Consider the following 191,512-nt stretch of genomic DNA (forward strand, 5'->3'; position numbering starts at 1 on the left):
TTTTACATAAAGGCTCGGTAGCTCAGTCGGTAGAGCAGAGGACTGAAAATCCTCGTGTCGGCGGTTCGATTCCGTCCCGAGCCACCATTTTGAAATCGCAAGCCGGCTTAGCTCAATTGGTAGAGCAACTGACTTGTAATCAGTAGGTTGGGGGTTCAAGTCCTCTAGCCGGCACCACTTTCAAAATGAGCCATTAGCTCAGTTGGTAGAGCATCTGACTTTTAATCAGAGGGTCGAAGGTTCGAATCCTTCATGGCTCACCATTTTTAATTTAATGCGGGTGTAGTTTAGTGGTAAAACAAGAGCCTTCCAAGCTCTGGTCGAGAGTTCGATTCTCTTCACCCGCTTTTTATGGGCCTATAGCTCAGCTGGTTAGAGCGCACGCCTGATAAGCGTGAGGTCGATGGTTCGAGTCCATTTAGGCCCACCATAATTATTCCGCAGTAGCTCAGTGGTAGAGCTATCGGCTGTTAACCGATCGGTCGTAGGTTCGAGTCCTACCTGCGGAGCCATACTATAGAGAAGTACCCAAGTGGCTCAAGGGGCTCCCCTGCTAAGGGAGTAGATCGCGAACGCGGTGCGAGGGTTCGAATCCCTTCTTCTCTGCCATATTTTGGCCCGTTGGTCAAGTGGTTAAGACACCGCCCTTTCACGGCGGTAACACGGGTTCGAATCCCGTACGGGTCATACTAAAAGAGATAGCATAATCTGCTATCTCTTTTTTGTTGTATATGTTTTATTTAAAGCGGACTATTAGTAGTCTGCTTTTTTTATCCCGCTATTTGTGGGCAGTAAAAGACCCTCACCTCAAATTTTGGCATGAGCAAAGAAGTTAGGTGGGAGATCAACTGCTCGTAAAAGCCCGATTGGTGTGGGCTAATAATCAGTGGGGGGGAACAACCGCCCCACTGATTAAAAAATGTTGTATACTTTTTTCTATTTGAATCGTCTAATTAATAGAAAAGAGAGAGCTTCTTTATGGTGCTATCCTTGTCGGGTTTTGTCGGTAAGTCGATATATTGCAAAAATCGCTGATATATTCAGAAAATCGCCGGTATAATTTCACTTACCGATAAAAACCAAAATCCACCCCTTTCACAATCTAACTAAAACGCATAAATTGGTATTGATTCCACACTTGCTACGATAACTTTACACTCTATGTGAAAAAGTTCACAAATAGGTCATAATTTGTGAAGTAATTCACAATAATCCGTGCTACAATATGTATGTAAAGAAGTTAAACAACATTAAATTAGTATTTTAATTAATTACTTAAACAATAATAAAAAATAGATGTAAACAATTGAAAGGGGAAATTAACATGAAAAAAGGTATCAATCGCGTAGTATTAGTAGGAACAGGAGCTGTAGGTTGTAGTTATGCTTACTCAATGATCAACCAAGGTGTAGCTGAAGAATTCGTACTAGTAGATGTTAATGAAGCAAAAGCAGAAGGGGAAGCAATGGACTTAAGCCATGCGGTACCATTCTCTCCAGCACCAACAAAAGTTTGGAGCGGTAGCTATGCAGATTGTAAAGATGCAGATTTAGTTGTTATCACTGCTGGATTACCACAAAAGCCAGGCGAAACTCGTTTAGACTTAGTTGAGAAAAATACAAAGATCTTTAAACAAATCGTTCGCGGTATTATGGATAGCGGATTCGATGGAATCTTCTTAATCGCAACAAACCCAGTTGATATTTTAACTTACGTAACTTGGAAAGAATCTGGTCTTCCAAAAGAGCGCGTAATTGGTTCTGGTACAACTTTAGACTCTGCTCGTTTCCGTTACATGTTAGGTGACTACTTAGATGTAGATCCACGTAACGTTCATGCTTACATCGTTGGTGAGCACGGTGACACTGAACTTCCAGTATGGAGCCACGCTACTGTAGGTGTACAAAAACTAGAAACAATCTTAGCGAACAACGAACAGTATAACCAAGAAGATTTAGATAAAATCTTTGAAAATGTACGCGATGCAGCTTACCACATTATCGAGCGTAAAGGCGCAACTTACTACGGAATCGGTATGTCACTACTTCGTGTAACTAAAGCGATCTTAAGCAACGAGAACAGTGTATTAACTGTATCTGCATACCTTGAAGGTCAATATGGTGAGAAAGATGCTTACGTAGGTGTTCCAGCTGTTATTAACCGCGAAGGTGTACGTGAAATCGTAGAACTTGAATTAAACGAAGAAGAAAAAGCGAAATTCGCTCATTCTGTAAAAGTATTAAAAGAAACAATGGCACCAGTACTATAATAATTGCTAAATAATTCAGAGGCGGGAAACTGCTTCCTACCTCTGAATTAATATAAATTAATATAAATTCCTTTTCCGGTTTCCCTTGTATATCCCCAATATACCCCTTTTGCTGGATAAGGGTCGTTTATAGAAAAAGCACTCTATTTTTGAATAGAGTGCTTTTGTGCGTTATCCCACTATTTGCGAGCAGAATTTCACTTTATTCTTTAGGAGTTAACCTTGTGGCAATTTTTCCTAAACGCCATTCATCTCCCGCATACTCATTAAACCATGTCCTACCTATTCCTTGAGGTGGGAGTTTTCCGTCGGGAAATGATAAATTTTGTGACAAAAAATGTTGAGAAACATTTTTAAACAATAGATTATTTTGCTTGTATTTTACGTGAGAAATAGCGTGAAAAATGGAGAGAAACCAATAAAATAAATATTGAGCAATAATGAAAGGGGAAAATAGTAAGGAGAAATGAAGCGTTTGCAATGAATATTCGTCAAAATTCGATATTTTACACGATAAATATAAAAATTTTAAGTGAAATTTAAGAAAAAAACGAATATTTTTAAAAAACAACAAGGATATTTCAGTTTTTTGCAGAAATGATAAAGAGTAAAAAATTTCTGTCATCTTAGTGAGGTGAACATATTGGATGTAATAAATTGTGAAGAAGTGAAACGAGATGAGTTTCATACAGAAAAGTACTATGACAGTTATAACATCTTTGGGGCACATATTGTGACGGAAGATGGGATGCGAGGTGTACGATTCACAGTATGGGCTCCTCATGCGAAAGCAATGAGTGTTGTTGGGGATTTTAATGAATGGGATTATAAGCAACATAAGATGCTACAAGTGACAGAAGAGGGGATTTGGTCCTTGTTTGCACCGCATATTGAAGAGAATGAGATATATAAGTATGCGATTGAAACGATGGACGGTGACGTTATTTTAAAAGCAGATCCTTACGCAGTATATGCAGAAGTAAGACCAAATACGGCATCTGTAGTTTTTGATATAGAGGGATATGAATGGAATGATAAAAACTGGATTCGTAAAAGAAAGAAAAAATCGATTTATAAAGAAGCGATGACAGTTTATGAATTACATTTCGGTTCTTGGAAAAAGAAAGAAGATGGTGCTCTGTATTCTTACAGAGAAATGGCCGAGGCGCTCATTCCGTATGTGGTGGAACATCAATTTACACATATTGAAATTATGCCGCTTGTTGAGCATCCATATGATCGTTCTTGGGGATATCAAGGAACGGGATATTATGCAGCGACAAGTAGATTCGGTACGCCACATGATTTGATGTATTTTGTCGATGAATGTCATAAATATGGAATCGGTGTCATTTTAGATTGGGTGCCGGGGCATTTTTGTAAAGATGCTCACGGTTTATATTTGTTTGATGGGGCACCGACTTATGAATATAAAGATATAGATGTACAAGAAAACCTGGTATGGGGAACTGTTAATTTTGATTTAGGGAAGAGAGAAGTACGTAATTTCTTAATTTCAAATGCGTTATTTTGGATGAGATATTTCCATATTGATGGTTTCAGAGTAGATGCAGTTGCGAATATGCTGTACTGGAATAAAGAAGGAAAAGAGCAAAGCAATGAACACGCTGTTTCTTTCTTACGGGAGTTAAATGAAGCTGTGTTTGCAGAAGATGAAGAGTTTCTTATGACAGCAGAAGATTCAACAGCTTGGCCACTTGTAACAGCTCCAACATACGAGGGTGGACTTGGATTTAATTATAAATGGAATATGGGTTGGATGAATGACGTGCTGAAATATATGGAATGTGCACCAGAGTACCGGAAATACATTCATGAGAAAATGACATTCTCTTTACTATATGCTCACTCTGAAAACTTCATATTGCCGCTTTCTCATGATGAAGTCGTTCATGGGAAAAAGTCGTTATTAAATAAAATGCCGGGAGATTACTGGGATAAGTTCGCCCAACTTCGTTTATTATATGGATATTTCTTTACTCATCCAGGTAAGAAATTACTCTTTATGGGTGGAGAATTCGGGCAATTTGATGAGTGGAAAGATCTTGAAGATTTAGATTGGAATTTACATGATTTTGAAATGCATCGTTACATGCATGATTACTTTAAAGAGCTCATAGCATTGTATAAGCGCTCAAAACCACTTTGGCAGTTAGATCACTCGTCTGAAGGATTTCAGTGGATTGATGCTAATAATAATGAGCAAAGTATTTTCTCGTTTATCCGCCAAGGGGATAATCAGGAAGATGCGTTAGTTGTCGTATGTAATTTTACGAAAGCTACATATGAAAACTATAAAGTAGGTGTACCAGATTTCGAGTATTATAACGAAATTTTAAACAGTGACGCGGTGCAATATGGCGGGTCGGGGCAAGTTAATAAGAAACGTCTCAAGACGATTCTAGAGCCATATCATAATCAAGCGGCACATGTAGAAATTACAATTCCACCATTTGGCGTATCCATATTACGACCAGTAAAGACGAGAAAGGGGAGCAAAAAACAAGATGGCTCAAAAACAAAAGTGCGTAGCAATGTTACTAGCAGGGGGAAAAGGTAGTCGTTTAAGTGCATTAACAAAAAATTTAGCCAAGCCAGCTGTTCCATTTGGTGGTAAATATCGCATTATTGATTTTACGTTAAGTAACTGTGCAAACTCCGGTATTGAAACGGTGGGGATTTTAACACAATATCAACCGTTAGAACTTCATAATTATATTGGAATCGGAAACGCTTGGGATCTTGATCGTGTAAATGGTGGAGTCACTGTGTTACCTCCTTATGCGGAGTCTTCAGGTGTGAAGTGGTATACAGGTACGGCAAGTGCTATTTATCAAAACCTAAACTATTTAAGTCAGTACGAACCAGAATATGTCCTTATTTTATCAGGCGATCATATTTATAAAATGGATTACAGTAAAATGCTAGATTACCATATTGAGAAAGAAGCAGATGTTTCAATTTCTGTTATTGAAGTGCCGTGGGATGAAGCAAGTCGCTTTGGCATCATGAATACGAATGAAGAGATGGAAGTTGTTGAATTTGAGGAGAAACCGCAATTTCCAAGAAGTAATCTTGCATCAATGGGAATTTATATTTTTAACTGGGCTATTTTAAAAGAATATTTAGAGATGGATGCAAGAAATCCTGAATCTAGTAATGACTTCGGAAAAGACGTACTTCCGCTTTTATTAGATGAAGGGAAGAAGTTGATGGCGTATCCGTTTGAAGGATATTGGAAAGATGTTGGAACGGTGAAAAGCTTATGGGAAGCAAATATGGATTTACTTCGCGATGAAACATCGTTGAACTTGAACGATCGTAATTGGCGCATTTATTCTGTAAATCCAAACGAGCCGCCTCAATATATTGCAGAACAGGCAAAAGTAGAAGAGTCACTTATTAATGAAGGGTGCGTCATTGAAGGGGACGTGAAGCATTCTGTTTTATTCCAAGGAGTGACGGTGGAAGAAGGTAGTATGGTAATCGATTCTGTCGTTATGCCGGGGGCAAAGATTGGTAAAAACGTTGTGATTGAAAGAGCGATCGTTGGATCGGAAATGGTTATTGAAGATGGGACAATAATTCGCCCAGAAAAAAATGTTGATGATGTAGTACTAATTGCTGAAGGGAAATAGAAAAGGGGGATGAAATGAATGGGAGAAAAAATGTTAGGAATTATTAATGCAACGGGAAGTTTTCCTTCCTTAAAGAAAGTAACAGGGCATCGTTCATTAGCGGCGTTACCGTTTGGAGGCCGTTACCGCCTCATTGATTTCATGCTTTCAAATATGGTGAATTCTAATATTCATAGCGTGGCGGTTTTTACAAGTCATAAAAATCGTTCTTTAATGGATCATGTCGGTTCAGGAAAACAGTGGGATTTAGATAGAAAGCGTGATGGACTGTTTTTATTCCCACCGAACTGCCAATGTGATCATGACGAATTTGGATCTTTTGCACATTTTAGAAGACATATTGATTATTTTCTAAGAAGCAGAGAAGAATATGTTGTTATTACGAATAGCCATCTTGTAACAGCGTTAAACTTTCAAGCGGTGTTAGAGCGACATATACATACGTCTGCAGATATTACTGAAGTTTGTCATGAAGGAGTTTCGCTTCAAACATATGTGTTAAAGAAACAATTATTGCTAGACTTATTTGAGACATATAAAGATGTGGAGCAATACAGTTTATTTGATGTAGTGAGAGAAAAGAGCGGGAAATCACTGCATATTGCTACGTATGAGCATACAGGATATGTAGCTATCATTGATTCGATTGAAAGTTACTATAAGCATAGTCTAGAAATTTTGCAGCCTGCTATTTGGAAGCAATTATTTAAGAAAGAAGCACCAATCTTTACGAAAGTAAAAGATGAGCCGCCAACTCGTTATATGAAGGGTGCAGTAGTGAAAAATACGATGATTGCAAACGGTAGTATTATTGAAGGTGAAGTGGAAAATAGTGTTATCTCCCGTTCTGTTAAAATTGGAAAAGGTTCAATTGTTCGTAATAGTATTATTATGCAAAAGAGCAAAATTGGAGATAATTGCATAATAGACGGTGTTATTATTGATAAAGATGTGAAACTTGGCGACGGCGTAGTGTTAAAAGGAAGTGCTGATGAGCCATATGTTGTAGAAAAAGGTAGTGTACAAAATAGTACAATCAACAGTTATTCGTAAATAGCAGGTGCATAATTAGTGGGGGATTTAGAAAACCCCCACTAATTAAGGTTTTACTCTATATGAAAACTTGAAGGGAGGAAGCTGTAAGAAGAGCGATTTATGATGTATACGCTTTTCGTGCAGTGGAACAACAGGTGAATATTTTATTTGCAGTATCAGAATGTGTACCGTTTATTAAATCCGGAGGTCTAGCTGATGTAGCAGGAGCGCTTCCAAAAGAATTAAAAAAATTAGGAGTGAATGTTCGCATTATACTTCCAAACTACAGTCTTATCCCGAAAGAGTTAAGAGAAGGATGTACGCTTCATAAAGTAATTAACATTCCTCTTGGATGGAGAAACCAATATTGCGGGATTTTAAAAGGTGAGCAGGATGGGATTACGTATTACTTAATAGATAATGAATATTATTTTAAGAGAGATTCTCTCTATGGCCATTATGATGATGGGGAGCGTTTTTCTTATTTTTCAAAAGCAGTTTTAGAGTGTATTCCGCATCTTGATTTCGAAGTAGATGTTCTTCATAGCCATGATTGGCATACAGCTATGGTTAATTTCTTACTTCGTGAAAAGTATCAAGATAACCCGTTATATGAGCATATTAAAACGGTATATACGATTCATAACTTGCAGTTCCAAGGTGTATTTCCTCCTGAAGTGATGTACGACTTACTGGAGCTTGGTCATGAATATTTTCATAGTGAACAGCTTGAGTTTTATGGAAACGTGAACTTTATGAAAGGCGGTATTATCGCATCTGACCAAATTACAGCGGTTAGCCCGACATATAAAGAAGAGATTCAATATGAGTTTTTCGGTGAGAAGTTAGATGGATTGCTACGAAAGCATAACGATAAGCTTAGTGGCATTGTAAATGGAATTGATACGAGTGTATATAATCCAGAAACAGATCCATATATTACGGCTCAGTATAGTGCAGAGTCATTAGAGGAAAAGAGTGAAAATAAACGCGCATTGCAGCGTTATTTTGGTTTACCAGAAAAAGAAGATACACCAGTTATTTCGATGGTAACACGATTAACGAAGCAAAAGGGGCTTGATCTAGTACGTACTGTATTCCGTGAAATAATGGAAGAAGATGTGCAATGTATTATTTTGGGATCAGGCGATTCTGAATACGAGCAGTTCTTTGAATGGATGGCATACGAGTATCCAGAAAAGGTAAAAGTATATATTGGATTTAATGAAGCGTTAGCGCACCAAGTGTACGCGGGAAGCGATTTGTTTTTAATGCCATCGCTGTTTGAACCGTGTGGACTTGGACAACTTATTGCGCTAGCATATGGCACGATTCCAATTGTAAGAGAAACAGGCGGATTAAATGATACTGTACATTCTTACGATGAGGAAACTGGAATTGGGAATGGCTTTAGCTTTACGAATTTTAATGCGCATGACATGTTACATACAATTCTTCGTGCAATTGAGTTTTATCAAGATAAACCGGTATGGGATAAGCTTGTAAAGCAAGCGATGACTGAAGATTATAGCTGGGGGAAATCTGCTCTTGCATATAAGAAATTGTATAAAAGTCTCATGGAATAACATTGAGGTGGTGAAAAAATGTTTACTCATGTTGAAAGCTTTAAATCCGCTTTTCTAGAAAAATTAGAAATGATGTATGGGAAAAGTTTCAAAGATTCTACAACTCGTGATCAGTATAATACGCTTGGTCATATGGTACGTGAGTATATGAATAGTCAATGGATTGCAACGAATGAAAGTTATCGTTCTGGAGATCAAAAGCAAATGTATTATTTATCCATTGAGTTTTTACTTGGGCGTTTGCTAGGCAGTAACATATTAAATTTAGGCATTCGAGATGTATGTGAAAAGGGGCTTTCTGAACTTGGAATTTCTTTGCAAGAGTTAGAAGAGATTGAAGCAGATGCTGGCCTTGGTAATGGTGGCCTTGGACGTTTAGCAGCCTGTTTCCTCGATTCACTCGCTTCTTTAAACTTACCAGGACATGGCTGTGGTATTCGTTATAAGCATGGCCTGTTTGATCAAAAAATTGTTGACGGCTATCAAGTAGAATTTCCAGAACAGTGGCTTCTTCATGAAAACGTTTGGGAAGTAAGAAGGTATGACCAAGCCGTAGAAGTAAGTTATTTTGGAAACGTTGAACCACTAGAAATTGATGGACGTTTAGAGTTCAGGCATACAAATGCAGAAGTTATTATGGCAGTACCATATGACGTTCCAGTTGTAGGATATGAAACAAGTACTGTAAATACGCTTCGGCTTTGGAATGCGGAGCCAGTTCCTTTCCCGCAAAACTGCAAAGATATTTTGAAATATAAGCGTGAAACAGAGGCCGTATCGGAATTTTTATATCCAGATGATACGCATGATGAGGGGAAAATACTTCGTTTAAAACAACAGTATTTCCTCGTATCAGCAAGTTTGCAAAACATCGTTCGTATGCATAGGGAGAGACACGGTAGTCTTCGTCAGTTACATGAAAAAATTGCGATTCATATAAACGATACACATCCGGTTCTAGCAATTCCAGAACTTATGCGTATTTTATTAGACGAAGAAAAATTGACATGGGAAGAAGCTTGGCACATAACAACGCAGACGATTTCCTATACGAATCATACAACGTTATCAGAAGCGCTTGAGAAATGGCCAATTCACATTTTTAAACCGTTATTACCGAGAATTTATATGATTATTGAAGAAATTAATGAACGTTTCTGTCATGAGCTTTGGGACCGTTATTCGTACGATTGGAAGCGCATTGAGGACATGGCCATTATTGCGCATGACCTTGTGAAAATGGCTCATTTAGCGATTGTTGGTAGCCATAGCGTTAACGGTGTGGCGAAAATTCATACAGAAATTTTAAAGCAGCGTGAAATGCGATTGTTCTATGAATTTTATCCAGATAAGTTTAATAATAAAACGAATGGAATTGCTCATAGGCGCTGGCTAATGAAGGCGAATCCGCAGCTGACGAATCTTATTTCGGAAGCGATTGGTGAAGAGTGGAAGAAAGAGCCAATTAAGCTGCAAGCACTGCAAAACTTCATACATGATACTAGTTTTCAAGAAAAGCTTGCAGGGGTAAAGCAAGAGCGTAAGATTATTTTAGCGGAGCGCATTCATAATAAAATGGGGATCACTATTGATCCAAATTCTATTTTTGATGTGCAAGTGAAAAGGCTACATGCCTATAAACGACAGTTATTAAATGTTCTTCATATTTTATACTTGTATAACCGTTTAAAAGAGGATACTAGTTTTTCATTTTACCCGCGTACTTTTATTTTTGGAGCGAAAGCATCACCTGGCTATTATTATGCGAAGAAAATTATTAAATTAATAAATGAGCTTGCAAGAAAAGTAAATACCGATCCGTACGTAAGTCAATTTATGAAAGTTATCTTTCTAGAAAACTACCGAGTTTCTTTAGCGGAAGATATATTCCCGGCGGCAGATGTAAGTGAACAAATTTCAACTGCGAGTAAAGAAGCATCGGGAACAGGTAACATGAAATTCATGATGAATGGTGCAATTACACTCGGAACGTTAGATGGAGCTAATATTGAAATAAAAGACCGAGTCGGTGATGATGCCTGCTTCATTTTCGGCTTAACAGCGGATGAGGTTCTTCATTACTACCAAAATGGTGGATATCGTGCAAGTGACTATTATCACCACAATATGCACATTAAAAAAGTAGTAGATCAGTTAACGAACGGTTTCTTTGCACAGTCGGGAGCTGAATTTGAAGCGATTTATGATTCGCTCGTTATTCAAAATGATGAATACTTCGTTCTTCGAGATTTTAGCCCATATGCTGAAAGACAAGAAGCTGTCGGAAGGGCATACGAAAATAGGCAGAAATGGCTGGAAATGTCGATTTTGAATATTGCACAATCTGGGCATTTTGCGAGTGATCGAACAATTTTGCAGTACAGTAATGAAATTTGGGGTATTGGTAATACTGTTAAACTTTTTTAGATGAAAGCCCCTTTTGAAGGGGCTTTTATTTATTCACTTTTAAAACAGGGATACGCTTGCTTAGAAAAATAAAACGAGCTTAATGAGATTAAGCTCGTTTTACTTATTTTGCTTAAGAAAGGTAAGGCATGAACGTATATATTATACCTGTTCCGCCATATTCCCCTGTCGCAAAGTATGAAAATGTAAAGAAACCTGTAAACGAAAAAATTATTATAAGAAAAAGTGCAAAGATAAATTTTAGCATGTAAGGTCCCCTCATCCGAAAGTAATTTCATAGATTATTATAGTATACAAATATTGAATTTCCAATTGTTTACTGGTTAAAAATGAGAGGTCAGACATGTTTTGTATGTTGTAATGGAATGATTATTCGTAATGGATTTTGTATTTTTCGTAAATGTCATGTTGTGATGAACGTGTGCATATTCCCAATCACGATCATTAAAATTTATGTTTCGGGGAGGGAGAAGTGGAACGACATCGAATAAGTTGACGAAACGAAAGCTACTAGCTACTTGCAGTTTATAATAATTTCGAAAGGCGATATCTCCAACTTTTGGAGAGGCAAATGTATAAAGACCGTACTGTGCGAAGGCAGTATTTATACGTGCATCTAGTATGTGTAGTGTAGCGAGTGCACCTCCTAAGCTATGGCCTGTTGCAAGAAGTTTCTTATGGGCTGGTAATGACACGAGCATATCCATAATAGGATCCCGGCAAGATTCATAAATTGAAAGAAAGCCGTTATGGACATTGCCGCTATTTAAAGCGTATGGGTATGGCCTTTGGTTGACGAGTGAATCGATAATCCAATCTGTATCTGTTTGTGTGCCCCTGAAAGCTACAATGATCGTATCCTCAGATTCTAATATGAACCCAAACCATTCCATCGTTTGAATCGCTTTTCCTTGAAAGCCTTGTACATATTGGAATCCATCAGGTATTTCAAAAATCCCATTTTGTTTATATTGTTCATACGTTAGATCGCAGCAAGATGCTAACAGTATGGCAGTATCTTTATCGAAGGATAAAGGAGTACGCATTAAGAAAGCCCTCCTTAAGAAAAGGTATAGTTCAATATATGCAGTGAGGGACTTGATTCATTCTTTTTGAAAAAAGGCTATTTGGAAAACCAGTTGATGATCCAGAAGTTCAAAACTTTGTCGGTCAGCATATGAAGGTAACTCTTAAGTATGTCGCGGAGAAGAGGAGGTGTATTCTTTAAGTGAAAAAGTAGAGGATGTAGAAGAATGGTATAAAAACATTATAAAAAGATGGTGCGATATATTTGTAATGAGGAAGTGTATAGAGAGAATATAAGTGTTTCATTTTAAATAGCAAAATAAGAGCCTTATTACAATTCACATGCAGCAAGACTCTTTAAGTTTCTTTATTAAATTCCTCATTTAAAATAGATAATAAAGGTGTTTAATTATGAAATCTGTATGTGAAAACTTTTATTTTACAAGTATTAATATATCATTTTTATATTCAAATGAATAATCGCCCGCTTTTTCTAATAGAACAGGTAAATATTCTTTTACCATTTCAGCAATCCCTAAATTAGAGGGATTCAGTATCCAATCGATTTGCTTCCAATCGAGAATACCTTCTCTAGTTTTTTTCATAGATTCACTCTCTAATATTGTATCTACTTCAAATAAATACACATATAATCCATCTTTTTTATGATCACTAGTATTCCATGTAATGATCCCCTTTGAATAGTACTGATTTACATTGAATCCTGTTTCCTCAAACACTTCACGAATTGCACCCTCATCAGCAGTTTCACCTATTTCATTTTTGCCACCAACACCGTTCCACACGCCCATAATCGGTGCCTTTTCACGATTCAACATCAAGACTTTATCCTTACTTTTTAAGAAACATACGTTATATTTAAACACTTAATCAGCCCCACATTTAAATGTATTTCTTATTTATATAAGTATATAATACAAATCCGTCAAGTACTATTTCTATACTTTATAACACTTTTATTTGTTTTTTAAACAATTTTATTATCTTATTATAGGAAGAAGAGACATGGCTTAATAAAGCGATGGAATACTATATGATTCAAAATGGTTTATACAGTCCAAAAGAAAAAGATAGTTCCCTATGAAGGAGGGGACTATCTTTTTTTAGTGTTTTATTCTTTCCCATCTAAAAGGCGACCAAGTCCGCCTAAAACGCTGCCTTCACCGCTATTTTGAGCTGCTGGGCTTGTAAGGCGTGCTGCTAAGCGGCTAAGTGTTAAGGACTGAATCCAAACCGTTCCAGGACCTTCTAGCGTAGCGAAGAATAAACCTTCGCCGCCAAATAGAGCTGTTTTTACTTTTCCAACGAATTGAACATCGTAGTTAACATCTTTTGTCATTGCAACGAGACAACCTGTATCAATGCGAAGTTTTTCACCAGGTTTCAATTCACGCTTATATACTGTTCCGCCTGCGTGCATGAAAGCTAGACCATCACCTTCAAGTTTCTGCATGATGAAACCTTCACCACCGAAGAAACCAGTTCCAATTTTCTTTGTAAATTCGATTCCGATAGAAACACCTTTTGCCGCACAAAGAAATGCATCTTTTTGGCAGACTACTTTTCCTTGATATTCTGTTAAATCAACAGGAATAATTTTTCCAGGATAAGGAGCGGCGAATGATACGTGTCGTTTGCCATGACCTGTATTTGTAAATACAGTCATAAACATACTTTCACCTGTAACGAGACGTTTACCTGCGCCCATTAATTTACCGAATAGACCACTAGATGGTCCAGAACCATCACCGAAAATCGTTTCCATTTCGATATGATCTTCCATCATCATCATTGCGCCAGCCTCAGCGATAACGCTTTCTTCTGGATCTAATTCAATTTCAACAAACTGCATATCATCGCCATATAATTTATACTCGATTTCATGTGCTTGCATTTTTTCACCTCATCATATGTAGTAATTATATTGTACAGAAATCAACGGAATTAAAATACTGTAGTTTTGTTAATTTTTGAATAAAAATAGAATGGAAATTTAAGATTATACTAGGATTATAAAAAATGATAGGATGAAAGTATTCTCATTTGACGTTTTGGATTCAGCGTGATATAGTGAAAACACTATTGAGCTACATAATGTGGTACGGAAATAAAGCACGTTGTATTAAAGGCTGTAAGCTTGTTATACATTCATGTCCTTTATATCCACCTTTTCATGTGGATTCATAGTTTCATTTTTATTTAGGAGGTACATGACATGCAAACAGGTAAAGTTAAATGGTTTAACGGCGAAAAAGGTTTTGGCTTCATCGAAGTTGAAGGCGGAGAAGACGTATTCGTACATTTCTCAGCTATTCAAGGCGACGGCTTCAAAACTTTAGAAGAAGGTCAAGAAGTTTCTTTCGAAATCGTTGATGGAAACCGCGGACCACAAGCAGCTAACGTTACAAAAAACTAATTAGCTAGCGAAAAAAAGCATTCCGAACTTCGGAATGCTTTTTTTATGCTTTAGAACTAGACTCATCTGAAGATAATTCACCTTTAAAGGTGCGTTCTTCAAAATCATCAAGCAATTGTTCATATTCTTCATGTTCCTCTGTAGCGAAAACTTGTGGGTTTTTTCCATACATATCTGTTCCGATAAAGTTTTCGAAATCCTCTACATAACCAACATTTTCTTCACTATTTACGTACATTCCATTATAGTTTTTTGAATCCTGTCTTTCTAAATCGGATGGTGTTTCTGATGTTCCGTAATTTGCGACGTCTTGCCAAGCGTCTTCAGCATCGTATTCAACAGAATGATCTTCGTCGTGCTTGTGAAACGAAGGAGCTAGCACCTCTTCTTCAACTGGGCGCGTGTTCATATCTAATTTATTTGTAGTGTGCTGAATACACGTTGTAGCAGTTGGCATTGCTTCTAATCTTTCAAATGGAATTTCCTCACCAGACACTTCGCAAATTCCGTACGTACCAGCTTCAATTTTTTGCAGAGCATGTTTCGTATCTTCTAACTGTTTATGCCAAAATTCGATGAGTCCGAAATCTTTCTCACGTTCGTACAATTCTGTAGCCATATCACCTGGATGGTTGTCATAGCTAGACAATTCTCCTACTGAATCACGTTCAGATGCACGGTTTTCATTTTCATGAGTTTGTATCGTTTGTTCAACTTCTTGCTGTTGTTTTTCTAAAATAGATTTAAATTGATTTATTTGTTGTGGAGTTAACATAGTCGTCCACCTTCCTACAATTCGGTTTCTTTACATAGTATGAGCGTTCGGAGTAGGAATTATGAGATGAATTTCAGCTGGGAAGTTGGTATATGAAAAAAGGAGCTGCGTAAGCAGCTCCTTTCTATAGGAAGTATCCAAGCAATAATCCGATTCCCATTAGGAGACCGAAAATTGTATTTGTTTTTGCTGTTGAAATCATCGCAGGTACCATTTCCATTGGAATGCTTTTGCCGATAAAGCCTTTCGTCGCTTTAAATGCTTTCGGTGCACTTAAGAATACGATAAGCATCCATGGTGATACGATGTTAACGATGATTAAAGCGATTGTCCAAATGTAGGAAACGATGAACATAGAAGCAAGTACACCAACTGCTCTTTCGCGTCCAACGAGAATTGCTAATGTTTTACGACCATTTTCTTTATCACCATCTAAATCACGAATATTGTTAGATAGTAAAATTGCACCAATTAAAATGGAGCTTGGAATAGATAATAAAATCACTTCTGATGTTACTGCCCCTGTTTGGATAAAGAATGAAATACCAATAATAATGACACCCATAAATAATCCTGCTGTTAGCTCTCCAAATGGTGTGTACGCAATTGGAATGGGGCCGCCAGTGTAAAGGTAAGCAACGGCCATACAAACAAGACCGATTGCAGCAAGCCACCAGCTAGAGTTCATACAAATATAAACACCTAATAGCGTTGCGATGCCTAAAAATCCGAATGCTAAGTTAAGCACGGTTTTTGGTTTAATGCCATCGCGGACGATAGCACCGCCGATTCCAACTGAACCTTCATGATCGAGTCCTCTTTTATAATCAAAGTATTCATTAAACATGTTCGTTGCTGCTTGAATGAGAAGGCAAGCAAGAAGCATCATAAAGAAAAGAGGAAGATGTATTTGATTTATACCTCCGACCTGCATTGCATAAGCTGTTCCGATGAAAACAGGAACGAAAGCTGCTGTTAATGTATGGGGACGTAATAAACTCCACCAAATGCGCCAGCCGGTTTGTTTACTTGGCTTTTGCGCTGTAGGAGAGGAATTCGTTTCGACGTTCATTTCCATGTTGAACCCTCCTTGGTCACATATTGTACACAATTAAGTGTAGAAAAAGCATCATTTAGTGTCAACGTTTATTTTCTAGGAAGAGAAGGTGAATTTCTCAGAAATGCTAAACGTTGACAGGCCTTTCCTTTGAGGTGTATCTTAAAATCAAGCGTAATTATGACTATTTTTCGCCCATAGGGGGGAGACAATTGTGATTCAAACGAAACAAAAAGGCTTACAAGAAGTTCTTGTTACAGCTATTAAGCGTGCGACTGATGAAAAAACATTAGTTAGTTTTGTAAAACAAATAGATTGGGTGGATCCACTTCTGTTTTATGCAGCAGGAAAAAGGGTCTCATTCGAAAATAGATGTTATTTTGCAGACCCAGCTCAGCATGTAATATTTGCTGGAATTGGCTCTGTTTTCACTATAGCAAATTCTTCTCACAAACGCTTTCAAACTGCTCGTGACGAGTGGGATAAAGTGAAAGAGAAAGCATTTGTACAAAGAGAAGGATATGAATTTGGAACAGGTCCTCTTTTATTTGGTGGATTTTCATTTGACCAAGAAAAAGAAAAAACGAATCTTTGGAAAGAATTTGATGATACCACATTTTCACTACCAGCATTTTTATTAACTGTAAAAAATGAAAAAGCGTGGTTAACCATTAATCAGTTCGTTTCAGCTGAAGATTGTGCAGAAACTCTTTATAACGAAATTATTTCTGTAGAAGAGAGAATTTTACAAGAGAGTAAATGTGCACTAGAAGGATCAAAATTAACAGTTACTTCTAAAGTAGAAGTTGATCCGAAGGGCTGGATGAATGCGATTGGAAAAGTTCAGGATGAAATGAAGCAAGGGAACGTGCAGAAGGTTGTATTAGCAAGGGAGCTAAAATTAACGATGGATCAGCATATTGATTCCGTTCTTGTTTTAGAAGCGCTTCGCATTGGGCAACCGGATTGTTACGTATTTTCTTTTGATTATAAAGGAGCATGCTTCTTAGGGGCGACACCTGAGCGATTGATTCGAAAAGAAGGCGAGAAGTTTACATCGATGTGCCTTGCTGGTTCAATTGGTCATGGCAATTCTATAGAAGAAAGTAAACAAAATGGTGAGACGCTTCTTCATGATGAAAAGAATTTGGCTGAACACGGTTATGTAGTTAACATGATTCGAGGTGTGCTAAGTGAGCATTGCGAATCTGTTAATATTCCGGAGAGCCCGGGCTTATTAACGACGAAAAATTTAATCCATTTATATACGCCAGTAGAAGCAAAAGGCGATGCAAGTCTTTTAGCGATGGTAGAAGAATTACATCCAACGCCAGCTCTTGGTGGTACACCTCGTCATGAGGCGTTGAAATTAATCCGTGATGTAGAGCTTTTAGATAGAGGATTATATGGTGCCCCAATTGGCTTTATAGATGATGAAGGAAATGGTGAATTTGCGGTTGCACTTCGCTGCGGATTATTAAACGGCGAGAAAGCATCCTTATTTGCCGGCTGTGGTATCGTAATTGATTCAGTAGCGCAGCTTGAATATGAAGAAACAAGTTTGAAGTTTAGACCGATGCTTGGTGCTTTGGAGGAATTAATAAAATGAACAATCATATAGAAGCATTATCATATTATTTAGGCGCGTTCGTGGACGAACTGACGCGTCTAAATGTATGTGATGTTGTTATTAGTCCAGGCTCACGGTCAACGCCGATTGCCTTACTAATGGAACAACATGAAGGAATAAAAACATATTTACATGTAGACGAAAGATCAGCAGGATTCTTTGCGCTTGGTATTGCGAAAGCAAAAAAACGTCCTGTTGCACTATTATGTACGTCAGGGACGGCAGCTGCGAACTATTATCCAGCTGTATGTGAAGCGTTTCATTCACGAGTGCCGCTTATCGTATTAACGGCGGATAGACCGCATGAATTACGAGATGTGGGTGCACCACAGGCGATGAATCAATTTAATTTATACGGTACTTTTGTGAAGCAATTTATGGAGATGGCACTTCCGGAGGCGAGCGAAACGATGTATCATTACGCTCGTATGACGACACAGCGAGCGATAGCAAGCGCACTTCTAGCACCGCAAGGACCTATCCATCTCAATTTTCCGCTTCGCGAGCCGTTAATCCCAGATTTTTCATTAGAAAGCTTATGGGATAAAGGGCGTGGTGAATATACAGGAGTAGTTCAGCAAGGAAATGTGACGATGCCGAGTGAATATGTAAATTCTCTTGTAGGGCGCCTTTCAAATATGGAAAAGGGGCTTATTATTTGTGGAGACGGCAGTCATCCAGAAATCACAGAAGTTGTTATGAAAGTAGCTGAGAAAACAGGGTATCCAATTTTAGCAGATCCACTTTCTAACCTCCGTAGTGGTAATCATGATAAAACGATGATTATAGATTGTTACGATACATTTTTACGAAATGAACTGTTAAAAGAAACGTGGAAGCCGGATGTTGTAATTCGTTTCGGCGGAATGCCTGTTTCTAAAGCATTAACGCAGTTCATAAAGAAGCAAACGAAGGCAGTTCATATCGTTGTTGATGAATCCGGACAATGGAGAGATCCGGCTGTTGTTGCGACAGAAGTGGTACAAGCAAGTGACATTGAATTTTGCAGAGCATTACTAGAGAAAATGCCAGTTATGAAAAAGAATGATTGGTTCGGAATGTGGAAACATATAAACGAGAAAACGAGAGAAACACTTCGTGAGATGGAAACATATGAAACGGCATTTGAAGGAAAAGTAATTACGGATATTGTACGTGTATTACCAGAAGGGGCAACGTTATTTGCGAGTAATAGTATGCCAATTCGCGATACAGATTCATTTTTCTTCACGTCGGATAAAAACATTCAAGTAATGGCGAACCGCGGTGTAAATGGTATTGATGGAATTATTTCAACAGCTTTAGGAGCGAGTATTATTTGTGATCCGCTCGTATTAGTAATCGGTGATTTATCATTTTATCACGATTTAAACGGATTATTAGCCGCAAAATTACATGAATTAAATATAACGATTGTTGTTGTAAATAATGATGGTGGAGGTATTTTCTCATTCTTACCACAATACGAGAAAAAGGAACATTTCGAATCATTATTTGGAACACCAATTGGGCTTGATTACGAGCATGTTGTCAAAATGTATGGTGGCTCATTTAGCCGTGTGGATGGATGGGAAAACTTCCGAGAAGAAGTACAAACTGGAACGACAGCGAAAGGATTACACGTTGTGGAAATTTGTACGAATCGCGAAGAAAACTTGAAATTACATCGTGAATTATGGGCAAAAACAATGGACGTTATTACTACATCTTTGCAAGGTGAATCAAAATGAAAGTAACATTGCAAGGTGTATCGTATGAATATGAAGTAGTCGGAAGCGGGGAACCACTTCTACTTCTTCATGGTTTTACGGGAAGCATGGAAACGTGGCGTTCCTTTATTCCTTCTTGGAGCGAGCAGTTTCAAGTCATTTTAGTAGATCTTGTTGGACACGGGAAAACGGAAAGTCCTGAAGATGTGACGCATTATGATATTCAAAATGTGGCGCTGCAAATGAAAGAACTACTGGATCATCTTCATATTGAAAATGCACATGTACTTGGCTATTCAATGGGCGGGAGACTTGCGATTACGATGGCATGCTTATATCCAGAATATGTGCGTTCGCTTCTTTTAGAAAACTGTACAGCTGGACTTGAGAGTGAGGAAGAGCGAAAAGAACGCAGGGAAAAAGATGAACGACTTGCCGATAAAATTGAGCAAGAAGGTATCCGAATTTTTGTATCGATGTGGGAAAATATTCCGCTATTTGACACGCAAAAACGTTTAGCGCAAAACGTAAAAGAAGCGGTGCGAAAAGAACGACTTGCTAATAATCCAAAAGGACTTGCAAATAGTCTTCGCGGCATGGGAACAGGGGCTCAGCCTTCATGGTGGAACGAATTGAAAAACTTAAAAATGCCTGTCCTTTTACTGAATGGAGAAAGCGATGAAAAGTTCTTTCGCCTATTAAAAAACATAGAAAAATGCATCCCTCGCGCGAAATTTGTCAAAATTGATGGTGCTGGCCATGCAATTCATGTGGAACAACCGGAAAAGTTTGATACAATAGTAAAGGGATTTCTAAAAACTATGCAGTGATGCTTTTTTCAGCAAGAAGGAAGTTGCACTTATAGAGGAGATCAGAAATATAAAAGGAGGTAATAGTAATGACTATTGAATGGGTAAAAGAAGGCAATTACGAAGATATTATTTATTCAACATACAATGGCATCGCAAAGATTTCGATTAACCGCCCTGAAGTACATAATGCATTCCGTCCTAAAACGGTAATGGAGTTAATCAATGCTTTTGCGCACGCTCGTGATGATGCAAATGTTGGCGTTATCATTTTAACAGGTGAAGGTGGACGTGCATTCTGTTCTGGCGGCGACCAAAAAGTTCGCGGTCATGGTGGCTATGTAGGTGACGACCAAATCCCACGTTTAAACGTATTGGACTTACAACGTCTAATTCGCGCAATCCCTAAACCAGTTATCGCAATGGTAGCAGGTTATGCAATCGGTGGTGGACACGTACTTCATATCGTATGTGACTTAACAATCGCTGCAGACAACGCTGTATTCGGACAAACAGGTCCTAAAGTAGGAAGCTTTGACGGTGGATACGGAGCTGGTTATTTAGCTCGTATGGTAGGCCATAAGAAAGCTCGTGAAATTTGGTACCTATGCCGTCAATATAGTGCACAAGAAGCGCTTGATATGGGCTTAGTAAACACAGTTGTACCATTAGAGCAACTTGAAGCAGAAACAGTACAATGGTCACAAGAAATTTTAGCAAACAGCCCAATGGCACTTCGTTTCCTAAAAGCTGCATTCAACGCAGACACAGACGGTTTAGCTGGTATACAACAACTAGCTGGAGACGCAACGTTATTGTACTACACAACTGACGAAGCAAAAGAAGGCCGCGACGCGTTCAAAGAAAAACGCAGCCCGGACTTCGGTCAATTCCCTCGTTTCCCGTGATCAAACCAAAAGCGGAAGCGGCTCGCTTAGAACAAGAGGGCGTTGGAACTCCTGACAAAGAGGCGCTTTTTGCCTCGTAGGAAGGCGTGAAACGACCGACTGTTCTAGCTGCTGCAGCTAGATGAGATCAAACCGGAAACAAAACAACTAAGAGACTTGATGTCACATCAAGTCTCTTTCTTTCATGAAAGGAGAATGAATAATGGAGACGATGCCGAATTGGTTAATGCAACGTGCATTTTTAACACCAGATCGCACTGCAATTGAAATAGAGGATGAAAAGGTTACTTTTATGCAGCTGCATGAAAAAGTAGTATCTGTTTGTGAACAACTTTCACATGTAGGAGTGAAGCGGGCGCAAAAGGTGGCTGTTCTGATGAAAAATGGTATGGAGATGATTACAGTTATTCACGCCTTATCTTACGTAGGTGCAGTAGCTGTGCTTTTAAATACGCGTCTTTCAAGAGAAGAGCTACTTTGGCAAATGGATGATGCTGAAGTTGTTTGTTTAGTGACGGATCAAGATTTTGGGGCTAAGGATGTTCCCGTATATTCATTTGCTGAAGTGATGAATGGACCGAAGGCGAAAGCATCTATACAAGAAGAATTCTCTTTAGAAGAAGCGATGACAATTATTTATACGTCAGGGACGACAGGGAAACCGAAAGGCGTTATTTTAACGTACGGTAACCACTGGGCAAGTGCAGTCGGTTCCGCGCTTAATTTAGGGCTTCGTGAAGATGATTGTTGGTTAGCATGTATGCCAATGTTCCATGTTGGGGGGCTATCTCTTTTAATGAAAAATATTATGTATGGTATGCGCATTTTACTCGTTCCGAAATATGATGCTAATTTCATTCATGAAGCACTTCAAACGAGAGGCGTTACGATTATTTCTGTCGTTTTTAAAATGTTAACAGATTTATTAGAACGACTTGGAGAAGGAACATATCCATCTTCTTTACGATGCATGTTACTTGGCGGAGGACCAGCGCCGAAGCCGTTATTAGAAACGTGTGTGGAAAAAGGAATTCCTGTGTATCAAACGTACGGTATGACAGAAACGTCGTCGCAAATTTGTACGTTATCAGCAGATTATATGTTAACGAAAGTAGGATCAGCTGGAAAACCTCTATTTCAATGCCAACTTCGTATTGAAAAAGACGGCGTAGTAGTGCCGCCCCGTGCTGAAGGTGAAATTGTTGTAAAAGGACCGAACGTAACAGGTGGCTACTTTAACCGTGAAGATGCGACGCGTGAGGCGATCAGAAATGGCTGGCTTCATACTGGTGACCTCGGTTATTTAGATGAGAAAGGATTTTTATACGTATTAGATCGCCGCAGTGATTTAATTATTTCTGGTGGGGAAAATATATATCCAGCTCAAATTGAAGAAGTATTGCTCTCTCATCCAGCGGTAGTGGAAGCGGGTGTTGTCGGTATGGCTGACGAAAGTTGGGGCCAAGTACCAGCTGCTTTTGTTGTAAAAAGCGGGGCGGTAACAGAAGAAGAAATTCTTCGTTTTTGCGAAGAGAAATTAGCGAAATATAAAGTGCCAAAGAAAGCATGTTTCTTAGAGGAATTACCACGAAATGCTTCGAAGAAATTGTTAAGACGAGAGTTAAGACAATTAGTGGAGGAGATGTAGGTGGAAATAAAAAAGGCAACACTTTATATAACGGAAATGCCGCTCGTTATCCCATTTGCCGCAAGTTACGGAACTTACGAAAAACGTGAAAGTATCGTCATTGAATTAGAAGATACGGATGGATATGTTGGTTTTGGGGAAGTCGTTGCGTTTTCTGAGCCTTGGTATACGGAAGAAACGGTGAAGACAGCGCTACATGTACTTCAGGATTTTTTATTACCAGATTTATTGAAAGCTGAAATCCCTCATCCGAATGAAGTACCGTCTTTGTTCCAACATATAAAGAGAAACCGAATGGCAAAGGCCGGAATTGAAGGTGCTGTTTGGGATTTATATGCGAAGCGCCAAAAGCAGTCGTTAGCGACATTACTTGGTGGAACTAGGACTGAAATTGAAGTCGGCGTTGTGATTGGGATCAATACGATTCCGGTTATGTTAAAACAAATCGAGAAGTACGCGGAAGAAGGATACGAGCGCTTTAAAGTGAAAATAAAGCCAGAACATGATTACGAATTACTGAAAGAAATTCGTAAAGAGTTTCCGAACATCCCGTTAATGGCTGATGCGAATTCAGCTTATACATTAGCGGATACAGAGAAGTTGAAACGACTAGATGAATTTCAATTGATGATGATTGAACAACCGTTAGCGGATTATGATTTTCTTGATCATGCACAACTGCAAAAGAAGATTGAAACGCCGATTTGTCTAGATGAAAGCATCCATAGTTTAGAAGACGCACGTGTTGCGATTACACTTGGTAGTTGCCAAATCGTTAATATTAAACCGGGGCGAGTGGGCGGATTAACAGAATCCATTCAAATCCATAATTATTGTATGGAGCATAATATCTCGGTTTGGTGCGGCGGTATGGTGGAAATGGGGATTTCACGAGCGCAAAACGTTGCGCTTGCTTCATTGCCGAACTTTACGATTCCTGGAGATATATCTGCTTCTAGCAGACATTGGGAGAAAGATATTATTTCACCGGAAGTGATGCTTGAGGGCGGAAAAGTAGTGGTACCGCAAAGCGTTGATGCTGAGTATGAAGTAGACCGCGGAAGATTGGCGGAAATCACGAAGCAGCGGATTATTTTGGAGAGGTAAATTGAACCTTTAATCAGGATGCCCGCAAATAGCGGGAGGATTTTGTCGTTAATTGTCGGTAAGTCGATATAATTCAATAATCGCTGATATAATTCGAGTTACGGTCGATATAATTGAAAAATCGCCGATATAATTCAAGTTGTGGTCGATATATTTGGAAAATCGCCGATATAATTTCATTCACCAATACGCGATGCACTATTTTATAAAAAAATACGAAAAGGTTACTCTTACGGGTAGCCTTTTCGTATTGTACAAATTGGATAGACTAGTTTACAATCGAGCTTATGAAAACGGAATGAGGTAGGGGGACTAAAATGAAGCACATTTCAATTTTAATAGCTGATGATGAAGCTGAAATTGCTGATTTAATTGAGATACATTTAGAAAAAGAGGGTTACCACGTCGTTAAAGCAGCTGATGGAGAAGAAGCCATGCATATTATTCAAACTCAACCAATCGACTTAGTGGTTTTAGATATTATGATGCCGAAAATGGATGGATATGAAGTGACGAGGCAGATTCGCGGCAAGCACCACATGCCAATCATTTTCTTAAGTGCGAAAACATCTGATTTTGATAAGGTGACAGGTCTTGTGCTAGGCGCAGATGATTATATGACGAAGCCTTTCACACCGATTGAATTAGTCGCACGTGTAAATGCACAATTACGCCGATTTCTTACGTTAAATCAACCGAAAGTAGCGGAGAATAAATCTGCTTTAGAAATTGGCGGAGTCGCTATTGATCCTGAGCGAAGAACAGTAAATGTGTACGGAGAGCCAATTGAATTAACACCAAAAGAATTTGATATTTTATATGTATTAGCAAGTCACCCGAAGAAAGTGTACAGTGTGGAAAATATATTTCAGCAAGTATGGGCTGAAGGGTATTACGAGAGTGGAAATACAGTTATGGTACATATCCGTACGTTGCGGAAAAAACTTGGAGAAGATAAAAGAAAGAATAAGTTAATAAAAACAGTGTGGGGAGTAGGGTAACTAACTGTTACGATTTATTTAACCAATTATAACTAAAGTTAATTAAATATATCAGTAAGCCCTGCTAGTCAAGTGATTGGCTAGTAGTGAGGGTTAACTGCGGGCAATCCCTAAAGCTGATTGAACTACAACGTGGCCAGAAATGGTGAGCGTGAATGTCGCGAAAGCAGAAAAAATCAATCAGATGGTGCAAGGTTAAATCCTAAACACTAGAACAATGGGTCTTCCGCCTCGAATCATCTAAGTCAAAATGGATAAGATGAACGTTCAACGACTATCTCGTATAACTGACGAGAGTACATCACAAGCCTATGGTGGTGGAAAAATCCTCTATCTTTAAGTAGATAAACATATAGTCTGCGCTCATGTGAAAACATGAGAAGTTCATAAGAGAACTGGCTAAGGAATTGCGCCCTTAGTTGAACAAGATAAATTTTATTGAATCTATCAAACTTTATTGAATTCATCGAACGTACGTGCTATGTTAGATTCAATGAGGTGAGAATAATAATGAAATTTTCACGAGTTAGTCAAGTATCAGAATTAACAGGTTTGCATCCGAGTAGTCTTAGGAGAATGCTGGTGGAACACGCTACTATTCAGAAGAACAAATCTTTCATTAAAGGAGTTAAATTCTGATGATATTGGCGAAGAAAGTCAGACTGATTCCAACGCCTGAACAAGAAAAAGTGCTTAGAAACCATGCTGGTGCTGCAAGATTTGCTTATAACTATTGTAAAAGAATGAGTGATAGATACTATAAGCTATTTGGAAAATCTGTTTCACAGTTAGCTTTACAGAAACGATTTACAAAGATCAAGAAGCGAAAGCGATATGAGTGGTTACATGACATCAACGCACAAGTTCCTAAACAGGCTTCAAAGGATTTTGACAAGGCGCGAAAAAATTCGTTCAAAAAGTACAAAAATGGTTATCACACTTCTTATAAATCAAAAAAAGATTTAATCCAAGGATTTTATGCTAATTATGAAAGGCTGATTATAGGAAAGAAAGTAGTTCATATTCAGTCTATTGGAGAAGTGAAAACGAGCCAACAACTACCAAGAAACAAAAAGTCATTCAATCCAAGAGTTACCTTTGATGGTCGTCACTGGTGGATTAGTGTAGGGTTCCAAGAAGATTTTGAATCCCAAGAACTAACCAATGAGTCGGTTGGTGTGGATGTTGGTTTAAAAGAGCTGTTTGTAGCTTCTAATGGTACGAAAGAACGAAATATAAACAAAGATGCTAAGGTTAAAAAACTTTTGAAAAGGAAAAAGTCAGCGCAAAGAGATATGTCTAGGAGATTTAAAAAAGGTGTAAAAATTCAGTCTGCCGGATATGAAAAAGCTAAAACTGAGCACCTGCGGTTATCTAGGAAAATTACGAATATCCGAAATAACCATATCCATCAAGCAACAGCTAAATTGGTGAAAACCAAACCAATGAGGATTGTTGTGGAAGACTTACCTATCTCAAACCTGTTAAAAAACAAAAAACTATCGAAAGCATTTTCATTTCAAAAATTACACTTCTTCTTTCAATGTTTATCATACAAGTGCGAGAAGTATGGCATTGAGTATGTAAAAGCTGATAAATGGTTCGCCTCAAGCAAGATTTGCTCATGTTGCGGAGTAAAATACGACCATTCAGTTCAACCAGAAGGACAGTGGAGTTTAAAAATACGTGAGTGGTGTTGTGTTGGGTGCAATAGCCATCACGATAGGGATGTAAATGCTTCGATAAATTTATCAAGATGGGTAAAATAAATGCTTGATAATAGGAGGTAACGATACTGCCTCGTGTGGAGTGTTATACCCCTCGTCCCTTCGGGGTTGCGAGAACACGATGAAGCACTAACTTGTGTAAATTTGATTGAATTGTATAGATTTAGTTAAGTTTATCGTATCGGTATACTTTCAATGGCTAAAAAGATGAGAAGCTTTCGCTCGAAGATGGTTATGCTATTTGCGTTAAGTATGATATTTGCTGGTGGCGTAACGTATATCATTTATGAAGGATTACGGATTTATTATAAATTAGTTGTTCGTTTTGAAGATCCATTAGCCCAATTCCGTTCAATGGTAAGACAAATTGGGGATGTTAATTTCTTTTTAATTATTTTCATCCCGCTATCCATTATGTTTTTCTTCTTCCTTACTAGACCGTATTTAAAATATTTTGATGAGATTTCAAGCGGGATTCATCATTTGGCGAACGGAAATTTTTCAAATGAAGTGCGAGTGTCATCAAATGATGAGTTTGGATATATCGCACGTGAAATAAATGTAGCGAGTGAAAAATTAAAGGAAGCAGTAGAACGAGGAGACTTTGCAGAAAGTAGTAAAGACCAGCTCATTGTTAACTTAGCTCACGATTTAAGAACGCCGTTAACATCTGTTTTAGGTTATTTAGATTTAATTCTTAAAGATGAGAATTTGACGAAAGAACAAATTAAACATTTTTCCACAATTGCTTTTACGAAATCGGAAAGGCTTGAAAGCTTACTTGATGAATTATTTGAAATAACGAGAATGAATTATGGCATGTTGCAGCTGGAAAAAAGACCAATTGATATAAGTGAATTACTTATACAGTTAGAGGAAGAATTGTATCCGTTATTAGAAAAAAAGGATTTAGAGGCGAGATTGAATATGAATCCGCATTTACCTATTAATGGTGACGGAAAATTATTAGCACGAGTATTTGAAAATCTTTTAACGAATGCAATTCGCTATGGGTATGATGGAAAGTTTGTTGATGTGAACGGATATATTGATCGTGAAGAGGTAGTTGTACAAATTATAAATTACGGAGATAGCATTCCAGAAGAAGATTTACCGTATCTTTTTGATATGTTTTATACAGGTGATAAGGCAAGATCAGAGCAGCAAGGTAGTACAGGCCTTGGGTTATTTATTGCGAAAAATATTGTCGAGCAGCATAACGGTACCATTTCTGCTGAAAGTAATGTAATTAGAACGATATTTGAAGTGAGATTACCAAAAGAAGAGAATCAGGCGATTTAATAAAAATTTAAACTTTACCCCACTTTTTATTTTAATAGTTTTTTCTATTCTATACGTAAGTTACGTTAAGGAGGAACTAGAAATGAAAAAGTGGGTATTTATTTCTCTTTTTATATTATGTACAGTCTGTGTAGGCTTTTATATATCACCATTATTTCAAAAGGATATCGATGTTAAAATTGCAGAAAAAGATAATAAGGTAAAATCGGCGAATATTGAAAAGGTAGAGGTTACAAAAGAAGAGATTTATAAGGGAAATCTATTATTAGTTAATAAAGATTACCCAGTTAAAAAAGATAGCATTAGGTCCGACATTATAAATGTAAATCACAATAGTGAATTAGTAAGAGGTTATGTGGTATTTGATAGAAATCTTCGTTTATCAAAGGATATTGTAAAAAAGTTTTTAAACGTTGTCGATGCAGCTGGCAAAGATGGAGTACAGCATTTCTTAATGAGTAGCGGGTATCGAGATTTTAAAGAACAAAGTAAATTATATAAAGAAATGGGATCCGATTATGCACTTCCAGCAGGATACAGTGAACATAATTTAGGATTATCACTGGACGTTGGGTCCACTCAGAAGAAAATGGAGAAGGCTCCTGAAGGAAAATGGATTGAAGAGAACGTCTGGAAATATGGATTTGTTTTACGTTATCCGAAAAATAAAAGTAATATTACGGGTATTCAATATGAGCCATGGCATATACGCTATGTAGGCTTACCTCATAGTGCGATTATGCAAAAAGAGAAAATTACATTAGAGGAATACTTGGACTTTCTAAAAGAGAAAAAAGAGATCTCAACGGATGTGGAAGGTAAGAAATATACGGTTTCTTATTATAAAGTTTCAGATCGTATGAACGTGAATGTTCCGGTGAATAAGCAGTATGAAATTTCGGGGAACAATATGGACGGGGTTATTGTGACGGTTCAGGAATAGGTGTTTCTTTGAAGTAAAGTTTGATTCTCCCATGATAACGTTTTGTAATGGGAGAATCAAACTAGAGGAACAGGTACAATTTTTAATAATAGAAAAAGTAATCTTTATATGAAGAATATTTTAATTAACATCTTCTCAACGGCTTTCATTCAGAGTAAAAAAGGTTGGAGCCTCATCAATATTCTTCAGCCATATATATTCTTGACCATGTAAACCATCCTTCACCCAGACATCACCTTTATATACATTTGTCTTCTTACGAAACCAAGTAAGATAAGATCCAACAACTTGAGGATCTTCATCAAGTTCATTCTTTTTTGGGAACGAGATTTGTTTCTGTTCTTCTGTTTTTATATTAATAATATAAAGCGTTGTGATCATCGGCGGAACAGGCCCTTCCGTCCATTCTTTGTTCTCCTTTGCACGAGCCACAATCACTTTGTCTGGTGAGAACCATTCCAAATCAAGGTCTACATAACCTACAGGTGTGTATTCCTTTTGTTGCTTTGATGTCAGTATATCTGCAACTGTGGTTTTCTTATTTTCAACAAAAAATCTTCCTTCTCCTGAAATATAGGCCAGTTGATTGGCTGATGGAGCCCACTTCATCCAGTCTTTGAACCCTAGCATTTTACCTATAACTTGAAAGTGTGCCCCTTTTGATGATATGACACATAACGTATTGCTATCCATTGCCCAGGAAGCAGTAGGGATGGCTAAAAAACTAACCCACTTTCCATCAGAACTCCACTTAAAATAGTTAGTACCAATCGCAAATAAATCAGTTTCATTTGTTCGAATGGTATAAAAAGGTTTTATTTTATCTTTAGCAAGATTTGCATCTACTGGAATTCTATAAAGTGGGATTGGGCCCCATCCAGTAGGACGCAAGCTGGAGTGTGAGGAAACGATAAATTCCTTTCCGTTCGGAAACCATTCGAAATCACTAACCCCAAGTGATACATTTTCAAAACCTTGCGGGCGACCATTTTTTATTTTTGTAACGTTTAATAAACCTTGGTCAGTGTAGGCCAATTGATTCTTGTTCGGTGACCACTTAAAGTCAGATGTTACGACCCTTACGTAAGGCTGATAGTTTATTTTCTCCTTAGTATCATAAATGAATAGGTTAGATTTTTCACCCTTTTCATCACTATCAATATAACCAATAAATCTACCATCATAAGACCATTTTGGAGAATACACATATTGATTCTTTGTGATTTGTATTTCTTTAGCACCCTTTTTAATCCATAGCTGATGGTCACGGATAAAGGCAGCTGTTAGTGGGGTCTCTGCACTGACGATCGTTGATAATTGAAAACTGATTAAGATTATAAATAATAAAATCCGAAATCCCAAGAACATCCCTCCTACTTATAGGTTGTCCTAATATTTAATGGAAACTCCCATCAAGGTGCTCCTTGTAATTTATAATCAGCTTTGGTTATTCTGCCCCGTTAATTTAAGTATGTTTCTTAACAATCGTCTTTAACAGAAATCCCTAATTTTCGTAGTAAGTGTTTTTCTACAAAATGGGCTAGCGGTAAAACTTTATTTCAAATTCATAATAGAGAAGGAGGCAATACATAATTAAACATTATAACGTTATATTTACTTTTCGTTTTTTTCGTGATACTCTAAATATGTGAAAGAGATATAAAAATGAAACTTTAATGTAAGCGTATTCTTATGGCTTCTTATAGAAAAGGGTGGAAATACAATGACAGAACGATTCGTGCTACGTAATGTGAAACGTGTGAACGGGGAAGAGGTTGACATTGTAATTGATAATAATAAAATCGCACAGGTGACGAAAGCGGGTTTTGGCGAAGGTGGAAAGGTTCTTGATTACTCGGGTACTTACGTATCGAGTGGCTGGATTGATTTGCACGTTCATGCTTTTCCAGAGTTTGATCCGTATGGCGATGAGGTGGATGAAATTGGCGTTAAGCAAGGGGTAACGACAATTGTTGATGCGGGAAGCTGCGGGGCTGATCGTATTGCAGATTTAGTATTAAGTAGAGAACAGGCAAAAACGAATTTATTTGCCTTTTTAAATATTTCTCGCATCGGTTTGAAACGAATTGATGAATTATCCAATATGGAATGGATAGATAAAGAGAAAGTAATAGAAGCAGTAGAAAAGTATAAAGATGTAATCGTTGGGTTAAAAGCGAGAATGAGTAAAAGTGTCGTTTGTGATAGCGGAATTGAACCGCTGCACGTGGCGCGCTCTTTATCTCGTGAAACATCATTACCGATTATGGTACATATCGGTTCAGCGCCTCCACGTATAGAGGAAGTTGTACCTCTTTTAGAAAAAGATGATGTCATTACACATTACTTAAACGGGAAAGAAAATAATTTATTTGATGAAGAAGGAAAACCGCTACCTGTGTTGTTAGATGCAGTGAAACGCGGTGTACATTTAGATGTTGGGCATGGTAATGCTAGCTTTTCTTTTAAAGTAGCAGAAGCAGCGAAGCGTCACGGCATTGCGCTTAATACAATTAGTACAGATATTTACTGGAAGAATCGTGTACACGGTCCAGTTTATAGTATGGCTAACGTTCTTTCGAAATTCCTTTACTTAGGTTACACGCTCGAAGAAGTGATTGATGCGGTTACGAAAAATGCAGCAGAATGGCTTAAGAAACCAGAGCTTGGCCGCATTCAAGAAGGGGATATTGCGAACTTAACTTTGTTTACGGTTAAAGATGAACCGATTATGTTAATTGATTCAGAAGGGGATCAGCGCATTGCTGAAAGAAGAATTGATACGAAAGGGGTTGTAATCAATGGGTCATTCATTGAATGCTAAGTATGGATTAAAAAGAGTTATTAATGCGAGCGGTAGAATGAGTATTTTAGGTGTATCGGCTCCGACAAATACAGTCATGGATGCGATGAAACATGGTGGACAAAATTATGTAGAGATTGCAGATTTAGTAGATAAAGCGGGAGACCATATTGCTAGCATTCTAGATTCAGAGGCAGCAGTTGTTGTGAACTCAGCATCGAGCGGAATTGCGCTTTCTATCGCTGGTATTGTGACAGGAGGAAATCGTCGTAAAAGTGAACGGCTTCATCAAGAGGTTATTGCGAAAAATGAAGTGATCATGCTGAAAGGTCATAACGTTCAATACGGTGCTCCTGTTGAAACGATGATTTATTTAGGCGGCGGTAAGCTCGTTGAAGTAGGTTACGCAAATGAAGGGAAAGCAGAGCATATTGAAGATGCGATTGGTGAAAATACAGCAGCTATTCTGTATGTAAAATCCCATCATGCAGTGCAAAAAAATATGATTTCTGTTGAAGAAGCATGGGAAGTTGCACAGCGAAATAATGTACCACTTATCGTTGATGCGGCAGCTGAAGAAGACATTCAAAAATATGTGAAGTATTCAGATCTAGCAATTTATAGCGGTTCAAAGGCGATTGAAGGACCTACTTCTGGTATTGTTGGCGGTAAACGAAAATATATTGAATGGCTAAAGGTGCAATTACATTGCATTGGAAGAAGTATGAAAGTTGGGAAAGAGACGACTTTTGGCTTACTTCAAGCGCTTGATGAATACGGAGTGAAAGAAGATAAGAGTGAACAAGAAAAAGAATTGTTGCAAGTACTTATGCCGCTGAAAGAGTTAAACGGTGTAAATGTAACAATCGTTCAAGATGAAGCTGGAAGATCGATCTTTAGAGCGCGTATTCATATTAACGAGAACGAATTAAATAAAACTGCAAAAGATGTTGTGACCGCGTTACGCGAAGGGGAAATCGCAATTTACACACGTGATTACGGAGTAAGACAAGGGTTCTTTGATATCGATCCACGTCCACTTCAAGGTGATGATATACATGTGATTGAAGAAAAAATGAGAGAAATTGTAGGGGGAAACTAAAATGACAAACATTCAAAAACGTTTTTATAAAGGCCGCGTAGCATTAAATGTATTAGCGAACAATATCGAGAATGCGAAAAACATTTTTGAAGCAGCAGAAGGTTATGTAGTAGTCGGCGTGTTATCAAAAGATTATCCGACAGTAGAAGAAGCAGTTACAGCGATGAAAGCATACGGAAAAGAAATTGATGACGCGGTATCAATCGGACTAGGTGCTGGAGATAATCGTCAAGCGGCGGTTGTAGCTGAAATTGCGAAGCATTATCCTGGTAGTCATATTAACCAAGTGTTCCCTTCAGTTGGGGCAACGCGCGCAAATCTTGGCGGAAAAGATAGCTGGATTAATAGTTTAGTATCACCAACAGGAAAAGTAGGTTACGTAAATATTTCTACTGGTCCAATAAGTGCAGCTGGAGAAGAAAAGGCAATCGTTCCAATTAAAACAGCGATCGCACTTGTACGTGATATGGGCGGAAATTCATTGAAATACTTCCCGATGAAAGGTTTGGCTCACGAAGAAGAATATCGCGCAGTTGCGAAAGCTTGTGCGGAAGAAGGATTCGCATTAGAGCCAACAGGCGGAATTGATAAAGAAAACTTTGAAACAATTGTACGTATTGCGCTTGAAGCAAACGTAGAGCAAGTTATCCCGCATGTGTACTCTTCTATTATTGATAAAGAAAATGGCAATACGAAAGTAGAAGATGTACGCGAACTATTAGCAGTAGTGAAGAAGTTAGTTGATCAATATGCGTAAGAAAATTGCAGCGTTCGGCGAAGTAATGATGCGCCTGCAAGTACCAGGATATGAATTGTTGTCGCAAGCTAATACGCTAAATTATTCTTTTTCAGGTACAGGCGTGAACGTTGCAGCGGCCCTTTCTCATCTAGGGCATGAAGGGTTTCTTGTTTCAACTTTACCGGAAAACTCGGTTGGAGATGCTGCGGTATCGCACATTCAAAAATTAGGTATTCAGGCACCGTTTATTTCAAGAGGCGGTAAATATGTTGGCATGTACTTTTTAGAAAATGGATTTGGCGCACGTGCAAGCCGCGTTACGTATTCCAATCGTTTAGAAAGTAGTTTCAACACAGCATCTGAAGAGATGTACCAATTTGAAGAAATCGCCAAGGAGATTGATATCGTTCATTTTTGCGGAATTACACTTGCGATGAATGATCCTGTGCGTCATCATATGAAATCTTTAGCGAAAGCAGTTAAGGCAAACGGAGGTACTGTTGTTTTTGATTGCAACTATCGTCCATCGCTTTGGGGAGAAGATGGGTATGAACAGGCAAAACCGCATTATGAAGAAATGCTAGGCCTTGCCGATATTGTAATGATGAATGAAAAAGATGCGATGTTTGTTCTCGGAATGAAAACAGAAGAGACTGATCGAGAAGCACAACTTGTTGACCTTATTCCAAAAGTGGCTGAAATATATCATATCGCTACAATTGCTGGTACTCATCGATCTATTAATAGTGATAATACACACTCACTTCGTGGATTCATATGTAAAGATGGAACGTTCACTTTTGCAAAAACACTTACGTTTTCTGTATATGATAGAATAGGTGCTGGAGATGCTTATACGAGCGGAATTATTCATGGCGAGATAGAAGAGTTTGCACCAGAGAAAGCTGTTTCATTTGCGTCAGCAGCTGGAATGCTTGCACATACAATCGTCGGTGATACGCCAATGTCATCAGAGAAAGATATACTTCGGGCAATGACGGCATCAGTAGGTGATGTAGAAAGGTAGTGGGTGTAACGGTGAACGTAACGAGGAAAAAAGGACCATTATATTTACAAATTAAAAATATTATTCGTGATCGAATATTACAGGGCGTTTATGCGATTCATACAAATATTCCTTCTGAACCACAATTAGAAGAAGAGTTCAAAGTGAGCAAAATTACAGTTCGAAATGCGATTAAAGAACTCGCTCAAGAAGGATATTTAGAAAAGAAAAGCGGTAAAGGAACGAAGGTCATCCGTAATACTTCTGCGACAAAGCTTTCGAAGGGTAAAAAATTTACTGAAGTGTTAGTGGAAGAAGGATATAAAGTACAAAAGAAATTGTTAAAGGCAGAAGTAGTTCATAATGAAGAGGGAACAGTGCCGTTTCGATTATTCGGTAAAGAGAGTTTTCGAATTGAGCGTCTATACGCTTTAAATGATGCCCCGTACATTCATTATACGCACTATTTTTCAGCGCGAATGGCAAGTACAGACTTATCGGACTTTGATTTGCAATCGCTTTATGATCTAGTCGAGGAACAAGGTATACATTTAGAAAATTTCAGAGATGAATTCGCTGTTGGATTTGCACCTAGCTTCGTTGCGGAAGCGTTAGGGGAAAAAGAAGAGACAGCATTATTAAAACGTATGCGTTATTCTTACGATGAATTAGGCGAAGTAATTGAATATAGTGAAGGCTACTACAATACGGAAATGCAGCATTATGTAGTTAATTATGATATATAGAAAGTGAAGAGGGGGAAGTACTCCCTCTTTTTTTGTGTGAGATGGCATGTTGCTTTATATTTTTACTGAACATATTTATAAAAAAACAGGAGGTGCCTTGTTAAAGGTATTTCCTGTTTTTTTTAGCCCATTTCTCAAAACAAGCCCGTTTTTAGGAATGCCAAGCTTCCTATTTGCCCTGAAAACATAATATAAATGGAATCCCCTCATTTAGAGCAAGTTGAACTTGTTATGAATGATACTAAAGGAGGAATAGAGTAATGAGCGAAAAGTGTGAACACAGACATGATGATTGCGACCGTAGACGTGGCTGCGGAGGCGGTTTTGCGCTTCTAATCGTATTGTTTATTTTATTAATCATTATCGGTGCTAGCTGCTTCGGCGGAGGCGGTGGTTGTGGTTACGGCGGTTATGGTGGCTATGGCGGCTATGGCGGCGGCTATGGTGGATACTGCTAATTATTAAAAACTATTGAAAATGGCCTTGTGCAATACGCACAAGGCCATTTTATTCATGTTCTAATATGCTGTGATAATTTATTGATGTAAAGAGAACGGATTAAGAAGAAGAAAATAATCTCGATAATCCCGAACAAAGTAAGTATAATCACTAATTCTTTTAATAAAGAGAAAGAAAACATGCTTTGTAAAAACTGAATCGCAAATATTGTATGAATACCAGCAACGATATAAGGAATGAAAAATAAAATTCCTAATTGAATTGTTGCAGAACGAAACATTTCTGATTCTGTTAAGCCGAGTTTTGTAATTGTAATGTACTTTTGTTTTTCAGTCGTTAAGTCGTTATACATACGGAAGTATAAAACACTGGCTGCCCCGATAAAGAAAATAAAGCCGAGAAATGTCCAAATAAAGAAAGTAGCAATTGAATTTCCTTTACTGTAGTTTAGATCATCAGCAGCTGTATAAATATCAAATGGGGCGTTAGGAGCCAATTCTGGATCTTTATATGCCTTATAGAAGCTATCCGTATCATTTCTAATATGTTTTAACATATTTTTCGTCGGAACAATTGCATTTTCCCAGTTTTCAACGAAGTAGTTATAAACTATGGTCGTTTCAATATGAGGAATCATATTATCAAATACATAATCTTGTACAACAATTATATGTGGGAAAAGAAAGGATGGTTCGATCCCTTTATTAATAAATCCTTTAATATGAAATTCCTTTTTATTAGATCCGAGTGTAATTGTATTTTGTTTTGCAAATGGATTTGATACAAGATTTAAGAGTTCTGGCGAGTACCGAGAAATAATATAAACTTGTGTAGAATCAAGGGTTATTTCCGGTCTCTTTAATTGTTTCGCAAGTGTGTTATAGTCACTCATTTTCATAAGAGTAATGTCTTCTTTTAAAGCGGTATCTTGCAATACTGCAAACTTATGCTTATTGTATTGAAAATTAGCATTTGTAAGCTCCGTTTCAATTGTAGCAATGTGCTTTTGTTCAAATGGATTTTCACCTTTGGACGTATATGTGAAGGGGAAAGGATATTGTTCTACTATCGATGCTTTCGTATTATTATTAGCAGCAAATAACCCGGTAATAATTGTAAATGCAAGTGCTGACAACATAGAAACGATAAAGAGCACATTAATATTACTACGTGTACGGCTAGCTAAATCTGAAATCCATAACATGTTTATTTGTTTCATATAAAACTTTCTCCGCTTTTTTAAAATAAAAATAAGGAGAAGAAATGTTTGTGAAAAGAATAAATATGTGCCGACTATTACGAGCGGTAAAATAGATAAAATAATAAGGTATACAGAGCCGTTTTGTGCATTTTTTTCTGTTACGTAGCCTTGTGGATAACCGGCGATATAATAGCACAGCCCTAAACAAATTAAGGCAAAAAATGAAATGAGTATAGACGGCCTTTTTTCGTCTTTTTCCTTTTTATTATTTTTAATTAATCGAGTTGTTTTCCGAGTGCGAATGAACATCGGTGTAAATGTAGAAACGATGAAAAATAAAATAATAAAAGTTACTGTTGTAACGATAATAGCTTCTGTTGGCCAATATAAATAGAGGCCTTTTGCATTTGTTAATTTAGAAGTAACGAGTAAGAAAAAGTTAGAAAATACAAGACCGCCTTGAATACCTGCAAAGATAGCGAGCATTCCGATTATCATGTTTTCAGTAAACAAAAGACGCTTTAATTGTTTTTGAGATATACCGAGAACAGTTAAAATGCCAAATTGTTGTTTCCGTACATTTAAAAATGTTCCGATAGAATATAAGAGAAAGAAGAACGAGAACAAAACGATAACAAACTGTGCCATGCCAGCTAAGTTCATGAGTGGATCTCGTTCTTGTAATTTATTCATAATTTGTAATCGCGGATGATATGCGTATACAGTAAATGAAAAGAAAACCATAATGGAAAACGCACTGCTTACAAAATAAGCGAAATATGCTTTAGAATTACGTGAGACATTTTTAAATGCAAACTGCCAAAACGTCATCCACGTCTTCCTCCTAATAATGCTAAAACATCTAATATTTCTTGATAAAACTTCTCGCGATATAATCCGCGGTGTAATTCGTTGTAAAGCCCACCATCTTTAATGAAAATAACTCGGTTACAATAACTTGCTGCAAACGGATCGTGAGTAACCATTAAAATTGTTGCATCTTCTTCTTTATTTAATTTCGTAAATAATTCCATTACATCAATTGCCGCTTTCGAATCTAAGTTTCCTGTCGGTTCATCCGCAAGTAGAAGTGATGGGTGATGAATAACAGCACGTGCTACTGCGGTACGTTGTGCTTGTCCTCCAGAAACTTCAAAAATACGCTTGTCCAAAATATGATCAATTCCAAGTTTTGTTGAAATGTTATCGAGCTTCTCGTCCATTTCTTTCAAAGGGACATTATCTAACGTTAAAGGCAGCACGATATTTTCACCGATTGTTAGTGTATCTAATAGGTTAAAGTTTTGGAAAACAAATCCTAACTCTTGGCGACGGAAAATAGCAAGCTTCTCTCTGCGGAACGTGTGCGGTTGTTTTCCATTAATAATGACTTCACCAGAAGTAGGTGAATCAATTGTAGAGATAACGTTTAAAAATGTAGATTTCCCGCTTCCAGACGGCCCCATAATTGCAACGAATTCACCTTTATCTACGTGTAAATTTATATTTTTTAAAGCAGTATGAGGGACTTTTCCTTCATACACTTTTGAGACGTTTTTTATGTGTAATACTTCTTCCATAATAATCACCTTTCTATTTTTAAAACTTAATATGTTGTGATAATTTTTGCATATAAAAGGAACGAATTAAAAGGAAAAAGAGAATTTCAACCGTTCCAAAAATCATAAGTACGACTGTAATTTCAGCGAAGAACGAGAGATTTAATATATCTTGTAGCATCTTTGTCGCAAACATCGTATGGATCGATGCCATAATGTATGGAACAAAGAATAAGATAGCAAGTTGAATTGTCGCTGAACGCTTCATCTCGGCTTCTGTTAAGCCGATTTTCGTAATCGTTATATACTTTTCTTGCTCAGTTGTTAAATCTGTATACATTCGGAAGTAAAGAACACTGCCAGCACCGATAAAGAAAATAACGCCAAGGAAAGTTCCGATTAAGAAAAAGGAAGCAACATTTAGTTTCGTGTTGTATAAAGAGTCACTTGCTTCACTTGCGTGGAACGGTGGATGTTCTGCTTGAATCGTCGCATTGTCGTTAGCGATTTTTGTTATAAATGCTGAACCAATATTATATGCTTTTTCCCAATCCAGAACTTTGAAGCTATATACACTCATTTGTTTCGAAATAGATGATAATGCTTCTATATTCTCATCAGATAGTACGATTAATTGAGGTACTAAGCCAATTGGGAACGGGCTATAACTTGTATAGTCTTTCACCTGCAATTGTAAAGAGTTTTGAGTAAGTGTAAGAGTGTTTTTCTTTTCCTTATTATGAAGCGTTCCAATGACTTGAGCATCTAAATCTTTAATTAAGATATAAGACTCGTCTTTATTCACTGTGAGAGTTTCCCAATTTAATGCCTTAGCCAGTATATTATAGTCACTTTGTTTAATGGCATAATAGAGCTGCGGGCTTTCTTCCGCCGAAGATACTTCATATATATCCGTTTTAAATTTTGTATAAGTAAAGTGCTCTTCATTAAATTTTTGCTCTAACCAGTTTAAATGTTGATCAGCTAACGTATTTTCAGTATGAGATAAATACGTAAACGGGAAAGGGTTTTGCCTAATTTCCTCAAACTTTGTAAATTTCCCGAACCCATATAAGAATGTAATCATTGTAAAAGCGAGCGTTGATAGCATCGCTACAATAAAGAGCATGTTAATATTCGTTCGAATACGAGTTGCTAAATCGGAAATCCAAAGCATATTAATACGTTTCATATAAAATTTTCTTCTTGTCTTTAATATGCGAATGAGCAAGAAGCTAATTTGTGAGAAGAAGAAGTATGTTCCGGCTGCAATAAGCGATGGAATGACAAATATACTAGAGACGACATACAAAAGCCCAATGATGTCACCTAACGACATAAAATACAGAGGATTTGCGGCTAACGCATACCCAGATATTAAACATATCGCACCGAATAAAGAAACGAGTACGGATGCTTTTTTTTCTTTATGTTGTTTTCCTGATTTTAAAAGTCGTACAGCTTTTCTCGTACGGATGAGCATTGGTGTAAAGGAAGATACCAGAATAAAGAGACCGAGAAAGGTTATAGTCGTTAAAACAATGGCACTTGTCGGCCAATATAAATATAAACCAGGTACATGTGTAATTTTGGCGGTAACTAATAAAAAGAACTGTGAAAAGACAAGTCCGAGTTGAATGCCAAAAAATATAGAAAGAATACCAATTAACATATTTTCTAAAAAGACGAGCCTTTTTAATTGTTGTTGAGAGATGCCAAGTACTGTTAAAATTCCAAACTGTTTTTTTCGTACTTTTAAAAACGTACCAATCGAATATAGTAAAAAGAAAAATGAAAAAAACGCAATGACAACTTCTGAAATTGTCATTAATATGTTCAGAGCATAATTCACGTCTGTCATATGCAATTTAGGATGAAATAAATAAACTGCAAATGAGAAAAAAATAGCAATGGAAAACGCACTGCTTACAAAATAGGCGAAATAAGCTCTGGCGTTCCGTGTTACGTTTTTAAAGGCAAACTGCCAAAATGTCATTCACCTGAACCTCCTAATAGAGTGAAGCGGAAAAGGATATAAGAGATACCCTTTTCCTGTACTAATATATTCATAAAACTTAACCATTCGTATACTCTGATAACTTTTGCATGTAAAAGGAACGAATGAATAAGAAAAAGACGATTTCAACTATGCCAAAAATAATAAGAACGGCTGAAATTTCTTTGAATAGTGATAAATCAATTACATCTTGAAGCATTTTTGTTGCGAACATTGTATGAATGGATGCCATAACATATGGAACGAAAAATAAAATGCTAAGTTGAATGGTTGCAGATCGTTTCATCTCTGCATTTGTTACACCAATTTTTGAAATTGCTACATATTTTTCTTGTTCGTTTGTTAAATCTGTATACATTCTGAAGTAAAGAACGCTACCTGCTCCAATAAAGAAAATGACACCTAAGAATGTCCCGATTAGGAAGTATGCAGCACTTCCTGATGTGATTCTATATAATGAGTCTGCTGATTCATAGGAGCGTATAAGGGGGCCTTCGTATTGGAATTCCTGTCGATCTTTTTGTATTTTTTTCATAAAATCATTAGCAATTTCATACGTCTTTTCCCAGTTTTGTACGTTATAATTGTACGCTGATACATGCTTTGTTGTACTTGGTAAGTTGTTTACAACAACATCAGGTAAAATTAAAGTTTGATATGAAAAGTTAGATGGAATGGCCCCTGCTTGTTCATAGCCCTTTACTTGTAATATCGTATTTGTGCTAGAAAGTGTAATGGATTTTCTATTGAAGCTTGGATCAAATTGGCCGAATAAGGTGAAATAAGCGCTGCCGCTTAAGACATATGCTTCGTTATCGCTCATGAATAGTTGTTTCATTCGCAGGGAAGCTGCAAGTTTATTATAGTCACTTTGTTTCATTGCATAGACGTCATTGTAAGTCGTTATACCTGCATCTTCTTTCAGTGGTGTTTCATATAAATCAGCTTCTATCTTTTTATAAGAGAAATTTTCTTTTTGTAACTGCTGTTCAAGCCAAGTTAAATGCTTGTTAGCAAAAGGATTTGCGTCATATGAAAAATAAGAAAATGGAAAAGGTGAACTTCTCGTAACATCTAGCTTTGTAAACTTTCCAAATCCATATAGAAATGTAATCATTGTGAAGGCTACTGTAGATAGCATCGCTACAATAAAAAGCATATTAATATTTGTTCGAATACGACTTGCTAAATCAGAAATCCAAAGCATATTAATCCGTTTCATATAAAAACTTCTTCTTTTCTTTAAAATATAAATAAGTAAGAAACTAATTTGAGAAAAGAAAAAATATGTCCCAATTGTAACAAGTGCTGGAATCACAAAAATACTTGAAACCATATATATAACGCCTACTTGCGGGTTTACTGAGAAGAAATATTTAGGATTTACAGCTAAAATATAACCACCTAATAAACAGATAGCACCAAACAGAGAAATTAATATGGATGGTTTTCTTTCTTTTTGTTTTACATTGTTTGTTTTTAAAAGGTGCAATGCTTTTTTTGTTCGAATAAGCATTGGTGTGAATGCAGATACAGCGATAAAGAGACCAAGAAACACAATCGTTGTTAAAATGAAAGCATTCGTAGGTATATATAAATATATCCCTGGTACGTGTGTAATTTTCGCCGTTACTAATAAGAAAAATTGCGAAAAGACAAGCCCAAACTGCATACCAAAAAAGATAGATAAAATACCAATTAACATATTTTCCGTAAAAACGAGACGATGTAATTGCTTTTTCGATATACCTAAAACGGTTAAAATACCAAATTGTTTTTTACGAACTTTTAAAAACGATCCGATTGAATATAGTAAAAAGAAGAAAGAGAACAGTACAATGACAACTTCTGAAAAAATCATTAATCCTGAAATTTCAGAGATCATACTGAAATTTTGTAATTTCGGATGAAATAAATAAACAGCAAACGAAAAGAAAACAGCAATGGAAAAGGAACTGCTTAAAAAATAGGCAAAATAAGCTCTTGAGTTGCGCGTTACATTTTTAAAAGCAAATTGCCAAAATGTCATAATATGTACCTCCCGTTAGAAGGCCAATATGCAGTTTTATTGCAAAAAATGTATGAGAGTATATTCTCATACATTTTGCTAGCATATGTTCCAATCATGCTTTGGTCACCTTCTCCGTATTTTCTGCTTGATTGTTTGCAGCGTTGTGGAAGATGATTTTAATCGTCGTTCCTTTACCAACTTCAGAGTCTAGTTTTACAGAATGACCTAAATAATCACAAATTTTACTTACGATATAAAGTCCCATACCAGTAGATTCTCCGAATGTACGACCATTTTTCCCAGTGTAAAATGGTTCAAATACTCTTCGAACATCTTCTTGCGGAATACCAACGCCCTCATCACGAACTTCCAAAATGATATCTTTTCCATTTCGATAAGCTGATAAGAAAACTTTCTTTCCGCGTTCACCAGAATAACGAACAGCATTTGTCATTAACTGATAAATGATGAACTTTAGCCATTTCGCATCAGAAGCAACTTTTAAATCTGAATGAACTTCTAAAACAGGGAAGACCCCGTTTCGAATGAATAGTTCTTTTAATCCGTTAATATTTTTTGTTACAGCATCTTTTAATGAAACGGTCTCAACATGGAAGTCTTCATGGAAGTTGTTTAACCTTGCCATGTATAAAGCCATATCGAGTCCTTGATTTAGTCGCTCTAATTCTTTTTTAAATTGCGGGATTAAATGTTCATCTTCCATTTCAAGCACCATAAGTTGCATAACAGAAACGGGCGTTTTCATTTGATGTACCCAGTGGTTAATAAATAATTGGTGTTCTTGCTGTTTTACTTCAAATGTTTGTAGGTCTTTTTGGAATAGACGATATTGCGTACGAACGAGCTCGTTTACACCGTGGGGCATAGGAGCAGTCGCTCTTTCAATAAACGCATCTTCCATTTTCTCTGGTGGTTCACTTAATCTGTGGTACATTCTACGATTACGAACGTAACGATAAGCGAGGAAACAGATGAATAAATATAAGCTTAAAACGATGAAGTAAAACTTATTATTTTGAAATCCATCTACTGCATCATAGAGAACGAAAATGATTCCGAAGTTTAATACATATAGTAGAAAAAATGCAAAATGATCACGTAAAAATAGCTTCATGCTTATTCACTCCAAGTTGTGTTAAAACGATATCCAAGTCCACGTACTGTTTCAATAGAGTTCTCAATACCAAGCTCATTAAACTTTTTACGAAGACGCGTAATGTTTACGTTTAATGTATTTTCTTCAACGAAGCTCTCATCATCCCAAAGGGCAGCTAATAAATCTTCACGGCTTGCTGTACGAGGGAATTTAGATAATAGCATTTCTGCTAAAATAGCTTCTTTCTTTGTTAAAAGAACTTGCTCAGATCCGAAATGAATTTCTGGACGTTCAGGGAATAGTTTTAAACCTTCTACTTCAACGATACGTTCAGAAATATTTGGTGCATAATCACCATAAATACGGCGTAATTGACCTTTAATTTTTGCCATTACAACGTCATAGTGGAACGGTTTCGTAATGTAATCATCCGCGCCACTTTCAATCGCCATAATTTGTTCCATTTCACCAGCACGAGCTGAAATGAAAATAATTGGACAAGTAGATTCATGACGGATTTGACGGCACCAGTAGAAACCATCGAATTTCGGTAAGTTTACATCAAGTAAAACAAGATGTGGTTTCACGGCGTTAAACGATTCCATAATATCATCGAAGTTCTCCGCAACAACAGCATCATAGCCATATTTTTGAATGTGAGATTGTAGTAATGATGAAATATTTGGATCGTCTTCAACGATTAAAATTTTATACATATGTATATTCCTCCTAAAAAAAACAATTGTAGCTATAGTGTACCATGTGTTTCTCGTCTTTTCATTATGTTGAAATGAGAGCTATATAAATATAAAGATTTTAAAAATAACATAAAACCTATCTTTTTAGGAGAGAGAGAGGATCCAGCCATGCATAGAAGCGGTCAGAGCCTTTTTTGCCCCGTACGAAGTAAAAACAAAGAAATCAAATGAATAGGGTTTCCTGTTTGTTATACATAGCATAGCTGTGGCGTATTTATAGGTCAAAAGTGGAAAAAGTAAAAAGGCTATGGATACAATTGACAATTACTGGTTTTTAATTTAATATTTAGATAAATATCTAAATGTCTAATTAGTGAAGGGAAGAAAGACATTGAATCAAGCATTCAAAGCATTAGCAGACCCAACAAGGCGAAAAATTTTAGATTTATTAAAAGAAGGCGATTTAACTGCTGGCGAAATTGCTGAACAGTTCAATATGACAAAGCCAAGTATTTCTCATCACCTAAATGCGCTTAAAAATGCTGAACTTATCCAAGATGAAAAGAAAGGGCAATTCGTTATGTACTCTTTAAACACAACTGTATTTCAAGATTTATTGACTTGGGTGTTTACGTTTACGAATAAGGGGGAAGAGGGGAAATGAGGAAGCATGTATTTCCATTATTATTAATTGTTTTAACGATTATTGCATGGTGCATCGCATGGCCGCATTTACCGGAAGAGGTTCCGAGCCATTGGAATGTTGCTGGTGAGGTAGATGGGCATATGTCAAAAATGGGGATGATGATTTTTGATATAGCAATTATGACTTTTATATATGCACTGGTGACTGTATTGCCTAAGATAGATCCGAGGTACGAGAACTACAAAAAATTTCCTAAAGCACTTGGAAGGATAAATGGAGCAATTTTATTTTTCTTATTTACTATTAATATGATGACACTAGCAAATGCTTTAGGATATAACATTCCAATTGGAATTGTTGTGAACATAATGGTTGGTATCCTTTTCGTTGTACTCGGCAATTATATGCAGCAATGTAAACCAAATTTCTTCATAGGTATTAAGACACCATGGACTTTAAGTAGTGAAAATGTATGGAGAAAAACACATCGATTAGGATCAAAGATTATGATGATTGGCGGTATTGTAATCATATTTTCCTCGTTTCTTCCGGGAATGTGGAAGATGATTTGTTTGTTAAGTGTTGTTGCTGTATTAGTTGTTGGTACGATGGGATATTCCTATGTTGCTTATAAAAAAGAGATAGGGGCTTAATAAAAAATTTATGGGGGAGAGAGGATGAAAAGACACGTATTACCATGGAGTTTAATTAGTGCAATTGCAATTGGGTGGTATATTGTATGGCCATATTTACCGGAACAAATTCCACGTCATTATAATGCTGCAGGAGTAGTAGATGGATATTTTTCTAAAGTGGAGGCAAGTTCTTTTTCGATAGGTAGTATGTTGGTGCTTTATATGATGTGGCTAGCTATTGGGTATGTTGATATAACGAAAGGCAAGTATAAACAGCAAGCTAAAGTCCTCACTGCAATTAACTATGCCATTCTTTTTATAGGATTCGGCTGTAACATATTTGCGTTATTAGCAGCGTCTAATTATATTGCTTCAGCTTCAATTGCATTTAATTTCGGACTTGGAACACTGTTTCTTGTACTCGGTAATTACATGCAACAAACGAAGCCGAACGGTTTAGTAGGCATTCGAATGGACTGGACATTAGAAAATCCTGTGGTTTGGAGAAAAACACATCGATTTGCTTCGAAGGTATTTGTAATAGGGGCACTCTGTATATATGCTGGTGCGTTACTTCCAGATCCATTCAATATTTTTATGGCAATTGGAATAATATTAGTATGCATCTTCATATCAACGATAAAGTCATATGTTATTTATAAAAAAGAAATGCAATTGTGAGCAATAAGCGTTTGAACTATACTAATCAAATTTTATCCCGCTATTTGCGAGCAGTAAGACTCCCACCTCAAAATTCAGCTGAAGAAAAGAAGTTAGGTAGGAGTCGGGCTACTCGTAAAAGTCCGATTGGTGAGGGCTAATAATCAGTGGGGATGGATAAAATCCCCACTGATTAAAGTTTCACTTTATATTTATAGTTTTTATGTGTTAACAGGTTCTAATACTCAGTGAGGATAACAAAAAACTTGCTGAGTAAAATTAAAGGCTTTTCAGTCTGAATATTTCGTTTTTTATTCGAGGGATGGTTTGGGGGAAATCACATGTTAGAAATTATAAATTTTAGCAAGACATACAAAGGTGGAAAAAAAGCAGTAGATCAGTTAAATATTACTGTTCAAGCAGGAGATATCTTTGGATTTATTGGGCATAACGGTGCGGGGAAGAGTACAACGATTAAGTCGTTAGTAGGAGTTATAGATTTTGAAGAGGGTGAAATTTTTGTTGATGGCCATTCAGTAAAAAAGGATCCGATTGCATGTAAGAAAGTAATGGCGTACATTCCTGATAATCCAGATTTATATGAGCAATTAACAGGAATTCAATATTTGAACTTTGTTGCGGATGTTTTTAAGGTGTCTGCAAAAGATCGGGAAAAGGAGATACAGAAGTATGGGGATGCTTTTGAGATTACACCTTACTTGGGAGACTTAATATCTTCTTATTCACATGGTATGAAACAAAAAGTGGCGATTATATCAGCGGTTTTGCATAAACCGAAATTATTAGTTTTAGATGAACCTTTCGTTGGTCTTGATCCAAAGGCAGCCGTAGTATTGAAAGGGATTATGAAAGAGCTTTGTGAAAAGGGAAGTGCGATTTTCTTTTCTACGCACGTTTTAGATGTGGCTGAGAAGTTATGTAATAAAATAGCGATGATTAATAGAGGGAAATTAGCACTTTCAGGGGAAGTGAATTCTTTAATAAAGGAAGGATCATTGGAAGAGCTCTTTATGAAGGAGCTTGCTAATGAATACTAATAGTCTAGGTCTTTTGAAAATCCGGTTGATAACGCAGCTCGGTTTAAATACTTTTAAATACGAAAAAGATAAGAAAAAGAAGCAGAATAAGATTTTACTGTCAGCATCTATTGCCTTAGTTGGTGTCATGTTAATGCTATATTGCGGAGCCTCAGCATATGGGTTGGTGAAACTAGGAATAAGTGAAATTATCCCAGTTTATGCATTAGTTATTAGCAGTGTATTGACGTTGTTTTTTACTATATTTAAGGCAAATGGAGAGATTTTTGCTTTTAAGGATTACGATTTTTTAATGTCATTACCGATTCGTGTAAGTACTGTTATTACAAGTAGGTTTTTGTATTTATATTTGCTGAATACGATCTTTTCAATCATAATCATGCTACCAATGGGAGTTGTTTATGGCATACATGAGAGGCCATCAGTTTCTTTTTACTTTATGTGGTTTATCAGTATGTTTATAGCATCTTTAATTCCAACAACAATAGCAGCGATCTTTGGAGCTGCTATTACGGCAATCGCTTCTAAATTTAAAAATACGAATAAAATAACTACGATTTTAAGTTTTATAGTAATGATTACATTCGGTTTCTTTATGCTAAAAAGCGGAAATGCTCAATATAGCCTTAATGATATGAACGGAATGGGTGCAATTGTTTCAGAGCAATTAACTAAAGTTTACCCATTAGCTAACATGTTTCAAAAAGCAATTGTTCATGCTGATCTTGTAGCTTTCATCCTATTCGTTGGGATATCGGTTATTTGGTATTATCTTTTTGTAAAAATACTTTCGTTAAAATATAAGCAAATAAACACAGGGATTACCACTTATCATATGCTTTCAAATTATGAGATTAATAGTATGAGAAAAGAAAGTGTATTGGCCGCATTGTATAAAAAAGAGATGAAGCGTTTCTTTTCTTCTACAGTGTATGTCATAAACAGTGGAATGGGAGTCGTGATGGCGCTAGCTTTCGCGCTAGCTTTCGCGCTAGCTATAGTTGTAGTAGGACCAAGTCAATTAATAGCGTATCCTGGAATTGAGACCCTGTTGCAAAAGATTGCTCCATTTGCTATTGCAGCAGCGATTTCGATGACATGTACAACATGTGTGTCATTGTCTTTAGAAGGAAAAAATGTATGGATTATTAAGTCGTTGCCTATAGCGCCAAAGATGATTTATGACAGTAAAATTCTTATGAATCTTTCATTGACTATACCTGCATCACTTATTAGTGCTGTATTACTAATAATAGGGTTAAAACTAGATGTTTGGAGTTCTCTTTTAATCGTAATAACACCGATGACATATTCATTCTTTTCGGCAGTATGGGGGATTTTTATTAATAATCGATTTGGTTATTATGATTGGGTATCAGAAACTCAAATAGTAAAACAAAGCATAGGATCGTTTGTCGGTATGTTTGGTGGCTTAATTAAGGCTGTTATACCTGCCTTGTTAATTGGTACTGCTACGATCTCGAACTACAGAGTATTTACTTTTGTAGTTGTTATAGTGCTTGCGATTATTACTCTTTTCTTGTATAAGAACGAGTCGAGAAGAAGTATAAAATAAAAAGCTGCTTTTCCTTTAAAGAGGAAGAGCAGCTTTTGTTTTGAAAAAGTTTAGGCCTTTATATTATTTTTTAAAAACAGGTACCCATATCTCGCTTCTGAAATTCGGCGAAGATACGTCTTTACTTTCATTCCACAATATTTCCGGTCCTTCCGCTAATTCATAGTTTGAAGAAGGGAACCATTCAGAATAAATACGTCCCCATACATTTTGTAATGCATCAGGAAATGGACCGACAGCTTCAAATATAGCCCATGTTGAAGCTGCGATTTCAAGTTGTTTGAATTGATTTGGACAATCTTTTGTCGTAGTTACTCCAATATAGTGATCGAGTTCTCCTTTTTCCTCCATTCTTCCTTCAGAAAAATTCGTAGAAGCACTAATAATTCCTGTAGGTTCAATATTTGAAAGGGACTTTAATGTTTCGGTTGATTGGCTGTCTAAACTTTTCCACATAGAAGCAATTTCTTCGTTTACACCGTTAAAAACAATCGGTACTCGTTTTTGTATACCAATGATTCGAAATGGATCTTTTTCTTCAATTCGATAGTTCATTGCATTTCCTCCTTGAATGGATAGTTGGAAGGTCATTGGTGAATAAGCTTTCAAAGAACGAATTGTACTTCGAGCTTCTGAAGGCGTTATTCCGTGCAAATTTTGAAATGCACGTGTAAAAGAATCTGGTGAGTTGTATCCATATTTTATAGCGACATCAATGACTTTTGCATTGCTATCTTTTAGTTCAAAGGCAGCAAGAGTAAGACGTCTACAGCGAATATATTCTGATAGTGATATGCCAGCTAAAAAAGAAAACATTCTTTTGAAATGATATTCGGAGCAGAAAGCTATTTTTGCGACTTCTTTAAAATCAATTTCATGTGTAAGGTTTTCCTCAATATACCGCATTGCCGCATTCATATTTTTAAGTGAATCCATACTATGACCTCCTTTGTATATAGAATAGCAAGAATGAAATAGCTCCATCCGACATTTCGTGCACAGCTTTGTAGGGTGCATTTTTAACCTTACAAAATTGTAATGTTCCTGTAAGGAGAATGAATGGATGGCATGATATCCCAATGCTATAGTAACAAAGTACTTTCATTCAGTAGGTTAAATTTTTATGTCTTTACTTATGTGCCTTACATAACTGTCATGTTTGTGTAAGAAACATCGATAGTGGCAAGAGTAGAGAGTGTATATAGTTGAAAATAGAGAATAGAAGAAATGAGGGATGTCGAGATGAAAACAGTGTTAGAAGCAAAAAATATTGAAAAAGTATATGACACAGGTGGGAATAAATTTGCAGCTTTAAAAGGTATTAACTTACAAGTAAAAGAAGGGGAGTTCGTTGGAATTATGGGGCCTTCTGGTTCTGGGAAGACGACTCTTTTAAATGTCCTTTCTACAATTGATAATGCGACGGACGGTGAGATTTTAATTGATGGAAAAGATATCGTGAAGATGAATGATGATAAGCTGGCGTTGTTCCGCCGTGATCATTTAGGTTTCATCTTCCAAGATTATAACTTATTAGATACGTTAACGGTAAAAGAAAACATTGCGTTACCTCTTGCGTTATCGAAGGTGAAAGCGAATGAGATTGATCGCCGCGTTCTTGAAATCTCAAAGAAATTCGGTATTGATCATATTTTAAGTCAGTTCCCATATCAAGTATCTGGTGGGCAGAAGCAGCGCTGCGCAGCATCGCGTGCGATCGTTACAAGTCCTAGTATGATATTTGGGGACGAGCCAACTGGAGCACTTGATTCAAAATCTGCAACAGATTTACTTGAAAGTATGAAGTCGTTAAATGAATATGATAACTCAACAATTTTAATGGTAACGCACGATGCTTTTGCGGCAAGTTACTGTAAACGAGTTATTTTCATTAAAGATGGTGAGTTATATAAAGAATTGCACCGCGGTGAATCAACACGTAAACAGTTCTTCCAAAAAGTCGTTGACGTAATGTCTTCCATTTCTGGAGGTATGGCTGATGACCTTATCTAGCATTGCCCTCCGCAACATACAGCGGAACTTTAAAGACTACTTTGTATATTTTGCATCTATGATATTTAGCATCGTCATCTATTTTACATTTAAGGCGTTGCAGTACAATTCACAAATGGAAAAAGCTGCGGAAGGTTCTAAAAAAATTAGCGGTGCGTTTCAAGTTTCAAGTGTCATGCTAATCATCTTCGTAGCGGTGTTCATTATATATTCGAACGGTTTCTTTACACGGAAGCGTAAAAAAGAAGTTGGGCTATATTCGTTACTAGGTATTCGAAAAAGACAGATCGGTAAAATGCTCTTTTATGAAAATATGTTAATGGGATTAATGTCTTTAATTATTGGGATTGCGATTGGTAGCGTTCTTTCAAAACTATTCCTTGAACTACTAGTAAGTATGATGGGGTTAAATTTAAATGTTCAGTTTGAAGTACCGATGGCTGCAATTGTTGATACAGCAATTATTTTCTTCGTGATTATATTGTATACATCACTTCAAGGATATCGTTTAATTTATCGATTCAAGCTAATTGAACTTTTCCGCGCAGAACGCGAAGGAGAAGCAATGCCAAAAGGATCTGTAATTATGGCGTTAATTTCAATTTTCTTAATCGGTTCAGGTTATTTCTTAGCATTAATGTTCATGAAGGCAGTTAAGTATGCAGACTTTATGGCAGTTGCACTTTATATTTTACTTGCGACAGTAGTAGGTACGTACTTACTATTTATGTTCTTTACAGTATTCGTATTAAAACGAGCAAGAAATAATAAATCATCGTTTTATAACGGTATGAATATGGTAACGACATCACAGCTACTATATCGTATTAAAGGGAATGCAAAGTCACTTGCAACAATTTCTATTTTAAGTGCGGTAACATTAACAGCAGTTGGTACATCAGTTACGATGTATTACAACACATTTACACAATCAAAAGCATTCGCACCATACAGCTATTCTTATGAGAAAAAAGATGCAGAACTAGATAAGAAAGTAAATACGATTTTTGCTGAAGAGAAAGAGAATCATCCTGTAAAAGATCAATTTGAAGTTGAGATGGTTCCTGTAAAAGGAAAGTTTGAAGGAGATAAAGTTGATTTCATCCTTAATATGAACTACAGTATCTCAGAGAAATATCAATTTATGTCTCAATCTGAATTTAATAAACTTGCTAAAAAAATCGATGCAGAAACAGTGAATGTAGCTGCTGGTGAAGCATTTATATATGATAGTTCTTATATTGAAGGGCATGAGTTTAGCCCTCAATATAAAGGAAATAAAGCGGTATTCCAAATTGGAAATGAAACGAGGAAATTAGCGATTCAAGGCGCAAATGATCATGCAATTACGAACTTAGGTGAACTAGTTGTTGTCGTTTCAGATGAAACATATGAACAAGCGAAGCAAGCATTTGGAACACGTGTTGTAAAAAATATTGATGTAAAAGATGAAAGAAACAGTAAAGTATTAACAGAAAAATTAACAAAAGTGATGCCAGCTGGTGAATCAGAAATGGTACCATCATTTAGAGATTTCTACACTGGTTTCCAAATGGGGCTTGAAGGAACTGGACTAATGATGTTCATCGGAATGTTCTTAGGACTTGTATTCTTACTAGCAACAGGTTCTATCATTTACTTTAAACAATTAACAGAAGCAAATGCTGATCGTGAGCGTTATGTTGTACTTCGTAAAGTCGGGGTAACGAAACAGGAAATGAAAAAAGCTATCGCAAAACAAGTAAGCTTTATCTTTGCGATTCCGTTAGTAATCGGAATTCTACACAGCTTGTTTGCATTAAAAGGTTTAGGGAACATACTACCGTTTGAAATTATGATTCCGCTCCTAATTAGTATCGGAGTATACGGTGTCATTTATATCGGATATTACTTCTTAACAGTTCGTTCTTATTATAAGATTGTGAGTGCGAAGTAATGAAAGAGTTGTTTTATCTTAGTAAAAAAGCATCCGACTAACATGTTAGTCGAATGCTTTTTTGTCTATACGTGAGCTTTATTTTCGTCCGAACTATCAAACATGTCCATTACTTTAAAAATACCTTCCAATAGCAAGGTACATAAAATAGCGAAAATTAATACGGCATGAGGTGATAATTCAACTGATGTGAAGTTAAGGTCTGCCAACCAAAAGTAACCTACATAAAAACTTAGAAATGTGCTAACAGCCGAAAGTGTAAATCCTAAAAATCCTAATTCTTCTAATTTTTCCTCAGATAATTTACATAAACGTAAAATAATAGAGAAGAGAATTCCTACTATGAAAAATCCAATACATAATGCGAATAATGATATTATGCTTGGATATTTAACTTCATCAGGTATCCACTTTTTCATTCCCACTATTAAAAATGTAGGGACAAGAATAGGTAATAAAAGTGGTAGCACTATTTGTATAGCTGCAAATAATGCATTTGATTTATTATCGTTTTGATTATTCATAAAGCCTCCAAAAATGATTTCTATACTAATTCCAAATATCTTAGAGGATTCTAACATAAAAATAGTAACTTCGCTATACAAAATCGGAGTAGGATCATGATCATTCATGGTAAATAAACAAGATGCCTTATTCGTATATGTTCGAGTCGTTTATGCTTGTAATTCAATTTTCATATCTGCTTATAGTAAATAAGGAGATTTCCTTCATCTTCATAAAATCTTAAGAAATCTCCTCAATTTTTATTAAGAAACGATAGTTATACTTAAACACAAGTTAAAAACTATTGAACGAATGGGGAGAGATTTACATGCAACTCATAACATTCTTACATGAATTTATTAAACACCCGAAACATACTGGTGCGATTGCGCCAAGTTCAAAAATATTAGCAAAGAAAATGGTAGATGTAATTGATTTTAATAGAGCGAAGTGCATTGTAGAATTAGGTCCTGGTACAGGAGTCTTTACGAAAGAAATTATGAAGCGAAAGAAGAAGGAGACAATATTTCTTCTTATCGAAATTAATGAAGTGTTTTTCAAAGAGCTAAAGAGAAAATTTAAAGATGAGCAGAATGTCATTGTTGTACATGGTTCAGCTGAAAATATAAAGACGTATATGGAAGAGCTCAATATAGAATGCATTGATTACGTCTTATCAGGATTGCCTTTCACATCTTTACCAGAAGAGGTTTCAAAACGCATTTTAAACAACGCAATGGAAGCGATACATGAGAGTGGTGAATTCATTACATTTCAATATTCACTTGTAAAAAAAGGATTTATACAGCATTTCTTCCCTGAAATTACACTAGAAAAAGTTTGGTTTAATTTCCCGCCAGCCTACGTCTTTAGCTGTAAAAAAGAGCTAAGGGGAGCATATGCATAATGGAGCTACATGAATTAATATCATACATTGAGCAGTATGGTTATTGGGCACTATTTTTTTGTTTATGGCTTGGTATTATCGGTATGCCGATTCCAGATGAAATGATTGTAATGAGTGGTGGATTTGTATCTTCATTAGGCGTATTAAGTGTCATTCCTGCGTTTTTATTAACATATTTAGGCGTTGTATCTGGGCTTTCTTTAGGTTACATACTAGGGAAAATATTTGGCATAAGAGTGCTTGAAAAATTGATGAAAAAGAAGAAGGCGAAGTACCTTTTAAAATCACAAGAGATAGTAGGGAAATATGGTCATTATGCATTAGTAATAAGTTATTTTATCCCCGTTGTGAGACATATCGTACCGTATTTAGTAGGAATGAATAACATGTCATTTAAAACGTATGCGATTTATTCATATGTAACAGGATTTGTTTGGACGTTAGTTTACTTTGTACTAGGCTCTATATTTGGAAAGCATATAGAAATGATAGTAACCCTTGTGACCGAGTATGGTATATATTTGGGTGGCATCGTTATCATAGTTTCTAGTATTTCTTATGTGTATATGCATAAGAAGAATGCAGTAGTGAGTGAAATAAAGCAACATTCATAGTTTGGTAAATGATGCTGGCAAGCTGTTTAATGTTTAAAATTCTTTCTGGTGCTTCAAAAGATATTATTCGCTATCAAATGCTTCGTAAAATTGGTGTGCGTTATGAGCTATTAACGAAATCAATTTATAAAGAGTTACTTTTAGTTTTCTTGTTCCCAGCGATCGTAGGTATAATGCACGTATTAGTCGGAATGAGCATGTTCTCGTTCTTAATAGATAATCCATATTTCCGTATTTGGCTGCCGATTATTATTTTCTTAGTCATTTATGTGTTTTATTATTTCATTACAGTTCAATTGTATAAAAAAATTGTTCTTCCGAAAGAAGTGTAGTATGTAGTGAGCAAGGGGGATGATGAATAGAGATAAATTTAGGGGAATATTATATGGAATTTATAGCGATGAAGAAGTTATAGAATGAAAGAAGCAGCTATTCTACGTAATAGCTGCTTCTTTCATTATTTATAATTAGGAAGCAACTTGTACTGTAGATAAGGAGAAATAAAATCCGCTATCTTTTCAGTATATAAAAGATAAAGAGGGAAAGGTATTATAACTTCTGTAGTAATCGTTCGCTGCTTTTCATGTCGCCTTTACACAACGGGCATTGCGGCTTATCTTCTAAAGAAAAGTTTTTACGCATCCATCCAAGGCAGTCGTCTGCTTCGCATTCCCACACAGCAATTGCTTCTGGTTCTTCTACAGGTTTATCATTTTTTCTCCAATACATGTGATCGCTCCTTTAAATTGAAAAGTTTTTTAGAAAAAACAAAAAAGGTTGTTAACGTTTTTGTTAACAACCTTTTATTTATTCATCATACTATATTTTTTTGAAAAATGCGAAGTTTAGTAATTATTAAAGTTATAGTGAAATAGTGATTATACAAACGCAGGATTATAAATCATCGTAAAGTGCCCTTGTAATAGTTCAATATGGCATGGTGTATGGAGCGAGCTTTCTCCGTCGGTATCTACTTCTTTTTCTTCTTCTGTTTCAATATGAATGGATTTCGCTTTTACGTGGAAGATGTCATTTTCATTTGTGTCTTCAAATAATTTCTTTCCGATATAATCTTTAAACGCCTGAATGCCTGTTGATTTTACGACGAAAATATCAAGTGTTCCGTCGTCACATTTTACGTTTGGGATAAAGGACGGGATACCGCCAAGATATTCGCCGTTTCCAACCATAACAAGTACAGCTTCGTCTTCATATACTTGTCCGTCGTAAGTGATTTTTACTGGGAATGGTTCAGCGTTTTTTACAGTTCGAATGGTGCTTAAATAGTAACCGATTTTACCAAGCTTTGCTTTTTCTTCTGCATCAATATTGTTTGATACTTCAGAGACGAGTCCAATACCCCAGAAGTTTAAAAAGTGTTGTCCATTTGCTTTTGCGACATCAATTGGTTTTACATGTCCTTTTGTAATGAGCTTTGCTGCTTCTGCAATATTTTGCGGAACACCAAGTGTGCGAGAGAAGTCGTTGCAAGTTCCGCCTGGAATGATTGCAAGTGTAGGTCTAGTTTCAAGAGGGGCTAAGCCATTTGTGCATTCAAATACAGTTCCGTCACCACCAAAGACGATAATTAAATCTACTTTACTAGCAAACTCCTGACAATATTTTGTTGCATCACCTTGTTGCTTCGTATGAAGGATATGTAAGTCAGGAAAAGCTGCGGCAAGTGGTGGTACGATTTTCGTTAAGTTTGCATGTAAATCACCTTGTCCTGCTTTCGGATTTACGATGAGGAGTACTTTTTCAAATTTTGTCTTTGTCATTTTTATTCTCTCCCTTTGTCTTTTACGAATCGTGATAGAAAATAAACTTCCATCAATAATTGATGGAAGTTTATTTTATTATTCCGTTACAACTGAAGCGATAAATGGTAAGTTACGATATTTTTCTGCGCAGTCAATACCGTAGCCAACGATAAATTCGTCTGGAATTTGGAAGCCAACATATTCAGCTTTTAAGTCCACTTTACGGCGTTCAGGTTTATCAAGTAACGTACAGAATTTCAATGCTTTTGGTTTATGCATAAAGAAGTGATCTTTTAAGAAGTGAAGTGTTAAACCAGAATCGATAATGTCTTCTACGACAATTACGTTTTTTCCAGTAATGTTTACATCGATATCTTTTAATAGTTTTACTTTTCCAGTTGTTTCTGTTTGATTTCCGTAGCTAGATGCAGAGATAAAGTCGATTGTTACTTCGTTTTTAATATGACGAATTAAATCAGCAGCGAATACGAAAGATCCTTTTAATACAGCGATTACTACGATTTCTTCTCCTTCAAAATCACGTTCGATTTGAAGAGCTAGTTCTTTTACTTTTTCTTGTAATTGTTCTTCAGAAATTAAAGTGTCTTTTATTTCAATTTTCATTTGAATCCTCCTACAGTGTAAAACTTGTGAACATTTCGACTGTAAAGGATAGAAAGAAAAAAGTCAAAGAAGATATAAGGTTTTTACAGAAACCCTCACAAAATAATCAGATGATATGATATACTGATTATATTAAGAAAACGCTTCCATAAAGGGTGATTATGATGAGAAAAAAACAGTATACAAGTGTAACATTTATAAAAGCATTGCTTTTAACAATTGTTCTTGGCATGTTGGCTTACATAATTGATGTACCTGCAATTCGCATTTCACTAATTGGAATGACTTTAGTATTAGGCGCAATTTCCCACGGTATGATGTCGCAGCTGCAAGAAGCTGGACTTGATGATATGAAAGATCATATAGATAAGAAATGAAAAACCTTCACGTATATAGAGTGAAGGTTTTTTCGTTTCTTACAAAAATGTAAGGTAATTTGTAAGACAAATCGATAGTTGCATAGTAGTGTTTTGGATAAACTATAAGTGTAAGGTAAAAGGCAAGCATATTTTAGGTAAATTAAGTTTTAGGCACTCTATATGTGAAAAAGGAGTAGGAGGGCATGGAGAAACATTGGACGACCTTTTCTTTTTTAGCAACTAGTAACACCGTAATGCTAGCTGGAGAAATGGATTTTTTGCAGATGTTTGATCGAGAAGACGATCATTCTTCTTCTAAATTTACAATGAAATGGAGTAAGTGGAGCGATAGTTGTAAATTGGAAGAAGAGGCCCCTAACGAAAGGCAAAAAATTATTTTAACAAATCCTATTAAAGCGTGGGTCGTTCAATGTCGTAAGTGTAACGTCAAAAATCACTTCAAGAAAACTGAGCCGAGACAATTAGTTATCACTCCGGCCCTTTCTACTTCTCAATCACGCGAAAGTAACAAATAAATATCGAGACACACACCCGAAAAAACATCGTATATATTGCGATGTTTTTTTATTTTTCTACAATGAAATCTTTAAATGAAATATATTTCATCTGCATCTTATATTTATATCTGTTGTTTATTCTAGTGATACATCCGATGCGAAGTGATGTAAAACGTATAAGAGGAGAGAAATAAAATGAAAAAAAAACTATTACCAATTTGTGCAATGGCACTTTTAACAGTAGGATATTCTTCAGTAGCGAGTGCTTCTACCGGAACATTAACAAAGGAAGAATCAGCGCAAATGCAGCAAGATGCAGCTAAAAAAGAAGAAGCAATTAAGGTACAGCAAAAAAATGATATAGAGAAAAAGCAAGCGGCACAAGTACAAGAAAAAAGTGATATGGCTAAAAAAGAGGAAGCAATAAAAGCCGAGAAAAAGAGTGAAGAAGAGAAAAAGAGAATAGCGCAAGAACAGTTAAAAAGTGATATGGCAAAAAAAGAAGTAGCGATAAAAGACGGGCAAAAAAATGATGCAGTTAAAAAAGAAGTAGCAAAGCCAGTTGTACAAGGTGAAAAATTACCAAACACAGCATCAAATAATGTAGCAATGATGGCGCTAAGCGCATGTCTTGTAGGGATAGGGACATTATTTGGTTTGAATCGTCGTAATAAAGTTAAGGCATAAATAAAATATTTTTCTATAAAGAACGGGATAATTTCATATATTAAAAATGGTAGGTTATTCCTACCATTTTTTGCATGGAGGGATGGAACGTGAAGTTACTCAATTATATCGGTATCATATTGATGGTCATAGGGCTATTCATGGGATCGTATTACGCTGTGGAATGGTATAAAGGAAAAAGCTCTGCTCAAGAATTAACGAAAGAAGAAATAAAGAGCCTTAAAAATATACAAGATAATCAACTTTCATATGAAACACCAGTAACGTCTCAAGTACCTTCTTCTCAAACAGAACATAAAGAAGGAGAAAAGGTAGCGATGTTAAATATACCGAAAATAAAGAAGAAGTTTTCTATATATTGGGGAGCGAATGATGCAACTTTGAAAAAAGGAGTTGGTATGTTTGTTAGCGATTTAACGACAACTCCATCTGGAGGAGGACATACTGTACTCAGTGGGCATCGAGATACTGTATTTACAGATTTAGGAGAGTTAAAAGAAAAGGATACTCTTATTTTAGAGTATGATAATAAAACTTACACATATGAAATTCAAAAGACATGGATTACCCATGCGGATGATCGTACTGTTATTATAAAAAAAGAAGAACCAATATTAACACTGACGACTTGCTATCCGTTTGATTATATAGGAGATGCACCAGATAGATATATTATCGAGGCGAAGTTAACTGGTAGTTATTCAAAATAAAGTGAAACTTTAATCAGAGGGGCGCTTGTCCATCCTCCCTCTGATTATTAGCCCTCACCAATCGGGCTTTTACGGGAAGTTAATCTCCCGCTTAAGTTCCTCGCATGTGCCGAATTTTGAGGTGGGAGTCTTACTGTCCGCAAATAGCGGGATAAAATTGTAGTTTCTGAAAGTGGGAGGGGGATACATAAGTTATGTCAAAAAGGATTTTAATTGTTGAAGATGAAGATATTTTACGTGAAATATTAAAGGATTATTTTTTGAGTGAACAATATAAAGTGCTTGAAGCGAGAGACGGGAAAGAAGCTTTAACCTTGTTTGAGGAAGAAGAGGTTGATTTAGTTATACTCGATATTATGTTGCCGGAACTAGATGGATGGTCTGTTTGCCGAAGGATTCGTAAAACGTCCCAAGTACCAATTATTATGCTGACAGCACGCGTAGATGAAGATGATGCGTTACTTGGGTTTGAACTTGGAGCAGATGATTATGTGACGAAGCCGTATAGCCCGCCAATTTTATTAGCGAGAGCGAAACGATTATTGGAAAGTAGAAAAGCTTTGAAAGAGTCTCCAAATAGTGAAGATGACACACTAGGTATTCATGGAATTTATGTTCACTTCCCATCTCGTACTGTTACTGTTGATGGAGAAAGTATTGCTTTAACACATACAGAGTTTGAAATATTAGTGTATTTTATGAAAAACCAAGGAATTGTTCTAACACGAGAGCAATTAATTTCAAGAATTTGGGGATATGAATTTGCTGGTGATGATCGAACGGTTAATAGCCACATTCGTAATTTGCGAAATAAATTAGGAGAGAAGGCAAAGTACATTACAACTGTAGTGCGAACTGGTTATAAATTTGAGGGGAATGTATGAGAAAAGGGATTGTACTTAAATTATTTACCCTTACGACAGCCTTATGCATGTTGATTTTAGCGACGATATTTATTGGACAAACGATATTTTTCAAGCAATATTATGCGAATCGAAAAGTGGAAGATATTAAAGTGAATTTAGATTCCTTTGAAAAGAGTTACTTAAATTATGCGGGGAGTTCGGAGGAAGTTCAGAAACTGGAGCAAGATTTTTTAAGAGAAAATAATACTTGGATTACGACGTTAGATCATAATGGGAATTTAAAGCACGCAGATGATTTTTATTTTGAAATTACTTTAGATCGACGAGAAGAGAAGCGAGTGGGACAAAAAACAATTATCATTCCTTTGTACTATCTCATGAATATAGATGAGATTGAAGGTGGAACACTACCAGATTTGGAAGGACGACCAGTTTATTTCGATGGACTAAAAAGAGACGATAGTTTCATCACATCTTATTTAAAGATAGATGAGGTGAATTTGAGTTGGTTTCATAAACCATTAGGTAAGAAGTTAGCTGAAAAAGAACCTAAGATGAGCGAGGAAAAACCAAAGGTTGCTCAAGATTCTATCACTGTGGAAAGAAAAAAATTTGCTGGAATTATGAGTGATGAGGAAAAGAAGAGGGCGGCTCAAAATTCAGATTTTAATATATCAGGGAAAATTACGAAGGTACAGTTCCCTAATGTAAAAGGACCTGTAAACCCAATTTATAAAAACAATTTATTTTTGGATAATATAAAAGAATTTCAAGCTGATTTATTACTAAAAGAAAGCAATCAAATACAATATTCAACACAAACAATGGACTATGAAAAAAATGATATAAAATATAAATTATTAATCAAACCAATAAAAGAAAAAGATGGATCGGTGACATACATATACGCGATGGCTTCTTTACAGCCTGTCGATGAGGCTGTGCAAATGGTGCAAGATTATTACATTTACATTGTTGCGTTTGTAGTCGTTCTTATATTTCTAGCTTCGTTCTATTACTCAAAACAAATCGCAAAACCGTTATTAAAAATAAATGATACAACGAAGAAAATAGCACATTTAGACTTTACAGAAAAAATCCCGATTACTTCAAAAGATGAAATCGGTGATTTATCGCAAAATATTAATACACTATCTAATAAACTACATTCACATATTGGACAGTTAGAACAAGATATTGAAAAAGAAAGAAAGTTAGAAAACACAAGGAAAGAATTTATTGCAGGTGTTTCGCATGAATTAAAAACGCCGCTGAGTATTATGAAAAGCTGTATTTCTATTTTAAAAGATGGGGTAGCTGAACATAAAAAAGAGTATTATTTTCAAGCGATGGAACGAGAAGTAGATAAAATGGATACTTTAATTTTGGATATGCTTGAGTTAGCTAAATTTGAATCAGGCACATATAAAATGAAAAAGGGTTCATTTTATATTGATACAGCAATTGAAGATATATGTGAGCACCTTTCTGTGGAGATAGAGAAAAAAGAACTGAGTGTCCACAAGCATATATGTCCAGCTGAAGTGGTTGGGAATCAAAATAGAATTGAACAAGTAATAGTGAACTTCATTACGAATGCCATACGTTATACACCAAATAAAGAAGATATTATTATTTCTACAATAGATGAGAAGGATCGTATAAAAGTGTGTATTGAAAATAAAGGTACCCACATTGAAGAAGAGCAATTAGATAAAATTTGGGATCGTTTTTATCGCGTGGATGCAGCTCGTCAGCGTTCACAAGGTGGAACGGGGCTTGGGCTTGCTATTTCAAAGAATATTTTAGAATTGCACAATGCTGAATATGGGGTAAAGAATACAAAAGATGGTGTGTTATTTTACTTCTACTTACCGAAAAAAGCGTAGACAATACATGTTACGCTTTTTTAATTTAATTTCATATTATCTTTACCTAATCTTTATTTTTAAACAGTATAATTTGAATAGAAAATGAGGTTATGTAAGGAGTAGATTAGCCGTGAATAGCAATTTACTAGGTGTGATGGTATTTATTTTCTTTTGTGCATTTATTGTATTTATTATTGATATTACGATATGAAAAAAAGAGCGCTAATTAAGCGCCCTTTTTTTGTGTATTCATTTGATAAGCACCGATGCTTTTGAATAAGCGTGGTGAAGTTGTAAATAAAAGAATTAGTAATACAGTACATAGTATGAAAGAACCGATCATAGTACTACCGTTTACAATTAATGAATATAAGGCAGCTGATTGTCCTTTAGGTGCATATTGACCAAAGAAAATAATACCAGCAATAAAGTGACAGAAATAGCGTGCAAAGCTACCGACAAATGTGGCAAGGATAATGTAAACAAGTGCTTTTTTTCCTTTGTTTTGTTTAGGTTTATCTTTGCGACTACCCAAACTTGAATGCTCTGCATTATTGTTGTCTGAGGCAAGAGCTTTTTGAATTGGACGATGGAATAATCCAGCAAATCCAATGAATGCAAAAGCAACGAAGTACTCAATGAATGCTTGAATAGGTGTTAAAATGTAAGCATCTCCAACGACAATTTGTAATAATCCCCAAATTAAGCCTCCTAAGAAAGCCATTTTGAAGCCCCAGCGGTATGCGATAATAAAAATAGGAATCATTGCAAATGAAATGGAACCACCTGTTGGAAGTTTAAGTGATAATGGTAAAATGTCGATAATCATGGCGAAGGCTGCAAGAATTGCAGATTCGATCATCGCTTGTAAATTGGTGTTACGCATGTTGTCTCCCCCTAAATCCAAGTTGCACAAAAAAAGAACATTATCATAGGAGGATACGAAATACGTAAATAAAAAAGAGGTATGTATTTCGGACGTTTGCACAATCCCTGCGATAGCATTAACTAACAGGTTCTAAGGGTCGGAACGAAGTGTTCCCTCTCAGCGATAAGGCTCCCCCTGCGATAACGAGATTCTTTATTTGCTATTGTTTATTGTAATTGAAATGGATGAGAATGGCAAATGTACCGTGTATGACAATTATTGAAATAGAATTGTATTGAAATGTTAATAAATATGAAGTGAAAAGGTATAGTCCAAGTGAAATAGAGTATGATATAATTTTTTTGAAAATAATTATCATTCTCTTCTGAGGGGGAAGGTTATGAGCTTAGTAGATATTAAAATTGGTGAGAAAGTGTTAGTAAAAAGTATTCAGTCGTTAGATCAGTTATTAAAGCGTAGACTAGCTGCTTTTGGTCTTGCGGAAGGAAGCGAACTTCGCATAAAACAGAAAGCGATGTTTAAAGGTCCTTGTACATTGGAGTGTCGTGGGCAGTTAATTAGTATTCGTCATTGTGACGCGAAAATGATAAAGGTGGAATTAGCGTGAACAAGGTAGCTTTGCTAGGGAATCCGAATACAGGGAAAACATCATTATTTAATGCACTTACTGGTTCTTATGAGTATGTAGGAAACTGGAGCGGTGTAACAGTAGAAAAGAAGGTTGGTAAATTAAAAGATAAGCAAGGAACATTAATTGATTTACCAGGCGTCTATGATTTGAATCCAGTTTCACGTGATGAAGGTGTCGTTACGAATTTTCTACTAACAGACGAATTTCATCATATGTTAAATATAGTGGATTCCTCGCAATTTGAGCGAAATATGCATTTAACATTGCAATTACTTGAATTTGGTAAGCCCGTTTCAATTGGTTTAAATATGGTTGATGTGGCAAAGCAAAGAGGAATTGTGATTAATGTAAAACGGTTATCAGAAATATTAGGTGTAACAGTCGTTCCTGTCATCGCAAGAACCGGAAAAGGCTGTGAAGAATTACTTACTACTCTTCATGAAGAGAAACAAAAAGAGAAAAAGCCATTTGTTATTTCATATGGTGTACAAATGGATGAAGGGATTGGAGAGATAATTGCTCTTTTAGAGACAGCGAATTATGAGCATCCGAGGTGGTTAACCCTTCAATTTGTAAGCAATAACGAAGTAGTAGAAAAAGAAATGAAAGCATTACCAATTTATAAGGAACTTATAGCCATTCGATCTCGTTTAGATGGAAAACTTGATTGTACGTTGGAGGAGCACATTTACAAGACTCGTGAAGCGTATATTGAAAAGTTAAAAACAAATGTTATGCAACATGAGAAAGAAGGAAAAATTCCTTTTTCGGAAAAAATCGATAGGTTAATTACACATAAAATTTTAGGACTTCCAATCTTTTTAGCAGTTATGTTTTTTATTTTTCAGGTTACGTTTACGTGGATTGGTACACCTTTATCGGATATGCTTGATGGATTTTTTGGAGGACAACTTACTGATTGGGTTACAGCTGGGCTCACAAGTGTTGGCGCTTCTGATTTTATTCAAGCACTCGTTACAGAAGGTATTATTGCTGGCGTTGGTGCGGTATTAGTATTCGTTCCACAAATCTTTGCACTATTCTTCTTCATTTCATTATTAGAAGACTCAGGATATATGGCACGAATTGCAGTTGTTATGGATAGAATTATGGAGTTTTTCGGTTTAAACGGAAAGGCGTTCATTCCGATGATTATCGGCTTTGGATGTAACGTTCCAGGTATTATGGCAGCGAGAACGATTGAACAAGAGAAAGAACGTTTACTTACAGTTCTTGTAACACCATTTATGTCTTGTTCAGCACGTTTACCTGTATATGCATTATTTGCGGGAGTGTTCTTCCCTAATAGTCAGGCGACTGTTGTGTTCTCTTTATACATTGCAGGTATTGTTCTTGCGTTACTTGTTACAAAAATTATGTCTCTTACTATTTTAAAAGCGGAAAAATCTATTTTTGTCATTGAACTACCACCTTACCGTGTGCCGCAAGCGAAAACGTTATGGCTGAGCACGTGGGAGAAAGGTAAAGGATTTGTTCGTAAAGCAGGTACATTCATCTTCGGTGGTTCTGTTGTCATTTGGTTATTAAACTATGCAGGTCCATCAGGATTTGGTGTTGATATGGGAGACAGTTACTTAGCAATGATTGGTGGATTTATCGCACCACTATTTGCACCGCTCGGTTTTGGAACGTGGCAAGCTGCAGCATCCCTTTTAACAGGATTTTTAGCGAAAGAAGTTGTCGTTTCTACAATGGCAATTATTTATGCGGTTAAAGAAGATGTGCTAGGAAATGTAATGGGAGCACATTATACGGCGCTATCAGCCTATGCATTTATGTTCTTTATTTTATTATATGTTCCGTGCTTAGCGACAGTAGCTGTTATTAAACGTGAAACAGGATCGATGAAATGGACAGTTTTCTCTGTCGTTTATCCGCTCGTTGTTGCTTATGTATTAACGCTCATTATATACCAAGTTGGATCCTTACTCGGATTCTAGAAGGAGATGTATTAGGTGATGGTCAATATTATAATTGGAGCTATCATTTTTGGTTATGCAGCATATACGTTAGTTAATTTTGTAAAGAGAAGTAAAAAAGGAAAATGCGCAGCATGCTCTTTAAGTAAGTCATGTCAGTCGCAAACTTGTAGTCCAGATATGAAGCAAATCGCTCATAAATAGAAAAAAGCTTTGCGAATTTCGCAAAGCTTTTTTACTTACTTTTTAATTGTAACAAGCTGAGCTGCTTCTACACCGTTCTTTCCAGGGAATTCTTTACTAGGGTCCTTATCGAATTTTAGTACACCTACAGATTTTTCTTCACCTTTTACATTTCCGTAAGTTGCATCGTCAACAATTGCGAACATGTCTGCATATGCGCGGCCACTTCCGATAATTGTATTACCTTCATAGTTTAATTTTGCGCCATCAATTGTAGCATTTTCTACTTTATCTTTTGCAAATAATACACCTTGGTCTGCTGTTACAGCTGGTAATTTATCAAGTGGTTTTGTATTTTCATCTTTTCCAACTTTTTTAAGCAATTCTTTCTTTACGAGTTCTTCACCGGTTTTTTTATCCATTACAAGAACTTTTTTATCTTCTAACGTCGTAAGCTTCATTTTATACATATCTTTTTCTTTAACTTCTTTTTTATTTTTATCTGCAATTTGCGCTACTTGCTCTTCTGTTCCATATAATACAAAGCCGTTCGCTTTTTCTCCTAATAAAGAACAACCTGATAATGCTCCGAATGAAATTGCTGCTGCTAATCCGATTCCTACTAATTTTTTCATGATGATTTCTCCTTTTTATATGTTTTATAGTAAATACAGTTTCTGTATTAGTCCTTACATTATGAGAAGCTTTTTTGTTATTCCGTTGCTTCTGGTATTAGTCTATAAGAAATGTTGAAACGTAACTATCGAGTTAGCTTACAGTAACATTACAATTATGTAATTTAGTGAAATCGCGCAAAAATAAGTTGATTTTGGAGACAGAAATAATAAGGATATAGTAGGAATACAATATTATATCTGGAATGTCATATTATATTGGCTGTATTTTGGAAATAACATGTAAGGACATCTTAGTTTTGTTATAATAAACACATAGGTTGTAAAAATGAATATTCTTACTGAAAAGGGAGATTTTTAATTTTCCAAGTAGTGAATTTGAAATATGAGGTATATCATAGGAGGAATTTGGATGTCTGTATTTAAACGATTAAGAGATTTAACAATGTCGAATGTGTATTCATTAATTGAAAAAGCTGAAGATCCAGTTAAGATGACGGATCAATATTTACGCGATATGCAAGCGGATGTACAAGAAGCTGAGAAAAGTGTAGCAGCTCAAATCGCACTTGAGAAGAAATTCAAAATATTATTTGAAGAGCAAGAAGCACTTGTGAAAAAACGTGAAGAGCAAGCACATATGGCTGTTCAAGCTAGCAACTTAGATCTTGCGCGCCGTGCTCTAGAAGAAAAACAAAATGCAGAGCAAAAGATGAATGAGTATAAAGCAAGCTATGAGCAAAACAAAGCTGCTGCTGATAACCTTCGCCTTAAGCTAGAAGAAATGCGTAAACAATTAACAGAGCTGAAAAATAAGCGTGAAACACTTGTAGCGCGTGTAAATGCAGCGAAAGCACAAAAGAATATTAATCAGGCGATGTCTGGATTCGATTCAAATTCAGCAAAAGCTGGTTTAAGCCGTATGGAAGAGAAAGCACTTCAATTAGAGGCTGAAGCAGAAGCAAGCGGTGAAATTTACAAGAAAGAAAAGTCGTTAGATGATGAATTTGCAAGCTTAAACAAAAATTCTGTTGTTGACGATGAATTAGCTCGTATTATGAAGCAGTACGAGAAATAATATAGAATAGACAAAGAAACCGACATGTCTGAAGAGGATTCATGTCGGTTTTCTATTACTATTTTAGAGGAGGTTTTGTAATGACGTGGATGAATGTTTTAGCTATGCTCGTATGGACTGGAGCGAGTGCGGTACTTTTATTTGCAATTATGTGGGTTGATTCGATTTTTACAAAATACAATGATTTAAAAGAAATAAAAAATGGAAACACAGCAGTGACAACACGTTTCGTTATGAAATTATTCGCTCAAGGATACATTTTGTCACAATCGATTACGAAAGCAAATGATTTATGGCAGGCGCTTCTTGCCTCAGCAGTTTCTTTCGTTATTTTATTAGTTGTAGAAATGTTCATTGAGTTTGTGTTAAAGAAAATGTCTGGTTTAGATTTAGAAGAAGGAACGAAAGAAGGCAGCGTAGCACATGCGATGTTAGCTGGTTCATTACATATCGTTGGTGCACTTATTTTAGGTGCTTGTTTATAAAGAGAAAAGGAGGGGTAGATTGTGAGCTTATTTAAACGTATTAAAAATATAATGAAGAGCCCAGAGCCGCCGAAACCAGAAAAGAGTCTCTTAACGTTAGCTCCTGGAGATATGATTGAAGTGTCGTTAGTCATGTACGAATTAACTGGGAAAACGAGCATGCATTCTCGCAAGGAAATTGTTTTAACTTTACAGGACGGGAAAGATATTCGTTATTTAAAAATTGAAGACCGTGAAAATACGTATTACAAATTGTATACACCGATTGATGGTCGTTTAGATTCAATTGATGAAATTCCGACGACGATTGAAATGGATGATATAGAGTATCATATGGAAGAACAATATAATGGACGTGTTGTTGTTATGGGGAAAACGCCATTCGCTGCTTCAGAAGAACAGTATGTATGGGAATTCCAGTCTGACAACCGCAAATTATTACGTGTTGAATGGCAAAATGGTCGCACAATGATGTATGAGGGAGAAGCAATTATTCCTGCTGATGTACAAATCATAAGAGCAACATAAGGGGGGCGTAATCATGTCAAACCGATTGTTTACCATGATTAAATCGTTCGTGATCCCTATACTTGCTATCGTTACATTACTTGTTATTGCCGGCTATGCTTTATCGGGCTGTCAAAGTGGTCAGGCGAAGTCAATTCAGGACCGTTATCCGCTAGAGTCTGTCGCAAAGGATGGTAAACAAGAATCTTACGTGTATAGGGCTGCCAATCGGTCAGTTCCTGAAGTCGCAAAGGAACTTATAGCCGAAAGGAAACCGAAGCAAGCATCTAAAGAAGACGAAAATCAAATGTTCCTCGTTTATTCTGATAAAATGTATAATTTGCAAAAGGATAAAGAGAAACCATCCGATACGTTAATTGAAATAAGTAATGAAGAATTTGTCCGTCAAAATTACCAACCATCCTTCTTACAAGGATATATTATGGGGAGTATATTAAACGATATATTCGGTTCACGAAAATCATCATACGGTGATTATCGCGGATATAACGACAGACAAAATCATAAACCGGTTATCCCGGAAAGACCACCTACGAAAGAAGAAAAGAAAACCCCACCTCCAATTACGAAGGAAGGGAAAGGATCTATTATTAAGCGAGGCGATAATGTAGATCCGAAATCATCTGTAGGTGATAAAGGGAGTATTACGGAAAAAGGAAGTAAAACGACGCCTCCGCCTTCTACCGGAAGCAAAGGAACAATCACGAAAAATCCAGGTGGCTCGAGCGGATCTGATGTGAAGCCGAAATCATCTATTAAAACGCCACCAAAGAATACGTCTCCCCCGAAAACAAGGGTTGGCGGTTCAGGGAAAATTTCGAAGAGAAGATAGTAGAGAGACCGAGAAGTGGAATTTGCTTTTCGGTCTTTTTTTATTATGGAAAATAATCCCTTTTAGCTGATACAATTAAGGGATAAGGAGGGGATAGTATGACTATGTATAAAAGATTTAGTTTGATTATGTTCCTCGTATTATTCCTCGGTTTGTTTATTAGTACAACGATGAAATTTCACTTTGTAGTAGGTATTGTATGGATACTATGTACATGTACTCTATTTCTATATATTCCGCTGCGCTTTCAAGATGAAGTGACTGCCTTTCAAAAATACGTAGCATGGATTAAAAGCGGAGGAAGATGGGGGGAGTAAAATTATATCAGCGATTTTTGAAATATATCGACTTACCGACAAAAACTGACAACGGTAGTAACTTAATAATAAAAAGAGGCTGTGCCAAAATTTTGGCACAGCCTCTTTTTTCATAACGATTAATGAATATCATGCTTCTTGAAATTACCGCCTTTTACTTCAGCTACGTCATACACTGTAATAAAGGCATTTGGATCAATTTCATGAATAAGTTCTTTCATTTTACTTTCTTCTAAACGGTTAATTACACAAGAGATTTCTTTAAATTTCTCTCTTGAATACCCACCATAAACTTCATTGTATGTTGCACTTCGACCTAAACGATCACGAATTGTTTCTACTATTAATTCAGGTTCTTTTGTAATGATTTTAAACGTTTTAGAACCACTTAAACCAACTTCAACAATATGAATTACTTTAGAAGCGATAAAGTAAGCAATCGCCGAAAGGATAGCTCCTTGAAGACCAAATACTGTTGAGACAAAAATAAAGACAAACATATTTAAGAATAAGATAAGATCACTTGTTCCAAATGGTAACTTTCTAGAAAGTAATACGGCTAGCATATCGATTCCATCTAATGCCCCGCCATTACGTAATGCTAGTCCCATACCAAAACCGATAATAATACCACCAACAACAGTAATTAAAAGTGTATCGCCCTCAATAATTGTTGGTACTCCGTGCATGAGAACGGTACCTACTGCTAGTGAAGCAATCCCGATAATAGAATAAAGTGCAAAGCTTTTACCGATTTGTTTATATCCTAACCAAACGAAAGGGATGTTAACGACTGCGATTAGAAGACCTAATGGTAATCCGAATAATCTTGAACTAACGATACTTAAACCAGTTACACCACCGTCGGATACGTTATTTGGAATTAATACAGCTTCTAATCCGTACGCTGTGATAAATGCCCCAATAATAATCATCAAAGCTTTAAAAGCGATTTTTAGCTTATTGGGTTTGTTTTTCATAATTCTCTCCATATAATTTCCTCGTTTCAAACTAGTTTTCGTATTTGTTACATAATTCACATCTAAAGTTCATTCTAACATTTTATTTGAAAAAATTCTCCTTTAATGGATGTATGCAGGGAATATTATCACCATATTACCATTAAAATATTTTTGGAATTCGTATAAAAAATCCCATCCGTTCAAAGGATGGGAGGTTGTTAAGAAAATATAAAACTAATTACTGTTAGGAATAAAGAGAATCCTAAAATAGTTCCGCACACTTTCATATGTCGTTTACGTCCCATAACGACGATTGCAACATATTCGCGAATCATTGCGTTAGGCCAGTAATAAAATGCTGTTTTTGATCCGATTCCTTGGCTATTCAGACTGGCTTGTTTTGCATATATACCGGCGCGGAAAAGATGGAAATTATTCGTTGTAAAGATACTTTTATACTTACCTTCAGGTTTTAATGAATCCATAATTTCTTTAGAGAACGACATATTTTGATATGTGTTTACAGAGCGATTTTCTTGCACTGTATGTTCAAGAGGAATTCCTTTTTCAACCGCATAATTTTGCATCGCTTCTGCTTCAGGAAGCCCTTCATCTGGACCTTGTCCACCAGAGAAAATAATTGTTGGTGGTGTATTCACAGCTGCTTGTTTCCAATAGAAGTCGATAGCTTTATTAATACGACTTGCAAGTAAAGGTGGCACTTTGTCATTAATTAAGCCGCTACCAAGAACGATGATGAAATCTTGATTACGTCTCGGTCTATTGAATTGGTATAGAAAATAAGCGCTTAAGAAGTTAGATAAATGTATAAAGAAATACATAGTTATAAGAGAAATACCAGCAAAAATAAATTGAAAGTGTGTTGAGACTAAACTTGCTGGATTTATGATAGGGAGTAGCATAAAGAATAAAATCCCTAAAGCTGCAATTAAAGTTAAAGAGTTTGTAAAGCGTCTTCCTTCACGCTTCATCAAGATTCTCGCATTAAGAAATAGCCCAAACATTAAAGCGACTATAGCAAAAGGTATCATTACAATTAGCGCTATCATGGGAATAATAACGATAAAATGTAAAGCGTTATTACCAGATGCAAACGAGACGACTGCACAAAATAATAGAAAAGAACAGAAAAAGGCATTAAATAAAAAGCCATTTATTATTTTTCGCGGATCTTTTAAGTAAGAGATAAGAAAAATAATAAACAATATAAGAGGAATAATTCCAAAATACATAAATATAGTACACCTCAATTTTTATGATGTTTTTATTGCACCCCTAATACTACATGATTTTGAAGTTATTAATAATTAAAATAACGATTTAGAATTTTCTCAATAAACGATATAGATAAATATGATAAAATGTATTCAAAGCGATATATTAAAAGTAAAATGGTTTAGAGGGCACTCTGTAGAGTGTCTTTTTCTTTGAAATATGTAATTTTGCATATTTTGTTCCTTTTTAATGAAAGAGGATTAAAATATAAATTGTGGATACATGCTATAAAGCAGAATTGTATACAAACATTAGCCTCTACTCTTTTTGTATCTAACAATCTTGTAACGATTCATGATTCTGTTTTCTAGTGTGTGTTTACGAAAAGTGGGATGGGCTGTATATAAACAGGGGAAAGGGCGTCTTTTTAAAAGGCGCCTTTTTGTTGTTTAGTGTAGATAGTTATCACTGTTGATATAGTGGAAAATATCTATACTAAACATTAGCAATCTTCCGTATAAAGATTATCAATTTACTATATATTCCAGCGGTGTTAAGCTACATATGAAAGGCTTTCTTTTTCAAAATATTACCCCTAATAAAATTTTGAAGAAGTCAACTGTCTCCAAACTAGCTATTCATGGTATGAGAAAAAGCACTCTTCTGAGTGCTTTTTCTCATATAAATAAGCTATTTTTATAGGCATTTTTCATACACTGAAAGTAACGAAATGAAAGTAGGTGACAAAATGCCAGCTATTGTTGAAGGTGTTATTATTGAAAACTGTAACGGAACAATTAACTTAGGTGATAAATATAACGTACATCCAATTGAAAAAACGAAAGCTTATAATGGATCGGGATCTTCAAATACCGGATTAAATGTGAGGACATTCAGTGGTATTAGTACGGCAGATGTAACGGATAACGATGTGTATGACCAAGTAATTCAATCTACGTTATAATTTTTATATGTAAAATTGCATAAATTGATGTGTTTGCCCTGTGATACAATTTAGTTGTGAGCTGTTAGTGATTCTTCTTTATCATAGTTGTTAGATTAGAAATGTAACATCGCATCGGAAATCATACGTATAAGAAAAAAGACACTTCGCTCGAAGTGTCTTTTCATTTTAGTGATACCCTTTAGCAGAGTCTTTATGAATTTTATTTTTAAATATACTGTAGCTCCAAAGTTGATATCCAATAACGATTGGTACCATGATGATTGCAACGAAGAACATAATTTTTAAGTTTAATTCACTACCGGCTGCGTTATATAACGTTGTACTGTATGCGTCGTTAATACGTGATGGTAACATTCTTGGGAACATACCTGCAAAACCAGTTGTCATAAACATTGCGATTGTTAAGCAAACGAATGTGAATGCAAGACCGATTTTATGTTTGTACACCATAATAAGTGCGAGTACACTCATTAACATTGCAAGTACTGGAAGAATGAATAGTACAGGATATTCCGTGAAGTTTTGGAATAAATTTGTACGATTTGCAGTTGCGACATAGAAGATCGCTAAAATGATTGCAGCTGCCATTGAAAATGGTCTTGCGATTTTATAAGCACGATCAGATACTTCACCAGTTGTTTTAATCATAATCCAAAGGGCACCAGATACGACGAATATAGCAGTGAAGAAAAGACCACCTAAAATACCGTAATGGTTTAGTAAGCTAAGTAAATTTCCTTCATATCCATTTTTTCCGATTTGTAGTCCGTAATATAGGTTAGCGAATGTAACACCGAATAAGAAGGCGATTAGGAAACTACCAATTGTAAATGCCCATTTACAAGTTTTTTGCCAAATTGGTGAATCGTCTTTATGCATAAATTCAAGTCCAGCGGCACGAGCAAATAGTGCAAGTAATACTAAAAATAGTGGTGTATACAGGTAACTAAACATATTTGCATATGTGATTGGGAAGGCAGCAAATGTTGCGCCACCAGCTGTAATTAACCATACTTCATTACCACCCCAGAACGGGCCAATAGCTTCTTGTAATTGATTTCGTTCTTGTCGGTCTTTCGCAACGAATGGGAAAATCATCCCGTTACCGAGTGCATAACCATCAAGAATGAAGTAAACTGTCCAAATGACGCCCCATAAACCGAACCAGATGACTGCAAGCATATCATGAGACATGAGCTGTACCTCCTTCAGTAGCAGGTTCTTCTAATGCAGCTGGTCCTTTTTTCGCGAACTTCAGCATTAAGTATACGTCTGCAATTAAGAGTAAAGTGTAGAACAATATTAAACTAATTAATGAGAACCAAATTTGTGGAACTGATATAGGTGACACAGATTCTGCTGTACGCATTAGTTTATAAACTGTCCACGGTTGACGACCTACTTCAGCAACAATCCAACCAGCGTTAATTGCAATATAAGGAAGTAAGACAGACCACATTGTAATTTTTAAATAGCGTTTTGAGTTTTCTAGTTTTCCTTTTCGGTTTAAATAGAAACCGAACCAAGTTAATGCCATAAAGAACATGCCAAGTGCCACCATTAAGCGGAAGCTATAGTACACGAGGTTAACGTTTGGACGATCTTCTTTCGGAATATCTTTTAAACCAACAATTTCTCCATCAAATGAGTTTGTATAGAAGAAACTTCCGAGTTTTGGAATAGTAAGGAATTCAAAGTTCTTTTCGTTTTTCACATCAGGAATTTGAATGATTGAGAAGCCTTGTCCTTTTCCAGTTTCCCAAACAGCTTCCATTGCAGCTCCTTTTGCTGGTTGATACTTAGCTGCTGATACACCGGATTGATGTCCCATAAAAGGTGTAATAGTTGCTGCGAATAACCCTAACAGTAAACCAAACTTAAATGATTTTTTGAAGAATTCCACTTCATTTTTACGTAGTAAGTGATATGCACTAATTGCCATAACGAAGAAAGCACCGACAATATAACAACCAATTACAGTATGGAAGAACATATTCCATGCATATGGATTTGTAACAAGAGCCCAGAAGTCATTTAATTCAGCGCGGCCATTACGTACTACATAGCCAACAGGATTTTGCATAAAGCCGTTTGCTGTAATAATCCAAAGGGCAGAAATATTTGTTCCAAGTGCAACCATCCACATACAGAAAGCACGGAACTTTGGTGAGATTTTGTCTTTACCGAATAACCATATTCCCATGAAAGTAGATTCTAAGAAAAAGGCAACAAGTGCTTCGATTGCAAGAGGTGATCCGAAAATATCTCCCATATATTTGGAGTACTCAGACCAGTTTGTTCCAAATTGGAACTCCATCGTAATCCCGGTTATAATCCCCATTACGAAGTTAATTGTAAATAATTTACCCCAGAAATTTGCCATTTTACGGTATGTTGGATTCAATGTGCGGGCGTATTGAGTTTCCATACATGCTACTAAAATAACAAGTCCGATTGTCAAAGGTACAAATAAAAAGTGATAAAAAATAGTAATTGCAAATTGAAAACGACTCAGTAACAGAACGTCGGACATAATAAATATTCACTCCTTTTTTACATTATCTACAATCAGTTTATAGTGAAAATAGGAGTAAGGTATGTGAGAGTTGTTACAAAGCTGTGTGTATATTTTGAAAGAATTATGTCGATTATCTGAAAGTATTCGTTTTTTACTATAAAGCAATATCCTTTTTGAGTTTTTCATATTTTGGTACACTAGCTATGTAGTGTAAATGAGAGAAAAGAGGGTTTTTACTATGAAGTCATTAGACGAGATTTTGCAGTACAATGAAAAATTCGTTGAAGAGAAGAAATATGAAGAGTTTGTAGCTGGGAAATTTCCAAATAAAAAAATGGTAATTATCTCTTGTATGGATACACGTCTTGTTGAATTATTACCGAAAGCAATGAATATGCGTAACGGTGATGTGAAAATTATTAAAGTAGCAGGCGCGGTTATTTCGCATCCATTTGGAAGTATTATGCGTAGTATTTTAGTTGCTGTATATGAACTTGGTGCTGAAGAAGTATGTGTTGTTGGTCACCACGATTGTGGTATGGCAAAAATTCAAGCAAGCAGTACGATCGAAAAAATGAAAGAGCGCGGTGTAACAGAAGAAAAATTAGATACACTTCGTTATTCTGGAATTGATTTAGAGCAATTCTTACGAGGGTTCTCTAGTGTAGAAGAAAGTGTAGAACATAGTGTATCAGTACTTCGCAACCATCCGTTACTTCCTGAAGAAGTGCCTGTTCACGGTCTTGTTATTCACCCTGACACAGGAAAATTAGATGTAGTTGTGAATGGCTACGACAATTAAGAATTTACTTTGTCATCCTTTTTATCTGGGACAGGATCAAATCCTCCTGGATGGAAAGGGTGACATTTTAATATACGCTTACATGTAAGCCAAAATCCTTTGAAGGCACCGTGTTTTTGAAACGCTTCTAATCCATAATGAGAGCAAGTCGGATGAAAGCGGCACGTTGGCGGTGTCATCGGAGAAATGAACTTTTGATAAAAGCGTATAATACCGATAAAAATCTGTTTCATAATGGTCTCCTTTTCAGCATAGTCTTAAAGTATTATAGCACGACCGTACATAATTCTTTACTAATGTCGATTTCCGTTATATCATATTGGATATAACGGAATTAAATTAAAAGCGGGAGAGATGTTGTATGCCATCAGTAGAAAGCTTTGAATTAGACCATACGATTGTAAAGGCGCCTTATGTAAGACATTGCGGAGTCCACAATGTAGGTAGTGACGGTATTGTAAATAAATTTGATATTCGTTTCTGCCAACCGAATAAACAAGCAATGAAACCAGATGTTATTCATACGCTAGAACATTTATTAGCATTTAATTTACGTAAATATATTGATCGTTATCCGCATTTTGATATTATCGATATTTCACCAATGGGCTGCCAAACAGGGTATTACCTTGTTGTAAGCGGAACACCGACGGTTCGAGAAATCATTGATTTATTAGAACTAACATTAAAAGATGCGGTTCAAATTACAGAAATTCCAGCTGCAAATGAAACGCAGTGTGGCCAAGCGAAGCTTCATGACTTAGAAGGAGCACAACGCTTAATGAACTTCTGGCTAAGCCAAGATAAAGATGAACTTGAGAAAGTGTTTGGATAAAAAAGAAAAACTGCCTGTGAAAGGGCAGTTTTTTATTTTGTAAAAGAAGCAAATGCATATAAGGAAGAAATTGAAGTAGAAGAACAACGATTTAGTGGAGTTCGTGGACGAACACGAAAATTCGAGTGGAGTATGGATTTCCGATCACTACATTTCCTTTACAGTATAAAAACATTAGAAAATGTACTAGTAGATCCAGGCTGCATAACCACAATTTTTGATACAGATGTATTGGCCAAAATCGGAATAAACAATAATTTGTGTTTGTTATGTGACAAGTACGTCCAGTCGTTGACAGAGGTGAAATAGTATGTTAAAAATAAGGAAAGCGTTTACAACTTAAAGGGTTGTTACTGTTCGGCAGGCAAAACCTAAATTTGTGTAAGAATAACTTTAGCGTTATTCTTATGTGCAAATTTAGGTTTTTTTTATAAAATTTTGCCTGAAATATAAAAAACCAAGGACGAGTGCGAATGGAAATAAAAAAAATTTTAAACAATAATGTCGCTATTACGCATAATGAGTTTAAACAAGAAATTGTCGTTATGGGAAAGGGGTTAGCTTTTCAGAAGAAAGTAGGAGAAACAATTGATGTTTCGAAAATAGAGAAAACATTTGTGCTAGAGAAGCATGGAGTTTCTGAAAAGCTTGCAAAATTATTAGAAGATACGTCTGAACTCTATTTAAATATTTCTTCAAAAATTATAAACTATGCGCAATCTAAGCTTGCATACAAATTGGATGAATATTTATATGTTGCGCTAACGGATCATTTAAGTTTCGCAGTTAGTAGATATAAACAAGGTATACAGCTCAAGAATGCACTGCTATGGGAGATTAAAAAATATTATAAACAAGAGTTTCAAATTGCGCTACAGGCATTAGATATGATTGAAAATGATATAGGGATTCGCCTTGGAGAGGATGAAGCTGCTTCCATTGCTTTGCACTTAGTGAATGGTCAATTAGCTAGTGATAATATGGCTTCTGTCGTGCAAGCAACTGAAGTGGTGAATAACATTTTGAATATCGTTAAATATCATTTTCAAATAGAGATGGATGAAAACTCGGTTAATTATGAACGCTTTTTAACACATCTTCGTTTCTTCTCGATACGATTTACTCGTAAAGAACATGCTGTCGAAGGTGATGATCAATTCCTTTATGAGCAAATACAGTTGAAGTATCAATCGGCGTTTCAGTGTAGTCAAAAAGTGAAGCTCTATTTACAAAACGTCTATAATTGGAGTGTTTCAAATGATGAAATTGTCTATTTAACTTTACATATTCATCGGGTGACCTGTCGACATGCATCGAATTGTACGTTAGATGAGGGGAAAATCAGATAGCTGTTATTTATAAACTACATATTACTTAGAGGAATGTTACCAATATGGGCATAACCTGAGTCAACCTGAGCATGCAGCTTATTTGCGTGTATGCTCAGGTGGACTCAGGTTTTTTATTTACAAAAATGCGATAGAAAGTGGGGATAAATATGAAATATGAACAATTAGCAAAAGACATTATTGAAAATGTTGGCGGTAAAGCAAATATTATTAGTGTTGTTCACTGTGTAACACGCCTGCGTTTTCAATTAAGAGATGAAGGAAAAGCAAAGACAGACGTTTTGAAAAATATGGAGGGGATCGTTACTGTTATGAAAAGTGGTGGCCAGTATCAAGTTGTTATTGGAAATCACGTACCTGACGTCTACCAAGCAGTGATGACAATTGGTGATCTTCATACGTCAGTACCTGTCGAAGCAGATAGTAATAAAAAAGGGGTATTTAATCAATTTATTGATGTAATCTCTAGTATATTTACTCCAATTCTCGGTGTTTTAGCTGCAACAGGGATGATAAAAGGTTTAAACGCCCTTTTGGTAGCATTAGGATGGTTAAGTAATACATCTGGAACGTATCAAATATTAAATGCAATCGGAGATTCGCTATTTTATTTCTTCCCAATATTCCTTGGGTATACAGCGATTAAGAAATTTGGCGGGAACATTTTTATTGGTATGGCAATAGGGGCTTCGTTAGTTTATCCGGCACTTTCTGGATTAACGACAGGTAAGCCACTTTATACATTATTTGCAGGGACGATGTTTGAATCACCTGTTCATATTACGTTTTTAGGAATTCCAGTTATTTTAATGAGTTATGCATCATCGGTTATTCCAATCATTATCGCAGCGTATGTAGGAGCGAAAGTAGAGAAGACGTTTAAAAAGCTAATTCCGGATGTTGTAAAAACGTTCTTAGTACCGTTCTGTACATTACTGGTTGTTATACCAATGACGTTTATCGTTATCGGACCGATTGCAACATGGGCGGGGCAGCTTTTAGGACAAGGAACGATTTGGTTGTATGAATTAAGTCCAGTAGTAGCAGGACTTTTCATTGGTGGATTCTGGCAAGTGTTTGTTATGTTTGGTCTTCACTGGGGATTGATTCCAGTATCAATTAATAATCTTACTCTTATGGGAGCAGATCCAGTTTTAGCGCTTATGTTTGGAGCGTCATTCGCACAAATTGGTGCTGTTTTAGCAGTTTGGTTGAAAACGAAGCAACAAAAACTAAAATCACTTAGTATTCCAGCTTTCATTTCTGGTATTTTTGGTGTCACTGAACCAGCGATTTATGGGGTTACACTTCCACTAAAAAAACCATTTATTATGAGTTGTATTGGTGGAGCGATTGGCGGAGGAGTTTTAGGTTTCGCAGGTTCAAAAATATATATGATCGGTGGCTTTGGAATATTCGGTATACCGACTTATATTGATCCAAAATCCGGTATTACTGCGGGATTCTGGGGACTTATTATTGCAATTGTTGTTTCTTTTGTATTTGGATTTATTCTTACTTATTTATTTGGATTCGATAAAGAAACAACGGCTACAACAGTTGATGAAGCAGCAGCTACTTTAAAGGAAATGAATCGTAAAGAAGTTGGATCGCAAAATGAAAAAAATAGTATTACTAGCCCGTTTGAAGGAAAAGTAATCGATTTGTCTAGTATTAAAGATGCAGCCTTTGCATCAGGTGCGATAGGAAAAGGAGTTGCAATTGAACCTTCTATCGGTAAATTATTTGCACCAGTTTCAGGAACAGTTTCAGCACTATTTCCAACGAATCATGCGATTGGGATTGTAACGGATTATGGAGCGGAATTACTGATTCATATCGGGATGGATACAGTTCAACTTGACGGAAAACACTTTTCTTCACACGTTGCGCAAGGAGATCGTATAGAGAAAGGACAATTGCTTATTGAGTTTGATATACAAGCGATTCAAGCAGCTGGATATGTTGTAACGACACCGGTAGTGATAACGAATAGTGATAAATATGATGTAGTAGTACCAGAAGCAAATCCAATCAAAATTGGTGAGAATTTAATCGAAGTAATTAGTAAATAAAAGAGAAGCCTATACAAAACTATTATTTTTAAATTATATAGTAGAGGAGTGCTAGTATGTTGAATGATAAATTTCCAAAAGGATTTTTATGGGGCGGAGCAATTGCTGCGAATCAGGCTGAAGGAGCGTATTTAGAAGGTGGAAAAGGGTTAACAACGGTTGATTTATTACCAACGGGGGAAAAGCGTTGGGAGGTTATGGCTGGGAGCCTTAATTCTTTTAAGCCTATTGAAGGAGAATTCTATCCTTCACATGACTCAATTGACTTTTATCATCATTTTAAAGAAGATATTGCTTTATTTGCAGAGATGGGATTTAAATCGTTACGTGTATCGATTGCTTGGACGAGAATTTTTCCAAATGGCAATGATGAGACGGTAAATGAAGCTGGTTTACAGTTCTATGATGATTTATTTGATGAATTATTAAAATATAATATTGAACCAGTAGTTACGATGGCTCATTTTGATGTCCCCGTACATTTAGTTGAGGTATATGGGGGCTGGAGAGATAGAAAACTTGTACACTATTTTGAGAAGTATGCGAAAACTATTTTTAATAGATATAAAGATAAAGTGAAATATTGGATGACGTTTAATGAAATAAATATGCTACTTCATTTACCATTTGTAGGTGCAGGTCTTGTATTTAAAGAGGGAGAGAATAAAACACAAATCCAATATCAAGCGGCGCATCACCAGCTTGTTGCAAGTGCACTGGCAGTGAAAGCTTGTCATGAAATTATACCTAATGCCAAAATCGGATGTATGTTAGCGGCAGGAACTGTATATCCACATACATGTAATCCAGAAGATGTTTTCAATGCAATGGAAAAAGATCGTGAGTCCTTCTTCTTTATTGATGTTCAGGCTAGAGGAGCATATCCAGGATATGCGAAGAGATTCTTTAAGGATCATAAACTAGTAATCGAGATGGAAAAAGATGATGAAGAGATTTTGAAAAAGTATACAGTTGATTATATTGGATTCAGTTATTACTCAAGTAGGGTAACAAGTACGGATTCAGAAGTATTAAACAGTATGATAAATGGAAATGTATTTGGTTCTATTGAAAATCCTTATCTAGAAAAATCAGAATGGGGATGGACTATTGATCCAAAAGGTTTTAGGATTACAGCAAATCAGTTGTATGATCGCTATCAAAAGCCTTTATTCGTCGTTGAAAATGGTCTTGGGGCTGTTGATGAGGTTACTTCTGAAGGTGAAATTCATGATGATTATCGAATTGAATATTTAGAGAAACATGTTATAGAAATGGCTGAAGCAATCGAAGACGGAGTAGAAATTATAGGGTATACAAGCTGGGGGCCGATTGATATTGTCAGCGCATCGACTGGTGAAATGAAAAAGCGTTACGGCTACATTTATGTTGATAAAGATAATGAAGGAAACGGATCGAAAAATAGAATAAAAAAGAAGAGCTTTAATTGGTATAAAAAAGTGATTGAATCTAATGGTGAAAATCTGATCTAATCTTTAAAGCTATTTTCATATAGAAGAAAAACTGAGGAGTGAATTGTAATGGAAAAGCAAACAAAAAGATTTCCAGAAAGATTTTTATGGGGGGGAGCTACTGCTGCTAACCAAATGGAAGGCGGATTTTATGAAGGTGGAAAAGGATTAAATATTGCAGACGTTTTACCTGGTGGAAAAGGACGCCTTAAAATATTGCAAGATCCTGGTTTTAATTTTGAAATTGATAAAACAAAGTACGATTATCCGAACCATGATGGTATTGATTTCTATAACCGTTATAAAGAAGATATTTCCTTGTTCGCAGAGATGGGATTCAAATCTTTCCGTATGTCTATTGCTTGGACAAGAATATTCCCAAATGGTGATGAACTAGAGCCAAATGAAGAAGGTTTAGCTTTTTATGATCGTGTTTTTACAGAGCTAGAAAAACACGGAATTGAGCCTGTTGTAACAATTTCTCATTACGAAATGCCAGTAAACCTTGTTAAGACATATGGTGGCTGGAGAAATCGTGAAGTGATTGGATTCTTTGAAAGATATGTAAATGCTATATTGAATCGCTACAAAAATAAAGTGAAATATTGGATGACATTCAATGAGATTAATAGCGGTTTAATTATGCCGATTATGGGACTTGGATTCTCTATCAATAAAGAAGAAGATAAATATGAGCCGACATTCCAAGCGTTCCATCATCAATTTGTTGCGAGTGCACTTGCAGTGAAAGCTTGTCACGAGATCATTCCAGAATCACAAATAGGTTGTATGATTATATATGCTCCAGTCTACTCATATGATTGTGATCCGCAAAATGAGTTGTATGCACTTCAAGAAGAGCGTTTATTTAATTACTTCTGTGCGGATGTTCAAGTTCGTGGTAAATATCCAACGTTCATTCAATCCTATTTCAAAAAACATAATATTGAATTAGACATTCAAGAAGGTGACTTAGAATTAATTAAAGAGCATACAGTAGATTACATCGGTTTCAGTTATTACATGTCTCGTACGGAGAAAAAAGAGAAGACTGAGCAAGAAAAAGCACAAGGAAATATTATGGCAGGTATAAAAAATCCATTCCTTAAAGCGAGTGATTGGGGATGGGAAATTGATCCGACTGGCTTAAGAATTTCATTAAATAAATTGTATGATCGATATGAAGTACCACTATTCGTTGTTGAGAATGGTTTAGGTGCTTATGATGAGATAGAAGAAGACGGTACGATTCATGATGATTACCGAATTAACTATTTACGTGAGCATATGATAGCAATGCGTGATGCGATACAAGAAGATGGAGTTGAAATGATTGGATATACTAGCTGGGGATGTATTGATTTAGTGAGTGCTTCCACAGGAGAGATGTCTAAACGCTACGGTTATATTTATGTTGATAAGCATGATGACGGATCTGGAACGTTAGAGCGTAAAAAGAAAAACTCATTCTTCTGGTATAAAGATGTTATTCGTACTAACGGAGAAATACTTTAATATGAGTTTATGAATAGAAAAGAAGAGCAGGAATGCTCTTCTTTTTTTATGAAAGTATACTAGATACTCCAACATATAAAATAGCGGCAGAACAGAGAAAATAAACAAATGCTTTTGCTTTTTGCCGCTCTTTTATTTCATCAATTCCAAAAAGGATACACATAATACTTAAAAGGATAAATACGAATGGTAAAAGCATAGAGAAGTTTGCAAAGAGGTTAAGTAGAGCGAGAATAAGAGCGATAGTAGCTATTATAATTCGAAAGTTTTTTAACATGAAATCCTCCTTAGTAGAAGTATTATTATCGAGAGACAAGAATAAGAATGACAATAATTAAAGTAAAGACGCCAGAAAAGAAAGAGAGTGTACTATTTACTTTATTCTGTTTCTGTTTCTCCTCTGCACTTATGATGAAAGTCATAATAGATAAGGCAATAAGCATATAGGGCATCGTAACAAGTGGGTTTCTAAACATTCCATATAGAGCGAGAGCGATGACGATGAGTGCGGATATAATGCGAAATGTTTTTAGCATACTATTCTCCACCTTTTTTAAAAAATTATCCTCCAATTTATTAACAGTTCGTAAAAAGTAATAGCCAGTGGGTACTTAAAGTTTCATTCTACAAGTAGCGAAAGTAGTTCGATATTATAATGAAGAGCATAAGACTAGAAACGAAAAAAAACGGAATACTCATTGATTTTCTTCCGGATTTCAGTTCATTAATTCCTAGAAGAATAAAGGAACAACTGAGAGTAAATTGTATGTATGGGAGAAGGGTGAAATTATCGGTAATAAGAGAATAAGTGCAAAGAGAGAGTATGATAAGCGTGAAAAACATGAGAAAAATCCGTAATCCAGTTAGCATTGTATACCTCCTTTAAATAAACTATTTAACGAAATATTTCTGAGAAACCAAGTAATAAAGCAGCAGCGCCAGCTATGAAAGCAAGTGTGCCACTAGATTGTCTATGTTTTTTTATTTCTTCTAGACCTATAGTGAAAGCCATCAATCCTAAGGGAATAAACATGTAAGGCATAATGTCTCTGTTGCCGCTGATAAAACTATAGATTGCTATAGATAAAGCGATAAGTGAAAAAGTAATTCGAAATCCTTTTAACATAAAGGATCCTCCTTCTTTTTTATTTGCTCAATTGCGATGAGAAACATTAAAACCCCTAATAGAAATTGTGAAAGTGGTAGAAAGTTATTTTGATCTGTATAGAGCCCAATTGCCGACATAATTATCACCGTGAGTGCGATTACGATACGAAGTATACTATGAGTTCTCCTTATTATCTTTCGAGTAAGGATTATCTTCTGGTTTATCAACGGAATGTTTATATGCGTAACCTTTATTGATCGTCATAACGGAGAGTACTAATACGATCAGTACGATTATAATGCCGATAATTAATATTTTGAGCATGAAATCCCTCCTTTTCTTTATTTTACATAATTTTGTAATTGATGAAAACAATAGAAATTAAAAGGATGAAAGAAGGGTGTTACATGGAGCATAAAAAAACATATTATATATCAGTTGGAAATGGTCAAATTTCACAAGTGAAGACGGCGGATACGTATAATTTTGAAATTTATGCAAATGACGAAGAGATTACGGAGTTAAGAGAGTATTTTGATCAAGCGTATGAAGAGGACTTAGGTTCGTATGTACGCTCCCACGTTCCATTCGTTGAGTATCATCACGATTCGAATAATGATCGATATGATGAACAACTACAAAAAGCATATAAAATGATTTATGATCTAGGGAATCATGAAACGAAAGAATTAGTCGCGCAAATGGGAATAATCAATGGATTGTAATTGGATAATATTATGCAGAAAAGCGAGAATATGCTACAATTTGTGGTAGGAAAAACTTGTAATCATCAATAGGGGAGTAATGGCATGTACAAATTTAAAGATTATTACCACAACACTGTACAATTATCGTTTGAACGTTACCCATTTTCTCCTGAGCCAAAGCATGTTTGGGTTGTATGCCGGTACGGGGATCAATGGTTATTAACGCATCATTTACGCCGTGGTCTTGAATTTCCAGGTGGTAAAGTAGAACTCGGGGAAACACCGGAAGAAGCGGCAGTTCGAGAAGTTCATGAGGAAACCGGCGGCATAGTTTCTGATTTAACTTACTTAGGGCAATACAAAGTATCCGGAAAAGACAAAATAATCATTAAAAACATTTATTTTGCAACAATTAGTGCGGTAGAGCAGCATACGCATTACGAAGAAACGAAAGGGTCTGTTTTATTAAAAGACATTCCTGATAATATTAAAACTGATAGAAAATTTAGCTTTATTATGCGCGATGATGTATTAGCGCGTACGATGAAACATATAGAAGAAATCGGCTGTTTTACGAAGTAAAATGGCCGGTTTCTTTTTTTGATTAAATACCCAAAAAAGGTGTGAATATATCTTTACTTTTAGGGAGGCATTTGGGAATGAAAGTATCCACTTACTATTGTCACTTTTTGTCGGTAAATCGATATATTTCAAAAATCGCTGATATATTTGGAGTTGCGGTCGATATATTTCAAAAATCGCTGATATATTTGGAGTTGCGGTCGATATATTCGAAAAATCGCTAATATAATTTATTTACTATTGTATTGTTTTTACCTTCAGCTCTAAAAACGAAAGAACCTCCAACAAATCATCCACCACACGTGAATGTTCAAAGTCACCCAAAAATAAATCTCTCTTCCAAACGCCAAGAATTCCTACTTGTTCAGAACCGAGCACATCGTTTTCTGGATGATCTCCAACGTAAAGACATTCTTCGGCTTTTACATTCAGCTTTTGTAAAGCACGTTGGAAAATTTCAGGATGAGGTTTTTTGATTCTTTCTGCTTCTGAAACGAGAATTGTATTTGTATACGTATGTACGTTTAATGCTCGAAGGTTGCTCATCTGAAATTCAGTAAAGCCGTTTGTAATAATACCAATTTTAATGTTTCGCTGTTTTAATTGTTGAAGTAATTCATTCATGTTTGGGAAAGGAATACAATGATGTTGGAAGTTTGTAATGTAGTCGTGCAGCAGTTGCTCTTGCGTTAAAGTGGTAATGTTGTATTCGCAAAGGAGAGTAGAATATACCTTATCTTTCCACGTGTAACCATTATTGTCGAGTTCGAGAAAACGAGAGCAATACTCGAATTTTTCTATGTTTATCAAATGAAAGGCGAAGCGATTATATTGATCACGAATAAATTGCTCTAGAGATTGGCGACGATCTAATAGTGTTCCATCTAAGTCAAATAAGACTGCTCGAATCATGGGAAACCTCCATACAGTTTTTATAAATAATTATCGCATATTTGTGAAAAAATGATTATCATATTTTTGTAGACTGTAACGACGGAGGTTCATATGAAAGAACTGTATGGGAAATTAGTTTGTTTTATACTTTCAATTGGCTTAGTAGCTGGATGTGATATGGCGGAAAAAGCTTCGCAAAGAGAGAAAAAAGATGTGTGCGAAACGACAGAAGAATGCACAAAAATAGGTGATAAAACGCTTCAAAAAGTATATAAAAAAATAGATGGACTTTCAGAACTTGAAGTACTAGAGGATTATGATTTAGAAGGACATTCAAGTAACGATATGAAAGAAGCGGAAATAAAAAAAGAGGATGATGAAAATTATTTCTTTTTAGCTTCTTATTATATTGATGGTGATGAAATTGTAGATCCTTATTTCGATAAACTAGATCGCAAACGATTGAATAAGGCTTTTGCGGATGATAAGGACGCGAAAGAAGAAGTATTAAAGCAACGTCAAGATAGGGATTATCATGAATCGTTATGGGAGATGTACAGCACTCTTATTCCAGTTAAGTATCGCACTGACATAAAAGAGTTTGACATGGTAACAGATGGATACGACGGAATTGTCGCCCACGTTATGCCGAGTATGGAGTATCCGAAAGAGTGGACCATTAGTTTAGATACGCTTGATTCAGCAGTAAATATCGATCAAGTGATGAAAACATTAATACATGAGACGGCTCACGTATTGACGCTGGGACATAAACAAATACCAGTAAATGAAAAGTACTTAAAGGCTTTTGAAGAAGATAAAGATATTTCATCATACCAAAATAAATGTAAATCTCTTTTCTTAAAAGAAGGATGTGCGAAGGAGAGCTCTTATATAAATCAATTTTATAATTTGTTCTGGAAACCAATTGACCAGGAGTGGACAGAAAAGAAAGTGGAAGAAAGCGAAGAAGCTCAAATTGAATTTTTTAAGGAAAAGCAGGGTGAGTTTGTTTCACTGTATGGGACGACAAATGTAGCAGAGGATATTGCGGATACATTTACAGCGTTTATTTTACAAGATTCAAAAAAGGTGAAAGAAGGAACAGAATTAAAATATAAAAAAATTGCCTTTTTCTATCAATTCCCCGAGCTTGTAAAAATGAGAGCGGAAGTGTTAGCGGGATTATATGATATTTCAAGGGATATAAAGCAGTCATAGTTTGGTGGTAATTATTTGTTGGTAAGTCGATAAATTTTTGATCGATTAAATGAAAACGCGAGGACGTTCTGTTCTTTGCGTTTTTTATGTTAATAAAATTGAAAATTCTGTCTTTTTTCAAAAAAGAAGAAGGAACTGAATCATTAAAAGAGAATTAGTATAAAAACGTCACAAATTAGACACAATTATAATGCGCATAGTATAGGGGCTATAAGTTTACTCTCGAGGAGGTAATGAAACGTATGAAAACGATTCTTGCTGTTGCTGGTCTCATTTGGGTAATGTCTCACGGTTTTCCGATTTTTGAAGGGGAGCAAATTCGTAGTGCATTAAATAAAGAGTTTAATGATTATCATATTATTGATCGAAAAGATAATGTCGTTACGGTGCGTGTGAAAGATTGTTTCCATACAGTTACGGTTGCTAACGGGAATGTTACAGATGATTCAAAAATGTGTGACAAAAGGTAACGAAAAGAAGCTGACTCTAGCGTATCGCTCTAAGTCAGCTTTTTTTTCGTTTTCCAATAAGGAGTTTTTCAAATGCCTCGACAAAGACATACATAAGAGTTGCGAGGACGCAAGTGAGCAATACACTGAGTAAGACGAGTGTGAAGTTAAAGACTTGGAATCCGTAGCTAATTAAATAGCCAAGCCCTTGTTTAGAAACGAGGAGTTCCCCGAAAATAACACCGACCCATGATAAGCCAACATTCACTTTTAACGTTGAAATAATTGCAGGGAAAGATGAAGGGAGAATAACGTGCTTATAGCATTGCCATTTATTTGCGCCAAATGTGTCCATGACCTTAATATAGTTGGAATCGACTTCTTGAAATGCGCTGTAAATAACGAGAATAGTAATGATGATGGAGATGATTACGCCCATTGCGATAGAGGATGAAATGTTTGGACCGAAAATAACAATGATGATTGGACCGAGTGCAACTTTTGGCATTGCATTTAGGACGACGAGATAAGGATCAAGTACGCGGGCCAAAAGTGGCATCCACCAAAGGAAAGTAGCAATAATAGCTCCGAGTACAGTTCCGAGAATGAAGCCTACTCCTGTTTCAAGTAATGTCGTCCATATGTGAATCCAAATTGAACCGTCAATCCATTTTGTTAAAAAGAGATCCCAAATACTTGAAGGAGAGCTAAAGAGTAAAGGGTCAATCCATTCTTTTTTACTAGCTATTTCCCATAGTGCAAAGAAAAGAACAAGAAGTACAAGTTGTAAAGAGCGAGCTAACCATGCATGTTGTCTTTCTTTTTTTCGAAACTGCTCATGTAGTTGTTTTATATTATCCAAGTCGTTCCAGCTCCTTCCATATTTCTTGGAAGAGGGATGGGAAGTCATGGTGGTGGCGTGCTTCTAATGGCGATAAGGAACGGATACTTTCTGGGACGATGAACGTTTTTGCAATTTTTCCAGGGTTCGCCTGCAGCAAATAAATACGATCACTCATCGCAATTGCTTCTTCAATATCATGTGTCACAAGTAGGGATGTTTTCTTATAGTTACGTAGTAATGTGAAGACGAGATCTTCTAGTTTTAATTTTGTTTGATAATCAAGTGCGGAAAATGGTTCATCTAGCAATAAAATTTTTGGATCGGTCGCTAATGTTCGAACGAGTGCAGCACGTTGGCGCATACCGCCGGATAGTTCACGTGGGTATTGCTGTTCTATATCATACAGGCCGACTTGTTTTAAAAGCTTTAATGTATGTTCTTTCGTATTTTTATCATAAATCTTTCGAATATGAAGTCCGAGCATAATATTTTCTTCAATTGTTTTCCACGGAAACAAGTAATCTTGCTGGAGCATATAGCCCATAGATGGAGTCTTAGTTGTAATCGGTTCACCATCTAAAAATACGATACCTTCAATTGGATCAAGTAGTCCTGCGATGATGGAGAGGAGCGTTGTTTTTCCGCAACCACTTGGACCAAGGATTGAAATGAATTCCCCTTTTTCTACGTGCAAACTCATATCTTCAAGAATAAGTTTGGCATTTTCTTTTGCAAAAAAGCAGTGAGAAACGTTACGTATTTGTAAAAAGCTCATACACTTCGCCTCTATTTCTTAATAACGCTTTCGGCAATTTTTGTATTGACGAGCGCTTCATGTGGAACTTCTTTTTGTAATTCCCCAGCTTCTTTCATAATCGTTTGGAGTTGTTTCCATTCTGCATCATCTAATAATGGATTTGTCGCATAAGAATGTTGTTTTTTGTAGCGCTCAATTACTTTCACTGAAATGTCTTTTGAAGTGTCTTTAAATAGTGGTGAAACAGCATTGGCAATCTCTTCGGGACTATGAGTATCAACCCATTGCTGCGCTTTATATAGTGCACGCGTGAATTTTTCTGCAGCAGCTTTATCTTTCTTTAAGAAACTTTCTTTTGCCATAAACGTTGTGTAAGGAACAGTACCAGATTCAGCTCCGAAAGACGCGACGATATAACCTTTTCCTTCTTTTTCAAGTATACTTGCAGTCGGTTCAAAGAGCTGTACAAATTCTCCTGTGCCAGATGCAAAGGCATTTGCAATATTAGCAAACTCGATATTTTGAATTAAGTTCGTATCTTTGTGAGGGTCAATGCCATTTTTCTTTAAAACATATTCTCCAACCATTTGTGGCATGCCGCCTTTACGCTGTCCTAAAAACGTAACACCTTTTACGTCATTCCAATTAAAAGAGTTTAATTTTTTACGGGAAACTAAAAATGTGCCATCTGTTTGTGTAAGCTGTGCGAAATTAATGACAGGATCTTTTGCTCCTTGTTGATGAACATAAATAGACGTTTCTGAACCGACGAGCGCAATATCAATTCCGCCAGATAAAAGGGCGGTCATCGTTTTATCTCCGCCAGCTGTTGTTTGTAAGTCAATATTTAAACCTTCATCTTTAAAAAATCCTTTTTCAATTCCAACATATAAAGGTGCGTAGAAAAGAGAGTGGGTAACTTCGCCAACGCGAATTTTTTGAACTTGTTCTTTCGTACTTTCCTTTGTACTACTACAAGCAGCGAATGTGAAAACAGCTAGTAACATGATGCAAAAAACGGTTATTAATTTTTTCACTATATGACACCTCCTAGAAGTCAATCTACAAGCATAATATGTAGGTAAGTGCCCATATGTGAGTATAGATAGCAGGAATTTTTTAGGGAATAAAGAAGTACAAATATAAGGGGTGATAAAATGGATTACGAATACGATGATAGCGTACATTTACATCTTGATTATTTCGGAACTGAATGTGATATGGAATCGATTGCTTATAAGAGGAAGCATGAAGACGTGTGGGATGTGTATTTTAACTTTGGAGTATACGGTATTCAAAAAGATGATGTAGGGGCAGGAATGTTTATGGACGAATATGCCGGTTATTACGTTTTTTCTGTACATGCTCGTGATTTGAGCTGGGAATTTGGAAGTGCTCAGTTTGAGGAATGGGTTTTGAAGAACCATATAGTAGAACGAACGCTTCAAAAATAGGGAGGAATTTCGTGGTTGAATTTCTCATTCTATTGTTCATTTTCGTAGTCGGATTTCTCATTATGCAAGTACTCATTTACCGATTTGCAAAGAAAAATATTCATAAATACAAAAGATTGAAATTGGTTCATATGTGGTTAGATATGACTATGAAAAAGGGTCCGAGATTAGATTTGTTTGATTTTATTTTTATAGTAATCGTGTGTATCATATGGAAACTATGGATGCTTCCTCTTGTATAGTAAACATGTTAATCATTTCATCATTTTTTCCCGTTCATAATAAATAACGAAAAGAACCTGTCACATGACAGGTTCTTTTGTTATATGGGAAATTCAATATATACGACAAATTACGACAAGGGGGTTCATACATATTTGTTATTCTATTAAAGGTTATATATAGGGGGATTTTTTAATGTTAAAAAAATTAGTATTATTTTTACTTACAGGCTTATGTGTAGTTGCTTTAACAGCTTGTAAAGATGAAGAGGACAAGCTGAAGGCAGCGGAAGAACAGAAAATAGATGAGAAGAAAATTGAAGAAGATAAGAAGGGAGAAGAGCAGCAAAAAGCAGAAGAAGAAAAACGTAAGCAAGAAGAGCAGCAAAAAGCAGAAGAAGAAAAACGTAAGCAAGAAGAGCAGCAAAAAGCAGAGGAAGAAAAACGTAAACAAGAAGAGCAGCAAAAAGCAGAGGAAGAAAAACGTAAACAAGAAGAGCAGCAAAGAGTAGAGGAAGAAAAGTGTAAGCAAGAAGAGCAGCAAAGAGTAGAGCAAGAGAAACGTAAGCAAGAAGAGCAACAAAGAGTAGAGCAAGAAAAACGTAAGCAAGAAGAGCAAAAGAAGGCTCAGCAACAGCAGTCTGCACAACAAGAGAGAACACAGAAACAAGAAAAAACAACACAAGCAACAGGTGGGAAACCGACAAGATCACAAATTTCGGTTGGTTCACATGTAGTTATTCAATTGGATAAAGATTATAGTAAAACAGTGAGTGGTGTTGTGAAAGATATTTTAACAAATACAGAAACACATACGTACGGAATTAAAGTTCGATTACAAGATGGACAAATTGGCCGTGTGCAAAGTGTTGGGTAATGAAAAAGAGATTTCCTTTCTTAGGAAATCTCTTTTTTTCATTCGGTATGTACAAGAGGTAACAGATGATATTATACGGAGGGTGTACATGAGAAGACGTTGTGTACATAATATGTTATGTTTATATAAGTAATATTTTATTACGGTGCGGGGTGAAATTAATAAACAGAAAAGAGGGAATGAATTGCGGGGTAATTTTTCATTTCATCAGCCAAGAAGAAGTATATTAATTTCAGCGATGTTAAGTGGTCTAGTAACCCTATATGTAGTACCCACAATTTTCTTGATTTTAAAATATTTTAGTTTAGATACGATGAAAGATATGTTAAATCAAAAAATTGTTTTAAGTATAATGACAATTTTGATGTGGATTGTACTATTGTATGTTGCGTATTTGAATAAAGATATAGTTAATAAATTTAAACCGATTATTAGGATTTATATTAGAATGTTTTTAGTAGCCAATGCGGTTACTTTGCTTTTTATTTTTACGCAAAATAATATGGATTTCGTAAATACACTGAATTGGATTTACAATTATAACGCACAGTTTATATTTAGTTTAATTGTAATTTATGCGATATATGTTTTTGTGTATAACGTGCTTGGGAAAGTTTTTTTGAGTACTATCTTGACAAGCATTTTGCTAATCATTTTGGCTATTGTAAATCACTTTAAAATTGTTTTTAGGGGAGACCCACTATATCCTTCTGATTTTACACAGATTGGACATATGCAATCTGTTATACCAATGGTGATGGATTATTTTAGTTGGGGTTATATTCTTCTCGTTATTGTAAGTGTTGTTGCCTGTATTTTAGCGGGTATGTATATAAGGAAATATATTCAAAATGTAAAAGTTCATGCAGGCGTACGAGTTCTATTTATAATAGGATCCGTTTTTGTTTTATATGCGTATGGTAATTTTACGAATACGTTTATGAATAAATGGTTTCAAAAGTCAGGTATAGAGTTCGTTTTGTGGAATCAAAATGAAAATTATGCTTCGAATGGTTTTGTGCTAGGCTTTATAAGTAATTTGGATACGACAGTCATTGAAAAGCCGAAAGATTATTCAAAAGAAAATATGCTTCAAATAGCAAACGATATAAAAAAACAATATAGCAGCAATATAGGGGCGCAGAAGCAAACAGAGAAACCGAATATTATTTTTGTAATGAGTGAATCGTTTTGGGATCCAACGAAGTTAACGAACCTGTCCTTTAGTGAAGATCCTTTACCTAATTTGCATCATTATATAGAAAGTTTTCCTGGTGGACAAACTATTTCTCCTACATTTGGAGGAAATACTGCGAACGTTGAATTTGAGGTATTAACGAGTTATTCAATGAGTTTGTTAAAACCAGGCTCTATACCGTATCAGCAAGTTGTTACAAATAAGAAAGAAATTCCATCTATTACTCGAGAGTTAAAAAAAGAAGGGTATTACACAAGTGCAATTCATTCATTTGGTCGCTCATTCTTTAAACGGGATGATGTATATAGAGTGTTAGGCTTTGACAAGTTTAATGCGCAAGATACGATGGAGAATGTAGAAGTTGATGGAGATTATATTAGCGATTTATCTATGAGTAAAGAGATAATAGCTGAATTAGAGAAGCAAAAACAACCTACTTTTATTCATGCGGTTACGATGCAAAACCATTTTCCATTTACAGAAGGAAGATTTGGCGAAAATCAAATAGAAATTAGTGGTTTAGAAAATGAAGAATCGAAGGCTGAATTAGAGACTTATACAGAAGGTTTAAGACGTTCAGATGAAGCTCTTCAATATTTAATAGAGGAGCTAGATAATTTAGATAGACCTACATTATTAGTATTCTTTGGGGACCATCTTCCGTCGCTAGGAACAAATAAATCTCTTTATAAAGAGAATGGGTATATAACGAATGAAAAAACGCCAAGTGAACGATTAGCGATGGCGCAAACGCCGTTATTAATGTATGCAAATTTTGATATGCCAAATGACAATTTAGGTTTAGTAAGTCCAATTTATTTTTCAAATCTTGTCTTTGATTATGCTGGATTAACTAAGGTACCGTTCTATCAATTTTTATCGAAGTTATATGAAGAAATTCCTGTACTTCGTGACGAATTGAGGATAGGAAAAGATGGAAAAGCAATAAAAAGTTTAACAGAAAAACAAAAAGAAATGCTAAAGCAATATGAGCTTATTCAATATGACTTACTCGTCGGAAAGCAATATAGTAAGGATATATTATTTAAATAAGCGAAAAAAAGAACTTGTATACGATACAAGTTCTTTTTTCATAGTATTTAACGGGATAACCAGACAAGCTAGGTTTAGGGAGTATTACTTGTACATTTAGTATAAATTAAAATAGAATTGGTTTAATAATTGATTTGTGAGAAGTGTGTGAATTTTTCATTTAGTATATAATTGGATAATTTGTTTAATGCGTAAAAAAACTCTTTAAGGTTTCTAAGAGTTTTTTTATCTAGATATATATTGAAATTTCAGAAAAAAAGTTGCGATAAAGTTGTGTGGTAATTTTAAAAAAAGAATTTGCCATTTTGGCAAATTCTTTTTTGTTGAGGAGGCATTGTTAATTTGTTATGAGTTTATAAATTTAATAAGTTCTTTATTCAATTCATCCGCTTGATCGATTGGAGAGCCATGACCGCTATTTGTAAGAGGATATAGCTCAGAGTTTTTAATGCGTTCTTTTGTTAACTCAGCACTTTTGTAAGGGATGAGTTGGTCGTGAACACCATGGAATATTTTTGTTGGAACGTCAATTTTACTTAAGTCTTTTGTTACATCTTCGTTCGCGGCTGCTTGCAAAATTTTGATGAGAGCATAAGAAGCGGACTGCATACCGAGATAAGAAAACCATTCTAGTGTGGCAGCTCCTAAGTTTCTATTAAAAAATGATAAAGATACATCATTAAGAAATTTAGGTAAATTCGCATACATTTGAGCAATCAGGGCATCTGCTTGCTCTTTCGGTACGCCGTAAGGGGATTGTTGGTTTTTTACGAAAGAGGGGGAGACGGCATCAATTAATGCAAGTTTAGAAATACGGCGACCGTTATATCGTGACATGTATCGAATAGAAAGAGCACCGCCGACTGAGAAACCAACTAACGTAGCATTTTCTATTTGAAGTGCTTCTAATATAATTGCGATATCATCAGCTAAACGATCATAAGTGTAACCAGTCCATGGTTTATCAGATTGCCCGTTTCCTCGTATATCCATGGCGATGCAGCGGAAACCATGTTGTGGTAAGATATTAAATTGATATTGGTACATTTGATGATTTAAAGGCCAGCCATGAACGAAGAAGACAGGTTTACTTCCAGGGCCTGGGTTAATATCCTCAACAAAAATGTGTACATCTTTTTCCACTGTAACGAACATGATGTACCCTCCTCATGTATTTTAATAGGCTCTTTCCCAAAATCGCTGTTTTGTCATTGCCTGAATAAATTCATTCGCAAGTAAGGTAGGGGTTTGTTCTGTTATAACACCAGGTTTTCCTTCGATGTTTAAAGATTGAATAATAGTATTTCCATTTTTGAAAGCACCAATTGGCTTAAAGTGATTATATGATTCTACGACAAATGAACTTGCTTTGTTAAGAAAATGATCATCAATATTTCCGCCAATAAGAAGTAGCCCATCATAAAGAAGCGGTGATCCTGTTAAGAAAGTATCATTCACTTCCCACTTTACATTTTGAGAGCCTTGCACAAAACCTAATCGTTCGGAAATAATAACGGGCTGAAGACCGGCTTGTTTGAATTGATTTATAATATATTGTGCGTTTTGACCGTCATATCCGTTTGCGACAATGATGCCTACTCGTAATGTATTTGGGCTGAATGTTGTATGTTCCATACTTAGTGCTGGTGAGGATTTTGTAACATTTGATTCTTGAACATTTGGCACTGTTGCCCCGACTGCTTCAGCTACTAAAGTAGCTAATTCTGTACTTATATGACCAATCATATCTACGACTTGTTGGCGAACTGATTTACTTTTTACTTTTCCTAATTCAAAGGAGAAGGCCTGCATAATATGGATTTTTTCGACGTGGCTCATACTATTCCAAAATAAACGGGCTTGTGAGAAATGGTCTTTAAAACTAGCGGCTGTTTCTCTTGTTTTATGTCCGGAAACAGTAGAAGGATATGTAACGAAACCGCCTTTCGTACCAGGTACAGTAAAGGGAGAGTTATTAGCTAAAGAGTTATTATGGTAAGCGACTTTTCCTTTATCAATTATATATTTAGACGCACCATCTCTTTGATTGTTATGAAAAGGACATACAGGGCGGTTAATCGGTAACTCTTGATAGTTTGTACCGACGCGGGCTAATTGCGTATCTGTATAAGAAAAGAGTCTACCTTGTAAGAGAGGATCATTTGTAAAATCGATACCGCGGACGATGCTTCCAGGGTGCAGTGCGACTTGTTCTGTTTCCGCAAATACGTTATCAACGTTCCGATTTAACGTCATTTTTCCGATGATTTTAACAGGGAAGTCTTCTTCCGGCCAAATTTTTGTTGCATCTAATATATCAAAATCGTATTTAAATTCGTCCTCTTCTTCTAAAATTTGAACGCCAAGTTCGTACTCAGGGTAGTTTCCAGCATTAATATTTTCCCATAAATCACGGCGATGGTAATCCGGATCAGCACCGCCTAGTTTTTGAGCTTCATCCCAAATTAACGAGTGAACACCAAGCTTAGGCTTCCAGTGGAATTTTACGAATCGTGACTTTCCGTGTTTATTAACTAAGCGGAATGTATGAACGCCGAACCCTTGCATCATTCGAAAACTTCTCGGAATTGTACGGTCAGACATAATCCACATCATCATCGCAGCTGATTCTTGATTATTGGCGATAAAGTCCCAAAAAGTATCATGTGCTGTTTGTCCTTGAGGAATCTCATTATGTGGCTCTGGTTTAAGAGCATGAATAAGATCCGGAAATTTAATACCATCTTGAATGAAGAAAATCGGAATGTTATTACCCACTAAATCGAAATTTCCTTCCTCTGTATAAAACTTAACAGCGAATCCTCGTACATCTCGGTTCGTTTCATTTGCACCTTTTGATCCTGCAACTTCAGAAAAACGAATAAAAATAGGTGTCTTTTTAGATGGGTCTTGTAAAAAATGAGCCATTGTTAAATCTTCTAAAGAATCATATAGCTCAAAAACACCATGTGCTCCGTAACCGCGAGCATGAACGACTCTTTCAGGAATTCGTTCACGGTCAAAATGAGCGAGTTTTTCTCGCATCAGGAAATCTTCTAAAAGTGTAGGGCCACGATCGCCGGCGGTTAAAGAGTTTTCATCATTTGAAATTTTGACACCCGTATTCGTTGTCATCTCTTTTCCTTCATTGTTTTTCGTAAAGGATTGTAACTGTTCTATCTTCTTATTTTCACGACCGTCCATATAAAGCACCTCCCATATTATACGTATTATTGTTCATGATTTTTATGCTTACATATGGTCTGAAGAAGTATATTATCTATGGATTGATTTTCCTCATTTGTTCAATTTATCTTTGTTTGTCTATGAAAATCATTTATTATAATAAATGGTATTCTTTTGAAGGGGTGTTGAAGTGGGAGAGAGTTTTCTATCAGCTAAAGAAGAAAAGAAAAACGCTAAGATTTTCTTATGGGTAATGCATGTTATTTTAATTGTATACGAGGTTGCATACGCGATTATATTAGAAGATACAATGCCTTTAGGAAATTGGCATAAAGTGATATGGAAGCTTGCATATATTATGGCTATATTAGGTATTAGTGTTTACTTATTTGAGAGAGGAAAAGCATATTTAGTTAAATATACATATTTATTTGCATACATGATCGCAGAGGTTTTTAATATTGGATGGTATGCTTTTCATAATACAATAGCATTTGATGAAGGGAATGTAATTGAATATATTTTCATTTTCTTCGTACCGATATTTTTGAGTAAAAGATATTTATTTGTTTTAGCGCCATTTCTTATAGGAAAATATATGATATACCTATTTGTATTTGGAGAACTTAACTTGTTTATGTCGCTTGTTATAAATATGGTGTTACTTTTCGTGTCATTTATTATTTTAAATCGATTTTTACAATATCTTTCAGCAGTAAAGGGACGTATTGCAGAGGCAAGTCAGTCACAAAAATTGGCGGTTATCGGAAAAATGGCAGCGACAGTCGGACATGAAATTAAAAACCCACTTGCTTCATTAAAAGGGTTTACGCAATTACAAAAAGAGAAACACGAAAAAGATGCAACATATGAACAAATGATTCTCGAAATAGAAAATATGAATAATATGATTAGTGAATTAATGGAGGTTGCTACATGTAAACCTTCTGTTTATGAAAAACACATTGTAAGTGATGTTTTAGTACAGGCGGTAGAAAACATGCGCGAAAAAATGAACGAGTTAAATATAAATTGCACCTTTAATGAAGAGCAAAATAGAAGTGAAATTGAATGTGATAAACGCAAATTAAAAGGAGTATTTTTGTATGTTATTAAAAATGCTTTAGAGGCAATGGAGCATGGCGGAACATTAAAAATACAAGTTGAAAATAAAAAAAGAGATTACGTAATAGTAAGTATAGTAGATAGTGGTTTTGGGATAAAAAAGGATAATTTAGGACGAGTTAAGGATGCTTTTTATACAACGAAGCAAGATAGAATTGGATTAGGTCTTACGGTAGCAGAGCGAATTATGACAGAGCATCTTGGAGAATTACACATTTCTAGTGAAGTAAAGAAAGGAACGAGAGTAGAAATACTGCTCCCGAAAAAATGTGAGCGCAATGTGACACAAGATTAAGAGGTGTTGTTAAAGGAGTTATCATATGGAAAAAGGCAATACATTTGAAAAAGAAGAGATAAAGGCATTAAAAATATTTTTAAGCTTATTCTTCGTTATATTTTTTGCGTATGATTTTGCTGAAAAGACTATTGTCCTTTTATCAGATAAAAATCAAAAACTAGCAGATGCTTTTGGAGAAGGATTAGGTTTATGGCTATATAGTTTGATGGTTGGATTATTCTTTATAGGACTTTATTTTATGAAATGGAAAAAGCCGTATATTGTGAAGTATATTATTTTAATTGGCTATAATATATTGGATTTTATTAATAACTTCATTATTTATTACGGAAGTGATGCGGAATTTGATGGCGGGAATATAGTAGAAGGATTCTTTATTTTATTTGCACCGATATTTGTGAATAAGAGGTACTTTTGGTTAGTTGCCGGAACTATTGTTGGAAAATATGCACTTATGGGATTCGTTGTTCAATCCTTTATCGTTCTTATCCCAATAGCATTATATAGCGTGTTTGTTATTATATGTTGGATTATATTTTTAAGATTCCAATCTTACGTTCGTACACTTGAAATGATGGACAGAGAAATACAAAATGTAGAAAAATTAGCGATGGTTGGAAAAATGGCAACAGTAATTGGCGATAAGATTAGAAGACCGTTAGAAAAATTGAAAAAACTTGTGAATAAGCAAGCGAAAAAATATCCAGAAGATAAGATTTATAGTGAAATTATGAGACAGGAAGTAGAGCGAATTTATACAATTGCTACAGAACTAAATGAGTTTGAGAAATCTAAATCGGTAGAATCCGAAACTCATAATATTAAAGAAATCATCTCTTATGTTATCAGGGTTATGGAAAAGCCAGCTTTAGAACAAGGGATAAAAATGCATGCTATTTATAGTAAAGACATACCTTCAATTACATGTGATGAGAAACGATTGAAACAAGTATTTTTTAATTTAATTAAAAATGCGATTGAAGCAATGTCAGTTGGCGGAACTATTACTGTAAAAGTTATAGTGGAAGATGTGATCATTGTTCAAATTATAGATGAGGGATGCGGCATTCCGAAAGATAAAATTCCGAAGTTAAATGAAGCTTTTTACACAACGAAAGAAACTGGAACAGGCTTAGGATTAGTAGTTACGGAAAAAATTATTAAAGATCACCACGGTAAATTGAACTTTGAAAGTGAAGTTGGAGTTGGAACGACTGTTGAGATTATGTTGCCGATTTAACGGTGGGTATTTTAAAAAAGGGGAAATCACTTTCTTTAGAGTGATTTCCCTTTTCATTTTGGATGGAAGTACGGAATTTCAATAGAGGGGGATGTTTGATAACTAAGGTTTTATAACCACCATTTCTCCTGTGGAATCAAAGTAACATCTACATCAAAATTCTCTTTAAACCAATCATACATCAATGTCTCTTTCACTAAATATTCAGAGGCAGAGTGTGACACACCGATGAGTGACATGTTTGTTTCTTTCACGTAATCCATAATAAGCGAGTATTTATGTCTACCGTAATCATTGTCGATATGGCAATGGATTTCTCCTGTAATATACGCTTCAGCGCCTTTTTCTTCTGCTTCTTTCATTAAAGATACGACATCGCCGCAGCCAGCGATAATTGCAATTTTCTTGATGGAATCATGTTGTTTACCTTCGAAGTCTGTGTAAGGAATATGGAAGAGTTTTTTTAGACATTTTTGGAGTTCTTCTGTTGATATTTCATCTATTTCACAAATAAGACCGACTGGCTCTTGCTCTGGACCACCGTAAGCAAATCCGTCAATTACGTTAGCTTGAAGTGCCTTTGCAATTGAAATGCTAGTTCCATATGTTTGATGAAAATCCATTGGAACGTGACATGTATATATAGAAAGATGTTTCTCTTTTATTACCTGCAAATATTTTTGTGGAATTGGAATAAAGCCTCTCCCTGATTTTCCGAGCGGATCACCGCATTCCATCACAAGTGGATGGTGCATAAAGAGTAAATCACCTGGCATGGATTGTGAAATGAATGTTTCAAGAATATCATCAGTTGGGAAGACAGCTAAAAATACTGTGTTTACATTTTGGGCACCTCGTATCATAAGACCGTTAAATAGCTCCACAAAATTTGCTTCGAAAAATTGTTGCCATGGAAACTGGATCTGATCATATGTGGCTGGAATGAACCGACTAAAGGAACTGTCTTTTCCGTATTTTTCAATTTGGAATAAATGATTTAGTGATTGCTCTATTTCTTTTAAGGCTGGCATGTTTGGTTATCCTCCTTAAGATAATTCGTATCCTGTTAGTTGTTTTTGTCTTTCATAGCAAAATAAGAAGCGGATAGGAAACAAATAAAGCCTAGAATCCAGCCAATAGAAGGAGAATAGGGAAGTATGTGTTGTAATATCATTCCGCTAGAAATAAAAAAGCTACCTAATAGACCTAAGAAAATGGGGTATCGCCGTAATTTGAACATCGATGATACAACCTCCTTTATCACATATATTGTATATTAGTCTTAATTTTCTGTATACAACAAACGGGTGGAATTAAGAAAAAGAATGGTACAATATAAGAATGATACGAGAAGAGAGGATGTAGATTCACGCATGTACGTTACTGTAACAGAAGCAGCATATAAAAAAATTATGGATACGATTCCAAGTGAAGCGAAATATATAAAGTTATTTTACGATAATGAAGGTTGCGGTTGTGTTATGAGCGGGATTATTGATTTAGTAGCCGTTTCAGAGAAAGATGAACGCGATGTAGATATTGAATCAAGTGTACTAAACTTTATTGCAGATCGAACAAAGCTTGTATTTATGGATGATAAGTTAACAGTTGATTGGCATGAAGTTGGAGGGACTTTTCAGCTGAAGAGCCCAAGCCAGTTTTATAATCCGAATATGAAGTTACATGTTCGAGTATAGTAAAGAAAAGGCGGCCCAAAAAAATTTTGGAGCTGCCTTTTCTTTATAGTATAGGGTGATACTATTGTCGTTTCTTATTGATAAGTCGATATTCTTTTTCGAATCGCTGATATACTTTGAAAATCGTCTATAAAATTTCATTTACTAAGATAAGGTTCTTCACACAATAAAAAGATTTTTTCACATAATGAAATGTACACATTATTGAATTTTCTGTATAATTTTCTTTGCGGAGGGGATTGCGTATGAGAAAATGGGGAATTGAGTTATTAATTTTAAGTGTCGTTATTATTTGGGGGATTAACTATACGATTGCAAAATATGGACTTTTAGAATTTACAGCGATTGAGTTTACTGCAGTTCGAATGATGGCAGCAGCACCACTACTGTTATTACTTACGTTCTTTATCGAAAAGTCACTTTATATGGAGCGAAAAGATATACCAAGATTAATCATCGTTAGCACGGTAGGTATTGTACTGTATCAAACGCTATTTATGGAGACTGTACAATATACATCCGCTACAAATGCTTCGTTACTCATTTCTATTTCACCTATTTTTACAACTTTATTTGCGATTTTCTTGAAACAAGAAAAATTTTCTTCTCGAAAGTTAATCGGTTCTATGATTGCTTTTGTTGGTGCTACATTAGTTTTAGTAGCGGGGCATTCACTCGCTAGTTCTTTCTACGGAAATGGGATTGGACTTATTACATCAATATGTTGGGGACTTTATCCCGTTTTAGCAGGGCCGCTTATTAAAAAATACTCAGCATTACGTGTTACTGCATGGTCGGCATTAGTCGGAGCGATTCCGCTCTTATTATTAAGCGGGCCACATGTATTTGTCATGCCATTTCACATTACACACGGAATGACATTGTTTGCTTTATTATATTCTATTTTCTTTGTAACAGTATTTGGTTTAGTGATGTGGTATGTTGGTGTGCAAAAAATTGGTGCGTCACATACGATGGTATATATGTATATTACGCCGCTCGTAGCGGTTTTATTTGCAGCTGTATGGGCAAATGAATATGTATCGTTTCAACAAATAATCGGTGGAATTATCATTTTCTTCGGTCTATGGTTTGTGAAATCGGAGAAAATAGAAGCGCACTCTACCGTACAAGAATCTATATCAAAATAGGAAAACAGATTACCTATGATCTGCTTTCCTATTTTTTTATTTTTGGTAAGAAGATGAGAAACAAGATAGCAGTAATAAGTGGAATTAAGTTTAAAAATGGAATACGGAAGAGTGTAATAAGAATAATACCTGGAAGAAGAACACCGAGGACAGCATAGAAAATACTATGTCTTTTCGTGTACCAATACAAGGAAAGTCCAATAAGTGCAGGGACAATGAGGTGAATGAGAGACATTAAAAAATAAACCATTAGACGCCCCCTTTATTTTTGTGCTTATTACATCATATCCGTATGTTCATAGATTGATATCACTTTTTTCATAAATGGACGAAAAATGTTTGGAAAAACGTCACATTTATGAGGGATTCTACATTATAAATCTTGTATAATATTATTTCCTAAAAGTAATTAAAAAACATAAACACACTGTTTATGTTTTTTAATTTGAGTGAAATGGATTTTAAGTAGCATGGACTCGAAAGAAATGAGTTATATAGCTTTGGTTGGATAGATAAAAACTATTGAAGAGGAGTACAACATGATTAGTATGTCATTAAGGTCGTTTAAAATTCAATCGTATTATCTACTAGGTATTCTGTTATTAGGCTGGATGTTAACACCGTTTTCAGCACATTTTCTAGGTGCAGGAGTTGGACTTATTGTAAGCATGTATTGTGTTTGGATTTTAGGAAGGCGTATCGAAAAACTTGGAGATAGTATCGTAAAGAAGACAAAAGCGCCGACGCTTGGTATGTTTAATCGCTTTGCAGCTGCCATTTTGGGCGCTATTATTATGTACGAAATTGAGCATCATATGGTAATGTGGGCATTTGCAGTAGGGATTCTGGGTGGTTATTTCTTAATCGTTGTGAATTTAGGGTATTATAGTATGAAGGATGAAGAAGAATTAATAAAGGGCTAAAAGGGCTTCTTTTTTAGATGGAATAGAGGATCCGGCGGTGGATAGAAGCGGTCAGATCCTTTTTTAGTCCCATGCGGTGTGAAACCAGAAGGATGTAGTGAGTGGGAAAATAGTTTATATGTTCGAAGCCGTGATTTGTATATGTAAAAATCTAGTTATTTAAATTGAAAATTGGCTTACTCTGGAATAAGGGATCCGGCGGTGGATAGTACAACAGGAAGCGTAACTTTGTATAAAATATAGGTTTCCGCTTCCAATAAGTTAATATGAAATCACTTAGTAGTATGACTCTTAGGTTCTTTAAAAAAGTTGGATGCAATACAACAAACTATTCCGATAATTAGAATAATGTATTTTATCGTTTCACTTGTATGCTCAAATAAATTAACGTTAAGCATCACAAGTCCCCAAAACATTTGAATCGCTCCATAACTGAATAAAATTTTTCCTGTACGAGAAAAATTTTTCATAGGCCTCACCCTTTCCTGTATATGTAAATTATATCATGGGAAACTACAAACGAATGATTATAAAATGAATTTTCTGTAAATTTATGGGTATTGGTATGCAATAGATGAAGAGATTAAAGTTTCACTTTATATAAGATATAGAAAGAAGCTTACGTTTTTAACGTAAGCTTCTTTTTTATGTAAGTGTGTGTAACCGTTAAGCCGCATTGGGTTTTGTCGGTGAGTACGCGGAACTTTACGGTTACACGACACTTATTCATATGAGTAAAAGGGTTATTCCAACAGAAAATTTGTAATTAAGCGATTGGACCGCCTAAGTTAATAATATCTTCAGAAACGCTATCGAATTTTTTGAAGTTTTCTTTAAATTCGTTTGCAAGCTCAATTGCTTTCGCTTTGTAAGCATCTTTATCAGCCCAAGTTTGTTCAGGCATTAATACTTCGTCAGGTACACCTGGAACGTGACAAGGTACTTCAAGGCCAAAGATGTCGTGTTTTGCAGTTTCAGCTTTAGCAAGTTCACCGCTTAGTGCTGCTTGAATCATTGCACGAGTGTAACCTAAGTTCATACGTTTACCAACACCGTATTCGCCACCAGTCCAGCCAGTGTTTACTAAGAATACTTTTGCATTATGTTTCTCGATTTTTTCACCAAGCATTTCAGCATAACGAGATGCATCAAGCGGTAAGAATGGTGAACCGAAGCAAGTAGAGAATGTAGCTTGCGGAGATGTAACACCGCGCTCTGTTCCTGCTAGCTTACTAGTGTAACCGCTTAAGAAGTGGTACATAGCTTGCTCTTTTGATAACTTACTGATTGGAGGCAATACGCCAGATGCATCAGCAGTTAAGAAAATAATTGTATTTGGATGTCCTGCAACACTTGGCAGTACGATATTGTCAATCGCATGCATAGGGTATGCAGCACGTGTATTTTCTGTTAAAGTAGTATCGTTATAGTCGGCGATGCGTGTTTGACCGTCAATGACAACGTTTTCTAAAACGGAACCAAATTTGATTGCATCGAAGATTTGTGGCTCTTTCTCATGAGAAAGGTTTACACATTTTGCATAGCAACCGCCTTCAATATTGAATACACCGTTATCAGACCAACCGTGCTCATCGTCACCGATTAATTTACGGTTTGGATCAGCAGATAATGTTGTTTTGCCTGTTCCAGATAAACCGAAGAATAGTGCTACGTCGCCTTCTTCGCCTACGTTTGAAGAGCAGTGCATAGAAAGAATGTCTTGTTCAGGTAGTAAGAAGTTCATAATAGAGAAGATTGATTTTTTCATTTCTCCAGCGTATTCTGTACCACCGATTAGTACGATACGTTTTTCGAATGAAACCATAATGAATGCTTCAGAATTTGTACCGTCAATTGCTGGATCTGCTTTGAAGTTTGGTGCAGAAACAATTGTGAACTCTGATTCGTGAGTTGCTAATTCTTCTTCATTTGGACGAATAAATAATTGATGTACGAACAAATTATGCCATGCATATTCGTTAACAACTTGAATTGGTAGGCGATAGTTGCGATCAGCGCCAGCAAATCCTTTGAAGATGAATAACTCTTCTTTTTCTTTTAAGTATTCTAAAACTTTTATATATAATTTATTAAAATGTTCTTCAGAGATCGGTTGGTTCACGGCTCCCCAAGCAATTTTGTCAGCAACCGATGCTTCCTTCACAATAAATTTATCTTTAGGAGAACGTCCTGTGTATTTTCCTGTTGAAGCAGAAACGGCACCAGTAGAAGTTAATTTCCCTTCGTTTCGCATTAATACTTTTTCCACTAATTGCGGAACACTTAATTGAATCTGTGCATTGCTTCCGTTCAATAATTCATGTAAACCAATTTGGACATTCACAGTACTCATATTTATATACCATCCTTTTCATTTAATGAAATATTTCTCGTAATCCCCATCAAGAGTATAACACAATTATATAAATAATGTATACTATTTATTTATTTTTGTTTGTGTGAATGTATCATTTCCTTATTAATATTTCATTCTATGCGTATTGAGAAAAACTTTCAGGAAAATGTGAATATTAATTGACAAATGAATATCATTTCTTTAGTATAGGTTGGGACGGATACTCTCTTATCCCGAGCTGGCGGAGGGACAGGCCCGATGAAGCCCAGCAACCTCACTTGTAGTGGTAAATACAGGTGAATAGGTGCTAAAACCTGTGCGAGGCTAACGGTCTCGAACGATAAGAGCAAAGGGCAAAAAGCAGTATGCAAGTAGCAAATTAAACCTTTCCTCTATGTTAAGTAGGAAAGGTTTTTCTGTATGCTTGTGTGGGAGAATAAATGTATGTCGCAGTTTGTGGCAAATTAAGGATGAGTTCCGTACAATATATACAATTACTGTAGGGAGGTTTACCACATGACAAAAAAACGTCATCTGTTCACATCTGAGTCTGTAACTGAAGGACATCCAGATAAAATTTGTGACCAAATTTCTGATTCAATTTTAGATGCGATCTTAGCAAAGGACGCAAATGCACGTGTAGCTTGTGAAACCACTGTAACAACTGGTTTAGTATTGGTAGCGGGGGAAATTACGACTTCTACTTACGTAGATATTCCAAAAATCGTTCGTGAAACAATTCAAGGCATTGGTTACACACGCGCAAAATATGGATTCGATGCAGAAACTTGTGCAGTTTTAACATCTATCGATGAGCAATCTGCTGACATCGCTATGGGTGTTGACCAAGCGCTAGAAGCACGCGAAGGTCTAATGACTGACGCTGAGATTGAGGCAATTGGTGCAGGAGACCAAGGTTTAATGTTTGGCTTCGCATGTAATGAAACACAAGAATTAATGCCACTTCCAATCTCGCTTGCTCACAAATTAGCTCGTCGTTTAACTGAAGTACGTAAAGATGACACATTATCATACTTACGTCCGGATGGAAAAACGCAAGTTACAGTTGAGTATGATGAAAATGGTAAACCTGTACGTGTGGATACAATTGTAATTTCTACACAGCATCATCCAGATGTTACATGGGAAGAAATCGATCGCGATTTAAAAGAACATGTAATTAAAGCTGTAGTTCCAGCAGAATTAATGGATGGAGAAACGAAATTCTTTATTAACCCAACTGGCCGCTTCGTAATTGGTGGACCACAAGGTGATGCTGGTTTAACAGGACGTAAAATCATCGTTGATACTTACGGTGGATACGCTCGCCATGGCGGTGGTGCATTCTCTGGTAAAGATGCAACGAAAGTTGACCGTTCAGCAGCATATGCAGCTCGTTATGTTGCGAAAAACATCGTAGCAGCTGGTCTTGCTGACAAAGCAGAAGTACAACTTGCATACGCAATCGGCGTAGCGCAACCAGTATCAATTTCAGTTGATACATTTGGCACTGGTAAAGTATCTGAAGACGTACTAGTGGAACTAGTTCGTAACAACTTCGATCTTCGCCCAGCTGGTATTATTAAAATGCTAGACTTACGTCGCCCAATTTACAAACAAACAGCAGCTTACGGCCACTTCGGACGTACTGATGTAGATCTTACATGGGAACGTACAGACAAAGCAGCTACTTTAAAAGAGCAAGCTGGTCTATAATATATGAAAAAAAAGCTTTGCGCGTGTCGCAAAGCTTTTTTTATTTGGTTTTATCCCGCATTAACGGGCAGTAAGCCTCCCACCTCAAAATTCGGCTGTAAAGCAAAAAAGTTAGGCAGGAGGCTAACTGCCCGTAAAAGCCCGATTGGTGAAGGCTAATAATCAGTGGGGAAGAACAAAACCCCCACTGATTAAAGTTTCACTTTATTTACTACTTGAATGCAAGAACTACAATAAACTTCCCCGTCTCGCTCAATATACTTCTTCATATTTGTCATACCACTTGCCGGAAATGGCATGTGAATCCATGTTTTTTCATACGTTTGTATTTCCTTTTCACATAATTTACAAAGGATTGATTTCTTACGGAACATAGACAATCAACCTTTCAGTTGACGCGCTTTTCCTGCGCAAAAAGCACTGCTCAGTAAAAATAGCGTTGCGAATATAATACTCACTAATGTAGCGTATGGAATTGCGCCTTTTAAAGAAAAGCCGACAGTGATGGAAGCGACAAATAAGAGGATGAATGTCGTTGTTAATTTTTTATAAAGTTCCATAGTATGTGAACCTCCGAATTATTTTGTATTGTAAATTTAAAAACTAAACCTATTATGTAGAAAACATAAGAAGAGATAAATAGTAGCTAATGATGTGAAAGCTAGGAGTATAAGAAATGGAAATAGTATACCTATTTAAATTCCTTTTTGTGGGTTTTCATACTTATATTGTATCATGACGTATCGGTGGCTTCATACAGAATTGTGTAAAGATATGTATGATAAAATGAAGAAAAGCTTTTAAGAAGGGGAAGATGAAAAATGAGTGTAACTGAACATAAAAAACAAGCGCCAAAAGAAGTGCGTTGTAAGATTGTAACGATTTCCGATACACGTACGGAAGAGACGGATAAGAGTGGTCAATTGTTACATGCATTATTAATAGAAGCAGGGCATAAAGTGACCTCTTATGAAATTGTGAAAGATGATAAAGAAAGTATTCAGCAGGCTGTGTTAGCTGGTTATCATAGGGAAGATGTTGATGTTGTGTTAACGAATGGTGGAACGGGTATTACGAAACGTGATGTAACGATTGAGGCAGTGTCAGTGTTATTAGATAAAGAAATTGTTGGATTTGGTGAGTTGTTCCGTATGATTAGTTATTTGGAGGATATCGGAAGTAGTGCGATGTTAAGTAGAGCAATCGGCGGTACAATCGGGCGTAAAGTTGTCTTTTCGATGCCAGGGTCTAGCGGAGCGGTTCGTCTTGCGATGAATAAGTTAATTTTACCGGAATTAGGTCATATTTCATTTGAGCTGCATCGCCAATGAGTAAGTGGGCTGGAATTGTATTAGCAGGAGGTATGTCGAGTAGATTCGGTGAGCCCAAAGCATTAGCGAGCTGGGGTGGGAGTACTTTTGTTGAGCATATTTTGAAAGTGATGACAAGTACGCTTCAAGAAGTTGTAGTCATTAGTCATTCTGATATAAAAGAGCGAGTGGAGCAATTAGTACAAGTTCCCGTTATAGAAGATATTCCGCATTATAAAGGAAACGGTCCGCTTGCTGGAATTGTATCAGGAATGGAATATATCGAAGCAGATTGGTACGCTATTATGCCTTGCGATGCACCAAATGTTTCGCAAGAGTGGTTTACTATTTTATTAGAACAAACGAGTGATGAGTGTGATGCGGTTGTACCTATTATTAATGGAAGAAAACAACCGTTACTTGCGGCGTATCATAACCGTGTGAAAGAGAAGATTTACACTTTACTTCAGGAAGAGAAAAGAAGCATGGGGCAGCTTTTATCACAATGTAATGTGAAATATGTTGCCGGAGAAGATGTACAAGCAAATGCAGAATGGTTTATAAATGTGAATACGAAAGAAGAATATGTACAGGTTCAAAAAAACCTTTCAAATGAATGAAAGGTTTTTTGATATACAGAAATTGGGGAACAATTACTGTATAAAGGTATGTGAGTAAGTTGATTTTAAGGGGAATTTCTTAAAATCATCATACAGTAAAAACACTGTATAACCATATTTTAATTTTTATGGGTTTTTATTACAAATCTGTTTAGTTATGTGTCTTTTTGCTATAATGAATATAGAAATAAAGCGATATTTCACTTTATGTATCATTTAGTAAACGAAATTTTATAATTGTGTAATAAACTCCCTTCACGTTGTAAATAGCCAGTAAAGGTCACGTTTGGTTGCGGAGCAGCTCCACACAAACAATTATGAAAGTGATTCATATACATCTTTAGTTCTATACGATAAACATAGAATATATTTACAAATATAACATTTGATGGGTAGCGGAATAGAGAGGCCTGTTTTATACTAATATTGTGTCACCCCTTCTAAGGGACAGCGCACAACCGGTTATTGGCTAATGGGAACATTCTCATTTTGCCAGTGCCGGTTTTTTAGTAGATAATGATGATAATAAAGTGAAACTATAATCAGTTGGGGTTTTGTTCATTCCCTACTGATTATTAGCCTTCACCAATCGGGCGTTTACGGGCAGCAGGGCTCCCACCTGACTTTTGAGGTGGGAGTCTTACTGCCCGTAAATAGCGGGATAAATTTTTTGAGGGAGGGATCGTTTTGAAAAAGATAGATTTTACTTCTATGAGAGAGCAAGTAGCTAGTTTTTATATTTATTCTATCTCTTTTCTTGGTTTAATTGCTGTTATTATTTCCTTATTTTTAAGTGAAATGCCTTCCCATCTTATACTGCTTTTGTTGTTAATTATGTTTATGGGAATTACTGAGTATTTTCCTATCCGCATTTGGAGAGGGGGAATCACACTCAGCCTTACACTTATTTATACAATGAATTGGCAGTTTGGGATGCATATAACTGTTGTTTCGTGTGTGGGTGTGATGTTATGTATCCAATTGTTTCGCCGCTTATCTATGCAAAGGACAGTATTTAATTGTGCGCAACTTGCTCTTAGTATCGTATTAGCAGAATGGCTTTCCGGTGAATGTTTCTCTCTTTTTATTTCTGGAATGAATCTTTCAGTTTTATATGAAAAATTCATAATTTTGTTTTTATTCAGCGCATTCCTTTGCCTTTTTAACGGTTTATTTTACGATCTTTTAATCATACTTCTTCCTCAGCCCTATCCGCTAGAAGAGTGGCGTAAAAAGAATATGTTAGTACTCTTGAGTTTGAGTTTTTGTTTATTTTATTCTTCACTTATACATATTTTAGATTACCGATATCGTGGAGTGATGGATGAAATTATGGTTCTGTTCTTCTTTTTCCCGCTTGTGGCAATCTGTATCATTAGCTCTTTCGTTAGACAAATACGGGTGGAAAAAGAACGATTATATAAGCTTTTTTCCATTACGACGGAATTAAGTCGTGGACTATCTGCCGGCAACTTACAGCAGATGAAACAATCACTGAAAGGATTTCTAGGAATACAGGCATATGTTTTATGGGCAAAAGATGAAGAGAACTGGACACTTTTATTAAAGGATGGAAAAGTACGTCGTGATATTTCTAATTATTCTGACCTGCATAAGAAGTTTGAAGAGATATCAGAAACTGTTGTTGTTACTGATTGGAAAACAGGTATGGCTCCGGGAGATGAAGTGTTTGAAAATACTATGCGCTCGCTTGTATATTTACCTCTTAAGGTAAATCATGAATTAGTTGGAATGTTTGTGGCAGGGAAAAGCAGGAGTGCGAGTTTTATTACTGAAGATGTACAGACTTTAGCTACGTTTGCCAATCAATTAGGTAGCTTGCTTAAAACACGGACACTCGTCTCTGAACAGGAAAAAAGAACGATTTTAGAAGAAAGAAATCGAATTGCTCGTGAAATCCACGATGGAATCGCACAAGCATTGGCTGGAGTGATATTTCAGATGGAGTCAGCTCAGAAAAAATATGCAGATCGACCAAAGGACATGCAGCAAGTGGTAGATACAAGCATAAAAAAATTACGGAAGAGTTTAAGTGAAGTTCGTTATTCTATTTATGCTTTAAAGCCATATCCAACACAAAGATTAGGACTAAAACAAGCAATTATAAATAAAGTTCAATCCTTAAAACAAGAATATGGTCTAGCCATTCTATATCATGAAAGAGGCCGTTCTCGAAAACTTAGTTTTACGAAAGAACGAGTCATCTTCGATACTTTACAGGAGAGCTTGCAGAACATTATAAAGCATGCAAAGGCAGATAAAGTTGACATTTTACTAAGCTATCAACGGGAACATGTACTTTTAAAGGTAAAGGATAACGGAATTGGCTTTTCTCTTTTTGAATCTATGATTAAAGCAAAGCATGAGCCGCATTATGGTATATTACATATGAATGAACAGGCTGAACAGCTAGGGGCTACCCTTCAGATTGATAGTTCAGTAGGAAAAGGTACAGAAATCACATTGTTAATTCCAGATTCAGAAATGGGGGAGGGGTATCATGATTCGAATATTAGTAGTGGATGATCATACTGTTTTGCGTGATGGAATTCGAAGTATATTGGAACTCGAATCTGATATGCGAGTAGTTGGAGAAGCTGTTTCCGGGGATGAGGTAGTAAAGAAAGTGGAAGATTGTAGGCCTGATTGTATTTTAATGGATATTAATTTGCCGGGGAAAAATGGTATTGAGGCCACATCACTCGTGAAAGATCAGTATCCGAACTGCCGTGTTCTCGTATTGACTATGTATGAACATGATGAATACTTGATGGCTGCTCTTCGGGCAGGTGCAGACGGTTATTTACTGAAGGATTCATCATCCGAGCAGGTAGTGGCGGCAATCCGAATGGTATTACAAGGAGATTCTGTGATTCATCCGCGTATGACTAAAAAGTTGATTACATATCATCAGCAAACGAAATCAGAATCAAATGAAAATGAACTAACAGAGCGCGAAAAAGAAATACTGTTTGAATTGGTCAAAGGTTTTAGCAATAAGGAAATTGCTGAAGCTCTATATATCAGTGACAAGACAGTTAAAATCCATATAAATAAGATTTTCAGAAAACTAAATGTGAAAAGCCGTTCACAAGCAGTCATATATGCCGTGCGAAATCAGCTTGTTCCATTTTCTTAAATGAAAATCATTTAAAAGAACTACCCTGTGTTTTATTATTTTACTCAAAATAATAAAGTGCGGGGTAGTTCTTTTGTACTATACGGTATAGAACTAATAACTAAAAAAATATTACTTTTTGATAATTTTCAGAAAAGTTTAAATTTAATAAGATAAGAAAGTAGAGTCGTAGTCTAAAAGCTTCGGAAATTTATGTTATGCAATGACTACAAATACAAATAAATTTAGATGGGGGAACTTGTATGAAGAGAGGGAAATTTGGGAGGGTTCTTACAGGAACTTTAGTTACTGGTATGCTATTGTCACAAGGTATTCCGTATAACGTATTGGCAGAAAGTGCGGTTGAATTGAAGCCAGTTGATAATGCGGAACAGGTACTAATGAATCTGTCTCCAGAACAAAGAAAAGCGTTGGAACAGCTAGATGTAAGTCCTAATTTTACGATTTCACCTGATATTGATTCTAATAGTCCTGAATTAGTTAACGTTATCGTGGAATTCAATCAAGCTCCAGCAAAAATTGAAGTGATGAAACAAGCGGCGAAAGGGAAGAAAATAACTACTACTACTGCGCAAGCAAAAGTGGATGAAGAGCATAAAGTGTTCAAACAACATGTCGAATCCTTAAAATCGAAGAAGGATGCCGGCACTTACGATACGAAAAAAGTGAAGGTTACACGCGAATATAAGAATGCGATCAACGGCGTAGCGATGACTTTACCTGGTGTGGCTGTGCAGGAGTTGATCCAATCTGGAGTAGTAAAACGTGTCTTTAAAGATTACGAGGTAAAAGTGGAACCTCCGGTAGAAACAAAAGAAACAATCGATCCGAAAATGGCGGACAGTATTCCGCAAATTGGCGTGGACAAGCTTCATGCAGAAAACATTACAGGTAAAGAGATTAAAGTCGGCGTTCTTGATACAGGTGTTGACTATAATCATCCTGACTTAAAAGGTGCCTATAAAGGCGGATATGATTTTGTAGATAACGATGCAGATCCGATGGAAACGACATACGAGGACTGGATAAAAGCTGGTAAGCCAACATCTCCTGGCTATGTGTATTATACAAACCATGGTACACATGTAGCAGGAACGATTGCAGCTCAAAAGAAAAACAATGCGGATTATGCTGTGAAAGGTGTAGCACCTGATGTAGATTTATATGCTTATAGAGTATTAGGTCCTTGGGGCGGAGGTAATACAGCAGGAATTCTTGCTGGAATAGATAAAGCGATTGCAGATGGTATGGACGTTATCAATATGTCACTTGGTGCGCAGACTAACGATCCGTTATATGCTACTTCTGTCGCGACAAATAACGCTATGCTTTCAGGTGTGGTAACAGTTGTTGCCGCAGGTAACGCCGGGCCAAACGAAAAAACGCTTGGTTCCCCGGGAACGGCAGCTCTTGGTATTTCAGTAGGGGCAAGTGATGCTGCCATGTCTATTCCTACATTCAGCGCAAGTGTATCTAACGAAAAATTTGAAAATATGCAGCTATTAGGTAAAGATTTTCCTGATAAGTTAGAAGATCTACAAGGGCAAACCTTACCGATTGTATTTGCGGGACTTGGTAAAGAAGCTGATTTTACTGGAAAAGATTTGAGCGGGAAAATTGCGCTGATTCAACGCGGGGAAATTACGTTTGATGAAAAAATCAAAAATGCTAAAAAAGCCGGAGCGAAAGCTGTTATCGTGTATAACAATGCTGACGGACAAATATCCGCCTACTTAGGTGAGGGGGTAGGTCTTATTCCATCTTTCCGTCTGTCAAAAGCGGATGGAGAACGGTTAAAGGCGCTAGGTGAAGTATCTTTCAAATTCGAGACGCTGGGCAATACAAAAACGGAAGGTGATCACTTAGCTGATTTCAGCTCCCGTGGCCCGGTAAACGGAAATTATGATATTAAGCCGGATGTAGTCGCTCCTGGTGTGTCGGTTTTCTCTACTGCACCGGAATACATCAATGATCCGCAGGACGGTATAAATTACGGCAATGCATATGTACGCTTGTCTGGTACTTCTATGGCTACCCCTCACGTAGCGGGTACAGCAGCATTGATTTTGCAGGAGCATCCAGAATACACTCCTTTCGATGTAAAAGCGGCTCTTATGAATACATCCGATGATTTGAATGGTCAGAATTCCGTATACGAAGTAGGCGCAGGGCGCATCGATGCGTATCAAGCCGTTCATACGGACACATCCATTAAAGTATTAGACAAAACACAAAATGTCGAGAACGGAAACGTTGTCGAAATTGACGAACAAACAGGATCCATCGTGTTTGGCAGACATGTTAAGCAAGGGGATAAACCGATTGAAGCGAGCAAAAAAGTAAATGTCCAAAACCACAGCAAGGAAGAAAAATCCTTTAAATTAGAAGTGGAGTATCACGGCGAACGTACAGGTATTCAAGATGCAGCGAAGAACGGTGTAAAAGTTGAGGTACCAGGCTCTATTACAGTAGCAAGTGGACAATCACAGGAGATGGAGCCGAAAATCACGATTCCTGCTAGCGCAGCGAAAGGCAGATATGAAGGGTATATCCATGTGACGAATGCGAACAATCCGGCCGAAACATATCAAATCCCATTCGCTGTCATGGTGACGGAAAAGGGATTTGAATATATAAAAACGACTTCACCATCCGTAACAAATACAACACCTTTCTGGCAATATTTAAACCCTATGGTCCACGGAATAATGAAGTTGAATAGCCCAATGAAAACAATCGATGTGCTTGTTAAGGACAGTAAAACAGGGAAAGCTGTAGGTTTTATAGGAACAGCGAACATCAGTAAATTGCCGACAGACGTAGAAACTTTTCTTCTAGGAGTATTCAGCGGTACTGTCTATCCATTTACAAATGATCCTTCCAAGCCGATTGGCGATCTTCCTGTGAAGCTTCCGGTAGGCGATTATATACTGGAAATGATTGCACATGATGAGGAAGGGAAATCATATGTTGTAGACAATCCGCTTATTGTGGACAATACAGCACCGGAAGTAAATATGGATAAAAAACCAGGAGTGATCGAGATTAATGACTCCATGTTTACGGAAGAGGATGGACAAAAAGCAGTATGGTTACATGGAACGGCTAAGGATGAGACAGTGGACGTATTACAATCAAAAGGCTTAAACTATGACCAATCATCCAACAGCATGGGTTACTCTGCAAACTCTCCATTCATAAATGGGTACTTCCCGATCCAAGCGAATGGAGATGTAAAATTCGGAATTGAGGAAAGTGATATTGCAAAAAAACCTTTACATTTAACTTTGACTACGTTTGATATGGCAACGGCAATGGGTAAACAAAACTATGTCTTTGTAAAAGAAGGTACGGAATATACGACTTCTAGTTACGATAAGAAAGATGTGAAAGTCGGCGATAACGTTACGATGACACTGAGTCTCAATAATGTGAAGCAGCTTGTATCTGGAGAATTCCAGGCCGAGTTCATCAAAGATTTGTTTAAGTTTGAGAATGTGAAACTGAACAATGCGGTAAACGAGTACGCGAAGGACAAGGGCTTGGAAGTATCGCTGCAAGAACCTGTCGTGACAGAAGGAACTCACACTAATACAGTGAAGGTCGGCGCATCTATGAAAGGGAATGCATTCAGTGGTATGGATGGAGATATGCCTTTCCTTGATGTCACGTTCAAATTAGTAAGTGATGCATATTTCGATAATGTTATCGGATTTAATGTAAAACAGGCGTCTTATATGAAAGCTGGACAAACAGCAGCTACTGCCATTCCTTATCTCAAAACAGAAAACTTTAATATCATTCCAACGCATTCGAGAGTGCAGGGTTCCATCAAACCGGAAGCATTTTTGATTGGGTCTGAGGGCTCTCAGTACTTGAGAAAAGCGGATTATACAAAAATCGGTGCCCAAGTATATGCGATGTCACCAAAAGGTAAAAAATATCAGGGAACAATTGATAATAAAGGATTCTTCACCATTCATGGTATCCCAGCTTCTACTGAAGCATACACAGTTGTTTTCGATATTCCGGGACATCTCAAATCGATGAAGAAATTCATTCCTGGATATTCTGTAAATGGTGAGATGCGCGGGCAACATGTTACATTAGGTGCTAAAGGTCTTGCAGGGGACGTAAATGGTGACAGATTGATTGATATTCGCGATATGCAAAGTGTAGTAGATGTATACGGTAAGAAGGATGCATCTATCTTGCCGCAGGACATCAATCAAGACGGTGTCGTAGACGAGACAGATGTCCGCTTCATTGAGAAAAACTTCTTACAAAAAGAAGTTGGCGTTCCAGAAGTTGTTAAGCCAAAAGAAACAATCGGTAAAAAAGGTCTGGCAGATTTCCTACGTCAGATCGGTCTAGAACCGAAGAAATAAAGTGAAACTATAATCAGTGGGGGTTTTGTTCATCCCCCACTGATTATTAGCCTTCACCAATCGGGCGTTTACGGGCAGCAGGGCTTCCACCTAACTTCTTTGCTCCAGCCGAATTTTGAGGTGGGAGTTTTACTGCCCACAAATAGCGGGATAAAAAGAAGGTGTCTTAGGAGCGGCTGCTGATAAAAGAGGGAGAAATATCATCTTCTGTAAATATCGATAGTCGCTCTTAAATAAAACGAGAAGTTCTTTATTAAGAATTCAATGACTATCTTAGAGATAAATCTAAAAGACATCAAGTAAGGAAACAATTCGTTTTTACCTCATATGGACTTATCAGCTTTTTAATAGCTTAGATATTATAAAAATAGGGGGATTATTAAAATGAGTCTTAAGAAAAAACTTGGTATGGGTGTTGCATCTGCAGTTCTTGGTTTATCTTTAATCGGAGGCGGAACGTTTGCTTACTTCAGTGATAAAGAAGTATCAGAAAACACATTTGCGGCTGGTACGTTAGATTTGAGCATTGATCCACAAGTTATCATCGATGTTGACAAAATCAAACCGGGTGATCAAATAGAACGCGATTTCCACTTAATCAACAGCGGTACTTTGAAAATTAAGGACGTTCATCTTCTTACTGATTACACTGTAACAGATGCGAAGGGTGATAATGGAAATGCTGATTTCGGTGATCATGTCAAAGTGGAGTTTTTATGGAACATAGACAAGAACACAGTTCCTGTATGGGAAACTACTTTGTCTGAATTGAAACAAGCTACTGCTGATGGTAACATTCCTGATCTTGTACAAAAAGGTGTTGTAAACTGGGAAGGAAACGGACTTGCTCCAGGCAAGGATGACACTTTCTATGTGAAATTCATATTTGTAGATAATGGAGAAGAGCAAAACGTATTCCAAGGAGATACATTGAAATTGAACTGGACATTCGATGCGGCTCAGACAAAAGGGGAAGAAAAATAAGTTCAAATTTTATTCATTATATCTATGTAACAACTGAACTGCTAAATAAAAGTGCAAGATAAAGAGAGGTCATACTATGAAGTATGACCTCTTTTCCTATATTTTGTACAATATAGGAGTTTCACTTGTAAATTGATGGTACATAAGCTGAGTTTAAGCTAGCATTTCCGCTTTTCGACTTTGAATAACATCATCATAATGCATGAGTAAATCACTGGAAATTTCATCCCAGCTTTTTGTAGCAGCATAAGAGTGAGCATCTTGGCTCATTTGTTTACGCATTTCTTCATTATTTAACAATTCATAAATAGATGATAAAAATGAGTCCTCATTTTTGGGTTCACATAGAAATCCAGTTTTTTCATCTTTAATGATATTTTTAACCCCACCACTATTCGCACCAATAACAGGTGTACCACATGCGAGTGATTCCAGTACGACGTTCCCAAATGTTTCAGTAGTAGATGGAAATACCATTAGATCGGAGGAAGCGTAGACTTCAGCTAAATTCGTGCCTTGTAAATATCCAGTAAAGGTTACATTTGTTTTTGGAACATTTTCATGCAGGCCCTTTGCGAGAGGACCATCTCCAGCGATGAGCCAATGAATATCGTCACGTTCTTTGTTTGTCGTTTGAATAAGTGTTTGAAGAGTGTCGATATCTTTTTCAGGAGCAAGGCGTCCGACGTAGGAAAGAATATATTTCGCTGTAATATTATATTTTTTTCGGAATAGGTCTTTATTGTAAGTTGGATGAAAGAGAGTACAATCTACACCACGTCCCCAAATATAGAGCTGTTGAAATCCTTTTTTCTTTAATTGATGTAATGTTTCAGGGGAAGGAACAAAGTTTTTTTGCATATGACTATGAAACCACTTTAAATAGTTCCATAACATACTGGAGAGAAACTCAATTTTGTAATAGTGTAAATAGGCGTCAAAATCAGTATGATAAGAACCAACGACTGGGATGTTCAATTTTTTTGCGTAATACAACCCACAAAGTCCCATATTGAAAGGCGTAGCAATGTGAATGATATCAGGTTTAAATGCAAGAAGTTCCCGTTTAATGCGCGGAGTAGGAAAGGCAAAGCGACATTCTGGATATAATATTGTTAACGGGATACTTCTCATTTTGTTCACATTCGCTACGAAATTATCTTCTGCCGTATGCTGAGGGGCGAAAACAGAATAGGCGATATTTTCTTTTTGAAAATATTTAGTTAAACGTTCCAAAGTTTTCGCCACACCGTTGACTTGTGGTGTAAATGTATCGGTAAATATGGCGACTCTCATCATATCGCTCCTTTACATGAGTGGAATGAGTTGATAAAAAGAGATGATGCCAGAGCAAGTGCCAAGGCACATGCCTACAAATACATCTGACGGATAATGAAGCCCTAAATAAATACGGGAAATACCGACGCATAATGCTAACGGTAATAGAAAAGCAAGAAAGTTTGGATTATAACAAATAAATGGAATGAGGACAGAGAAAACAGCCGTTGTATGTCCGGATGGAAAAGAATGATCTTTTAAAGGCTGTACTGGATATTTCGCATCTTGAATTGTTAAATAAGGGCGTTTTCGTGGATACCATCTTTTTAATATTTGCACAGGAATATGGCTAATTGTTAAAGAAATAGCAGTTGCAATTGCAGCTTGATGCAAATTCCCTGTTGCGAAAATTAAAAAGAATAGGGTAAGTGCAATGGAAAAACTTGCACCACCGATATGGGTAATATTGCTGAAAAAGATGTTTAATGTTTTTTGATCAAAGTAGCGATTAATTCCTTTGAAAATGTAACATTCTATTTTATATAGTCCACTGACCTTCATGAGATTTTTCCTCCCTCATTTACATATATATGGAGTTATTAACTTCTATTTTAATAAGATTTTATTGAGGGAATAATAATGTTTTGTAAAGAAAAAGTTAGCTTTTTTCATAAAAAAAGCTGCCATAAGACTGGCAGCGATAAAATCACTTTTGTAACGATTTATAATATTGTCCTTTTTCAACGTATTGTGTGCGAATACGTTCCATATCTTTACGGTCCTCTTCTGTTAATTCGCGAATGACCTTCGCAGGACGACCGAAAGCTAACGTATTAGGAGGGATTTTCTTTCCTTGTGAAACGAGACTACCAGCACCGATGAAAGCTCCTTCGCCAATTTCGGCGCCATCTAATATGATAGAGCCCATTCCAACTAAAGCATCTTTTTTAATATGACAGCTATGTAAAATAACTTGATGCCCAACGGTAACGTCATCTTCTAAAATAAGAGGATACTGGGGGCTTTGGTGAAGTGTACATTGATCTTGTACATTTACTCTATTTCCAATTATCGTTGGTGATACATCACCGCGGATGACTGTATTAAACCAAATACTTGATTCCTCGCCAATTGTCACATCGCCTGTAATGGTAACGTAGTCAGCGATAAAAGCACTACTCGCAATTTTCGGATTTTTTTCTTTGTAAGGATATATCATGTAAAGCCTTCCTTTCCTAGAGACTAGTTTTAGTGTATCAAATTATGAAAAAGAGTGAAATGGAGGAGTTTCGTATGTGGAACTATGAAGCGGAAGAAGCGAAAGCCGTCATTATTATCGTACATGGTGCTATGGAATATCACGGGCGTTATGAAGGAGTTGCAGAAATGTGGAATCATAGCGGTTATCACGTCGTTATGGGGGATCTTCCAGCACACGGAACAACTTCAAGAAATAGAGGACATATCGATTCATTTGATGAATACATAGAGGAAATAAAGTTATGGGTGAAAGAAGCAAGAAAATATAGGTTGCCTATTTTTTTATTTGGTCATAGTATGGGAGGACTTATTGTTATTCGTATGATGCAAGAAACGAAAAGAGAGGATATAGATGGGATGGTACTAAGCTCGCCTTGTTTAGGCGTATTAGCTTCACCTTCCGCTCCGCTTCGTGCTGCTTCAAAAATATTAAATGTCGTTGCTCCAAAATTGCAATTTGCAACAAATCTCACTGTAGAAATGTCAACTCGTAACCATGAAGTGAGGGATGCGATGGAGAATGATTCATTGTTCTTGCGCAAAGTATCAGTACGTTGGTATAGTGAATTGATTAAGTCTATCGAGATTGCTCATGAGAAAATAGATGATTTTCCAGATGTTCCACTCTTGCTAATGCAGGCGTGTGAGGATAAACTTGTAGATAAAACACGTGTCCGCATGTGGTTTGATAATGTTAAAATTAGTGATAAGGCATATAAAGAATGGCCTAATTGTTATCATGAGTTATTAAATGAGTATGAGCGTGATGAAATTTTGAATTATATTCAGTCATTTACTGAAATTCATATCAATAATATAGTAAAAACAAACAAATAAATCATTATTTGTACATTTAACAGAGGAGATGAAGGAAGAAGTGAACGTACCGAGTAATCCCATAACGCTCATGGCGAAAGTATACCGTGATGTGTTTCCGGTTGTACACCATGAGCTAGCGATGTGGAAAGAGCGTGCCTACCATATTCCGAATGATGAGCTTCATAGTCAGGCAATCGCAAGTATTGAGAATAAAACGTTTCATTGCGAGGGCGGTGGCATTTTAGCGCTGCTAGCAAATGAACATCGAGAGGAATGTATTCGTTTTATCGTAGCATATCAAACGATTAGCGACTATTTGGATAATTTATGTGACCGTAGTACATCACTTGATCCGAAAGACTTTGCGGCTCTTCATGAGTCGATGGTAATGGCATTAAGTCCTGAAGTTGAAGGAGGCGGTAATTATTATCGTTATCGTGATGATCAAGATGATGGTGGTTATTTAGATGAGCTCGTTGAAACGTGTCAGGATGTTTTAAAGAAAACGAAGCATTATGATAAAATTGCTCCAATTCTTCATGAGCTTGCTTGTTATTATTGTGATTTGCAAATTCATAAACATGTGAAGTTAGAAGAAAGAGAACCGCGTCTAAAAACATGGTTTGAAGCTCATAAAGAAAACTTGCCGCCGATGAGCTGGTTTGAATTTTCGGCTTGTGCAGGATCAACTTTAGGAATCTTTTGTCTTGTGGCATATGCATTCCATGATGAATTACATGATGAGGATATTGAGAAAATTAGACAAGGATATTTTCCTTACGTACAAGGACTTCACATTTTACTTGATTATTTCATTGATCAAGAAGAAGATCGTATAGGCGGGGATTTGAATTTCTGTAGTTATTACGAAAACGAGCAAGCTATATTAGATCGCATGAAACATTTTGTAGAAGAAGCAGAGAAGAGCATTGGTGATTTGCCTCATGCGAAGTTTCATCGTCTCATAAGCCGAGGATTACTTGGTATTTATTTATCAGACCAAAAGGTATCAGCGCAAAAGAATATGCACAAAATGGCACGGCGCATTGTGAAATACGGAGGTCTCACTTCACGATTCTTCTACTGGAACGGGAAGATGTACCGAAAGAAAATGGCGCAGTGATGAAGAAAACCACTCATATGGAGTGGTTTTCTTTTTATCCCGCATTAACGGGCAGTAAGACTCCCACCTCAAAATTCGGCGAATACGAAGGAGTTAGGTGGGAGATCAACTGCCCGTAAAAGCCCGATTGGTTCAACTAATAATCAGTGGGAGATGGACAAAACCCCCACTGATTAAAGTTTCACTTTATTATGATCGTATTTTTGAAAATACGTATATGAGAAGTTCAATTGCGAAAATAACTAAAACAGATATTCCGAATAAAGGCATTACAGTGCCTAGTATAACCATCATGATAAAGAAAACGAATATGCTTTTCTTATCTTTTTGTTTTGGTGGTGCTGCTAATTTGCCTTTCGGTTTTCTTGCTAACCACATTTTTATTCCGTAATAAATGAGAAGTAATAAAGATAATGTCGTTAGTAAGCATAATATTTTATTTGGCCATCCGAATAAATGTCCTTCGTGAAGCGGGATACCGTAAGTGAACCATCGTGCAAATAATCCATAATCACGATAGTCCGTTTTTGAAATAAGTTTTCCGCTATATTGATCAAAGTAAGCTGTTATCTCTTCATTTGGTGCCACGTGCATGCCCGTAATACCAGAACCACTTGATTTCGAAACAGTGAATACACCTTTCGGATCAGTCGGTAGTGAGATAACATATGGCTTCTTTATTTCAATCCCTTGTTGTAACTCATCAATTGAAATTATTTTTGGCTCACTTGAGTTAGATTCAGGAGGAGCTTCTTTTCTTGTTGCCCATGGCAACTCTTTTACCTTTGATTCAGGAGGTGCCATATACAATTTTGGATATCCGAGCGCTTCATTCGACGATGCAATTTTATAAATTTGGTTACCCATAAATCCAGACCACGGCAATCCAGTTGCGATTAACAGAACGAGAGGAATTGTAAATATAATACCGATAATAGAATGACATCGTTTTGCTTTTTCTCGCTTATTGGATGATGGGGTGTTTTTGAATTGGCGTATACTCATATACAACCCAGTTATAATCAAAAAGATTGTCCAGCACGCCGCAAGTTCTACAATATAATTGACGACAGTGCCACCAACTAAAAGAGAACTATGTAGTTCCCGCATTATATTGGCAAACGTTTCACTTGCGTTTTGATCTCCGACAATTTGATTATTGCTATCTAAATAAACGTATTTTTGCGTTCCTGTATATTCATTTGCGATTGTAAGTCTCGTATTATAATCCCCATTAAACTCACTAATTTTCGCCACACTATAATGTGGATATTTTTTCTCTGTTAATGAAATAGAATCAGACATCGAAATAGATTCTGTTTGGGCGCTCTTCCCAAAATATAAATCTTTATAGATGAAATCTTCAACTTCTTCCCGAAATAAATACCCAATTCCGCTCAGTGACAAAGTAATAAGAAGCGGCGTAATAAAAAGTCCAGCATAAAAATGCCAACGCCAAAAAATGTAATGAAGTGAACGATTTTGTTTCATACTTCAGTTCCCCTAACCTTCCCTATATGAATAAACTACTTATTTAATATAGCGAGATTAAGTGTGGATATTTTGAAAGAATTGTGAAAAATGTTAAAAGTTTTGGGGATTTTTATCAAACACAAAACACATTTCAAAAGGGATGTGTTCTATGTTTATGAAGACCTTTTTATATTTGATGCATACATCCTAACAACTGCTTTCGCAAGACATTGAGCGGAATCAACAAAGTCCTCACTCACCACCACATTCAAATCGGTACATGCGATAATAGCGGTATCTACTTCGTCTTTTAACTGTAAAACGAGCACACTCCATAATTTGCGAGCTTCCTCAATTTCTCCGCCTTTAATACAAGTAATAATTTGATTAATCATTTCTTGCCATTGTTCATTATGAATGTACTCTATATTACGTTTTATAATCCCGTCTTGGTAAATACCTGCTTGAACAGTCGCTTCTGTTGCGAGAAGAGCGACTCTTTTTGTATTTTCAGGAATTGCTTTTAACGTCTCATCGACTATATTCAAAATAGGAATGGTAATAGAACGCTTTAATTCCTCGAAATAAAGATGCGCCGTATTACATGGCATTGCGATGAAATCTACACCAGTACTTTCAAGTTTTTGTGCACCTTCAATAATCGCCTTTTTCATCGCTATATGATCAATAGGCCGATCTATGTAAAATGGTGTTGGACAAGAATAAATCATCATATGAGGAAAGTCCATATCATGCTTTGCTCCGTATATTGTTTGGCATTGTGCTACAACTGTATCGACGAATGGTCCAGTTGATTTTGGTCCCATTCCTGCTAGTATTCCGATCATTGTTTCGTCCCCTTTAATATGTAATTAAAAACGTTTTTTGCGAATGAGAAAAAGAAATAAAGTAAGTAATAAAAATGAATATACGATAGCCCAAGCTGTGAGCCATAGGGTGTGAGTAAGTATATTATATTTGTATTGCCCAAGCATTAAAAAGCTTTCGACAGGTGGTAAAAACCATAGTAGCTCTGTTTTAAAACGGATTGAAGCAATCGTCATAAGTAATATAAATGTAAGACTAAGCCAAGCGGTGCTTGCTTTTTGAATAATATTTCTAGTAAATAATGTTGCGATTGAAATTCCTAGTATAGAGAAAGACATGTGAGCGAGAAATCCGACTAGAAATAAAGAAGCTGTCATTTTTTCATTAAACATTTGCAAAATAATTGGATAGATTATGGATATAAAAGATAACACAGTACAAATGAGAAGAGCCGTAATATATTTACCAACGTATAATGCCGAAATATTATTTGTGTGTGAAATAGTGATTTGTTCTTGTACAGGGTCTTCAGTATGAAAAATTGTGATTGTAATCCAGGCAGATAATAAATAAAGTGCGAGTGCGGTTTCTAAATATGTCGGTACAATAGGAGTCGGTTTATATGTATATACAAAAAGCAAGCTTATACAGTACATCGCAATAGGAGGAATGTACTTATACGATTTTGTGTAATCGAGAAAATGGTAACGAATAAGCGCAAACATAATAAACCTTCTTTCGATTTAAAAATTAGGTTGTAGCAGTGTGATGGATGCCTTTTTATGTAATAAAAACTGAAGTATGTCGTTTGTATAATCTTTTTCGATTTGTAATTGAATGAGGTTTTGATTTGAATTGTGTGTAACATGTATAAATCCGGATTGTTGTTGTAGTTCTATTGCTGAAAATGTTTCGTGAACGATTGCCTCAATATAGACCTGTTCTGTTGATTTTTGCACAGAGGTATCTTCCGCAATTGTATGATTAGCTAACGTCACAATTCTATCGGCGAAGTGTTCTAGTAGTTGTTTTTCGTGACATGTGAAGAGTACAGATATACCTTGTTGTTTTAATGAAAGTAAAATATGCTCTAGTTCTTGCTGAGAGTTAGGGTCGAGCCCAGAAAGTGGTTCATCTAAAATTAATAAATGGACGTCCGTAAGTAATGCTTGCATAATACCTGTTTTTTGTTTCATACCTTTTGAAAAGTTTCGTACAACGGAATGCCTTGCGTGATGTAAGTGAAAAGATTCAAGGAGCACCGGAATTTTATTTCTTAAGTATTTTGTTGATAAACCATGAATGTGGCCGAGATGATATAAATAATCCTCTAATGTAAAACGAATCCCTTCAGGAAAATGCTCAGGTACATAACCGATTTGTATATGTTCTTTTCTTTGAAGTGTCCCTGCCGTAGGTGAAATAAAACCTGCAATTATTTTGAGCAAAGTGCTTTTTCCAGTTCCATTACCGCCAATAATAGCGAGTGCTTCTCCTTCTGGAATGGATAAATCGATGTTGTCTAGTATGAGTGATTTGCCGTACTTCTTTTGAATTCCTCTTAGTTTTACTAGCAAAGTTCTATCCTTCTTTCTTCAAATAGTGTATACATCCATTATATAGGAGAATAAGAAAAAGACGTGCAGTGAGTGCACGTCTTTTTTTGTTATGTTTTGTCGAAGAATCGATATATCGGCAAAATCGTTGATATATTATCGTTTCTCAATCGCCACAATAAATGGCGGGTTATTTTGCTGGTTAATGAAGCCGTATTGCAAAACGTGAGCTTGCTTTTGGTCTAGTTCTTCTGCAAATTTGAGAACAGCGTCACGTTCTACTTGTCCTTCTGGATGTCCGTGGTAAATGACAAGGACGATGATACCTTCAGGTGCCATTAGTTCTAGCAATTGTTCAATCGCCGAGATTGTTGAGTTCGGTTTTGTGACGATATGTTTGTCACCGCCAGGAAGGTAACCTAAGTTGAAGATTGCGCCTGTTACTTTTCCTTTTGCATCTTCTGGTAATACGGATACAAGTGTGTCGTGACTATCGTGAACTAAAACAGTACGTTCGAAAAGTTCTTTTTCTTTTAGTCGGATAGTAGAGCTTTCGATCGCTTCTTTTTGAATATCGAATCCAAATACTTTTCCGTTATCTCCAACGATTTCAGCTAGGAAGCAAGTGTCATGTCCATTGCCAAGTGTTGCATCTACTGCGTAATCGCCTTCTTTAACAGCCGTTTGCAGTAGCATGCGAGCAAACGGTAATACACGTTCTAATTTCATTTTTGTTTCTCCTCATTTGCATATTTTCCTTGCCAGCTTCCGCGGCGTACAAATTCTGCATCGATGGAATTTAATACTTCCCATTTATTTAAGCTCCACATTGGGCCGATCATTAAATCAGGTGGACCGTCACCTGTGATGCGGTGCACAATTACGTCTTCTGGAATAATTTCAAGTTGGTCGACAACGAGACTTACGTAATCTTCAAGAGATAAGAATTCTAGTTGTCCTTTTTCATATTGCTTCACCATTGGCGTTCCTTTTAACAAATGAAGTAAATGAATTTTAATTCCTTGTATGTCAAGCTTTGCAACTTCACGAGTTGTTTCCATCATCATGTCGTAATCTTCAAGGGGAAGACCGTTAATAATATGCGAGCAAACTCTAATACCGTGCTTACGTAATTTATTTACGCCTTCCACATAAGATGGATAATCGTGAGCACGATTAATAAGATTTGCAGTTCGTTCATGAACAGTTTGAAGTCCGAGTTCAACCCAAAGATACGTGCGTTTATTTAAGTCCGCTAAATATTCAACAACATCATCCGGTAAGCAATCTGGACGAGTCGCAATAGAAAGACCGACAACGTCTTTTTCTGTTAGAAGCGGTTCGAATTTTTCTTTTAACACTTCAAGTGGAGCATGTGTATTTGTATAGGCCTGGAAATAAGCGATACATTTTCCGTCTTTCCACTTTGCGTGCATTTTTTCTTTCATTTCATGATATTGCGTTATTACATCATCGCGGCGATCACCTGCAAAGTCACCAGATCCAGCGGCACTACAAAATGTGCAGCCTCCGTAAGCGACTGTGCCGTCACGGTTTGGGCAATCAAAGCCGGCGTCTAATGAAACTTTAAAGATTTTTTCACCAAATTCATTTCGTAAGTGGTAATTCCATGTATGATAACGTTTATTGTCATTTGTATATGGAAAAGGGTTTTGAACCTTCATTATTTTCCCTCCTAAGACGAGTCAAAATGAAACAAAATCCATTATAACATACTCATAAGGTTCATATGGAAGGGACACACTAAAGGAGAATTGAAGCAAGGAGGGACAAGTATGGCAGAGCGTCAATCACTTGAATCGTATATTACACAAGCGGAAGAAGCGGTGGAATATGCGAAAGAACAATTAGACCAAGGCATGAGACAAGAGCATTACAATACGATGGAGTATTCAGATGCGCAGTTGCAATTAGAACAAGCATATAACGACTTACAAACGATGCAGCAACATGCGAATGATGAGCAACGTGAGCAGTTAAATAGAGCACGTATGGCAATTCGCCAATTGCAACATCAAATGATTATTACACCGCACTAATAAGGAGTGAATGTAATGGCGAAACGTTCAGATCAAAATAATCCAGAGCAAAAAACGCAAAATGGACACAACGCTGAGTTTTCAAATGAGCTTGATCCTGTTGTTCAAGTGAAACAGCGTAATAGTAAAAAAGGACAACCTCAAAGATCAAAGCAATCAGAGTAACCAGGTCGCAATATGACCTGGTTTTATTTTATTACAAAAGTGTAAGGTAAATGTAATGTTAACAAATAGCAGTTCCCCTCCAAAAGGCGCAGAATAGGTAATGGAAAAACAAGCGTAGGAGGATATATATGACGAAACCAGTTGTAGACGTGAAAAACGTTCAAAAAGTGTACGGTAAAAAAGGTGAGAACCAATCACACGCATTAAAAGGTGTTTCATTCTCAATTCAAGAGGGTGAATTTGTTGGGATTATGGGACCTTCTGGTTCTGGTAAAACGACATTATTAAATGTAATTTCAACACTAGATAAAGCAACGGGCGGCGTTGTGGAAATAGCAGGTACGGACATTACGAAAATGAAACAAGGTGAGCTTTCTGATTTCCGTTCACAAAAATTGGGGTTCATCTTCCAAGATTTTAACTTATTAGAGAACTTATCTATTTATGAAAACATTGCACTTCCACTTTCACTTCAAGGTGTTTCATCACGTAATATTGGACCGAAAGTAGAAAAAGTAGCAGATATGTTAGGGATTTCAGCAATACTTCAAAAGTATCCATCTGAAGTATCTGGTGGACAGAAACAGCGTTCAGCAGCAGCGCGCGCTTTAGTGCATGAGCCTGCAATTATTTTAGGGGACGAGCCAACAGGAGCTCTTGATTCTAAAAATGCAGCAAGTTTACTTGATGCGATGACAAACTTAAATGAAGAACAAGGTGTATCTATTATGATGGTTACTCACGATCCATATAGTGCAAGTTACTGTCAGCGTATTTTATTCATTCAAGATGGTGAGCTATATAAAGAAATTCACCGCGGTGGTACGCGTGAAGAGTTTTATAAAGAAATTTTAGATGTGCTTGCAGACTTAGGCACACAAAAAGCGTAAGAAAGGAGGTCTAGGGCATGTTATTTAAACTTTCCATGTCAGGGCTGAAAAGTAAGCTAAAGGATTATATCGTCTTACTTGTCGGTCTTGTTATGTCTATTTCAATTTTTTATATGTTTCAAACGTTAGCACTGAATAAAGCGTTTATTGAATCCAATTCTGTCATTAAGTCTATTGGCTTCGTATTCCAAGCAGGTTCATTTCTATTAGCAATTATAACGTTCTTCTACATTTTATATGCGAACTCTTTCTTATTATCTCTTCGTCAAAAAGAGTTTGGTATGTATATGATGTTAGGAGCAAAAAAGCATAAAGTTACATTACTTATGTTTATTGAAACGATTGTATTAGGTGCTGCGTCTCTTGCGATTGGACTTACAGTTGGTGTAGGACTTGCAGAAGGTATCGGTCAGTTATTAATGAAACAATTGGAATTTGCTGGCGAAGGCTATAAAGCATTTTATCTACCATCTATGACTGTTACTTGCATATTCTTCTTTGCACTATTTGTATTATCGGCAATTATGAATAGTATTAAATTATCTCGTATTTCTGTATTACAACTTGTACATGCAGATGCACAAACAGAACGTGTTGCAGTAAAAGGAAAAATGACAGGTTTAGTTGCATTCCTTGCGGTTATTTTATTAGGAATTGGCTATGCATCAATGATTTATATGGAAAAACTAAGAGAAATGGGAATCCTAATTGCATTAATTACAACAACAGCCGGTACTTACATGCTATTTGGATCACTTCTCCCGGTCATTATTAAAAAGTTAAAGAGTAATAAAAAACGTAGTGAAAAAGGGCTTAACGCTTTTACTTTTGCACAATTAAATTTCCGTATTAATAGTTTAACAAAGGTTCTTGCGACAGTAGCGATGTTAGTTGCTCTTGGAGCTGGTGCAATTTCAGGTGGTATGGCGTTTAAAAATAACGTTATAAAAATGGTAGATGGTTTAGTAATATATGATTCAGTTGTTCATAACCCTACAGCTGAAGAAAAGAAAATTTTAGATGGTATTACATTTAAAGAGAAAAATGAATATCGTTACAAAGTTGATGATAAATACGTTTATTATGTAAAAGAAGATTTAGAGAACAATCGTCCTTTAGTAAAAGATATGGCAAATATGGAATCGATGAAGGATTTAGTAAATACGAAAAAAGTTTCAGAGGAACTACCAGTAGGTGCAGTTTCTAGAGAAATGAATGAAAAAGATGCGAACGCTAAAGAACTTTCAGAAGAATGGGTAGATGCTTTTAGTACAATCCATCCATATTATATATACGAAGATCATGCAATTAAGATTGTAGATCAAAAAACGTACGATGGGATAAATGGTAAAGAAGGTATAGCATTTATCGGAAAAACAGATGACTTTTTAACATATACAAAAGAATGGAAAAAACTTGACGAGTTGCAGCTAGATAAATATAAAAATGTAACAGCTGAAAGAATGAACAGCAAATATCAATCTTACGATATGTTCTATGGTGTTGCGAGTGGAACAGTATTTATGGGCTTCTTCCTTGGAATTGCTTTCTTGGCGATGATGGCAAGTTGCTTAATGTTTAAAATTCTTTCTGGTGCATCAAAAGATATTACACGCTATCAAATGCTTCGTAAAATCGGTGTGCGCCGTGAATTATTAACAAAATCAATTTATAAAGAGTTATTCTTAGTATTCTTATTCCCGGCAATTGTGGGTATCGCCCACGTATTAGTTGGTATGAATATTTTCGGATTTATTTTAGTTGATCCGTACTTCCGTATTTGGATACCAATTGTAATTTTCGTAGTCATTTATGCGATTTACTACTTCATTACAGTTCAATTGTATAAAGGAATTGTTCTTCCGAAAGAAGATTAATAACGAAAAATACCGAGCAGAGGGTGCTCGGTATTTTTTGTTATTTTCAGAAAAAATAACAAAATCATTGATATGTTACTTAATTATAGTATACAATATAATTAAGTAACATAAACTAAATGTATAAAGTAGCGGAAAAGAAAGGAGGAATCCAACTTGCAGAAAGAAGATGGGTCTTTATTTGAAGTTATAGGCATAGCGCTAAGGTCAAAAGAAGTTTTACTATTTTCATCTTTATCCCTCGTTATTTTTCTAACCGCAACGTATTTTTACAATAGTAAGTTTCCAAATCATAAATATCCAGAATTTTTAGGTGTATTAAAGTATATCGCTCCAATTGTATAGTGTAAAAAAAATTAAAAGGTAATGGATAATACATGGAAATCTCATAGCATGATAAGGTAAAATGGACAACATAATGAGAAAATTACCGTTCATAAGATGAGGAGAATACATGTATGGAAGTTGTAGAGGCATTAAAGAATATAGAGCACATTCAGGCTATGAAAGAATATTTAAAAGAACACTCGCAGCGAGATTATCTTTTATTTGTTATTGGGATTAACACTGGATTAAAAATTACAGAACTACTGAGTATTAAATTTGAAGATGTATTAAATGAAGATGGAACTGTTAAAGAGTTTTATTCTCTTCCTGTGAAAGATGAAAAGTTTAAACAAGATATTTATTTAAATACAAAAGTAAAAGAGGCGCTTTTAGCGTACGTACAATCTTTTGATATTCAAAGAGAAAACTACGTATTTCAATCTAATAAAACAACAAATTCAATCTCACGCCAACAAGCGTATCGTGTTATCCATAGTGCAGCTGAAGCGGTCGGAATACTTGGTAAGATTGGAACGAACTCAATGAGAAAAACATTTGGATTTCATGCATATAAAAGAGGCATAGCAATCGCACTGTTGCAAAAACATTTTCATCACGCGACTCCGTCAGAAACGTTAAAGTATTTAGGGATATCAAAAGATGAAAAGTTTAAAACAGAGATTGATGTAGATTTGTAAAAGGGAAGAGCCGTAACTAAAAAATTTTAGGAGGCGGGAATATGAATATTAGAGAGAGTGAACTACCGGGCATTGGATGTAAATTTGAAGTGATAACAAAGGGTAATGAAAAAATGGTTATTGTTATTCACGATGATGGACGAAGGGAAATGTATCATTTCGATGTGGATCATGATGAGAGTATTTCAAGCATTTCTCTTCGCGATTCTGAGGCGAGACAAATTGCGGCTATATTAGGCGGGATGGTATATAGACCACAAGCTTTAGACACGATTGAGATGGCTTTTGAAGGATTATCAATTGAATGGTTTAAAGTAGAAAATAACGCACCAGTGGTACAAAAAACAATTGGTAGCTTACACGTTCGAAAAACATATAACGTAACAATCATTGCTATTTTGAAAAAGAATATGAAGAAATTCTTTAATCCAGGCCCAGATTCTATCATTGAAGCTGGCGATATGCTCGTATTATCGGGCGAAAGACATGAAGTGAAAAAAATTATTAATGAGTTACTTTCAGCAGGAGGTGACTCGTAATCGATGGATACTTTAATTTTTGAAGTTGGAACTGCGTTAGTATTAGTAGCTTTTGCAGCTATCCTCGCTGCAAAGTTAAAGTTTTCGATTATTCCGTTTCTCATTATACTCGGTATGCTAGTGGGGCCTCATGCCCCAGATTTAGGACTTATCGATTTAAGGTTTATTGAAAGCGGAGAAGTTATTTCCTTCCTCGGCCGTGTTGGCGTCATATTCCTCCTATTCTACTTAGGCTTAGAATTCTCAATAAAAAAATTAATTAAATCAGGAAAGTCGATTGCTTTTGGGGGTAGTGTTCATATATCGCTTAATTTCATATTAGGTTTACTTTATGGATATATAATGGGCTTCCCCTTACTCGAAACATTAATTATTGCGGGAATCATTACAATCTCATCGAGTGCAATTGTAGCGAAAGTAATCGTTGATTTAAGAAGAACTGGTAATAAAGAGACAGAACTAATTTTAGGAATCATTATGTTTGATGACATCTTTTTAGCTGTATATTTATCAGTCGTTTCAGGATTAGTACTCGGAGGTGCAACGTCATTTGTAGGTGCTCTTACATCCGTGTTAATCGCAGTAGGATATATGTTACTATTTTTTGTAATCGCTAGAAAAGCTACGCCGTTCCTAAATAAAGTATTAGATATTTCTTCAAACGAAATTTTTATTATCGTAATATTCGCTATTTTATTCTTTGTAGCAGGATTTTCAGAAACAATTCATGTTGCTGAGGCGATTGGAGCATTATTATTAGGACTCGTCTTTTCAGAAACAGAGCATAGTGATCGAATCGAGCATCTCGTCGTCCCGTTTCGTGATTTCTTTGGAGCTATATTTTTCTTCAGCTTCGGTTTAAGTATAGATCCGTTTTCGCTTGGAGGAGCAGTATGGTTGGCATTAGGAGCAGTTTTCATTACTCTTATCGGTAATTTTACAGCTGGAATGATTGCAGGGCGTAAAGCCGGGTTATCGCATAAGGCTTCTACGAATATTGGTTTAACACTTATATCACGCGGGGAATTCTCCATTATTGTCGCGAATCTCGGGATAGCGGGTGGCTTAATGGCAACGATTAAACCATTCTCAGCCTTATATGTTTTAATATTGGCGTCGTTAGGGCCATTATTAACGAAGGAGTCTGGGAGAATATACTCTCTACTAGACAAAATATTTAAATGGAGTGCTAAAGAAAGTGCAAAACGTAAAAAGGAAGTTGGATAACCTTTCGCGAGGGAACGATTCCATTGTTTATAGATTAATATTTTACAAAGACGATTAGAATACATTCTAATCGTCTTTGTGCTATTATCTGAATTTCATCAACTATTAATCAGTTGCCTTCCTATTTAAAAACGACTACAATTTTACTGTTATATATATGAACGAAAAAAAGAGAATAGGAGGGGAGACTATGCCAAGGAAAGTATGGCTATTAGTAGCTGGGATGATTATTAATGTCACGGGTGCTTCTTTTTTATGGCCTTTTAATACAATTTACTTACATGATAGTTTAGGGAAATCTTTATCAGTAGCCGGAATGGTATTAATGATCAACTCGCTTACTGGTGTAATCGGAAACTTGCTCGGCGGTGTTTTATTTGATAAATGGGGCGGTTATAAATCAATTTTAGTAGGGATTGTCATTACACTTGTATCGATTTTAGGTCTTGTATTTTTCCATGGTTGGCCGTTATATGTTGTGTGGCTAGCATTAATCGGATTCGGTTCTGGAATGGTGTTTCCATCGATGTATGCGATGGTTGGTACGGTTTGGCCAGAAGGCGGGAGACGAGCGTTCAATGCAATGTATGTTGGACAAAATGTTGGTATTGCTATTGGAACAGCGTGCGGTGGATTAGTTGCGTCTTATCGTTTTGATTATATTTTCTTAGCGAACTTTATTTTATACTTTATTTTCTTCTTAATTGCGTTTATTGGATTTCGTGGTATGGAAGCAAAAAAAGAGCAAGAGGTACAAAAAGAAGCCGAAACGAAAAAAGGTTGGTCACTTACACCTGGATTTAAAGCACTTCTTATCGTATGTGTAGCATATGCTTTATGCTGGGTTACATACGTACAGTGGCAAGGGGCAATTGCGACGTATATGCAAGAGTTAAATATTAGCCTTCGTCATTATAGTTTACTATGGACAATAAACGGGGCGATGATTGTTTGTGCGCAGCCGCTTGTTAGTATGCTAATTCGCTGGATGAAGCGCTCTTTAAAACAGCAAATTATGATTGGAATTATCATTTTTGCGGCGTCGTTTATTGTTTTAAGTCAAGCGCAGCAATTTACGATGTTCCTCGTTGCGATGGTGACATTGACAATTGGTGAATTATTCGTATGGCCGGCAATTCCAACCATTGCAAATATACTTGCGCCGAAAGATAAGCTAGGATTTTATCAAGGTGTTGTAAATAGCGCAGCGACTGTAGGGAAAATGTTCGGACCGGTCGTTGGCGGAGCGATTGTTGACTTATACAATATGGAAGTATTGTTTATAGCGATCATGGTAATGCTTGTAGTAGCGCTTATAGCAACGAGTATTTATGATAGACGAGTAAAAGTAGAAGAAACAGTTGAAGAAAAAATTGCAGTTTAGTTTGACGGAACATGCAACATGTTTTAGAATATATTTAAATAAATAGTAATAAAATATCCTTTGGAACAAGGGAGTTAGCTCGGCTGTCCTAAGACGAATTCGTTAGTTAGCAAGAGTAACGATTAACCGAGAAGCCCTCGCTTCAAGTAAGCTCTTAAGAGATACTAAGTGGCGGGTAGTTCACATTAACTCATATTTGTAATAACAGTGAGAAGGAGTAGTAGTAATAGAAGCTGGTTTAGAGAGTTGACGGTCGGTGCAAGTCAATCCACGTTTCGTTATGAACTCGCCTTTGAGTTGCAGTTGTGAAATCATTAGTAGCAATTGCCGTTAATCCACGTTACGGATCTAAGCGAATGTATATATTACATTAATTTAGGGTGGTACCGCGGGAATCTATAACCTCTCGTCCCTTTCTAGGGATGAGAGGTTTTTTGTATTTTGGGCGGTGAAAATAAATCGAATTTCAAGGAGGATATCTCATGAGCTTTAATCATCAAAAAATTGAGAAGAAGTGGCAAGGTCATTGGGAAGAGAATAAAACATTCCGTACGCCAGATGAGACAGAAAAACCAAAATTTTATGCACTAGATATGTTCCCATATCCATCAGGTGCAGGCTTACACGTAGGGCATCCAGAAGGATATACAGCGACAGATATTTTATCTCGTATGAAGCGTATGCAAGGGTATAACGTTCTTCATCCAATGGGATGGGATGCATTCGGTCTTCCAGCAGAGCAATATGCACTTGATACTGGAAATAGCCCGGCAGAATTTACAGAGCTTAATATTAATACGTTCCGTAATCAAATTAAAGCATTAGGTTTCTCTTACGATTGGGATCGTGAAGTAAATACAACAGATCCAACCTACTACAAGTGGACACAATGGATCTTCCTAAAACTATTTGAAAAAGGTTTAGCTTACGTTGATGAAGTACCTGTAAACTGGTGCCCAGCACTTGGTACAGTACTTGCGAATGAAGAAATAATTGACGGTAAGAGTGAGCGTGGTGGACATCCAGTTGAGCGTCGTCCGATGAGACAGTGGATGTTAAAAATTACAGCTTACGGAGATCGTCTATTAGAAGATCTAGATGAGCTTGACTGGCCAGAAAGCTTAAAAGATATGCAGCGTAACTGGATCGGTCGTTCTGAAGGTGCAGAAGTACACTTCAACATCGATGGTACAGATGAGAAATTTACAGTTTTCACAACGCGTCCTGATACACTATTTGGTGCAAGCTACTGTGTACTTGCTCCAGAGCATGCACTTGTTGCTGACATTACAACAGCAGAGCAAAAAGAAGCTGTAGAAGCTTACATTGATTCTGTGAAAATGAAGAGTGACCTAGAGCGTACAGAACTTGCGAAAGAGAAAACTGGTGTATTCACTGGTGCTTACGCAGTTAACCCAGTAAATGGTGAGAAATTACCAATCTGGATCGCAGACTATGTTCTTGCAACTTACGGAACAGGTGCTGTAATGGCAGTTCCAGCTCATGATGAGCGTGACTATGAATTCGCATCAACGTTCAATCTTCCAATGAAGGAAGTTGTAAAAGGCGGAGACATTTCAAAAGAAGCATATACAGGCGATGGTGCGCACATAAACTCAGCATTCCTTGATGGTTTAAATAAAGAAGAAGCAATCGTAAAAATGATTGAGTGGCTTGAAGTAACAAGCGCAGGAAATCAAAAAGTAACGTACCGTCTACGTGACTGGTTATTTAGCCGTCAACGTTACTGGGGTGAGCCAATTCCAGTAATCCATTGGGAAGATGGTACAATGACAGCTGTGAAAGAAGAGGAATTACCATTAGTTCTTCCGAAAACAGAGAACATCCGTCCTTCAGGTACAGGTGAGTCACCACTTGCAAATATTGAAGAGTGGGTAAATGTTGTTGATCCTGAAACTGGTAAAAAAGGTCGTCGTGAAACAAATACAATGCCACAATGGGCTGGTAGCTGCTGGTACTACCTACGCTACATCGATCCAAACAACAGCGAAGCACTTGTAGATCCTGAAAAAGTAAAACAATGGCTTCCGGTTGATATTTATATCGGCGGAGCAGAGCACGCTGTACTTCACTTACTATATGCTCGTTTCTGGCATAAAGTATTATATGATATCGGTGTAGTTCCAACGAAAGAACCGTTCCAACAATTATTCAACCAAGGTATGATCTTAGGTGAAAACAACGAGAAAATGAGTAAATCAAAAGGTAACGTTGTAAACCCGGATGATATCGTAGCAAGCCACGGTGCAGATACACTTCGTCTATACGAAATGTTCATGGGACCATTAGATGCTTCAATCGCTTGGTCTGAAAATGGTCTTGACGGAGCTCGTCGTTTCCTAGACCGCGTATGGCGCCTATTCATTCAAGATAACGGTGAATTAAGTGAGAAAATTACTGATGCACCAAACAAAGAGCTTGAAAAAGCTTACCACCAAACAGTGAAGAAAGTAACAGAAGACTATGCAGAGCTTCGCTTCAACACAGCGATTTCTCAAATGATGGTATTCATCAACGATGCATACAAAGCTGAAACACTTCCGAAAGAATATGTAGAAGGTTTCGTAAAAATGATTGCACCAGTTGCACCTCATATCGGGGAAGAACTTTGGAGCAAGCTTGGATACAATGAAACAATCACATATGCAAGCTGGCCAACATTTGATGAGTCTAAACTTGTAGAAGATGAAGTTGAAATCGTTGTTCAAATTATGGGAAAAGTTCGCGCAAAATTAACAATGAGTAAAGACGCATCAAAAGAAGAAATGGAACAACTTGCACTTGAAGCAATTAAAGAACAAATCGAAGGAAAAGCAGTTCGTAAAGTAATTGTCGTTCCTGGAAAACTTGTTAACGTTGTTGCAAACTAATTAATGCTAAATAAAAGCTCAGAGCGTTTATGCTCTGAGCTTTTGTATGTGAAAAATAATCTCTGGATCACCTTCATCTAAGTTTTCGATCATTCCACTACGCATAAATCCATTCGCTTTAAAAACTTTTTGCATATTTGTATTCGATTCGTTCGTTGAAGAAAATATTTTTTGAGTAGGAGAATTATTTAACATATATGAGATTAATGAACTTGCATGACCTTGTCTTCTTTTCGTTGGCGAAACAATTATTAATGAGAGGAAAGTACAACCAAAGAAATTTGTATCGTATGTTAGAAAACCGGAAATAGAATTGTCCTCTTTTGCAATTATGCATTTTCCTTCATCAATAGCGTGTTTAATATAATTTCGTCTACTAGCATCTCCGATCACATCGATATCTATATGTACGATTGAATCTAAATCGTCGATTGAAGCCTTTGCTACGTTCTCCAATGGAAATGCCTCCTTTCAAATGAAGAAAAAATAATCAGTCAATTAATCCTATTATGAATGAAGAGCGAAGAAAAAGGTGCGGAATTCCCATATAGACAAACACCTATTCTTCTATAGAAAATATGATAAACAAGGTAGGCTAAATTGAGAAGAAGAGGTGAAAGGAATGAAAGGAATGAAAGGAATGGACAATAATGCACCACATGGCTTCTTCGGGGGCGGATCGGATAGTTATGGACAAATGATGTTCATGGGAGGAGATGGGCAACACGGGTATGGTGGAATCCCAAGTTGGATGGGGGGAACACAAGGAGGATTTCCAACATCAGTAGCTGGAGCACAAACAGGAATTCCGACATTAGTAGGAGGAGCACAAGGAGGAGTGCCTGTAGGTATGCCAACTACATTTCCATCTTTCGTGGGAGGAGCACAAGGAGGAGTACCTGTAGGTATGCCAACTACATTTCCATCTTTCGTGGGAGGCGTACAAACAGGATTTCCTGTACCTGGCGTCGGTGTTGTAGCTGGTGGAGTTGGTGGTTTCCCACAAGGTGTTCACGGTCATCATGTGCACCATGAGCATCACGGCCATCACGGTCATCACCAGCATCACGGTCATCATCAGCATCACGGCCATCATCAGCATCACGGCCATCATCAGCAACAAATACATCACCACGGTCATCATCAAATTCATCCGCAGGCTGTCCTTTATCAAACTCATCAAAGTCATCATCATGGTCACCAAGGCCAGCATCAACACCAAGGTCATCATCAGCAACAAGTACATCACCAAGGCCAGCACCAAATTCACCCGCAGGCTGTCCTTTATCAAACTCACCAAGGTCAACACCATCACCAAGGCCAACACCAAGGTCAACACCATCATCAAGGACAACACCATCATCAAGGGCAACACCATCACCAAGGGCAACACCATCACCAAGGGCAACATCACCATCAAGGGCAGCAACATCATCAAGGACAACATCACCACCAAGGGCAGCAACATCATCAAGGACAACAAAATCATCAAGGGCAACAACAAATTTGGTACGGTGGAGGAGCTGGAACTGCAGCGGGAACAGCTGGAATTACAGCTGGAGCAGCGGGTCATGCTGGACATGTGGGACATTAATGAATTACATGAAAAATTCTCTTGTGTACAAGGGGATTTTTTATTTTGAGGAAAAACATATTTGCAGTTCGAAATGCGATATTGATTCATTAGTAAAATACGAAGTTCATGACCTGTGAATGATAGTACAAAAAACTGCTAAGAATATTCTTAGCAGTTTCTCTTACATTATTTACCTGCGTTTGCCAATACCTCTTGACGTTGGCGTTCGATTTCAGCACGAAGTTGTGGTTCTGGTGCTTGCCAGCCTTCAGGTTTTAAAATTTTGCCGTCGCCTTCACGGAAGCGAGGTTTCCCATCAGGGAATAGTTTTGCCATGTTAGCGTTGTTTACAATTTCAAATCCTTTATCTGGACGTACGCCCATTTCTGCAAACGTTCCGAATGCAAAGTAAATAAGGTCAATAAGTGCATCATATTGATCTTCAACAGTGGTTGCTTCTAGAAATTCTTCTAACTCTTCTTGCATAAAGCTAGCACGAATTTTTGCACGCTCTTCTGTTAGTTTTGTTGGAGTATTTGTCACAGGATGTCCGAATTCTTCATGCATTTTTGCAACAAGTTCGTATCCTTTATCTAAACCTTTTTCGTTTGTCATGTTGTTTCATCCTTTCTCATTTTGTGCCGAAGTTTATTGTAACATAAGGTGATTATTTAATAAAAAGAACATCTTATGAGAAATAAGATGTTCGCTCGTTATTCTTCTTTCTTAATTAAAACGGATAAAATAAGATCGATGCCAAACATTCCGATGAGTAGCATTGGTATAACGACAAGTAAATAACGTGTGAAAGAAACATTTTTTAAGTATGTATGAGCAAATAAAAAGACGCCGAGAAATAAAATACCATTTAAAATAGGTTTTACTAATTTTTTAGACATAAGCTCCCCCGTAAATATCCCTTTTCTCTATTTAAAAATAAAAACTCCCCTCTCCGTTGTACCATGCCAGAGAGGGGAGTTCAATCATTAACTTATTCAATCACACCAGAATTTGTAATATTGACAGTGTATTTCACCTTAATAGGAACATCTTTATACATTCTTCGCCACTCTTCTAATTTGAATGGACGGTAATGTTCTTTATACCTTGCGCCGAGACCGAGTGGATCCACATTTAAAGATTTAAACTGTTTAATTAATTTGTTAGCTGTTGCATCTAATTGTTTTTCAACTGACTTTTCTATTTTTTTTGTGTTCTTTTTATTTTCTAAGTTGAACTGTTTAGATAGTTCTTGAATGCGTGCTTCTAGTTTAACGTGTATGAAAAATGATGGTTTACCATCTTTAATACTTACTTGGTAAGTTGGGACGGATCGAATATTATTAATGATTGTGTATCCTGAGTTTGCTTTAAATTCATGTGAATCTAAGCGATGTTTTTCCAATAAACCTTTAAAGGCGAACATATCGTGATAGTTAATTTTCCCAACATATTTATCTCTTTTTAAAAGTCCGATACCAGTAATTCTTATTTTATCTTTATCTTTTTTGAGTATTGGTAAATAAGAATCTTGACCTTCACGATAATATCGATAGGCTCCTAAATGTAGATTGTCAGTAGGTAAAGGACCCGTTTTCATATTATGGTCTAACATTTTCTTTATATAAATTGCAACGTTAGATGATGTTGTATATTTACCTTTTAGTAAGTCTAGTCCTGTTCCCTCTAATAAACCGACATAAATAGAGTTCCCGATATTCACATCACGAATTAACGTGTCAAAGGAAGTTGACAACCCTTTTTTGGCGATTTTTGTAGTAAATAAAGCAAAACGCATTTGTCCACTTGCAAACGGCTGAGAGGATTCTAAAGATATATCCGCTTTTACTTGTTTTACTGCGTTTCCTACTCCTTCAAGGACTTGAACTTTATTACCTTTTTTCTGTATAGGACAAACGAATGTGACTTTTACTTTATTATCTTTTGCTGTATCAAAAACAGCCCCTTGAATGAGATTGACATCATCGATAATATTTTTTTGTAAGCAACCAGTTAGACTAAGGATGCTGATACAAGAAAGAAGCATTAATTTTCTTTTGATTTTTTCCATTTTCTTTTCACCCACACAATAATAAATAGAATTGGGATGTATATGTAAATAAGCCAAAAACTAATTCTTGACGCATTGCTAATAAAGTCATTAATATCATGTCTGTTTGTTAAAAGTTGTGAAACAATGAGGGTAATGAGCAAAAAAGTAATTAAAACACCTCTTTGTTTTACACGAAATATTTCGTGTGTTCCTCTTGTCGCTGCCCATAAAGGAAGAATGAAGCTCGTAACAATAACGAGAGCATAAGCTGAGATTGCAATGTACTCTAGCCTTTCTATGAAAGGAAGTTGGATAACCTGAGTCATAGAGAGCTGGGCCCAAATTGTTTTGGATAATTGTTTTTCGCTAAAGAATGTAAAAGCTAAGAGGGTGCTAAATAAATATAAAAGATTAGAGAATAGCGCACCGTATTGTGCAAATTTATGAGATTTCTTAGACTCTTTTACAAATGGATAAATCATAAGAAAAATTTCAAATCCGCTCATAGTATAGATTGATAATTGAGATGCTTTTAAAATGTCTGAAAATGAATGTGAAAATACAGGGAGTAAATTAGACCAGTGAGTGTATTTTAAGATAAAAAGGCTAATGAAAAGATATCCGAGTGTCCCGCCGATAGAAATGACACAGATACCAGTAATAACACGAAAACCAGATGAGATAATATAATAACCGACTAAGCATAGAAAAGTTGTTAGCATCCAAATCGAAGCAGAAGGAAACATCCATACTTGAATAATTTCTACATATGTTCGAACGACAGAAATACTGACCATTAAAAAATACACCATAAAGATAATGTTAATCCCATTCCCAAGCCACTTTCCGAATGTTTGTTTATGCAAATCAATTAAATTGCCATCTATACCTTTTAGTGAGGAATACATCATCCATAGGAGAATATGAATGATGATTCCTGTGAGAAGGACACCTATCCAGCCATCGTATCCAGCTGCTTTCGCAATAATGCGGGCAAATCCGAGAACACCAGCACCAAATTGTGCACCGTGAATTAAGAAGAAGACGAAGATAGGTGATATTTGGTGTTCTGCTTTAATTTTACTCATCGATGCACCTCATTTCTTAATCATCAAAATCAGATGTATGTTTTGTTGAAATTCCGTTTGCTGATTTCTTAACATGCTGTGGTCTAGCTTGTACATCTCTTGTATCAATCATCGTTAATGGAAAACGAATCCATGAATCTTTCATTGATTGTTGTCTAGTTGGATAAAAAAGTGCGTACGGTTTACGTAAAGAAGTTAGTCTAAAAAGATGGGTAAATAAAAAGATAAATCCAAGAGAAATACCAAATAGACCACCTATTTCTGCAAATGCGAGAAATGGGAAACGTAGTAAACGAACGGCGTTACCCATTTTATAAATGGGTGTAATAAAGGAAGCTAACGCTGATAAGGCAACGATAATTAATAAAATGTTACTCGTTAACCCAGCTTGAACAGATGCTTGTCCAATTACGATACCACCTACAATACCGAGTGTTTGTCCTACTTTCATCGGTAACCTAGCCCCAGCTTCTCTTAATAAATCAATAACTAATTCCAAAAAGAGTGCTTCGATTAAAGGTGGGAATGGTACTTGTGCTCTTGATAAAATCAATGTTTCAAGCAAATCGCTTGGAATGAGTTCGTAATGATAACTTAAAACGGCAACATATAATGGGGCTGCACAAATTGAGAAAAGAACCGCGATAAGTCGTAAAATCCTTGAAAATGTAGCGTACAGCCAAGAGACGTTATAGTCTTCTGGTGAAATAAAGAAATCGAAATATGATACAGGAGTTAGTAGAACGTTTGGTGAACCGTCAACAAAAATTGCAATTTTGCCATCAATAAGTGCCTTTGTCACTCTATCAGTTCGTTCTGTATTGATATATAATGGAAAAATTGATTTTTCGCCCATTAACTCTTGAAGATAAGCACTATCATTAATTTGATCGTATTCAAGAGCTCGCAATGATTCTTCGAGAAAATCCACATTATCCTTTTCTGCAAGGTTGTCTAAATACATTATTACAACCTTTGTTTTCGAAAAGGAGCCAATTATCATTTCTTTTGTTTGCAGTTCTAATACTGGAAGGCGTTTACGGACTAAATTAATATTTGTATCAATAGCTTCTACAAAACCTTCTTGTGGACCGATAACTGTTGATTCATTTAATGGAGGGCTTGGTGCCCGGTAAGTATCAATTGCAATGTTTGCAAGCATACACTTTTGATCTTGCTGGTTCAATTGAATAATTGCATGTCCTTTTAAAACCATGTCCTCAATTTTTTGTAAGTCGTTCGTAATTGTAATACCGCTCATTGGCATATGTTCTTTTAGCTCCTCAAGAGAAGAACAAGAGCGTTCTAAAAGTGTAGGCATTAAATACTTTTGAAGCTTTTCTCCATCAAGTGAAGGACGGTAGTAAGAAATCCAATAAGGCATCGTTTCATCATCAGATGTATGATAATTAACAAAGTCACTAGACATTTTTAGTTTTGCTATTAAGTCTTGTAGAGAATGAATATGGTCCTTTTCTGGTTTGCTAAAGTCATAAATGCTGTTACTTCCAGCGCTTTGAGAAGGATTCTTTTGTGCAGCCGGTTGCTGTTTGTCTTGAGAAGGATTCTTTTGTGCAGCTGGTTGCTGTTTGTCTTGAGAAGGATTCTTTTGTGCAGTCGGTTGCTGTTTGTCTTGAGAAGGATTCTTTTGTGCAGCCGGTTGCTGTTTGTTTTGAGAAGAATCTTCTTGTGTAGATTGCTGCTGTTTGTCTTGAGAAGAATCCTCTTGTGAAGCCTGTTGCTGCTTGTTTTGAGAAGAATCCTCTTGTGAAGCCTGTTGCTGCTTGTTTTGAGAAGAATCCTCTTGTGAAGCCTGTTGCTGCTTGTTTTGAGAAGAATCCTCTTGTGTAGACTGTTGCTGTTTGTTTTGAGAAGAATCTTCTTGTGTAGACTGTTGTTGTTTGCTTTGAGAAGAATCCTCTTGTGTAGATTGCTGCTGTTTGTCTTGTGAAGAATCCTCAGTTTGTTCTCCATTTTTTTGCTGGCTATTCTTATCTTGGTTATGTTTCATGCTTCTAGTTTTCTTTTTGTTATTGTTCTCTTGATCGTTATACTGTTGTTCCGAGTCGTTTGTCTCTTTTGCTTCTGCTGTATTTGAGTTTTTTTTCTTACGTAACCAATTCCAAATCATATGTATGCCCTCTTTGATTGTGTAATATAGTGCTATTTTGTGGCTAATTTTGTATATTATTCATTTATTTATGAAAAGAAGGAGGAGATTGGTTTGCATAGAAAAAATCCTTTAGTAAGCAGTTCATAATATGACGGGAAGAAGGCGAGTCTGTGCAAATTGTAAAAAAGGAGAAGTTTGTTTTAAAAGAGTTTGTGTTTGAAAATGGTAGGGAGATTCCTGTTCAAATGGGGTATGAGACGTATGGTGCTTTAAATAGAGAAAAATCAAATGCGATTTTGGTTTGTCACTATTTTAGTGCAACAAGTCATGCGGCAGGAAAGTATACAGAGCATGATGAGGAAGCTGGTTGGTGGGATGGATTAATTGGACCTGGGAAAGCAATTGATACAAATAAATATTTCGTTATATGTACTGATAACCTTTGTAATGTACAGGTGAAGAACCCCTACGTGATTACAACGGGACCAAAATCGATAAATCCGATGACTGGTTTTGAGTATGCGATGGATTTTCCAGTTTTCACATTTTTAGATGTAGCACGTATGCAATATGAGTTAATAAAAGATATGGGGATTGCTAGATTGCATGCTGTAATGGGACCGTCGGCAGGTGGGATGATTGCGCAGCAATGGGCTGTCCACTATCCTCATATGGTAGAACGAATGATTGGAGTTATTACGAATCCGCAAAACCCAATTATAACGTCGGGAAATGTAGCGCAAAATGCGATCGAAGCAATTCAGCTTGATCCAAATTGGAAAGGTGGAAAGTACGGAGAGGAACAACCAACGAAGGGGCTTCATTTGGCGAATAAAATGATGTTTATGAACGCATTTGATGAACATTTTTATGAAACGGCATTCCCGCGGAACAGTATAGAAATGGCACCTTATCAGCAATTTTCTGCATTAACATCATTTGAGAAAGAAATAAATAAAGTGACATGTAAAAGTATAGATTTAGTAGATGCAAATTCATGGATGTACACTACAAAAGCAGTCTTATTACATGATATTGCACATGGATTTTCTTCCTTAGAAGAGGCTCTTTCTAAGATTGAAGCGAATGTACTCATGATTCCATGTAAACAAGATTTACTTCAGCCGCCTCGTTACAATTATAAAATGGTAGAAATTTTGCAAAAGCAAGGGAAGTATGCAGAAGTATATGAGATAGAAAGTATAAATGGGCATATGGCAGGAGCGTTAGATGTTCATTTATTTGAAAAGAAAGTTTATGAGTTTTTAAACCGGAAAGTATCTAGTTTTGTGTAGGAAATAATTAATGTGGAAAGGTGCATGATTTATAGTAGGCACCTTTTTTTACATGATTTGCAGACGGAAAATATATGAAGCGATTGATAAACCGAAGAAAGCTATACTAAGTAATAGAAATAAGAATGACATTTCTTGAGGGGATTTTATCTTTTTATTATTTTTCATACTAAGAGCAATAACTGCAACAATTAAAAAAATGATGCCCATAATGAAAAGAAAAAGTGTCATTTTAACTGGCTCCTTTCATCAAACAAGTATATTGAGGATACAATGCGCTAGTTATGTTTGTAAAGAATAAGTTTTGCGGGAAAATTGAGAAATACATGTTCCATTCTTTGCGTTCCTTCCTTCGCGTGCTAAAATTGATGAGAAATGATTGTTTAAAGAAGAAACTGAAGGTTTTATTGTATATAAGGAGGAACTACATATGACAGAAGTAAAAACAATTACTACAGAAGAAGTGAAAGAGCGTTTAGAAAATGGAGAAACATTATTTTTAGTAGATGTAAGGGAAGATGAAGAAGTAGCGGCAGGGAAAATTCCGGAAGCTGTACATATTAAAATGGGCGATATTCCAAACAAAGTAGATTTCTTTGAGAAAGAGAATGAATATATCTTTATTTGCCGTTCAGGAATGCGTAGTGAAAATGTATGCCATTATTTAAATGAGCAAGGATTTAAAACAGTGAATATGGTTGGCGGTATGCTTCAATATGAAGGCGAAACTAAATAAGTAGTTGCAAAAACTTGAAACGTGTTTGTTTCAAGTTTTTTTCTTTTGCATACAGTGTATAAAAGGGGGGTAGGTAAATGGGGATTAACATGCGTAAAGTAAAAATTATAAATAATACAGGAGCTGTTAATGTCGGTGACTGTTATGATATCTCACCTTTAGCTGTGGCAAAAATATATGCTGGTGCTGGAGGATCGAGTGCGGCTGTTTTTTTAAATGGGAAACGACAGCCAGAAGCTGTGATTAGAACATCAGTGTTTCTTCCGCCATTAGCGACGAGTACACGTACATTAGGTGCATAAAGGAAAGGTAGAGTGTAAGTATGCCTGCGCATATAAAAGAGTTTATTATTGTTAATAATACTGGGAATATATTTACCGGTGATAATTTGAGTGATACATCGTTTACTGCTTCGAAATCGTATAGTGGTTCAACGGGTTGCACTTGGATTGATGTTGTTACAGTAATAGGAACGGAGACGAAGCTTTGTTTACAGCCGGGAGATTCTGTGACGACAACATATACACGAGGTACTCCTGCTAGTAATCTAACAAGAGCAAATACGGGGCAAGGTGCAAATGTATCAAATATAGTACAAAGTGTCCCTAATACAGATAATATGGATTCAACAGCTGGACTCCCCTAAGAAATTAGGGGAGTTTTTATTTAAAAGAAGTATTGGAAACACTATAAATGGAAACCCGCTCGCTGGAACGATAAATGCTCCTTTAGTTGGCGTGAGTTCATTAAATGCGACAATTATTACTAACTTGCCTGCTGGAGCCGCTGTTAGCTTGCACTTATCTGGATTGCTTGGGGTTACATTATCTACGACAACGCCAGGGGCTACTCTCACTATTATTAGATTAAGTTAATAAGTAGAAAAACCTTGGAACTTTTATGTTTCAAGGTTTTTTTATCCCAGTATTTGAGAGTCGTTCTCGCTAATCAGAGGGGAATTGATAACTTTCTATTGTTTAAAGTTTCACTTTATTCACCTTAGCAAAAACATCACGTTTCAAAAATATATTATAATAGAATGAAGAAAGGGATAAATTTGGCAGAAAGGGAGAGTGGCGATGCAGGAGAAGGTTAAAGATTTTTTCGGACGCCCACTTCAAGATTTGCGCATCTCTGTCATTGATCGTTGTAATTTACGGTGTACGTATTGTATGCCAGCGGAAGTGTTTGGTCCTGATTATGCTTTTTTGAAAGATGAGTTTTTACTGACATTTGATGAAATCGAGCGATTAGCAAAAGTATTTGTTAGCATCGGTGTACGGAAAATTAGACTTACTGGCGGTGAGCCATTGCTCCGTAAGGACTTAACAAAACTTATCGAACGTCTCGTGAAAATTGACGGTTTAGTAGATCTAGGATTAACGACAAATGCGATTCATTTAACGAAGCAAGCGAAGGCGTTAAAAGAAGCGGGGTTACACCGAGTAAATGTTAGTTTGGATGCGATAGATGATAATGTGTTCCGTGCAATTAATGGCCGGAATATGAATACGAAACCAGTGTTAAAAGGAATTATGGCAGCGAAAGAAGCAGGCCTTGAAGTGAAGGTAAATATGGTTGTGAAAAAAGGGATGAACGATCATCAAGTACTTCCGGTTGCTGCGTATTTTAAAGAACAAGGAATTTCACTTAGATTTATTGAGTTTATGGATGTTGGTAGTACGAATGGATGGAATTTTGATCAAGTTATTACGAAACGAGAATTAATTGATATGATTCATGGGGTGTATCCAATTGAGCCAGCTGAAGATCATTATTTTGGGGAGGTTGCGAAGCGGTATCGATACGTTGGAACGAATGTAGAGGTTGGTTTTATTACCTCTGTTTCTGAGTCATTTTGTTCTTCTTGTACGAGAGCAAGAATTTCAGCAGATGGAAAGTTTTATACTTGCTTGTTTGCGGCAGAAGGAATAGATTTAAGGAAACTTCTGAGGGAAAACCTTTCAGATAATGAGTTATTAAAAGCTATACAAGATGTATGGGAGAATAGAAAAGATCGATATTCAGATGAACGGACAGAAGAAAGTGCGAAAAATCGTCCGAAAATTGAAATGTCTTATATAGGAGGATAAGAAAGGGGGATGTCGTATGCAAGAGCGATATTCAAGACAAATGTTATTTTCAGGTGTTGGAGAAAAAGGACAACGGAAAATAAGAAGGAAGCATGTGCTCGTCATCGGTGCTGGTGCGCTTGGAGCAGCGAATGCAGAAGCAATTGTTAGAGCAGGTGTTGGAAAAATAACAATTGCTGATCGTGATTATGTAGAATGGAGTAATTTACAAAGGCAGCAATTATATACAGAAGAAGATGCGAAGCATTATAAGCCGAAAGCGATAGCGGCAGCAGAACATTTAAAGGCAATTAATTCCGAAGTAGAAATTGTACCGGTTGTGACTGATGTAACGGTGCAAGAAATGGAAGAGTTAATTAAAGGTGTAGATTTAATATTAGATGCGACAGATAATTTTGAAACGCGCCTGCTTATTAATGATATATCTCAGATGTATAACGTTCCGTGGATATACGGAGGATGTGTTGGAAGTTACGGAGTAACTTATACCATCTTGCCAGGAAAAACGCCGTGTTTTCGATGTTTAATGGAACATCCGGCGAGCGGAGCGACATGTGATACGGCCGGTATTATACAGCCAGCAGTGCAATTAGTAGTTGCACATCAAATAACGGAAGCCTTGAAAATATTAGTAGAAGATTTTGAGGCACTTCGTGAAACAATGCTATCATTTGATCTTTGGAATAATCAACAGATGGCATTTAAAGTGAATAGGCAGAAAAAGGATACATGTTTATCTTGTGGAAAGCTACGTACATATCCGAGTTTAACATTTGAAGCACAAACGAAAACAGAAGTATTATGTGGGCGAAATACAGTTCAAATCCGTCCAGGTGTGCGTCAGGGTTTTAATTTAGAAGAAATTAAAAAGCGCTTACAAAAAAGTGTGGATGTAAAAGCAACGCCATATTTATTATCATTTCCAGTGGAAGAATATCGTTTTGTTTTATTTACAGATGGCAGGGCGTTTATTCATGGTACGAATGATATGAATGTTGCGAAACGACTATATACAAGATATATAGGTTGAACCTAAAGGGAGATCCTTTAGGTTCAAATGGAAAAGGTAGGATTAAGAATTTCTAATATAATCTCCATTTTTTCCGCCCGTTTTTTCAAGTAAGTAGGTTTCGCCAATAATCATACCCTTATCAACGGCTTTACACATGTCATATACAGTAAGAGCGGTAGCGGAAGCGGCTGTTAAAGCTTCCATCTCAACGCCGGTACTACCTTCTGTTTTAACTTTTACTTCAATAAGTAGTCGATATTGTTCTTCTGACTGTTTCCAATCGAAAGAGACGTCAACACCTTTTAATAATAAAGGATGGCACATTGGGATAATATCAGAAGTACGTTTTGCAGCCATAATGCCTGCGATTTGTGCGACGGCTAATACGTCACCTTTACCAATTTCATTGTGAGAGATTTTATCAAAAATCTCTTTCGTAACGAGAATGCTAGAGCATGCTATTGCTGTTCGAACGGTTATTTTTTTATCACTTATATCAACCATTTTAGCGCGTCCTTGGTCGTTGAAATGTGTGAATGAAGACATGGAATTCCTCCTTGAAGTAATTGCGATTTAATATATAAAGTGTAATCGAGATTAGATATTTTGCAAATATGAGGTGAGAAACAATGGTAGAAAAACGAATCCCGATTCAAGTTGCTGAGGCAGTAGAGCGGGTTATGAAATACGCTAAGCATGGTGAAGTAGAAGAAGTTTCTATTACAGAAAGTTACGGGAGGATTCTTGGAGAGGATGTTGTCTCAAATCACGACGTTCCTCACTTTGATCGTTCTCCTTACGATGGTTTCGCAATCCGAGCAGAAGATACGAAGGAAGCGAGTCAAGAGCAGCCGGTTGAATTTGAAGTAATAGGAGAAATCGGAGCAGGATCTGTTTTTACAGAAGAAGTAGGGGCTTTTCAGGCGGTTCGTATTATGACAGGAGCAGCTATTCCAGAAGATTGCAATGCAGTCGTAATGCTAGAACTGACGGAAGGATTCGAGAGGAACGAAAGTACATATATGAAGTTAAAACGCCCTTTCCAAAACGGTGACAATGTGTCATTTAAAGGAGAAGATATAAAACAAAATCAAGTCCTTGTTAAGAAAGGTGTTGTAATTAATCCGGGTGTTGCCGCATTATTAGCGACGTTTGGATATAGCACTGTGAAAGTTGTAAAACAGCCGGTTGTCGGTATTGTAACGACAGGCAGCGAATTATTAGAAGTGCATGAGGCGTTAGAGCCAGGGAAAATTAGAAATAGTAACTCTTATATGATTGCCGCTCAAATTATGAAAGCTGGCGGAAAAGTTCGTTACTATGGACAACTTGCCGATGAGTTAGACGCATGTTTTACAGCAGTTAAATCGGCGATGGATGAGGTTGATATTTTAATTACAACGGGCGGTGTTTCAGTAGGGGATTACGACTATTTGCCAGCTATTTATGAAAAGTTACAGGCGAATGTACTCTTTAATAAAATAGCGATGAGGCCAGGGAGTGTAACGACAGTAGCTGAAGTTGATGGAAAGCTACTCTTCGGTTTATCAGGTAATCCGTCAGCTTGTTATGTAGGTTTCGAATTATTTGTGCATCCAATTATGAAAACGTATTTGAATGCGAAGGATCCTCACGTATATAGAGCCGATGCTATTTTGCAAAAAGATTTTCCGAAACCAAATCCGTTTACTCGTTTTGTAAGAGCGAAAGCGAGCGTTGTTAATGGGGCACTACAAGCGATGCCAGTCGGTTTAGATAAATCGAGTGCGGTCTCTTCACTTGCGGATGCAAATGCTTTTATCGTGCTGCCTGGAGGAACGAGAGGATTTGAAGCAGGAATGAAAGTGTCTGTATTATTGTTAGAATGCTCTGAGGGAAGTGATTGGCCGTGGGCAAAGCCTCTTCAATCTTACAAATAGTAGGGTATCAAAATAGCGGGAAAACAACACTTGTAGAGAAGATGGTACATGCATTAGCTGAAAGCGAAATGAAGGTTGCTACAATTAAACATCATGGTCACGGGGGCTTTCCTGAAGTAGCACAAAAAGATAGTGAAAGACACCGAAAAGCTGGTGCTGTAGTAAGTAGTGTAGAAGGCGCTGGATTACTATCTCTGTCCTCTTTGCGAGATGAATGGTCCTTGCAAGAAATTATCCGCTTGTACGAATTTTTTGAAGTGGATACGATTTTAATAGAGGGCTATAAAGCTGAGGAATATCCAAAAATAGTGTTACTTCGTTCTGCGGAAGACGCTGAACTTTTACATAAAGTAGAAAATATAGCGGCGGTTATTACGTGGTATGATGCTCCGTCAAATGTACGAGAAGAATATAAAGTATTTCATATAACAGAAGAAAAATTGTATATAGACTGGTTTTTACAAACGGTTAGGGGTGCAAAATGATAAATACGTATTATGAAGTAATTGATACAGAAATCTCGATTGAAGAGGTGGCAAAGAAAGTAGTTCGCCGTGAATGTGGTGCTGTCACAACATTTATCGGAACAGTTAGGGAGTTTACGAAAGGGCGTCGTACACTATACTTAGAGTATGTAGCTTATAAGACGATGGCAGAAAAGATGCTACAGAAAATTGGGTCAGAAGTGAAGGAGAAGTGGCCCGGTACACATGTTGCGATTACGCATCGCATCGGCACGCTGCAAATTTCTGATATAGCGGTTGTTGTTGCTGTATCAACGCCTCATCGCAAAGAGGCTTATGAAGCGAATGAATATATTATGGAGCGTATTAAGCAAATTGTTCCGATTTGGAAAAAGGAGTTTTGGGAAGATGGTGACTCATGGATTGGTGATCAATTAGAAAAAACACCATATCCAGCAGGAGAGCCTGGGAAGGAGTTATAAATATGATTCGAGTATTGTTATTTGCGAACTTGCAAGAAGAAGCAGGAACGAGTGAATTACAAATAGAGAAAGAAAATATTACGGTTGCAGAGTTAAAAGATATTGTTGCGAAAGAATATAATGTACCAGTGTCAGCGCCAATTATGGTTGCGATTAATGAAGAGTACGCAAATGAAGATGATACGATACAATCTGGTGATGTAGTTGCATTAATACCACCAGTGAGTGGTGGTTAATATTGGATTTGTGCTATAAAAAACGACTTTCCTATATAGGGAAAGTCGTTTTTTTATGGAAGTTTTGAGAACACTAACTTATAGAACAAGGAGGGAATTATGAAAAAGATATGTGTAATGATTTCAATGATATGTTCTGTTTTTTTCTTTTCTCCAAGCAATTCTTTGGCAAAAGAATCGACGGAACAGCTTTTAGAAAGTGCGTTACTGAATCGATATTACTCGGTTATAAGGCAAGTGACAGAAGATCAACATGAATGTGAATCCGTTGCAAACATAAAGCGCATAGGGAAGAAAGATGAGTTTATTCCTAAATTTGCAGTTGCGATACAATTTCTTACATTTCAAGGGGCACATAATCCGCCGAACGATCGTATTACACTCACTTTAGAAGATTATTTGGATCAAATAAAAATAAAAAAAGTAGAGCGAGAAAAAAATGTGTCTAGTGCGATCGCAGAAAAGGTTTGCGCACGTGCGAAGGAAAAAATGAAGGCACACTCTAATGGTGTAGAGCAGTAACTGATGACATTTAGTAAAGAAAGGTAATGAGCGATGGATATACTTTTAGCGATTTTACCAGCTATATTTTGGGGAAGCATTGTGCTATTTAACGTGAAACTGGGCGGGGGACCGTATAGTCAAACGCTCGGTACAACGTTCGGTGCGCTTATTTTTGCGATTGTTGTTTATATTTTTGTGAAGCCAGTATTAACGCCTACCGTTATTGGAGTTGGAATTGTGTCAGGTTTATTTTGGGCGCTTGGTCAGGCGAATCAATTGAAAAGTATTGATTTAATGGGTGTTTCCAGAACGATGCCAATTTCAACGGGACTTCAATTAGTTGCGACGACTTTATTTGGCGTTATTGTATTTCATGAATGGTCGACGACAATATCAGTTGTCCTTGGAGTTTTGGCGCTCGTTTGTATTATTATCGGGGTTGTTTTAACATCACTTCAAAGTAAAGAAGAAAAGAATGCAGAGCAAGCAGGGAATTTCAAAAAAGGAATTATTATTTTATTAATTTCAACGGTCGGTTATTTAGTTTATGTAGTAGTTATTAGGTTATTTAACGTAGATGGTTGGTCTGCTTTATTACCGCAAGCAGTCGGTATGGTGTTAGGAGGCATTTTACTTACGTTTAAACATCATCCATTTAATAAATATGCGATACGAAATATTATTCCAGGATTAATTTGGGCAGCTGGAAATATGTTTTTATTCATTTCGCAGCCGCGCGTCGGAGTTGCAACAAGTTTTTCACTTTCACAAATGGGCATTATTATTTCGACGCTTGGCGGGATTCTTATATTAGGTGAAAGAAAAACGAAGCGTCAATTAATAGGGATTGTCGTTGGTATCGTTTTTATTATCGCAGCCGGAATTATGCTAGGTATTGCAAAAAGTTAAAGGAGGTATTGAAATGTATAGCGATTTAGAAGGGAAAGTTGTCGTTATTACAGGGTCAGCAACGGGTCTCGGAAGAGCGATGGGGGTACGATTTGCTAAGGAGAAGGCGAAAGTTGTTATTAATTATCGCTCACGAGAGTCAGAAGCAAATGATGTGTTAGAAGAAATTAAAAAATTAGGCGGAGAAGCGATTGCTGTAAAAGGGGATGTCACGATTGAATCGGATGTTGTGAATCTCATTCAATCTGCTGTGAAAGAATTTGGTACGCTCGACGTTATGATTAATAATGCAGGGATAGAAAACGCAGTCCCATCGCACGAAATGCCGTTAGAGGATTGGAATAAAGTAATCAATACAAATTTAACGGGTGCTTTTTTAGGGAGCCGTGAAGCGATTAAATATTTTGTGGAAAATGATATTAAAGGATCTGTCATTAATATGTCTAGTGTTCATGAGAAAATCCCGTGGCCATTATTCGTGCACTATGCGGCAAGTAAGGGCGGTATTAAACTTATGACAGAAACGTTAGCGTTAGAATATGCACCGAAAGGTATTCGAGTAAATAATATTGGACCAGGTGCAATTAATACGCCAATTAATGCTGAAAAGTTTGCTGATCCAAAGCAGCGTGCTGACGTAGAAAGTATGATTCCGATGGGCTACATTGGAAAACCTGAAGAAATCGCAGCAGTAGCAACTTGGCTCGCTTCATCAGAGGCGAGTTACGTAACTGGAATTACGTTATTTGCAGATGGTGGAATGACTTTATACCCATCATTCCAAGCTGGGCGTGGGTAATATGAAAAGGACAAAGAGTTTTATCTCTTTGTCCTTTTTTGCAAAAAAAAATAGCGGTCGGCTATTTTTAAAATTAATGATTGATTGTATCTTGAAGAAATTCTGTTGCTTGATGTTCTGAAACATTCTGTACGAGCGCAACTTCACTAATAACCATTTTACGCGCATTATCTAGCATTTGTTTTTCGCTCGCATTTAATGCTCTTTCTTTATTGCGACGAAGTAAATCACGAACAACTTCTGCACTATCTTGAAGATTGCCGTTCTTCATTTTTTCCATATTCATTGTATATCTTTGTTTCCAAGAGAGTGATGGGTCTGATTCCCCATGATGAAATTCAAGAAGTATACCATCTAACGTACCTTTATCGACGATATAACGTATACCTGATTTTTGTAGTTGATTCATCGGAAGCATTACTTGCATATCTTTACTAATGATGCGTATAACACAATATTGACGCGTAGTGCCTAATATTTCTTTCTCTTCAATTGCTTCGATGATTCCTGCACCGTGCATTGGATAAACGATTTTATCACCAATTTGAAACAAATCATCCACCTCCATATGTGGTAACCACTTTTAATGATAACATACTAGGATAAAAATGTCAAATTTTATATAATATCACATCTGATATGCTGTAGTCAATATATAAAAGTCGTTTTTTAATTTGTTTTTTTGCTCTTATAACGTTGAATAAATAGGGGGGATTTTTTTAGAAAAATAGTACAGGCGCAGAAAGAAGGCATATCCACTTATTTTTAAGCATAAAATATAAAATCGCTAATACAATATACCTAAATCCGTTCTTTGCAAGGGAGGGAGAGAAGGTGGGGCGCACAATTAGAATTGATATTACAAATAAAGTTGTAGCTAAATTTAGGCAAGATTATTTGGAATTATATACGAGTAAGTTTATGATAGGTAAGTTTTATGTCTATACTGAAGATAAACAATATGTGTTAGAAGACGGATATATATATGAAGATGGAAAGTTTTATCGCATCATAGATACGCACCGTGGCAATAAACAAGCGGCGGAGGGCTGCGATCTAGGATGGTGTTAACATGATTCGTGTGAAAGTGTTTGATGAAAGTCATGAAAAAGACTTAGAAGAAGCTGTAAATGTATTTTTGAAAAAAATTGATGATGGAAATTTTGTAGATATAAAGTATCAAGTTGGTGTTTCAATTAACGATGATGAAAATCAAATTTATTGTTTTTCAGCGATGATTGTTTATAAAGCATAAAAAAGAGCTGGGGAGCCAGCTCTTTTTTATGCTTTATGTTGGGACAACATGTGTCGGTAAAATATTCATAATAGATTGTGTTGCGCCTGTTTTCTTTTCCGTTAAAAGAACTTCTCCTGTTTCATGCTCCTGAGCATCAGTGCACATACCGAGGTGATAACGATCACCTAAAAATGGATCAATATAAAAACCATTTTTGAATACTTTATCATTTGGATGTTTTTTATGGTGAATTTCAGAACAGTTAATGCAATAGAACATAGCTTTCATCTCCTTTTTATTTTTGTTAAAAAAAGTGGGTCGGTAGTCATTTCGCTTCTAAGGAAATGTTGAGGAGAAGAGAAATAACTACCTACCCAAATGGCGGGCATACTCCTTCTGATCTTTACATATCTCGCGTATTGTCCCCGAGGGAAGGAGGAGAGACGAAGTACAGATGAGATAAGTTAGGCGCTTCTCTCAATAGGAGTGATAGAGTTTCATATTGAGGGAATTTTCTATTTTTCATTGCCTTTGTGAGTATATTATGAAGGAATGCTGAGAGGGTGTTTGTCCTGTTGAAAAAATGTTGAGAATTTCTCAACAGTGAAAAAGAGCCTTTCTTGACATGAAACCAAAAGGTGTTATATTGTTAATGCGAAACTAAAAGGTGTTATATTTTGATGCCGAATAAAGGAGATATAAAATGGAACAACAAAATACATTAAATGATATTAAACAAACAATCGTTTTTGACGCGCCTATTCAAAAAGTATGGAATGTAGTATCAACTGCAGAAGGAATTGCGTCATGGTTTATGCCAAATGATTTCGAATTAGAGGTAGGACATGAGTTTCATGTGCAATCACCTTTTGGACCATCACCATGTAAGGTGTTAGAGATTGATGAACCAAATCATTTATCTTTCTCATGGGATACGGATGGCTGGGTTGTTTCATTTAATTTGAAAGACTTAGGAGATAATAAAACAGAATTTACGTTAATTCACGGCGGCTGGAAACATCCTGATGAAATTCTTCCGAAAGCGAATGCGAAGAGCTCTATTATTCGCGATAGAATGAATGGCGGCTGGGTAGCGATTGTAAATGAAAAACTGAAAAAGGTTGTCGAAGGTTAAATGGCCTCGTCAGCAGCGAAATATGACGTATTTCAAGCAATTGCTGATCCAACCCGCCGAGAAGTGTTACGGTTATTAAGTGATAAAGAGTTACCCATTTCAAAAATAACGGATCATTTTTCGATGAGCCGTACTGCAGTTGTAAAGCATCTTCATATTCTTTCAGAAGCGAATTTAGTGAGTGGAAGAAAGAGCGGAAGAGAAAAGATATACCGTTTGCATCCAGAGCCGTTAGAAGAATTACAGCAGTGGCTCTCGTATTATGAACGATTTTGGGATAATAAATTGTCCATGCTGCAACATATTGTGGAGAATGAAGAGTAGATTTTATGCAAAGAGGATGACCAAAATGGTCATCCTCTTTTTATTGTTCACTTGTTTGTTTAGCTGGCTTTAATAGGATCCAAGCGATAATTAATGTGAATACCGCTAATACGAACGTGCTCATATAAATGACGTGTACACTTGATGCTAATGCGGATTGAGACTCGGTTGCTACGTTTGCTGTAGCTCCTCCATGTCCGCCAGAAGAAACAAGATCAAGGTTTTTAATGCCACGTGCATGAATCATCGTATTGAAGATCGTTCCGAAGATTGCAGCGCCTAGTGTTTGACTAAATGTATTAATAAATGTGTTTAAACCAACTGCCGTTCCGCGCGTATGAGCCGGTACAGCTGCTTGAATTGTTACCATGTAAATTGGTGTAACAAGCCCCATTCCTAAGCCGAATAATCCGACTGCAACATAAATAAGGAATGATGGTGAATCTGTTGATAATGTAAATAATAAGAAAGTAGCAACTGATAAAATGCTAGCTCCAAGTAAAATAATTTGTTTCGTTTGTAACTTGCCAACTAAGTTACCGGAGAACATAGCACCGAATGTCCACATAACAGGAATCGGCATTAAAATGAGTCCAGCTTCTGTCGCATTTTTTCCTAAAACACCTTGGCTCCAAATTGGAAGATACACTGTAATACTAATAATCATTGCGCCAGCAATAAGTGTTAGTATGTTTATTGTAGATAATGTACGGTTAGAGAAAAGTGCTAGCGGAATTAATGGTTCCGGAGATTTTTTCTCGATGTATAAGAAAATAATGAATGAAACAGCGGCAAAGATTAATAGGCCGATAATTGAAATGTCTCCCCAGTTTTGCTTACTGCTACCTGTTAATAATGCGTATAGCAGAGCGATTGTACTTAATGAGAAGACTGTCGCACCAAGATAGTCGATATGTTGCTTAGCGGCGGACTTAACAGATTCCTTATAAGAAGTGGCAAACATTAAGCAAGCGATAATTCCAAAAGGAACGTTTAAGAAGAAAATATAGCGCCAAGAAAGAGAATCAACTAAAAATCCACCTACTAACGGCCCAATAACACCAGATACACCCCAAACGGCACTCATCCAGCCTTGTGCTTTCGCGCGGTCTTTCGCTTCGCTATATAGGTCTCCAATAATCGTCATTGTGATCGGCATAACAGCCCCAGCCCCTATACCTTGAAGAGCACGGAAGAAGATTAATTGTTCCATTGATGTAACGACTCCGCAAAGTGCAGAACCGATTAAGAAGATTGTTGCTCCGATGAGCAGAACTTTTTTACGGCCGAATAAATCAGCTAGCTTTCCGTATATTGGAGTCGAAACAGCTGTTGCAAGCATATAGATTGCATATACCCAACTAACAAGTTCGACACCTGACAAATCACTCGTTATACGAGGGATCGCTGTACTAACAATCGTTCCTTCTACCGCAGAAAGAAACGTCATTAGCATTAAAGACATCATGACTTTTTTTCTCATTTGTTTTCCCCTTACCCTTTTTCGAATATTCAACAATATAAAATATAAAGGTACTAAGGTATATAAAGCAACAAAAAAGCAATGGGAAGTTAGGAGGAAGGGATATTTTTGAAGAAACGGTCGATATATTTAAAGTATCGCCGATATAATTTCATGCGCCTATAAAAAAAGAAACAGGAGTCCCTGTTTCTTTTTTTAGTATTGCATTTTCGCATTTTGTCCTGCTGTTGTTCCGGCAATTCGACCAGTAACAAGGGCAGATGTAATGTTATAGCCGCCAGTATAACCGTGAATATCAAGAACTTCTCCGCAGAAGTATAAACCATTCGTGAATTTCGAAGCCATTTCTTTCGGGTTAATTTCTTTAACGGATACCCCTCCGCCAGTAACGAATGCTTTTTCAATTGACTGCGTACCATTTACATGGACGGTAAATTCTTTAAAGTCTTTCACAAGTGCGCGAATCTTCTCATGAGAAACTTGTCCAGCTTGTTCGCTACCGTCAATTTCATTTTTTTCTAATAAGAATAGGAAGTAACGTTCAGGAACATAGCCTTTTAAAACATTTTTAATTCCTTTTTTCGGATCTTCTTTCATTTGTTTCAGCATGCGCTGGAACAGTTGCTCACTATTTTCTTCTGGCAATGCATCGATACTCATGTGCACTGTGTTCGTTTTAAACTTTTTCATCGCTTTCACAACGAATTGGCTACAGCGAAGAGCAGCAGGACCAGATAGGCCGAAGTGAGTGAAGAGCATGTCCATTTTATGAGAAATGATAACTTTTCCTTTCGGGTTTAATACACTTAAGTTTACATCTCGTAAAGCAAGACCTTGTAATGTGCGGTCACGAATAAACGGTTCGTTTGAAAGGATTGGTACTTCTGTTGGGAAAAGTTCTGTAATTGTATGCCCAGCTTTTTCAGCCCAAGCGTATCCGTCTCCAGTAGAACCAGTTTGAGGAACAGATTTTCCCCCAACAGCGATAACGACGTGATTCGTTTCTAACACTTCGCCTGTTTGCAGAATAACAGCCTTCGTTTGACCGTTTTCATATTCAATCGTTTCAACAGGCGTATTCGTACGTATTTTCACACCTAAGTCTTTTAATCGTGTTAACAGTGCATCTACAACAGATTGCGCTTTATTTGATACTGGGAACATGCGGCCATGATCCTCTTCTTTCAGTTTTACACCGAGATTTTCGAAGAATGTAATAATATCTTCATTACTGAAAATAGAAAAAGCACTGTATAAGAAGCGACCATTTCCAGGTATATGTTTAACGATTTCATCAAGTGGTAGACGGTTCGTTACGTTACAACGACCACCACCAGAAATCGCAAGTTTACGTCCTAGTTTATTTCCTTTATCAAGAAGTAAGACGCTTGCGCCTTCTTCAGCAGCACCGATTGCAGCCATTAGCCCTGAAGGACCGCCGCCGATGACAATAACATCATAATGCATAATATATCGACCTCATTTTCTACATTTCCTGCCTAAAAGAATAGCATGTTTTCCCTTAAAAGAAAAATAGAGTGAAGTACTGCTTAAGAGGAGAATTGTGGTACAATACAAAAGTTAGAGTTCAGCATTATCCTGCTATTTATGGGCAATAAGACTACTACCTTAAGATTTAGGAGAAGTAAAGAGGGAGTTAAAGCGGCCTGTAAATGCTCGAATGGTTAGTAGGAGGAGAGTCTCCCGCTAATTATAGTTTCACTTTATCCCGCATTAACGGGCAGTAAAACTCCCACCTCAAAATTCGGCTAGAGCCAGGAAGTAAGGTGGAAGATAAACTGCCCGTAAAAGCCCGATTGGTTCAACTAATAATCAGTGGGGATGAACAAAATCCCCACTAATTAAAGTTTCACTTTATGTAGATGTAGGAGGATTTTTGTATGTCCGATTCAAAATTTCTGCGCGGAACGCTTATTGTGACGTTAGGGACATTTTTAGTAAAGTTCTTAGGCATGATTTACGTCTTTCCGTTTCATGCATTAGTAGGCACAGAAGGCGGAACGCTCTATACATATGGATACATTCCATATACGATATTTTTAAGTATCGCAACGGCAGGGGTGCCGCTTGCTGTTTCGAAGTTTGTTTCCAAATATAATGCACTTGGAGATTATAAAACGAGTCGGAGAATGTTCCGCTCGGGAATGGTTATGATGATAGTAACAGGAGTTCTTTCCTTCTTAGTACTGTACATGACCGCACCATTATTTGCAGAAGCAATGCTTGGTAAACAAAGTTTACAAAATAAGATAGAAGAAGTTACGACGATTATTCGCCTCGTAAGTTTTGCGCTTATTGTTGTGCCGGCAGCAAGTTTGATTCGTGGTTATTTCCAAGGCCACCAATCGATGGGACCGACTACGGTTTCACAAATTATTGAGCAAATTATTCGTATCGTCTTTTTATTAGCGGGTAGTTTCATCGTTATTAAAGTACTTGGCGGTACAGTAGCAACGGCAGTTGGTGTTGCTACATTCGCTGCATTCGTTTCAGCAGTTGGAGCACTTGGCGTATTAATTTGGTACTGGTTAAAACGTAAAAAATATTTGGATCAATATTTAATTGAGCAAACTGTACCAGAATCAACGGTGAGTACCGCTCAATTGTTTAAAGAGTTGTTTGCATATGCAATTCCTTACGTCGTAATTGGGTTAACAATTCCTTTATATCAACAAATTGATACATTGACATTTAACTCTATTATGCAGGCGATTGGTCAAGGGGATATCGCAGAGCGAGCACTTGGTATTTTCACGATGTGGACGCATAAATTAATTATGATTCCGGTATCACTTGCAACAGCGTTTAGTTTAACGCTCGTACCAGCGATTACAAAATCGTTTACTGAAAAGCAATACCGTTATTTAAAATTACAAATTACACAAACATTCCAGGCGAATATGTTTTTAACATTGCCAGCAGTTATCGGTATTTCTACACTTGCATATCCAATTTACACTGCTTTCTACGATTCAGATCCACTAGGTGGACAAGTATTAATGTGGTATGCACCAGTTGCATTGTTATTCGCTTTATTCACAGTAACAGCAGCTATCTTGCAAGGGATTAACAAGCAGAAACATGCAGTTATTGCGCTTGTGATGGGTGTTATTTTGAAATTTGTATGTAACGTAATCTTTATTCGTTATTTCGGTACAGTTGGGGCCATTTTAGCTACTGCAGTCGGTTTCTTAGCTTCCGTATGGTATACGAATAGACAAATCAAAAAACACGCACACTATTCATTTGGTGTTGTATATAAGAGAACATTCCAAATTGCAGTATTAACACTTGTAATGGTTATTGCTGTAAAACTATCACAATGGCTTCTATCCTTCATGATTTCGCCTGATGGCCGTATTGGTGCTCTTATTACAGTTGCGATTTGTGCAGGTATTGGTGGTCTTGTTTACGGATTGTTAGCGATTCGCACAGGAGTACTAGAAAGAGTATTTGGCGGAGAAGCTTTAGAGAAAATCCAGCGTAAACTTGGTAGTAGATTCAAAATAAAGTTGAAATCAAAAGGGGCGTAAATACGTCCCCTTTTCTATGATAAATAAAGAAGGTGAAGAACATGAGATTAGATAAATTATTAGCGAATATGGGACACGGAAGTAGAAAAGAAGTAAAGAAATTACTGAAAGACGGCGTTGTGAAAATTGATGGAACGCCAGTGAAAGATGCGAAGTTTCATGTGAATATAGAAGAGCAAGAGGTTATGATTCACGGTGAAGTTGTGGAATATAAAGAGTTTGTTTATTTAATGATGCATAAACCACAAGGTGTTATTTCAGCGACAGAAGATGATAACCACGAAACGGTAATAGATTTATTAGAATTAGAAGATGCGATTTTTGATCCATTCCCTGTTGGAAGACTTGATATTGATACAGAAGGTTTCTTATTGATCACAAATGACGGGAAGTTAACGCATCAACTATTATCTCCGAAAAAGCATGTGCCGAAAAAATATTATGCACACATTTCAGGCGTTGTAACGGAAGAGGATGTAATAGAATTCGCTAAAGGTGTTATTTTAGAAGATGGCTATGAAACGAAGCCAGGCGAACTTACAATTTTAAAAAGTGATGATATTTCCGAAATTGAGCTTGTTATTACAGAAGGAAAATTCCATCAAGTGAAGCGTATGTTTGAAGCGGTAGGGAAAAAAGTAGTGTATTTAAAGAGAACAGAGATGGGACCTTTAGTGTTAGATGAAGAGTTAGAACTTGGGCAATATCGTGAATTAACAGATGAAGAAGTAGAAATATTAAAGACGTATCAAGTAGATAACGAAAAGTAACGCCAATTTCAGAGCATAGAAAAGACCCCTTTCTAATGAGTTAGAAAGGGGTATGTATTTATTTACATACAATTATTTTTTGTTATGAGGTCATTCTCACTTTCTTTCCTGTCGTTGTCCACTTGCCGCGGCAAGGGCTATACACGAGTTCATTAAACTGCAACACATTTAGATCACGTTGTATCGTTCGCGGTGTGATCCCGAACTCATCTACAAGGTCTTTCGTTGTTACCGTACCGTTTTCATTGATGTACATATAAATTGATTTAATGCGTGTTAGCATACGAGTAGTTGTAGGTTTCAAGAGAAAACCACTCCTCTACCAGTTTTTTTGACCCCATTCAGGAAAGAAGGTCGTTACTACCATTGTACTCTACATGATAAAATTCATGCTTTAATCTACTTAAATTTTACAAAAGTTTAACAAAGATTCATATAGAAAAATATTGGTAGTTGACATTGTATATTTGGTCAGTCAACTAACTCATAAATTTCTACGTAAAACGCCAAATTCCTGCAAATTTTTTTGAGAAAATAAAAGAAAAACTAATAAGAAATATCTGAAATATTAAAATTGTTCGTTATTAGGTTTTCATGTATGGCATAAGAGATTTTCGTTTGCTATGATGAAAGAGACAATATAGTGAAGGATGGATGCGTGATGTCAACGATTAATTGGACAGAAGAAGTTACAAAACGAAAAGATGATTTAATTCTTGATACACAACAATTTTTGCAAATTAAAAGTGTATGGGAAGAAGAATCTGCGAAAGAGGGCGCGCCATTTGGTGAAGGTGTAGAAAAAGCCTTATCTTTCATGTTACATAAAGGAGAAGCAGAAGGTTTCACTTCTAAAAATTTAGAAGGATATGCAGGTCATCTTGAAATGGGACAAGGAGAAGAGTTAGTAGGTATTCTTTGTCACGTTGATGTTGTACCAGAAGGAGATGGCTGGACAACTCCAGCGTATAGTGCGGATATTCGCGACGGGAAGATTTTTGCACGCGGTGCAATTGATGATAAAGGGCCGACGATGGCAGCTTATTATGCGATGAAAATCGTTAAAGAATTAGGCTTACCTCTTTCAAAACGTGTTCGTATGATTTTAGGAACAGATGAGGAAAGTAATTGGAAGTGTGTAGATCATTATTTTAAAAATGAAGAAATGCCAACAATCGGTTTTGCGCCGGATGCAGATTTTCCAATTATTAATGCGGAAAAAGGAATTTCTGACATACAAGTTGTGCAAAATGGTAGCGAAGAGAAAGAAGGCACATTTAAGCTTCTTTCATTTGAGTCAGGTCGTCGTTTAAATATGGTTCCTGATTTTGCAGAAGCAGTTATTACAGGAGAAAATGTAAATGCACTTACAGTAGCATATGAAGAGTATTTACAAACTGCTAAAAAAATAGGTAAAGCAATTGTAGAAGGAAATACGGTGACGTTGCAAATCAAAGGGATTTCAGCTCACGGATCTACTCCAGAAAAGGGAGAAAATGCAGGTTTATTATTGGCAAACTGCTTAACGAAAGTTTCTCTTGATGGAAAAGGGGCTTCATTTGCATCGTTTGTAACAGAAACATTTACAGGTGATATTATTGGAGAAAAAGCTGGTATTTCTTATAAAGACGATATTAGCGGCCCGTTAACAGTGAATGTTGGTCGCCTGTCTTACTCGCAAGAAAACGGTGGTAATTTAGGATTAAATGTACGCTATCCAGTTACGACTAACTTTGAAGAAACGATTGCAAAGTTAAAAGAATATGTTGGTACTCATGGATTTGAAGTAGCGGATTATTCTAACTCTCGCCCGCATCACGTTGACAAAGATCATACGTTAATTCGTACTTTGCAACGCGTATATGAAGAACAAACTGGTGAAAAAGCTGAATTGTTAGCAATTGGCGGTGGTACTTATGCTCGTTCATTGAAAGCTGGCGTTGCATTTGGCCCGCTATTCCCAGGAAAAGAAGAACTTGCGCATCAAAAAGACGAGTACATTGAAATTGAAGATTTATTAAAAGCAACAGCGATTTATGCGCAAGCAATTCATGAATTAGCGAAATAATGAGAGGCCGTCCCAAAAGGTTTTTTGGGACGGTTTTCTGTTAGGAATAGGTTGCTTTTATTGTTGTATTTTGTTGTTAAGTCGATATTTCTTGTCGAAACGTCGATATAATTTCATTTATTATCGCGATCTTAACTAAAAAGAAAATAAATCTATTCAAAGGTTAGACTTTTTGGATGGTTTCCTTCTTTTTAGCTGAATGAGATAAGCAAGAAAAGCAACAATAACATAAAGGAGACGATGTAGATGGTGCCGCATTATTTTGTCGCAGTAACTTTACCACGTCATATAAAAGAAGTGCTCTCTAATTATAAAGAGGAAATGAAGGATGAATTACCATTTCGCTCGTGGGTACATGAAGAAGACTATCATATTACACTTTCATTTTTAGGAAGTGCGACAGAGGAACAATTAGAAGGAATAAAGAATGGATTACAAATACTTACAGAAACAAAAGAACTATCGTTCACGTTACAAGAATTTTCAACGTTTGGCCTAGAAGAAGAGCCGCGTATTTTTTGGGCCAAGGTAAGTGAGAATAATGATTTGGTTCAGTTGCAAAAACAAGTGCATACAATTTGTGAAGAAAATGGTTTTTCTCTAGAGACACGTCCTTATCATCCACATATTACTGTTGCTCGTAAATGGGTAGGAGAAAAAGTATTTGATCTGACAAATGTAAAAGATTTACCCGTAACATCATTTCGAGCAGATACGATTACTTTGTATGAATCTCACGTTAAGGAAACGCCAAAGTATAGACTAGTTGCCGAAATAAAATTACAAAAATAGAATGTGTGAAAACGTTTTTTATACAGGTGAATATACTATAGGGAATAATATGTTACTGTATAGAGCTTCGCTGATAAGAAAAGCCTTATCATGTGCAGCTCGTTTCATTTTAACTTTAAGAATGATGGTGATTTTTTATGTTGAAAGTAAAACGTCCATTTGATGCCTATTTAGATGAAATGAATAAAATTACAATTTTGCTCCCGCATGCGTATGGAACAAGCCGGACATTTCGTTTACAAGAAGGAAGCAATGTGAAAGAGTTACCGATTGTTCATACTATTGCTCTTCCAGATGCAACGAAGTATGAATGTTTTATAGAAGAGCCGCTAGATGTGGGGAAGTATTATACAGTACGGGATGAACGGAATGAAGAAACAGATTTACAAATAGGCGCTGTGATTCGAACAGTAGTTTTCGATGAAAAATATTATTACGAAGGTACCGACTTAGGTGCTGTGTATAAAAAAGAAGAAACAATATTTAAAGTATGGGCTCCGACCGCAAGGCTTGCGAAAGTACGGATTTATAAAAGTGATAAAGAATATATTGATTATGAAATGTACAGAGAAGAAAACGGAGTGTGGATTCATACATTACAAGGTGATCATGATGGAGCAAGATATACATTCCTTGTTTGTATTAATTTAATATGGAACGAAGCGGTTGATCCTTACGCAAAGTCAGTGACTGTAAATGGGAAATACGGCGTTGTTATCGATTTGGAAAAGACGAATGTAACAAAACGAGAGGAATTATCACCATTACAGTCAATGACAGATGCCATATTGTATGAACTGCATATTCGTGACGCTACTATTCATCCAAACAGTGGAGTGAATAAAAAGGGAACATATAAAGGATTGATGGAAGAAGAGACAACGGGAAGAAATGGGACATTAACAGGATTGTCTCATATAAAAGATTTAGGCGTTACACATGTTGAACTATTACCTTTACATTGTTTTGGTGGTATAGATGAAGTGAATCCTGCTTCCGCATATAATTGGGGATATAATCCATTATATTACAATATACCAACAGGATTTTATGTTACAAACCTTTCTGATCCGTATAACAGGATAGTAGAGTGTAAACAACTAATTGAAACATTTCATGATCACGGCATTCGAGTGATTATAGATGTTGTATATAATCATGTTTATGAAAGAGAATTATCATCATTTGAGAAGCTTGTCCCGGGATATTATTTTCGTCATGGGGAAGATGGTATGCCTTCTAATGGGACGGGAGTTGGAAATGATATAGCATCTGAACGGAAAATGATGAGGAAATTTATTATAGAATCTGTTTTATATTGGCTTACTGAATACAATGTTGATGGATTCCGATTTGATTTAATGGGGATTTCAGATGTTGAAACGATGAATGCGTTAGAAAAAGAAGTGCGAAAAATAAAGCAGGATGCGCTGTTATTAGGTGAAGGATGGGATTTACAAACACCGCTTCCTCTTGAAGAGAAAGCGACGTTAAATAATGCGAATAAAATGCCATGTATCGCACAGTTTAATGATCAATTTCGTGATGGAGTAAAAGGAAGTACTTTTAATATAAATAAACGTGGCTTTGCATTTGGTGGGCATGTAGACTGTAATCATTTGCAGTATATAGTAGCTGGTAGCCTTTTAAGTATGAAAGAAACAGGATTGTTCCTAGAGCCAGTACAAAGCATTAACTATGTAGAATGTCATGACAATATGACGATGTGGGATAAACTAGTGCAAAGTAATCCAGAATCAGAAGAAATTTTGAAAAGGCGTCATCGCTTAGCAACTGCAATGGTTATTCTTTCACAAGGTATTCCTTTCTTACATGCGGGGCAAGAGTTTTATCGTACGAAGCAAGGAAATGAAAATAGTTATAATGCAAATGATGAAATTAATCAATTAGATTGGGATCAAAAAGAAAAAGAGATGGAGACAGTTAACTATATAAAAGGTTTAATTGCGATTCGGAAGGAGCATGGGGCATTCCGATTCAAAAGCGCTGACCTTATAAAAAAGCATATGACTTTTTTGCAAACATCAAAAGAAGCACTTGCATACCACCTGCAACATGTAGAATTATTTGGGCCGTGGAAAGAGATTGTTGTGCTATTCAATAGCGGTTTGGAAGCTAAAACGGTGCAGCTTCCAAAAGAAGAAACGTGGCATGTGTTAGTAAACGAAAAGCAAGCAAAAATAGAGCCAATTTCTTCATTTAGAGGAAAGGAACTTCAATTGGCTCCAATTAGCACGTATATATTGACGATAATGTGACAAATCGCTACTTGACGATGAGAATGTAATAAATGTAGAATTGACAAAGGTGACGATTTTGATAAGTTGTCATTCTATGAGTGATTTTGTAAAATAAACTAGAAGAACAGGTGATTTATCCTGTTTTCGGCTTATGCCAAGTTTTTTCATTCAAATACAGTAAAATATATGAATCCACAACATGTGTAGAAATGTTGCGGTTTTTCTTTTCATAACTATAAAAGATAAGGATTTGTTAACGGGTAATGAATATGGAATGGTTGGAACAATTATTAGGAAAAGAGTGGAGTCTTATACCGGCTGGTGGAGTAACGGGCGATGCATATATTGCGCAAAACGGACAACAAAAGTTATTTTTAAAGCGGAATACATCGCCCTTTTTAGCGGTATTGTCAGCAGAAGGAATTGTTCCAAAATTACTTTGGACAAGAAGGGTAACGAACGGTGATGTAATTTCTGCTCAAAAATGGCTTCCGGGACAGAAGTTAGAGCCAGAGGATATGAAACTAGAACGTGTTGCGAAACTTTTGAAGAAAATACACTCCTCTAAAGCACTTGTGCAGATGATTCAAAGGCTAGGGAAGCAGCCGCTTCATGGGCAAGAGTTATTACAACAATTACAGCTCGTTTTAAGAGGAGATATAAGGGTTGATGAAACAATTCAGCAAGGTCTTCAATATTTAACTGAGTCATTAAAAGATATTGAGTACAATGAATTCGTTGTATGCCATTGTGATGTAAACCATAACAATTGGATATTGTCGGATGAAGATGAATTGTTTTTAATTGATTGGGATGGAGCTGTTATTGCTGATCCAGCTCTGGATATTGGTATGTTATTATATTGGTATGTTCCGCGCCATGAATGGAGTGAGTGGCTCGGATATTATGAGGTTGAACTAGATGAATCGTTGCTTAGGCGTATGAGATGGTATGTGATAGCACAAACGATTTTATCTATTCAATGGCACACAACAAAAAAGCAGCAAGCAGAAGCGAAATATTGGCATCAATATTTACAGCAACTACTTGCTTCAGAATAATACTTAAGAAAAATTGTCCATTCCAGCAATCCACTGAGTAAGTTGTTCTTGATTATTGGAAATATGGTTGTCCAAATTAGAGGAAGATTTACCCGATTGACTATAAGAATATACATCGTTTAGCATTGCTTTAGTGTCACTACTTATACTATCGTTTGCGAGTAACGATTGAATGAGGCGCTCTAATTGCTCGCATTCAGAAACTGTCCCGCAGCAATCACTTTGATGATTGATTAAAATATCTTTTAACACTTCTAATTGATGCTGTTGATTAATTGGCATGAACGGATCATCCTTTCGAGTGTTTTTCTCTCCCTAGAAATGTAAGAGAAAAAGCTGTTTCGTCATGGAATGTTTAATGCTTTATGTAGTTTTTATCAAAATGGTACATCTTATACTTGAAAGAAACGGACCGAGTGCTCGTACGTACTTGGTTTTTTGTTTGATAGATTGATTAAAACAGAAAGAAGGAATTTTTCCTTTAAAATAGTTTTGTAAAGAGAGGGAGACATCTATGCGTTTAAGACATAAGCCTTATGCAATGGATCGAATTAATGAGTATTCACATATCGTAATTGGAAAACCAGAGGAGAGCGCTGGTAACTGGAAAGAAATATTTGGAAATGAACAGCCAATTCATATTGAAGTAGGTACAGGACGTGGCCGCTTTATGTATGATATGGCAAAAGCAAATCCGCATATAAACTATATTGGAATTGAAAAATTCACAAGTGTTGTTGTAGATGCACTTGATAAATTAATTGAAGAAGAAGTACCGAACTTAAAGTTAATTAATAAAGATGCTGAAGATTTAACAGTTTTCTTTGCGAAAGGTGAAATTGACCGCGTTTATTTAAACTTCTCAGATCCATGGCCGAAGAATCGTCATACGAAGCGTCGTTTAACGTATAAAGCATTTTTACGCAATTATGAAGAAGTGTTAGTAGATGGTGGAGAAATTCATTTCAAAACTGATAACCAAAGCTTATTTGAATATTCTCTTATGAGTATGGCTGAGTATGGTATGTTATTAACTTACCTTAGCCTAGATCTTCATAATAGTGATTATGAAGGAAACATTATGACAGAATACGAAGAGAAATTCTCTAGTAAAGGTCATCGTATTTACCGAGTTGAAGCAAAATATCGTACGGAGCCTATGCAGTAATGCATAGGTTTTTTATATGAAAAATAATCGGAATATTATGTTAAAATTAAATAAAAAAAGGGGGATTGGATATGGAACAGTTACAAATTGGAAATATAAAAGTGACGTGGCTAAAAGGTGGGAATACACATTTAGATGGAGGCGCGATGTTTGGAGTTGTGCCAAAAGTACTTTGGTCACGCAAATATAAACATAATGATACAAATCATATTTATTTACGAACAGATCCGTTACTCTTGCAAACGAAAGAAGGAAACATGCTTATTGATGCAGGGATAGGGAACGGTAAATTGAATGAGAAAATGAAGCGGAATCAAGGTGTAACAGAAGAATCATCGGTTTATGAATCGTTAGAAAAACTGGGATTAAAACCTGAAGATATTCATTACGTCTTAATGACACATCTTCATTTTGACCATGCATCTGGTTTAACAAAATGGGAGGGAAACCACCTTGTTCCGGCGTTTCCGAACGCAACGATTTATGTAAGTGAGACTGAATGGAATGAAATGAAAAATCCCAATGTTAGATCGCGTAATACATATTGGAAGGAAAATTGGGAGCCAATCGTTGATAAGATTGTTACGTTCAGGCAAGAAATAGAAATTACGGATGAAATAAAAATGGCGCATACAGGTGGTCATAGTGATGGACATGCCGTTGTCATTCTTGAAAGTCAAGGTGAAACGATGCTTCATTTAGCGGATATTTTACCGACGCATGCACATCAAAATGTATTATGGGTAATGGCATACGATGATTATCCGATGACATCGATTGAACATAAACAAAAGTGGATGAAGTATGGTGCTGAAAAAGAGGCGTGGTTTACTTTTTATCATGATGCATATTACCGTGCAGTAAAGTGGAATGAAGAAGGGCATATAGTGGAAAAGATAGAGAGAAAAACGATTGTAGAAGCTTAAAAAAGCTAGTAATTACTAGCTTTTTTTATGCTGCTATAACTTCTAAGACAGTGCCTGTTTTAGCATCAACTAAAAATTCAAATCGTTCTTGTATTTCATCTAACATCGTTGTAAGACCGCCGCGATAAACTTCGTACGCGACATCATATTTTTCAAATGTCTCTGGAACCATATGTACCCAAGAGCCAGTAATTTCACCTTTATGACTTAATGCTTGTTTCACCATTTTCAATGCTTTTTCTGAAGAAATATGGGATTGTTCTTGTACTTTGTTTGCAACGAAATAACCAGCTGCAAACCCAACGCCAAGACCTGTGACTAAACCTTTCCAGCTCATATATTCACCTCAATTCTGTAAAATAAAAATAGTGTACCAATAATAATTATAATGCAAATGCAACTAAAAAAGAAGAAACTAGAAACATTTCGAAAATTTCGTTACAATAAAAGAGGTATTCTACTAAGGTTTGAAAGAAGGGGACTTCGTGAATAAAGAGACATTACAATTATTTCGTACGTTAACAGAATTACAAGGTGCATCAGGTTTTGAACATGATGTGCGCCGTTTTATGAAGCAAGAATTAAGCAAATATGCTGATGAAATTGTGCAAGACGGTTTAGGTAGCGTATTTGGCCTGAAAAAAGGGGACGAAACTGGCCCGCGCGTTCTTGTAGCAGGTCATATGGATGAAGTAGGTTTCATGGTTACGCAAATTACGAAAAATGGGATGCTTCGTTTTCAAACGTTAGGTGGCTGGTGGAGCCAAGTACTATTAGCTCAGCGTGTACAAGTTATGACGAAGAATGGTCCTGTTATTGGGGTTGTTGGTTCTATTCCGCCTCATTTATTAAGTGATGCGCAACGTGCAAAACCGATGGATATAAAAAATATGTTAATTGATATAGGTGCAGATAGTTATGAAGATGCGATTGAAATTGGCATAAAGCCAGGGCAACAAATCGTGCCAATCTGTCCATTCACGCCGATGGCAAATGAGAAGAAAATTATGGCGAAAGCTTGGGACAACCGCTATGGGTGTGGTCTTGCTATCGAATTGCTAAAAGAATTAAAAGATGAAACATTACCAAACACATTATACTCTGGTGCGACTGTACAAGAAGAAGTAGGTCTTCGCGGAGCACAAACTGCTGCAAATATGATTCAACCAGATATTTTCTATGCGCTTGATGCAAGTCCAGCAAATGATGCATCTGGTGATAAGACGCAGTTCGGTCAATTAGGAAAAGGAGCGCTTCTTCGTATTTATGACCGCACAATGGTAACACATAGAGGAATGCGCGAATTTATTTTGGATACAGCAGAAACACATAACATTCCGTACCAATACTTTATTTCACAAGGTGGTACAGATGCGGGCCGTGTACATACAAGTAACTCTGGTATCCCATCAGCAGTAATTGGTGTTTGTGCACGCTACATTCATACACATGCTTCTATTTTACATGTTGATGATTATGCGGCAGCGAAGGAATTAATTACGAAGCTTGTGAGAGCGACGGACAAAACGACGTTAGAGACAATTAAGAATAACGCGTAGAAAGGAAGGGCTGAAGAGCCTTTCTTTTTTTTAGGTAGGAGAGATGGCCTAGCGATGAGTGGTGGCGGTTAGTGCTTAATTGGTGCTCGAATGATGTATTAAGACCGCGGATAGGAAAAGAGAGGAAGGCTGTTTTGGGAAAACCTTTTCTTTTTTTAGGTAGGAGAGATGGCCCAGCGATGAGTGGTAGCGGTTAGTGCTTAATTGGTGGTCGAGCGATGCATTTAAACCCCGGATAGGAAGAAAGCGGGAGACTGTTTTTGGAAAACCTTTTCTTTTTTAGGTAGGAGAGATGGCCCAGCGATGAGTGGTAGCGGTTAGTGCTTAATTGATGCTCGAACGATGTGTTTAAACCCCGGATAGGAAAAGAGAGGAAGGCTGCTTTTGTGTTTGAGGCCGGTAATATTGTGGAGAGCCCCCTTCTTTTATAGGTAGAAGGGATGCTCCAGCGATGAGTGGCGGTTGTGTTTAATTGGTGCTCGTACCCCCCAGGTATGAAGACTGGTTCTATGTTCAAGGCTAGCATCGGGACAAAATGATGAATTTATATAGAGGTGAGTGAAATGAAGGTAGTAGTTGGATCGAAGAATAAAACGAAAGTTGGGGCTGTGGAGAAGGTTTGGAAAGATGCTGAAATTACATCTCTTTCTGTTCCGTCAGGAGTGGCAAACCAGCCTTTCTCAGATGAAGAGACGATGCAAGGAGCAGTAAATAGGGCGAAGAGAGCGTTACAGGAAGGTGAAGCTCATATCGGCATTGGGCTAGAAGGCGGCGTTATGAAAACGGAGCATGGGTTATTTATGTGTAACTGGGGTGCTTTAGCGACGATTGACGGTAAAACATTTGTAGCAGGCGGGGCACGTATTAAGTTACCAGACGATTTTTTAGCACCGCTTGAAGAAGGAAAAGAGCTAAGTGAAGTGATGGAAGAGTTTGTAGAGCGAAAAGATATTCGTAGTCACGAAGGTGCTATCGGTATTTTTACAGATGATTATGTCGACCGAACGGAGTTATTTGTACACGTTGTTAAGTTACTTGTTGGGCAATATAAGTATGATGAAAAGCAAGCATAAACCTTGCACCATGCGCGATGTATGGTAGTATAAAGAAAAGATTATAGTGTGAAAAAAGTGCACTCGTTAGAGGAGGAAATATAGATGAAATCATTAGAAAGCATGGAACAATTCCAAGAATTAAAAAATGAAGAGAATGTAGTCTTCATGTTCTCAGCAGAATGGTGCCCAGATTGCCGTTTCGTTGATCCATTTATGCCAGAAGTAGAAGAGAAGTATAGTGATTTCTCATTTTACTATGTAGATCGTGATGAGTTTATTGATCTATGCGTGAAAGTAGACGTATTTGGCATTCCAAGCTTTGTAGCGTACAATAAAGGTGAAGAAACTGGACGCTATGTAAATAAAGATCGTAAAACACAAGAGCAAATCGAAGAGTTTATTGAAGGTTTAAAATAAGACAATTAGCCAATTGAATTGTAAAAACAACCTCTACCTTCGCGGGGGAGGTTATTTTTTTGGAAGGGAGGAAAAAGAGATGAAAATGACAAGTAAAAAGATGAGAGACGAGTTAATGAAGAAATTATCTCGACCAGAATGGGATTTCCATTATGATAGCGAGAAAGAAGTTCTTCGTATTGAACAAACAGACTCGAAAAAAGGTATTAACGTATCACTTCCAGGAGTAGTTGCAAAATGGGAAGTGAACAAAGAAAAAGCGATTGAAGAGGTCGCTTATTACGTACAAGAAGCGCTAATTGCAATGCATAAAGAAGAAAATAGCACGGCGAAAATTTTACCTGTTATCCGCTCTACTTCTTTCCCAAAGCAATCAGAAGAAGGAAATCCGTTTATTATGACGGACCATACGGCGGAAACACGTATTTACTATGCGCTAGATTCTAATAAAACGTATCGATTAATTGATGAGCGCTTATTGCAAAAATTAGAGCTTACAGAGCAGCAAGTGTGTGAAATGGCATTATTCAACGCTCGCTCATTAGGTTATGAATTTAAACAAGAAACAGTAGCTAATAATACATTCTACTTTTTAAACACAAATGATGGGTATGATGCGAGTCGTATTTTAAACGAATCGTTACTACACTCGATGCGTGAAAAGATCTCTGGTGATATGGTTGTTGCTGTTCCTCACCAAGATGTATTAATTATTGCTGATATCGTCAACGAAATCGGTTATGATATTATTGCACAAATGACAATGAAATTTTTTGCCGAAGGGCATGTTCCGATTACATCACTTTCATTCGTATATGAAGATGGGGACTTTGAACCAATCTTTATTTTAGCGAAGAATCGGAAGAAGACAGATGGAAAAGAGAAAGGATGAACGAAGTGAACGTTTTTTACAACCTTGAAGGAATTGGTGACACTTTAATTGTTACCTTACAAGATATTACTTTAGAAAACCGTACATTTGACCGCAAAGGAGATGTTGCTCGCGTTTATGATCGTGAAAGCAACGTAACAGGAGGATTCAACATCTTTAATGCGTCTTCTTATGTAGAAGTAACAGACAACGGAAACGTTACATTAACGAAAGAGTTTGTTGAAAAAATTAACGACATTTTAGCAAAGAACGGCTTTGAAGAAAAAGTAGAAGCTGACTTCACGCCGAAATTTGTTGTAGGCTATGTAGCTGAAAAAGAGAAGCATCCAAATGCTGATAAATTAAACATCTGTACAGTAGAAATCGGTACAGAAACATTACAAATCGTATGTGGTGCACCAAACGTTGATGCAGGACAAAAAGTTGTCGTTGCGAAAATCGGTGCTGTAATGCCAAGCGGTATGTTAATTAAACCAGCTGAACTTCGCGGTGTTCCTTCTTCTGGAATGATTTGCTCTGCACGTGAATTAGAGCTTCCAGATGCTCCAGAAGAAAAAGGTATTCTTGTATTAGAAGATAGCTTTGAAGTTGGACAAGAATTTAAATTTTAATTGATATTAGAAAAGTAGCCTCGCATACGTGAGGCTATTTTTTTTGTGCGGAACTCCTAGCATTGTAACGTTTCCTCTCAAAATCTATATTGTATTTTAAAAATAGATTAGGTAAAATTTAGAAAAAAGAAGGGGATAGACGTATGAAACAACAACCAAAAATTGCAGAACTTCTGAAACGAATTGAAACTTCAAAACAGCAAGATATCGAGTTAGGTTCCTATGAAATATATTTATTTAGCGAAGATGAATTAGAAAAAGGACAAATCGGTTACCGATATGATAAACATAAAAATTCATTAATAAGCAATGAAAGTGGAAAATGGCAAGAAGGATGGATTGTTATCGGATATGAAACGGATATGGGAGATCCTGTTTTCGTTAATGTAGCTGAAGATACTTATCCTGTTTATACAGCTGAGCGCGGTACGGAAACGTGGCAACCGGTTTATATCGGAAATATGGATGATATTATAAAAATACTATAAGAAAATGCTTTGAGCCCGGTGCAAAGTGATAGGAGAGAAAAATGAAGTATATAAAAATAATGTGCGCTATTGCAGTCATTGGAATATATATGGGAGGTTGTTCACAAGAACAACCGAAAAAAGAAACAACATCTTCTGTACAAGAAAAAAACAACGATAAAAAAGAAGACGCACCGGTAGAAAAGCAGCAAGAAGAACAAGAAAAGAAAGAAGAACCGCAAGCAATTCAAACGAATGAACAAGTTGAACTTAAGCAGGAGGAAGTGTCGGTCAAAGAAAAGACAGAGGAAATCCCGCCGGCACAGACGACTGAACAGCCCGTACAAAATAATGAACAAAAAGTAGAGAGTAATGAGAAACAAGAGAAGTTTCTCGTCGTTATTGATCCGGGGCATCAACAAAAAGCGAATTTAAATTTAGAGCCAATTGGTCCAGGAGCAACTACGCAAAAATATAAAGTAACAGACGGAACAACGGGAGTTGTAACGAAAAAGAGGGAATCAGTTCTTGTATTAGAGATGGCTTTTATATTGAAAGAAAAACTGGAAGCAAAAGGTATACAAGTATTGATGACAAGAACGTCACATGAGGTTGATATAAGTAATAAGGAACGAGCGGCATTCGCGAATGATCATAAGGCGAATTTATTTTTACGTCTTCACGCGGATGGTTCTGAAAATCCAAACCAAAGTGGGTTCGCTGTATTGACGCCAGCAGAAGGAAATCAATATACGAAAGAAATCTATGCTGAAAGTCTTCAAGTCTCTCAAACAATTGTAAACAAAATGAGGGGAAATCATCAGGTGAAAGTAAATGGAATTAAATTTCGAGATGACCTTTCTGGATTTAATTGGTCGAAAGTACCTGGAGTACTATTAGAACTCGGATTTATGTCAAACCCAGAAGAAGACAAAAAATTATCAGACCCACAGTATGTAAATTCTTTATTACAAAGCGTGACGGATAGTGTAGATGAATATCGGAAAAATAAAGCTTAAATTGCAGTCTTATATGGAAGGCTGCTTTTTTCTATATACAAAACACTCGTAAATTAGAATATTATGGATAAAGTTAATATGCTTAATTTTACCTGCACTTTTTGCCGAATGCTGATACAATAAAGGTTGTTACTATTTAGTAGAAAGAGTGGTAAGCATGTTAGATTGGATGAAAAAGCTGTTTAACAAAGAGGAAGAAAAAACAGCGATGAATAAAGAAGTACCAAAGCAAATTGCAAGTCAGCCGAAAATTCCTCGTGTAAACCACTACACTGAAGCAAGAGAAGCACAAATGGCAAATCGGAATGCAGGGAAATGTCGGTTTCCATTAATACCAGATAATGGATTCGATGAGGAGGATGTAAGAGAACTGCCTAACTTTGAAGAACAACCTATTCAAAGAGGAGCATATGAAGAACAGCCTACTCAAAGAGGAATAAAGGTGGAAAGAAGCAGACGACCGTATGTGGAAACAGAAGCACCTACATATGAGGAACCGGAATTGCAATATGAACCGGAACCAGAGCCTGTCGTAAAAAAAGCATTCGTACCGTCGAAAGAAAGTAACCGTAGACCATTTCGTCCAACAGAAATGATTTCTCCGATTTATGGATATAACCGTCCTTCAGTAGAAACGAAGGTTGTGCAGGAGGAAGAAAAGGAAAGAGAAGATCTTGAAATATCTGTTGAAGGAAAAGCTGTTGTTGACGCATGGTTAGAGAAAAAGGGATATACATTATCTGACTTTTCGGGAGTTCTACAAGGAAGTTCATCTGTTAAGAACGGAGTGAACGAACGAAGTAATAAAGTAGAAGAAAAATCGGTTGTGGATACATGGTTAGAGAAAAACGGTTACGAAGTTGAACGTCAAGCCCCTTCATTAGAAGAAAGCCTAAGTGATGATTTGCTTCATAAAACAGTAGGACAGCATGTGGAAGAAGAGGCTACAATTGTACAAGCCTTGAAGCAGGAGCAAGATGTAGTGGCGTTATCATCTACAGAAGATAACGAAGAAACTTTACAAGAAGAGTCAATAGATTCTAAAGTAGAGCATGTGTATTCGATATTAACAGAAGAAAATGAATGTAATACAGAAATAGAAGAAACTGTTGCTGAAGTTGCAGCAAATCAAGTCGAAGAAGAAATCTTAGAAGATGTAGTGATTGTAAAAGCAGATGAAAAACTTGAAGAAACAATTACTATAGAAATACCAGATGCTTTTGAAGAAGAATCTAAGGAAGCAGAAGAAGTTGTGGAATTAGAAGAATCTGAGGAAGCAGAAGAAGTTGCGGAATTAGAAGAACCTAAGGAAGCAGAAGAAGTTGTGGAATTAGAGGTATCTGAGGAAGCAGAAGAAGTTGTGGAATTAGAAGAATCTGAGGAAGCAGAAGAAGTTGTGGAATTAGAAGAATCTGAGGAAGCAGAAGAAATTGCGGAATTAGAAGAACCTAAGGAAGCAGAAGAAGTTGTGGAATTAGAGGGATCTGAGGAAGCAGAAGAAGCTGCGGAGTTAGAAGAATCTGAGGAAGCAGAAGAAGTTGCGGAATTAGAGGAATCTAAAGAAGCGGAAGAAGTTGCGGAATTAGAAGAACCTAAGGAAGCAGAAGAAGTTGTGGAATTAGAAGAATCTGAGGAAGCAGAAGAAGCTGTGGAATTAGAGGAATCTAAGGAAATAGAATCAGTTACGGAATTCGCATTAGAGGAAACACCACAAGAAGAAGTAATTGAAGAAACGATGAATACAGGGTCGTTAGAAAATATAGCAGTTGAAGAGCAACCAGTGATTTCTCAGCAAGAAACAATTGAGTTCATGGAAGAAAGTGAAGTATTCGTACCAGTTTCAGAAGCAGATGAGCAAACGAAGAAAGATGTTCAAAGCTTTGCGAATGTTTTAATTGAAGAAGCTGAAGAAAAGAAACAAGTTGTTGAAGAACAGCCTGCTGCACAAAAAGAAGAGCCGAAACGTGAGAAAAAGCGTCATGTTCCATTTAACGTTGTCATGTTAAAACAAGACAGAAAGAAGTTAATGGAAAGACATGCGGTACGAACGAACGTAACGCAATCTACTGTGGGTGAACGAGTAACGGAAAAACCAATGCAGCAAGTAGTGGTAGAAACCCAAGTAGAAGAAAAACCAATGCAGCAAGTGGTAGTAGAAACCCAAGCGGAAGAAAAACCAATGCAGCAAGTGGTAGTAGAAGCTCAAGTGGAAGAAAAACCAATGCAGCAAGTGGTAGTAGAAGCTCAAGTGGAAGAAAAACCAATGCAGCAAGTGGTAGTAGAAGCTCAAGTGGAAGAAAAACCAATGCAGCAAGTGGTAGTAGAAACCCAAGCGGAAGAAAAACCAATGCAGCAAGTGGTAGTAGAAGCTCAAGTGGAAGAAAAGCCAATGCAGCAAGTGGTAGTGGAACCACAAGTAGAAGAAAAACCGATGCAACAAGTAGTGGTGGCTGAACAAGTACAAGAGAAAGCATATGTTGTAAATCAAAAAGAGAACGATATGCGCAACGTACTACAAACGCCGCCGAAGTATGAATTTCCGCCATTAACGTTGTTGACAATTCCGCAGCAGGCAGCATTAGATAATACGGAGTGGCTAGAAGAACAGGAAGAATTATTAAATACGACATTTAATAATTTCCATGTTGGAGCACATGTTATTAATGTGTCACAAGGGCCGGCGGTAACTCGTTTTGAAGTACAACCAGACCCAGGTGTGAAAGTAAATAAAATTACAAATTTAAGTGATGATATTAAGTTAAGTTTAGCTGCGAAAGATATTCGAATTGAAGCACCAATTCCAGGGAAGAGTGCAATTGGAATTGAAGTTCCGAATAAGGAAAGTAAGCCAGTATTCCTTCGTGAAATTTTAAGAAGTCCTGTATTTACAAAGAGTGAATCACCGCTTACAGTTGCGCTGGGGCTTGATATTTCAGGTGATCCAATTGTAACGGATATTCGAAAAATGCCACATGGACTTATTGCGGGTGCAACTGGTTCAGGGAAAAGTGTGTGCATTAACGCGATTTTAACGAGCATTTTATATAAAGCGAAGCCGCATGAAGTGAAGTTGATACTAATTGATCCGAAGATGGTTGAGCTGGCACCATACAATTCTGTTCCGCATCTTGTAGCACCTGTTATTACTGACGTAAAAGCAGCTACAGCCGCGTTAAAGTGGGCGGTTGAAGAGATGGAACGTCGTTATGAATTGTTTGCTCATGCTGGTGCTCGTGATTTGACTCGTTACAATACGATTGTAAGTGGGAGAGAAATCCCAGGTGAGACATTACCTTATATTGTAATCGTCATTGATGAGTTAGCGGACTTAATGATGGTTGCTCCTGGTGATGTTGAGGAAGCGATTTGTCGTATTGCACAAAAAGCTCGTGCTTGTGGTATTCACTTATTAGTTGCGACGCAGCGTCCATCTGTAGACGTTATTACAGGTTTAATTAAATCAAACATTCCAACGCGTATTTCGTTTACGGTATCATCTCAAGTTGATTCGCGTACGATTATCGATATCGGGGGCGCGGAGAAATTACTTGGCCGTGGTGATATGCTATTTTTAGGAAACGGCACATCTAAACCAGTTCGTGTACAAGGTGTATACGTATCAGATGATGAGATTGAAAGAACCGTTGATCATGTGAAAAAGCAAATGAAGCCAAACTACTTATTTAAGCAAGAGGATTTATTAGCAAAATCAGAGCAGAGTGAGTCTGAAGATGAACTATTTTTTGATGCATGTCAATTTGTTGTAGAGCAAGGGGGAGCGTCCACATCTTCTGTACAGAGAAAATTCCGTATTGGTTATAATCGCGCGGCACGTCTAATTGAAGAGATGGAATCGCAAGGGATTATTTCTGAAGCAAGAGGAACGAAACCGAGAGATGTCCTTATTTCTGAGGATGAATTTGCCGCTATGCAGGAAACGAATGTATAGGAAACGGTTTTGCTGTATACTAAGAGAAAATGTTGGATAGTAAAGTAGGGAGTAAAGCGACATGAAAGAAATTGAATTAAAATTAAAAGGTGAAATAAATCGACTAACAAATAAAACATTTAAATTTGATGAACGTGTTGGAGAAGGCTGGTTCTCTGCCGTTTACTTTTTAAAAACTAGAGAAATCATTGAAGAATTTCGCCCGAAAAGTGTTGTAACAATGCAGTTTTTCCAAAAAGAACATTCAGTTCTTTGCGGAGCAGATGAGGTAATCGCATTGCTACAAACATTCGCCAAAAATCCTGAGGAATTAGAAATTCATTCTTTAAAGGATGGCGATAATATTAGTCCTTTTGAAACAGTTTTAACAATTCATGGTCCTTATGAATACTTCGGCTTTTTAGAAGGTGTAATTGATGGGATTTTAGCTCGTCGTACATCAGTTGCGACAAACGTATATAACGTTGTCCAAGCTGCACGTAGTGTAGATAAAGAAAAACCGGTTATTTTCATGGGAGATCGTGACGATCATTATACTCAACAAGCTGGTGACGGCTATGCGGCATACATCGGAGGTATGAGCGCACAAGCAACGCATGCAATGAATGAATGGTGGGGCAGAAGTGGTATGGGGACGATGCCTCACGCCTTAATTCAAATGTTTAATGGTGATGTTGTTGAAGCAGCAAAGGCATATCATAAAAAATTCCCAGAAGATGAATTAGTCGTACTAATTGATTATAACAATGATGTCATTACAGATGCACTTCGCGTAGCGCGTGAATTTGGATCAACATTAAAAGGTGTACGTGTCGATACGTCTCGTACAATGATTGATCAATACTTCATTCGTCACCCAGAAGTACTTGGAACATTCGATCCACGTGGTGTAAATCCATCACTTGTATTTGCACTTCGTAAGGCTCTTGATGAGGAAGGGTTCCAACATGTAGATATCGTTGTAACTGGTGGGTTTGATGAGAAGCGTATTCGTGAATTTGAAGCTCAAAATGTTCCTGTCGATATATACGGAGTAGGAAGTAGCTTATTAAAAATGAATATTGGTTTTACTGGTGATAACGTAGAATTAAATGGAAAACCAGAAGCAAAAGCTGGTCGTAAATACCGTCCAAATTCACGTCTAGAGCGTGTTCAATTAGAAACAAAAGAAGATATGTAAAAGCGAGAAAAACTGATAGGTGATTGACCCTATCAGTTTTTCTGTTATCATAGTATAACAGCTTGTTTTTTGCTATAATAAATGTGTTATGGACATAAAAGAAGTACGTACGAGTTTATCACTGATAAGTGAATATAAAAAGAAATTCACTGCATCAGAAATGTATGATGATTACCAAAATAAGAAAAGATTCATATACTGTCTTATAGATAGGCCGTTGTATTAGTTCGAAATGTTGGAGGTTCTTTAAGATGACAGTTTACCATTTTGTAGGAATTAAAGGAACAGGAATGAGTTCATTAGCGCAAATTCTTCATGACATGAAGCATACTGTTCAAGGGTCTGATTATGAAAAGCGTTTCTTTACACAAATAGCATTGGAAAAGCGTGGTATTTCCATCCTTCCTTTTGATAAAAATAATATTAAAGAAGGACAAGTGATTATCGCGGGAAACGCATTTCCTGATACGCATGAAGAAATCGTAGCAGCAAAAGAATTAAATATCCCAGTACATCGTTATCATCACTTCTTAGGTGACCTTATGAATCAGTACACAAGTGTTGCAGTAACTGGTGCACATGGAAAAACATCAACTACAGGTTTGTTAGCCCATGTAATGCAAGGTGCACACCCAACATCTTACCTTATTGGAGATGGAACTGGGCATGGGGTAGAAAATAGTAAGTATTTTGTATTTGAAGCTTGTGAGTATCGTCGTCATTTCTTGTCTTACTATCCAGACTATGCAATTATGACAAATATTGATTTCGATCATCCAGATTATTTTTCAGACATCAATGATGTATTTAATGCATTCCAAGAGATGGCATTGCAAGTGAAAAAAGGTATTATTGCATGTGGTGATGATGAAGAACTTCAAAAAATTCAAGCGAAAGTACCTGTTATTTTCTATGGATTTGGAGAAGATAATGATTTCCAAGCACGTAACATTCAAAAGAGAACTGATGGTACTATATTCGATGTATTCGTTCGTAATACGTATTATGACACGTTCAAAATTACAGGATACGGCGATCACAGCGTATTAAATGCATTAGCAGTTATCGCGCTTTGCCATTACGAAGACGTTGATGTAGAAGCGGTTAAACATCAACTAACAACATTTGAAGGTGTTAAACGTCGCTTTAATGAAAAACCGATGGGAGAGCAAGTTATCATTGATGATTATGCACACCATCCGACAGAAATTAATGCAACGATTGAAGCAGCTCGTCAAAAACATCCAGAGCGTGAAGTTGTCGCTGTATTCCAGCCACATACATTCTCACGTACAGAGAAATTTTTAGATGAGTTCGCAGAAAGCCTAAGTAAAGCTGACCAAGTATACTTATGTGATATTTTCGGATCAGCACGTGAAAATAAAGGTGAATTAACAATTGAAGATCTGCAAAAACGTATCGATGGCGCAGAGCTGATTACAGATACAACAACAGAGGTATTAAAGAAACATAAACACGGCGTTCTTATTTTCATGGGCGCAGGTGACATCCAAAAATTCGAAGCAGCTTACGTAAAAGAAGTTCAAGTTGCAGAGAAGTAAGAAAAAAGACGCATAGCTATGGCTGTGCGTCTTTTTTGTGCTGTTGTGGGTGTACAGCGTTGTCGAATCTAGTCGGTAAGTCGATATATTTCAAAAAACGTTGATATATTATGGTGCATTTCTTTAGTTTTAAATGTTAGAATAATAAGAAAAATAAAAAGGGGCTAAAAAACATGTTCACACTCCGAGTAGATGATGAAATCGAATTACAACTATTAGAAAAACATCATAAAGAGGAATTATATCAATTATTAGATCAAAACCGTAATCATTTAAGAAGATGGCTTCCTTGGGTGGATGGGACGAAATCTGCTGCTGCTTATGATGATATTTTTCCGATGTGGTTAAAGAAATTTGCAGAGGGAGACGGTTTTGAAAGTGGTATCCGCTACAAAGGAAAGCTCGTTGGGATGGTGGGCATTCATCCGGTGAGCTGGGGTAAGAAAGCTACGAGTCTTGGATATTATCTTGCAGAAGATGCTGGCGGAAAAGGTGTTATGACGCGAAGTGTGAAGACTGTGCTTCATTATGCATTTGAAAATTTAAAGCTGAATAAAATTGAAATCCGTTGCGGTGTTGAAAATGTGAAAAGCCGTGCGATCCCAGAACGCTTAGGCTTTAAGTTAGATGGAATTTTACGAGATGAAGAATGGTTGTATGACCATTTTCAGGATATTGCTGTTTATAGTTTACTAGCTTCAGAATGGAAAGAAATTCGATGAATGAGAAGATTTGTATCATTCCATATGAAAGTAAGTTTCAAGATGAAGTAATAGATCTCATTGTTCATATTCAGCAAAAAGAATACAATGTCCCAATTACGAAAGAAGAGCAGCCTGACTTACTAGAAATAGAAACGTTCTATCAAAGAGACAGCGGAAACTTTTGGTTAGCAACTTATGATGGGAAAGTAGTTGGAACGGTAGCTTTATTAGATATTGGGAAGCATCAAGTAGCGCTAAGAAAAATGTTCGTGAAGAAAGAGTTCCGCGGAAAAGAATGGGGCGCATCACATACGCTACTTCAAACGGCAATTTCTTGGGCGAAAGAAAAGAACTTGGAAGACATTTATTTAGGAACAACAGTTAAATTTCTAGCAGCACACCGTTTCTACGAAAAGAATGGTTTTCAAAGCGTGAGTATAGAAGAGTTGCCAAAAAGTTTTCCAGTGCTAGAGGTAGATAAGAAATTTTATAGGTATACTGTTTAAAAAGGTCATTCATAAATGGCCTTTTTTTATGAACTAAAATGGAAAACATGGTATAATTTGGTTAGGGGGTGCATGTATGGATTTTCCAATTCAAAGAAGTAAGTCAGCGGTAATTTTCGTTAGTCTCACATTAGCTTTTATGTTTGTGTATCCAATTGTCATGCTTTTCACAAATAAAGAGCAGTGGATGTCAGCGTTGATTGGAATGGGTTTATGCTTCATTGTAAATGTACCAATCGTTTGGGAAATATTTATTAAAAAACATAAGGTGGAAAATGGCGTATTAAAGTACGGTATTTTAAATGATGATGTTGTATTAAAAGATATAAGAATTGTTCGTCAAGTTGGGAAATCCCTTGAAATTACGACGAATGCATATAAAGTACATATGATTGCGATGCCGCAAGATATGACAAGTTTTTTGTCACTTGTTGAAAAAGAGAATCCACATGTGAAAATAGAAATGCCCGTAAAAGCCCGATTGGTGAGGGCTAATAATCAGTGGGGGATGAACAAAACCCCCCACTGATTAAAGTTTCACTTTATTTTGTTTGGAAATTTTGTTTGTGCTTGTTGGTTGCACTAGAGTATATATGAAATGGGATCTGCCCTTATATGTCCCAATATTAATAGGTACTATCGCAGTGACGCTTTTATTTTATTTTCATTTTCAGCAAACAAAAAGCGAGAAAAGTAGCTCTATATAAAGTAGGGGGATTAGAAATGAAAAAAATCTGTACGTTGTTTTTGTTTCTGCTAACCACATCTATTCTTTTAATAGGATGTAGTGCGAAGAAAGAAAAGTCTGATGTTAGCTTTGAAAAGGCACAAAAAATTGAAATAGAATCGCTTACTGATTTGAGTGATAAAAAAACAATTACCGATAAGAAAGAAATCACAAAGTTGTTTGAATCAATCAAAATGGATGAGTGGGAAATGGAATCGGCGCCTTTAGATACTCCGCAAGGGAAAACGTTTAAAATGTATCAAGAGGATACACCGAAATTATTGGATTCGAGTAAAGATAAAAAAGAGTTACATGAAATTGGTACTATGACAGTATATAAAGATGTCCCTTATGTTGAGGTTGAATTGAAAATTAATAAAATAAAAAATAAAAATAGTTTTAAAGTACCAGAAGATGTGGTTAAAAAATTATTAGAGTATTAATGAAAAAGCGCTCGGATAGAATTCCAAGCGCTTTTCATATTATTTTAAGTTCTCTGGGTTTAAAGCTTCTAGTTCAGTTACAACGAATCGTCCGTCTTTACGGATTAATACGTCGTCGAAGTAAATTTCACCGCCGCCGTATTCAGGGCGCTGAATGCATACTAAATCCCAGTGGATGTTAGAGTTGTTGCCGTTCCATGCATCGTCATAAGCTTGTCCAGGTGTGAAGTGGAAGCTACCATCGATTTTTTCATCGAATAGAATGTCTCCCATTGGATGTAAGATGTATGGGTTTACGCCGATTGCGAACTCACCAACGTAGCGTGCGCCTTCGTCTGTATCGAAGATTTTGTTAATGCGCTCTGAATCGTTTGCAGTTGCGTCAACGATTTGGCCATTCTCAAATTTAAGTTGCACATTTTCAAATGTATAGCCGTTGTAAGGTGATGGCGTGTTATAAGAAACTGTACCGTTAACAGAATCGCGAACTGGTGCAGAGTATACTTCACCATCTGGAATGTTTAAATGACCTGAGCATTTAATAGCTGGAATGTCTTTAATAGAGAATGTTAAGTCAGTTCCAGGGCCAGTTAAGCGAACCTTATCAGTTTTATTCATTAATGTAACAAGGCTATCCATTGCCTTATCCATTTTACCGTAATCTAAGTTACATACCTCGAAGTAGAAGTCTTCGAAAGCTTCTGTGCTCATTTTAGCAAGCTGCGCCATAGAAGCATTTGGGTAGCGAAGAACAACCCAGCGTGTTTTCGGAACACGGATGTCTCTATGAACCTTTTTACCAACTGTTTGGCCGTGAACTTTCATGCGCTCACTTGGAACGTCGGCTTGTTCGTTAATGTTATCGCCAGAGCGAAGACCAATGTAAGCATCCATATCTTTCATTACGCTCGCTTCATATGCAGCGATTTGTTCGAAATGTTCTTCAGTAGCACCCATTAATAAAGAGCGATCTACTTGATGATCTTTTAAAGAAACGAATGGGAAACCACCAGCTGCATATGCTTCTTTTACAAGTGCTGTTACAAGTTCTTTTTGTAAGCCAAAGTTTTCAATTAATACTTTCTCACCTTTTTGTAAGCGGATAGAGTAGTTAATTAAATTGTATGCTAACTTTTCAATACGTGGATCTTTCATATGTAAAGCCTCCCTGCTAATTATGTATCCTTTCCTATTGTAACCTACTTAGTGGAATTTGTTGAATGATTTATGTTAAAGTTAACGAATAAGTATGAAAATTCTAATGAAAAGATAGGGATTAGAACGAAACGGAAAATGATTGTATAATAAGAGAAAGTATGAAAAAGATAAAGGAAGTGATGAAATGCAAGTTCTTTTATATGTAAGTGCGGCTATTATTGCAGTTGCTTTCGCTGTATTAGTAGTGTATGTATGCAGAACGTTGTTATCGGTTCAGAAGACGTTAGAAAATGTTGCAAGTACGTTAGAAGGTTTAGAAAAGCAAATGCAGGGAATAAGCGTAGAGACGGAGCAATTATTACATAAGACAAATGCGTTAGCTGATGATATTCAACAGAAGTCACAGTCGCTAAATAAAGTAGTAGAAGGTGTAGATGGAATCGGAACGACGATCCACTCTTTAAATACGAAGCTTCGCAATGTATCAGAGTCTGTTACAGACGAAATTGAAAATAATGCAGATAAAGTGGCACAAGTTGTACAGTGGAGCAGCGCAGCAATTGAAGTATACAATCATTACCGTACTACGAGACAAGAGAAAAAGATTGAAAAAGAAGAGCGTAAACTTGAGAAAGCTGAGCAGAAGGCTGAAAAGAGAGAGAAGCGCTCTAGACTTCGCATGAGAGGTGAGTAATGATGAGTATGATGAAGATTGAAACAATTGAAGAACTTGAAGCGTTAGTAGAAAAGAACGAGCCTTACGTTCTTTTTAAACATAGTACGACATGCCCAATTAGTCACGGTGCATATACAGAGTTTCAAGCGTATTGCGGTGAAGAAAGAGAAGTGCCAGCATATTACTTATACGTACAAGATGCGAGAGATGTTTCGAACCATGTTGCAGAGCAGTACAGCATTAAGCATGAATCTCCGCAAGTGCTATACATAAAAGATGGAATGGTAGTATGGCATACATCGCATTGGAATATTAAAAAAGAAGCTTTAGAAGAGAATGTAAAATAGGGGGAGGCAAGCGAAGGGCTTGCTTCTTTTTTATTTTGTTGCCATATATTTAACGCATTATCCGAAAGAAGTCTCCTTCCTCAAGCGTGTGACAGACGATAGTCTAGCGGTAGGTGGGAGATGAATTTCGGTTTGGCGTAGCCGAAAATTTGGTTTTCCTATTTATTTCGGCTCTGATATAATCAGTTTTATAAGAGGCGAAATTTGGTATAATAATGAAAGTAGATAATAATCGTGTAGTGTTCAGGTTGTATTATCACCGTCATAGCTTATGGAAAATGAAGGCGAAAAGTGAGGTGAACTGATATGACAAAGCATAATAAGGCGTACAAATTTCGTCTGTATCCAACAGAAGAACAAGCCTATCTGATACGTAAAACTTTCGGGTGTGTACGCTTTGTGTATAATAAAATGCTGGCTGAACGGAAAGAAGTATACGAAAAGTACAAAGAGAACAAGGAAGAACTAAAGAAACAAAAATTCCCTACTCCTGCGAAATACAAAGCAGAGTATGAATGGTTGAAAGAAGTCGATTCATTAGCACTGGCCAACGCTCAAC

At 36.6% G+C, this 191,512-nt stretch carries 193 protein-coding genes, 8 tRNA genes, 4 pseudogenes, 2 riboswitches and 1 other annotated feature; of the genes and pseudogenes, 140 read left to right on the forward strand and 65 right to left on the reverse strand.

Annotated elements, in window-relative coordinates:
• Positions 1–11 precede the first annotated feature (11 nt).
• The 14 genes from JTF23_RS11435 to glgP all read left to right on the forward strand — a co-directional run bounded on the left by JTF23_RS11435 (position 12) and on the right by glgP (position 10,976).
• A tRNA-Phe gene (locus tag JTF23_RS11435) sits at positions 12–87 on the forward strand.
• A gap of 14 nt (positions 88–101) precedes the next feature.
• A tRNA-Thr gene (locus tag JTF23_RS11440) sits at positions 102–177 on the forward strand.
• Positions 178–187: 10 nt separating this feature from the next.
• Positions 188–263 (forward strand) — tRNA-Lys (locus JTF23_RS11445).
• Positions 264–276: 13 nt separating this feature from the next.
• A tRNA-Gly gene (locus JTF23_RS11450) sits at positions 277–347 on the forward strand.
• Positions 348–353: 6 nt separating this feature from the next.
• Positions 354–430: transfer RNA gene (locus JTF23_RS11455), tRNA-Ile, on the forward strand.
• Between the two features lie 7 nt (positions 431–437).
• A tRNA-Asn gene (locus tag JTF23_RS11460) sits at positions 438–512 on the forward strand.
• A 6-nt stretch (positions 513–518) separates the two neighbouring features.
• Positions 519–609: transfer RNA gene (locus JTF23_RS11465), tRNA-Ser, on the forward strand.
• A gap of 6 nt (positions 610–615) precedes the next feature.
• Positions 616–687, forward strand: a tRNA-Glu gene (locus JTF23_RS11470).
• A 637-nt stretch (positions 688–1,324) separates the two neighbouring features.
• Positions 1,325–2,269 carry an L-lactate dehydrogenase gene (locus tag JTF23_RS11475; protein ID WP_002112560.1) on the forward strand — a complete coding sequence of 315 codons (945 nt, stop codon included), beginning with the start codon at positions 1,325–1,327 and terminating at the stop codon, positions 2,267–2,269.
• A 643-nt stretch (positions 2,270–2,912) separates the two neighbouring features.
• Positions 2,913–4,850: a 1,4-alpha-glucan branching protein GlgB gene (gene glgB, locus JTF23_RS11480; RefSeq protein ID WP_204208786.1), complete on the forward strand. Its 1,938-nt coding sequence runs from the start codon at positions 2,913–2,915 to the stop codon at positions 4,848–4,850.
• A complete protein-coding gene (gene glgC / locus JTF23_RS11485; RefSeq protein WP_000057600.1) occupies positions 4,798–5,928 on the forward strand; it encodes a glucose-1-phosphate adenylyltransferase in 1,131 nt (376 codons plus the stop codon). The genes glgB and glgC overlap by 53 nt, the downstream gene beginning before the upstream one ends.
• Positions 5,929–5,946: 18 nt before the next feature.
• Positions 5,947–6,981 carry a glucose-1-phosphate adenylyltransferase family protein gene (gene glgD / locus JTF23_RS11490; protein ID WP_204208787.1) on the forward strand — a complete coding sequence of 345 codons (1,035 nt, stop codon included), beginning with the start codon at positions 5,947–5,949 and terminating at the stop codon, positions 6,979–6,981.
• Between the two features lie 137 nt (positions 6,982–7,118).
• Positions 7,119–8,549: a glycogen synthase GlgA gene (glgA, locus tag JTF23_RS11495; RefSeq protein WP_204208788.1), complete on the forward strand. Its 1,431-nt coding sequence runs from the start codon at positions 7,119–7,121 to the stop codon at positions 8,547–8,549.
• A gap of 18 nt (positions 8,550–8,567) precedes the next feature.
• Positions 8,568–10,976 (forward strand): glycogen phosphorylase, encoded by a 2,409-nt coding sequence (glgP, locus tag JTF23_RS11500; protein ID WP_002198995.1) that lies wholly within the window; start codon positions 8,568–8,570, stop codon positions 10,974–10,976.
• Positions 10,977–11,299: 323 nt separating this feature from the next.
• On the opposite strand, the gene JTF23_RS11505 is transcribed toward glgP, so the two are convergent.
• Positions 11,300–12,022, reverse strand: a complete 723-nt coding sequence (locus tag JTF23_RS11505; RefSeq protein WP_002112553.1) for a lipase family protein — start codon at positions 12,020–12,022, stop codon at positions 11,300–11,302.
• Positions 12,023–12,093: 71 nt separating this feature from the next.
• Between JTF23_RS11505 and JTF23_RS28205 the strand changes: the two are divergent.
• Positions 12,094–12,248: pseudogene (locus JTF23_RS28205) on the forward strand (MerR family transcriptional regulator); the annotation flags it as partial.
• Between the two features lie 188 nt (positions 12,249–12,436).
• Here JTF23_RS28205 and JTF23_RS11510 read toward each other — a convergent pair.
• A complete protein-coding gene (locus tag JTF23_RS11510; protein WP_078181294.1) occupies positions 12,437–12,889 on the reverse strand; it encodes an NUDIX hydrolase in 453 nt (150 codons plus the stop codon).
• A gap of 128 nt (positions 12,890–13,017) precedes the next feature.
• Between JTF23_RS11510 and JTF23_RS28465 the strand changes: the two are divergent.
• A pseudogene (locus JTF23_RS28465) lies at positions 13,018–13,107 on the forward strand (MerR family transcriptional regulator); the annotation flags it as partial.
• A gap of 27 nt (positions 13,108–13,134) precedes the next feature.
• On the opposite strand, the gene JTF23_RS11515 reads toward JTF23_RS28465, so the two are convergent.
• Entirely contained in the window at positions 13,135–13,917 is a 783-nt protein-coding gene (locus JTF23_RS11515) for a TIGR00266 family protein (RefSeq protein WP_002160055.1), read from the reverse strand.
• Between the two features lie 321 nt (positions 13,918–14,238).
• On the opposite strand from JTF23_RS11515, the gene cspD reads away from it, so the two are divergent.
• Positions 14,239–14,439, forward strand: coding sequence for a cold-shock protein CspD (cspD, locus tag JTF23_RS11520; RefSeq protein WP_001193051.1), 201 nt, complete (start codon positions 14,239–14,241; stop codon positions 14,437–14,439).
• Between the two features lie 43 nt (positions 14,440–14,482).
• Here the strand turns inward: cspD and JTF23_RS11525 are convergent, their stop codons facing one another.
• On the reverse strand, positions 14,483–15,214 hold the full coding sequence (locus JTF23_RS11525) for a yteA family sporulation protein (RefSeq protein WP_002112546.1): 732 nt from the start codon (positions 15,212–15,214) through the stop codon (positions 14,483–14,485).
• A gap of 124 nt (positions 15,215–15,338) precedes the next feature.
• A complete protein-coding gene (locus JTF23_RS11530; RefSeq protein WP_002112545.1) occupies positions 15,339–16,292 on the reverse strand; it encodes a 1,4-dihydroxy-2-naphthoate polyprenyltransferase in 954 nt (317 codons plus the stop codon).
• A 193-nt stretch (positions 16,293–16,485) separates the two neighbouring features.
• Here JTF23_RS11530 and JTF23_RS11535 point away from each other — a divergent pair, with 193 nt between their 5' ends.
• The 10 genes from JTF23_RS11535 (at position 16,486) to JTF23_RS11580 (ending at position 29,055) form a co-directional block, all read left to right on the forward strand.
• Positions 16,486–17,880, forward strand: coding sequence for an isochorismate synthase (locus JTF23_RS11535; RefSeq protein WP_204208789.1), 1,395 nt, complete (start codon positions 16,486–16,488; stop codon positions 17,878–17,880).
• Positions 17,877–19,631, forward strand: coding sequence for a 2-succinyl-5-enolpyruvyl-6-hydroxy-3-cyclohexene-1-carboxylic-acid synthase (gene menD / locus JTF23_RS11540; protein WP_002160058.1), 1,755 nt, complete (start codon positions 17,877–17,879; stop codon positions 19,629–19,631). The genes JTF23_RS11535 and menD overlap by 4 nt, the downstream gene beginning before the upstream one ends.
• On the forward strand, positions 19,628–20,440 hold the full coding sequence (menH, locus tag JTF23_RS11545; RefSeq protein WP_204208790.1) for a 2-succinyl-6-hydroxy-2,4-cyclohexadiene-1-carboxylate synthase: 813 nt from the start codon (positions 19,628–19,630) through the stop codon (positions 20,438–20,440). Before menD ends, menH begins: the two co-directional genes overlap by 4 nt.
• A gap of 68 nt (positions 20,441–20,508) precedes the next feature.
• The gene (gene menB / locus JTF23_RS11550) at positions 20,509–21,327 is read left to right on the forward strand and encodes a 1,4-dihydroxy-2-naphthoyl-CoA synthase (protein WP_204208791.1); all 819 of its coding nucleotides are present in this window, start codon (positions 20,509–20,511) and stop codon (positions 21,325–21,327) included.
• A gap of 202 nt (positions 21,328–21,529) precedes the next feature.
• A complete protein-coding gene (locus JTF23_RS11555) occupies positions 21,530–22,975 on the forward strand; it encodes an o-succinylbenzoate--CoA ligase (RefSeq protein ID WP_204208792.1) in 1,446 nt (481 codons plus the stop codon).
• On the forward strand, positions 22,976–24,082 hold the full coding sequence (gene menC / locus JTF23_RS11560) for an o-succinylbenzoate synthase (protein ID WP_204208793.1): 1,107 nt from the start codon (positions 22,976–22,978) through the stop codon (positions 24,080–24,082).
• A 317-nt stretch (positions 24,083–24,399) separates the two neighbouring features.
• Positions 24,400–25,083 carry a response regulator transcription factor gene (locus JTF23_RS11565; protein WP_204208794.1) on the forward strand — a complete coding sequence of 228 codons (684 nt, stop codon included), beginning with the start codon at positions 24,400–24,402 and terminating at the stop codon, positions 25,081–25,083.
• A 638-nt stretch (positions 25,084–25,721) separates the two neighbouring features.
• Positions 25,722–26,852 carry an RNA-guided endonuclease InsQ/TnpB family protein gene (locus JTF23_RS11570; RefSeq protein WP_204208795.1) on the forward strand — a complete coding sequence of 377 codons (1,131 nt, stop codon included), beginning with the start codon at positions 25,722–25,724 and terminating at the stop codon, positions 26,850–26,852.
• Between the two features lie 153 nt (positions 26,853–27,005).
• Complete coding sequence (locus tag JTF23_RS11575; protein ID WP_204208796.1) at positions 27,006–28,112, forward strand: HAMP domain-containing sensor histidine kinase; 1,107 nt, start codon at positions 27,006–27,008, stop codon at positions 28,110–28,112.
• An 82-nt stretch (positions 28,113–28,194) separates the two neighbouring features.
• Positions 28,195–29,055, forward strand: a complete 861-nt coding sequence (locus JTF23_RS11580) for a D-Ala-D-Ala carboxypeptidase VanY (protein ID WP_002160065.1) — start codon at positions 28,195–28,197, stop codon at positions 29,053–29,055.
• A gap of 135 nt (positions 29,056–29,190) precedes the next feature.
• Here the strand turns inward: JTF23_RS11580 and JTF23_RS11585 are convergent, their stop codons facing one another.
• Complete coding sequence (locus tag JTF23_RS11585) at positions 29,191–30,417, reverse strand: translocation protein TolB (RefSeq protein WP_204208797.1); 1,227 nt, start codon at positions 30,415–30,417, stop codon at positions 29,191–29,193.
• A 361-nt stretch (positions 30,418–30,778) separates the two neighbouring features.
• Between JTF23_RS11585 and JTF23_RS11590 the strand changes: the two genes are divergently transcribed.
• The 6 genes from JTF23_RS11590 to JTF23_RS28320 all read left to right on the forward strand — a co-directional run bounded on the left by JTF23_RS11590 (position 30,779) and on the right by JTF23_RS28320 (position 35,909).
• On the forward strand, positions 30,779–31,879 hold the full coding sequence (locus JTF23_RS11590) for an amidohydrolase/deacetylase family metallohydrolase (protein WP_204208798.1): 1,101 nt from the start codon (positions 30,779–30,781) through the stop codon (positions 31,877–31,879).
• A complete protein-coding gene (locus tag JTF23_RS11595; protein ID WP_002112526.1) occupies positions 31,857–32,960 on the forward strand; it encodes a DgaE family pyridoxal phosphate-dependent ammonia lyase in 1,104 nt (367 codons plus the stop codon). The genes JTF23_RS11590 and JTF23_RS11595 overlap by 23 nt, the downstream gene beginning before the upstream one ends.
• A 1-nt stretch (position 32,961) precedes the next feature.
• Positions 32,962–33,717, forward strand: a complete 756-nt coding sequence (gene dagF / locus JTF23_RS11600; protein ID WP_002160070.1) for a 2-dehydro-3-deoxy-phosphogluconate aldolase — start codon at positions 32,962–32,964, stop codon at positions 33,715–33,717.
• Positions 33,710–34,726 carry a sugar kinase gene (locus JTF23_RS11605; protein WP_204208799.1) on the forward strand — a complete coding sequence of 339 codons (1,017 nt, stop codon included), beginning with the start codon at positions 33,710–33,712 and terminating at the stop codon, positions 34,724–34,726. Before dagF ends, JTF23_RS11605 begins: the two co-directional genes overlap by 8 nt.
• Positions 34,726–35,451 carry a GntR family transcriptional regulator gene (locus tag JTF23_RS11610; RefSeq protein ID WP_204208800.1) on the forward strand — a complete coding sequence of 242 codons (726 nt, stop codon included), beginning with the start codon at positions 34,726–34,728 and terminating at the stop codon, positions 35,449–35,451. The genes JTF23_RS11605 and JTF23_RS11610 overlap by 1 nt, the downstream gene beginning before the upstream one ends.
• Positions 35,452–35,711: 260 nt before the next feature.
• A complete protein-coding gene (locus JTF23_RS28320; RefSeq protein WP_204208801.1) occupies positions 35,712–35,909 on the forward strand; it encodes a YjcZ family sporulation protein in 198 nt (65 codons plus the stop codon).
• Positions 35,910–35,962: 53 nt separating this feature from the next.
• Here the strand turns inward: JTF23_RS28320 and JTF23_RS11620 are convergent, their stop codons facing one another.
• From JTF23_RS11620 to JTF23_RS11645, 6 genes are all read right to left on the reverse strand, one after another.
• Positions 35,963–37,942, reverse strand: coding sequence for an FtsX-like permease family protein (locus tag JTF23_RS11620; RefSeq protein ID WP_204208802.1), 1,980 nt, complete (start codon positions 37,940–37,942; stop codon positions 35,963–35,965).
• Positions 37,939–38,691: an ABC transporter ATP-binding protein gene (locus JTF23_RS11625; protein ID WP_002112520.1), complete on the reverse strand. Its 753-nt coding sequence runs from the start codon at positions 38,689–38,691 to the stop codon at positions 37,939–37,941. Before JTF23_RS11625 ends, JTF23_RS11620 begins: the two co-directional genes overlap by 4 nt.
• Positions 38,692–38,710: 19 nt before the next feature.
• Positions 38,711–40,666, reverse strand: coding sequence for an FtsX-like permease family protein (locus JTF23_RS11630; protein WP_204208803.1), 1,956 nt, complete (start codon positions 40,664–40,666; stop codon positions 38,711–38,713).
• Between the two features lie 79 nt (positions 40,667–40,745).
• Complete coding sequence (locus tag JTF23_RS11635; protein ID WP_204208804.1) at positions 40,746–42,716, reverse strand: FtsX-like permease family protein; 1,971 nt, start codon at positions 42,714–42,716, stop codon at positions 40,746–40,748.
• A 94-nt stretch (positions 42,717–42,810) separates the two neighbouring features.
• Entirely contained in the window at positions 42,811–43,833 is a 1,023-nt protein-coding gene (locus JTF23_RS11640; RefSeq protein ID WP_002034498.1) for a sensor histidine kinase, read from the reverse strand.
• 2 nt (positions 43,834–43,835) lie between these two features.
• Positions 43,836–44,531 carry a response regulator transcription factor gene (locus JTF23_RS11645; RefSeq protein ID WP_002034497.1) on the reverse strand — a complete coding sequence of 232 codons (696 nt, stop codon included), beginning with the start codon at positions 44,529–44,531 and terminating at the stop codon, positions 43,836–43,838.
• Positions 44,532–44,904: 373 nt separating this feature from the next.
• Between JTF23_RS11645 and JTF23_RS11650 the strand changes: the two genes are divergently transcribed.
• The 5 genes from JTF23_RS11650 to JTF23_RS11670 all read left to right on the forward strand — a co-directional run bounded on the left by JTF23_RS11650 (position 44,905) and on the right by JTF23_RS11670 (position 49,088).
• Positions 44,905–45,177: an autorepressor SdpR family transcription factor gene (locus JTF23_RS11650; protein WP_002129626.1), complete on the forward strand. Its 273-nt coding sequence runs from the start codon at positions 44,905–44,907 to the stop codon at positions 45,175–45,177.
• Complete coding sequence (locus JTF23_RS11655) at positions 45,174–45,812, forward strand: SdpI family protein (RefSeq protein WP_204208805.1); 639 nt, start codon at positions 45,174–45,176, stop codon at positions 45,810–45,812. Before JTF23_RS11650 ends, JTF23_RS11655 begins: the two co-directional genes overlap by 4 nt.
• A 24-nt stretch (positions 45,813–45,836) precedes the next feature.
• Positions 45,837–46,475: an SdpI family protein gene (locus JTF23_RS11660; RefSeq protein WP_204208806.1), complete on the forward strand. Its 639-nt coding sequence runs from the start codon at positions 45,837–45,839 to the stop codon at positions 46,473–46,475.
• A gap of 320 nt (positions 46,476–46,795) precedes the next feature.
• Positions 46,796–47,512: an ABC transporter ATP-binding protein gene (locus tag JTF23_RS11665; RefSeq protein ID WP_016106475.1), complete on the forward strand. Its 717-nt coding sequence runs from the start codon at positions 46,796–46,798 to the stop codon at positions 47,510–47,512.
• Complete coding sequence (locus JTF23_RS11670; RefSeq protein WP_204208807.1) at positions 47,502–49,088, forward strand: putative ABC transporter permease subunit; 1,587 nt, start codon at positions 47,502–47,504, stop codon at positions 49,086–49,088. Before JTF23_RS11665 ends, JTF23_RS11670 begins: the two co-directional genes overlap by 11 nt.
• 63 nt (positions 49,089–49,151) lie before the next feature.
• On the opposite strand, the gene JTF23_RS11675 is transcribed toward JTF23_RS11670, so the two are convergent.
• Positions 49,152–50,024 carry an AraC family transcriptional regulator gene (locus tag JTF23_RS11675; RefSeq protein WP_204208808.1) on the reverse strand — a complete coding sequence of 291 codons (873 nt, stop codon included), beginning with the start codon at positions 50,022–50,024 and terminating at the stop codon, positions 49,152–49,154.
• A 306-nt stretch (positions 50,025–50,330) separates the two neighbouring features.
• Here JTF23_RS11675 and JTF23_RS11680 point away from each other — a divergent pair, with 306 nt between their 5' ends.
• Both JTF23_RS11680 and JTF23_RS11685 read left to right on the forward strand, forming a co-directional pair.
• Positions 50,331–51,101 carry an ABC transporter ATP-binding protein gene (locus tag JTF23_RS11680; protein WP_002067765.1) on the forward strand — a complete coding sequence of 257 codons (771 nt, stop codon included), beginning with the start codon at positions 50,331–50,333 and terminating at the stop codon, positions 51,099–51,101.
• On the forward strand, positions 51,088–53,037 hold the full coding sequence (locus JTF23_RS11685) for an ABC transporter permease (RefSeq protein WP_204208809.1): 1,950 nt from the start codon (positions 51,088–51,090) through the stop codon (positions 53,035–53,037). The genes JTF23_RS11680 and JTF23_RS11685 overlap by 14 nt, the downstream gene beginning before the upstream one ends.
• Before the next feature lie 65 nt (positions 53,038–53,102).
• On the opposite strand, the gene JTF23_RS11690 is transcribed toward JTF23_RS11685, so the two are convergent.
• A complete protein-coding gene (locus tag JTF23_RS11690) occupies positions 53,103–53,561 on the reverse strand; it encodes an epimerase (protein ID WP_252188009.1) in 459 nt (152 codons plus the stop codon).
• Between the two features lie 308 nt (positions 53,562–53,869).
• Here JTF23_RS11690 and JTF23_RS11695 point away from each other — a divergent pair, with 308 nt between their 5' ends.
• The 3 genes and pseudogenes from JTF23_RS11695 to JTF23_RS11705 form a co-directional block, all read left to right on the forward strand.
• Positions 53,870–54,448, forward strand: a complete 579-nt coding sequence (locus JTF23_RS11695; RefSeq protein WP_002123387.1) for a class I SAM-dependent methyltransferase — start codon at positions 53,870–53,872, stop codon at positions 54,446–54,448.
• The gene (locus tag JTF23_RS11700) at positions 54,448–55,062 is read left to right on the forward strand and encodes a DedA family protein (protein ID WP_016106471.1); all 615 of its coding nucleotides are present in this window, start codon (positions 54,448–54,450) and stop codon (positions 55,060–55,062) included. The genes JTF23_RS11695 and JTF23_RS11700 overlap by 1 nt, the downstream gene beginning before the upstream one ends.
• 11 nt (positions 55,063–55,073) lie before the next feature.
• Positions 55,074–55,394, forward strand: a pseudogene (locus tag JTF23_RS11705) (ABC transporter permease); the annotation flags it as partial.
• Positions 55,395–55,611: 217 nt separating this feature from the next.
• On the opposite strand, the gene JTF23_RS11710 reads toward JTF23_RS11705, so the two are convergent.
• The 3 genes from JTF23_RS11710 to hpt all read right to left on the reverse strand — a co-directional run bounded on the left by JTF23_RS11710 (position 55,612) and on the right by hpt (position 57,449).
• A complete protein-coding gene (locus JTF23_RS11710; protein ID WP_002067775.1) occupies positions 55,612–55,791 on the reverse strand; it encodes a cold-inducible protein YdjO-related protein in 180 nt (59 codons plus the stop codon).
• 149 nt (positions 55,792–55,940) lie between these two features.
• A complete protein-coding gene (locus tag JTF23_RS11715; protein ID WP_204208810.1) occupies positions 55,941–56,843 on the reverse strand; it encodes a diacylglycerol/lipid kinase family protein in 903 nt (300 codons plus the stop codon).
• A gap of 78 nt (positions 56,844–56,921) precedes the next feature.
• Positions 56,922–57,449: a hypoxanthine phosphoribosyltransferase gene (gene hpt, locus JTF23_RS11720; protein ID WP_000687586.1), complete on the reverse strand. Its 528-nt coding sequence runs from the start codon at positions 57,447–57,449 to the stop codon at positions 56,922–56,924.
• Positions 57,450–57,610: 161 nt separating this feature from the next.
• Here hpt and JTF23_RS11725 point away from each other — a divergent pair, with 161 nt between their 5' ends.
• The 6 genes from JTF23_RS11725 (at position 57,611) to JTF23_RS11750 (ending at position 62,478) form a co-directional block, all read left to right on the forward strand.
• Complete coding sequence (locus tag JTF23_RS11725) at positions 57,611–57,826, forward strand: hypothetical protein (RefSeq protein ID WP_002145200.1); 216 nt, start codon at positions 57,611–57,613, stop codon at positions 57,824–57,826.
• 185 nt (positions 57,827–58,011) lie between these two features.
• Positions 58,012–58,344, forward strand: coding sequence for a hypothetical protein (locus JTF23_RS11730; RefSeq protein WP_002112483.1), 333 nt, complete (start codon positions 58,012–58,014; stop codon positions 58,342–58,344).
• Positions 58,345–58,521: 177 nt separating this feature from the next.
• Complete coding sequence (locus JTF23_RS11735; protein WP_002199031.1) at positions 58,522–59,013, forward strand: LPXTG cell wall anchor domain-containing protein; 492 nt, start codon at positions 58,522–58,524, stop codon at positions 59,011–59,013.
• 89 nt (positions 59,014–59,102) lie between these two features.
• Positions 59,103–59,723 carry a class D sortase gene (locus JTF23_RS11740; RefSeq protein ID WP_002199032.1) on the forward strand — a complete coding sequence of 207 codons (621 nt, stop codon included), beginning with the start codon at positions 59,103–59,105 and terminating at the stop codon, positions 59,721–59,723.
• 194 nt (positions 59,724–59,917) lie between these two features.
• Positions 59,918–60,607 carry a response regulator transcription factor gene (locus tag JTF23_RS11745; protein ID WP_204208811.1) on the forward strand — a complete coding sequence of 230 codons (690 nt, stop codon included), beginning with the start codon at positions 59,918–59,920 and terminating at the stop codon, positions 60,605–60,607.
• Positions 60,604–62,478, forward strand: a complete 1,875-nt coding sequence (locus tag JTF23_RS11750) for a sensor histidine kinase (RefSeq protein WP_204208812.1) — start codon at positions 60,604–60,606, stop codon at positions 62,476–62,478. The genes JTF23_RS11745 and JTF23_RS11750 overlap by 4 nt, the downstream gene beginning before the upstream one ends.
• Positions 62,479–62,686: 208 nt before the next feature.
• Here the strand turns inward: JTF23_RS11750 and thiT are convergent, their stop codons facing one another.
• Positions 62,687–63,346 (reverse strand): energy-coupled thiamine transporter ThiT, encoded by a 660-nt coding sequence (thiT, locus tag JTF23_RS11755; RefSeq protein ID WP_204208813.1) that lies wholly within the window; start codon positions 63,344–63,346, stop codon positions 62,687–62,689.
• An 86-nt stretch (positions 63,347–63,432) separates the two neighbouring features.
• A riboswitch (TPP riboswitch) is annotated at positions 63,433–63,534 on the reverse strand.
• Between the two features lie 194 nt (positions 63,535–63,728).
• Between thiT and JTF23_RS11760 the strand changes: the two genes are divergently transcribed.
• Genes JTF23_RS11760 through JTF23_RS11770 form a run of 3 tightly spaced genes read left to right on the forward strand, consistent with a single transcriptional unit; the run spans position 63,729 to position 66,124 of the window.
• Positions 63,729–63,956, forward strand: a complete 228-nt coding sequence (locus JTF23_RS11760; protein ID WP_000060510.1) for a FeoA family protein — start codon at positions 63,729–63,731, stop codon at positions 63,954–63,956.
• Positions 63,953–65,941, forward strand: a complete 1,989-nt coding sequence (gene feoB / locus JTF23_RS11765) for a ferrous iron transport protein B (protein WP_204208814.1) — start codon at positions 63,953–63,955, stop codon at positions 65,939–65,941. Before JTF23_RS11760 ends, feoB begins: the two co-directional genes overlap by 4 nt.
• A 15-nt stretch (positions 65,942–65,956) precedes the next feature.
• Entirely contained in the window at positions 65,957–66,124 is a 168-nt protein-coding gene (locus JTF23_RS11770; protein ID WP_204208815.1) for a FeoB-associated Cys-rich membrane protein, read from the forward strand.
• Between the two features lie 35 nt (positions 66,125–66,159).
• Here JTF23_RS11770 and JTF23_RS11775 read toward each other — a convergent pair whose 3' ends face one another.
• A complete protein-coding gene (locus JTF23_RS11775; protein ID WP_204208816.1) occupies positions 66,160–66,738 on the reverse strand; it encodes a lipoprotein BA_5634 family protein in 579 nt (192 codons plus the stop codon).
• Positions 66,739–67,150: 412 nt separating this feature from the next.
• On the opposite strand from JTF23_RS11775, the gene JTF23_RS11780 reads away from it, so the two are divergent.
• From JTF23_RS11780 to JTF23_RS11800, 5 genes are all read left to right on the forward strand, one after another.
• A complete protein-coding gene (locus JTF23_RS11780; protein WP_002015754.1) occupies positions 67,151–67,816 on the forward strand; it encodes a PspA/IM30 family protein in 666 nt (221 codons plus the stop codon).
• An 80-nt stretch (positions 67,817–67,896) separates the two neighbouring features.
• The gene (locus JTF23_RS11785; protein WP_000220084.1) at positions 67,897–68,301 is read left to right on the forward strand and encodes a DUF350 domain-containing protein; all 405 of its coding nucleotides are present in this window, start codon (positions 67,897–67,899) and stop codon (positions 68,299–68,301) included.
• A 21-nt stretch (positions 68,302–68,322) separates the two neighbouring features.
• A complete protein-coding gene (locus tag JTF23_RS11790) occupies positions 68,323–68,829 on the forward strand; it encodes a DUF4178 domain-containing protein (protein WP_000051748.1) in 507 nt (168 codons plus the stop codon).
• A 13-nt stretch (positions 68,830–68,842) separates the two neighbouring features.
• Entirely contained in the window at positions 68,843–69,661 is an 819-nt protein-coding gene (locus JTF23_RS11795) for a DUF4247 domain-containing protein (RefSeq protein WP_016106460.1), read from the forward strand.
• Between the two features lie 98 nt (positions 69,662–69,759).
• Positions 69,760–69,978, forward strand: a complete 219-nt coding sequence (locus JTF23_RS11800) for a hypothetical protein (RefSeq protein WP_002199039.1) — start codon at positions 69,760–69,762, stop codon at positions 69,976–69,978.
• A gap of 119 nt (positions 69,979–70,097) precedes the next feature.
• On the opposite strand, the gene JTF23_RS11805 is transcribed toward JTF23_RS11800, so the two are convergent.
• Together JTF23_RS11805 and JTF23_RS11810 are read right to left on the reverse strand one after the other, a co-directional pair.
• Entirely contained in the window at positions 70,098–70,970 is an 873-nt protein-coding gene (locus tag JTF23_RS11805; protein ID WP_016106459.1) for a YitT family protein, read from the reverse strand.
• A gap of 188 nt (positions 70,971–71,158) precedes the next feature.
• Positions 71,159–72,193 carry a YdcF family protein gene (locus JTF23_RS11810; RefSeq protein ID WP_204208817.1) on the reverse strand — a complete coding sequence of 345 codons (1,035 nt, stop codon included), beginning with the start codon at positions 72,191–72,193 and terminating at the stop codon, positions 71,159–71,161.
• A 713-nt stretch (positions 72,194–72,906) separates the two neighbouring features.
• On the opposite strand from JTF23_RS11810, the gene JTF23_RS11815 reads away from it, so the two are divergent.
• Positions 72,907–73,140, forward strand: a complete 234-nt coding sequence (locus JTF23_RS11815; RefSeq protein WP_002015747.1) for a spore germination protein — start codon at positions 72,907–72,909, stop codon at positions 73,138–73,140.
• 168 nt (positions 73,141–73,308) lie between these two features.
• Here JTF23_RS11815 and cydB read toward each other — a convergent pair whose 3' ends face one another.
• Entirely contained in the window at positions 73,309–74,337 is a 1,029-nt protein-coding gene (cydB, locus tag JTF23_RS11820; protein WP_204208818.1) for a cytochrome d ubiquinol oxidase subunit II, read from the reverse strand.
• A complete protein-coding gene (gene cydA / locus JTF23_RS11825; protein WP_204208819.1) occupies positions 74,327–75,676 on the reverse strand; it encodes a cytochrome ubiquinol oxidase subunit I in 1,350 nt (449 codons plus the stop codon). Before cydA ends, cydB begins: the two co-directional genes overlap by 11 nt.
• A gap of 223 nt (positions 75,677–75,899) precedes the next feature.
• Between cydA and JTF23_RS11830 the strand changes: the two genes are divergently transcribed.
• Positions 75,900–76,463 (forward strand): beta-class carbonic anhydrase, encoded by a 564-nt coding sequence (locus JTF23_RS11830; RefSeq protein ID WP_002160110.1) that lies wholly within the window; start codon positions 75,900–75,902, stop codon positions 76,461–76,463.
• On the opposite strand, the gene yidD is transcribed toward JTF23_RS11830, so the two are convergent.
• Positions 76,460–76,696 carry a membrane protein insertion efficiency factor YidD gene (gene yidD / locus JTF23_RS11835; RefSeq protein WP_002112460.1) on the reverse strand — a complete coding sequence of 79 codons (237 nt, stop codon included), beginning with the start codon at positions 76,694–76,696 and terminating at the stop codon, positions 76,460–76,462. The genes JTF23_RS11830 and yidD overlap by 4 nt on opposite strands.
• A gap of 128 nt (positions 76,697–76,824) precedes the next feature.
• Between yidD and luxS the strand changes: the two genes are divergently transcribed.
• The 5 genes from luxS to JTF23_RS11860 all read left to right on the forward strand — a co-directional run bounded on the left by luxS (position 76,825) and on the right by JTF23_RS11860 (position 83,709).
• The gene (luxS, locus tag JTF23_RS11840) at positions 76,825–77,298 is read left to right on the forward strand and encodes an S-ribosylhomocysteine lyase LuxS (RefSeq protein ID WP_001141371.1); all 474 of its coding nucleotides are present in this window, start codon (positions 76,825–76,827) and stop codon (positions 77,296–77,298) included.
• A gap of 473 nt (positions 77,299–77,771) precedes the next feature.
• Entirely contained in the window at positions 77,772–78,647 is an 876-nt protein-coding gene (gene licT / locus JTF23_RS11845; RefSeq protein ID WP_088079550.1) for a BglG family transcription antiterminator LicT, read from the forward strand.
• 149 nt (positions 78,648–78,796) lie between these two features.
• Entirely contained in the window at positions 78,797–80,722 is a 1,926-nt protein-coding gene (locus JTF23_RS11850; protein WP_204208820.1) for a beta-glucoside-specific PTS transporter subunit IIABC, read from the forward strand.
• Between the two features lie 56 nt (positions 80,723–80,778).
• Complete coding sequence (locus tag JTF23_RS11855) at positions 80,779–82,215, forward strand: 6-phospho-beta-glucosidase (protein WP_204208821.1); 1,437 nt, start codon at positions 80,779–80,781, stop codon at positions 82,213–82,215.
• Positions 82,216–82,263: 48 nt separating this feature from the next.
• Entirely contained in the window at positions 82,264–83,709 is a 1,446-nt protein-coding gene (locus tag JTF23_RS11860; RefSeq protein ID WP_204208822.1) for a glycoside hydrolase family 1 protein, read from the forward strand.
• A gap of 46 nt (positions 83,710–83,755) precedes the next feature.
• On the opposite strand, the gene JTF23_RS11865 is transcribed toward JTF23_RS11860, so the two are convergent.
• The 4 genes from JTF23_RS11865 to ytzI all read right to left on the reverse strand — a co-directional run bounded on the left by JTF23_RS11865 (position 83,756) and on the right by ytzI (position 85,141).
• Positions 83,756–83,986 (reverse strand): YczI family protein, encoded by a 231-nt coding sequence (locus JTF23_RS11865; RefSeq protein ID WP_204208823.1) that lies wholly within the window; start codon positions 83,984–83,986, stop codon positions 83,756–83,758.
• Between the two features lie 25 nt (positions 83,987–84,011).
• Positions 84,012–84,245, reverse strand: coding sequence for a DUF3953 domain-containing protein (locus tag JTF23_RS11870; RefSeq protein ID WP_204208824.1), 234 nt, complete (start codon positions 84,243–84,245; stop codon positions 84,012–84,014).
• A 359-nt stretch (positions 84,246–84,604) separates the two neighbouring features.
• A complete protein-coding gene (locus tag JTF23_RS11875) occupies positions 84,605–84,835 on the reverse strand; it encodes a YczI family protein (protein WP_002160114.1) in 231 nt (76 codons plus the stop codon).
• A 156-nt stretch (positions 84,836–84,991) separates the two neighbouring features.
• Positions 84,992–85,141 (reverse strand): YtzI protein, encoded by a 150-nt coding sequence (gene ytzI / locus JTF23_RS11880; protein ID WP_002112449.1) that lies wholly within the window; start codon positions 85,139–85,141, stop codon positions 84,992–84,994.
• 83 nt (positions 85,142–85,224) lie between these two features.
• Between ytzI and JTF23_RS11885 the strand changes: the two genes are divergently transcribed.
• Positions 85,225–85,542 carry a hypothetical protein gene (locus tag JTF23_RS11885; protein WP_002112448.1) on the forward strand — a complete coding sequence of 106 codons (318 nt, stop codon included), beginning with the start codon at positions 85,225–85,227 and terminating at the stop codon, positions 85,540–85,542.
• Positions 85,543–85,626: 84 nt separating this feature from the next.
• The gene (mutTA, locus tag JTF23_RS11890) at positions 85,627–86,106 is read left to right on the forward strand and encodes an antimutator 8-oxo-(dGTP/GTP)ase (protein ID WP_002015736.1); all 480 of its coding nucleotides are present in this window, start codon (positions 85,627–85,629) and stop codon (positions 86,104–86,106) included.
• A 237-nt stretch (positions 86,107–86,343) separates the two neighbouring features.
• Here the strand turns inward: mutTA and JTF23_RS11895 are convergent, their stop codons facing one another.
• Entirely contained in the window at positions 86,344–87,018 is a 675-nt protein-coding gene (locus JTF23_RS11895; RefSeq protein ID WP_204208825.1) for an HAD family hydrolase, read from the reverse strand.
• Between the two features lie 93 nt (positions 87,019–87,111).
• Between JTF23_RS11895 and JTF23_RS11900 the strand changes: the two genes are divergently transcribed.
• Together JTF23_RS11900 and JTF23_RS11905 are read left to right on the forward strand one after the other, a co-directional pair.
• Complete coding sequence (locus JTF23_RS11900) at positions 87,112–88,221, forward strand: recombinase family protein (protein WP_204208826.1); 1,110 nt, start codon at positions 87,112–87,114, stop codon at positions 88,219–88,221.
• Positions 88,222–88,463: 242 nt separating this feature from the next.
• The gene (locus JTF23_RS11905) at positions 88,464–88,691 is read left to right on the forward strand and encodes a hypothetical protein (protein WP_002089142.1); all 228 of its coding nucleotides are present in this window, start codon (positions 88,464–88,466) and stop codon (positions 88,689–88,691) included.
• A 34-nt stretch (positions 88,692–88,725) separates the two neighbouring features.
• Here the strand turns inward: JTF23_RS11905 and JTF23_RS11910 are convergent, their stop codons facing one another.
• Genes JTF23_RS11910 through JTF23_RS11920 form a run of 3 tightly spaced genes read right to left on the reverse strand, consistent with a single transcriptional unit; the run spans position 88,726 to position 91,308 of the window.
• A complete protein-coding gene (locus JTF23_RS11910; protein WP_078173924.1) occupies positions 88,726–89,532 on the reverse strand; it encodes an ABC transporter permease in 807 nt (268 codons plus the stop codon).
• Entirely contained in the window at positions 89,525–90,289 is a 765-nt protein-coding gene (locus tag JTF23_RS11915) for an ABC transporter ATP-binding protein (RefSeq protein WP_204208827.1), read from the reverse strand. The genes JTF23_RS11910 and JTF23_RS11915 overlap by 8 nt, the downstream gene beginning before the upstream one ends.
• A gap of 11 nt (positions 90,290–90,300) precedes the next feature.
• A complete protein-coding gene (locus tag JTF23_RS11920; RefSeq protein ID WP_204208828.1) occupies positions 90,301–91,308 on the reverse strand; it encodes an ABC transporter substrate-binding protein in 1,008 nt (335 codons plus the stop codon).
• 120 nt (positions 91,309–91,428) lie between these two features.
• On the opposite strand from JTF23_RS11920, the gene JTF23_RS11925 reads away from it, so the two are divergent.
• From JTF23_RS11925 to JTF23_RS11940, 4 genes are all read left to right on the forward strand, one after another.
• A complete protein-coding gene (locus tag JTF23_RS11925) occupies positions 91,429–91,725 on the forward strand; it encodes a DUF3986 family protein (protein ID WP_002112440.1) in 297 nt (98 codons plus the stop codon).
• Positions 91,726–91,736: 11 nt separating this feature from the next.
• The gene (locus tag JTF23_RS11930) at positions 91,737–91,967 is read left to right on the forward strand and encodes a hypothetical protein (protein ID WP_204208829.1); all 231 of its coding nucleotides are present in this window, start codon (positions 91,737–91,739) and stop codon (positions 91,965–91,967) included.
• A 175-nt stretch (positions 91,968–92,142) separates the two neighbouring features.
• Positions 92,143–92,823, forward strand: a complete 681-nt coding sequence (locus JTF23_RS11935; protein ID WP_204208830.1) for a YwbE family protein — start codon at positions 92,143–92,145, stop codon at positions 92,821–92,823.
• Positions 92,824–93,007: 184 nt separating this feature from the next.
• On the forward strand, positions 93,008–95,074 hold the full coding sequence (locus tag JTF23_RS11940) for an LTA synthase family protein (protein WP_204208831.1): 2,067 nt from the start codon (positions 93,008–93,010) through the stop codon (positions 95,072–95,074).
• A 345-nt stretch (positions 95,075–95,419) separates the two neighbouring features.
• Here JTF23_RS11940 and JTF23_RS11945 read toward each other — a convergent pair whose 3' ends face one another.
• Together JTF23_RS11945 and JTF23_RS11950 are read right to left on the reverse strand one after the other, a co-directional pair.
• Positions 95,420–96,229 (reverse strand): alpha/beta fold hydrolase, encoded by an 810-nt coding sequence (locus tag JTF23_RS11945; protein WP_204208832.1) that lies wholly within the window; start codon positions 96,227–96,229, stop codon positions 95,420–95,422.
• Positions 96,230–96,250: 21 nt separating this feature from the next.
• Positions 96,251–98,278, reverse strand: a complete 2,028-nt coding sequence (locus tag JTF23_RS11950; RefSeq protein ID WP_204208833.1) for a catalase — start codon at positions 98,276–98,278, stop codon at positions 96,251–96,253.
• 172 nt (positions 98,279–98,450) lie between these two features.
• On the opposite strand from JTF23_RS11950, the gene JTF23_RS11955 reads away from it, so the two are divergent.
• The gene (locus tag JTF23_RS11955) at positions 98,451–99,680 is read left to right on the forward strand and encodes an ATP-binding protein (protein ID WP_204208834.1); all 1,230 of its coding nucleotides are present in this window, start codon (positions 98,451–98,453) and stop codon (positions 99,678–99,680) included.
• A gap of 25 nt (positions 99,681–99,705) precedes the next feature.
• Positions 99,706–100,923 carry an ATP-binding protein gene (locus tag JTF23_RS11960; RefSeq protein ID WP_204208835.1) on the forward strand — a complete coding sequence of 406 codons (1,218 nt, stop codon included), beginning with the start codon at positions 99,706–99,708 and terminating at the stop codon, positions 100,921–100,923.
• A 110-nt stretch (positions 100,924–101,033) separates the two neighbouring features.
• Here JTF23_RS11960 and JTF23_RS11965 read toward each other — a convergent pair whose 3' ends face one another.
• Positions 101,034–101,954 (reverse strand): Nif3-like dinuclear metal center hexameric protein, encoded by a 921-nt coding sequence (locus tag JTF23_RS11965; protein ID WP_204208836.1) that lies wholly within the window; start codon positions 101,952–101,954, stop codon positions 101,034–101,036.
• Positions 101,955–102,296: 342 nt separating this feature from the next.
• Between JTF23_RS11965 and JTF23_RS11970 the strand changes: the two genes are divergently transcribed.
• Complete coding sequence (locus JTF23_RS11970; RefSeq protein ID WP_070145227.1) at positions 102,297–102,620, forward strand: iron-sulfur cluster biosynthesis family protein; 324 nt, start codon at positions 102,297–102,299, stop codon at positions 102,618–102,620.
• Between the two features lie 245 nt (positions 102,621–102,865).
• Positions 102,866–103,771 carry a DMT family transporter gene (locus JTF23_RS11975; protein WP_204208837.1) on the forward strand — a complete coding sequence of 302 codons (906 nt, stop codon included), beginning with the start codon at positions 102,866–102,868 and terminating at the stop codon, positions 103,769–103,771.
• 28 nt (positions 103,772–103,799) lie between these two features.
• Here the strand turns inward: JTF23_RS11975 and JTF23_RS11980 are convergent, their stop codons facing one another.
• Positions 103,800–104,021 carry a hypothetical protein gene (locus JTF23_RS11980; protein ID WP_204208838.1) on the reverse strand — a complete coding sequence of 74 codons (222 nt, stop codon included), beginning with the start codon at positions 104,019–104,021 and terminating at the stop codon, positions 103,800–103,802.
• A gap of 289 nt (positions 104,022–104,310) precedes the next feature.
• Here JTF23_RS11980 and JTF23_RS11985 point away from each other — a divergent pair, with 289 nt between their 5' ends.
• Positions 104,311–104,694, forward strand: a complete 384-nt coding sequence (locus JTF23_RS11985; RefSeq protein ID WP_204208839.1) for an ATP synthase subunit I — start codon at positions 104,311–104,313, stop codon at positions 104,692–104,694.
• Between the two features lie 272 nt (positions 104,695–104,966).
• Here JTF23_RS11985 and JTF23_RS11990 read toward each other — a convergent pair whose 3' ends face one another.
• The gene (locus JTF23_RS11990) at positions 104,967–105,164 is read right to left on the reverse strand and encodes a hypothetical protein (protein WP_088099588.1); all 198 of its coding nucleotides are present in this window, start codon (positions 105,162–105,164) and stop codon (positions 104,967–104,969) included.
• A gap of 296 nt (positions 105,165–105,460) precedes the next feature.
• On the reverse strand, positions 105,461–107,047 hold the full coding sequence (pckA, locus tag JTF23_RS11995; RefSeq protein ID WP_002112418.1) for a phosphoenolpyruvate carboxykinase (ATP): 1,587 nt from the start codon (positions 107,045–107,047) through the stop codon (positions 105,461–105,463).
• A gap of 228 nt (positions 107,048–107,275) precedes the next feature.
• A riboswitch (SAM riboswitch) is annotated at positions 107,276–107,397 on the forward strand.
• Between the two features lie 169 nt (positions 107,398–107,566).
• Here pckA and metK point away from each other — a divergent pair.
• Positions 107,567–108,766, forward strand: coding sequence for a methionine adenosyltransferase (gene metK, locus JTF23_RS12000; RefSeq protein ID WP_002112417.1), 1,200 nt, complete (start codon positions 107,567–107,569; stop codon positions 108,764–108,766).
• Positions 108,767–108,957: 191 nt separating this feature from the next.
• Here metK and JTF23_RS12005 read toward each other — a convergent pair whose 3' ends face one another.
• Positions 108,958–109,140: a hypothetical protein gene (locus JTF23_RS12005; protein ID WP_204208840.1), complete on the reverse strand. Its 183-nt coding sequence runs from the start codon at positions 109,138–109,140 to the stop codon at positions 108,958–108,960.
• Between the two features lie 6 nt (positions 109,141–109,146).
• Positions 109,147–109,326: a hypothetical protein gene (locus JTF23_RS12010; RefSeq protein WP_002067722.1), complete on the reverse strand. Its 180-nt coding sequence runs from the start codon at positions 109,324–109,326 to the stop codon at positions 109,147–109,149.
• Positions 109,327–109,587: 261 nt separating this feature from the next.
• On the opposite strand from JTF23_RS12010, the gene JTF23_RS12015 reads away from it, so the two are divergent.
• The 6 genes from JTF23_RS12015 to JTF23_RS12040 all read left to right on the forward strand — a co-directional run bounded on the left by JTF23_RS12015 (position 109,588) and on the right by JTF23_RS12040 (position 119,228).
• Positions 109,588–110,097: a MogA/MoaB family molybdenum cofactor biosynthesis protein gene (locus JTF23_RS12015; RefSeq protein WP_204208841.1), complete on the forward strand. Its 510-nt coding sequence runs from the start codon at positions 109,588–109,590 to the stop codon at positions 110,095–110,097.
• The gene (locus JTF23_RS12020; RefSeq protein WP_002160143.1) at positions 110,094–110,696 is read left to right on the forward strand and encodes a molybdenum cofactor guanylyltransferase; all 603 of its coding nucleotides are present in this window, start codon (positions 110,094–110,096) and stop codon (positions 110,694–110,696) included. Before JTF23_RS12015 ends, JTF23_RS12020 begins: the two co-directional genes overlap by 4 nt.
• A 687-nt stretch (positions 110,697–111,383) precedes the next feature.
• On the forward strand, positions 111,384–113,243 hold the full coding sequence (locus JTF23_RS12025) for a GAF domain-containing sensor histidine kinase (protein ID WP_204208842.1): 1,860 nt from the start codon (positions 111,384–111,386) through the stop codon (positions 113,241–113,243).
• A complete protein-coding gene (locus tag JTF23_RS12030; RefSeq protein WP_002160145.1) occupies positions 113,218–113,856 on the forward strand; it encodes a response regulator in 639 nt (212 codons plus the stop codon). Before JTF23_RS12025 ends, JTF23_RS12030 begins: the two co-directional genes overlap by 26 nt.
• 242 nt (positions 113,857–114,098) lie before the next feature.
• Positions 114,099–118,244 (forward strand): S8 family serine peptidase, encoded by a 4,146-nt coding sequence (locus JTF23_RS12035; RefSeq protein ID WP_204208843.1) that lies wholly within the window; start codon positions 114,099–114,101, stop codon positions 118,242–118,244.
• A 384-nt stretch (positions 118,245–118,628) separates the two neighbouring features.
• Positions 118,629–119,228, forward strand: a complete 600-nt coding sequence (locus JTF23_RS12040) for a TasA family protein (RefSeq protein WP_204208844.1) — start codon at positions 118,629–118,631, stop codon at positions 119,226–119,228.
• 153 nt (positions 119,229–119,381) lie between these two features.
• On the opposite strand, the gene JTF23_RS12045 is transcribed toward JTF23_RS12040, so the two are convergent.
• The 3 genes from JTF23_RS12045 to JTF23_RS12055 all read right to left on the reverse strand — a co-directional run bounded on the left by JTF23_RS12045 (position 119,382) and on the right by JTF23_RS12055 (position 121,725).
• Positions 119,382–120,524, reverse strand: coding sequence for a glycosyltransferase family 4 protein (locus tag JTF23_RS12045; RefSeq protein ID WP_204208845.1), 1,143 nt, complete (start codon positions 120,522–120,524; stop codon positions 119,382–119,384).
• Positions 120,525–120,536: 12 nt separating this feature from the next.
• Positions 120,537–121,067, reverse strand: a complete 531-nt coding sequence (locus JTF23_RS12050; protein ID WP_204208846.1) for a phosphatase PAP2 family protein — start codon at positions 121,065–121,067, stop codon at positions 120,537–120,539.
• Positions 121,068–121,212: 145 nt separating this feature from the next.
• A complete protein-coding gene (locus JTF23_RS12055) occupies positions 121,213–121,725 on the reverse strand; it encodes a gamma carbonic anhydrase (RefSeq protein WP_105585966.1) in 513 nt (170 codons plus the stop codon).
• 74 nt (positions 121,726–121,799) lie between these two features.
• Between JTF23_RS12055 and JTF23_RS12060 the strand changes: the two genes are divergently transcribed.
• Positions 121,800–122,603, forward strand: coding sequence for an alpha/beta hydrolase (locus tag JTF23_RS12060; RefSeq protein WP_204208847.1), 804 nt, complete (start codon positions 121,800–121,802; stop codon positions 122,601–122,603).
• Between the two features lie 40 nt (positions 122,604–122,643).
• Positions 122,644–123,708, forward strand: a complete 1,065-nt coding sequence (locus tag JTF23_RS12065) for a tetraprenyl-beta-curcumene synthase family protein (protein WP_002199075.1) — start codon at positions 122,644–122,646, stop codon at positions 123,706–123,708.
• Between the two features lie 189 nt (positions 123,709–123,897).
• Here JTF23_RS12065 and JTF23_RS12070 read toward each other — a convergent pair whose 3' ends face one another.
• From JTF23_RS12070 to mnmL, 6 genes are all read right to left on the reverse strand, one after another.
• On the reverse strand, positions 123,898–125,199 hold the full coding sequence (locus tag JTF23_RS12070; RefSeq protein ID WP_204208848.1) for a PepSY-associated TM helix domain-containing protein: 1,302 nt from the start codon (positions 125,197–125,199) through the stop codon (positions 123,898–123,900).
• A 155-nt stretch (positions 125,200–125,354) separates the two neighbouring features.
• On the reverse strand, positions 125,355–126,029 hold the full coding sequence (locus JTF23_RS12075; protein WP_016106416.1) for an aspartate/glutamate racemase family protein: 675 nt from the start codon (positions 126,027–126,029) through the stop codon (positions 125,355–125,357).
• 24 nt (positions 126,030–126,053) lie between these two features.
• Positions 126,054–126,734: a hypothetical protein gene (locus JTF23_RS12080; protein WP_002160153.1), complete on the reverse strand. Its 681-nt coding sequence runs from the start codon at positions 126,732–126,734 to the stop codon at positions 126,054–126,056.
• Positions 126,735–126,752: 18 nt separating this feature from the next.
• Positions 126,753–127,586 (reverse strand): ABC transporter ATP-binding protein, encoded by an 834-nt coding sequence (locus JTF23_RS12085; protein WP_204208849.1) that lies wholly within the window; start codon positions 127,584–127,586, stop codon positions 126,753–126,755.
• 135 nt (positions 127,587–127,721) lie between these two features.
• On the reverse strand, positions 127,722–128,294 hold the full coding sequence (gene mnmM, locus JTF23_RS12090) for a tRNA 5-(aminomethyl)-2-thiouridylate-methyltransferase MnmM (protein ID WP_016106413.1): 573 nt from the start codon (positions 128,292–128,294) through the stop codon (positions 127,722–127,724).
• The gene (gene mnmL, locus JTF23_RS12095) at positions 128,291–129,250 is read right to left on the reverse strand and encodes a tRNA modification radical SAM protein MnmL/YtqA (protein ID WP_016106412.1); all 960 of its coding nucleotides are present in this window, start codon (positions 129,248–129,250) and stop codon (positions 128,291–128,293) included. Before mnmL ends, mnmM begins: the two co-directional genes overlap by 4 nt.
• 111 nt (positions 129,251–129,361) lie before the next feature.
• On the opposite strand from mnmL, the gene JTF23_RS12100 reads away from it, so the two are divergent.
• From JTF23_RS12100 to leuS, 10 genes are all read left to right on the forward strand, one after another.
• Positions 129,362–129,625, forward strand: coding sequence for a YtzC family protein (locus JTF23_RS12100; protein ID WP_002112394.1), 264 nt, complete (start codon positions 129,362–129,364; stop codon positions 129,623–129,625).
• 15 nt (positions 129,626–129,640) lie between these two features.
• Positions 129,641–129,790, forward strand: a complete 150-nt coding sequence (locus JTF23_RS12105) for a hypothetical protein (RefSeq protein WP_001129345.1) — start codon at positions 129,641–129,643, stop codon at positions 129,788–129,790.
• Between the two features lie 128 nt (positions 129,791–129,918).
• Entirely contained in the window at positions 129,919–130,680 is a 762-nt protein-coding gene (locus JTF23_RS12110; RefSeq protein WP_016106411.1) for an ABC transporter ATP-binding protein, read from the forward strand.
• Between the two features lie 17 nt (positions 130,681–130,697).
• Positions 130,698–132,557 carry an FtsX-like permease family protein gene (locus tag JTF23_RS12115; protein ID WP_204208850.1) on the forward strand — a complete coding sequence of 620 codons (1,860 nt, stop codon included), beginning with the start codon at positions 130,698–130,700 and terminating at the stop codon, positions 132,555–132,557.
• Between the two features lie 156 nt (positions 132,558–132,713).
• A complete protein-coding gene (locus tag JTF23_RS12120) occupies positions 132,714–132,902 on the forward strand; it encodes a hypothetical protein (RefSeq protein ID WP_002123196.1) in 189 nt (62 codons plus the stop codon).
• 113 nt (positions 132,903–133,015) lie between these two features.
• Positions 133,016–133,582: a tyrosine-type recombinase/integrase gene (locus JTF23_RS12125; RefSeq protein ID WP_002160158.1), complete on the forward strand. Its 567-nt coding sequence runs from the start codon at positions 133,016–133,018 to the stop codon at positions 133,580–133,582.
• 41 nt (positions 133,583–133,623) lie between these two features.
• Entirely contained in the window at positions 133,624–134,121 is a 498-nt protein-coding gene (locus tag JTF23_RS12130; RefSeq protein ID WP_016106408.1) for a cation:proton antiporter regulatory subunit, read from the forward strand.
• Positions 134,122–134,124: 3 nt separating this feature from the next.
• Positions 134,125–135,348: a cation:proton antiporter gene (locus JTF23_RS12135; RefSeq protein WP_016106407.1), complete on the forward strand. Its 1,224-nt coding sequence runs from the start codon at positions 134,125–134,127 to the stop codon at positions 135,346–135,348.
• Between the two features lie 190 nt (positions 135,349–135,538).
• Positions 135,539–136,732, forward strand: coding sequence for an MDR family MFS transporter (locus JTF23_RS12140; protein WP_016106406.1), 1,194 nt, complete (start codon positions 135,539–135,541; stop codon positions 136,730–136,732).
• A gap of 198 nt (positions 136,733–136,930) precedes the next feature.
• Positions 136,931–137,149: a binding site (T-box leader), on the forward strand.
• A 65-nt stretch (positions 137,150–137,214) separates the two neighbouring features.
• The gene (leuS, locus tag JTF23_RS12145; RefSeq protein WP_016106405.1) at positions 137,215–139,623 is read left to right on the forward strand and encodes a leucine--tRNA ligase; all 2,409 of its coding nucleotides are present in this window, start codon (positions 137,215–137,217) and stop codon (positions 139,621–139,623) included.
• A 27-nt stretch (positions 139,624–139,650) separates the two neighbouring features.
• On the opposite strand, the gene JTF23_RS12150 is transcribed toward leuS, so the two are convergent.
• A complete protein-coding gene (locus JTF23_RS12150) occupies positions 139,651–140,079 on the reverse strand; it encodes a GNAT family N-acetyltransferase (RefSeq protein ID WP_204208851.1) in 429 nt (142 codons plus the stop codon).
• A gap of 175 nt (positions 140,080–140,254) precedes the next feature.
• Between JTF23_RS12150 and JTF23_RS12155 the strand changes: the two genes are divergently transcribed.
• Positions 140,255–141,217, forward strand: coding sequence for a VrrB protein (locus tag JTF23_RS12155; protein WP_204208873.1), 963 nt, complete (start codon positions 140,255–140,257; stop codon positions 141,215–141,217).
• Positions 141,218–141,385: 168 nt separating this feature from the next.
• Here the strand turns inward: JTF23_RS12155 and JTF23_RS12160 are convergent, their stop codons facing one another.
• From JTF23_RS12160 to JTF23_RS12180, 5 genes are all read right to left on the reverse strand, one after another.
• A complete protein-coding gene (locus JTF23_RS12160; protein ID WP_204208852.1) occupies positions 141,386–141,814 on the reverse strand; it encodes a pyrophosphohydrolase domain-containing protein in 429 nt (142 codons plus the stop codon).
• 98 nt (positions 141,815–141,912) lie between these two features.
• Positions 141,913–142,098 carry a hypothetical protein gene (locus JTF23_RS12165; protein WP_002129504.1) on the reverse strand — a complete coding sequence of 62 codons (186 nt, stop codon included), beginning with the start codon at positions 142,096–142,098 and terminating at the stop codon, positions 141,913–141,915.
• Positions 142,099–142,190: 92 nt separating this feature from the next.
• Positions 142,191–143,270, reverse strand: a complete 1,080-nt coding sequence (locus JTF23_RS12170; protein WP_204208853.1) for a Ger(x)C family spore germination protein — start codon at positions 143,268–143,270, stop codon at positions 142,191–142,193.
• Positions 143,246–144,340, reverse strand: coding sequence for a spore germination protein (locus JTF23_RS12175; RefSeq protein ID WP_078180090.1), 1,095 nt, complete (start codon positions 144,338–144,340; stop codon positions 143,246–143,248). The genes JTF23_RS12170 and JTF23_RS12175 overlap by 25 nt, the downstream gene beginning before the upstream one ends.
• Before the next feature lie 16 nt (positions 144,341–144,356).
• Complete coding sequence (locus JTF23_RS12180) at positions 144,357–146,471, reverse strand: spore germination protein (RefSeq protein ID WP_204208854.1); 2,115 nt, start codon at positions 146,469–146,471, stop codon at positions 144,357–144,359.
• Positions 146,472–146,623: 152 nt separating this feature from the next.
• Between JTF23_RS12180 and JTF23_RS12185 the strand changes: the two genes are divergently transcribed.
• Positions 146,624–147,748 carry a homoserine O-acetyltransferase family protein gene (locus tag JTF23_RS12185; RefSeq protein WP_204208855.1) on the forward strand — a complete coding sequence of 375 codons (1,125 nt, stop codon included), beginning with the start codon at positions 146,624–146,626 and terminating at the stop codon, positions 147,746–147,748.
• Positions 147,749–147,796: 48 nt separating this feature from the next.
• Here JTF23_RS12185 and JTF23_RS12190 read toward each other — a convergent pair whose 3' ends face one another.
• A complete protein-coding gene (locus tag JTF23_RS12190; RefSeq protein WP_002160171.1) occupies positions 147,797–147,979 on the reverse strand; it encodes a hypothetical protein in 183 nt (60 codons plus the stop codon).
• Between the two features lie 199 nt (positions 147,980–148,178).
• On the opposite strand from JTF23_RS12190, the gene JTF23_RS12195 reads away from it, so the two are divergent.
• The 6 genes and pseudogenes from JTF23_RS12195 (at position 148,179) to JTF23_RS12220 (ending at position 151,607) form a co-directional block, all read left to right on the forward strand.
• Positions 148,179–148,484, forward strand: a complete 306-nt coding sequence (locus tag JTF23_RS12195; RefSeq protein WP_204208856.1) for a rhodanese-like domain-containing protein — start codon at positions 148,179–148,181, stop codon at positions 148,482–148,484.
• 77 nt (positions 148,485–148,561) lie between these two features.
• Positions 148,562–148,786, forward strand: coding sequence for a spore germination protein (locus JTF23_RS12200; protein ID WP_000512595.1), 225 nt, complete (start codon positions 148,562–148,564; stop codon positions 148,784–148,786).
• A gap of 20 nt (positions 148,787–148,806) precedes the next feature.
• Positions 148,807–149,130, forward strand: a complete 324-nt coding sequence (locus tag JTF23_RS12205; protein ID WP_204208857.1) for a hypothetical protein — start codon at positions 148,807–148,809, stop codon at positions 149,128–149,130.
• Positions 149,131–149,170: 40 nt separating this feature from the next.
• Positions 149,171–149,359: pseudogene (locus JTF23_RS12210) on the forward strand (BclA C-terminal domain-containing protein); the annotation flags it as partial.
• Between the two features lie 204 nt (positions 149,360–149,563).
• Entirely contained in the window at positions 149,564–150,577 is a 1,014-nt protein-coding gene (gene moaA / locus JTF23_RS12215) for a GTP 3',8-cyclase MoaA (protein WP_204208858.1), read from the forward strand.
• Between the two features lie 16 nt (positions 150,578–150,593).
• Positions 150,594–151,607, forward strand: coding sequence for a molybdopterin-synthase adenylyltransferase MoeB (locus JTF23_RS12220; protein ID WP_002160176.1), 1,014 nt, complete (start codon positions 150,594–150,596; stop codon positions 151,605–151,607).
• Positions 151,608–151,649: 42 nt separating this feature from the next.
• Here the strand turns inward: JTF23_RS12220 and moaC are convergent, their stop codons facing one another.
• Entirely contained in the window at positions 151,650–152,135 is a 486-nt protein-coding gene (gene moaC / locus JTF23_RS12225) for a cyclic pyranopterin monophosphate synthase MoaC (RefSeq protein WP_002112363.1), read from the reverse strand.
• Between the two features lie 83 nt (positions 152,136–152,218).
• Here moaC and JTF23_RS12230 point away from each other — a divergent pair, with 83 nt between their 5' ends.
• The 7 genes from JTF23_RS12230 (at position 152,219) to JTF23_RS12260 (ending at position 156,902) form a co-directional block, all read left to right on the forward strand.
• The gene (locus JTF23_RS12230; RefSeq protein WP_204208859.1) at positions 152,219–153,508 is read left to right on the forward strand and encodes a molybdopterin molybdotransferase MoeA; all 1,290 of its coding nucleotides are present in this window, start codon (positions 152,219–152,221) and stop codon (positions 153,506–153,508) included.
• Positions 153,472–153,993 carry a molybdopterin-guanine dinucleotide biosynthesis protein B gene (gene mobB, locus JTF23_RS12235; protein WP_071151606.1) on the forward strand — a complete coding sequence of 174 codons (522 nt, stop codon included), beginning with the start codon at positions 153,472–153,474 and terminating at the stop codon, positions 153,991–153,993. Before JTF23_RS12230 ends, mobB begins: the two co-directional genes overlap by 37 nt.
• Positions 153,990–154,454 carry a molybdopterin synthase catalytic subunit MoaE gene (gene moaE / locus JTF23_RS12240; protein ID WP_002112357.1) on the forward strand — a complete coding sequence of 155 codons (465 nt, stop codon included), beginning with the start codon at positions 153,990–153,992 and terminating at the stop codon, positions 154,452–154,454. The genes mobB and moaE overlap by 4 nt, the downstream gene beginning before the upstream one ends.
• Before the next feature lie 2 nt (positions 154,455–154,456).
• Entirely contained in the window at positions 154,457–154,690 is a 234-nt protein-coding gene (gene moaD / locus JTF23_RS12245; protein ID WP_000621795.1) for a molybdopterin converting factor subunit 1, read from the forward strand.
• Between the two features lie 99 nt (positions 154,691–154,789).
• A complete protein-coding gene (locus JTF23_RS12250) occupies positions 154,790–155,212 on the forward strand; it encodes a DUF3888 domain-containing protein (protein ID WP_204208860.1) in 423 nt (140 codons plus the stop codon).
• Between the two features lie 33 nt (positions 155,213–155,245).
• Positions 155,246–156,103: a glucose uptake protein GlcU gene (glcU, locus tag JTF23_RS12255; RefSeq protein ID WP_002199106.1), complete on the forward strand. Its 858-nt coding sequence runs from the start codon at positions 155,246–155,248 to the stop codon at positions 156,101–156,103.
• A 13-nt stretch (positions 156,104–156,116) separates the two neighbouring features.
• The gene (locus JTF23_RS12260; RefSeq protein ID WP_016106386.1) at positions 156,117–156,902 is read left to right on the forward strand and encodes a glucose 1-dehydrogenase; all 786 of its coding nucleotides are present in this window, start codon (positions 156,117–156,119) and stop codon (positions 156,900–156,902) included.
• 73 nt (positions 156,903–156,975) lie between these two features.
• Here the strand turns inward: JTF23_RS12260 and JTF23_RS12265 are convergent, their stop codons facing one another.
• Complete coding sequence (locus JTF23_RS12265) at positions 156,976–157,470, reverse strand: CarD family transcriptional regulator (RefSeq protein WP_087947353.1); 495 nt, start codon at positions 157,468–157,470, stop codon at positions 156,976–156,978.
• A 266-nt stretch (positions 157,471–157,736) separates the two neighbouring features.
• Here JTF23_RS12265 and JTF23_RS12270 point away from each other — a divergent pair, with 266 nt between their 5' ends.
• Both JTF23_RS12270 and JTF23_RS12275 read left to right on the forward strand, forming a co-directional pair.
• The gene (locus JTF23_RS12270) at positions 157,737–157,973 is read left to right on the forward strand and encodes a DUF2553 family protein (protein WP_002089059.1); all 237 of its coding nucleotides are present in this window, start codon (positions 157,737–157,739) and stop codon (positions 157,971–157,973) included.
• 1 nt (position 157,974) lies between these two features.
• Positions 157,975–158,157 carry a sporulation protein Cse60 gene (locus JTF23_RS12275; RefSeq protein WP_002112353.1) on the forward strand — a complete coding sequence of 61 codons (183 nt, stop codon included), beginning with the start codon at positions 157,975–157,977 and terminating at the stop codon, positions 158,155–158,157.
• 33 nt (positions 158,158–158,190) lie between these two features.
• Here the strand turns inward: JTF23_RS12275 and JTF23_RS12280 are convergent, their stop codons facing one another.
• Complete coding sequence (locus JTF23_RS12280) at positions 158,191–158,418, reverse strand: DUF3973 domain-containing protein (protein ID WP_199708933.1); 228 nt, start codon at positions 158,416–158,418, stop codon at positions 158,191–158,193.
• 424 nt (positions 158,419–158,842) lie between these two features.
• On the opposite strand from JTF23_RS12280, the gene JTF23_RS12285 reads away from it, so the two are divergent.
• On the forward strand, positions 158,843–159,274 hold the full coding sequence (locus JTF23_RS12285; protein ID WP_078173963.1) for an SRPBCC family protein: 432 nt from the start codon (positions 158,843–158,845) through the stop codon (positions 159,272–159,274).
• On the forward strand, positions 159,275–159,598 hold the full coding sequence (locus JTF23_RS12290; protein ID WP_204208861.1) for an ArsR/SmtB family transcription factor: 324 nt from the start codon (positions 159,275–159,277) through the stop codon (positions 159,596–159,598).
• A 40-nt stretch (positions 159,599–159,638) separates the two neighbouring features.
• On the opposite strand, the gene JTF23_RS12295 is transcribed toward JTF23_RS12290, so the two are convergent.
• Positions 159,639–161,081, reverse strand: a complete 1,443-nt coding sequence (locus JTF23_RS12295; protein WP_002112346.1) for an MDR family MFS transporter — start codon at positions 161,079–161,081, stop codon at positions 159,639–159,641.
• A gap of 195 nt (positions 161,082–161,276) precedes the next feature.
• Positions 161,277–162,548, reverse strand: a complete 1,272-nt coding sequence (locus tag JTF23_RS12300) for a BaiN/RdsA family NAD(P)/FAD-dependent oxidoreductase (protein ID WP_002112345.1) — start codon at positions 162,546–162,548, stop codon at positions 161,277–161,279.
• A 434-nt stretch (positions 162,549–162,982) separates the two neighbouring features.
• Here JTF23_RS12300 and JTF23_RS12305 point away from each other — a divergent pair, with 434 nt between their 5' ends.
• Together JTF23_RS12305 and JTF23_RS12310 are read left to right on the forward strand one after the other, a co-directional pair.
• Entirely contained in the window at positions 162,983–164,635 is a 1,653-nt protein-coding gene (locus JTF23_RS12305) for a putative polysaccharide biosynthesis protein (RefSeq protein ID WP_002112344.1), read from the forward strand.
• A 41-nt stretch (positions 164,636–164,676) separates the two neighbouring features.
• Positions 164,677–165,405: a pseudouridine synthase gene (locus JTF23_RS12310; RefSeq protein WP_002160186.1), complete on the forward strand. Its 729-nt coding sequence runs from the start codon at positions 164,677–164,679 to the stop codon at positions 165,403–165,405.
• Between the two features lie 82 nt (positions 165,406–165,487).
• Here JTF23_RS12310 and JTF23_RS12315 read toward each other — a convergent pair whose 3' ends face one another.
• On the reverse strand, positions 165,488–165,709 hold the full coding sequence (locus JTF23_RS12315; RefSeq protein WP_000805512.1) for a DeoR family transcriptional regulator: 222 nt from the start codon (positions 165,707–165,709) through the stop codon (positions 165,488–165,490).
• Between the two features lie 357 nt (positions 165,710–166,066).
• Here JTF23_RS12315 and pepV point away from each other — a divergent pair, with 357 nt between their 5' ends.
• From pepV to JTF23_RS12335, 4 genes are all read left to right on the forward strand, one after another.
• Positions 166,067–167,473, forward strand: coding sequence for a dipeptidase PepV (gene pepV, locus JTF23_RS12320; protein ID WP_204208862.1), 1,407 nt, complete (start codon positions 166,067–166,069; stop codon positions 167,471–167,473).
• Between the two features lie 246 nt (positions 167,474–167,719).
• Positions 167,720–168,265, forward strand: a complete 546-nt coding sequence (gene thpR / locus JTF23_RS12325) for an RNA 2',3'-cyclic phosphodiesterase (RefSeq protein WP_204208863.1) — start codon at positions 167,720–167,722, stop codon at positions 168,263–168,265.
• A 137-nt stretch (positions 168,266–168,402) separates the two neighbouring features.
• A complete protein-coding gene (pulA, locus tag JTF23_RS12330; RefSeq protein WP_252188010.1) occupies positions 168,403–170,544 on the forward strand; it encodes a type I pullulanase in 2,142 nt (713 codons plus the stop codon).
• A 245-nt stretch (positions 170,545–170,789) separates the two neighbouring features.
• Positions 170,790–171,587 carry a phosphotransferase family protein gene (locus tag JTF23_RS12335; protein WP_002160190.1) on the forward strand — a complete coding sequence of 266 codons (798 nt, stop codon included), beginning with the start codon at positions 170,790–170,792 and terminating at the stop codon, positions 171,585–171,587.
• Positions 171,588–171,590: 3 nt separating this feature from the next.
• On the opposite strand, the gene JTF23_RS12340 is transcribed toward JTF23_RS12335, so the two are convergent.
• Entirely contained in the window at positions 171,591–171,869 is a 279-nt protein-coding gene (locus JTF23_RS12340; RefSeq protein ID WP_002160191.1) for a YtzH-like family protein, read from the reverse strand.
• Between the two features lie 232 nt (positions 171,870–172,101).
• Here JTF23_RS12340 and trmB point away from each other — a divergent pair, with 232 nt between their 5' ends.
• Entirely contained in the window at positions 172,102–172,755 is a 654-nt protein-coding gene (trmB, locus tag JTF23_RS12345) for a tRNA (guanosine(46)-N7)-methyltransferase TrmB (protein WP_078173969.1), read from the forward strand.
• A 71-nt stretch (positions 172,756–172,826) separates the two neighbouring features.
• Positions 172,827–173,681: a YtnP family quorum-quenching lactonase gene (locus JTF23_RS12350; protein ID WP_204208864.1), complete on the forward strand. Its 855-nt coding sequence runs from the start codon at positions 172,827–172,829 to the stop codon at positions 173,679–173,681.
• A gap of 25 nt (positions 173,682–173,706) precedes the next feature.
• On the opposite strand, the gene JTF23_RS12355 is transcribed toward JTF23_RS12350, so the two are convergent.
• Positions 173,707–174,018, reverse strand: a complete 312-nt coding sequence (locus tag JTF23_RS12355) for a PepSY domain-containing protein (protein ID WP_002112333.1) — start codon at positions 174,016–174,018, stop codon at positions 173,707–173,709.
• A 148-nt stretch (positions 174,019–174,166) separates the two neighbouring features.
• Between JTF23_RS12355 and JTF23_RS12360 the strand changes: the two genes are divergently transcribed.
• The 14 genes from JTF23_RS12360 (at position 174,167) to JTF23_RS12425 (ending at position 188,772) form a co-directional block, all read left to right on the forward strand.
• Positions 174,167–175,240, forward strand: a complete 1,074-nt coding sequence (locus JTF23_RS12360) for a M42 family metallopeptidase (protein WP_002123132.1) — start codon at positions 174,167–174,169, stop codon at positions 175,238–175,240.
• Between the two features lie 563 nt (positions 175,241–175,803).
• Entirely contained in the window at positions 175,804–176,313 is a 510-nt protein-coding gene (locus JTF23_RS12365) for a DUF84 family protein (protein WP_199708928.1), read from the forward strand.
• Positions 176,314–176,397: 84 nt separating this feature from the next.
• Positions 176,398–176,712 (forward strand): thioredoxin family protein, encoded by a 315-nt coding sequence (locus tag JTF23_RS12370; RefSeq protein WP_002015619.1) that lies wholly within the window; start codon positions 176,398–176,400, stop codon positions 176,710–176,712.
• Positions 176,713–176,791: 79 nt separating this feature from the next.
• The gene (locus JTF23_RS12375; RefSeq protein WP_204208865.1) at positions 176,792–177,604 is read left to right on the forward strand and encodes a DUF1444 domain-containing protein; all 813 of its coding nucleotides are present in this window, start codon (positions 176,792–176,794) and stop codon (positions 177,602–177,604) included.
• On the forward strand, positions 177,601–178,215 hold the full coding sequence (ytpR, locus tag JTF23_RS12380; protein ID WP_002112328.1) for a YtpR family tRNA-binding protein: 615 nt from the start codon (positions 177,601–177,603) through the stop codon (positions 178,213–178,215). The genes JTF23_RS12375 and ytpR overlap by 4 nt, the downstream gene beginning before the upstream one ends.
• A 143-nt stretch (positions 178,216–178,358) precedes the next feature.
• Complete coding sequence (locus JTF23_RS12385) at positions 178,359–178,703, forward strand: thiamine transporter (RefSeq protein WP_204208866.1); 345 nt, start codon at positions 178,359–178,361, stop codon at positions 178,701–178,703.
• 41 nt (positions 178,704–178,744) lie between these two features.
• A complete protein-coding gene (locus tag JTF23_RS12390; protein ID WP_204208867.1) occupies positions 178,745–179,701 on the forward strand; it encodes an N-acetylmuramoyl-L-alanine amidase in 957 nt (318 codons plus the stop codon).
• A gap of 157 nt (positions 179,702–179,858) precedes the next feature.
• Positions 179,859–183,650, forward strand: a complete 3,792-nt coding sequence (locus tag JTF23_RS12395; RefSeq protein WP_204208868.1) for a DNA translocase FtsK — start codon at positions 179,859–179,861, stop codon at positions 183,648–183,650.
• Positions 183,651–183,711: 61 nt separating this feature from the next.
• Complete coding sequence (locus JTF23_RS12400) at positions 183,712–184,830, forward strand: nicotinate phosphoribosyltransferase (protein ID WP_002112321.1); 1,119 nt, start codon at positions 183,712–183,714, stop codon at positions 184,828–184,830.
• Positions 184,831–185,081: 251 nt separating this feature from the next.
• Complete coding sequence (murC, locus tag JTF23_RS12405) at positions 185,082–186,392, forward strand: UDP-N-acetylmuramate--L-alanine ligase (protein ID WP_088079502.1); 1,311 nt, start codon at positions 185,082–185,084, stop codon at positions 186,390–186,392.
• 173 nt (positions 186,393–186,565) lie between these two features.
• Entirely contained in the window at positions 186,566–187,114 is a 549-nt protein-coding gene (locus JTF23_RS12410; protein ID WP_204208869.1) for a GNAT family N-acetyltransferase, read from the forward strand.
• Entirely contained in the window at positions 187,111–187,602 is a 492-nt protein-coding gene (locus JTF23_RS12415) for a GNAT family N-acetyltransferase (RefSeq protein WP_204208870.1), read from the forward strand. The genes JTF23_RS12410 and JTF23_RS12415 overlap by 4 nt, the downstream gene beginning before the upstream one ends.
• A 76-nt stretch (positions 187,603–187,678) precedes the next feature.
• Complete coding sequence (locus JTF23_RS12420) at positions 187,679–188,131, forward strand: PH domain-containing protein (RefSeq protein WP_252188011.1); 453 nt, start codon at positions 187,679–187,681, stop codon at positions 188,129–188,131.
• A gap of 194 nt (positions 188,132–188,325) precedes the next feature.
• Complete coding sequence (locus JTF23_RS12425; RefSeq protein ID WP_204208871.1) at positions 188,326–188,772, forward strand: hypothetical protein; 447 nt, start codon at positions 188,326–188,328, stop codon at positions 188,770–188,772.
• 39 nt (positions 188,773–188,811) lie between these two features.
• On the opposite strand, the gene JTF23_RS12430 is transcribed toward JTF23_RS12425, so the two are convergent.
• Positions 188,812–189,927 (reverse strand): aminopeptidase, encoded by a 1,116-nt coding sequence (locus JTF23_RS12430; RefSeq protein WP_002034367.1) that lies wholly within the window; start codon positions 189,925–189,927, stop codon positions 188,812–188,814.
• 187 nt (positions 189,928–190,114) lie between these two features.
• Here JTF23_RS12430 and JTF23_RS12435 point away from each other — a divergent pair, with 187 nt between their 5' ends.
• From JTF23_RS12435 to JTF23_RS12445, 3 genes are all read left to right on the forward strand, one after another.
• Positions 190,115–190,624 (forward strand): DUF948 domain-containing protein, encoded by a 510-nt coding sequence (locus JTF23_RS12435; RefSeq protein WP_012261840.1) that lies wholly within the window; start codon positions 190,115–190,117, stop codon positions 190,622–190,624.
• Between the two features lie 2 nt (positions 190,625–190,626).
• On the forward strand, positions 190,627–190,953 hold the full coding sequence (ytxJ, locus tag JTF23_RS12440) for a bacillithiol system redox-active protein YtxJ (protein WP_002145356.1): 327 nt from the start codon (positions 190,627–190,629) through the stop codon (positions 190,951–190,953).
• A 306-nt stretch (positions 190,954–191,259) separates the two neighbouring features.
• Positions 191,260–191,512, forward strand: a 253-nt coding sequence (locus tag JTF23_RS12445) for a helix-turn-helix domain-containing protein (protein ID WP_204208872.1), incomplete at its 3' end; no start/stop codon positions are given.

This window comes from Bacillus sp. RIT 809 (genome assembly GCF_016892495.1).
In the GTDB taxonomy this organism is placed as follows: Bacteria; Bacillota; Bacilli; order Bacillales; family Bacillaceae_G; genus Bacillus_A; species Bacillus_A cereus_U.

What these genes read in the sequence shown, in the direction of transcription:
- JTF23_RS11785 (WP_000220084.1), top strand. Translation starts at nt 67,897, where the DNA reads ATGACGTGGATGAATGTTTTAGCTATGCTCGTATGGACTGGAGCGAGT.
- JTF23_RS12260 (WP_016106386.1), top strand. Translation starts at nt 156,117, where the DNA reads ATGTATAGCGATTTAGAAGGGAAAGTTGTCGTTATTACAGGGTCAGCA.
- mnmL (WP_016106412.1), bottom strand. Translation starts at nt 129,250, where the DNA reads ATGAAGGTTCAAAACCCTTTTCCATATACAAATGACAATAAACGTTAT.
- pulA (WP_252188010.1), top strand. Translation starts at nt 168,403, where the DNA reads ATGTTGAAAGTAAAACGTCCATTTGATGCCTATTTAGATGAAATGAAT.
- JTF23_RS12100 (WP_002112394.1), top strand. Translation starts at nt 129,362, where the DNA reads ATGGCAGAGCGTCAATCACTTGAATCGTATATTACACAAGCGGAAGAA.
- JTF23_RS12285 (WP_078173963.1), top strand. Translation starts at nt 158,843, where the DNA reads ATGGAACAACAAAATACATTAAATGATATTAAACAAACAATCGTTTTT.
- JTF23_RS11915 (WP_204208827.1), bottom strand. Translation starts at nt 90,289, where the DNA reads ATGAGCTTTTTACAAATACGTAACGTTTCTCACTGCTTTTTTGCAAAA.
- JTF23_RS12335 (WP_002160190.1), top strand. Translation starts at nt 170,790, where the DNA reads ATGAATATGGAATGGTTGGAACAATTATTAGGAAAAGAGTGGAGTCTT.
- JTF23_RS12200 (WP_000512595.1), top strand. Translation starts at nt 148,562, where the DNA reads ATGGGGATTAACATGCGTAAAGTAAAAATTATAAATAATACAGGAGCT.
- JTF23_RS12115 (WP_204208850.1), top strand. Translation starts at nt 130,698, where the DNA reads ATGTTATTTAAACTTTCCATGTCAGGGCTGAAAAGTAAGCTAAAGGAT.
- JTF23_RS11830 (WP_002160110.1), top strand. Translation starts at nt 75,900, where the DNA reads ATGAAGTCATTAGACGAGATTTTGCAGTACAATGAAAAATTCGTTGAA.
- JTF23_RS11715 (WP_204208810.1), bottom strand. Translation starts at nt 56,843, where the DNA reads ATGACAAAGACAAAATTTGAAAAAGTACTCCTCATCGTAAATCCGAAA.
- glgP (WP_002198995.1), top strand. Translation starts at nt 8,568, where the DNA reads ATGTTTACTCATGTTGAAAGCTTTAAATCCGCTTTTCTAGAAAAATTA.
- JTF23_RS12275 (WP_002112353.1), top strand. Translation starts at nt 157,975, where the DNA reads ATGATTCGTGTGAAAGTGTTTGATGAAAGTCATGAAAAAGACTTAGAA.
- JTF23_RS12435 (WP_012261840.1), top strand. Translation starts at nt 190,115, where the DNA reads ATGCAAGTTCTTTTATATGTAAGTGCGGCTATTATTGCAGTTGCTTTC.
- JTF23_RS12040 (WP_204208844.1), top strand. Translation starts at nt 118,629, where the DNA reads ATGAGTCTTAAGAAAAAACTTGGTATGGGTGTTGCATCTGCAGTTCTT.
- JTF23_RS11730 (WP_002112483.1), top strand. Translation starts at nt 58,012, where the DNA reads ATGGAGAAACATTGGACGACCTTTTCTTTTTTAGCAACTAGTAACACC.
- JTF23_RS11850 (WP_204208820.1), top strand. Translation starts at nt 78,797, where the DNA reads ATGAAATATGAACAATTAGCAAAAGACATTATTGAAAATGTTGGCGGT.
- JTF23_RS11530 (WP_002112545.1), bottom strand. Translation starts at nt 16,292, where the DNA reads ATGGAAATGAACGTCGAAACGAATTCCTCTCCTACAGCGCAAAAGCCA.
- JTF23_RS12180 (WP_204208854.1), bottom strand. Translation starts at nt 146,471, where the DNA reads ATGATTTGGAATTGGTTACGTAAGAAAAAAAACTCAAATACAGCAGAA.
- JTF23_RS11965 (WP_204208836.1), bottom strand. Translation starts at nt 101,954, where the DNA reads ATGCCAGCCTTAAAAGAAATAGAGCAATCACTAAATCATTTATTCCAA.
- JTF23_RS12395 (WP_204208868.1), top strand. Translation starts at nt 179,859, where the DNA reads ATGTTAGATTGGATGAAAAAGCTGTTTAACAAAGAGGAAGAAAAAACA.
- JTF23_RS11990 (WP_088099588.1), bottom strand. Translation starts at nt 105,164, where the DNA reads ATGAAAAATTTTTCTCGTACAGGAAAAATTTTATTCAGTTATGGAGCG.
- JTF23_RS12010 (WP_002067722.1), bottom strand. Translation starts at nt 109,326, where the DNA reads ATGGAACTTTATAAAAAATTAACAACGACATTCATCCTCTTATTTGTC.
- JTF23_RS11700 (WP_016106471.1), top strand. Translation starts at nt 54,448, where the DNA reads ATGGAGCTACATGAATTAATATCATACATTGAGCAGTATGGTTATTGG.
- JTF23_RS11515 (WP_002160055.1), bottom strand. Translation starts at nt 13,917, where the DNA reads ATGCAAGCACATGAAATCGAGTATAAATTATATGGCGATGATATGCAG.
- pepV (WP_204208862.1), top strand. Translation starts at nt 166,067, where the DNA reads ATGTCAACGATTAATTGGACAGAAGAAGTTACAAAACGAAAAGATGAT.
- JTF23_RS11945 (WP_204208832.1), bottom strand. Translation starts at nt 96,229, where the DNA reads ATGTTCGTTACAGTGGAAAAAGATGTACACATTTTTGTTGAGGATATT.
- JTF23_RS12110 (WP_016106411.1), top strand. Translation starts at nt 129,919, where the DNA reads ATGACGAAACCAGTTGTAGACGTGAAAAACGTTCAAAAAGTGTACGGT.
- JTF23_RS11905 (WP_002089142.1), top strand. Translation starts at nt 88,464, where the DNA reads ATGAAAACGATTCTTGCTGTTGCTGGTCTCATTTGGGTAATGTCTCAC.
- JTF23_RS11690 (WP_252188009.1), bottom strand. Translation starts at nt 53,561, where the DNA reads ATGAATAATCAAAACGATAATAAATCAAATGCATTATTTGCAGCTATA.
- JTF23_RS12140 (WP_016106406.1), top strand. Translation starts at nt 135,539, where the DNA reads ATGCCAAGGAAAGTATGGCTATTAGTAGCTGGGATGATTATTAATGTC.
- JTF23_RS11590 (WP_204208798.1), top strand. Translation starts at nt 30,779, where the DNA reads ATGACAGAACGATTCGTGCTACGTAATGTGAAACGTGTGAACGGGGAA.
- JTF23_RS12415 (WP_204208870.1), top strand. Translation starts at nt 187,111, where the DNA reads ATGAATGAGAAGATTTGTATCATTCCATATGAAAGTAAGTTTCAAGAT.
- JTF23_RS12385 (WP_204208866.1), top strand. Translation starts at nt 178,359, where the DNA reads ATGAAACAACAACCAAAAATTGCAGAACTTCTGAAACGAATTGAAACT.
- JTF23_RS11555 (WP_204208792.1), top strand. Translation starts at nt 21,530, where the DNA reads ATGGAGACGATGCCGAATTGGTTAATGCAACGTGCATTTTTAACACCA.
- JTF23_RS12080 (WP_002160153.1), bottom strand. Translation starts at nt 126,734, where the DNA reads ATGTTTGCGCTTATTCGTTACCATTTTCTCGATTACACAAAATCGTAT.
- JTF23_RS12130 (WP_016106408.1), top strand. Translation starts at nt 133,624, where the DNA reads ATGAATATTAGAGAGAGTGAACTACCGGGCATTGGATGTAAATTTGAA.
- JTF23_RS12310 (WP_002160186.1), top strand. Translation starts at nt 164,677, where the DNA reads ATGAGATTAGATAAATTATTAGCGAATATGGGACACGGAAGTAGAAAA.
- JTF23_RS11565 (WP_204208794.1), top strand. Translation starts at nt 24,400, where the DNA reads ATGAAGCACATTTCAATTTTAATAGCTGATGATGAAGCTGAAATTGCT.
- cydA (WP_204208819.1), bottom strand. Translation starts at nt 75,676, where the DNA reads ATGTCCGACGTTCTGTTACTGAGTCGTTTTCAATTTGCAATTACTATT.
- JTF23_RS11620 (WP_204208802.1), bottom strand. Translation starts at nt 37,942, where the DNA reads ATGACGTTTTGGCAGTTTGCATTTAAAAATGTCTCACGTAATTCTAAA.
- JTF23_RS11635 (WP_204208804.1), bottom strand. Translation starts at nt 42,716, where the DNA reads ATGACATTTTGGCAATTTGCTTTTAAAAATGTAACGCGCAACTCAAGA.
- JTF23_RS12170 (WP_204208853.1), bottom strand. Translation starts at nt 143,270, where the DNA reads ATGGAAAAAATCAAAAGAAAATTAATGCTTCTTTCTTGTATCAGCATC.
- JTF23_RS12300 (WP_002112345.1), bottom strand. Translation starts at nt 162,548, where the DNA reads ATGCATTATGATGTTATTGTCATCGGCGGCGGTCCTTCAGGGCTAATG.
- JTF23_RS12265 (WP_087947353.1), bottom strand. Translation starts at nt 157,470, where the DNA reads ATGGAGGTGGATGATTTGTTTCAAATTGGTGATAAAATCGTTTATCCA.
- dagF (WP_002160070.1), top strand. Translation starts at nt 32,962, where the DNA reads ATGACAAACATTCAAAAACGTTTTTATAAAGGCCGCGTAGCATTAAAT.
- JTF23_RS11665 (WP_016106475.1), top strand. Translation starts at nt 46,796, where the DNA reads ATGTTAGAAATTATAAATTTTAGCAAGACATACAAAGGTGGAAAAAAA.
- JTF23_RS11900 (WP_204208826.1), top strand. Translation starts at nt 87,112, where the DNA reads ATGAAAGAACTGTATGGGAAATTAGTTTGTTTTATACTTTCAATTGGC.
- JTF23_RS12220 (WP_002160176.1), top strand. Translation starts at nt 150,594, where the DNA reads ATGCAAGAGCGATATTCAAGACAAATGTTATTTTCAGGTGTTGGAGAA.
- JTF23_RS11985 (WP_204208839.1), top strand. Translation starts at nt 104,311, where the DNA reads ATGATTAGTATGTCATTAAGGTCGTTTAAAATTCAATCGTATTATCTA.
- JTF23_RS11745 (WP_204208811.1), top strand. Translation starts at nt 59,918, where the DNA reads ATGTCAAAAAGGATTTTAATTGTTGAAGATGAAGATATTTTACGTGAA.
- JTF23_RS11885 (WP_002112448.1), top strand. Translation starts at nt 85,225, where the DNA reads ATGGAGCATAAAAAAACATATTATATATCAGTTGGAAATGGTCAAATT.
- mutTA (WP_002015736.1), top strand. Translation starts at nt 85,627, where the DNA reads ATGTACAAATTTAAAGATTATTACCACAACACTGTACAATTATCGTTT.
- JTF23_RS11675 (WP_204208808.1), bottom strand. Translation starts at nt 50,024, where the DNA reads ATGGATTCACTTAAAAATATGAATGCGGCAATGCGGTATATTGAGGAA.
- JTF23_RS11870 (WP_204208824.1), bottom strand. Translation starts at nt 84,245, where the DNA reads ATGCTAAAAACATTTCGCATTATATCCGCACTCATCGTCATCGCTCTC.
- JTF23_RS12295 (WP_002112346.1), bottom strand. Translation starts at nt 161,081, where the DNA reads ATGAGAAAAAAAGTCATGATGTCTTTAATGCTAATGACGTTTCTTTCT.
- menH (WP_204208790.1), top strand. Translation starts at nt 19,628, where the DNA reads ATGAAAGTAACATTGCAAGGTGTATCGTATGAATATGAAGTAGTCGGA.
- JTF23_RS12135 (WP_016106407.1), top strand. Translation starts at nt 134,125, where the DNA reads ATGGATACTTTAATTTTTGAAGTTGGAACTGCGTTAGTATTAGTAGCT.
- JTF23_RS11925 (WP_002112440.1), top strand. Translation starts at nt 91,429, where the DNA reads ATGGATTACGAATACGATGATAGCGTACATTTACATCTTGATTATTTC.
- ytzI (WP_002112449.1), bottom strand. Translation starts at nt 85,141, where the DNA reads ATGCTCAAAATATTAATTATCGGCATTATAATCGTACTGATCGTATTA.
- JTF23_RS11780 (WP_002015754.1), top strand. Translation starts at nt 67,151, where the DNA reads ATGTCTGTATTTAAACGATTAAGAGATTTAACAATGTCGAATGTGTAT.
- JTF23_RS11710 (WP_002067775.1), bottom strand. Translation starts at nt 55,791, where the DNA reads ATGTATTGGAGAAAAAATGATAAACCTGTAGAAGAACCAGAAGCAATT.
- JTF23_RS12050 (WP_204208846.1), bottom strand. Translation starts at nt 121,067, where the DNA reads ATGAAGGTCAGTGGACTATATAAAATAGAATGTTACATTTTCAAAGGA.
- JTF23_RS11625 (WP_002112520.1), bottom strand. Translation starts at nt 38,691, where the DNA reads ATGGAAGAAGTATTACACATAAAAAACGTCTCAAAAGTGTATGAAGGA.
- moaE (WP_002112357.1), top strand. Translation starts at nt 153,990, where the DNA reads ATGATAAATACGTATTATGAAGTAATTGATACAGAAATCTCGATTGAA.
- trmB (WP_078173969.1), top strand. Translation starts at nt 172,102, where the DNA reads ATGCGTTTAAGACATAAGCCTTATGCAATGGATCGAATTAATGAGTAT.
- JTF23_RS12125 (WP_002160158.1), top strand. Translation starts at nt 133,016, where the DNA reads ATGGAAGTTGTAGAGGCATTAAAGAATATAGAGCACATTCAGGCTATG.
- JTF23_RS11960 (WP_204208835.1), top strand. Translation starts at nt 99,706, where the DNA reads ATGGAAAAAGGCAATACATTTGAAAAAGAAGAGATAAAGGCATTAAAA.
- JTF23_RS11605 (WP_204208799.1), top strand. Translation starts at nt 33,710, where the DNA reads ATGCGTAAGAAAATTGCAGCGTTCGGCGAAGTAATGATGCGCCTGCAA.
- JTF23_RS11660 (WP_204208806.1), top strand. Translation starts at nt 45,837, where the DNA reads ATGAAAAGACACGTATTACCATGGAGTTTAATTAGTGCAATTGCAATT.
- JTF23_RS11950 (WP_204208833.1), bottom strand. Translation starts at nt 98,278, where the DNA reads ATGGACGGTCGTGAAAATAAGAAGATAGAACAGTTACAATCCTTTACG.
- JTF23_RS11570 (WP_204208795.1), top strand. Translation starts at nt 25,722, where the DNA reads ATGATATTGGCGAAGAAAGTCAGACTGATTCCAACGCCTGAACAAGAA.
- ytxJ (WP_002145356.1), top strand. Translation starts at nt 190,627, where the DNA reads ATGAGTATGATGAAGATTGAAACAATTGAAGAACTTGAAGCGTTAGTA.
- JTF23_RS11695 (WP_002123387.1), top strand. Translation starts at nt 53,870, where the DNA reads ATGCAACTCATAACATTCTTACATGAATTTATTAAACACCCGAAACAT.
- JTF23_RS11640 (WP_002034498.1), bottom strand. Translation starts at nt 43,833, where the DNA reads ATGAAGCTATTTTTACGTGATCATTTTGCATTTTTTCTACTATATGTA.
- hpt (WP_000687586.1), bottom strand. Translation starts at nt 57,449, where the DNA reads ATGAAAATTGAAATAAAAGACACTTTAATTTCTGAAGAACAATTACAA.
- JTF23_RS12175 (WP_078180090.1), bottom strand. Translation starts at nt 144,340, where the DNA reads ATGAGTAAAATTAAAGCAGAACACCAAATATCACCTATCTTCGTCTTC.
- JTF23_RS11630 (WP_204208803.1), bottom strand. Translation starts at nt 40,666, where the DNA reads ATGACATTTTGGCAGTTTGCCTTTAAAAACGTAACACGGAACGCCAGA.
- JTF23_RS12410 (WP_204208869.1), top strand. Translation starts at nt 186,566, where the DNA reads ATGTTCACACTCCGAGTAGATGATGAAATCGAATTACAACTATTAGAA.
- JTF23_RS11775 (WP_204208816.1), bottom strand. Translation starts at nt 66,738, where the DNA reads ATGAAAAAATTAGTAGGAATCGGATTAGCAGCAGCAATTTCATTCGGA.
- JTF23_RS12250 (WP_204208860.1), top strand. Translation starts at nt 154,790, where the DNA reads ATGAAAAAGATATGTGTAATGATTTCAATGATATGTTCTGTTTTTTTC.
- JTF23_RS11980 (WP_204208838.1), bottom strand. Translation starts at nt 104,021, where the DNA reads ATGGTTTATTTTTTAATGTCTCTCATTCACCTCATTGTCCCTGCACTT.
- glcU (WP_002199106.1), top strand. Translation starts at nt 155,246, where the DNA reads ATGGATATACTTTTAGCGATTTTACCAGCTATATTTTGGGGAAGCATT.
- moaD (WP_000621795.1), top strand. Translation starts at nt 154,457, where the DNA reads ATGATTCGAGTATTGTTATTTGCGAACTTGCAAGAAGAAGCAGGAACG.
- JTF23_RS12060 (WP_204208847.1), top strand. Translation starts at nt 121,800, where the DNA reads ATGTGGAACTATGAAGCGGAAGAAGCGAAAGCCGTCATTATTATCGTA.
- ytpR (WP_002112328.1), top strand. Translation starts at nt 177,601, where the DNA reads ATGAACGAAGTGAACGTTTTTTACAACCTTGAAGGAATTGGTGACACT.
- JTF23_RS12195 (WP_204208856.1), top strand. Translation starts at nt 148,179, where the DNA reads ATGACAGAAGTAAAAACAATTACTACAGAAGAAGTGAAAGAGCGTTTA.
- moaC (WP_002112363.1), bottom strand. Translation starts at nt 152,135, where the DNA reads ATGTCTTCATTCACACATTTCAACGACCAAGGACGCGCTAAAATGGTT.
- pckA (WP_002112418.1), bottom strand. Translation starts at nt 107,047, where the DNA reads ATGAGTACTGTGAATGTCCAAATTGGTTTACATGAATTATTGAACGGA.
- JTF23_RS12070 (WP_204208848.1), bottom strand. Translation starts at nt 125,199, where the DNA reads ATGAAACAAAATCGTTCACTTCATTACATTTTTTGGCGTTGGCATTTT.
- licT (WP_088079550.1), top strand. Translation starts at nt 77,772, where the DNA reads ATGGAAATAAAAAAAATTTTAAACAATAATGTCGCTATTACGCATAAT.
- JTF23_RS12350 (WP_204208864.1), top strand. Translation starts at nt 172,827, where the DNA reads ATGGAACAGTTACAAATTGGAAATATAAAAGTGACGTGGCTAAAAGGT.
- JTF23_RS12055 (WP_105585966.1), bottom strand. Translation starts at nt 121,725, where the DNA reads ATGATATATCCTTACAAAGAAAAAAATCCGAAAATTGCGAGTAGTGCT.
- leuS (WP_016106405.1), top strand. Translation starts at nt 137,215, where the DNA reads ATGAGCTTTAATCATCAAAAAATTGAGAAGAAGTGGCAAGGTCATTGG.
- JTF23_RS11935 (WP_204208830.1), top strand. Translation starts at nt 92,143, where the DNA reads ATGTTAAAAAAATTAGTATTATTTTTACTTACAGGCTTATGTGTAGTT.
- JTF23_RS12290 (WP_204208861.1), top strand. Translation starts at nt 159,275, where the DNA reads ATGGCCTCGTCAGCAGCGAAATATGACGTATTTCAAGCAATTGCTGAT.
- JTF23_RS11575 (WP_204208796.1), top strand. Translation starts at nt 27,006, where the DNA reads ATGGCTAAAAAGATGAGAAGCTTTCGCTCGAAGATGGTTATGCTATTT.
- JTF23_RS12425 (WP_204208871.1), top strand. Translation starts at nt 188,326, where the DNA reads ATGAAAAAAATCTGTACGTTGTTTTTGTTTCTGCTAACCACATCTATT.
- JTF23_RS11475 (WP_002112560.1), top strand. Translation starts at nt 1,325, where the DNA reads ATGAAAAAAGGTATCAATCGCGTAGTATTAGTAGGAACAGGAGCTGTA.
- JTF23_RS12280 (WP_199708933.1), bottom strand. Translation starts at nt 158,418, where the DNA reads ATGTTCTATTGCATTAACTGTTCTGAAATTCACCATAAAAAACATCCA.
- JTF23_RS11670 (WP_204208807.1), top strand. Translation starts at nt 47,502, where the DNA reads ATGAATACTAATAGTCTAGGTCTTTTGAAAATCCGGTTGATAACGCAG.
- JTF23_RS12430 (WP_002034367.1), bottom strand. Translation starts at nt 189,927, where the DNA reads ATGAAAGATCCACGTATTGAAAAGTTAGCATACAATTTAATTAACTAC.
- JTF23_RS11525 (WP_002112546.1), bottom strand. Translation starts at nt 15,214, where the DNA reads ATGTTAACTCCACAACAAATAAATCAATTTAAATCTATTTTAGAAAAA.
- JTF23_RS11795 (WP_016106460.1), top strand. Translation starts at nt 68,843, where the DNA reads ATGTCAAACCGATTGTTTACCATGATTAAATCGTTCGTGATCCCTATA.
- JTF23_RS12155 (WP_204208873.1), top strand. Translation starts at nt 140,255, where the DNA reads ATGAAAGGAATGGACAATAATGCACCACATGGCTTCTTCGGGGGCGGA.
- menD (WP_002160058.1), top strand. Translation starts at nt 17,877, where the DNA reads ATGAACAATCATATAGAAGCATTATCATATTATTTAGGCGCGTTCGTG.
- yidD (WP_002112460.1), bottom strand. Translation starts at nt 76,696, where the DNA reads ATGAAACAGATTTTTATCGGTATTATACGCTTTTATCAAAAGTTCATT.
- JTF23_RS11750 (WP_204208812.1), top strand. Translation starts at nt 60,604, where the DNA reads ATGAGAAAAGGGATTGTACTTAAATTATTTACCCTTACGACAGCCTTA.
- mnmM (WP_016106413.1), bottom strand. Translation starts at nt 128,294, where the DNA reads ATGAAATTAGAACGTGTATTACCGTTTGCTCGCATGCTACTGCAAACG.
- JTF23_RS12365 (WP_199708928.1), top strand. Translation starts at nt 175,804, where the DNA reads ATGAAGGTAGTAGTTGGATCGAAGAATAAAACGAAAGTTGGGGCTGTG.
- JTF23_RS12390 (WP_204208867.1), top strand. Translation starts at nt 178,745, where the DNA reads ATGAAGTATATAAAAATAATGTGCGCTATTGCAGTCATTGGAATATAT.
- JTF23_RS11595 (WP_002112526.1), top strand. Translation starts at nt 31,857, where the DNA reads ATGGGTCATTCATTGAATGCTAAGTATGGATTAAAAAGAGTTATTAAT.
- cspD (WP_001193051.1), top strand. Translation starts at nt 14,239, where the DNA reads ATGCAAACAGGTAAAGTTAAATGGTTTAACGGCGAAAAAGGTTTTGGC.
- JTF23_RS11760 (WP_000060510.1), top strand. Translation starts at nt 63,729, where the DNA reads ATGAGCTTAGTAGATATTAAAATTGGTGAGAAAGTGTTAGTAAAAAGT.
- JTF23_RS11735 (WP_002199031.1), top strand. Translation starts at nt 58,522, where the DNA reads ATGAAAAAAAAACTATTACCAATTTGTGCAATGGCACTTTTAACAGTA.
- JTF23_RS12015 (WP_204208841.1), top strand. Translation starts at nt 109,588, where the DNA reads ATGAGTGTAACTGAACATAAAAAACAAGCGCCAAAAGAAGTGCGTTGT.
- moaA (WP_204208858.1), top strand. Translation starts at nt 149,564, where the DNA reads ATGCAGGAGAAGGTTAAAGATTTTTTCGGACGCCCACTTCAAGATTTG.
- JTF23_RS12075 (WP_016106416.1), bottom strand. Translation starts at nt 126,029, where the DNA reads ATGATCGGAATACTAGCAGGAATGGGACCAAAATCAACTGGACCATTC.
- thiT (WP_204208813.1), bottom strand. Translation starts at nt 63,346, where the DNA reads ATGCGTAACACCAATTTACAAGCGATGATCGAATCTGCAATTCTTGCA.
- JTF23_RS11725 (WP_002145200.1), top strand. Translation starts at nt 57,611, where the DNA reads ATGATGAGAAAAAAACAGTATACAAGTGTAACATTTATAAAAGCATTG.
- murC (WP_088079502.1), top strand. Translation starts at nt 185,082, where the DNA reads ATGACAGTTTACCATTTTGTAGGAATTAAAGGAACAGGAATGAGTTCA.
- JTF23_RS12035 (WP_204208843.1), top strand. Translation starts at nt 114,099, where the DNA reads ATGAAGAGAGGGAAATTTGGGAGGGTTCTTACAGGAACTTTAGTTACT.
- JTF23_RS11685 (WP_204208809.1), top strand. Translation starts at nt 51,088, where the DNA reads ATGACCTTATCTAGCATTGCCCTCCGCAACATACAGCGGAACTTTAAA.
- JTF23_RS12370 (WP_002015619.1), top strand. Translation starts at nt 176,398, where the DNA reads ATGAAATCATTAGAAAGCATGGAACAATTCCAAGAATTAAAAAATGAA.
- JTF23_RS12305 (WP_002112344.1), top strand. Translation starts at nt 162,983, where the DNA reads ATGTCCGATTCAAAATTTCTGCGCGGAACGCTTATTGTGACGTTAGGG.
- JTF23_RS12420 (WP_252188011.1), top strand. Translation starts at nt 187,679, where the DNA reads ATGGATTTTCCAATTCAAAGAAGTAAGTCAGCGGTAATTTTCGTTAGT.
- JTF23_RS11875 (WP_002160114.1), bottom strand. Translation starts at nt 84,835, where the DNA reads ATGTTAAAAGGATTTCGAATTACTTTTTCACTTATCGCTTTATCTATA.
- JTF23_RS11810 (WP_204208817.1), bottom strand. Translation starts at nt 72,193, where the DNA reads ATGTATTTTGGAATTATTCCTCTTATATTGTTTATTATTTTTCTTATC.
- glgD (WP_204208787.1), top strand. Translation starts at nt 5,947, where the DNA reads ATGGGAGAAAAAATGTTAGGAATTATTAATGCAACGGGAAGTTTTCCT.
- JTF23_RS12105 (WP_001129345.1), top strand. Translation starts at nt 129,641, where the DNA reads ATGGCGAAACGTTCAGATCAAAATAATCCAGAGCAAAAAACGCAAAAT.
- JTF23_RS12340 (WP_002160191.1), bottom strand. Translation starts at nt 171,869, where the DNA reads ATGCCAATTAATCAACAGCATCAATTAGAAGTGTTAAAAGATATTTTA.
- JTF23_RS12375 (WP_204208865.1), top strand. Translation starts at nt 176,792, where the DNA reads ATGAAAATGACAAGTAAAAAGATGAGAGACGAGTTAATGAAGAAATTA.
- JTF23_RS12355 (WP_002112333.1), bottom strand. Translation starts at nt 174,018, where the DNA reads ATGAGCTGGAAAGGTTTAGTCACAGGTCTTGGCGTTGGGTTTGCAGCT.
- JTF23_RS11815 (WP_002015747.1), top strand. Translation starts at nt 72,907, where the DNA reads ATGAAAGTAGGTGACAAAATGCCAGCTATTGTTGAAGGTGTTATTATT.
- JTF23_RS12165 (WP_002129504.1), bottom strand. Translation starts at nt 142,098, where the DNA reads ATGTCTAAAAAATTAGTAAAACCTATTTTAAATGGTATTTTATTTCTC.
- JTF23_RS12400 (WP_002112321.1), top strand. Translation starts at nt 183,712, where the DNA reads ATGAAAGAAATTGAATTAAAATTAAAAGGTGAAATAAATCGACTAACA.
- JTF23_RS11645 (WP_002034497.1), bottom strand. Translation starts at nt 44,531, where the DNA reads ATGTATAAAATTTTAATCGTTGAAGACGATCCAAATATTTCATCATTA.
- JTF23_RS12160 (WP_204208852.1), bottom strand. Translation starts at nt 141,814, where the DNA reads ATGACAAACGAAAAAGGTTTAGATAAAGGATACGAACTTGTTGCAAAA.
- JTF23_RS12030 (WP_002160145.1), top strand. Translation starts at nt 113,218, where the DNA reads ATGATTCGAATATTAGTAGTGGATGATCATACTGTTTTGCGTGATGGA.
- metK (WP_002112417.1), top strand. Translation starts at nt 107,567, where the DNA reads ATGACAAAAAAACGTCATCTGTTCACATCTGAGTCTGTAACTGAAGGA.
- JTF23_RS11580 (WP_002160065.1), top strand. Translation starts at nt 28,195, where the DNA reads ATGAAAAAGTGGGTATTTATTTCTCTTTTTATATTATGTACAGTCTGT.
- JTF23_RS11680 (WP_002067765.1), top strand. Translation starts at nt 50,331, where the DNA reads ATGAAAACAGTGTTAGAAGCAAAAAATATTGAAAAAGTATATGACACA.
- JTF23_RS11805 (WP_016106459.1), bottom strand. Translation starts at nt 70,970, where the DNA reads ATGGAGAGAATTATGAAAAACAAACCCAATAAGCTAAAAATCGCTTTT.
- JTF23_RS12020 (WP_002160143.1), top strand. Translation starts at nt 110,094, where the DNA reads ATGAGTAAGTGGGCTGGAATTGTATTAGCAGGAGGTATGTCGAGTAGA.
- JTF23_RS11975 (WP_204208837.1), top strand. Translation starts at nt 102,866, where the DNA reads ATGAGAAAATGGGGAATTGAGTTATTAATTTTAAGTGTCGTTATTATT.
- JTF23_RS12230 (WP_204208859.1), top strand. Translation starts at nt 152,219, where the DNA reads ATGGTAGAAAAACGAATCCCGATTCAAGTTGCTGAGGCAGTAGAGCGG.
- JTF23_RS12005 (WP_204208840.1), bottom strand. Translation starts at nt 109,140, where the DNA reads ATGTTCCGTAAGAAATCAATCCTTTGTAAATTATGTGAAAAGGAAATA.
- JTF23_RS11865 (WP_204208823.1), bottom strand. Translation starts at nt 83,986, where the DNA reads ATGTTAAAAAACTTTCGAATTATAATAGCTACTATCGCTCTTATTCTC.
- luxS (WP_001141371.1), top strand. Translation starts at nt 76,825, where the DNA reads ATGCCATCAGTAGAAAGCTTTGAATTAGACCATACGATTGTAAAGGCG.
- JTF23_RS11655 (WP_204208805.1), top strand. Translation starts at nt 45,174, where the DNA reads ATGAGGAAGCATGTATTTCCATTATTATTAATTGTTTTAACGATTATT.
- JTF23_RS11505 (WP_002112553.1), bottom strand. Translation starts at nt 12,022, where the DNA reads ATGCGTACTCCTTTATCCTTCGATAAAGATACTGCCATACTGTTAGCA.
- JTF23_RS12190 (WP_002160171.1), bottom strand. Translation starts at nt 147,979, where the DNA reads ATGACACTTTTTCTTTTCATTATGGGCATCATTTTTTTAATTGTTGCA.
- JTF23_RS11895 (WP_204208825.1), bottom strand. Translation starts at nt 87,018, where the DNA reads ATGATTCGAGCAGTCTTATTTGACTTAGATGGAACACTATTAGATCGT.
- JTF23_RS11855 (WP_204208821.1), top strand. Translation starts at nt 80,779, where the DNA reads ATGTTGAATGATAAATTTCCAAAAGGATTTTTATGGGGCGGAGCAATT.
- menB (WP_204208791.1), top strand. Translation starts at nt 20,509, where the DNA reads ATGACTATTGAATGGGTAAAAGAAGGCAATTACGAAGATATTATTTAT.
- glgC (WP_000057600.1), top strand. Translation starts at nt 4,798, where the DNA reads ATGGCTCAAAAACAAAAGTGCGTAGCAATGTTACTAGCAGGGGGAAAA.
- thpR (WP_204208863.1), top strand. Translation starts at nt 167,720, where the DNA reads ATGGTGCCGCATTATTTTGTCGCAGTAACTTTACCACGTCATATAAAA.
- cydB (WP_204208818.1), bottom strand. Translation starts at nt 74,337, where the DNA reads ATGTCTCATGATATGCTTGCAGTCATCTGGTTCGGTTTATGGGGCGTC.
- JTF23_RS11970 (WP_070145227.1), top strand. Translation starts at nt 102,297, where the DNA reads ATGTACGTTACTGTAACAGAAGCAGCATATAAAAAAATTATGGATACG.
- JTF23_RS11800 (WP_002199039.1), top strand. Translation starts at nt 69,760, where the DNA reads ATGACTATGTATAAAAGATTTAGTTTGATTATGTTCCTCGTATTATTC.
- JTF23_RS11860 (WP_204208822.1), top strand. Translation starts at nt 82,264, where the DNA reads ATGGAAAAGCAAACAAAAAGATTTCCAGAAAGATTTTTATGGGGGGGA.
- JTF23_RS12205 (WP_204208857.1), top strand. Translation starts at nt 148,807, where the DNA reads ATGCCTGCGCATATAAAAGAGTTTATTATTGTTAATAATACTGGGAAT.
- JTF23_RS12045 (WP_204208845.1), bottom strand. Translation starts at nt 120,524, where the DNA reads ATGAGAGTCGCCATATTTACCGATACATTTACACCACAAGTCAACGGT.
- JTF23_RS28320 (WP_204208801.1), top strand. Translation starts at nt 35,712, where the DNA reads ATGAGCGAAAAGTGTGAACACAGACATGATGATTGCGACCGTAGACGT.